The organism is Shewanella sp. ENK2 (assembly GCF_043568515.1).
In the GTDB taxonomy this organism is placed as follows: domain Bacteria; phylum Pseudomonadota; class Gammaproteobacteria; order Enterobacterales; family Shewanellaceae; genus Shewanella; species Shewanella japonica.
In genome coordinates, this window is record NZ_CP171406.1 from 3,798,571 (window position 1) to 4,029,256 (window position 230,686).

Genomic DNA, 230,686 nt, shown 5'->3' on the forward strand with positions numbered 1-230,686 from the left:
CTTTGGTGCCATCAGGTAAATATACAAAGCGATATTTAGTAGCATGGTCAGTAAATAAAGGCGTGTTAAGATCGTACGGTAAACCGTTCGAGTTTGGCGACGCTGTTGGGTTGGTCATATCTGCAAATAAGTTGTAGTCCGATAACTTAGGGCAGTTAGCTTTTAGTAAAGCATCCCAGCTGACGTTATCACCAGATGCTGCACATAGGCTCAGATCTCCATCACCTTCAAGGCCACCTTCACCTTCGCCAATAGAGCCGCCTCCACCGATTAAGTTTCCGCCATCACAGCCTTCTGTATCATCATCCACACCACAACCAAATATTTCATCGCCGAAAGTCACAGTGTGAACCGGTAGACTGACTTGGGCACAATTCATTAAGTCAGTTTGTGTTTTTTCATATAAGACGTCAGCGATGTTCATGTCTGTATTACTATTGGCAAATAACCGTCCTAAACTGACATCACCATTATTTTGGGCACAGACATTATCGCTTCCATCAGGGTTGAATGGCGTTTCTTGTAGCCCTAGGTATGCAGCTGTGCCATTATTTGACAACATTTCACCCAAACCATCATATAAAATACCCGGTAATGCGCCATGGGTTAGTACATAAGCTTTGATAATGTCTTCAATTAAATAACCTTTTGGTTTTTGGCCATAATCTGTGATGACATTGTCATGGATTGAAATATTTCGAGGAGTAGGGCGCCAACCATCATCAATGGCTTGGCCCGGTTGACCGTAATTTCCGACAAAGGTACTGATATCGGGCTCGGCAATGAAAAAGCTTGAAATGGTGAGACCAACAGTGTCGTGGTTAGTGATTTCGTTATTGAAAATTTCGACATCATCGGTGGACAACACAATCACCCCTGTGCCGGGTGGTACGATATGAACACCAGCTGGATTAGAGGATGCATTAGCAAAGTTTAAGGTATTGTTATCGTATACTTTGTTGTTAAAAATACGAACACTTGACCCATAGCGGTGGTTATTAATTGGTAGGTCAAATACTAAAATACCGCCTGTGTTGCCCATAGCTTCATTGTCATAAACATCAGCATATTTTGAGTTTTCAATTTCAATACCAGCAACGTTTTCTTTTGCTATGTTTCGACGGACAACGATGTACTGTGATTGCCCGACATAAATACCGGCATCGGCACTACCTCGTACATACGTGTCTTCGATTAAAATGTTTTCACACTCAACAGGGTAAAGGCCATAAGCACCATTTCCCTCATCTAACTCACCTTCCCATACTGTTGCAAGGCGACGTAAAATAATGCCGTTGGTATTTTTGAGTTTAATACCGTTATTTTTTGCTTCATTTACTGATAAGTCTTGAATAATGATGTTGACGGCATTTTGAACGAATATGCCATCACCCGAATTGGCTTCTGAAAAATCTAAAACGGTTTCGTCTTGCCCATAGCCCATGATGGTAATGTTTTTAGCAAAACTGCCATCGCCGTCGACATCACCATCAAACAATAATGTTGATTCTATTTTAAAATTACCTTTTGGAAGGACAATGACATCGTTACTCTGGGCATTAATTAAGGCTTCTTGAATACTGATGGTGAGATTATCACCTGCTTCAACCATTATTGCCCCTTCTGGGAAAGTGGGGCCTGTTTCTGCTGGAGGCTGAACTACGGGCGGGGTTTCGGTAACGGTTGGTTCATCATCATCTGAACCGCAACCACTTAGGTTTAGGGTAACGGCTGTTGCTACAAGGGTAGGTACCAGCCAAGGCATTTTCTTGTTGAACATAGCATCTCCTGCTTTTTATTATGTCTTCCTACTCCTATCTGTTCCGCCGATGGAGTGGATACGATTAGATTCGTATGACTCCAACATGCCTTGTTTGTTATTTGTTAATCAATGTGAAATCTGGCCACATTTTTATAACATATGTTTTTTGGTTCTATGAATGACTTGTTGTGAAAATGGTTTATTCAACAAAAACGACAGCCAATGCTGTCGTTTTAAATAATTTACTAATTAGCTTACTTTTAAGTTAGATAGCAGCAATCAGCAATTAAGGTTGCCGATATTACGCTTTATAACTTAAATGCTGATGGAAGCGAACAATCACATCAATGTGTTCTTTATCCATATCAAATTGATTGGTGAACTGACGAATCGCATCTTGAACTTGATTCATAAAGCGGCCATAGCCTTCATCTTTTTGGTCTTCTTTAGCTGCGACAATAACAAAGCGGATAGCTTCAGCAAGCTTAGTATCATCCCAATGGCAAATAGGGTCTGGTGCTGCATTACTTGGGTCAAAGCCAACCATTTGGAATTCTGCAGTGCTGTTTAGCTGCTCGTATTTACTGTTTCTGACGAGAGGCACTTTACCATTAGCGACCATGGCAACACGGTTTAATTTATTATCGCTGGTTGCTTTGATGAAGTGGTCAGCAACACGTTGATATTTTTCACCAAAACTAGTCGCATTTTCTGCTGCTAATTGCTTTTTGATTCGACGTCCCATCGGTAAGCTGACCGTGACGTAGTTAAGCGCGCTAACCGACTCAGGTAGGTTACACTCACGGCGTTTATAGCGACTATCTACAGCACGTAGTTTGTAAGCATAGGATTCTTTTAAGCCTTTTGCTTTGGCAAAAAAGTCATAAGAGATGTGCTGGTGGTCTCGTATTTTTGTTGGTACATCTTGAACTGGTAATAGTGGCTGGATCTCAGCTAAAAACTGCTGAACTTTAGCGTGAAACTCAGCTGAATGACTACGTAATTCGGTACCTGTTGCAAGAAAAACCACTTTTAGCTTTTTAGCTCGGTAACCAGGCAAAGTATGAAGACGATTTGCTTCATGATGTGCAGGGTTGTAGAAAAAGCGTAATTGCTCTTCTGTTGTTAAGCAATAAGCCTCACTGTGAAAACGCACCATAGGGAGTTTATCGCTTGCAACCACATGAACATTAAACAGTTCATATTTATCAGCGACTTGAAAAACTAATTTACTAAACTCTTGATAGCAATTAGTTAAATCACTATATGACGCTAATAATTCATCAGTTAGGGTAAAGCCAACAGTAATATATTGATTTTTACGGGTGGCGGTCGGTAAATACACTTTCTTTTGACGACTGACGGACATAATGTTTCCTTTTAGCCATAGGGTGTTACCAATTTAGATGACAAGCAAAGTAAGTGCTTTGCATCATTGGTATTTATAACGTTTTAAACAAATCCATTTAATATCCAGTTTAATCATTAAAGCTTAAAATAAAATTACTTTTTTAGACTTTTTAAGTGATTTTGAATGAAATATTTTAACCTTTGTTACTTTTTCAGTGCATTAATGATCCAGGGTTGCATCCATTGCGTAATTCGAGGTTGAGCTTCAACATTTGGATGAATGCCATCACGTTGCATTAAGTCAGGGTTTGGTGCTATTTCTAACATGAAAAAAGGCACTAATTCGATATCGAATTCATCAGCTAATTGATGATAGACATCATTGAACATGCTGGTATATCTTGGACCGTAATTAGGTGGCACCATAATCTCTGTTAATAAAACCTTTGCCCCGTTATCTTGAGACAACTCAATGATTTTTGTAAGATTTGATTTCAGCTTATTTGGAGGGAATCCTCGAAGGCCATCATTGCCTCCAAGCTCTACGACAACAAGGTCAAATGCGCTAGAGTCCAGTAAGCTTGGGAGTCTACGCAAACCGCCAGCGGTGGTTTCTCCGCTAACTGAGCCGTTAATAATGTCATGTTCAGGGTATTGATTACGTAACAATTGTACCCAACCTTGCTCTTCCGACATGCCATAACCTGCGCTTAGACTATCACCTAAGATTAAAATCGTGGCAGCATAGCTAGAAGTTGAAATAAACATTGTTGAAACAACAACCATTAACGCCGCAGAACGCAGGCGTTTAGCCGATAAAAATAAGAAGGATCGTATGTCGACTACTTTTGCAAATAATTCCAGTGCCATTAACGTTACTAACCTCAAAAAAACAGTGGTGACCCAAGAGGGAGAGCTTACTATCCTCAATGGCATTAATATGGATGTCAAGCAAGGTGACAGTATTGCGATTCTCGGCCCATCAGGTTCAGGAAATCAACCTTATTAGGTTTGCTTGCAGCGCTTGATACACCTACATCTGGAGAAATACTCCTTGATGGACAGGCGTTATCGGGATTAAACGAAGAACAAAAAGCGGCACTTAGAAAACAAAAAGTCAGCTTTATTTTCCAGTCTTTCATGTTAGTCGACACACTCACAGCGTTAGAAAATGTCATGCTACCAGCAGAACTTGCTGGCGTGGCTCAAGCTCGCGAAAAAGCCGAGCAGATGCTCGAGCGTGTCGGGCTTTCTCATCGTTTAACACATTTACCAAAACAATTATCTGGCGGTGAGCAACAACGTGTAGCGATCGCTCGTGCGTTTATTTGTGAGCCCAAAGTATTATTTGCAGATGAGCCGACAGGAAACCTGGATAGTGCTAATGGCGACAAAATCGCAGACATGTTATTTGCCTTAAACCAAGAAAGTGATACCACGCTGGTATTAGTGACTCATGATTTGGAGCTAGCCAAGCGTTGTAAGCGACAATTAGTGATGGAAAGTGGTCATTTATCAGAACCAAATGCTGAGTCAGATATCTCTGAGAGCCATGTTAATCATGCTGTCGAGATTTCTGAGGAGGTTAGCTAATGGAATTACAATTAGCTTGGCGCTTATTTAAACGAGAATTGATGCAAGGGCAACTAGTACTCATTGTATTGGCGATAACCTTAGCCGTGTTATCGGTGAGCGGTTTAGCAAGAGTCAGTGAGCGTTTACAAGTCGCTATTAATGGTGAAGCGGCTAATTTTATTGCTGCAGATCGTATTATTGATTCTCCGGTGCCTCTGTCTGAGCAAGTGCTCACCATGGCTGAATCTCTGAATATTCAGCATGTGACAAACATGAAATTCAACTCGATGGTGTATTCGGGTGATAATTTTCAACTGGTGACAATTAAAGCGGTGGGTGACGGGTATCCATTGCGTGGCGAGATAGAGTTATCATCAGGCGTTACCCAAGGACTGCCAAAGACTGGTGAAGCATGGTATGAAAATAGATTAGGTGGCTTATTGGGCTATCCGAACACACTGGAGCTGGGTAATACTGAACTTAATTTATCTGCCGAAATCAGCCGATTACCCGATGCTGGCTTTAATCCCTTTGCCTCTTCACCAGTGCTGTTAATGCGTTTAGATGATGTTGAAGCTACAGGTATTATTCAACCTGGTAGCCGTGTTAGTTATGTATACCAATTTGCTGGTGAGGCCGCGGCGTTAACCCAATTTGAAACCCAAGCTAAACCACTACTAAATAACAGTCAGCGCTGGACTGATGTTCAATCTGGGGATTCACCTATTGCATCAGCCGTTAAACGTGCTGAGCGATTTTTATTATTAGCGAGTTTATTAGGTATTGCGCTTGCCTGTGCAGCTATTGGTATTGCTGCACAGCGTTATTGCCAACGTCATTATGACGTTGTTGCGATGCTAAAAACGTTTGGCGCATCTGCAAAGCAAATTCGAATGCTGTTTGGTGCCCATCTATTGCTAGTGACTGTAGTGGGGATCGTATTAGGGTTAATTGGCGGCGTAATGTTAGATTTAGCCATCAATCAATTCTTGCCTGCTGAAATTGCTGCATACTCTCCCCCTATTCAAGACCCTTGTTACTTGGCGTGAGTACCGGATTGATCAGCGCATTCATGTTCTCTGCCTACCCATTAATGCGACTATTAGCCATTCCACCTTTGCGGGTGCTTCAGCGTCAATTAGAAGGGTTACAGTTTGGCATGTGGCTCCACTTGCTATTGAGCCTTGGTGCGATGGCCTTACTGGGATACTTATATTCAAAAAGCATTGCGTTAACTATGACCGTAGTGCTGGCGGTATTACTTTTAGGTGTGTTACTCAGTGTGCTTGGATTTGTGATGATCCGTTTAGGCCATAGTGTTGGTATGAAAACCACCAACCCATTTCAGTTAGCACTTGCAGGTCTTAGACGTCGTGCAAGACAAAATGCGGTTCAATTAGTCGGTTTTAGTAGTGCGCTTGTTTTGTTACTAACAATTTTGGCTCTCAGACAAGATTTGTTAAATGAATGGCAAAAGCAGTTGCCTGAAAATGCACCTAATTACTTTTTGGTCAATATTGCTCCTGAAGACACTAAACCATTGGATGATTTTTTAACAACGCACAATATTAATGCAACTGATATTTATCCTGTGATCCGTGGCCGTTTAACCCATATCAACGATGAGGAACTGATTTCTCGTCAAGAAGAGAAAGACGGAGTTGAAGGACGTGTTGGGATTTCACGTGAACTGAACCTGACGTATCGTGAAACACTTCCGCCTAATAATGAAATCATTGAAGGAACGTTTAACCAAGCTGATGATGAGGTGTCAGTTGAGGCCGAAGTTGCTGAACGCTTAGGTTTATCCCTTGGTGACACTATGACTTATACGATTGATAATCAAGAGTTTAGTGTTAAGGTTGCCAGTTTTAGGCAAGTGCAATGGGAAACCTTACAGCCAAATTTCTTTATGATTTTCAGGCCTAAAGCATTAGAGCCGTTTTCTTATACTTCTATGGCAAGTTTCCATCTTAATGATGAAGATTTGCAAGCGAATGGCAGTGATTTAACGGCGAATGGGGTTGTGCTGCAATTAATCCAGCAATTCCCTACGATATCAGTGATTGATGTCGGGGCTATGGTGGGGCAGTTACGTCAAATCATTGAGCAAGTGTCGCTATCCTTATCTTTAGTGCTTGCGTTAGTATTATTGGCAAGTGCCTTGGTATTAATTGCGCAAACTGAAGCGGGAATGGCCACTAGACAGCGTGAATTGGCGGTGTTAAGAACATTTGGTGCATCTGGATGGTTACTGCGCTCTGCAACCGGTTTGGAGTTTGCCTTATTGGGCGCAATAGCGGGTATATTGGCGGTGATTGTTGCTGAATTCACCCTTTATATGCTTAAAACACAAGTCTTTGAATTAGTTGTATACATGCACTGGCCTTGGTGGGCAATTGCACCTTTATCCGGTGCAGCTGTGGTTGCCACTTTAGGTATGTGGCGTTGTAGGCAGCTATTGAATCGCTCGTGCAGTGATTTACTAAAAGCGGGCTGATGTCCCTTATATAGTATGCACGTTAATTTTAAGGAGAGCTGATGCTCTCCTTTTTTAATGATTATGGTATCTTAATAGCTTAAGGCAATAGACAATGCCGGTAATGTTTAATGGAATCATCATGATAAATCAAAAATGGTTAACAACGTTTTTAAAGTTAGCCGAAACAGGTCACTTTACACAAACTGCTGACAAATTGTTTATGACTCAACCTGGTGTTAGTCAGCATATTCAGAAGTTAGAAAATCAACTTAATACGCAGTTGATCCAGCGTTTTGGTAAACGTTTCGAACTCACCGATGCCGGAATGCAATTGCAGAAATATGGTGAACAGCTATTAAAGCAACAAGAGCAATTATTAAGTGATATACAGCTTGATTCAGCATTTATCGGGGAGTGCAGGTTTGCTTGTTCAGGCTCACTAGCCATGTGGCTTTATCCAGACTTTATTGATTACCAGTTATTACATCCTCAACTACATGTTTCCATTGAAGCTGCGCCGAATAAACGCATTGTTGAACAAGTGCTAAACAACGACATAGAAATTGGCATCGTTACTCAATTTGTGTCAAATCCAGAGCTTGAAGTCACGCCAGTTGGGTTTGAGAAGTTGCTTATGGTGTTACCTAAGTCTGTTGATGCCGATGACTTATCTTTTGAGACGTTATTAACATTAGGCTTGGTTTCACATCCAGATGCCAAGCATTACTTACAGCAAGTGATGAGCTGTAATTTTGATGATTATTCAGCAGATGATATACCGTTAACCAGTTACGTTAATCAGTTAAATCAAATATTGATGCCTATAACAAAAGGGCTAGGATTTACTGTATTACCTGAATTTGCAGTAAACAGTGTTTATGAGCAAGGTAATATTACCGTGGCTAATTTGCCAAAAGTCGTAAAAGAGCCTTTATTTATGATCCGCAAAAAACACCGGCCACAACCCAAAAGGTATGACTGGTTTATTAATAGAATTAAAACCTTGGTAAAAAGTTAAAGCGTAACTGTTTTACAAGGATTATGTTTTAAGGATGGAATCTAAAGCAGGGTTAATATCAGGGTACTGATAATGAAAACCACTTTCTAATGTCCTTTTGGGTATCACAAATTGGCCTTCAACAATTAAGTCTGCCATTTCACCCATGGCCAATCTTAAAGCCAAAACCGGTGTTGGGATTATTGCTGGTCTGCCTAAACTCTGTCCGATAGAGTGTGCAAATTGTTTATGGCTTATAGGGTTTGGTGCAGTGGCATTAAACACCCCTTTGGCTGATTTCGTCGACATTAAATGCCATATCAGTGCGGTTAAGTCATCGATATGGATCCAGCTTACACCATGTACTCCTTTACCAATTGGCCCCCCCAGCCCAAGTTTAAATGGCGGTAGCATTTTGGCTAAAGCCCCTCCGTTTTTGCCCAAGACGATACCTATTCTAAGGACACAAACTCGAGTTGATTCAGATTGAGCTTGTAAGGCTAAATGTTCCCATTCATTGCACACTTGGTGGCTAAACTCGTCGTGAGCTTTGCTATGCTCATCAACAGCCGTTGAACCTTGCCTGCCATAATAGCCAATCGCTGATGCACTAATGAAACATTCTGGTGGCGTATCACTTTGTTTAATGAGATGACTTAGTTTAGCGGTAATATTCCAGCGACTATTACAAATTTTTTGTTTTTGCTGGTGGCTCCAACGCTTACCGACAATGGGCTCACCTGCAAGATTAATAACACAATCAAATTCATTTAGATGTTGAAGGCTGTCTAGGTTATTGAGGTATTGGTGGTTGTTGCCTAATATGTTTTTAGCATTCTGACTGTTTCGGGTAATAATGGTGAGCTGATGGGATTCAGAACTTTGGCTCAATAGTTTCACTAATTGTTGCCCAACAAACCCTGTTGCTCCAGTCATTAATATGTTCATATACTCACCATTACTTGTCGTGTAGATTTACATTGATAGTTAACTAATCTGATATTCAGGCTATAGTTAATTTAGCGCAAAAAAAGCAGACCTCATAGATATTTACGACTTTATCAAGCTCCTAGATCAAACATATTTTCATTGAATATTTAGCTTTGGTACAGCTTGAGTTTGATAATCTATTTTAATCCATTGGATTAATTAGCTTTCATTTATTCATATCCTGATAAAGCATAATGAGTATAATGCTAAGTAATTATAATTAAGCCAGTTTACTGGTTAAACCTTATTCAATTAAGCTGTGTCATTGATTTTGAACGAGATGGAACTAAGCATTATTTTCATGTTTAGTCGTTTTTGTAGTGCAGCAAACTGATGATCCAACTTCACCATCAATACTGACAATAGAAAGGATTTACATTATGAGTGGCGGTAACTCTTCATCAATGGCATTGCGCGGCTTTGCTGTTATGGCTTGCCTCGTGGTCATTTTAGCAGGTATAAAAACAGCTAGTCCTATTGTGGTTCCTTTTGTACTGTCGGCATTTTTAGCGGTAATTTGTAATCCAGCTATCAACTTTATGACGCAATATAAAGTGCCTAAATGGCTTTCGGTCATTTTATTAATGATATTTATTGTATTAATGGGGTTGTGGTTAGCCAGCTTAGTCGGCAGTTCGATAAATGAATTCTCAAATCAAATGCCAATGTACCGTCAACAACTTATTGAGCAGTTTTCATGGGTACTTGAAAAACTTAATGCGTTAAATATCAATATTTCAAAAGATAAAGTGCTGGAGTATTTTGATCCAGGTATGGCATTAAGCATGACAACGAATATGCTGTCAGGGCTTGGTAATGTTATGGCTAACTTATTCTTAATTATTTTGACCGTTATCTTTATGTTGTTTGAAGCTCAGTCATTACCGAAGAAGTTTCATTTAGCGGTTGATGATCCTGATATGCGCTTAAAACAGATTGATAAGTTTCTGCATTCAGTTAATCAGTATATGGTTATCAAAACCTTAGTCAGTATTGGCACCGGTATTATTGTTGGTATTGGTTTAAGCATTATCGGCGTTGATTACGCGTTATTGTGGGCAGTGCTGGCTTTTCTATTAAATTACATTCCAAATATCGGCTCAATCATTGCTGCTATTCCTGCCGTGTTACTCGCCTTTATCCAAATCGGTCCAGGTGCTGCTGGGATGACAGCTTTATTATATTTGGGCACGAATACCGTTATGGGTAATGTGGTTGAACCTCGCTTTATGGGGCGTGGTTTAGGCTTATCAACTTTAGTGGTTTTCTTGTCATTGATTTTCTGGGGGTGGCTATTGGGCTCAGTCGGTATGTTGCTGTCCGTTCCACTGACCATGATTGTAAAAATCGCACTTGAATCGAGTGAAAGTGGCAAATGGTTTGCTATTTTATTATCCGATGTTGATTCAGACGAAGATAATCAGCCGCAAATTGATATTGACTCATCAGATAAGCTTACATCCGAGCCAATTGATAAAGCATAAAGGCTTACTTTTGAGGTAGAGACCGAACTTTAAAGGCAATGCGTATGCTAATTATACGTGTTGCATCTAAATACAGTAAAAGAAATTAATAGTGATAATGAAGATAAATTCAGTAGAAGACTTTCCGCTTACTCAAGCGTTAGCACAAGCGCAACTTAGCGATGAGTTATGCCGTATTTTTCACGGCAGAGGTGGCCGTTTTGAAGGTCTAGAGCACTTATGCTTAGATTGGTTTAATCCTGTTTTATTGTTAACTAGCTTTAAAGAGTTAAATGAAACTAACCGTAATGAGCTTATTGAATGCATTACTCTGGTATGGCAGAAATACCAGAGTGATCTTGCATTTAATTTAGTATTTCAATATCGCAACGCTGGCCAAACGATAACGGAAGTTGTAGCAGGTAAAGTGCCAGAAAAACATGTTGTCACTGAAAATGGTGCTCAATTTTTAGTGCATTTATTAAGAGGCCAAAATCACGGAATCTTCCTTGATATGGCTAACGGACGACGCTGGGTAAAGACACAAAGTAAAGATAAAAAAGTATTGAATTTATTTGCATATACTTGTGCTTTTTCTGTTGTGGCTTTACAGGGGGAGCGACTGACGTTGTTAATATGGACATGAGTAAAGGTGCTTTAAGCATTGGTAAACAGAATCATTTATTGAATGGTTTTGATTCGGGGCACGTTACTTAGGTCATGACATTTTTAGATCGTGGGGAAAACTGACTAAATTAGGCCCTTATGATTTAATTATTGCAGATCCGCCAAGTAATCAAAAAGGCAGTTTTGTAGCAACTAAAGATTATGTAAGGCTTTTACGCCGTTTACCTGAACTGCTAGTCAAAAACGGCGAAGTATTGCTTTGTTTGAATGCGCCAGAATTAGGATGCGATTTTTAATGGAGCAAGTATCTGAAACTGCGCCTTCATTACAATTTATCGAGCGTCTAGATAACCCGACTATTTTTGCTGATATTGATGAGCAAAAATCCCTTAAAGTTTTACGCTATAAATTAGTGTAAACGGACTTTGATTAATGACAATTGAATATTCATTCAGTTGTCATTGATTCTTTTGTATTCATTTATGCTGATTAAAGCACCTTCAAATCTTTTTTACGTGATGTAAATATCATTATCTGAATGCCTTTCACCTGTCATTTTAATTACATCGAAATGCCATTAACAAGTTGATAACTTTATGTGTAGCAGCTATATATACTAAAGTGCTAAACAATGTGTAAAACGTAAACTGGCATTTAACAACGCTAACATCATTTTTCCGTTTAATTATTTTGGTCAATATAAAGCTATGCAGGTCAATGTTTGGTGAATTTTATGATCTAGATCAACTTAAATTCGTTTTACCAATTTGTGAGTATATAGTTTAGTCATTGATTAAAGATAAAATTCTTCCGAATCATGATCAGTAACAACTAGGTTACATATCTTTCATTTGAAACCTCTGCTGGAGGCTCCATGAGTACAGATCCACAAAGCGAAAAAAGCTTAGAGTTGAAAATCTTTATTTTCCTAACGGTTTTTTTAGCGCCTATTTTATCGGCACTTTTAGTTAGTGCACTTGGCTTTACCATTTGGTTTAGTCAAATCCTTTCAGGCCCGCCAGGTGCCGGTTAGTCTTTAATTAATAACAAAAAATAATAGAGAATGAGTGCTAATGAGCAAAAAAGAAATCCATGTAACCAGTTTGATTGTGCAAGTTCAACCAGAGCAAATGGCTGAAGTTCGCCAAAAAATTATGGCGATGGAAAATGCTGAATTGTCAGTAAACAATGAGATGAAAATTGTCGTGGTAATTGAAGGACCGACTCAGCGTTCTTTAATGGATGATATCTCGACCATTAACGCAATCCCTGGTGTGTTAAGTGCCACTATGGTTTATCACCAAAGCGAAGAGCTAGAAGAGGGTGAAGAATGAGTATGAACAGACGTGAGTTTATGAAAGCCAATGCCGCGATTGCCGCTGCTGGCGTTGCTGGAATGGCTTTACCTGCGACAGCAAGTAATTTAATAACGAGTTCTGAGCAAACAAAGTTAGAGTGGAATAAAGCGCCATGTCGTTTTTGTGGTACGGGCTGTTCAGTCATTGTTGCTACTAGAGACGGTAAGGTGGTTGCTACTCATGGTGATGCTAAAAGTGAAGTTAACCGTGGTTTAAACTGTATTAAAGGTTATTTCCTTTCTAAGATTATGTATGGCCGTGACCGTCTACAAACACCAATGTTACGTATGACAAATGGTCAATATGATAAGAATGGCGAGTTCACTCCAGTAAGCTGGGATACCGCTTTTGATACCATGGCTGAAAAATGGAAAAAGACCATTAAAGCTAAAGGGCCAACCGCTGTAGGCATGTTCGGTTCCGGTCAGTGGACAGTTTGGGAAGGTTACGCAGCAGTTAAGCTTATGAAGGCTGGCTTTGGCTCAAACAATATTGACCCGAATGCGCGTCACTGTATGGCGTCAGCTGTAGGTGGTTTCATGCGTACCTTTGGTATTGATGAACCAATGGGGTGTTACGATGATATGGAAGCGGCTGATGCATTCGTATTATGGGGCTCAAACATGGCTGAGATGCATCCTATACTCTGGACTCGTGTGACAGATAGACGTCTAAGCGCTCCCCATGTGAAAGTTGCTGTTCTATCTACCTTTGAGCATAGATCATTTGATTTAGCTGATTTGCCTATTGTGTTTACTCCGCAAACCGATTTGGCCATTCTTAACTTTGTTGCTAATTACATTATTCAAAACGGCAAAGTGAACCAAGACTTTATCAATAAACACGTTAATTTCCGTAAAGGTGAAACGGATATTGGTTATGGTCTACGTGCATCTCATCCACTGCAAAAGAAAGCTAAAAACGTCGATACTGCAGGTGATTCAACTCCAATTGATTTTGCAGAGTTTGCTAAGTTTGTTGCAGATTATGATGTTGAAAGTGTCAGTAAGCTATCCGGTGTGCCAGAGCACAAGTTGATTGAGCTTGCCGAGTTGTATGCCGACCCTAAAAAGAAGGTTACATCATTCTGGACCATGGGCTTTAACCAACATACTCGTGGTGTGTGGTGTAATAACTTAATCTACAACATTCACTTACTGGTCGGAAAAATTTCAACCCCAGGTAACAGTCCTTTCTCGTTGACTGGTCAACCTTCTGCGTGTGGTACTGCACGTGAAGTGGGTACTTTCTCACATCGTTTACCTGCTGACATGGTGGTCACAAATCCTAAGCATCGTAAACTTGCTGAAGACATTTGGAATATTCCAAGCGGGATTATTCCGCCTAAACCTGGCTATCACGCAGTTGAGCAAAATCGTCGTCTTAAAGATGGTGATTTAAATTGCTACTGGGTGCAAGTGAACAACAACATGCAGGCTGCAGCCAACATGAATGAAGAAGGGCTACCAGGTTATCGTAATCCTGAAAACTTCATCGTTGTATCGGATGCTTATCCAACTGTGACAACCCAAGCTGCTGATTTGATATTGCCTTCAGCAATGTGGGTTGAAAAAGAAGGTGCTTACGGTAACGCTGAACGACGTACTCAGTTTTGGCATCAAATGGTACAAGCACCGGGTGAGTCGATGTCTGACTTATGGCAGTTAATGGAGTTCTCAAAACGCTTTACGACTGATGAAGTATGGTCAAAAGACGTGCTTGCTGCTAACCCTCAATATAAGGGTAAAACATTGTTCGAAGTCTTGTTCCAAAATGGCAATGTTGAGAAGTTCCCATTAAGCGATACCGATCCTAAATACATGAACAATGAAGCAAAACATTTTGGTTTCTATGTTCAAAAAGGCTTGTTTGAAGAATACGCTGAATTTGGTCGTGGTCATGGACATGATTTAGCTGACTTTGATCGTTATCACGAAGAGCATGGTTTACGTTGGCCTGTTGTTGACGGCAAAGAAACCAAATGGCGTTATCGTGAAGGTGCGGATCCCTATGTTAAGGCAGGTAAAGGGTTCGAGTTTTATGGTAAGCCTGATGGCAAAGCTATTATCTTTGCATTACCTTATGAGCCCGCACCAGAGATGCCTGATGAAGAGTTTGATATTTGGCTATCGACCGGTCGTGTTCTAGAGCATTGGCATTCAGGCTCTATGACTCAGCGTGTCCCTGAACTTTACAAAGCCTTCCCTGATGCAGTGTGTTTTATGCACCCTGATGATGCTAAGAAGCGTGGGTTACGTCGAGGTGATGAAGTTAAAGTGATTTCTCGCCGTGGTGAGATTAAGACTCGTGTTGAAACCAGAGGTCGTAATAAGCCACCAATGGGCTTAGTGTTTGTTCCTTGGTTTGATGCTAGCCAGCTCATTAATAAAGTAACGCTTGATGCGACAGATCCATTGTCAAAGCAAACAGACTTTAAGAAATGTGCGGTTAAGATTGTCAAAGCTTAAGGAGAATGACCATGAAAACACGTAACGTTTTATCAGTAATTGTCTTGTTGGGTCTTTCTTTTAGCTCATTAGCTGAAACTGCACCAATACCAGAAGATAAAGTTGCTACTTTGCGCCTTGCCCCAATTGATGTTGAGCCAACACCTCCTGCTATGCAGAAGGTGATTAACTCTGATGTTAAGCAAGTGCGTAATTACCCAATGCAACCTCCGATCATTCCACATCGTATTGACGGTTACCAGATTGATTTGAAGGTCAACAAATGTATGCAATGTCATGCTAGGAATAGCACAGGACATTCCCAAGCACCTATGGTGAGTGTGACGCATTACATGGATAGAGAAAATAACTTCTTGGCATCTTTATCGCCTCGTCGTTACTACTGTACCCAGTGTCATGTATCGCAATTAGATGCCAAGTTATTGGTAGAAAATGATTTCATTGATGTAAAACATTTAATGAAAAACGCTGCTAAGAACGAGCACTAGGAGCAAGTATGATTGCAAAACTACTAGAAAATCTTAAAGTGATTTGGAAGGTTATTCGCCGTCCAAGTGTTCACTATAGTCTTGGTTTTCTGACTCTTGGTGGCTTCGTTGCTGGTGTTATTTTCTGGGGTGGTTTTAATACGGCGTTATCGGTATCAAATACTGAAGCTTTCTGTATTAGCTGCCATGAAATGGAAAATAACGTCTATGAAGAGTTGAAAACAACCATTCATTTCACTAACCGTAGTGGTGTACGTGCGACGTGCCCTGACTGTCACGTCCCTCATAACTGGACGGATAAAATTGCCCGTAAAATGCAGGCTTCTAAGGAAGTTTGGGGTAAAGTTTTTGGTACGATAAACACTCGGGAAAAATTTGAAGCTAAGCGAAGAGAGCTAGCTGAGCATGAATGGGATCGTTTAAAAGCTAACGATTCACTAGAGTGTCGTAACTGTCATAACTTTGATTATATGGACTTTACTCGTCAGTCTAAGCGTGCGTCAGCAATGCATTCAACGTCATTAGCCAGTGGTGAAAAAACCTGTATTGATTGTCATAAAGGGATTGCTCACCAATTGCCTGACATGGCTGGAGTTGAAGGGTTTTAATGATTATTTGATTTGAATAAATCATTAAATTCACTAATAAAGGTCAGCATATGCTGGCCTTTTTATTTGGTTAACGTATATTAAATATATTAATGATTCAGTTGTAATTGCAGTCGTAGTTGTAGTTAATCACACCTTCTATTTTTGACATCAATAACTGAAGAGGAAGCATGCAAAGAAACATTTCTCGATCCTCCTTTAAATGGTTAATTAGCCTGTTGGGTTTATTAGCTCTGATGTCAATTACCCCTTTGTATGCTGAGTCTCAAGTAAACCTATTAGCGTTAATTGAGGGGACAGAAGAAAAACCTGTTACTCCTGTTCAACTTCAGACTGACTTATCTGAGCTAACAAGCAATACTGCCAGTAGTCATGTTGCAAATGACACGCTGAACTTTAAATCTCTCACTTGGCTCGAATCTGAGTTCCAACCATCAACATTATCAATCGAACAGCAAAAACGAGAATTATTGTGGTTTAGAGATACTGCTGCGCCGTTTAAGGGCAAGACAATACGTGTCATCTCAGAACGTATTAAAACTCATCAATATGAATCTAATGTATTAGCAAAAGCGTTTTATGACATTACGGGTATTCATGTCATCCATGAGTTAACTAATGAAGATGATGTGATTAAGAAGCTATCTGCTCAGCTAATGACTGGTCAGCGTCTGTATGATGCCTATATTAGTGACAGTGATTTAATTGGTAGTCATTTCCGACAGCAAAATATTAAGTCTGTCACTGAATTAATGAACGATCACGCTGCGAAGTATACTCTGCCGACTCTTGCACTGAATGATTTCATTGGGCTGGCATTTACCACAGGCCCTGATGGTAAAATTTATCAATTACCAGATCAGCAGTTTGCCAACTTATATTGGTACCGCAGTGACTGGTTTGCAGATCCAACTTATCAAGCATTATTCGAATCCAAATACGGTTATAAATTGGGTGTTCCACAAAATTGGCAGGCCTATGAAGATATTGCTAATTTTTTTACCCATGATATTCATTCTATTGATGGAGTGAAGGTTTATGGCCACATGGATTACGGTAAATCAGATCCATCTCTAGGTTGGCGTATGTCGGATGCGTGGCTTTCTATGGCAGGGGTGGGTGATAAAGGCCTGCCTAATGGATTACCTGTGGATGAGTGGGGGATCAGAGTTGAAGATTGCCATCCAGTTGGTGCAAGTATTGAACGAGGTGGCGCCCTAAATAGCCCAGCAGCTATTTATGCGGTCGAAAAATACAAAGATTGGTTAATAGAGTATGCACCGCCTGAAGCGCAGCAATTGACGTTTTCAGAATCTGGAGATTGGGCGGCAAAAGGCAATATTGCTCAACAAATATTTTGGTACACCGCATTTGTATCTGATTTCACCCAAGCAGGTTTACCTGTGATGAATCAAGATGGCACGCCCAAATGGCGAGTTGCACCATCACCGGTAGGGAAGTATTGGCAACAAGGTATGAAGTCTGGCTATCAAGATACTGGAGCTTGGACATTTTTAAATCATACACCAAAAGAGCAACAACTCGCGGCGTGGTTATATGCGCAATTTGTTGTATCTAAAACGGTATCATTAAGAAAAACAATTGTTGGGTCAACACCAATCCGTCAATCAGATATTGATTCTGATTATATGACTGATAAGGCAAAGTATTTAGGCGGGCTCGTTGAGTTTTATCGTAGTCAAGCACGCAATGTGTGGACTCCAACGGGAACCAATGTTCCTGACTATCCTGGGATGGCAGGTTACTGGTGGCAAGCCGTAAGTCACATTTTGACGGGCGAAGTCAGTGTTGTCCAAGGCATGAATAACTTAGCTGAAAAAGTTGATGAGCATCTTATTAAGCTCCAATCAAGCAAGATGACATGTGGTCCTAAAGTGAACCCTAAAGTCTCACCTTCTTTCTGGCTAAATCAACCAGGCTCCCCGAAACCAGTCAAGGAAACATCAGTAAAAGGTAAAACCTTACCGTTTGAGGAGGCAATCAATGTTTGGTAGAAAAACATGTGTTTTACTTTCATTATTGTTCTGTTTTCCTAAATGGGTCGATGCAGAAGAGATTACCATTTATACCTATCAACACCTACCTTATGCAGAGCAAACCGATACTACTCATAAAGGTATGATTATAGAAATCATTGATGAATTATTCTCTCGGGCAGATATTGACTATAAGATTATTTTCAATCCTTTGAAAAGAGGGTTGACCATGACGTCACGCAGCCAAGGTGTTTGTGTGTTACCCATTGATAGAACCCAGCAAGAGAGAGTGAGTTTCGCTGGGTGGGACCAATATTAATTTCACGTTACGGTTTGTTTAGTGCCAAGGATAAATCCTTACCATTAATTACCTTACAAGATGCAAAACCCTATTCAATAGGCACCTTTTTAGGAAGTGGGATTGGAGAATACTTAACGTCTTTTGAATATCAAGTACAACTGACCAACGATGATAATCTCAATATTAAAAAGCTACAAAGAGATAGGATTCAACTTTGGGCATCTGAAATCATTAGTGCCAAAACCATTATGGATCAATCTAAAGTGCAATTGGGTGAGCCTGAATTGATTTTTTATACTGCACTGAGAGCTATGGCGTGTAATCGAGAGTTAGAAGAGTCAAAGCATGATGCATTAGTTGAGGCACTGAATTCAATGTATCAAGATGGTTTTATGGTGAGGATTAATGAAGCCTACGGTGCTTCCTTGTAGGTAGGCTAATACAATATTTTAAAGTTTTAGCGATTGTATGTATAAGTGGATTTTCCAAAGTTTGCCATTAATTGCTGATGAAGGTTAACTTTTCTAACAGGTACTAGTAATAGCTCATGGTTTTGTTCAACAACTTCCATAGGTTGTATGGATAACTTTAATTTATCTGAATTACTTTCTGGTGAAAAAGAAATCTTATTACCTATGTTTGACCAAGTTCCTTGTGAATAACTTGTAACTCCAGCCACTCCTTCTATAGTAGATTCGTAGCGACCATTCTCATGTAAAATCAGGTTAGTTTGGTTGCCGAAACCATCATCGTTGAAGTATTGTCCAGCGACATTAGAAGTTGTGATATCACTGAAATGGTTATTAGAGCTGCATCCTGCTAGAGCCAACAACATAATCACAAAGAGTTGTTTGAGCATTTGTTTATTCCTATTAATGTAATCTTATGTTTAATAATATGCTTTGAATGTGAAAACTTTACTACTAAAGTAGCAACCTCAATAATCTTATTACAGTACGTTTAAATCAACCCTTTTAGTCATTAATTTGACAATAATGTGATAATTGACGCAGATATATGACCAGTAATTACATAAATCAAAATTTTTAAAGGCCTATTATTAATAAATAACAATGGGATATCGGATGAATTGGTTGAACATTTCGGCATTAACCCATTAAGCGTAGTGTCACTGAACTTGAAATGATTGAGCACTAAAGTATTACTCTTATGTCCTTTTAGTCTATAAATTGTCTGCTTTCAAAACAACATTTCCATAACAAACTATACTTTGACTATTCAGCTAGCTCTCAACGGATGAGATATCCGCTGAAATATATTTGGGCTTTGTTTGGAGGTGACTATGTCGATGGTAAGTTCTAAAGACTTTGCTAATTGGCTTAAATTACAATTTGAGCAGTTGGAAACTGGGGTGAGTTTAACCCGCGAAGATATTAATCAATTAACTGGGAGACAAAATTTTTCTTTGGTGTTTGTTCACGATATACATTATGAGTTAATGCAGCATGGCATTGCCTTTGTGACTGATACCTATAGAGAACATTTTTACATGGTGAAAGTTCAAGAGAACCCATGGCGCGATGAATTGGAAAATGCTGGCCAACAGCAAACATTCTCCAATATTATTTCGATTAATATGTCCCGCTAACAGTTAATCAAATTAACGAATGGTATTAAGAGATGTTAACTGCGTTTCAATATTGCCAACGAGATAGTCGGTAAAATTTTCACCATGATTTTGCATCATTTTTGGAAACATTGAGATGGGTGTAGAACCAGGGAAGGTATTAATTTCATTTAATAAAATTTCACCGTCATCAGTTAAGAAGAAGTCAATTCTCGACAAATGACGTAACTTCATACCTGTAAATGCTTTTAAGGCGTAATCTCTGATCTTATCGATATTTTGTTGTGATAAATTTCCTGCAACTACATCAGTTCGAGCTTTGCTTGAAGCATTGTATTTTTCATCGAAAGTATAAAAAGTATTGTCGGCGCATATAATTTCGCCTGGTAACGTGGCGATGACGTTACCTTGATATTCATATACTGCGACTTCTAACTCGCGAGCTATGATGGTTTTTTCAACCACAACTGAAGGTGCAAAACTAAATGCATCTTTTAACACTTGTGCTATTTGCTCTTGGCTATCGACTTTGTAACACCCAACAGATGAGCCTTGGGAAGCTGCTTTTACAAACACTGAGCCCCATTTAGATAGTGCTGCTTGGGTTTGCTCAATAGCTGATTGATTATAGTCATTCAAAAAAATGTAAGGCGTGTTCGGGATGCCCAGTGCACTAAACCACATTTTGGCGGTGATTTTATTAAAACAATTACTCGATGCTTCTGACTCACAACCAAAGTAAGGTAATTGAATTAAGTTAAAATAAGATTGAATATCGCCAGTTTCACCAGGGAAACCATGAATACAAGGAATGACGTAATCCACTGCCCATGGCGCTTTGACATCATTATCAAATCGTACTTCACACCGATTAGTTAATTCACAACTATTACCTTCATTATCAAAATAATGACCGCTGCTATCTAACTCAACTCTTAACAGATTGATTTTATTAGATTGCAATAATGACGATTCAAAAAAGTTAGCCGATAACACAGATACATCATGTTCAGCGCTGCCACCACCACAAATAAGGAGAACGTTAAAAGTCGTCATAATGCCTCGTGAAGAAATAGTCGTTACCAGTTTAATAGGTTCATGATAATGAACTGGCAAGGTTCAACGCAAGAAAGGTTTGTGGTAACTGCTTATCTATTCATCAATAAGCATTATTAATTTTTAATCAAACTAATACGTTAAGCAAATTTACATAAAAAAGCCTTATTACTGTGAATAAGGCTTTGTGTTTTTAAACGATTAGTGTTGGTTTACATAGCATTACCAGCCAATTAAATAACGACTTTTTTTGCTGAGCACCTTTTTAAGGGCAACAGCAATAAAGTAAGAAATGAAGATAACGCCCATGGTCACAATCAAGGTTGTGAGAATGTTTCCTTGTCCATTAAAACCAAATAAGTCGGGGCTTTCGTAAATCATCCACCAAGGTGTTGTGAGCCAGGGGTGAATAAAGTAAATCGCAAAACTGACTTCGGCGAGTTTTTGCAGTGGCTTAATACTAATATGTTCAAATTTATTTAAAATCGCTAAAATGACCAAGGTAAGTAGTATTTTTTGCGGCAACATTAAGTCCGGCACAGTGAACTCAAACGCGGCTTTATTTAATACCCCAGCGCCAAACCAGTAGGCTTGACCGACAGCTAGCAAGATGGCTAATACCAACATCACTAACCAGTATTTATCGATAAACGGAAATAGCTTATCTCGGTGTGCCGATCCCCAAACACCAAACAGATATACAGGTAAAAAGTAAAACAACGACTGAATTGCATTAAGGTTCGATTCGGGTCGATGAATAATCATCGCAATAATAAAGAGGGGAATCGCGACGATTAACACATGCTGACGTTTAATCAAATGCATCACCCAAGGTGAAAGCGCAAATAGCATCATTCCCATAGGGATATACCAATAAGCAGTTAACGTTCTGCCTGTTATAACGTACCAACTTGCAGCTACGGCTGGTTTGTCTATATCGGCATATAAAACATGCAAAGCAGGATCTGTTCCTGCAGTTATGTGCCAAATAATCCAAGGGAAAGATAAAAGTAGATAAGGAACAAATACAAACTTGGTCTTGCTCTTCATGTATTTTTTATAGTCCCAGCGATGGTAAAACACGTGATGAAACAAAAAGCCTGAGATAAAGACAAAAAAGACTGTGCCATTCATCATTAAGTTGAACCATGCTTTATCCGCTAAAGTCTCCAATTGCCAACCTGCGGGGCGGTAACAATGTGCCATCACAATAAAAATAATCGCAATCCCGCGAAAATGATTAATGCTGTTTAAAAAGCCTTTTTTCTCCGCAGGGTTAACCTTAGGTGTTGCAGCATTAGTTTCCATATTAAGCCTTGATATTATTGTAATTAATTATCGCCCTCGATTGTATTCCTATTGTGCTTATATTGTTAATAAATGACAACATGCTTTCCCATTCTGTTTGAAGTGACTTTTTCTAACAATAAAATGTACCGATTAATTGACGTTAACGTTAGACCTTTGTCGACAATGTGTGGGTTTTATATTGAGTTTACGAACAAATGAGACTATATTGTCGACAATTAGTCGTAATTTGACAGTAGAGTAACGATGACATTTTTCAACGAACAACCCATTACCGCAGCGGACAAAACTTTTTTGAGTTAAGAAAGGATATTGTTGAAGGTGAAATTGCTGCAGGCTCAAAGCTGAGTGAAACGGAATTGTCGACAAACTATCAAGTAAGCCGAGCTGTCATTCGTGAAGCGATTAATCGCTTAGAGTCATGTCATTTGGTTGAACGAAAAGCCAATGTAGGGGCTCGAGTTGTTGCGTTGTCGCCAGAAGGATTACTTGAACTGTATCAAGTACGTGAGTCGCTTGAAGGAATGGCTGCAAGACTTGCCGCAAAAAACATGACTGACGCAGAAATTGCCGACTTGAATGGTTTACTAAATCATCATTTCGACGAAGTTCAATCAGGCGAGTCTTACTATCAAGAAGCGGGAGACGTGGATTTCCACTATCGCATCATTCTAGGTAGCAAAAATAAGCATCTTATTTCAGTACTGATTGATGGTATGTACCACCTTATTCGTATGTATCGAGTGCAATTAGGCATGGCTGGGCCACGGGTGACAACAGCATTTGATGAGCATAAACATATCGTTAAAGCCATTGCGAACCGTGATGAAGAATTAGCTGAAATGCTGATGCGCCGACACATTATGTATTCAAAAGCCAATATCGAAAATAAGCTCGATAACGACAAGCAAAACAATCGCTAGAAAGTATCAATATTTGTGGGCTAATACAGCTCAAGTACAAACAATAACAATAGAGAGGGAAATCATGAGTGCTGGTAAAAAGTTCCGTCAAGCTTTAGTTGACAATAAACCATTACAAATCGTCGGTACCATTAATGCTTATGCTGCCATGATGGCAAAACAAATTGGTCATCAGGCTATTTACCTATCTGGTGGCGGGGTTGCGAATGCATCATACGGTTTACCGGATTTAGGCATGACATCATTAAATGATGTGATAGTTGACGTACAACGAATCACCTCCGCGTGTGATTTACCTTTAATGGTCGACATCGATACGGGATGGGGTGGTGCATTTAATATTGCGAAAACTATCCGTGATATGGAGAAAGCCGGCGCCGCAGCCGTGCATATGGAAGACCAAGTGGCTCAAAAGCGCTGTGGTCATCGTCCAAATAAAGAGATTGTATCAACTGAAGAAATGGTCGACCGAATCAAGGCGGCAGTCGATGCTAGAACCGACCCAGATTTTTTCATCATGGCACGCACAGACTCGTTCGCCCAAGAGGGATTAGAGGCGGCGATTGAACGCGCAAAGGCTTATGTAGCAGCAGGCGCAGACGGTATTTTTGCTGAAGCGGTTAAGACCGAAGCGCATTATCGTGCTTTTTCTGAAGCACTAGATGTGCCTATTTTGGCCAATATTACTGAGTTTGGCCAAACAGAACTGTGGAATAAAGAGCAATTAGGCGAATGGGGCGCAGACATGGTGCTTTACCCATTAAGTGCATTCAGAGCGATGAATAAAGCAGCTGAAACAGTTTATAGCGCTATTTTGACTGATGGCGATCAGAAAGCGGTTGTCGACACGATGCAGACTCGTATGGATTTATACGATTACTTGGGTTATCACGATTACGAGCAAAAGTTAGATAGCTTATTTGCTGAAGGTAAAAACAAGTAATTTTACCCATTTATCTTGACCTGTAAGAATATAATGTTTGCTTAAAAAGTATACAAATCTTGTTTTGGAACAAAGTAAGTTTCTGGTAAATAGATAAATTAGACAAAGCGGCTTAGCCCCTACAGATAACAATTAAAAACATAAAAGAATAGGACATCATTATGGTAGACAAGAAATTAAGTGGCGCAGGACTTCGTGGCCAAAGCGCAGGTGAAACAGCATTATGCACCGTAGGTAAATCGGGTTCAGGGTTGACTTATTGCGGTTACGATGTTGCTGATTTATCTGAAAATGCCACTTTTGAGGAAGTCGCATATTTACTTTTTAACGGTGAATTACCTACGGTAGATCAATTAGCAAGTTACAAAGCGGCGTTAATGGAGCAGCGTGATTTACCACAGGCGTTAAAAGAAGTATTGCAGCGTATTCCAGCCGATGCACACCCAATGGATGTTATGCGTACAGGCAGTTCATTCCTTGGTAATCTTGAACCGGAAGCTGACTTTAGCCAACAAAACACTGCTGCAAATCGCTTGTTAGCAGCCTTTCCTGCAATCATGTGCTATTGGTACAAATTCAGCCATGAAGGCGTTGAGATTGACTGTGTCACTGATGAAGATTCAATTGGCGGTCACTTCTTAAAGTTATTACGTGGCGAGACACCTTCGGAGCAGCACCGTAAAGTGATGGACGTGTCGTTAATTCTTTATGCAGAGCATGAGTTTAATGCATCAACTTTCACAGCACGTGTTTGTGCGTCAACATTATCAGATATGTTCTCGTGTATTACAGGTGCAATTGGTACTTTACGTGGTCCACTGCATGGTGGAGCAAATGAAGCTGCAATGGATATGATCCAAAAGTTCACTTCGCCAGAAGATGCTAAAACACAAATGGCTGGCATGCTTGAACGTAAAGAAAAAATAATGGGCTTTGGACATGCGATTTACCGCACGTCGGATCCACGTAATGTCATCATTAAAGCGTGGTCAGAAAAGTTAGCCCATGAATTTGGTGATACTAGCTTATATGATATTTCTGTTGCCTGTGAAGAGTTCATGTGGGATACCAAAAAACTTTTTTGTAATGCAGATTTCTTCCACGCATCTGCTTATCACTTCATGGGGATCCCAACGAAGTTATTCACGCCAATCTTTGTTTGTTCACGCCTCACAGGCTGGGCTGCACATGTGATGGAGCAACGTTCAAATAACCGTATTATTCGCCCAAGTGCTGATTATACTGGTTCAGAACCTCGCACTGTAACACCGATTGCACAAAGATAATGGTGGAAGGTTAACGTGTTGTCCTTTGACAGCACTTTTGATTTATGCGACACGTTAACCTTTTTACTTTGTTCCAGCTAACGCCATAGTGCGTGGATCATGGAAGCTAACATGAATACCTTATACAGAAAAAACCTTGCAGGCACCCAACTAGATTATTTTGATACTCAAGCTGCGGTAGATGCTATTTCCCCTGGTGCTTTTGCAAAACTACCATACTCATCACGCGTTTACGCTGAAAATTTAGTTAGACGCTGCTCTCCTGAAACCTTAACAGATTCACTTAAACAAATTATTGAACGCAAGCGCGATTTAGATTTTCCTTGGTATCCTGCGCGTGTAGTTTGTCATGATATTTTAGGTCAAACTGCATTAGTGGATTTAGCAGGACTACGCGATGCGATTGCTGAAAAGGGTGGAGACCCATCCAAAGTAAACCCTGTTGTGCCAACGCAGCTTATTGTGGATCACTCTTTAGCTGTCGAGCATGCAGGTTTTGAAAAAGATGCTTTTGAGAAAAATCGTGCTATTGAAGATCGACGTAATGACGATCGATTCCACTTTATTAACTGGACCAAAACGGCCTTTGAAAATATTGATGTTATTCAGCCAGGTAACGGCATTATGCATCAAATTAACCTTGAAAAAATGTCACCAGTTGTGCAATCCCGTGAAGGCGTTGCTTTTCCGGATACACTTGTTGGGACTGATAGTCATACACCGCATGTTGATGCATTAGGTGTTATTGCTATTGGTGTCGGTGGCTTAGAAGCTGAAAGCGTGATGCTGGGTCGTCCATCTTATATGCGTCTACCTGATATTGTGGGTGTCGAGCTTATTGGCGTGCGCCAACCCGGTATTACCGCAACTGATATTGTGCTGGCAATTACTGAGTTTTTACGTGAACAAAAAGTGGTCTCTACTTACCTTGAGTTTTATGGTGAAGGCGCTGAAAATCTCACACTAGGCGATCGCGCGACTATTTCAAACATGACGCCTGAGTTTGGCGCGACAGCCGCGATGTTCTATATCGACGATAAAACGCTCGACTATCTTAGATTAACCGGTCGTGACGCAGAGCAAGTTGAACTGGTTGAAACATATGCAAAAGCCAATGGCTTATGGGCTGATTCACTTAAACATGCTGAATATGAACGGGTTCTGAAATTTGATATTTCGACTGTCGGGCGTAATATCGCTGGGCCTTCAAACCCTCACCGCCGAGTCTCAACGACAGATCTTGCAGCAAAAGGTATCAGTGGCGATGTCGAAAATGAAGCAGGTTTAATGCCTGATGGCGCTTGTATTATTGCAGCTATTACCAGCTGTACTAATACGTCTAACCCTCGTAATGTGATTGCAGCAGGCTTACTTGCTCGCAACGCCAATGCGAAAGGGCTAACGCGTAAACCTTGGGTGAAAACATCATTAGCTCCAGGCTCTAAAGCGGTGCAACTCTACCTTGAAGATGCCAATTTGTTACCAGAACTTGAAGCGCTTGGTTTTGGTATTGTGGGTTTTGCTTGTACAACTTGTAACGGCATGAGTGGCGCACTTGACCCTGTTATCCAGAAAGAAGTGATTGACCGAGACCTATACGCAACAGCCGTATTATCTGGTAACCGCAACTTTGATGGCCGTATTCACCCCTATGCAAAACAAGCGTTTTTGGCATCGCCGCCGCTCGTTGTTGCTTATGCTATCGCTGGGACAATCCGGTTTGATATTGAGAAAGATGTGCTAGGAAAAGACAGCGCAGGTAATGATATTCGCCTGAAAGATTTATGGCCTTCAGATGCTGAAATTGATGAGGTTATTGCTAAAAGTGTTAAACCTGAACAGTTCCGTCAAGTCTATGAGCCAATGTTTGATGTCAAAGTTGAATATGGCACAGGCTCAGCAAAAATTGATCCGCAATATGATTGGCGCCCACAAAGTACTTATATTCGTCGTCCTCCCTATTGGGAAGGGGCATTAGCAGGTGAGCGCACCATGAAAGGAATGCGGCCATTAGCTGTACTTGGCGATAACATCACAACTGACCATTTATCACCTTCAAATGCCATTATGCTCGACAGTGCTGCAGGTGCATACCTTGCTAAAATGGGCCTACCTGAAGTTGACTTTAACTCTTATGCAACGCATCGAGGGGATCACCTTACTGCACAGCGTGCCACCTTTGCTAACCCTAAACTATTTAACGAAATGGTGACGACAATAGGCAAAGATGGCAAGTCAGTAGTTAAGCAGGGCTCATTGGCTCGTATTGAACCTGAAGGACAAGAGTCTCGCATGTGGGAAGCAATTGAAACCTATATGGATCGTAAGCAGCCGTTGATTATTATTGCAGGCGCTGATTACGGCCAAGGGTCTAGTCGTGACTGGGCGGCAAAAGGTGTGCGCCTTGCTGGTGTTGAAGTTATTGTTGCTGAAGGGTTTGAGCGTATTCATCGCACTAACTTAGTGGGCATGGGTGTATTACCACTTGAATTCACCCAAGGTGACAATCGTCATACTTATCACATTGATGGCACTGAAACCTATGATGTTGTTGGTGAGCGAACTCCTGGCGCTGCGCTTGAACTCATCATCACACGTGCCAATGGTGAGCAAGTGACTGTTGCTGTGAAGTGTCGTTTAGATACGGCTGAAGAAGTGTCTATTTACGAGGCGGGCGGGATATTACAACGCTTTGCTAAGGACTTCTTAGAGGCAACTCATTAACGCTAACATGTCACTACCTCTTAGTGTTGACATATAGCTTTAACATTAGCTGATTAAAGCATTAACTGATTAACGTTTGCTTTATTTCAGCTAATTCATCTTAGGATAAAAGATGTCTACTATTGCACAAATTAAAATTCCGGCAACTTATATGCGCGGGGGGACCAGTAAAGGTGTTTTCTTTAACCTCACTGATTTACCCCAAGTGGCTCAAGTTGCAGGTCAAGCCCGCGATAACTTATTACTGCGAGTCATCGGCAGTCCAGATCCTTACGGCAAGCAAACTGATGGTATGGGCGGCGCAACATCCAGTACCAGTAAAACGGTTATCTTGTCTAAGAGTGAGCAAGCTGATCATGATGTTGATTACTTATTTGGCCAAGTTGCCATTGATAAACCCTTTGTTGATTGGAGCGGTAACTGCGGAAACTTAACCGCAGCCGTTGGATCATTCGCCATTTCAAATGGTTTGGTTGATAAGAGTCGTATACCTCAAAACGGTATTGCCGTGGTGAGAATATGGCAGGCTAATATCAGTAAAACCATCATCGCCCATGTACCTATGGTTAACGGTGAAGTACAAGAGACTGGCGACTTTGAGCTTGACGGTGTGACGTTTCCGGCTGCTGAAGTCTTGGTGGACTTTCTTGCCCCAGCTGATGCAGATGCAGCAATGTTTCCAACTGGGAATGTCGTTGATGAATTAGTTTTGCCACAATCAATTGCTGAGTTTAGCGCTAAAGGAATCTCATCTGCTAATTCATCCATTAAGGCAACGATGATCAATGCTGGTATTCCTACCATTTTTATTAATGCTGCTGATATCGGTTATGTAGGTAATGAGCTACAAGATGCGATAAACAATGATGAAGGGGCGCTCGCTTTTTTCGAGATGCTTCGTGCCCATGGCGCAGTAAAAATGGGCTTGATTGACCATATCGATGAGGCTCAAGCAAGACAACATACGCCTAAAATAGCCTTTGTATCTCCACCTAGCGATTACACGTCGTCTAGCGGAAAAGCGATCAGTGCAGCGGATATTGATCTGCAGGTAAGGGCATTATCTATGGGGAAGTTGCACCATGCGATGATGGGCACCGCTGCTGTTGCAATCGGTACCGCGGCGGCAGTGGAAGGTACATTGGTTAATTTAGCTGCTGGCGGGAAACCGCGAACTTCAGTGGTGTTTGGTCATCCTTCAGGTACGTTAAAAGTTGGTGCACAGGCCAGTGAAGATAATGGGAACTGGCAAGTTGATAAAGCCAGTATGAGCCGAAGTGCACGGGTGTTAATGGAAGGTTGGGTACGCATACCAGGTGATAGTTTTTAGCGCCACGCTTTTTGGCTCTATGGTGGACTTCATACTCAATAAAAGGCTTATAACGGAATCTGTTGTAAGCCTTTTTAATACCTATTTTAAGCATGGCACATTACATCGTGATGGAGAAAGCGCTTTAATCTATTAAAGTCATCTAAATAATATTTATTAGTGCTTTTACTATAGGTGAAATATAGCTAAAACTAATGCGGATAATCTTATCTATATATTCTAATTTATATGATAAGTATCTATACAAAATAACTTACGATTTAAGGTGGTTGCAATTTCTCAGTCAACTTTACGCTCATCGACGTCTAAAGCTACCGATTCTCTTTTAAAGACTTGTTTGTTAACCGTGCTAGCAATCATTGCCTTTGCGGCTAACTCTGTTTTAAGTCGACTGGCCCTAGCAGAAGAGGCGATAGATGCGGCAAGCTTTACCGCAGTAAGACTGATTACTGGGGCTTTAGTGCTGTTAATCATTGTTAGTGTTAAATCACTCAGTCATGGGCAATCAATTAATCTGTTAAAGGTCGTTAAACCAGTTTCGGGCAGTTGGTTTGCCAGTATTATGTTATTCATTTATGCAGTGACCTTTTCGTATGCGTACATCACTATGGATACTGGCACTGGCGCCCTAATACTTTTTGGTTCAGTGCAATTAACGATGATAGCCATATCGCTTTTATTTGGTACACGTTTATATCTTGCCGAGTGGGTTGGTATTTTGATGGCGTTTTCAGGGTTAATTTATCTTGTGTTACCTGACGTCAGTTCACCGTCATTTAATGGCTTTATTTTGATGACTCTGTCAGGTGTTGCATGGGGAGTTTACACCCTTAAAGGGCGACATTCTCAAGCGCCAATTTTGGATACAGCTTATAACTTTGCTCGTACATTACCTTTGGTTTTAGTGCTAATCATCGTGGCCTTTGATAGATTACATTTTACTTATCAGGGGATAATATTGGCTGCCATAGCTGGTGGGTTAACTTCAGCGATAGGCTACAGTATTTGGTATATTGCGCTAAAGGGGTTAAGCGCTACCCAAGCTGCAGTGATCCAATTATCTGTGCCGATAATTGCTGCAATAGGCGGGGTGATATTTGTGGCAGAGCCGATAACTTATCGTCTAGTGATTTCATCTCTAGTGGTGTTAGGTGGCATTTTGACAGTGGTAATAGGTCGATACTATTCAATAAATACAGCAACTAAAACCACAAACGAGACAAGGTAACCACAATCTAATTAACAAGCAGTCTCTGATGCGATATAGGCTGCTAAATGGGTTTAAATGAAGTTATTCGTGATTAACTATTTCGATATTAACGACTCAGTATTAATGAGTGCCCCATAACCTTATTGCTAAACCTGATGCCCTTGAAGTGACCTGTTGACATGCTTTTTCAAAAACATAAGGCGAGCCTAAACAAATAAAGTGTTCTTTAGCACGAGTAATTGCGGTGTAAACAAGTTCTTTTGTAAGCAATTGCCATTGAGCGTTGCTGGGCTTTTGCGGTAATACAAAAGCCACTTGTTCAAACTCACTGCCTTGGCTTTTATGTACGGTCATCGCAAAGCAGGTGTCGTGGTTAGGTAAACGAGCTGGCTGTACTTTTAATAAGCTACCGTCGGCTTTAACAAAATAAGCCATTAAGCGTTCTGGTTTTTGCTCGTCTTGTAAAATAAGCCCGATATCACCGTTAAATAAGCCTAAGTTGTAATCATTACTTTGAATGATGATTGGGCGACCTAAGTAAAACTCTTGGCTTGGCTTGATCCATTGATTTTCTTTAAGCACATTGGTCATCGCAAGGTTCATCCCATCTACGCCAAACTCGCCTGAACGCATCGCGCATAAAATGCGGTATTGGTTAAAACTGTCGATAATGGCTGTTGGGCTATGTAAGTTTTCCAGCGCCGCTGAGCTAGATTCAAGTTGCGTATAGGCATATTGGTTATCAAGGATCATTTGCAAGTACTGACCATAAGCTGCAACAGATACCTGTAGCAGTTGCAGACTTTGAGTGTTTGCTTGGGTTTTACTCGTGCTTGCTACAGGAGAATGTCCTTGAGTTGTAGCTTGAGCCTGATGTTCAATCCAAGTGAGCTCTTGGTGACCATGCTGCCATTCTCGGCGAATTCCCGCAATATCGACATAATTAACAGCACTCGCTAATAAACCAATACCAGCATCGCCTTTAAACCTGTGGCTGTGCATTAACATACAAAGGTTGTCACCAATCATAGGTTGGGGGTGAACGAATTGGCTGGTGGGTTGATGGGTCAGTTTTTCAAGCAACTGAGCTTGCTCGGCAGAGTAACGCATTTGCCAAGGCTGAGTCGCAGTGTTTGCATTTACTTGATGCTGTTGAAGGCCAGAACAGATATCAGCAAGGACTGCGCCAGCTTCAACAGAGGCTAATTGATCTTGATCGCCCAATAAAATTAGCCGTGCATTTAGTGGTAATGCACTGAGCAATTTATGCATCATGGGTAAGTCCACCATGGACGCTTCATCTACGACTAATAAATCTAATCGCAATGGATTGGCTTTATTATGGCGAAAGGTGTGAGAATTCGGAATCACGCCTAATAACCGGTGCAAAGTCGCTGCTTCTTCAGGAATACGTGTTAGCGCATCTTTAAGCTCTTGTTTACCAGTCTGTTCTACCTGACTTGCTAGCCTTGCTTTTGACGCTTTAATTGATTCACTTAATCTCGCGGCAGCTTTCCCTGTTGGCGCCACTAACTTGATGGTCAATGATGACTGAGTTAATAGCAATAATAATAGTTTGGTGACTGTGGTGGTTTTACCGGTTCCAGGCCCGCCAGTAATTACCGCTAAAGATTTAGTTAATGCGGTTGCTGTAGCCACTTTTTGCCAATTGATGAGAGGTTCATTCGTGTTGTTCTGTTTATTATTTACTTGCTCATCAAACAAATCATTAAGGTAGGCTGGCAGTAACTCAGTATTGGCCACTATGTTGATAGCTGCCATTTGATTAAGCCGTTGAGCAACTTGAGCCTCGAAATGATAGTATTTGTTTAGATACAGGCGTCCATATTCAATGATTAATGGCAAATTATCTTCGGGCTCACCAACACAACTTAGTTGTTTGATTTCATCCTCTAACTGCCCATGATTAATTTTTATTTGGCATGAAGCCAGTTGTTCACATAACGGGTTTTCGAGGTTGATATTACTGATCACTAAACAACTGTGTTGGCTAGACAGTTGCTGGCTTAATAAGGCGCATATAAACAGTAAAAAGGCTTCACCTTGCTGTCTATGACTGGCATCAACATGATTACGCTGCATTTTTACCATTTCTAACGCAAAATGGCGGTCAAGAGGCGTTATAAGACCCTGTTGTTGCCAGTGTTTCAGTAATTGTTGAATGGGGGCTTGTAATTGGAGTATTGAATTCATTTTAGCGACTCCAAATAGGCGTCATCACCTTGTTGAAATAACCTGTCTAATGCGTCAATAAGCGCTTGAGGAGGCTTATCAAAAAAGACGCCAGATTGAGGCTCATGTGGTGTCATTCCACGTAAAAATAGATAGAAGCAACCGCCAATATGTGTATTGTAATCATACTGCGGAAGCCTTAATGCTAAGTAACGGTGCAGCGCTAAGGTGTACAAAATATATTGCAGATTATAACGGTGACTGCTGATGGCTTTTGCCATTGCATGAGTATCGTAATCACTAAAATTTTCACCTAAATGATTCGATTTGTAATCGGCAATATAAAAACGTCCTTGGTACTCGAAGGTTAAATCAATAAAGCCTTTGAGCATGCCTTGTAATTCATCAAACTCAAAGCCAGCATCGTAGCCAAATTGAGATAATATTGTATTTAACCCTTGGGCTTTAAGACGAGTAATTGGTAGATAAAACTCCATTTCAACCAATGTTTGTTTTGGCGTTAGCTCACTTAAGCTAATGATATTTCCATCTGAGTTCAGCAGTTGTTGATCATTGTCGATAAAGCCGGTGAGTAATGGAGTATGCAGTATTTGCTGATACCATTCGGTTAAGGTATTCGTCCATGTCTCTTTATCAAAACCGTATTGCTCCATGGCTTTTTCTAGTGCAGGAGCAAGTTCAATATCGGCTTGGGTGAAGTCAAATAATTCCATTACTAAATGCATAAAGCTACCCGCATTGGCACCACGTTCAAAGGTGAAGCGATTAATGGCATTAGCTTCTGCTTCAGTATCAAATGGGTTGATGTCATTACTGGGTTCAAATGCAACTTGTAGCTCTTGGCTGAAATCTTCATCGTCAGCGCCAGGTGACACTTTCTCATGAGCTAAGTGTTTTACTAAACCTGAATAGCTTCCGACACGCCAAGGCGTATCGTAGTCCCGATTGAGTGTATTGGCAGCTAAGGCTTCTAAAGACGTTTGGCTGTCAACAAATACGGACTCATCGATTTGATTAATTTCAGTGATACTGATTGCACAGCGGTATAGTTCATCATCCGATTCCAGATGCAGTAATTTTTGTGCTTGCTGTTCTAGCTGTTCAAAATCGCAATCTTTGCTGGTGATGCCAAGTAAATAACCGATTGCAGTCTCAAATAATTGACTACTAATGCCTGCTTTTAACATACGGCTGTGATTGGCTATATAGAGATAGCATACATACACAGGGCGGGTTAGGGCGACGTATAACAAGCGTAAATCTTCAGCGAGGTTTTCTTGTTTGTATTGCTCCCAACCTTCTTTGGTGCCTTCTACATCCCAAATGAGTTGATCATCTTGGTGATACAGCATTGGTGTCGGCTTTCTGCGATTGTCACGGGCTAAACTGATAAAAGGCACAAAACAAACAGGGTACTCAAGGCCTTTACTCTTATGAATCGTGACAATTTGAACAAGATTCTGCTCACTTTCTAATCTTAACTGTTGCTCATCACTGCCTTGAGCTTCAATTAATTGTTGCTCAAACCAATTAATCAGTGCGCTACTGCCATCAAGTTCTGTGGCTTTTTGCTGCAATAACTCAGAGAGATGACGAAAATCGGTTAAGCGTCGCTCACCACTTTCATGAAGTTGACTGATATCATTCTTTGACTCAATTTTGTTGTCAATTTTTGCATGACTATGACTTTGAGACAAAAAGCGTCGAATAAGCTGAGTTTCATTAGCCAATGATAACAGTGCAGGCATGATCCCATGCCTAGACCATAATTGGTACCATTGTGCGAAGGTGTCTAATAAGGTCTGTCGCTGCTCTTCATCTTGATTGAACTGATGAATTTGCAAGGCGTTATAACCCATGAGTTCAGTCGCCATTGCGGCTCGCAAACAGCGTTCATCTTTTGGTGTGGCAAGGGCTCGCAGAATGATAGCGAGTTCAAAAGCTTCTTGGGTTTTAAAAACACTATCACGACTTAAAAAAACTGCGCCGATATTACGCTGACTTAATGCCTGCTTCATCACGGCCGCTTCATTTCTGTCTCTCACTAATACAGCAATATCTTTAGCCACGAGTGCTTTACCATTATGGTGGCATTGTCCTGCTTGAGACTCAGTGAGCAGTCGTTTAATTTCACTGGCTGCATCACCTGCGAGTTGTTTTCTAGCGGTGGTTTTGTTTAATCCGCTTTCATTTTCAGATAATAACTTTATTCGAAGAGCTGAGCGGTCATTACTCGCTTCAGTAAGTATTTTTGTATCGGCGCTTTTTGGCGTGTTAACGACATCATAAGGAATCGCATCGCTGATAAAAGGATCATCGTGCTGGCTAAATAATTGATTCACCCCATTAACTAAAGCGGTTGATGAGCGATAATTCGTTTCAAGGTTGTAATGCGATTGAGTTTGTTTTCTTGCACTAATATAAGTATGAATATCGGCACCACGAAAAGCATAAATGGCCTGCTTAGGATCGCCTATCATGAGTAAACTCAGTTTTTCTAGTTGAGTCTGTTGCTGATAAATCGCTGAAAATATCGCAAATTGAAGTGGGTCAGTATCTTGGAATTCATCAATTAATGCCACAGGAAAGCGTGTTGAAATCGCTTTTGCTAATTGCTGTGCAGTTTGTGTATTTGATGCCATTGCCATGTCGTCAGATTCTGGGTCATTTTCTGAGTTAGCTTCTGAGTTAGTTTCGTTAGTGGCTACAGAATGAAGCGCCCCAGCTAAAGTCATCAGTAAGTCATCTGGTGTCATTAAGTTTCGCTGCGCTTTTTGCATAGCAAAACGTAACTTAATACCCTCTTTGGCTTTAACTAAAAAAGCCGGTTTAATTTGGTTAATTAAGTCGAATAAGCGCTCGATATGATCCAATAATGGTGCTTCAGAAGGTGTGGGTATTTCACCGCCTTTATTGAGTTTAAGTCCTGATAATGCCAGCATTTCAAGTTCTTTAATTGGTGGCAAACTCGCGTGTTCAGCACTAGCCCAATGAGTTAGTTTATCGAACATGGCAGCAAGTTTGGGGTAATCATCGGCTTTTTTACCAAACCTTGCGCCGTTTAAAGGCAAGCTGTGTAGTAATTCAAGTTCTGCTTCACTATCTGCTTTCCAGCGCATTTTAAAACGAGATAAGCTTTGACTTAGCTCTGCGGTGAGCTTGTTAAAGTCTTTAGTAACAAGAGAAGTATTGGCTTGGGTTGCACCTAATAATTGCCGTAATTGCTTCGCTAGTTCATCAGGGCTACCAAACTCATTTGCAATGACTTGGGCTAATACTGGCGGTAGTGGGTAACAGGCCTCACGCCAGAAATCTCGAACGGCATGATGTAAAAATTCACTGTCATCCAGAGTAAATTCAGACTCAAACAGTAAAGATGACTCGAATGCCATATCCGATAGAATGCGCTGACAGAAACCATGAATGGTAAAAATGGCTGCTTCATCTAATGATTTTAAGGCTAAATCTAATCGCCTTAATGCCATTGAATGTTCGTCGACAGGCATTTGTTGATAAAGGGCATTGACGAAGGCATCGTCGGTTTCAAGACCAAGAAAGCATTTAAATGCCACTTGAATACGTTTACGAATACGGTCACGAAGTTCTTCTGTTGCCGCATTGGTAAAAGTCACCACTAAAATTTGTTCACAAGTTAATGGCGCTTTGTCTCTATCGCCTAATAACAAGCGTAAGTACAAACCCGATATTGTGTAGGTCTTACCTGTACCAGCACTGGCTTCGATTAAGCTACTGCCTGCAAAAGGTAAAGTGAGCGGGTCAAGCTTAGTGACGTTGGTCATTAGTGGCTGCCCTCTGTGTTAACACTGGTGATCTCGCTAATGTATTCATCTAACTCTGCTAATGTTCCTTTGTGATACACACTCAGCATAGGACTCAATAATTGCATCGCTGTGTGGCCAAACTCAACTTCGGTAAAGTCATCTGGGAATTGAAATAATCGTTTGTTATGGGGATCGTTACCTTCGCCAAATTCTGTTTGCTCATCTATCCATTGGCTTTGAGCTGCTAATAACTTGTCAGCATGCTCGCCTTCGGCTTCAACGTAGGCAAGGGCTGTGCGAGGCATAAAGCATAATGGTTTGTTTTGACCATTAAGGTAACCTTGCACAAATTGCTGTAGCAGTGTCTGGGCTTGAGCCTGCTTTATGGCAGTAAAGGCATGAAAATGACCGATATCTAATAGGTAACTGTTTTTTTCAATGCCAGAAGCATTGATACAAAGATGACGTAAGTACACTCGTAAAAAGTCACGACCATGGGCTGTGCCAGGTCGATAATTAATTTGACCTTTAGGATAAATATTATCGATACGACCGACGACATTGACTTGAATGTTTTGCTGTTGATTCAACGGCATGTGGTTAAAGCACAAATCAACATCAACTTCTCGCGTGTTTTCTTGGTCCGCGGTTAAAAATTGAATTCGACCAATTAATGGAGCGATATCTCGCTGATATTGGTTAAGCAACAAGTCATCAAAAGGACGCATCGGAAGCTCGCCGCTGGCTTTTAATTGGGCGATAAATTCCATATCTGCGTGCTCTAACTGGTTGCTAATCGCACTGTCTAGCAGGGACGATTGCAGTTTATATCGCTCGAGTGAATCTAAGTTAAACGGCTCATCATTATCATCAGCTTGAATACGAAGATTGAAATCTACTTTTAAGCTGCGATTTAAAAAATTGTGCTGGGCTGCGATAAAACCGAAGCAAGGCTGAAAGCTCAAGTGTGTGTCGGCCAATATCTGCATTAGCTACGTCCGCTGTTGCTTGGGCGGGCATTGCTTCTTCAAGCTGCCAATCAATATCGATGGTCTGTTTAGCTGCAATAAAAGGGCGTTGACTTTCTGCGCTGGGATCATGTTGTGGCGGACACCATTGATGATTATAACTTTGCATTAATGATGGCGAGCTATTTGTTGAGTGCTGTTCGCTTGGGGAAAATAACTTTGCGTCGAAAGGCTGTAATGGTTGCTGAATAATTAGATGCTCAATAATGGCGAGGTTTGCGTCATCGTTATTGATATCTCTGCGCTGTTTATTATTCGTGAGTAAACGATAATCCGCAAAATAACAAAGCTGATAATATTCAATTAACTCAGATACTAACATTGACGGAATACGCTCAGCATTATCACGCTCAGAGTGGCCAATGTAACTAATATAAAGTTGTTGTCGAGCTGATAATAAGGCTTCTAAAAATAGGTATCTGTCATCTAAACGACGAGAGCGGTCACCTTTCATTGCGCCGTTATGCGCCATTAAGTCAAAGCCAACAGGGTGTTGAACTCGTGGGTAAACCCCATCATTCATACCAAGTAAACAAACGACTTTAAATGGAATGGAGCGCATTGGCATAAGGGTGCAGAAGTTAACGCTGCCCGCTAGATAACGCTGACCCACACGGGATTCGTTAAGACGATGATTAAACCATTGTTTTAATACTTCAATATCGAGCGAACCTTGATGGCCTGCAGCTTCTAACTCATCCTTTAGGGCGGTGAGCGCTTCGCGAATGGTTTGTACTTGTTCACGTTCGTCATCATCAGCTTCAAAGAATACTTCCAGCAGTTGATAGAGTTGCTCAATACGCTCAAGCGTAGGGCAAGGGGTTGCAAGTTGAAGTTGGTATTCGTCAATGGCTTCTAAAAAGTTAAGTAAAAAGCCTAACGTTTGTGCTGACTGTCCTTCAACCCCTTTAACCAGCAAAGTGTCATGATAAATAGAGGACTCATCATTAAACGCGTAGCCTTGAATTAACCGTGTAATACCAAAAGCCCAAGAGTTTTGATTAAAACCTGGTACACCCTGTTGAACGCGGGTGTGTTCATCACGCCCCCAGCGAACGTTAGCATCATCTAACCAGCGTCTAATAAGCTGTAAACCGTCATCATCGAGTTGAAATTTACGTAAAATGGCTGGCACTTCAAGAATGCTAACAATCTCAGTTAAGCCAAAGCGGCTTTGATTAATATTGAGTAAGTTTAAAAAACTATTGATTAATGGAGACTCTTGCGCAGCGCCTCGGTCAGCAATGGCATAAGGAATATAGCGATTGCCATGTTGTTGCTGACTGTTTCCTGTGCCAAAAACAGCGTCGATGTAGGGGGCGTAAGCGGCCACATCTGGCATCATGATCACAATGTCTTTTGGTAATAAGTCGGCATCATTTGATAATAAATGTAAAAGGTGGTCGTGCAGCGTTTCGACTTCTCGCAATGGACTATGACAGCTGCGCAATGTGATGGAATCGTCGCTTGAATGCAATGTTCTGCGAGCTTCGGTGTTTTGATAAAAATGCGCATCTGGCCCTAATGGCTCACCTAAGGTTTCCATTTGCAAAATATCATATTGCAAACCATGTAGTAGGCTTAACTCATCGGTGGATTGGCTGGGTTCAATATAACAATCATAACTAAAATCAGTATGCTCAGCAGGTAGCGCGAGCATTAAATCCAATAGCTCACGGCCCATTTTGCCGTTGTTCGCTAAGATAGGGTTACCGACTTCAAGTTTTTCTTCCCATTGCTCGCCAAGCTGCTTTTTATTGGCATACTGAAGCGTCATGCGAGCACGGGCTTTCGGGTCAACAATATCCCCCCAGTAATGCTGGCAAGGGCTGAGTGAGAACATAATAACTTCAATACGTTCTGCAAGGTGATATAGCACTTCTAACGTTTGCGGAGGCATAGATGAAATACCAAATACAAATAAACGTTCAGGTAGAGATTCGATTACCGTATTTGGGTTTTGTAGTGCTGTAATTAAATCCTGATGCAAGTTAGCTCTGTGATACAAACTGGCATTAACTTGATGTTGGTTGTATTCAATTAATGCTCGCCACAGTTTAGGTTGCCATAACTGATTATCTTCAAGAGACAAAGGATGCTCATTTTGCTCCCAGCCAAGTATCCAGTGTGGACGGTATACTAAATATTGATCGAATATATCGGCTATTCGACCACATAATTGGTATAGCTTCATCGCATCAAAATGTTGTTGATGTTGAGCATATAAAGGTGAGAGTTCATTGCTAGTCGTAGTGGATTCGACTAGTGTATTCTCTTGCTGCTCAAGGTAAGCTTTTAATGGCGCAAAATCTTCATCCGTTAATAACTTGGGTAACAAGTCCATTAACTTCCACGTCATTGCAGCTTTAGTAAACGCATTGTCTTTTGGAACATCAGGTAAAAGTTCGTGGCATAATTGCCAAGTAAAACTTGAAGGCAATGGGAATGAAAGCGCTGCAGCAATGCCATTGTATTTAGCGACTTCAAGCCTTAACCAAGTCGACATACCTGGGCTTTGTACTAAGATATGTTCACTGGCCAGTAAATGCGTTGAATCAAGTGGAATTGCCAACATTTTAGAAAGTTGTTCCGATAACACTTCCATCTGATTTGATTGAATTAATCTAAGCATAACTGACTCGAAAGCTGATGATAAAAACCATTCTAAGTGGTTGTAATGTCGTTTTAAAGACTTTTATGTAGGACTCATTTTACTGGGTCATAAATACGCCTAATCGCAATAAAACCACGGTTGTCTTTATGCTTACTGACGAGAGTCTGACAAGTTAGTGCAATGAACATCGCTTTGCCTCCTGAATTCTTTAGCGTCGCTTGATGAGATTTTGTTTTCGGATGCCTGATTGTGATGACAAAAGTTCGAGGAAAGATTGAGATGGGTAAGCTTGCTCACGCTTGAATTAACCCTAGATTCGCTTGTCTTGAGCCAATCTATAATTAGCTAACCTAAATATTGGTTAATGCTAATTAAATTCGAAAGGCGCTTTAATCGCTATAAACCTTGCTTAACTTTTCTAAAATAACGTTTAAATAATGTTTGATGTTGCTGGGCTTGCTTATCATTTAATACTTGATATTGCAGTGCGATAAAGTGTTCGGTCATTTTATTAAAATCAGCAGCTAATTGTGGCTGCTCTTGATGAATAGCTTGATGAATAAAGTTTGCAAAGGCTTGTGGAGGCATTGTTTCTCTTGGGTAACCCTTGTCAGCAAATTTTGAGCAAATATGGCTATAGCGTTTAATTAATGGATCTTGTTTAGGCTTTAATGCAAATACGCCTGCATAATACGCAATAACCAGTGCGATGATGCTAAAGCTCACAATCATTAAGATAATGATTTTACTGGTATTGACCTCACCTAATAGTTCACTTAGCACTTGCTGCTGACGTTCCTCATCGAAACCTAAAACCCAAACACTCCAGTAAAAGTCTAAGCTGGCTAACTGTAGACGAATGTCATTTAACCAAGGAATTTCTTTTACTCGTAAGCTGGTAAAAAGACTATCTTGAAGGTAACTGTCTTGACCTGTAAACATGGCATCGAACCCATCCAAGATCCGCTCAGGTGCAATCATCGCAGTCGGGTCTAACCTTATCCAACCTCGGCCTTCAATCCATACTTCAGTCCAAGCATGTGCCATATATTGATAAATACTGTAATAACCGGCTTTAGGGTTGTATTCACCACCTTGGTAACCTGCCACCATACGTGCTGGTATTCCGCTGGAGCGTGCCATAAACACTAACGCTGATGCGTAGTGAGAGCAAAATCCTGCTTTGTTTTTAAATAAAAAGTCATCCACTTGATTGTTGCCCAACGGCGGTGGACTCAAGGTATAAAAATAAGACTGTTGATTAAAATACTGCATCATAGCGTTAATGCGAGGCAGTGGCTCCGGGTAATCTTTTACGAACTGCTGAGCTAAAGCTTGAGTCTGAGGGTTGGTTTCTTTCGGCAGTGATAGATTTATCCGTTTAGTCAGTGGTGTTAGCACAGGCTCAAGCATACTCATAGGGTAAGAAGTCACGCGGTAACTGAAACGTTGGTCAATATTCCTGACGGAATATAAGCGAAAGTCATCCATTTCAACAACGTGATCCGTTTCTGAAAATGCCTGATCTAAGCCAAATAACCATTTCTGATAAGTCGGCTCAGTGATCACTTGATAATTAAGCGAATTGGATTGCTCAACTTGAGCTGGCATCGCTCTTTGCTTGCGCTCGCGATAAGCTCGCTGCTGCGCATTTTTACGCAAGTTTGCTTGTTTCCACGTTTTACCATCGTAATTCTCCATTACAAGGGCACGCCAATATAACGCCTCATTAGGGATAAGTTGGATCTTGCTGGCGTTGGATGATTCGTTGTCAAAACCCACTCTAAATGCCAAATCAGGTGAGCGCGTCAGTTTACTGATATCGCCCAATGACACTTCATCAGATAAGCCTGTTGTCGCATTTTTCATGCTGGGCGCTAACCAAAGAGGGCCAAGGCGAGGAAATACAATAAAAAGCAAGATAGCCAAAGGAAGGCTTTGGAGTAACACTTTAGCGCCAAAGCTGAAGTTTATCTTACGAGTCGCATGTTGATAAACACTGATAAGTACACAGGTATTGATTAGCGAAACAAAGAGTAAGTGCACCGTATCAAGCATGCTTTGACGCTCTAATAAGGCGAAGGCAATGAGAAAATACCCGACTAAAACAACCACTTTTACATCACGTATTTGGCGCATCTCGATGTATTTTAAGGCGTAACCAAGTATCAATAAATTAACGAGTGCATTGAGCATACCGATTTCTTTTGACACTAAACCTAATGTTATCGCTGCGCCAATAGCCAGACTGGTGACCAGCAATTTAGGCGGGGCCGCGACTTTGCCAAAATAAATGCCGATGCGCCAAACAAAGCATATACAGCAAATACCAATGCTCCACAGTGTGGCGTCTTGGTATAGTGGTGATAATACCAAGGCATTAGTTAGCAACAGCCAAAATAAGGTGTTACGGCTAATATTCTCATTAAAATCATCGCTAATTTTCATCGAGTTCACCTTGTGTTGAACGGGTAATATCTCGATAACCATAACTTGCTATCAATTGTTGGCATTGTTTTCGGTGTGACTCGCCGCTGTCTTGTTCGATGATTTGATTATCTAATGCTAAACCAAATATTTGATGGGCTTGTGATAACGCGTTGACCTGCCATGCTAATTTACTGAGTTTATGTTCAAGATCATCACCTTGTGTGTCCGCTAGGCTTAACCATACGGGTTTACCTTCTGGCTGAGCGAACTCTTTACTGAGCATGCCACGCCCTTGCGCCCATTGTTTCCATGCCACTTGCTTTAAGGATTCACCTTCAACATAAGTTTTCAACCCTTTGTAATCATCAACTCCTGGTTGTAATTTACCGTGTTCAAACTCGGTATTATTGTCATCATCTAAACTGGTAAGTGAAACGGTTGTTTGCAATGGCTCTGCGAAAATGAGCTGCTCGATGTTTAAATCAACATAGGACCAAGCGCGAAATAAACCCAATGGGAAGTTAGAAGAAACTTGAATACGACCTGGATTGAATGGTCCTCTATTTTGAGGCGAATATCCGACCGTTGCGTTGAAGGATTCACCGACATCACCAATACGAATATGGCGCTGCTGAGAAAAGTTTAAATAAATCTGCTGGTGGTTTGTGTGGCTTAAATCCTTTTTTTGTTTACTCGAAAGAACAACCGGAAATGCCAAACTGGTGTTCGCGATACTCTCTGGCGGCATAGAGGCTGTTAATGTTAAACCTGCCAGGTTTTTATAACTGTAAATGATACACGTATGCAGCACACTTGCGAGTAATAAGCTTAAGCCAATGACTAGGTTGTTTTGATAATTGGTGCCGAATAAATAAAGCACGACGATTAACATAAACCATGCGATACCAAAGGCACTCGGTAGGATAAAAATGCTTTTATGGCTTAACGTCACTTGTTGGTTGGGTGGGATTCGACGTGTTAACCAACGCGCCCAGCGCTGCTTTATCACTTTAGGAATAAAGCGAGAATACCACTTGGGCGGAGTTTGATAATGAGCAGAATTACCGATGTTCTTGTTCATTGTCACTAACTAATTGGATTAACGTTAGCCAATATTTGATCTGAGATAGCTTGGCCTTGTATTGGGTTATTATTACGAATTCGATGCTCGGCTACACAATGAAATACCGCTTGAATGTCTTCCGGTACCACGTAGTTTCTTTGATGCATAAATGCCCACGCTTTGGCTGCATCAAGTAAAGCGATGCTGGCACGGGGTGATAGGCCATTTCCGTCAGCTTGTTCTCGAGAATATTGTGCCAAATGAATTAAATATTTAAGTACAGCATCCGATGCACTGACTTTTTGCACGAGTGATTGAAGAGTAATGAGTTCATCCGGCGTAAAACATTGCGGCATAGTGGTAGCGGTGTTTTTGGCCGTATCACTTTTTAACATTTCAAGTTCAGCTTGTTCATTGGGGTAGCCAATTGAAATGCGCATCATGAAGCGATCTAATTGCGACTCTGGTAACGGAAATGTCCCTGATTGCTCAATGGGATTTTGCGTTGCGATAACAAAAAAGGGTTGGGGAAGGGCATGGGTTGCGCCATCTAAAGTAATTTGCCTTTCAGCCATTGCTTCAAGTAAGGCACTTTGTGTTTTAGGGCTTGCTCGGTTGATTTCATCAGCTAATAGCATTTGATTAAAGATCGGCCCAGGATGAAACTGAAATTCTTGTGTTTGTTGCTGATAGATAGAAACACCAAGGATATCAGCAGGTAACATATCACTGGTAAATTGAATCCGTTGATAGCTCATACCAAGTGAGGTCGCAAGCGCTTGAGACAAACTGGTTTTTCCCATGCCTGGTAAATCTTCAATCAGTAAGTGACCTTTTGCAAGTATACAGGCGACGGCCAATTTTATTTGCTGAGGTTTTCCTAATAATACCGTTTCTAATTGCGATAATAATTGTTGTAGTTTTGACGCAGGCACGCATTACTCCATTAGTTAATTGGCAGTAACATTATACTGCCAGTAACAAATACATCGAATTGATTACGTTACCTTGTCGTTAAATATAAGGAAAGGATTTAACAAGTTTTAAGACTGAAAAAGTGTAATTTAGTATGCAAATGCCATTTCTTGTTCACTAAACATACTGGCGTTAATGTTTTTATTATGCTGATAAATCATTCGGTAACTTAAAACAGCCTGAACATACTCTCGAGTTTCCTTAAATGGAATCGTCTCAATAAAGCTCATAACATCCAGCGTCCCGTTGGATTCTTTAAGCCACCGAGTCACTCGATGCGGTCCTGCATTGTATGCGGCAGTGGCTAGTACTCGATTTTGGTCAAATTGTTTTAGTAATTGGCTGTAATAGGCACTTCCTAACTGCACATTATAATCAACTTGATAAAGCTGAATTTTGTTCTTAAAACTGAGTTTGTTTTTACGAGCGGTTTCTTTTGCTGTTGCAGGCATGAGTTGCATTAATCCTCTTGCACCTACACCGGATGTCGCATAAGGGTAAAATGCACTTTCACGCCTGGCTATGGCGCGTATCTCATCAATATCGACTTGGTACTGTTTACTGGCTTTTTCAAATGAGTCTTGTGCTGCATTAGGGAACCTAAGTTGCAAGCTGTTCCATTGTTTCGCTTGAATACTGGCCTCGACACTGTAATCAAACCAACCTTGCTGTAAGGCATATAAACCATATTCAGCTCGCATGGCATTGTCATGTCGTCGTAACATGCTTACCCATTCACCTCGAGCATCTCGGGTTTTATCAATTGCAATGAGTTCAACTATTCTGGCCATTGCTGGGTCATTATTGATTTTAGCGGCAAGCATAGGATTGGACTGTAACTTATCATCGTTCATCGCAAGCGGTGAGTTGATTGATTGCGCCGCATGGAAACCATAAAAATTACGAGCTTTGCTGAGTTGTTCTATAGTGGTGTTTTTTTGAGGGGCGTTGTTTGTATCAGTAGATGCCATTCTGGCAGACCAATATTGCCAACGGCTGTCATCAATCACATCATCACTGAGTAAGGCAAGGTAACGTTTTATGCTGTCATTATCTTGTTCACTGATGGCCCAACGTAAACGTATTTGGAATAGATCATCTGAATCTAATATGGGCAAACTGGCATCAATGTGTTCAAGTAAATCAGCCTCTTTACGGATTAGCGCTCTTCTGACGATGTACCGGTTAAGTTGCTGACCCTTGATGGCAGTAAAGCGATTAGCTTTATCATATTTGTTATACAGTTTTACGGCTTGCTTGAGATCTTTTCGAGCAAGTTTTCTAAGGCCTACATTGACAATATCACCAACGATAGGCGAGCTTGATGAAAACTTTTTTGTATAGCGTAAGCTATTGGGGTCTCGATAAACCGAAATCAGTAAGTCGGCTTCTTTCTTATTCTTGGTTATTTTTCTGGCAAGGTATTGAGTTAAACCATATTGATTTTCGTTAAAGCTCAATAGCATTCTTGACCAAATTAATGCCTGAGTCCGTTTTCCTGCTTTAGTCCATTCGTTAAAGAGGACATCACATTCTTTTGGTCGTGAACGGCCATAAAGCCACATGCGCTCAGCACCATCGAAGGCGGTTTTTTTATTGCCTTGAGAAAGTTGCGCTCGATAGTAATAGCATTGCAATGCAATATCGTTAGGCGTGTTCGGAGCAATGGCTAAAAAATTCTGCCATTGCTTTCGTTTCCCTGCATTTTTTAGATAACGGTAGCGTAGGGTGTTATAGAGGGGCGTTTTCTTATATTTCTCAATAGCGATATGGGCATCTTCGCCGTTTAGCGACAGGATGTCACTTCCAGTTTCATGGTAGTCAAGGTAGACATTTAATGGATATTCACCAAGTTTTTCTCGCAGCGCCTGGTAGGTTTTCATTTGTTTTTTATCGAGTGCTTTACGGGCATCAAGATAAAGTTGTTGCTCAGTGGTATAAGTTGTTTTTGCAGCCGAAACCGGCAAGCTAAGCCCTGCCATTAACAGACCAATAAATACACTAACTAAAAAAACACACTGTTACGCATAATAATGAGAACCTCCGTCCCAGTACGACATTGTTGCGAAACCAATTGTTACGAACGTATTTTAAATAAACTTTTACTCAACGACTTCATCTACTCATCGGATATTAGAGCATGTTTGTACATGGCATTTATATCATGCTTAAAGGTTATATTAGTAACGATGATGAGCCTTTAAATACTAGCTCATCATTATAAACCTGCATGATAATATTCACTTTTGATCTGCTGTTATAAAGTGCTGCTCATTTACTCAATTACTCGCTACTCTTTTGACTCATCTAACGCTTTATTAATTAATTGCGGGTCAAGATTTTTACTGGTTTCAACACCTAATTTTTGCATTACATGAGCTTGTCTAATTAGGTTACCTTTACCTTGTGACAGCTTACTCATGGCTTGCTGATAAGTTTTATCTGCAGTGTCTAATGCGCGGCCAAGTTTATCCATGTCTTCTACATAGCCACATAATTTGTCATATATTTTTGCGGCTTGCGAAGCGATAGCTTGGGCATTTTGATTCTGATATTCATAACGCCAAATATTGTTAATCGTTCGAAGTGCGACGAGTAAATTAGTTGGGCTGACCAGCATAATATTATGTTCGAGTGCATAGCTGACTAAACTCGGATCTGACTCTAACGCCAGTAAAAACGCAGGCTCAATTGGAATAAACATCAACACATAGTCGAGACTTTTTAAGCCATGCAGCTTGTGGTAATCCTTTTGACTTAAACCTTTAATATGTTGGCGAACTGATAGTGCAAGCTCTTTAATTGCCTGTTTCTGTACTAATTCATCCTCGCTATTAAAAAACGTTCGTAGGCTATTAATGACATTTTTGCATCAATAACGACATCTTTTTGTTCAGGTAGGTGGACGATAACATCTGGTTTAAATCGCTTTCCGCCATCATCTTTTAAGTCTTGCTGAGTGTCGTATTCGTGTCCTTCACGTAAACCACTTTCTTGCAGAACACGCTCTAATATGACTTCACCCCAATTGCCTTGCTGCTTGTTATCGCCTTTTAAAGCCTTAGTTAAATTAATCGCGTCTTGGCTCATTTTAAGATTAAGATCTTTGAGGTGATCAAGTTGGTGCTTTAACGCACTTCGCTCAGTTTGCTCTTGAGTATATGACTCTCGGATTTGCTGCCTAAATCCTTCTAACTGTTGTTTTAGCGGCCCTAAAACCCCATCAATTTGTGTCACATTCTGTTGTTTGAAGTTTTCACTTCTTTCTTCAAATATGCGGTTAGCAAGGTTTTCAAATTGTAACTTTAATCGTTCTTCTGCACTTTCTAGTAAAGCTATTTTGTCATTGAGCGCCGCTTTTTCAGTGTTAGCTTGTGATTGGATGCTTTGTTGCATCGCATTTGATTTAGACAGCGCCAGTTGAGTCTCCATAAACTTACGTTGGCCGTCGCTAAGCTGCTGCTCTAGAAGTGGTAACCTTTCAGCTTGGGCTTCAAGTTTTGAAAGCTGAGCAATTAAAATTTCTGCTTTTTCTCTAGCACTATGCAGCGCTAGTTCTTTGTCGTCGATTTGTTGTTGAAGTAATTGCTGTTTTATCGCCATATCTGATTCAAACTGCGCCATTTCAGCTTGGAGTTTGTCTCGATGTTGCTCCCATCGTTGGCGGGTCAAACGTTGGTTAAGTAGCGCACCAATTAATAACCCTAAAAAGGCGACAGCACAGAGGGCGATGATTTCAGCAATGGATAAAGAGGTAGGAAGCGTCATGAATACGGCCAGCTTAAAAATGAATGCTTAAGATTCTCATGGCAGTGCACATGGCGCAAGCCAACATCGAGTGATTTCATACTTAAGCGCTTAATTAATAAACTCAATAGCTTAAAAACTGTAAACTATTTGAAATTAATTGCCGTATAAACATGTCTAATAATTTAACAGTAGAATGACTTTGTAGAATAGGTTTGCTTTAGGAGGCGTTATGGTCGCAAAAAAAGGGTTTACAAAAGGCATTGCCAACACGCCAAGTTGGGCATTAAAAGAAAATCAAGTAACACCAGAGCGCGTATTTGCTGATAGACGCAAGATTGTAAAAGCACTTGGTTTAGGCGCGTTAGGAGCAAGTCTACCAGGGCAGGTTCAAGCTGGGTTATTTGACTTATTCGGCAGCGAAGATAAACCTGCTTTTGCTGTTCAAGGGCTTGATTACAGCAAGCCAAGCCAATTTCAAATCAGCGATATACTGACGCCAGAAGATAAAATTACTCGCCATAATAACTTTTACGAATTCGGTACCAGTAAACAGGACCCATTTGAAAATGCACAAGGTTTTCAGGTCAATCCTTGGGAGTTGCGAATTGAAGGTTTAGTGGATAAACCATTAACACTTGACTTAAATGACCTGACGACCAAGTTTGATTTAGAAGAGCGCATTTACCGTCTTCGTTGTGTAGAAGCTTGGTCAATGGTGGTGCCTTGGGTTGGTTTCTCGTTAGCTGAACTATTAACCATGGCTGGAGTGTCAAATAAGGCAACGCATGTTGCATTTGAAACTTTATTCGACCCAGATCAAATGCCCGGTCAGAAAAATCGCCTAATGGGAGGTGGGATCCACTACCCATATGTAGAAGGATTAACCATTGCAGAAGCAATGAACGAGTTACCGTTCCTTGCTGTTGGCTTATATGGAAAAACTTTACCGCCACAAAATGGTGCACCAGTTCGTTTAGTTCTACCTTGGAAATACGGGTTTAAAAGCATTAAGTCTGTGGTGAAAATTCGAGTAACAGATAAGCAGCCTCCTACCAGTTGGAACCAACTAGCACCCCATGAATATGGCTTTTATGCCAACGTGAATCCACAGGTTGATCACCCTAGATGGTCACAAGCGACAGAGCGCAGCATTGGTGAAGGCGGTTTATTCTCTGCAAAACGTATTCCGACGCAAATGTTTAATGGCTACGCAGAACAGGTGGCTGACTTATATAAAGATTTAGATTTAAGGAAGTTCTATTGAAGCGGTTAACACCTAAAAGTCTAATTTGGATAAAAGGCTTACTGCATGTGAGCTTTTTATCTCCAATAGTGTATTTAGTTTTATTAGTTATGACTGACAATGCTGGTGGCGATCCAGTGCAATACATCATCCATTTTACTGGGATGGGTGCAATTAATTCGTTAATCATTACCTTAGTAGTTTCACCATTAGCTAAATTTTTGAAGCAAGGGGTGTTACTGCAAACTCGGCGATTAATTGGCTTGTATGTTTTTGTATATGCAAGCTTACATATTGCTGCTTTTATTAGCCTTGATTTACTTTTTGCATGGGGTTATTTGTTACAAGAAGTGGTTAAAAGGCCGTATATTTTGGTCGGCGCGGTGGCGTTGATTATTGTAGCGCTTCTAGCTTTGACCTCGTTTCAAGCAATAAAACGTAAAATGGGAAAAGGTTGGCAGCAATTACACAATTGGATTTATGTTATCGCGATTTTAGCGCCAATACACTTCTATTGGTCTGTAAAATCAGAAATCATCGAGCCGAGTATTTATTTCGTTCTTTTTGCGGCTTTATTATGGCTAAGAAGAAGTCAGATTAAAAAATGGCTGTTAAAACGTTAGTTATGTCACAGGGGCTTAAGAGTTGATTTATTAACTAATGTGGCCAATTGATTTTTAAAGAAACAACACCGGCAATGCCGGTGTTGTTTTATATAGCAAACCCTGTTTGCTATTGGCGTTATAGGCGCGGTTTAGTTTAACCCTTTTGTACCAAGCTGGTTATTTAAATTATCATAGTTAGACTAAGCTTGAATGTGACTTGTTCAGACTTTAGCGAAATAAACAGTTCTTGGCTCTGGGTGGGTTAACCAGTCCATTGAAACAGTAACTTGCAAAAAGGCTAAAGGCGATAACTGAACCCATGATAATGGCGAGTGTATGCCAAGGTTCATGCATTGTTATTCGCATATCAATATATTGGTAAGTTGATACGCCCCAAACCATCACAGTCGCTACGATTAAGCCTAATTGAATGACTCGGGTAATAATATTGTTCTTAAGCAATAATAACCAAGGTAGCATGACGCAAGTGATTGCAAGTGGCATTTGTCCAAATCGAAGAAAATGCGCTGCAAGTAATACATACGCTAATGAAATGAATATAATTCTCCACCACATGGTTCTGCTCTCCTAACTATTTTGATTTTTGCTGACGCAATATATCGCAATCAATTTAGGTTGTTCTGTCGAAGTGGTCACATAATATCGCAGCGTGGGTGATACAGTTCAAAAAACAGCAATCTTCTTAGTCAGAGCTAACGAGAAAAACAGCGTGTGGGTCGTAAATATTTTATTAATATGAAGACTTACTATGAATGAAATTAAGAGTGAAAATTGGTCGGGATAACAGGATTTGAACCTGTGATCTCTTGTCCCCCAGACAAGCGCCTTACCGGACTAGGCCATATCCCGATGACTTTACTTCTGATGCGTAAATAAACTAACAACTCGTCATTTTAGGCGCAACTTATTTTTAAATAAAAAAGGTTAATTGACTGATATATAGTCAGTTAACCTTTTGTTAAGTCAGCTCTTAATCACTCAATTTATAGCGTATTTTTATCAAGAGTTAATGATTATATAGCCGGCGGCCTTCACGCATGACTTGAATTAACTCAGGTGCGCTCAACTTGCGCTTGAGTCGTTTGTCATAATTAATATCATATATTTGATATTTACCGTGTCGATCTAAAACGGTGATTTCAGCATCTTGATAGATGGCAAATGTACGACTATCTCCAATATAGACCCAGCTTTGTTCACTTGGCTGCAATAAGCTGTAGCCAGAACTGTAATCCGTAGATGGATTATTACAATGTAAGATTTGGCTCATAATAGTCGGCACTATGCCGTAATGACTGGTGCGGTATGTGACAGTGTCTGCAGCTGCTTTTGGCCAATGCATAACAAAAGGCACTTTTACGTTGCCAGGGGATAAATTCTGGTTAACCTCTGATGGGTTACTACTAAACACTTGGCCATGGGTACCTGTAATCATCACGACTGTATCTTTATCAACACTATCAATTAGTTGATTGAGTTGCTGGTCGATAAAATACAATGACTGTCGGTATTGGTTATAAAGTACTTTTTCTGCAGGTTTCAATATTATGTGAGGCTTAACGGTTTCGATACCTAAAAAACCAATAGGCGTGTCATAATGTTTTGGAGCCGTGAGGTTCACAATTGAAAACCAATGTGACTGCTGCGATGCTTGCCAATTGACGAACTGGGCCACATTTTTACTATCTGTTTTAGCACTGCCTTCATCGCTATGGTTGATAAACGGTGTTAGCTCATCAAAAATAGCGCGCCCGATAAACGGATTAGCATTATCTTGTGGTAAGAAAATAGCTTGCTGATAACCTGCTTTGGCAAGGGTTTGTGTCATAACAGGTGCAGTATGATAAAACTCTTTTCTGTCACCATAGTTGCCCTGAAGGCCATACAGTATTGAAAAAATTCCCGTCTTAAACTGATTCCCACCACTAAAATGGTCAATAAATTGTTTGTTATCAGTCTGATATTCCGTCAGAAACGGCATGGTTTGTTCATTCACCATATCTGCACGTAAACCATCGACAGAGACTATCAATACATTAGGTTGCTGCTCTTGGATTAATGGCGTTTTACATTGTAATGGCTTAACAGGGTAACTCAGTTTACGTGACTTAGTTTGGTAGCGATTATCTTCTATATTGGTGCCTTCAATACCATGGCTCTCCATGAATGACCTTGCAGTAGCTGGGTATGATAAAGGGTACGTATCATCAAAACGGGTAATTTGTGTTACGTCAGATGCATCAGCCCAAATATGAACTAAATGGCTACTGATAAAGCAAATACCGACAAAAGCAATTGCTTTATTGCCAAGCTGTTTCTTCTCCAGCTTTTCGATGCGTTTCCATATGAAGTTAGCTGCTGTTAGCTCGATTAATATAATCGAGATGGGAGTCACTATATAGGAGGTACTTTTTAATAATGCATTCAGATCTGTCCAAGCTAAATCAAATGCGAAGGGGCTTAGATGAATACCATAATCGTCATAGACAATTGTGTCATACAATAAGATACATAAGCCTAGGCTCGCGACGAGGGCGGCGTAGCCTCGTAAAATTTTAGAATAAGGTAATAGTAACGTGACAGGAAAAAGAAAGACTACATAAACAATGAAAGCTAAAAAACTGAAGTGACCAATGGTGCTAACGGCAAGATAGCCCCAACCAATAAAGGTTTCAGGGTAACCCACACTACTGAGGTAACGGGCACCGACTATCATAGCTAAAAAGCCATTAAAGAAGGCAAACCAGTGACCCCAATTAACGAGGCGCGATACTTTATCGCGAGTCATTTGTTTTTTGCGCTCAACCATGCGGAGTTGTTTTCCTAATCCTATCTTTATCAAAGATATGCTTCAAAGCTAACATATCCTTGATAAATTAAAATACCTTTTAATATGGCTTAGTCAGCCTTTACTGATTGTGCCAATGCTTTTGCAAATTGTTCAGCAACCTGTTGACGAGATTCGCTAGGTACTTTGTTCTCTAGTAAATGTGAAACACAATTACCTAATACCATCAGACTTAAATCAGTCGGTGCTTGATGCTTGTTGAGTACTGCTAATAACTCAGTAATTAACGCTTCAACTTGGGTGTTGGTATATTTAGATTGGATAGCCATAATCAGAAAAGTTCAAAAAGTAATGAATTAGCCGCCTATTATATCGGATTTCATATTATCTTGCTGTAGTTTATTGTGGTGAAAATAGCGTCGAAATTTAGCAATTTAATGGCCTTGTTAAGTACAAATTGAAATAAATATAGCGGTTGAGTTAACTAAAATTGGCACTTGAAGCTATTGGCATTTTTCGTAATATTTTTTGAGACTTTTTTAACGTGTCTGTTATGATATTCAGCGCTATTTCGCTTCCATATATTACAGATTCAGTTAGGGCTTATGAGCATCAATATCGAACAAGCAATTATCCACGAAATTTCCCAAGACAGTCAGGGTCAACTCAGTTGTCGTTTAAGACCACAACCTCTACTAAATAGCAGTGCTGTAGAAGCTATGCTAGAAGAGTTGCATCAAACCTATACGGGTAAAGCTGGTAAAGGCTTTGGCTTTTTTGGCACACACGGTGAAGATGGTGAAGCCAACCCTGCTTTTTCTGACGCATTAAATGAATATCGAAGCGGCGAACTAGGATTTGTTGAGTTTAGTAGTGCTGCAAGTAAGTTACTTCAAGAAGAACTTGCGAAATATGACTTTAGTCAAGGCGGCTTTTTGTTGATGTCTTGCTATACCAGCATGACAAGTGATTATTTATTCGTGGCATTGTTAAACGCAAAATCGTCAATGACGGTGTTAGATGATATGGAACTATCGCAAAACAACCATCTTGATTTAACGAATGTTCAGTTGGCAGCTCGAATTGATTTAACAGAATGGCAAGCAGATAAAGATTCACGTAAATATATTTCGTTTGTACGTGGTCGTGCGGGCCGTAAAGTGGCAGACTTTTTCTTGGATTTCATGGGCTGTGTTGAAGGCGTTAATACTAAGGCGCAGAATAAAACATTAATGCACGCAGTTGAAGATTTTGTCGCCAGTAGTGAATTGACTAAAGATGAGCGTCAACAATGTCGTGATAAAGTGTTTGATTACTGCAGTGAGCGTGCCGATGAAGGCGCGGATATCGAAGTAAAAGATTTGGCTGATGAATTGGCCGATTCTGGTATGGATTCGTTTTACGACTTTGCTTGTGGCGGCGCTTACGAGTTAGATGAGGAGTTTCCTGCTGATAAAGCCAGTTTACGCACCTTGAAGAAGTTTTCGGGTACTGGTGGTGGCGTTACATTGAGCTTTGATGGCGGCCATTTAGGTGAGAGAGTTATCTACGATCCTATTTCTGACACCATTCTTATTAAGGGTGTTCCAGCTAACTTGAAAGATCAGTTAGATCGCCGCCTTAAAGGTGAATAAAGAAACAATATTCAATTAAAGCGCCCATATGGGCGTTTTTTTTGCATTTATTATATGCATTTAACGATTTCGGTACATATAAGAGCTAATTTAGGCATAAATACATTTAAAGATTTAAATTTGAATTTATTTAAGTACACTAGCCGACAAATTTAAACCTAATATTGATAGTTATGAAAATATAACTATGTGGGGGATACATGATTACTGCCTATGTTTATAAAAATCGCAAGTTAACTGTTCACGAACTGAATGTTCAAGACAGTATACCCGAACAAACATTATGGTTAGACATGTTCAAACCCAATGATGATGAAAGGGAATGGTTGAGTCGGTTTTCGGTCGAGGAAGTTCCCGACGAAGAAGACATCAACGAAATTGAAGCCTCGGCTCGTTTTTTCCAAAGTAAAGATGGATTGCATATTAATTCGTTATTCCCGCAACGTGTTGGCTCGGATGTGCGAGCGATTAACGTATCGTTTAACTTGAGAAAGGATTTCTTACTGACTATCCGTGAAGATGATGTCGGTTTGATCCGTTTATTACGCAACTATCTACGTCTTGGCCGTTTGGATGCCACCACGCCTCAAGGATTAATGCTAGAGCTGTTCCATCTAAAAGTAGATTACTTGTCTGATTTAATTGAAGACGTTTACTCTGTTCTTGATGATGTAAGCGAAAAAGTGTTTGATGATGAAGAGTTAGATGAAGTATTCAAAATGATCACGCTGCAAGAAGACTCAAACGGTAAAATCCGTCTAAGTTTGCTCGATACTCAGCGTTCATTACGATATATCCAACGTTACTACCGCGATCATTTATCTGAAGAAAATATCAAGGATATTCGTGAGATGTTGTCGGATATTGAGTCGTTAATGCCTCATAGCCAATTCATCTTTGATAAGTTGAATTTTTTGCTCGACGCAGCCATGGGCTTCAGTGGAATTCAGCAAACCAAGATTATTAAAATATTCTCGGTTGCCGCCGTGGTGTTTTTACCACCAACGGTAATTGCAAGTAGTTACGGAATGAACTTTGTTAATATGCCAGAGTTAGATTGGCGTTTCGGTTACCCAATGGCGATAGGATTGATGTTAGCTAGTGCCGGTGGTACATATTTATTCTTCAAGCGAAAAGGCTGGTTATAAAACCTGTTTAAGTCCTTTGTTAATATTAAAAGCCATTAGTAACGTTAAGTTATTAATGGCTTTTTTGTATCTGTTAAATAGACTTTTATGCTTGTTTTAATAAGGATTACCCTTGGCCAATACCATAGCTTATGCGCTCTCTTGGGCTTAAATATTTTAGAATATTCTCGGGTAATGCTGATATCGGCAAACATCGTGCAATACTGATTTCTTCGCGTTCTAAGTCAATGATTGGTGCTTGTTCTTTTGGAACGAGTGCGTCGTATAGCATGATTTGAGGGTATAAAATCTTATTTATATTTACAGACATCACCATGCCAAATTGACCGCTTGAAAGCTCTACAACACTACCAGGTGGGTAAATACCAATGGTTTTGATTAAGGTGCCGACATATTCTTGATTGAGCTTATCTTTATAGTTTTTATAAATATAACCTAAAGAAGCATAAGGCGTTTTCGCTTTTGTAGTCTTAGTGCCGTTACACAAATCATCATACTCATTGACTACCGTGATAAGTTGGGAGTATTTATCTAACTCATCTCCTTTAAGTCCTTTGGGGTAGCCAGAACCGTTCAGAAACTCATGATGATTGGCTATCATGGGTTTAGCTTCTTCAGGAAAAGTATCGGCAATTTTAAGGAAGTTGAGACTCATTAAAGGGTGCTGCTTAATAAGGTTTTGTTCCGGTTTATTTAAGGGAGCTTGTTTATTCAGTACATTGCTAGGAATTTTAAGTTTGCCTATATCATGAAATAGGGCACCTAAGCCAATCTGCTCAATCTCTTCTCTCGACCAATTCAGGCTTTTTGCTAACATCATGCAAAGCACTGAGACATTCAGTGAATGGTGATATATTAAATCGCCAGGTTTGACATCACCCATAAGATGTAACACTAAATCATCAGAATTAAGCAGCATAGTGGTCATCGAGCTCACCATGTCTTTAGCATCGTTGACAGCGTTTAATGGTCGACTACCGAGTTTTGAGATACTAGAGCGCATAATTGATAATGAACGGTCAAACTGTTGCTCAGTCTTTTTAAGTCCTCTTCTAAGCTTCTTTTGTGTTTCAATTTGATCATGTTTGTACTGATCCATTTCAAGCTTGAGCTTATCGAGAGAAGCAGTATCTGTAAGTACTTCTTTTGCATCTTTAGCGGGTTTATCACGTAACTCAGTGTCGCTTTTAGTAGGCACGAATAAAACGGTTTCGATACCTAAACTTTTAATTAAATCGATTTGAGACTGACTTTTAACCTTGAAACGACTAAATAGAAATGGGTGATCCTTCCAAGATACAGGCAAGCAAATAAAATTGCCGACTTGGATTTCATCGATTGAAACTTTTACTGTGTTTTTCATAGGTTAAAACAGGTACCTAAATATATTTTTGTTATTATGTAGCTAACCATCTGTACTCATCCCTTTTGCTAATCGACAGTTTCCATGGCAGCATATTACCAAACAGATATAAAAAGTGCTTATTTAATATGGATTTTATTGAAGTCATACCAAATGCGTTAGATGAAGATTTATGCGATCGATTGATTGCCGCTTTTGAACAGCACCCAGGAGTCATTGAAGGTAAAACTGGTCAAGGTGTTGATAAGGCTAAAAAACATAGTTTTGATTTAACCTTAGACATTCATGCTGATTTAGCGCCACTAAGAAATGAAATTTTACAATTAACGCTTAAGCATGCGGCTTCATACTTTACTCAATATTCGATGGCGTTAATGGGAGCGGTGTCAGTAGCTGTCGCTGATGAGCATGGAAAAGCAGTGACTTTACAACCCAACAATTTTGATGCTTTAGGTGTGCCTCGAGCAGAAGCGCTAACCAAGTATTTGTATCGAAGTGGCAATGTAAATTTGCAAAAATATCCTATGGGGCTTGGGGGCTACCCTCATTGGCATTCTGAGCATTTTCCGCAATCTGGTTCACATGAAGCTTTACATCGAGTACTACTTTATATGTTTTATTTAAACGATGTAGAAGAGGGCGGAGAGACGGAGTTTTTTACCAACAGAAAAGCATTAAACCTAAAAAAGGGACCATGGTTATTGCCCCGGCGGGTTTCACTCACACCCATAAAGGTAATAAGCCAATAAGTGGTGATAAATATATCGCCACCTCTTGGATTATGTTTAATCGGGCAGAGCAGCTCTATGCACCATTAAACAGTAAATAGTGTTTATTGTTATTGAGGGGGATTTTGATAGTAAATTTAGCCCCTTCAAGCTCACTTTCGGTGATTGATAATAGACCATGGTAACTACTGACAATTTCGTTACACACTGCTAAACCGATGCCTTGACCTGGTGATTGGGTATCGGCGCGCACTCCTCGTTGAATGATGCGTGCTTTTAATGATTCATCAACGCCAGGTCCATCATCTTCAACACAAAGGATTGAATGCCCCTCACTATCAATTGTCGCAGTAACAATAACTTCACTAATACAAAGCCTGAATGCATTTTCCATTAGGTTGCCACACAGTTCCATTAAATCTCCTTTATTAATAGGAAAGTTAATATCAGAATCGATGTGACTGCTAAATTTGACGTTTTTTCTTGATAAATCTTGAACAACATTTGCGACAACTGCTCAATCATAGGTTGAACTGGTGTTTGTTCTTGAACGAGCCCTTGACGACCGACTAAAGCGCGTTTTAATTGATATTTTACCAACTGATCCATCTGTCCCACTTGCTGCATGATTTTTTCACTGGCATCTGATTTTGACAACGTCGCGTCATCAGTTATTGCATGAACAGCGGCAAGGCGCGTTTTTAAACTATGGGCTAAGTCATTCATGGCATTCTGGTAACGCTCTTGTTGCGCACTCGATTGCGATAATAGTTGGTTTAATGCTTGAGTTACCCCTTCTAATTCTTGTGGGTAACCATCTGATAGTGACTTTTTGTTGCCGTCACCAATTGCTTGTAATTCACTTTTGAGCCTCGTCAGTGGGCGCATTCCCCAATAGGCCGCACTAATCAGTAATATAAACGCAAGCAACATGACGACACCAAGACGTAAATAAGTCAACTTTTTAAAACGTTTAAAGTCGTTCTCTACGGTGTCAGCTTCTTTTAATACCACCATATTGTATTGGGTTTGATTGAGTTCAACGGGCAGTAGATAGGCAAAGTAGGAACGATTATCTGACATGTTTAGAAAGTAAGGGGGATTGGAGTCGACAATAGATTCAAATCGTTCACATATATTGGTTAACCCAGCATCGGTAGCGAGTGATGAGGTCCATACGTCTGCAAAGTCTTGACTACAGCTGGCCATCATATAGCGTTTTTGCTTATTGTTTTCCATTAACCAATTATTATTGGCTGGAATAAGGTCGTGTTCACGTAGCTCAGCTGCAATTTGCGGCATTTCAGCGATAAGCTGAGCCGTTTCTTTATTATAACTGTTTTGCGCATGAAGAATGGTTACTGACCATGCAAGGCCAAAGCCTACCAGTGCGATGATAGTTAACGAGGTAATAAACATCCTCGTGAGAAGGCGTTTTTTGGGCTTAAACCTTAGCTGCATGGTAGGTTAAATTTATATCCTTGACCGCGGATGGTAGCGATTGGGTTATCCATACCGCCTTTATTAAGTTTTTTCGAATACGGCTGACCATGACTTCAATGGTATTCGGGTCACCTTCTTTGTCACCGTAAACGACATCAAGTAAACGTTGCTTGGCTACAACTTCATGGCAGTGACGCATGAGGTATTCAAGAATTAAATATTCAAATGCAGTAACTTCCATAACCTCAGCATTTAGCGTGACTTGTTTTGCCGCTAAATCTAATTGTAGTGGCCCACTACTTATGGTCGGTTTTACAAACCCAGCGCTCCGTCTTACCAAGGCGTCAAGTCGAGCAACTAACTCTTCTTTTTGGAATGGTTTGACTAAGTAATCATCTGCACCTGCATTTAATCCTTCAACCTTATCTTGCCAGTTAACTCGGGCCGTTAGAATAAGAATAGGCGCTTTAACATCGGCATTACGGATATCTGATATGAGTGTCATACCGTCTTTATCAGGTAGGCCTAAATCAACAATAGCGATATCAATAGGGTAATTGGTTGCTTGATAAAAACCTTCTTTTGCCGTCAGTGCCACTTGTACTTGATTACCTAATTCAGATAATTGCACATTTAAGTGGTGGGATAAAATTGGGTCATCTTCTATTACCAAAATTCTCATAACAAATACTCTTTGGTGAAATCGTAATATTTCTTTGCATTAAATGATCGCTTAAGAAAAGTACAACGCGATAGGCATAGTGGCATCTTAGCCCGACGATACTTAACCTTAACTGACTGTAATCTGTAATTGTTTATCAGACAATAAGTTGATTGATTAAATTCGTTAAAATAGTGATTGAGACACCCATAAATATAATGCCTGTTATAGCATCAATGAGCAGGCTGCCTTTAGCCATTTTATGTTGTATCTGCGGTTTTGTAAGAATGATAGCAAGAAAACTAAACCAACAAAGGGAAAGCGTGAATAATAGACTTGCTGAAGCTACTTTTGTAGCTAGTGTAACCTGTGGTGTGACTAGAACAGTAAAGATTGTGATGAAAAAGATCAAAGCCTTAGGGTTAAGCAAATTTGTATAAAGCCCAATTTTGAATCCTTTAGCTGATGAAAATGTTAAATGTTCTAAATCGTTATTATTAGGTTGATTGGCGGCTTTGTCTTGGGTTTTATGCTCAAAAGATGATGGTTCACTGAAATTTTTTCTTCGTTTTTAGTGTTTTTTTGAATGATGATAATGCAGAAGATAAAGCACCAAATCCCATCCATGCAAGGTAACAGGCTCCAATAATTTGCACTGCAAAATAGGCAAACTCAGATTGACGGATCATTAAGCTGATACCTAATAGTGAAAGTAGACTATGTATTAGTATGGCGAGGCTAATACCAAAGGCACACATTAATGCAATCCGCCGCGGTTGCTGTGTCGCTGTTTTGACTATGATAGCAAAGTCTGGTCCAGGGCTGATAAGAGCTAGGCTGTGTATAACAGCGAGAGTCGATAGAAGAGCAAAATCCATTTAAATTCCATTTGAGTATTTGTTAAACCAGGTTTTACATGAACGCATTTTTATCTGAAAACAGTTTATATGGTCATAGATTAACGATAAAAAAGGCAAGGTGTCTATTATATGAGCCTTAAACGAGTCATATACGAGTCAAATATGAGTTATTTGGTATTGATTGTTTTGTTTCTATTTTAAATAATAAAAAGGGCGCCTTTAAGGCACCCTTTTCGTATGCAAAATCAAGCTTACTTTGTATGAAGTCAAAGCAAAAGTAAATTACTCATTAAGCGTTTTTAACTTGATCTTCAAAACTAGAGCCAACTTTACCTGCTTGAGAATCATTGAAAGTTTCTTCGCTGAACTCGCCTTCAGATTTCGCTATGACTACAGTCGCTACGGAATCACCTGTTACGTTTACCGCAGTTCTTATCATGTCGAGTAAACGGTCAACACCAATAATTAACGCGATGCCTTCAACTGGTAAGCCAACTTGGTTCAGTACCATCGCAAGCATAATTAAACCAACACCAGGAACACCAGCAGTACCAATAGACGCTAAGGTTGCCGTTACAACCACAGTGACATAATCCATTAAGCTTAATTCGATACCAAATACCTGTGCAATAAACACCGTCGCGACACCTTGCATAATCGCGGTGCCATCCATGTTGATGGTTGCACCCAAAGGCAAGGTAAATGAAGCGACTTTATTATCAGCGCCTAAACGGTGTTCACAGGTTTCGATGGTAACAGGTAGCGTTGCATTGGAACTTGCAGTACTGAATGCAAATAATTGCACGTCACGCATCTTGCGTAAAAACATAAACGGATTAAGGCCAGTAAATGTTTTTAATAAGGTCGGGTAAACGACTAATGCTTGAACCAGCAGTACAAATATAACTAAGAAGAAATATTGAACAACACTGCCTAAGGTTTCTAATCCTAAGGTCAGACTTAATTTCGCCATGAGGGCAAATACACCATAAGGCGCAAGCTGCATGATTAAAGTTACCACGCGCATAATCACTTCGTTCAAGTCATTAAATAACGCTGATACTCGAGCGCCACGTTCACCAATATGTGAAATTGCGAAACCAAAGATAACGGCAAAAATAATGATTTGCAGCATGTTACCTTGACTCATGGCTTCAATTGGGTTAGTTGGCACAATGTTGATAACAACTTCAGACAGGCTAGGTGCATCTTTTGCGCTAAATTCCATTGCTGAGGATGCAAGGGACGCATTACCTGGATGGATAATAATAGCTAACGTTATAGCGACTGTCAGCGCAATAGCGGTAGTGAACATATAAAAAGCGATAGTTTTACCACCTAAACGACCCAGTTTGGAAGGGTCGCTCAATGAACTGGTTCCGCATACTAGTGATACAAACACTAATGGGACAACTAACATTTTTAAACTGGAGATAAATATCGTACCAACGACATGTAAAATGCCTTCGGTAATATAATCCTTAACGAATAAGCTTTCAGGAAATAAATTTCTCAAAATTAATCCGAGAAGAATACCCGCACCCATACCGATAAGTATTTTGCTTGTTAAACCAAGCTTACTATTTTTATTCAAAACCACTTCCTTCAATCTTTATCATCAATTTTTTGATGATTATTATTTTTTATCTTTTAAAGCGTAGCAGGAAAATAAATCATATGAAACGGCATAAAAGTTAAAGTTTTTAAGGAAAAATGCCGAAGAAAACATTAGAGTAACAAGAAAGTTACGATATTTTTATGTAATATCGACCGGTAAGTAACTATTATAAATCATAAGTACGATTTTAATGTAACAGGGAGACTGACAATGAGGTCAGCACAAAGACTATTTTTAGCGCTTTTAAGTTCGATTTTTCTTTTTGCTTGTAGTGGTGGGGGAAGTATTTCAGATGATGGCGGCGGGGGAACAGATCCTGTTGAAGTCATCAGTGTAGAATTAACATCATCTGTGGCAGATGGAGCTGAAGTTGATGCAACAACTGGTGCAGTTTTAACTGCAACCGTGACAAGTTCAACTCAAGGCGCAGTCTCTGGGACATTGGTCAGCTTTGTATTAAACAATACAGACTTAGGGACATTTAGTAACGAAACAGCGACAGCTGTAACTAACTCTGATGGTGTTGCTACTATCTCCATTTTTTCAGCAAATATTGCAGGATCGGGTAGTGTCGTTGCTTCTACAGCAGATGGGGACTCTAATGCGTTAGCGATAACGATGAAAGGGGATGGTAATGGTGGTGGAGGAGCAAATGTCACGACTGTTGAATTGTCTTTGTCTACTAATGTTATTTCAGCTATTGAAGGGTCGACTTTAACTGCGTTAGTTTCAAATTCACTAACTGGTGCACTCGAGGGTGAATTAGTTACATTTGCATTGAACGACGCAAATTTAGGTAGCTTTGATGTAACAACAGCTACAGCTGTTACTAATGCTGATGGTATTGCTACAATTAAGTTGTTTTCAGCTGAGATTGCAGGTTCGGGCTCAGTATCTGCGACTATTGAATCAGGTGAGACTGATAGTGCTGCATTTACCATGGTAGGTGACGGTGGTGAAGCAGGAGGTGGTGCTTTAGTTACCTTACAGTTATTTAATTCTAATGGTGATGAAGTCGATACTATTAGTACTCTAGTTCCTGGTGTATTAGTGGCAACTGTAACAGGTATTAATAAGCCGACAATTGTTTCTTTTTCTTCTGAAATAGGCGATTTACCAATTACATCTGCTGTCACTAATGAAGAAGGTAAAGCATCTGTAGACATTTATGCAGGAAGCTCATTGGGAGCAGGTACTGTAACTGCATCTTTAGCATCAGGTGAAAAAGGTGAAGTCATCGTTGTTGTCGGTGCGACAAATGTAGAAATGGGTAGTGGCTCGCCATTTGAAGAAGGTGTTGCAGAAGTTAGTACTACTGATTTATCTGCAGGTGGAACAGCAACAGTTAGTGTTCTTATTCAAGATGAAGATGGAAATCCTTTTAATCAACCTATTGATGTTAACTTTTCATCGACTTGCGCTACAAGTAATCCTGCTCAAGCACAATTAAGTACACCAGTTTCTTCCTCTAACGGTATGGCGACGTCAACATACCTTGCGCAAGGCTGTGTAGGTGAAGATCAAATTAATGTAACCGCAAATGCAGGCGGTATAAGCTTATCTGCTGTTGCGACGATTAATGTTCTTCAATCGGATATTGGTAGTATCGTATTCGTTTCGGCAGAACCTGAAAATATCGGTATTCTTGGAACTGGCGGTATTGAGTCTTCAGTTGTTAAATTCCAAGTATTAGACAAAAACAGTAATGTCGTTGCCAACCAGGCAGTAGATTTCTCTTTAAATACTGTTGTGGGTGGAATATCGATTGACCCAATAACTGCAACTACAAATAATGAAGGCATTGTGCAGACTGTTGTAACTACAGGTACAGTATCTACTTCTGTTCGTGTAACAGCTACAGTTGATAACGGGGCTGTTCCAGCTATTTCAAGTCAGTCTAAGCAACTGATTATCTCAACAGGGATACCAGATCAAGACAGTTTTTCATTATCTTCAACTATTCGTAATGCAGAAGGTTGGAATCATGAAGGAACTGAAGTAGAAGTGACAGCTCGTATGGCAGATGCTTTTAACAACCCAGTGCCAGATGGAACGACGGTTTCATTTACTACGGAAGGTGGTTCAATAGAAGATGCTTGTCAGACTATAAACGGAGCTTGTTCAGTAACTTGGACATCACAGCTGCCAAGGCCTGAAGGAAATAGTTTCTTTAATGCTTTGGGAGAACAGATACGTAGTCCTCAAGCAAAGTTAAAGTGTTATAAATTGACAGATAAGTCAGAAGATGCGACTTGTGAAGAAGACAATATTGTTTACGGAAACTATTATGGTCAACCTTATGGCGGCCGCGCAACAATTACCGCTACCGCTATTGGCGAAGAGTCTTTTCCTGATTTAAATGGTAATGGTCGCTTTGATGCTGACGAAATGAATGAGTTTTTAACTGGTACAGATGTAACTGGTGAAAAATTTGATTTAGATGATGCATTTAATGATTACAATGAAGATACCGTATTTAATCCACAGGCTGAAGATGCAATGAAAGGCCTTGATGGTGGTGCGCTTGAAGAGTTGATTGACTTCAATGTTAATACTCTTTTTGATACGGCTGATGGCTTATATAATGGCGTATTATGTTCAGATCCTGTTCATGCCGGCTGTGCAGATGGTGTCAGTAACTCTAAGTCTCTTTTTGTTAGACGCAGTATAGTGATTGTTATGTCTGGCAGTGAAGCTATCGCTACTTTGCCTACTGAAGTCGAAATTGAAGACGAAATAATGGGTGAAGACGAAGATGGTAATCCTATTAAAGTTATCAGAGAACATGTATCTGCTTATTATGATGCTGATGGTTCATTAGTTAGCTTCCCTATTCAAATAATAGGAAAAGGTGCAGCAAGTGTTCACTTTACTTTGTCAGACATCCATAACCAGCAGCTTCCAGCAGGTTCAACAGTCAAGTTTGCTGCTTCAGCTGGTTCCGTAACAAGTACGACCGAATATACTTGGCCTAGCTCTAACTATAATGGTGGCCGTTCGTTCTCTGTATCATTAAAAGGTGAAGATGAGCCTAATAGCGGAACATTCAGCGTTACAGTTGAAACACCTTTAGGAACTGTTACTGAGGTTATTTCGATACCAATCAATATTATTTAGCAAGCACTAGTTAAAAAAATGCCGCTCATTGAGCGGCATTTTTTTATGTCATTATTCAAACTATGTATTATCTTTGGAACTGATAAACACTGCCAAGTTTTAATATCTGAGTTAATTCATCTAATGCGGTACGAGATTCTATAATAAGCTGAGGATCCGCCAAATCTTTAACTTCTAGACGGTCACGATAATGTTTCTCTACCCAGTTATTTAACTTATTAAATAATGCATCATTCATTAATGTGTTTTGATTGACGGCAGATATTTCTAACTCACTCATTGCAACACGTAATCGAAGACAAGCTGGGCCGCCGCCATTTTGCATGCTTTGCTTCACATCATAATACTGTACTTGTTTAATTGGGGTTCCTAAGGTAACTAATTCATTTAGGTAAGCAAATACTGCTGGGTTTTCTTGGCAATTGGTTGGGGCAATAATTGCCATTTCGCCATTTGGTAAGGTAATAATTTGCGTGTTAAATAAATAACTTTTTACGGCATCATTTATAGATACTTGTTCAGTTGAAACTTTTACGAAATGAACATCAGTATTCATTTTTTTACGTATTTCATCAAACTTAACATCAGTATTTAAAAATGCTTGTTCATGGTAAAAAAGAACATTTTGGTTGCCTACTGAAATCACATCATTATGAAAAACACCTTGGTCAATAACGTGAGGGTTTTGCTGCATGAATACACAACTTTCTTCATCTAGTTGATGCAGGCGAGCTACCGCTTGTGATGCTTCAAGTGTTTGTCTTGCTGGGAATTTAACAGGTTTAACCGCATTAGAATTTGTGGACTCTTGGCCATATACAAATAACTCAACCCCTGAATGACCGTAATCATTACACAGACGAGTATGGTTTGCAGCTCCTTCGTCACCGAAGCTTGCGTGCTCAGGTAAATGTTGATGATGCTTAAAAAAACGTTCATCTTTAAAAGTTTCTTTTAGAATATTACCTGTTGTAACAGGTTCAATGCTGCGATGAAGCTTATCAACGAGATTTGCTGGAGTAAAATGCACTTTACCGTCTCGGGTGTCGGCACTAGGTGAAACAGTTGCGGCATTTGCTGTCCACATAGAAGATGCACTGCAACATGCGTTGAGTAATGCAGGTGCTTGCTTAGCTGCTTGATTTAGCACTTCTGCATCAGAGCCAGAGAATCCCATGCGTCGAAGCGAATAGATATCAGGACGTTCTTGAGGTGCTAAAACACCTTGCACCATACCTAAATCAGCTAATGATTTAGCTTTTAATAAGCCTTGTTTTGCCGCTGCCTTAGGATCTGATGCTTGCGCTGCGTTACTATAAGAGGCTACATTACCAAAAGATAAACCTGCATAGTTGTGCGTTGGTCCGACTAGTCCGTCAAAGTTCGCTTCGTAGTGCTTCATTTATTATCCTTAAAATATTTATTATTGTAATTATCGCGTGATTTGCTGATAGCTACAGCAAGAATATTGCCAGTATACTGATGAAATAGGGGTTAACAAGCAGTGACAATTGTCTCAAAAAATGAAAAAGTGACTAAACATGCACAAGTTTTACTTGCTAGACCCTAAATAATGAAATATTACTTTTTATTAACGCAATATTATTTTTTCTCCTTTTTTATAATTGATTAAAAAATGGCTCGCTGGACACATATTAGAGTTATTTACTTGAAACATTCGTCTCAACACTCTATATATGGAACCAATTTATATCTATCAGAGACTTTTTGGCGCAAATAAAACTATGGGTAAATCGCTAGTTATTGTCGAATCGCCGGCCAAAGCCAAGACTATTAATAAATACCTTGGTAAAGAATTTATCGTTAAATCGAGTGTAGGTCACATCCGTGATTTGCCTACATCATCATCGCCTGACAGCAAAGTGGCAACTAAAACGCCAGCTGAAGTCAGGAAAATGTCGCCTGAAGAAAAAGCCAAATATAAGCAGCAACGTGATAAACGTGCGCTAGTGGCTCGTATGGGGATTAACCCTGAAAAAGGCTGGGACGCCAAATATCAAATTTTGCCTGGCAAAGAAAAAGTCGTTAAAGAATTAAAAGCCCTTGCAGAAAAAGCTGACCATATCTATCTCGCAACCGATTTGGATAGAGAGGGAGAGGCGATTGCATGGCACTTACAAGAAATCATTGGTGGCGATGAGTCTCGTTACCAACGTGTTGTTTTTAACGAGATTACTAAATCAGCGATTCAAGATGCATTCAGTGAACCTTCTGCTCTTGACACCAATATGGTTAATGCCCAACAAGCACGTCGTTTCCTCGATCGTGTTGTAGGCTTTATGGTCTCCCCGCTACTTTGGAAAAAAGTGGCTCGTGGTTTGTCAGCTGGTCGAGTTCAATCGGTAGCTGTTCGATTAGTCGTTGAACGTGAAGGCGAGATTAAAGCATTTGTTCCTGAAGAGTTTTGGGATGTGCATGCGGATTTAGCAACATCTCAAGCTCAGAAGCTTAAAATGCAAGTGGCTAAATTCCAGTCGGCCGCTTTTAGTCCAATCAATGAAGCGCAAGCGCAAGTTGCTTTGGATGCGCTAAAAGGTGCTAAGTTTGTTGTTACAGGTCGTGATGACAAAGCCACGTCAAGCAAACCATCTGCGCCGTATATAACGTCGACATTACAGCAAGCCGCGAGTACTCGTCTTGGTTTTGGTGTTAAAAAGACCATGATGATGGCACAGCGATTATATGAAGCTGGTCATATTACTTATATGCGTACCGACTCAACGAACTTGAGTAAAGAAGCGGTTGATGGTGTACGAGATATGATTGCCAATGATTACGGCAACAAGTATTTACCTGAACAACCTATTCGTTATGGTAGTAAAGAAGGCGCTCAAGAGGCGCATGAGGCTATCAGACCGTCTAATGTAATAGTTCAGTCTGCATCCTTAACAGATATGGAAAGAGACGCTCAGCGTCTTTATGAGCTTATTTGGCGCCAATTCGTAGCATGTCAGATGACTCCAGCTAAATATGATGCAACTCGTTTAACGGTCACAGCGGGTGATTACGAGTTAAAAGCTAGTGGTCGTACATTGAGATTTGATGGTTGGACAAAAGTGCAACCGCCAATGGGTAAAAGAACGAAGAAGATAATACGTTACCAGTAGTTGCTAAAGGGGATGTATTAGATCTTAAGGACTTATTGCCTAAACAACACTTCACAAAGCCGCCTGCACGCTTTAGTGAAGCATCATTAGTAAAAGAACTTGAAAAACGAGGCATTGGTCGTCCATCGACTTATGCGACGATTATTTCTACCATTCAAGATCGTGGTTACGTTAAAGTTGAAAACCGTCGCTTCTTTGCTGAAAAAATGGGTGAAATTGTTAGCGACCGTTTAGTCGAAAGCTTCAGTGACATCATGAACTTTGATTTTACCGCCAGCATGGAGCAAACGCTCGATGATGTTGCCCAAGGTAAGTTAGAGTGGAAAAAAGTGCTTGATGGGTTTTATGCTGAATTAACTAAACAGCTTAAACAAGCTGAACTCGATCCTGAAGAAGGCGGTATGCGCCTTAATGAGATGGTACTTGCTGAAGATATTAAGTGTCCAACTTGTGGTCGTCCTATGGGAATTCGAACTGGTACAACAGGTGTATTCCTAGGTTGTTCAGGCTATGCTTTACCGCCAAAAGAGCGCTGTAAAACCACCATGAATTTAACACCTGGTGAAGAAGCCGTTAGCGATAATGAAGATGCTGAAACGGATGCATTACGCGCTAAACATCGCTGTGGTAAATGTGGCACAGCGATGGACAGCTATTTAATTGACGAAGGCCGTAAATTGCATGTCTGTGGTAATAACCCAACGTGTGACGGTTATGAAATCGAAGCGGGACAATTCAAAATTAAAGGCTATGAAGGGCCGATCATTGAGTGCGATAAATGCGGCAATGATATGGAACTTAAAAACGGCCGATTTGGTAAGTATTTTGGTTGTACAAATACCGAGTGTAAGAATACCCGTAAACTGCTGAAAAGTGGTGAAGCGGCGCCACCAAAAGAAGACCCTATCTTCTTACCTGATTTAAAATGTACTAAATCAGATGCGCACTTTGTTTTACGTGATGGTGCTGCTGGTATTTTCCTTGCGGCAAGTACTTTCCCTAAATCTCGGGAAACACGTGCGCCATTAGTTGAAGAGTTGGTTCGCTATCGTGAACAACTTTGGCCTAAGTATCAGTTTTTGGCTGATGCGCCAGTTACTGATGATGACGGTAATAAAGCTGCCGTTAAGTTTAGCCGCAAAACGAAAGAGCAATACGTTGCTACTGAAGTGGATGGCAAAGCGACTGGATGGACATCTAAGTTTATCGGTGGCAAGTGGGTGAGTGAATCTACCAAGAAAAAGCCAGTTAAAAAAGCAGTCAAGAAAAAAGCTTCATAGCTAAGGCGTTAATCGCTCAGCTTGTTTCAATCGCTTTTATATAAATGGAACCTTCGGGTTCCATTTTTTTGTGAGCAGCAATCACAGCTTATGATTGAATATAAAATGAATACCTTAATTCAAGGAGATTTGTTCCCGCTTAGAAGAATATATTAAAGCCTTGAAAATCATTTATTTCATCGTTTTTAAGTCAACTAGGCTTAGTTTTAAATGAGGGGGAGGTAGGCTTGGTAATAGGGTATGTTGTGAGTCACTCTATATTAACGAAGTGGTTAGTATTAATAACACACAGATATAAAAAAAGCCCCTGGCGAGGCTTTAAATAGGGGGCGGCGGATTTATTATCTCACCAACTACTTTGTTATCTCACCAACTACTTACCATTTTTTCTTTGGCTGGAATAACATATCAATATCATCTTCGTCATTCTTAGGTGTATTGACCGTTTCTGGAGTGACTTGTTTTTGCTGCGAATTTATTTCTTCTAATAGCTCTTTTGCTTCATCCACTTTACGACTAATGAATGGGTCGTTTGGTGTTTTGGCTTTAATCGCTTGTAGGGTTGCCAGCGCTTTAGAAACCATTTGTTTTGAAGAGCCAAATTGCTTTAGCGAATTAGAAGCTCTTGCTCTTGATAGCATTGATTCGACATTAATGCGAAGCTGATAGCTGTCTATTCGGTTCTCTGCATCAGTAAATACCTGAGGTTCAAGTTTACCTTTGTTATTTTCAGCTCTCACAATCGCTTTTAATTTTTTCAGCATCTGCACCAATTCTAAAATTTGTTTGTCATTATCAGGCAGACGGAAATTTTCAATTGCCAGCGCTTGAGAAGGGCTAGCACTTAATGTGGTTATTTGAGCTTGAATATCAGATAGACGACGCTGATAGTCAAGTTGTTGCGGCTGATTTTCCAGATGTGTTAGCGAGACTTCTAAGGCTTCATTAATACGTTTATAGAGAACAAGGATTACACTGCTAGGAAAAGAAGCGAGCCCAGTATTTGATAATACGGTTTCTGTTTCATCAATAATGGCACGTTGGCGTTTAAGCTCCATTCTTCGTTCAGCTTCAGCGCGTTCTTTTTGTTGCTGAATGACGCTAATCCCGATAATGAGGATAAATAGTGCGCCTAGAAGGATCAATACCAAAGTAAAGGTCATATGGTTTCCGTTCAATTGTGTGAAAGCAGAGTGGCTGGTTACCACTTTTATTTAATTAATTGATTATATCTTAGCGCATGTCATCGCTTGTGTCGTACAAAAAGTCATTCAATCTGTTGATAATTGCGAGATGTGTCGACTCTGTGAGCAAGGGTAACATTACAGGCTGAGAACATGCAAAATTCTCAATCTCGTTATTACTATTTGCATTAATAAACCAGATGGACTATAACATTTAGCTATAACAGTGTGTTGGTTTGTATCAATGTTGTTTAGTCTCAGATCAGAGTGAAGGTCGTATTATGAAGTTACAGCAATTAAGATATATCGCAGAAGTGGTGAAGCATAATTTAAATGTATCAGCGACAGCTGAAGACCTTTATACCTCGCAACCTGGGATAAGCAAACAAGTTCGTATGTTAGAAGATGAACTTGGTATTCAGATATTCGGACGTAGTGGTAAACATTTAACCCACGTCACACCTGCTGGGCAGCTAGTGATTGATATCTCAAATGATATCCTAGGAAAAGTCGAGAGTATCAAAAAGGTTTCTGAAGAGTACACACAACCGAATCAAGGTGAGCTCAACATTGCGACAACTGATACTCAAGCCCGTTACGCGCTTCCGCAAGTGATTAAACCTTTCATTAAGCGCTACCCAAAAGTTAATCTCCACATGCATCAAGGCACGCCATCTCAGATCAGTGAGCAGGCAGCAAGAGGTGATGCGGATTTCGCCATTGCGACCGAAGCAATGCATTTATACTCAGATTTAATTATGTTGCCTTGCTATCATTGGAATCGTTCGATTGTAGTAACGCGTGATCATCCTTTGGCTAATCGTAAAACACTTTCAATAGAAGATTTAGCAGAGTTTCCTTTAGTCACTTATGTGTTTGGTTTCGATAAAGCCTCTGAGATTGAAAAGTCGTTTAAACGAGCTGAACTAGAGCCAAGAGTCGTATTCAGTGCCACCAGTGCTGATGTATTAAAAACCTATGTGAGGCTTGGCTTAGGCGTAGGGGTGATTGCTTCTATGGCGATTGATCCCGTGATAGATAAAGATTTAGTTGCTATTGATGCCAGACACCTATTTGCCCATAGTACGACTAAAATAGGTTTTAGACGTGGGAGTTTTTTACGAAGCTACATGTATGACTTTATGTATAACTTCGCGCCTCATTTAACCCGAGATGTTGTTGAAAAAGCAGTAGCATTGAGAGATCAGCAATTAATTGATGAGATGTTCGCGGGAATGGAGTTGCCTGTGAGGTAATGATATTTGCCATAAAAAAATCTCGCAATAGCGAGATTTTTTTATGGCATCTTGATGCAAATACAGGGTTAATCAGGCGCGTATCCATGAAGGCCAATTTTCTCACCATCAAGGAAAGCGCAGTTATCATGCATTGTTAACCGCTTTAAGCTAAACCATTTAACGACTAACGGATAAATGGCATGTTCTTGTTCATGTACTCGACTAGATAATGTTTCAACAGTATCTTCATCATATACAGGTACCTTAGCTTGTAATATCACAGGGCCAGCATCAAGTTCTGGTATCACAAAGTGAACACTCGCGCCGTGCTCAGTATCTTTCGCATCAATCGCTCTTTGATGCGTATGTAAACCAGCATATTTAGGCAATAATGAAGGATGGATATTAATCATTTTACCTAAATACTGGCTAACAAACTCATCTGATAAGATCCGCATGAAACCAGCAAGTACAATTAAGTCAGGCTGATAGCGCTCAATAACAGTTTGTAAGCGCAAGTCATATTGCTGACGCGATTCATCTTTACGGGCTATAACGCAACTAGTATCAATTTCACTATGGTGAGCTCGAACTAAACCGTAAGCATCGGCTTTATTACTAATAACACCGACGACTTCAGCATTGACGTTATCATCACAACCATCAATGATGGCTTGTAAGTTACTTCCATTGCCTGAAATAAGAACAAGAACGCGACAGCATTCAGACATTTAATTAATCTCCACTTGCTCTTCGTCACCTTGACGATTAGCAATTTCACCGATTAACCAAGCATTTTCGCCTTCTGCTTTAAGTAACGCTAAAGCTGATTCAACTTTTTCTGCAGGAAGAGCGATAATCATACCCACACCACAGTTAAAGGTACGGTACATTTCAAATTGTTCAATGTTGCCGTTTTCCATTAACCAGTCAAAAACGACAGGCCATTGCCATGAGTCACCTTTAACGACGGCTTTGCAGTCATCTGGCAATACGCGTGGGATATTTTCCCAGAAACCACCACCAGTAATGTGTGCCATTGCATGAACTTCAGTTTGCTCAAGCAATTTCAGTAATGGCTTAACATAGATTTTAGTTGGTTCTAATAAGTGCTCGATAAGTGGCTTACCGGCTAGATCTTGCTGCGGATCGGCTTTGCTCACTTCTAATACTTTACGTATTAACGAGTAGCCATTTGAATGAGGCCCTGTTGAACCTAGTGCAATAAGTGCATCGCCAGATTGTACTTTTGTACCATCGATGATTGCTTCTTTTTCAGCAACACCAACACAAAAACCTGCTAAGTCGTAGTCTTCGCCTTCGTACATGCCTGGCATTTCAGCCGTTTCACCACCAATTAACGCACAACCAGATTGATGACAACCTTCAGCAATACCATTGACAACAGAAGTCGCTGTTTCAACGTCGAGCTTACCTGTAGCGTAGTAATCGAGGAAGAATAAAGGCTCTGCACCAGATACGATTAAATCATTGACACACATAGCAACTAAATCAACACCAACAGTGTCATGCTTTTTATAATCAATCGCTAAACGTAATTTAGTACCAACACCATCAGTGCCGGAAACCAGTACAGGGTGCTTGTATTTAGTCGGTAGTTCGCATAATGCGCCAAAACCGCCTAAATTGCCCATGACTTCAGGACGATGAGTGCGTTTAACCGCAGTTTTAATGTTGTCTACTAATGCATTACCAGCATCGATATCAACGCCAGCGTCTTTGTAACTAAGTGGTGTAGGAGTGCTCACGGAGGATCCTCTAGGGTACATCGTTTTATGGGATTTTATGCGGCGGTATTCTATCAGCTTGTGAATGCCGTCGAAAGTCATCATTTGGATTTATACGTTTATGAAAACAGTTTTCTGTAATGGTTTTAGCTGGTTAGCGTGAGATTGTTTGCAATTATGAAACTTTATGTTTTATATCGAGGATAAATAAACTAAGATTTGAACAATTTGCAAAAAATATCTCATCACTAGGAGTGCAAAATGAAAGTCGTTGAAGTAAAACATCCGTTAATTCGTCACAAAGTGGGTTTAATGCGCGAAGCTGACATTAGTACTAAACGTTTTCGTGAACTGGCAACGGAAGTGGGTAGTTTATTAACTTACGAAGCTACTGCGGATTTTGAAACTGAAACAGTTACGATTAATGGTTGGAATGGCCCTGTTGAGATAGAACAAATTAAAGGTAAAAAGGTCACGGTTGTGCCAATTCTACGAGCTGGACTTGGCATGATGGACGGCGTGCTAGAGCATATGCCCAGTGCCAAAATCTCTGTGGTAGGGATTTACCGCGATGAAGAGACGTTAGAGCCGGTTCCTTACTTTGATAAACTTGTTAGTAATGTAGATGAGCGTGTTGCGATTGTTGTTGACCCGATGCTTGCAACAGGCGGCTCGATGATTGCTACTATCGATTTACTTAAGAAACGTGGTTGTGTTTCGATTAAAGCACTTGTATTGGTTGCTGCGCCAGAAGGGATTAAAGCATTAGAAGCTGCGCATCCAGATATTGAGTTATTTACTGCATCTATTGATGATTGTTTGAATGAACAAGGTTACATTTTACCTGGTTTAGGTGATGCTGGAGATAAGATTTTCGGTACTAAATAATCAAAGAGTCATTTGATGTGTTGTAAAAAGGGAGCCATTGGCTCCCTTTTTTGTATTTATATTTTATCTACTACAATACCATTGCAGCAATCCAGCCAAAGGCGATTAAGGGAATGTTGTAGTGAATAAACGTCGGAATAACACTGTCACGAATATGATCGTGTTGGCCATCCGCATTTAAGCCAGCGGTAGGGCCTAATGTAGAGTCTGAAGCTGGTGAACCCGCATCTCCCAATGCGGCAGCAGTGCCAACTAATGCAATCGTGGCAGCAACAGAAAATCCAAATGTTAATGCTAGTGGCACATAAATCGTGGCGATGATAGGGATGGTTGAGAATGAAGAACCAATACCCATAGTAATTAACAAGCCTACTACTAACATCAATAATGCAGCTAATGCTTTATTATCTCCAATAATGTCACCAAGCGAAGCTACAAGAGTGCTCACTTCACCCGTTGATTTTACGACTGCAGCAAAGCCTGCAGCTGCAATCATAATAAAACCAATGTTGGCCATCATTAGCACACCTTGATTAAACATGTCTTGTCTAACGTCAGGTTTGATAATTCCAGAGAAACGAAAAATGATAAAACCTGTTAAGGCACCGAAAATCATTGAGTCAGTTTGGAGTTGCACAACCAGTGTTGCAACTATCGCTACTAACGATATTAAAATGGTTTTCTTATTAATACTGATTTCTTCTTGCTCAACAGTAATATCTTTTACTTCGTATATTCTTGGTTTTCGATAAGTGATGAATACCGCAGTCAATAAACCAGCAATCATTCCGAGTGCCGGCAGTAGCATAGCTGCAGGGATCTGTTCTTTTACGGCTTCTAGGCCATTATTGTTTAAATTGGCTAATAGTATGTCATTTAAAAATATGCCACCAAAACCAATTGGTAGAATCATATAGGTCGTCACTAAACCAAATGTGATAATACAAGCGACAAGTCGTCTATCAATTTGCAGTTTACTAAGCACATGAAGTAGCGGCGGGATAAGGATCGGGATAAAGGCAATATGAATCGGCAAAATATTTTGCGAGCTAATCGCCATTAATAAAATTGAGGCAAGTAATAACCAACGAACGACCAAAGTATTGGTGCTGTTAGGCTCTTTACCTACTTTTTTAATAATATTATGCGAAATAAGGGTCGTTAAACCAGAATGCGATAACGCGGCAGCAAAAGCCCCTAGCAAAGCATAACTCAAGGCGATTTGCGCTCCGCCTCCTAAGCCGTCATTAAAGGCTCCTATTGTTTGATGAATATCAAGTCCACCAACTAAACCCGCTACCAAGGCGCTAACCGTTAGTGCAATAACAACATTCACACGCATGAGACTTAATGCAAGCATTAAGGTGACAGCAATTACGACTGCATTCATATTTAAGTTTTCTTATTTAATTTTTATTTAGATAGATATAGTGCAATCATTCTTGTCTGTATAAAACCTCATGTCCAGTTTATCTCGGTTGAGTTTACGAAAACTGAATGCTTGTAAGTAGGGTTTATGATTGATGTAACAAGGCGTGTAAGGATGTTGAAAATTTTTTTAGGAATAAAAAAGGATTGATATGGAGTATTTTTCATCAAGTAAACCATATTTCATCTTAAAAGGCTTATGTCTTTATTCAATTAGCGGTAAGGTATAGCGCAATTATCCTACATTCGTCGTGTTAATCGTTAACACGTATGTGAGCTATCTCGCATATTGTATTTGTTTGGGTATAATGCTTATCAGTTTTAAACAGGTATTGTGTTAATTTTTTCAATCCATAGATGGAGATTTAAAATGAGCGTATTAGTAGGCCGTCCGGCCCCAGATTTTACTGCCGCAGCGGTTCTTGGTACTGGTGAAATCGTTGATAGTTTCAATCTATCTACCGCAATTAAAGGTAAGCCAGCAGTTGTTTTCTTTTACCCGCTAGACTTCACTTTTGTTTGTCCTTCAGAGCTGATTGCTTTTGATCACCGCATTGAAGAGTTCACTAAACGTGGTGTTGAAGTTATCGGTGTTTCAATCGATTCTCAATTCTCTCATCACGCTTGGAGAAAAACTGCCGTTGAAAAAGGCGGTATCGGTGAAGTTAACTACACATTAGTAGCTGACGTAAAACATGAAATCTGTAAAGCATATGACGTTGAACATCCAGAAGCTGGTGTTGCTTTCCGTGCATCATTCCTAATTGACAAAGAAGGTCAAGTTCGTCACCAAGTGGTTAACGACTTACCACTAGGTCGTAATGTTGATGAAATGCTACGTATGATTGACGCATTACAATTCCACGAAGAGCACGGTGAAGTATGTCCTGCAGGTTGGGAAAAAGGTGACAAAGGCATGACTGCAACAACTGAAGGTGTTGCTTCTTACCTAAAAGATAACTCTGACAAGCTTTAATATTGGTTTGTTAGACATAAAAAAAGCTGCCTCGGCAGCTTTTTTTATTTATATCAATCAGCTTTCTGATGTTTCTTTAATTGATTCTTCTTCGTGCTCTTCGCTAACCATTGGCCAGCCGCCTAAAGTCTTCCATTTATTGACGATGTAGCAAAATAACTCAGCAGTGCGCTCTGTATCGTACAAGGCTGAATGAGCCTCTTTATTGTCAAATTCAATTCCTGCCATTTTACAGGCCTTTGCCAACACTGTATGACCAATTGCAAGTCCAGCAAGCGTGGCGGTATCGAAAGTCGCAAACGGGTGGAAAGGTGAGCGTTTTAAATCGTTTCGTTCTATGGCTTTATTAACAAAGCCAATATCAAATGCAGCATTATGGGCCACAATAATACAGCGATGACAATCAGCGGCTTTCTGCGCTTTTTTGACATGCTTAAATATTTCTAGAAAAGCTTGCTTCTCTTCAACGGCTCCACGCAATGGATTTGTTGGATCAATGCCATTAAAAGCAAGTGCTTCGGGTTCTAGGTTAGCGCCTTCAAATGGTTCAATATGAAAGTGAAGTGTTTTATCTAGTTCGATAAAACCATCATCATTCATTTTAAGGGTGGTAACCGCTATTTCTAGCAACGCATCAGTGGCGGCATTAAATCCAGCTGTTTCAACATCAATAACAACAGGGAAGTAGCCTCTAAAACGGTGTTTGAATTTATTTGCGTCGCAGATATCGCTCATTAAAAACCTCTTTCTTTAATATGGTGGCTATTATGCTAAAAGAGAGAGCCAGTGTCATGTGTGAATGAGTAAATTCTACGCTAAAGAAACATAAAACGATGCCGATAGAATATTGTGACTAGCAAACAGGGTGTTTTTTATGTGGCGTAAGGCAATTCTAGTATCAAGCTTTTGTTTAGTAAGTTCTGCACAAGCAGACTTACAGCATTATGTTGCATCATTAGATAACTCTATGTGGCGCATTAGTGAAAACAGCCCAATTGAATGCCGTTTAGAACATGATATCCCTGATTATGGCAAAGCTATTTTTACTAGCAAAGCAGGTAAAGATTTAAACCTTAATTTTACCTTAGATATGTGGAACAAGCCCGATCAAGTGACTAATGCTGAGTTAATTAGTAAAGCACCTCAGTGGCGTCCTGGCGTAAATGAAAAAGCGATCACTAAACTTAAATATCAAAAACAATTTAATGGTGAAGTCCCAAAGAAAGCGGCTTGGTCAATGTTGTCAGAATTAAGTAAAGGCATGCAACCGACTTTTTACTACGCAGATTGGTATAATCAATCTGACAAAGTCGCTGTAGGCTTATCTTCGGCAAATTTTGGTGGTGAGTACCGTCAGTTTCGTTCTTGTTTAGCGACGCTGTTACCTTACGGTTTTGATGATATAGCGTTTACCGTGCTCAATTATGAAGAGGGTGGAACTAATTTAACCCGTTTTTCAAAACAGCAGCTGAAACGTGTTCAAGAGTATTTATCCTATGATTCTGATGTAGAGTTAGTGTTTGTTGATGCTTATACTGACAGTTATGGTGGTCGCTCTGTGAATCAAAGGGTGTCACAGCGTCGTGCAGACACAGTTGCAGATCTTCTTGTTGCAAGTGGCATTGAAGAAAGTCGTATTCATAAGACGGGTCATGGTGAACGTCGTCATGTTGCATCTAACGATCTTGTTGAAGAAAGAGCACGTAACCGCCGCGTAGTGATCAAAATTTCCAAGAGCATTTAAATTTCAATTTCTGCCTATCACGACTCTAGCAGCCCCAATCTCTTTCAAGGCTTAACTCAGCGTTAAGCCTTTTTAGTTTTCTAAGCCATTGATTGAACATCATGATGGCAGCACCACAAAGTAAGTTGCATTTTAATGAACTGAGACTCATTAGAATAAAGTCGATGATAAATTTAAGGTAAAAAAAGCCCACTTAAAATAAGTGGGCCAAACAATTTGTATTCACAAATTCAAGGAAGGAAGTCAAGCATAAGAACCAGGGATAAGTTGAGGTATTGGGGTACATCAACTAGGAGTTCTTGGTTTTCAATAACTAAATAAGCTATGTCCTGAAAACAAGATGAATTTTAGAGAGTTTACTCTAAGGTGACAAACTAGAAAAATTACAGCTTCAGATAAGTATTTCTAATCCATTACAATGTCGTTAAATTTTTACTAATCACAATAATTAAACCAGAATACCTAAAATGGCCGTTTATATTCATTCGTTATGCATATTTAATTGTTTTTGTGCTTATTTCAATTGATGTATAAATGTTAAATTTACAATTCTACTAACAATACAAAATAAATTAATAATAAGAAATACTGCTGAATTCCCTTGTTAATGGGGTTTTTAGTGCTTTGGTAAGGGATGGGGGAATCGTATCTTTAGTGACTAGCTAGAATTGATGTTTTCGTTAATCTTTTTATAATTTTTTGCTATACAGAGAACAAAGTTGAGGTCGCTCTGTATAATTAACCCGCTTTTTGGGCGGATATTAGTCACCTTTATGACTTTGTATCCTTTATCGCTATATCCACAAACAACAGCATAAGTAACTTTTAGCACTATATATTCTTATCCAAATGCTCTTTTGGTAAAGTTATCGCAGAAATAGCCTATTGAATGACCGATGTGTGTATAGAATTTTTAGTACTCCTTTAACTAATTACCCATCAAATTATTTACGCATCACTATTGATAAACTCTCATTACTCATTACTCATTACTCATTACTCATTACTCATGACTTTTTCTAAAAATGAAAATTAATCATTCTTGCTGTCTACTGTGACTTAACGATTTTATATGAGTGACTTATAAATTAGACTAATAAACACACTGGAAAACGTTTATGTTTGTTCTCTAGTTTACTTTGTTAAACATCCCCTTTATGTAATGAACCTCCTTCAATGGCTAACTCGAATGAGGAACGCTTAAAAGTTAAATGTTTGTAAATGAATCAATAGCTAACATTAAACATTCTTCATTTATTAGGCATATCGCTGCAAAAGCCCTAAGTTTAATGGCAAATTAATCATCGCTCTTTAAAATAAACCTTTTATAGCCGTGTCCTTTTATTCACAAGCGTGGTGGTACTCGGTATAGTAAGCCATCTTTTATTACGCAAAATTCACAATCGCTAATTATGTTTACATGGCCAATTTCAATTTATTATGAAGACACGGATGCCGGTGGCGTTGTGTATCATTCAAATTATTTAAATTTCTTTGAACGAGCAAGAACTGAATGGCTTAAATCGATGGGAGTAGTACAAAGCACACTTTTAGCTGATGATATTGCTTTTGTGGTTAAGCATGCTGAGTTAGATTTTCGAATTGCAGCTAGGTTTGAGCAGAACTTATTTGTTGAATCAAAGGTCATAGAATTAAAAAAAGCCTCTTTGGTATTTAAGCAGCGTTTGCTTGACGATAACGGTGACTGTTATTGTGAAGGAACCATTATTGTTGCTTGTATCGCGCTATCTCGTATGCGCCCAAGAGCTATCCCATTAAATATTGTGCAGGAGTTTAATCGTGCAAGCTGAAATTTCTTTTATAGGTCTTTTTTTAGAGGCAAGTGTCCTCGTCAAACTGGTAATGCTGACCTTACTTTGTCTATCTATAGCATCATGGGCTGTTATTATTCAGCGCAGGAAGCTATTAAACTCAGCTCGTGCTAAATCAATTAAGTTTGAAGACACATTTTGGTCAGGTGTGGATTTAAATAAACTCTACAAAGAATTATCTGCGCGAAGTGAAGGGGTTTCGGGACTGGAAGCGTTATTCGTTGCAGGATTTAAAGAGTATTCTCGTTTGAGTCAGGCAAATAGTAAGTCACCGGAAGCCGTTATGGATGGCACATCTAGAGCGATGCGTGTGAGTTTATCTCGTGAAGTTGAAAGACTAGAAACCCATCTACCTTTATTAGCTACCATTGGCTCAACTAGCCCATATATTGGTTTATTTGGAACGGTATGGGGCATTATGAATTCGTTTATTGCTTTAGGTGCAGTTGAAAACGCTACCTTAGCTATGGTAGCACCAGGTATTGCTGAAGCATTAATTGCAACTGCAATGGGTTTATTTGCAGCGATCCCTGCCGTAATTGGTTATAACCGCTTTTCGACACAAGTTGAAAAACTAGAAATGGCGCATGTAAACTTTATGGAAGAGTTCTCTAACATATTGCAACGCCAAGCCTACAGTGAGAAGGAAGCGGTGTAATGTATCAACGTAAGCGCCGTCGTCCGGTCGCCGAAATCAATGTTGTTCCTTATATTGACGTCATGCTGGTGTTGCTGATCATCTTTATGGTCACAGCGCCTATCGTGTCGCAAGGCGTAAAAGTAGAATTGCCACAAGGCGAAGCCGAACCTTTACCTGCAGAAAGTAAACCACCAATCGTTGCTTCTATCGATGAGTTTGGTGAGTATTTCTTAAATGTGGGGAGTGGTTCAAGTGATGATCCGCTGTCTTTGGATGAGATCTCTATCCAAGTTGGTGCGATGATCCAGCTAGAGCCAGAAAGGCCAGTCGTTGTTAAGGCTGATAGAAGAATTCCTTATGAAAATGTGATTCAGTTAATGGTCAGTCTACAGGGCGCAGGTGTGCCTGCTGTTGGCCTAATGACTGATTCACCTAAGGAGTAATTCAGTGGCTGTAAAATCAGAATTAACCTTACCTATTACTATTTCAGCTGGCATTCATATTGGTGTTATTGTTGCGTTAGCTCTTGGTATCAGCTTTGAAGACAAGCCAAAGCATCTGCCTCAAGCGCAATCATCTGAGCCAGTTGTGCAAGCTGTTGTCGTTGATCAACAACGTATTAATGAGCATGCTGAAAAACTCAAAAAACAGCGAATTGAAACGCAACGTAAAGAGCGTGAGCGTCAAGAAGAGTTAGATAGGCAAGCCCGCAAAGCGAAGGAAGAAGTTAGAAAAGAGCAGGAGCGAATAAAGCAGCTTGAGAACCAACGCAGAATAAAAGAACAAGAGACATTAAAAGCGAATAATGCAGCTAAGGCCGCAAAACTTAAAGAAGCTGAAGAAAAAGCGAAAGCTGAAAAAGCTGCGGAATTAAGAAAGCAAAAAGAAGCTGAGCGTAAAGCTGCGGAGAAAAAGCCGCTGAAAAACGTAAAGCTGAAGAAGCTGCAGCAGCGAAAAAGCGTGAAGAAGAACGTAAACGTAAAGAAGAAGCTGAACGGAAACGCCAAGCTGAAGAAGCTGAACGTGCTCGTCAAGAACGTGAAATGGCTGAAGCAATGGCAGCTGAGCAAGTCGCTTTATCGGCAACACGTTCAAAGCAAATTACGTCAGAAGTCAATAAATATACAGCAATGATTAAATCAACGATTCAACGCAATTTGGTGGTTGATGAGTCAATGCGTGGTAAAAGTTGCCAAGTACTTATTCGACTCGCAAAAGATGGGTTTGTGACGGCAAGCCAAACGTTAAGCGGCGATCAAGTCGTTTGCCGTGCTGCGAAAGCTGCAATTAATAAAGCGGGGCGTTTACCCGTTTCTTCTGAAGAAGATGTTTACAATAAAATGAAAGAAATTAATTTAACCGTATCACCGGAATTTAATTAAAGGAGTCACATGAAGATTTTGGCAAAATGGTTAACAGTTTTTGTATTTTTAACCAGTACCACGGCAAATGCAGCGCTAGATATTGTTATTACTGAAGGTGTTGATGCCGCAAGGCCCATTGCGGTTATGCCTTTTGTATGGCAAGGAAGAGGGCCAGCGCCAACACAAATTAGTGATGTTGTTACAAGTGATTTAGCTCGTAGTGGTACATTTAGTCCATTGGATGCTCGCAGTCTACCGCAAGCGAATATCAGTACTGTTAACGAATTCATTGCAACAGGGTGGGAGCAAACGGCTTCAGATGCACTCTTAGTCGGTTCGATTAAACCTTATGGTACTAATCAGTACTTAGTGAGTTTTGACTTAATCGACTTAGTCAAAGCGCAGTTGCAGTCTGACAAAGGTCCAGTACCTGCAAGTGACTTATTATTGGAAAGCCGTGAAACGGTAATAAGTGAGTCGCAATTTAGACAGTATGGTCATCGCATCAGTGACATCGTGTATGAAAAGCTAACTGGAATACGTGGTGCCTTCTTAAGTCGTATTGCTTATGTGGTTGTCAAACAGGGGGAGAAATCACCGTATCACTTGATGATCGCTGATTATGACGGATATAACGAGCAAATGTTATTGCGTTCGCCTGAACCGTTAATGTCACCGACTTGGTCTCCTGACGGACGTCGTCTCGCTTATGTGAGTTTTGAGAATCGTAAAGCAGAAATATTTGTTCAAGATATCTATACTCAAGAACGTATTAAGGTGAGCTCCCATAAAGGTATTAATGGTGCACCAAGCTTTTCGCCTGATGGTAAAAAGTTAGCTGTTACATTATCAAAAGATGGACAACCTGAAATTTACGTGATTGATATAGCGACAAAGGCACTTAAACGTGTGACAAATCACTACGCTATTGATACAGAAGCATCTTGGATGCCTGATGGAGAGTCATTGATTTTTACTTCAGAACGTGGCGGCAGACCTCAAATTTATCAAGTTAAATTGAGTACTGGAAAAATCTCACGTGTGACGTTTGAAGGTGAGTGGAACCTAGGCGGTACTATCACTCCTGATGGACGTAGTATGATTTTTGTAAATCGTACTAATGGTAAATTTAATATTGCGAGAATGGATCTTCAAACTCGCTTTATGCAAGTGCTTACTTCAACTCAACTTGATGAGTCACCAAGTATTGCACCTAATGGAACCATGGTTATCTATGGTACAACCTATCGCGGTAAGCAAGTATTAGCAGCGGTATCTATGGATGGACGTTTTAAAGCAAGACTACCAGCAGGCCAAGGTGAAGTGAAATCGCCAGCCTGGTCTCCATTTCTATAAATTTTAATTAAGGATTACCCATGAATCTGAATAAGTTGTTTAAAGCTATGTTAGTTGTTGTACCTGTAATGGCATTAGGTGCATGTAGCACAACTTCAGAATCTGAAACTGACGCAAGTGGTTCAACTAGTGGTTCTACTACTACAACCACTGGCGGTGAATATGGTTCTGGTGGTGTTGAAACAGGTGGCGCAGCGCCAATCTTAACTCCAGAAGAGCAGCAACGTATTGAGCAAGAAGAATTACGTGCTCAAAATATTATTTATTTTGATTTTGACCGTAGTGAAGTACAAAGTGAAAATGCTGCAATTATTCAAGCTCACGGAAACTATTTAGTTGAGCACCCAAATGTACGTGTATTAATTGAAGGTCATGCTGATGAGCGTGGAACTCCTGAATACAATATTGCGTTAGGTGAACGTCGTGCTAAAGCTATTGCTAAATACTTACAAGGTATGGGTGTTCAAGCTAGCCAAATGAGTGTTGTTAGTTATGGTGAAGAAAAGCCATTAGATTTTTCACGCAGTGAAAGTGGTTTTGCAAAAAACCGCCGCGGTGTTTTAGTTTATTAATCGCGAAGAGTAAAAGCGATAACGGAAGGCCGGCTATGCCGGCCAGTTTAGGAGTTTATTGATGAAACATGCTGTTTTAGTTGCTGCGATGTTTGTAGCTGCAGGTGCTAACGCTGCCCCTGCACCTGTTCAAGATATTGCAGGCGGGTCAAATGATGATCGACTATCTCGTTTAGAACGTATTATTAAAGCAAAACAACAATCTGAATTTGAAGCGCAACAACGTTTAGATGCATTACAACGTGAAGTTCTTGAGTTACGTGGTATTACTGAACAGCAAGATTATCAAATTAGTCAAATGTTGCAGCGCCAACGCCAGCTTTATGAAGAAATTGCTAATTTATCAGCGAGTGCGGCGTCGACCACTGTCTCTGTCGCTGATACAGCTACATCTGCTGGCACTCAGTCTACTCTAGGGGAAACTGCAAGCTATGAGCAAGCCGTGAACCTTGTATTGAAAGAGCGTAAGTACGATGAAGCCATTCCGGCCTTTAGTGACTTCATTAAACAATACCCAGATTCCACATATGCTGCCAATGCCAACTATTGGTTAGGCCAGTTGTTATTCAATAAAGGTACTTTTGCTGAAGCTAAAGTTGCATTTAATACCGTGGTCAATAAATATCCTAACTCTAATAAACGTGGTGATAGTTTAGTTAAGTTAGGCATGATCGCTGAAAAAGAAGGTGACAGTGCGACAGCGAAGACATTCTATAACCGAGTGTTAAAAGAATACGCTAATAGTGCCTCTGCAAGACTTGCTCAACAACAATTGTCGGCTTTGTAAGCCTAATTTAACTAAAAAACAGCCTCTTAGTTTATTTTTAGTGCAAACGGCAAAAAAACCATAAATTGCACTTGCATGCGAAGATGAAAAAGGTATTATAGGCGCCCTCAGAACGGAGCGACGTTCTGAGGTCATTAAACAGGTTAGATTAACTTAGTTAGATGACAGATTGATTGAACACTATTTATAGTCTTCACTTAATCTAAGAAGCAGAAATGGGTCGTTAGCTCAGTTGGTAGAGCAGTTGGCTTTTAACCAATTGGTCGAAGGTTCGAATCCTTCACGACCCACCACTTTTCTGAAAGTGAGATTGCCAGTTAGGCTTTAAATCAGACGTAATAAATCGTTACGTAAAACTAGAGGGGTGGTTAGATTAGTTGTTTGTGCTCTTGTTATCAAGAATAGGCAGTTGGCTTTCTCTCCGATTAAAACATAGGTTTTAATGAAATACAGATGGGTCGTTAGCTCAGTTGGTAGAGCAGTTGGCTTTTAACCAATTGGTCGAAGGTTCGAATCCTTCACGACCCACCACTTTTCTGAAAGTGTTGCCAGTTAGGCATAAATTTAGACGTAATGAATCGTTACGTAAAACTAGATGGGTCGTTAGCTCAGTTGTTTGTCCTCTTGTTAACAAGATTAGACAGTTGGCTTTCTCTCCAATTAAGACATAGGTTTTAATGAAGTACAGATGGGTCGTTAGCTCAGTTGGTAGAGCAGTTGGCTTTTAACCAATTGGTCGAAGGTTCGAATCCTTCACGACCCACCACTTTTCTGAAAGTGTTGCCAGTTAGGCATAAATTTAGACGTAATGAATCGTTACGTAAAACTAGATGGGTCGTTAGCTCAGTTGTTTGTCCTCTTGTTAACAAGATTAGACAGTTGGCTTTCTCTCCAATTAAGACATAAGTTTTAATGAAAAATAGATGGGTCGTTAGCTCAGTTGGTAGAGCAGTTGGCTTTTAACCAATTGGTCGAAGGTTCGAATCCTTCACGACCCACCACTTTTCTAAAAGTGTTGCCAGTTAGGCATAGATTTAGAAGCAAAACCTAGATGGGTCGTTAGCTCAGTTGTTTGTGCTCTTGATAACAAGAATAGACAGTTGGCTTTCTTTCCAATTAAAACATAAGTTTTAATAAAAAATAGATGGGTCGTTAGCTCAGTTGGTAGAGCAGTTGGCTTTTAACCAATTGGTCGAAGGTTCGAATCCTTCACGACCCACCACTTTTCTGAAAGTGAGATTGCCAGTCAGGCTTTAATTCAGACGTAATGAATCGTTACGTAAAACTAGATGGGTCGTTAGCTCAGTTGTTTAGTTTAATTAGGCAGTTGGCTTTCTCTCCAATTAAAACATAGGTTTTAATGAAATACAGATGGGTCGTTAGCTCAGTTGGTAGAGCAGTTGGCTTTTAACCAATTGGTCGAAGGTTCGAATCCTTCACGACCCACCACTTTTCTGAAAGTGAGATTGCCTGTTCGGCTTTAATTCAGTTCTTCTATTGTCCTACCGTTTTTAATCTATTCATATTCAAGCTTTTTTAATTTATTCAGCCTTACAATAAACTCAACTCTTATATGTTGATGTTGTACTTTTTGTCAACTTTATCGCCTCATGAATAAGTATTCTTTTGTTCACAAGAATACTGCTTAGCTATTAATTTTACTGGGCAGTCTTAACGTATTCAAATTGCTAATGTTATCTACCATTTAATTGCAAACCTGCTAATCATTTTAGCTTTCTCTCATCTACTTTTGTCTAATAGACCTATTGCTAATGTTGCTTATTTGTTAAGTGGGTCATATTGCTTTAGATGATAAGAACAGGGAGAGCATGATGAAACAAGCAAAATATGGTTTATTAATCGGTTGTTCAATGCTGGCATTAAGTAATGTTAGTTATGCAGATACTGATATGCAGTTTGGGGGCTACGTAAAAGCTGATGTGATGTTCAGTGACTATGGTAATGGCGCACCCGATTCAGGAAGTTTATCTCGTCAATTTTATGTGCCTGGTACTATTTATGGCGAAGAGGGTAATGGTAAACAAGTTGTCGATTTTCAGGCGCGAGAGACTCGTTTTAATTTTAAAACGGTTTCAGATTTTGATGGTCATAAGTTAACAGGTTTTATTGAATTAGATTTCATGACTCATACTGACGGTAATGAACGTGTATCTAACAGTTATTCACCACGTATTCGACAAGCTTTTATTAGTTATGATAACTGGACAGTCGGTCAAACATGGACAACGTTCCAAAATCCTGGCGCATTGCCTGAAAACTTAGATTTTGTTGGTGCAGCCGAAGGTACACCTTTTGTTAGACAAGCGATGATTCGCTATACAAATGGTGGATTTCAAATAGCAGTCGAAAACCCTGAAACGACTGTAAATAAATTTGGTACGGCAACACGACTCACCAGTGGTAGTGGCATTGTGCCAGATGTCGTTGCTCGTTATAACTTTAAGACAGAAGGCGGGACTGCTATTTCTGTGGCTGGTATTTTACGTCAATTGAATGTTGAAGAAAATGTTGATGGGCAGGCGGTAGATTCAACTGAAATGGGTTACGGTGCGAGTATTGCCGGTATTATCCCGGTCGGAAACGATGACTTTAAATTCTCAGCAACCTACGGTGAAGGCCTAGGGCGTTATATGGCGTTGAATTATGCCAATGCTGGTAATCTTGATGCTAACGGCGAAATACAAGCGATAAGCTCTTACGGTGGCTATGCCGCTTACCGCCATTGGTGGAATGACAAATGGCGTACGAGTGTCACTGTGTCAGCATTTAAAGCTGATAACGATACCATGCTATCGAGTAGCTTAGTAAATGCTGAGTCTTACTCAAGTTATATTAACTTATTGTATTCACCAACCAAGCCTTTGACCTTTGGTGTTGAGTATATGTACGCGAAAAACGAACGTGAAAATGGAAGTGATGGTGACCTAAGCCGTATTTTGTTCTCTGCTAAATACGTGCTTTAAAAGCTCATCATTTTCTAAGGTAGCATTACGACATCAAAAAAGGGTTAATTCATTGAATTAACCCTTTTTTCATTTGTGCATAATTGATTTTTTAATCTAATTAGCCCAATAAGTTGTTTGAACGTACGTACTGTTCAAATTCAGTGTAACCACCAACATGCACTTCATCGACAAAGATTTGCGGCACTGTTTCAACAGGCTTGCCAACCGTTTTCTCTAAATCAGCTTTTGAAATGCCTTCAGCGTGAATGTCGACATACTTGAACTTAAATCCGTCACGCTGTTCAGTTAATTTTTCTGATAGTTCAACAGCACGAACACAATAAGGGCAGCCTGGACGGCCAAAAATTACAACAAACATAGTGACTCCTTTTTTTGATTTGACGATTTATACCATAAGTTCTATCGAATTGATAATTTCATTCAATTCAAACAAAACTGTTTTCATTAATGGTTTTAAATCGTCCTTTATAATCAAAAAACTTTTCCACTAATTCCCACTTATGCTTTTGTTTTTTTAGTAACAGAAAATCAGGCGTTTTAAAATGTTTCTGGTGTTCAACAACTTGTTGAGGTGATGAGAATTGTGGATGTTTCATCCCAGGCGTGCGCGAGTGTGGAGCAATAAAAATTGCAAATAAGGCGCGCCGTTGAGCAGGTGTTTCCATTCTAAAGCTTTCTTTAAATTCATTAGCGTCAATATCGAAATATTTCACTATCAGCTTTTTATCATCTTCGATGAGATGCATCTCTTGGCATTTGAATAAATGATGATGTTGAGAGGATAAAACTTGTTTCAATCGTTTATCTGGATCAATGAGTGTTGACTGGCATGTTTGGCAAATGCGCGCTGCAATATCATTTTCAGCGCCACAATCAGGGCAGGATTTAGAGCGAAACCTGAAATCACATTGCTGATGTGTATCCTGTTTTGTATCGACTAACCCTTGGCAGCGTCGTCCGAAGTGTTCAACAATATCACCGTCGGCATCGACAATACCCCAAAAAGTATTAGCAAACTGGCAAACGGGGCAGTGTACTTGTACTGGGACAGATTTACTGTTGGGTTTGACTTGGCCAACTTCAGGAAAATAAAGATCATATCCATTAGCCGCATAATCAATGACTAGGCAATCCTCTTTGTCTTTTGCTAAGCGTAAGCCTCTGCCAATCATTTGCTGAAATAAGCTCACAGAGGCCGTAGGCCTTAAGATAGCAATTAAATCTACATGTGGAGCATCAAAGCCTGTAGTAAGTACCGCTACGTTGACAATGTATTTAAGACTTTGCTGCTTAAACCGTGAAATAATATCATCACGCACTGTATGAGGGGTGTCAGCGGTAATTAAAGCTGCACTATCATCGAGTAACTTCATTATTTCTTTTGCATGACGCACTGTTGCCGCAAATATGAGTACGCCTTTACGGTGTTCTGCTAGTTGCACAACCTGTTTAATAATTGCTGTGGTAGCTCGGCCTTGATGGTCTAATAAATCATCGACTTCTTTTTGTGGATATTCGCCCGTCTCTGAAGGAGTTACCTGGCTAAAATCATATTGTGCGCTTAAGCCATCGAATATCTTAGGTGCTGTTAAATAGCCACGTTTAATGAGTGGCCGCATGGGCAATTCAAAAATACATTGTTCAAAAATAGGTTTTTCTGTGTTGCCGACTTTACCGTGATAATGATGGCGAAATATCCAGCCTAGTCCTAATCTGTATGGTGTTGCCGTTAATCCTAGTAATTTTAGTTGCGGATTATTTTTTTCAGATGATTCAATAACTGCCAATACTGACTATTTTCATCGTTACTAACACGGTGACATTCATCAATAATAACCAAAGAGAAAGTTTGGTTAAATTTTTCAGGTGCCCTAGCAGCTGATTGAACGCTAGCCACAACCGTTTTACCTACCGCTTTTTTTGGTTTAATCCAGCTGAATAGGTACTGGCATCTTGAGTCAGTAATCCCACTTTTTCTGCATTTTGAGCGACTAGCTCTTTAACATGAGTCAATATCAAAACATTGCCTCTAGCTATTCTTGCAAGTTCTGCTATCACGATACTTTTACCAGCACCTGTTGGTAATACTAATACAGCGGAGTCATTACTTTGCTTAAAGTGTTTTATAGCGGCATCAACAGAATCTTGTTGGTAATCACGAAGGGATATTACAGCTGTCATAGGTTTTTATCGTTATTGAATAATGTTCAAATTAATAATCAAATTCATCGCATTCACGGAGCATACATTGCTAGTGATATTGCTAGTGATATTGCTAGTGATATAAATGGTTACTCTAGCATGAAATAAAGCCCTTAATTTAGGCTGTATAAAAAATTGATATAAAAAAGCCCCCTCAATTGAGGGGGCAACGAGAATCTGGTTAGGATTTCTCAAGGTGGGTAGGACAGTTAATTGATTAGGATATTATTCCGCTTTATTCAAGCGTGATTCTATCAAGGTATCGATTACCGCAGGATCTGCAAGTGTTGAAGAATCACCTAAGTTTGTTACCTCGTTTGCTGCAATCTTACGCAAGAAACGGCGCATGATTTTGCCAGAGCGAGTCTTAGGTAAACCACCAGCCCATTGAATCAAATCTGGGGTAGCTAACGCGCCGATTTCTTTACGAACCCATTGTCGTAAGTTTTGACGAAGCTCTTCCGTTTCTTCAATACCTTTAGTTAAGGTCACATAAGCGTAGATACCTTGACCTTTGATGTCATGGGGGTAACCAACTACTGCGGCCTCAGCAACTAGCTCATGTGAAACAAGGGCACTTTCAACTTCGGCGGTACCTAAACGATGACCGGATACGTTAATAACGTCATCCACACGACCCGTGATCCAGTAATAACCGTCTTCGTCACGACGGGCACCATCACCAGTAAAGTACATGCCTCGGAAAGTTTTAAAATACGTTAATGCAAAACGGTCATGATCGCCATAAACCGTGCGCATTTGGCCTGGCCAAGAATCGAGAATGACCAAATTACCTTCAACTGCACCATCTAAAATATTACCCATGTTATCAACTAGGGCTGGCTGCACACCAAAGAATGGGCGAGTCGCAGAGCCTGGTTTAGCATCGGTTGCTCCAGGAAGTGGGCTAATTAAGATACCGCCAGTTTCTGTCTGCCACCAAGTATCAACAATTGGGCAAGACTCATGGCCAATGACTTCGTGATACCAGCGCCAAGCTTCAGGGTTGATAGGTTCACCTACTGAGCCCATTACACGAAGCGAACTGCCATCAAAGCCGTCAAATTGCTCTTTGCCTTCAGCCATCAGTGCACGGATTAATGTCGGTGCGGTATAAAGAATATTCACTTTATGACGATCAATCATTTCACCTAAACGTGATGGACCTGGAGAATTAGGTACACCTTCGTGAATAAGAATCGTTGCACCATTGGCCAGTGGGCCATAAACCATATAGGAATGGCCAGTAATCCAACCGACATCGGCAGTACACCAATAAACCTCGCCTTCTTTGTAATCAAATACATATTCGTGTGTCATTGATGCATAAACCATGTAACCACCGGTTGTGTGCAGCACACCTTTAGGGTTACCAGTTGAGCCTGATGTATAAAGTAGGAAAAGCGGGTCTTCAGCGCCCATTTCTTCGGCTTGGCAATGCTCTGAAGCTGTTGCCATTACATCGCTCCACCAAATATCACGACCTTCAACCCAATCGATATCTCCGCCTGTGCGGTTGAGTACGATAACTTTTTCGACGCAATCAACATCTGGATTATTCAGTGCGTCATCAATACTACGTTTAAGAGGAATTTTACGACCACCACGAACACCTTCGTCGGCAGTAATCAATACTTTTGATTTGCCATCAATAACACGAGATGCAATGGAGTCTGGAGAGAAACCTCCAAATACCACTGAGTGAATAGCACCAATGCGAGCACAAGCTAACATGGCTACAGCAGCTTCAGGCACCATTGGCATATAAATCGTGACGACATCGCCTTTACACACGCCTTGGCTGCGAAGTGCATTGGCAAATTTACACACATCAGTATGTAACTCACGGTAAGTAATTTTACGCTGCTCATTTGCATCATCGCCTTCCCAGATAATGGCAACTCTATCGCCATTTTTTTCAAGATGGCGATCTAAACAGTTTGCAGAGGCGTTTAATGTGCCATCATAAAACCAATTGATAGACAGGTTATGATCATCAAAAGAGGTCTTTTTGATTTTGGTGTAAGGCTTAATCCAATCGATACGCTTACCATGTTCTCTCCAAAACCCTTCTGGATTTACCACTGATTCTTGGTACATTTTTTTATATTTATCGTTATCTACCAGTGCATTGTTGGCGAAATCTGCTGGTACTTTATAGAGAGACTGCGAGCTCATAGGGCTTCCCTTTGTCAAAATTAGCGTTACGAGAGTATTGTCTGCAAGGTGAGGTTAACACTATTAGACCTTGGTCTAGTTTTAAAATATCCTTAATATTTAACCTGTTGCGCATGTTAGCATGACGTATTCGTGAAACGGTTTTATTGCACAAATATTAAGCATAAAAATAATTAAAGAGAATGCTATGAATTTGACCTTAGTCGTTGCTGTAATTGCAATTTGCTATGTTTCCTTGCTGTTTATCTTAGCGTGGGGAGCTGAACGCTGGTTTAGTAAAATCACCAAAAAGGTGCAAGTGTGGATATACGGCTTAAGTCTAGCGGTTTACTGTTCGTCGTGGAGCTTTTTAGGCACTGTGGGGCAGTCTGCTAATGATTTGTGGTCTTTTTTACCGATTTATTTAGGGCCTATTTTGGTTTTTACTTTAGGCTTTGGCATGCTTCGTAAGATAGTAGCCATATCAAAAGCGCAAAATATCACCTCTGTTGCAGATTTTATTGCCGCTCGCTATGGAAAATCTCAAACCCTTGCTGCAATTGTGACACTTATTGCTTTATTTGGGATCATGCCTTATATCGCTTTGCAGTTAAAAGCGATGGTCTTTAGCTTGAATTTATTTCAGCCTGAAAACATGCCATTAAATGATGTCAGCGTCCCCATGGTCATGACATTTATTTTAGCAATCTTTGCTATCTTATTTGGTACACGAAAGCTTGATGCAACAGAGCATAACCCTGGAATGATGGTCGCTATTGCATTCGAGTCATTAGTGAAGCTAGCTGCTTTTTTAATTGTTGGCTTTGTGATTACTTTTGGCTTTTTTGATGGGTTTGGTGATATTTGGCAGCAGGCGGCAGAAAAAGACATTATTAAACATGGCTCATTAAATATTACTTCTTTTTGCCTGAGATGTTTGTGGGTGTAGCCGCATTTTTATGTATGCCAAGGCAATTCCATGTCATGGTGGTAGAATGTGCTGAAGAGTCTGTACTTAAAAAAGCACGTTGGATATTCCCATTATACCTCGCCATGTTTGGCTTGTTTGTGGCGCCATTAGCCTTAGCTGGCACATTATTACTCGGCGACAGTGTGGCCGCCGACACTTACGTGATTAATCTTCCTTTAGCACTAGATCAACCGGTACTAGCGGTGATTGCGTTGTTAGGCACATTATCTGCGGCAACGGGCATGGTAATTGTTGCTGTGGTGACGATAAGTATTATGATCAGTAATGAGTGGATTGTTCCTTTCATGCTACGCACGAATAAAGTGAGTGGAACTAATTTTAACCAATTTGCTCGTTTTTTACTTAATGCTCGCCGTCTTGCCATCGTTATCATTCTTTCATTAGGCTACTTAAGTTACTTATTGTTCGGTAATAGTGAGTCATTATCTCATTTAGGACAATTGTCATTCGGTGCTTTCGCTCAGCTTGCACCAGCTTTGCTCGGTGGATTGTATTGGAAGTATGGTAATCGCTCAGGGGTATTCTTAGGCTTAGCGGTTGGGTTTTCTTTATGGTGTTATATCCTATTTGAAGGCAGTGTAGGTTTAGGGCAAGAAACAGGCTTATTAGCCTCAATTAGCCCAGAGGTTGACGATACGCTTATTGCCCTATTAGCTAATATTATTTGTTATATATTAGGCTCATTATGGTTTAGAGCGGGTGTCGCTGAGCGTATTCAAGCTAGCCATTTTATCAATCCGGGCTCACTTCAATCTGATTCAAACAAAAAAGACGCTAACAGAAAACACACTGCCATTTCCCAGCAAGACTTGTTAATTCTCGCCAGTCGATTTGTCAGCCCAACTAGAGCATATGAAAGCTTTAGTAAGTTCTCGCCAGATGCTGTGCGTAGTGATTCATGGCATAAAATGGCTGACCAATCTTTAGTGTCGCACACTGAGCATATGCTTGCTGGGGTATTAGGTGCCTCTAGTGCCTCTTTGGTAATGGATTCAGTATTACAAGGTCGTGACTTAGCCCTTGATGAAGTATTCAGCTTGGTAGATGAAGCATCATCTAAGATTATTTTAAGCCAAGATATGCTTAGAGGCGCAATTGAGCACGCTTATGAAGGCATGAGTGTGGTCGATAAAGATTTGAATTTAGTTGCTTGGAACTTTAAATATGCTGAGCTGTACGATTACCCTGAAGGATTTTTACAACAGGGCATGCCAATTAGCGAGGTGATCCGTTTTAATGCTGCCAGAGGCTACTGTGGTGAGGGCGACATAGAGTTGCAAGTCGACATACGCGTGCAACATATGCGTAATGGTACTGAGCACACATCTGAGCGGCAGCGAAAAGATGGGAAAGTGATTAAAATTCAGGGCAACCCAATGCCTGATGGCGGTTTTGTGATGACCTTTACTGACATTACTCAATATCGCAAGCAAGAGAAAGCCTTATTAGAAGCGAATGAAACATTAGAATCTCGAGTACAAGAGCGTACTTATGAGCTCGCGATGCTCAATAGTGAACTCCTTGAAGCAAAAGCCCAAGAAGAAATGGCGAATGCCTCTAAAAGTCGTTTTTTAGCCGCTGTTGGGCATGATTTAATGCAGCCTTTAAATGCGGCTCGTTTGTTTACAGCATCGCTTGCACAATATCCGAATTTGGATTTGGAAGGAAAAACCACGCTTTCTCATATTAATAATTCACTTCGCACTGCTGGCGAATTATTAACTGACTTGTTGGATATTTCTAAATTAGATTCAGATATGGTAGAGGTGAATCGTCGAGATTTTTCTCTTGGAGAATTACTAAATGGCTTAGCCGTTGAATTTGAAGCCATGTCTGCTGACAATCAAATTAAATTTAATATGATGCCGTGTAATGCAACGATTAATTCTGATTTATCCCTATTAAGACGAGTGTTACAAAACTTTTTAACCAATGCCTATCGCTATGCAAAAGGCGGAAGAGTATTACTTGGTTGTCGTCATCGTGGTGATTTTATTGAAATTCAAGTTCTTGATACTGGTTGCGGTATTGATGAACATGAAACGCAAGAAATCTTTAAAGAGTTTAAACGTCTAAATCATCCAAGTAGTCGCAACGTTAGTGGACTAGGGCTCGGCTTAGCTATTGCTGACCGAATCAGTAAAGTGCTGGACCATCAAATCTTAGTGACATCAAAGTTAGGACAAGGATCGGTATTTTCTATAATGGTGCCGTTGGGCAAAACGGTAACAGAGAAAGTCGTGAAACCGGTACCGACGCCAACTCAGCCTCTAGCAGGGGTGAAAGTGCTATGTATTGATAATGAAGAAGCCATTTTAGCGGGACTTGAAAGTTTACTGACTCGTTGGAAATGTGATGTTGTTTGTGCCACGGATTTGGCTGATGCACGGATTAAATTAGGCCTCAAAGGGGTAGCTCCAGATATCGTTTTAGCTGACTATCATTTAGATAATGATCAAAACGGTGTGGATGCAATGGATGGAATTCGCTCTCGATACGGTGAGCATTTACCGGGCATTTTAATCACTGCTAATACCAACAAAGATCTCATTGATGATGTACAAAAGCGTGGCTATCACTACATGGCTAAAATGGTGAAACCTGCTGCATTAAGAGCGTTGATTTCAAGCCTAGTAAAATAGATGATCAAATAGTGAGAGATTTAACCAAAGCAAGGATGAAGATGATAACTGTATATGGTGACGTAAAGTCGGGAAATTGTTACAAGGTAAAGTTAACGCTAAGGTTACTAAATCAAGCTTATCGTTGGCGAGATATCGATATAATGGCTGGTGAAACTAAAACGGCAACATTTTTGAAAAAATCACCTCAAGGGAAGCTGCCTATTATTGAGCTTGATGATGGAAGGGTGCTGGCAGAGTCAAATGCCATTATAGGGTATTTAGCTGAAGGGTCTGGGCTGATACCGACTGATGAGTTTGATAAAGCATTAATGTATCAATGGCTTTTCTTTGAGCAATACACCCACGAACCTTGTATAGCCGTTGCTCGTTTTATTCGTCTTTATCAGAACATGCCGATTGAGCGGCAAGCTGAATATGATGTTTTACATGTTAAGGGTAGACAAGTGTTGAGATTACTAGATGAGCAGTTAGCCAACAAAGCCTTTATCTTAGGAGAACAATTCAGTCTAGCCGATATCGCCTTATTTGCTTATACCCATGTCGCCCATGAAGGTGGCTTTGATATAACGCCCTTTGAGAATATAAGGCAGTGGTTGAGTAATGTTGAACAACAGCCAGGCTTTGTCGGTATGTAAGATTAATTACATTGATTTTGAGAACATGCGACTAGAAAAATAAAGCCCCATATCAAACTAGATAAGGGGCTTTTAAAACTCAGTTAAACGGTGTAGCTAATAAAACGATCAATCTTTTAGGAATATCGATGTCGATATTATTTTTCTAACTTACTGAAATAATCAAAAATGACAGGAACATCATTTTGACCTAAACCTGCATCTACCGCTTCTTGTAAGCTAGTAGAAGTGCCCTGAGCAATAAGAGATTTAGTCCCTAAGTCTTCGCACATTGCAAGGAAATAACCTAAGTCTTTATTGGCATTTGCAACTGAGAAGCCAAGTTTTTCTTCACCGTCGACAGCATAGAACTTACAGAATTGCATGAACGGCGAGTTAGAAGGTCCTGCTGACATGATGTCAAATAACTGCTGTCCATCAACACCTGCAAGTTTTGCCACCGCAAATGCTTGCGACATGGTTGCTACCGTTGTCATACCCATGAAGTTATTAATTAATTTAGTTGTATGTCCTGCACCTAAAGCGCCTAGGTGGAATACATTTTCGCCTTGCTCTTCTAGTAATGGTTTCACTTTATTAAAAGTATCCATGTCACCAGCAGCCATAATGTTAAGTAGGCCATCTTTAGCATGTGCAGGTGTTCTGCCTAAAGGCGCATCAATCATGCCGACACCTTTTTCAGCAAGTGCAGCACCAATTTTTTTAGTCGAAGAGGGGATAGATGTACCAAAGTCAACTAGCACAGAGCCAGGTTTAATACCTTCTAATACGCCATCATCGCCGTATACAATTTTTTCTACCACTGCTGATGTCGTTAAACAAAACTGAACAACATCACTGGCAGCAGCTAACTCTTTTGCTGATGTAAAAGCAGTTGCATTGCCACGGTCAATAACACGTGCAACAGCTTCAGCGCTTAGATCCATTACATTGACTTGATAACCTCTCTTTTGTAGGTTCTCAACCATGTTGCCGCCCATAAGACCAAGGCCGATGAAACCAATGATTGGCTTTGTCATATCTAACTCCTAAAATTTTTATATATGTTTATCTGAGTAACAAAGATTGCTCAACGCTTAATAGTGCGAGTCAATTAACTGCATGGATTAACTGTCCATTTTTGAATATGCAATTAATTGTTTTACATGCTCTATTCTATTAAGTATTTGTAAATATTATCTAAATCGAGCTTATTACCAATATTAGTTAATAATAAATTTATTGTCAACCAATTTGTTGGGTTTTGGTTTACCAAAAGTTAAATTGGTAAGTTGACCTGTGAAGCTAAGTTGTGTTGTTATGTAATTTCGCTAAATTTATTGTCATTAATGGAAAGGTGATTGTTGAAGAAAGAGCCTACCCGTAGCGGAAGGCTCTTATTAAGTGTGGCTTATTAGAATCTAGCACGAACTCCAACAGTATAGCGACGATCTGATTCACTGTACTTCCATACCGAATCTAGCTCTGTAGTGTATTCAATTGGTTCCCCAGTTAAATTCACAACATTACCAACAACAGTGAAGTGTTCATTGATATCCCAACTTGCAGAAAAGTCGAATTGACCTCGAGCTTCACGGTAGTTGTTACCCACAGTCGCATCAAAGTTATCTGCTGATGGGTCATTTTGGTTAAATACGTTATAACCTAATGCACCAACTGTTTGAACGCGTTTCTCTGCTTGAGAATATAAGTAACGATCGCGCCAGTTATATGCTAGACGGAATTGAAGGTCGTCATTTTCCCAGTACACTTGACCGTTAGCTGTATTCTCTGAAATATTTAGCAGTGGGTTGCCATCAGGTTGCTCACTATCAGCATAGGTATAGTTGGCATTGACACCAAATCCAGACCAGAAACCTGGTAAGAAGGTAAACTGTTGTTGATAAGCTAGCTCAACACCTTTTACTTCACCGCTGCCACCATTAACGTCAGTATCAACAACAATACCTGTTCTGCCCGCAGCTTTTTCTGAGTCAACGTAGGCTAAACCTTGTGCCTCGGTTGCAAAGTTTACGTCACCTTGGCTTTGACCTGCTGTATCAAGTAAACAAACGTTGCCCCATTCTGTCGTGTTTTGGCCATCTACAGTACTTGGATCAGCTAAACAGCTGCTGTCTGTTTGTGTAAATGAATTGACGTCTTTATAGAAAAGTGCAGCTGAAACAATGCCACCATCACCAAAATAGTGTTCAACAGATAAGTCATATTGAGTCACACGGTATGGTTCAAGTTGGTAAGAACCTTGAGTACCAGTCACTAATGAGTTATCAATTGATAATGCTGGGCTTAGCTCATCAAAGTCTGCACGACGCATAACTTTTGCAGCAGCAAAGCGCATTAAGGTTTCATCTGTAAGGGTATAGGTCACATTCAAGCTAGGAGAAAATCTGAATAATCGTTTTCGCCAGTATCAAGAATTTTGTTGCCATTGGCATCAACAGAAGCAACAACGCTAGACTCTAATTCTGTTTGAATATAACGACCACCAAATACAGCAGTTAAATCATCAAAATCCAAATGGAATTGAGCATAGATAGCGCTGGTTTTCTCGTTAATTTCTTTATATGCACCATTATCTTCTACCATGTTGTCAGCTAATGAGCCGTTCATGGCATAAGAAGTACCTTGCAGCATTTGTTGAACTAATGCGTAAGTGGCTTCAGTGTTCTGTAGTAAATCAGCATCATAAACATTGTAAGTCATTAAATCGTTTTGACCATTTACACCTGTTTGGTCAAATGAATTACTCATGTTAACGATTTTCATGCTGTCAGCCAGTACAGGATTATCAATCCAAATAGGGCTGTAGAGTCCGTCAGCATTGGTTGCTTTTTTATAAGAATCTTTAAGGGTAGTGTTGCCGTTGATAGGTTTTAGGTCATAGCGGTTGGCGCTATAATCTCTATCAGTAAATCGTACACCAGCTTTTACTGCTGATACCCAATCTACACCAATGTCAGAGATTTTGAAGTCAAAGCGTAATGCTTGTTCTTCATTGTCAGTTTCAAGTGTTTTATGGAAGAATTCACGAAATACTAAGTTATCAGGGTTAGTTAACATACCTGAATCAGCATATGTGTAACCAGGAATGCCACTGCCCGTAAAAGAACTACCTGTACTGGTATGTGTTACAAGATCAAGGGTCGGATCTGTACGTTCAATTGGACGTAAGTTAAATTCATTTGCTGTTTGTTTTTCTTTAGATTTTGATATTGAGTATTCAGCAGATAATTCAATGTTATCAGTGATAAACCACTCACCACCTAGGGCATGAGAGGTGGTATCTGATGTCGTAAAGTCACTCCAAGTTTTTGGAATTACAAGGACACCATCTAAATCGTAATTATGTAGCTGACCGTTAGCGTCATAGTAAGAATCACTTCTTGCTACAGAGCTACCACCCACATCTAAGATAGAGTATGCAGATTGGCCACCATCAAGTTTAGTTGCATTCAAATCAAGGTAAATGTTGGCTTCAGCACTAACAGGTTCCCATTGTAGTGAAATACCATAAGCTGTACGTTCACGTTCTTCTGTTTTTTGCTCTAACGTGCTTTGCGTTCTGCGTAAGTATTTGCCATTAGGTCCACCTGAGTCATCAACAACGCCGTCACCGTTAATATCGATGTTATCGAGCAAATCAACTTTGTTGAAATATTCATCACGGCGTAGTTCACGGTCTAAATAAGCAAGGTTAGCTGAAGCACCAAATGTACCTGCATCACCTAAATCCCAGTTATTACCAATACCAGCTGAAAAATTTGGTGCAGTATTTTCTGTTTTATCTGAATATTCACCATCAAGCGTAATTGCCACAAGCGGTTCTGACAGCTCTAATGGACGAATAGTTTGCATGTTTACCGTACCACCTAAAGCACCCTCAATCATGTCAGGTGTAGGTGATTTAATGACTTCAACCGTTTTCAAAAAGCTTGAAGGAAAGTCATCCAATCCAATACCGCCACGACCAGCACCTGCAGTAGAGCGACCATTAAGTAGTATCAAGTTTTCAGATACGCCTCGAATTGTTACTGACTCACCCACCCCGAAGTCAGTTCCAATAGAAACACCTGTAATTCGTTGCAGAGCTTCTGCAATGTTATTATCAGGTAATTTACCAATGTCTTCTGCAACAATAGCATCGACAATACGATCATCGGCTCGCTTTAGTAAATTAGCTGCTTTTAAACTGCCAAATATCCCTTTAACTGCAATGACTTCAATTTCGTCTGTTTCTGCATTTTGAGTTTCAGCATCAGCAGCGAAGGTCGGCATAGACAGTAGAGCTGTTAGTGTCGCACCAAAAATCGTTATATTAGTTGATTTATTTTTAGTCGCACTAAACATTGCACTTATTTTGTTGAGCTTCATAATTCCCCCGAAAATTATTCCCTTTGGTCTTACCTTTTTTGGTATGACCAATTGTTGTTATTTTAAACAACAGAAACATTTATATAACACGTTACCAATTAATGCAACATGTTATTACCAATCTGGTAATGATTGGTGGCAGAGTTCAATGACAGCTAAATTGGAGGGAAAGTGTTGGCTGCTTGTTTATGTCAGGTTTTAAGTTGATTGGTTAGGTGTTAGTCGCTAAAAGTAGCGATTAGTGCTGAATTAATCATCAGATTGTTGATTTGATTATATTAAAACAATGTAATTTTTTGATTTTTTCTAAAGATGTGTCTTAATTGGTAAGTTTGCTTGGTAATGCTTTTTGGTAATGGTGGTTGGTGTGGTGTCTTGCAATAAGCACAGGTAATATAGCACTTTTTAATCGCATTCGAAAAATTTGCAGGGTAACACTGATTGTGAAGTCATAGCTCAAACATGGAGTTAGTATCAATCAGCTTAATGAGTCGCTTTTATGGTATGCGGCGCATGTTTGCAGAGGCTAAGTAGCCAAACCAGAAATTGTTTCTAGGTCTGGCGACTTTATATATTTCAGGCTCTAGTCAATTTAAAAGTCAACGATAGTGGTTATAGCAGTTAAAATATGATTAATTGCAGCGAGTTGCTGCACAGATAAATAATTAGCCATTACTGAATGTATCAGCCGTAGCTTGCTCTAATGTGATGTTTTTAGCGATGGTTTTCAAAGCTTGGGTCAATGTGGTTAATTGCTCAGAGCTAATCGTGTATGGCGGAGTGATATACAGTACATGACCAAAAGGTCTTATCCATACGCCAAGCTTAATAAATGCTTGCTGTAGTGCCCCGGTGTTAATGGCACTGTTCATTTCTATTACGCCAACTGAGCCAAGTACTCGTACATCTATGACATGTTCAAATTCAATTGCTTCAGCTAGTTCTTGCTTCATTTGCTTTTCGATGGCATCCACTTGATGTTGCCATTGACCCGTTTGTAATATTTTTAAGCTGGCATCTGCAGCAGAGCAGGCGAGCGGATTACCCATAAAAGTTGGACCATGCATAAAAACACCGGCAGGGGAGTCACTAACGCCATTAGCGACTTCATCGCTGCAAATTGTCGCTGCTAAACTGATGTAGCCCCCGTTAACGCCTTGCCTAAGCATAAAATATCAGCTTCGATTTCGGCATATTCATATGCGAATAACTTTCCAATTCTGCCGAAACCTGTGGCTATTTCATCCAGGATTAAAAGTACATTGTATTGATCACAAAGTTGTCGAATTGCTTTTAAATACTCAGCAGAATAAAAGTGCATCCCACCCGCTGCCTGCATAATAGGCTCAATAATCAGTGCAGCAATATTGTGGTGATGTTGCTGTAATATGGCTTCGAGTGCAGCAGTATCATTTTCTGCTAAAGTTTCTCCAAAAGAAGACGTCGGCGCTGGGGCAAACAATTGCTCGGTGACTGCGTCACCAAACATGGTGTGCATACCGTTATCAGGATCGCATACGCTCATCGCGGCAAACGTGTCGCCGTGATAGCCGCGTTTAACCGTTAATATTCGTTGTTTTTTGAATTGGTTTTTACCTTGCCAATATTGCATTGCCATTTTCATCGCAACTTCAACTGCAATTGATCCTGAATCAGCTAAAAATACTTTAGTCAGATTAGGGCTCGTCATATCCACAAGGCGTTTACACAAGTTAACGGCAGGTGCGTGGGTAATACCGCCAAACATCACATGGCTTAATGTGGTTAATTGATACTGCATGGCTTCAATAATTTCAGGACGATTATAGCCATGGATACAAGCCCACCAAGAACTGGTGCCATCAATAACAACTTGGCCATCGCTTAGGGTTAACTCACATCCCTCTGCACTAACCACACCAGTTACTTTTGCCGCGTTATGCATAGAAGTATAAGGGTGCCATATATGTTTTTTATCAAATTGGAAATCAATATTAGCTGAAGATTGTTGCAATGAGCTGTTCATATTTTAACCGTTAGTCAAGTTGTGTTGCTTGGTAGCATTGACAGTTTACATGCTCAAGGTATCCTAACCCAACAACAAGCGAATATAAAATGAATAAAAAGGATTAACCATGTCATCGTCAGCGATCCGTCACGATTGGAGCAAAGCAGAAATTGAAGCATTATTTGCTTTACCTATGAATGATTTACTGTTCAAAGCACACAGTATTCATCGTGAAACTTTTGATCCTAACGAAGTACAAATTAGTCGTTTATTATCGATAAAAACTGGCGCATGCCCAGAAGATTGTAAATATTGCCCTCAAAGTGCTCGTTATGATACGGGTCTTGAAAAAGAGCGTTTATTAGAGATTGAAAAGGTGTTGACTGAGGCTAAAAGTGCTAAAGCCGCTGGCGCTTCTCGTTTTTGTATGGGCGCAGCTTGGCGAAACCCACGAGAGCGTGACATGCCTTATTTAACGCAAATGGTTAAGGATGTAAAAGCATTAGGCATGGAAACCTGCATGACACTTGGTATGTTGTCAAAAGAGCAGTCAGATGAACTTGCTGATGCGGGTCTTGATTACTACAACCATAACCTAGATACATCGCCAGAATACTATGGTGATGTTATTACCACGCGTACTTACCAAAACCGTATTGATACTTTATCTAATGTACGTGCTTCAGGCATGAAAGTGTGTTCTGGCGGGATTGTTGGCATGGGCGAGAAAGCGACTGACCGTGCAGGGCTTTTACAACAGTTAGCGAATCTTGAGCAGCACCCTGATTCAGTGCCAATTAATATGTTAGTTAAGGTAGCTGGAACACCGTTTGAAAGAATTGATGATCTCGATCCACTTGAATTTGTACGCACCATCGCTGTGGCTAGGATCATTATGCCTAAATCACGAGTTCGCTTATCGGCAGGTCGTGAAAACATGACTGATGAACTGCAATCTATGTGCTTTTTTGCAGGCGCAAATTCGATATTCTATGGTTGCAAGTTATTAACGACACCGAATCCAGAAGAAAATGATGACATGACGTTATTTAAGCGTTTAGGTCTTCATCCTGAACAAGGCCCCTCTGCCAATATAGAATCTGATAGCGCTTTATTAGCTAAGGCCAATGCTAAAAAAGATAAGGCGACTAAGCAGTTCTTTGACGCTGGTGCGATTTAAGAATTTTCAAGAGAATTGTTCGTTATAAAAGCAGGCTGTATTTATGGCAAGTCATCCGTTACTCGATAAGATCAATCAGCGCATGCAACAGCTGGATCAAGATGGCTTGCTTAGAAAGCGTAATCAGACAGACGTTTCTTCACATGTGATTGACTTTAGTCACAATGACTATTTAGGTTTAGCCACTAGTGCTGAAATGATTTCCGCTTTAAATCAAGGTGCAAATCGTTATGGCGTGGGCAGCAAGGCGTCACCTTTAGTTTCAGGTTACAGTCAAGCGCATCATGATTTAGAGAAACACTTGTGTGAGGTCACAGGACATGAAGCTGGGTTATTGTTTTGCTCTGGATTCAGTGCAAATCAAGCATTACTTAAAACACTTGTTGATGGCAATGATGTCGTCATAGCGGATAAGTTAATCCACGCTTCAATGATTGACGGCGTAAAGGATTCAGGTGCAAGCCTTAAACGCTTTAAGCATAATGATTTACAGCATGCTGAGCAGTTGTTAACTCGTCATCCCGAATCAATATTACTGACCGAAAGTGTGTTTAGTATGGACGGTGACAAAGCGCCGTTAACTGAGTTAAAAGGCTTGTGCCAACAGTATAATACGTGGTTAGTTGTTGATGATGCGCATGGTTTTGGGGTATTGACTGCCAGTTCCGTTAGCCAATATTGTGATATACAAGTTGTGACTTTCGGTAAAGCATTAGGTTGTCAAGGTGCTGCGATATTAGGCAGTCAAGCTGTAATTGATTACCTGGTTGCTCAATCCCGTCACTATATATATTCAACAGCACTATCGCCTGCTAATGCGCACTTAGCACTCGCGGCAGTGAAACTCACCCAAAGTTCATCTCATCGGCTTAACTCGCTTCAAGACAATATTCACTATTTTAAGCAGGCTTGCGCGCAAGAAAAAATCGATTTAACAGAGTCTGAAACCGCTATTCAGCCCGTTATTATCGGCAGCAGTGAGCAGACTATTATGGTTGCGGAGCAATTGAGGGCGGTAGGGTTACTTGTTGGTGCGATTAGACCGCCTACCGTGCCAAAAGGTCAAGCAAGGCTTCGAATTACACTTAATACACAGCACACAAAAACACAGATAAATCAATTGGTCATGGCATTATCTAGATTAATCCATCCACAGAATTAAAATTATATTTTATACACTGCCAATTTGCAGTTATCTCCTATTTGAGAGTATCGATGACTTTTAAAAATCCAGTAGCTGAAAAGTTTTCTCAAGCGGCCAAATGTTATAAACAGCATGATGTGTTGCAAAGAAGAACAGCAGAAAAATTACTAAAGTACCAAATTTTATCTGGAGATATTGTTGATATCGGCTGTGGTCCTGGTACTGATTTTACTTTAGTTAATCCACAGCAAAATCAAATTAAGCAGGTAATGGCGGTTGATTTGTCATCGGAAATGTTAGCCATGGTGAAGCAAGATTTTCCTGATTACCATACGCTATGTGCCGATGCTGCAGCATTACCGCTTAGTGCCAATCAATTTAATGGTTTGTATTCAAACTTAGTATTGCAGTGGTGTGAAGACTTACCCGCAGTGCTAAGTGAGTTTTATCGTATATTAAAGCCAGGTGCTCATTGCTTAATTAGTATTGTGTCTGCGGGCAGTTTACCTGAATTAAGCAAATTGGGGCTGGGGCACAATGATTTTTCTCATTTTGATGACATCGTCGCTCAAGCAAATAAGCACCACTTCCAGATTGAAAACGCTGAGCATTGCAGTGAGAGTTTATATTTTACAGACTTACGCACTTTATTGTATTCCATCAAAGGAGTTGGGGCGTCAGTTAAGTCACATCAGCAAACTCAGTCTAAAGAAAAGCAAGGCTCAGTGAGTTTACGAGGCCGGCAAGACTGGCTTGCACTGACTGAGAAAGCGGAATCACTGAGAGTTGAGCAAGGTATTCCACTGACATACCAAATTACCTACTTACATTTGATTAAAAAATAAGGCGAATTGCGATGCTCTATTTTGTCACAGGTACAGACACTGATAGTGGTAAAACATTAGTTTCTTCAGCATTGCTGCATGCCGCTAATGGCTCAACCATAGGTGTAAAACCGATAGCTTCAGGTTGTGAACAAACGTCCCAAGGGCTAAGAAATAGCGACGCATTAGCGTTAATCGCTCAATCCAGTATTAAACTTGAATATTCGCAGATTAATCCTGTTTCATTTGAACCTTCCATCGCGCCACACATTGCAGCAAACGCGCAAGGGGTCAAGTTAACCGCGCAAGGGGTTGTGGAGTCATTACCTTTGGCGGCGCTATTGAGTGCAGACTTTAGCTTGATTGAAGGTGCGGGTGGTTGGCGATTACCCCTTGGCAATGGTGAATTCTTGTCAGACTCAGTGAAGCGATTACACTCTAACAACGACTTAGGAGTTATTTTGGTGGTTGGGATGAAATTAGGCTGTTTGAATCATGCATTGTTAACTCAAGAAGCTGTGGTGGCTGATGGGTTAAAGATAGCGGGTTGGGTTGCGAATCAAGTCGATCCTAACATGGCTAATCAGCAAGAAAATTTAGCCAGTTTACAGCAAATAATGTCGGCTCCATTTCTGGGCTATATTCCTCATTTAAGTCAGCCAAGTGCTGCACAGGCAGCAAAGTTTATTACACTCACTAATCTATTGTAAGTTTATAAAGTCAGTTTAATTCATCAGTTTATTGAATGAGTCTGTTGAATGAGCTTATTTTATGAGTTAATCAAAACGCCACTTAATTTTTGTTTTACGTCAATGTGATTGAACCGTTTCTAGGGTGAGATATGAACAAAGTTATTATTTTCGGTAATTCAGGCTCAGGTAAATCGACGTTGGCTTGTGCCTTAGCAAAGTGTCACCAGCTTTCTCACTTAGATTTAGACACCATTGCGTGGCAGGCATCTAATCCACCCACTCGATTACCCCTCGAACAATCTCAGCTTCATATTCAATCATTTTTAGACAAGTATACAAATTGGGTGATTGAAGGCTGCTATGCTGACTTATTAGCATTAGTCGCTCCTTTTGCTGAAGAAGCTATTTTTCTAAACCTGCCAGTTAGTGAATGTGTTGATAATGCAAAGCGACGTCCATGGGAGCCGCACAAATATCCCGACAAACAAGCGCAAGATGCTAATTTGCCGATGTTAATTGATTGGATTGGCCAATATACGACTCGGGATGATACCTTTTCACTGTCAGCGCACGAGCGTTTATATCATGACGTGAAAGCCACGAAAATGATGTTCAAATCCAATGTGAGCGCTCGCGTGTTACTCGACAATATGACTTCATAGTTTGGCCTGTCTAAAACTCAACGATATCTTTTCAATTGAGCAAGAGTTTGCGTGATTGTTCCTGTTAATAAAGAAGGTTGAATTTTGGCGATGATATATGACTTAAGCGTTAATTGGTTCTAACTAATATAAAGCGAAGTCATTAATGAGACTCGCTTCTATTTTATTTAACAGAGGTATTAGCGCGATAAGTAAAGACGATGACTATTTTTCTGCTATGTTTAATTCTAAATAAAACTCCGATTTTTCAAACATTTCCCAATCACATGTAGTAATATCTTACTAACAAAATTTAAACAATGAAGCGTCGGTTCACTACAAAAGGTTTAGGTTATAGATATGGCAAAATTTAACTCTGCAACTCGTGCGACATTTTCTTTATTCGCAGCAGTAACCTTATTAATGGGTTGTGAAACCCCAGAACCTGTTATCACACCAAAATTGGTTGTGGTTGAACAAGTGGATACGGCAACGGTGCCTTTATTCGGTAATTATGTCGGTGTAACCAAGGCATCACTCGATGTTGAGGTTAGGGCGCGTGTCGATGGTTTTGTACAGGATAAAAGCTTTATTGAAGGGAGTGCCATTAAAGAAGGCGACTTACTTTACAGTATTGATAATAGACCTTATTTGGCTGTGGTAAACCGTTTAAAAGCGAATGTGGAGTCTCAGCAGTCTGTTTTAGATAAGTCACAACGAGATGTTGAACGTTTAAAGCCTTTGTATGAGCAAGATGCTGCTAGCCAATTAGATTTTGATAATGCGATTTCGATATTGTCTCAGGCTCGTTCAAGTCTTGCAGCAAGTAAAGCAGAACTTGAAGAAGCTGAACTTGAGTTAAGTTATACCCAAATTACCTCACCAATTTCAGGATTAGTGAGCCGCTCTGAAGTTGATATCGGGGCATTGGTTGGCAGTAATGGCCAATCTTTATTGACCCGTGTTAAACAGGTTGATCCAATCTATGTGACTTTTAATATGTCAGCATTAGATTACCTCAATGCTCGCCGACGCATGACCAGTTATTCTGAGCAACAAGAAGCAGAAGCAGAAGGTAAAGCGGTTGAAGGTTTTGTCACTATCACCTTGCCTGATGACAGTGAATATCGATACTTAGGTAATGTTCGCTTTACTGACCCATCAGTAAACCCTGAAACGGGCACTTTTGAAGTGCGAGCAGAGTTACCAAACCCCAATAGAGAGCTTCTACCTGGCCAATACACCAATGTGCGCATCAAGTTGAATGAAATGAAAGATGCCATCGTGATCCCTCAAAAAGCAACGCAAGTTGAGCAAGGAGGCGTGTATGTCATGGTGGTATTACCAAATAATAAAGTCGAACGCAGATTCATTGTGATTGAACACCAAAGCCAACTAGGCGTAGTGGTTAAGAGTGGCTTAAAAGCGGGTGAATTAGTCATTGTCGAAGGCATGCATCGTGTTCGACATGGCCAACTCGCAGAGCCGTTAACTGCAGAACAATATCTAAAAAAGAAGATGCAATTGAAAAAGAGCAAGCGCTTCAGCAACAGATATTGGAACAAGAACAGGAGCAAAAATAATGGCTCAGTTTTTTGTTAATCGCCCCGTTTATGCATGCGTAATATCAATCGTTATTGTGTTGCTTGGCCTTATTTCCATGTTTCAATTGCCTATTGACCAATACCCTTATATTACGCCACCTCAGGTGAAAGTATCGGCATCTTACCCCGGTGCAACGTCTACTACCGCTGCAGAATCTGTTGCCACGCCACTTGAGCAAGAGCTCAATGGCTTACCTAACATGATTTATATGAGTTCAAAAAGTACTAATTCAGGAAGTGCCAATGTCACAATAACTTTTGATGTTGGAACCAATCCTGACTTGGCTGCTGTTGATGTTCAAAATTCGACTCAACAAGCTACAGGTAGTTTGCCAATTGATGTGCAAACGGAAGGCGTTTCAGTGTCAAAAGAAGCCTCTGTCGAATTATTAAAACTTGCGTTGACCTCAACTGATGAACGCTTTGACGAAATTTACCTCAGTAACTACGGCACAATTAACATTGAGTCTGCATTAAAACGTATTCCAGGTGTCGGTCGTGTTCGTAATACTGGTTCGCGCAGTTATTCAATGCGGGTGTGGTTACGACCTGACACTATGGCAGGCTATGGGTTAACGACTGCTGATGTTATTAGTGCAATAAAAGCGCAAAACAAAGAGTCGCCAGCTGGCACTATTGGCTCTCAGCCTAATAGTGATGCGCTGAGTATGACATTACCTATTACCGCTGCGGGCCGTATGAGTAGCGTTCCTCAGTTTAAAGAAATCATAGTAAGAGCTAATAATGATGGCTCTATCGTTCGCTTGCGGGATATTGCCGATATTGAACTTGGCTCCTCTGCTTATACATTACAATCTCAATTAAATGGCGCTAACGCGACCATTTTACAAGTGTATTTATTACCAGGAGCCAATGCGCTAGAGGTCACTAAAAACGTTAAAAAAGAAATGGCGAAACTGGCAGAAAAATTCCCTCAAGGTATGAATTGGGAAGTCTTTTTTGATGCGTCTGTCTTTATTGAAAACTCAATTGATGAAGTGGTTAAAACCCTAGTAGAAGCGCTTATTCTGGTTATCTTAGTGGTGTTTTTATTCTTACAAAATGTGCGAGCCACTTTAATTCCTGCGATTGCTGTACCTGTGTCCTTGATTGGCACATTGGCAGCAATGTTAGCTTTTGGTTTTACGATAAATACGGTGAGTTTATTAGCGCTGGTACTGGCCATTGGTATTGTGGTGGATGATGCCATTGTGGTGGTTGAAAATGTTGAGCGGTTAATGAATGAGAAGGGCTTATCATCGGTTGAGGCGACTCGCGTTGCGATGAAGGAGTTATCAGGGGCGCTGGTGGCTACGAGTCTTGTGCTGGCTGCCGTTTTTGTGCCTGTTTCATTTTTATCTGGAATCACAGGGATCATGTATCGTGAATTTGCGGTTGCGATTACGGTCGCAGTGCTGATTTCTACAGTGGTTGCCTTAACACTGTCACCTGCATTATGTGCGTTATTGTTAAAACCTGGCGATAAGCCGAGCTCTGGTTTTTTCAAGTGGATGAACGATAAACTTGATATGAGTACCACCAAATACGTATCGCTGGTGGCGTTGACAACCAAGCATGCTAAACGCAGTTATTTACTGTTTGCATTGATGGTTGGCGGGGTTTATTTCATTATGACGTCTTTACCGTCAAGTTTTATGCCTGATGAAGATCAAGGCCGCTTTTTCATTGATATGTCCTTGCCTGACGGTGCAACGGTTAATCGCTCTCAAGCTGTTCTTAAAAAAGCTGAATCTCATGTTTTAGCTCATCCCGCGGTGGCATATTCATTTACGCTAGCAGGGGAAAATAAACGTTCAGGCTCAAATCAGGCGAATGGACAATTTGAAGTTATTCTTAAACCTTGGGCTGAAAGAGCAGAGTCAGATGCTACAGTCCAAAAAGTGATGAAAGACATTCAAGGCTCACTTCAAGATATCTTAGAGGCGGACTTTAATATTTATCTTCCTTCTGCTGTTCCGGGCTTAGGTAACGGCTCAGGTGTTGAAATGGAGTTGCAAGATACATCTGGTACCAATTTTAAAGGGTTAACTGAAACAGCAGATGAACTGATAGAAGCATTAAAACTTCAACCAGAAATCGCTAAAGCTAGTTTGTCATTACAAAGTGCAATCCCACAACTGCATTTGACTGTTGATGAAGCAAAAGCGATGGCCATTGGCGTGAATGTGGCAGATATCTACAGCACGATTAAAACATTTACTGATTCATCTACCGTAAATGACTTTAATTTATTTGGCAGAGTCTACCGAGTGAAGGTTCAGGCAGAAGAGCAATATCGTCAGTTTCCAGAGCAAATTAAAGATTACTATGTACGCTCGTCATCTGGCGCTATGGTGCCCATTGGTGTGTTAGCCAAATATGAATACTCAGTAGGACCTGCGGCAGTGACCCATTATAACTTATTCAGTAGTGTCTCGATTAATGCTACGCCTGCACAAGGATATGCCTCGGGCGATGTGATTAAAGCGATTGAACGAGTAGCAAAACCAATGCTGCCAAATGAGTTTAGTTATGAATGGACTGGTATTACGTTCCAAGAAGTACAATCTGCAAATCAAACGAGTATTGCGGTCGCCTTGGCCATGTTATTTGTCTTTTTGTTTTTAGCAGCACTGTATGAAAGCTGGACAATCCCGATTGCTGTACTGCTAATTGCCCCCATTGCAATGTTGGGAGCGGCACTGGGCACCTTAGTGAGTGGTATGGAAAGTAACTTGTTTTTCCAAGTGGCCTTTATCGCCTTGATTGGTATGGCTGCTAAAAACTCAATCTTAATTGTGGAATTTGCGAATCAATTACATAAAGAGGGCAAAAGTCGAATTGATGCAGCGTTAGAGGCTGCCAATATGCGCTTTAGACCAATCTTAATGACCTCAATGGCATTTATACTTGGGGTATTACCTTTGGTTCTGTCTGTTGGTCCAGGAGCTGTGAGCAGGCAAAGCATTTCTATTCCAATTTTATGTGGAATGGTGTTTGCGACAACCATAGGTATTGTCATGGTGCCGTTATTTTTCGTCACGACAGTGGGTTGGTTTAAATCTAAAGTCTCAAATGAAACCAAGTCAAATCCTGTGCAAAAAGTGCAAAATACGGACACGAATGAGGAGGGCAATCATGCTTAAATTTTCCAGCTTATCTGCCCCGACACAAGGCTATGTTGATGGGATTAGAGTCAAAGGAAAAAGTTATCTGTCTATCCTTTTTGGGGCGAGTGTAACGTTACTGTTATCCAGTTGCGCTATGGGGCCTGACTACCAGCGGCCTGAAATTGAAGTCCCAGCTCAGTATCATGATGATTTAGCACAAGAGTTTCAAGAAAATTTGGGGCTTGCTAATTGGAAAGCGTTTTATCTTGATGAAGATTTACAAGTGCTTATCAGTCATGCGCTTGCGCAGAATCTAGACTTAGAAACTGTACGTTCAAGATTAATTGCTGCACGAAGAGAAGTCACGGTAACAGACTCAGCTTTATATCCAGCTTTTGGAATTAATGCAGATGCAGAGCGCTCTATTGATAGTGCGATTACCAATACCGATCCTGAACATGGTAACGAGTTTACTTTAGATGGCACGGTATCGTGGGAGCTAGATGTTTGGGGAGCTAACCGTCGTCGCAGTGAAGCTGAATATGCAAACTTCCTATCTGCGCAAGAAGCGTTAAATTTAGCGGTTATTAGCCTGATTAGTGATGTCGCGACTCGATACTATGAATGGTTGGATATTGAACAGCGGTATTTAATTTCTCTCAATACCGTTGAAATACGCTTAAAAGAGCGCGATCTAGCAAGACTTCGTAAACAAAATGGTGTGATTTCAGGTTTACAGGTTCGTCAGGCTGAAGTTGAGTATCAAAGTGCCAAAGTCACTTTACCTGACTTAGATTTCGAGCGTAAAGCAAAAGCTAACCAATTAAAAATACTCTTGGGTGAGTTTGACTATCCTTTAGTGCTTAAAACTCAGCAGGAGATTACAGCTTATCGCCAGTTGTTCCCGACCAGCTTTACTGTGGGGGTGCCATCTCAAATGTTATCTCAGCGCCCAGATGTTAAGGCGGCAGAGCAAGAACTTATCGCCGCTAATGCGAATGTCGGCGTGGCGAAAACTGCCTTTTTTCCACAATTTACTATAACAGGCAGTTATGGCACTGAAACCGATGATCTTAGCAGTATATTTGATAGCCAAGGTGTTACTTGGTCATTACTTGGTGGCATTACTGCGCCAATATTTAATGCCGGTCGTATCGCTGCGCAATATGACATCTCACAAGAAGCATTTAATCAAGCACACTTAAATTATCGAAGTACAGTGCTCAAGGCTTACTTTGAGGTCAATGACGCTATGAATAGTTTTCGCCGTTCAGAGTTAGCGATTGAAGCACAGCAAGAATTGGTTGAAGCGTCAAAAGAGTACACTCGCTTAGCCACTTTGCGTTATCGAAATGGAGTTTCAAGTTCTTTGGACTTGATGGATGCACAGCGCAGTTTATTTAGTGCTGAGTTAACCTTAAGCCAAGTTAAGCGTGATCGCTTATTATCGCTGATTACGCTTTACCGCTCGCTTGGCGGAGGAGTATTAACTCAAGAAGAGTTAGCCCAGATAACTGACCAAGAAAACGCTGATTAATGCTTGCTAAAGCAGGTTTAGGTAAGCATTGTCTAAACCTGTTTTATGCTAGTAAATACAGAATCATACTTTTGCTATTATATTGGCGAGCCAACGTACTCATTCCATATTTCACTCCTTATTTTACTGAAAGTGACTTTAGTCCTCTTCAATCACCATTATTGAGTCAACATTCATGGCTATTAAAGGCATGTAAACCCAAAGCTTAACTTAGATGGTGTTGCTTTGACGACTGATGTTAGATGCAAAAAGTGACAAATGTTATTTTTTAAATTAGCTCTGACTCATATTGGTAAATATTATTCTGAAAAGTTTTTACATCAATGAAACATAAGCGAAAATTCTCAATGAGTTTATTCACGATAAATGGATATTGGGATCGAGATCGCTATGTGAAAAATACTTCATGGTAGACTCCTGCGCAATTCGAGATGAGATTAATTCCTATTAAGTTTTAATTAAGGATAGCGTTGATGAAACCACTTTCAGTTAAAGTAATTAGTGCTGCAATTGCTGCTGCATTATCCCCTCAGGTTATGGCAGATACAGATGAAGTTGTATCTAAAGAAGACATTAAACAATCTATCTCTAACTTCCATGAAGTGATTGTTATCTCTGGCTCACGTGTTGAGCAAACATTAGATCAAGTTGCTGGCTCAGTTGTTGTAATTGATGAAGAAGCTATTGCTCGCAACATGAGTTCAGATTTCGCAACGCTGTTCAAAAATGAAGCCGCTGTAGATGTTAAAGGTGGCGCAGGCAAACCTAGCTCAGTGACTATTCGCGGTATCGGCGGAAACCGTGTGATGATGGTTAAAGATGGTGTTCGTGTAAATAATCAATACGCATCACCATTAGGCCCAGGTGCTGAAGGTACAGGTCGTGGCCTGACAGAAGTCGAAGGTTTAAAACAAGTTGAAGTATTAAAAGCAGCTGCATCAACGATGTATGGCTCAGATGCATTAGGTGGTGTTCTTGTAATGACCACTAAAGATGCTGATGACTATTTACGTGGTGAAGATTACTACTTCTCGGCGAATGCTGGTTACACAGGTATGAATGATGAGTACACTGTGGGTTTTACTAGTGCATTTTCTGCAGGTAATTTTGATAACTTAGTAACGTATCAACGCCGTGAAGGTGAAGAGCAGCAAAACTACGATGGTACTTTGCCTGATAGTGATCTTGTCACTGATAGCTTTATCGTAAAAAGCAAATATCACTTCAATGATGACACTAACTTACAGTTAACCGTTGATTACATGAACCAGCAATTAGATCGCTGGGAAAACAGTTTAGATAACTTAAGTTCAATTGACTACGACCGTCAAACACAGGCGTTAAATACCTCTTTGCGTCTTCGTTCGACTAAAGACCGTGGTATCCACGATAGTGTCGATTTTGTTTTGTATTACGGTAAAACAGATCAAACAGAAAAACGTGATTATTATGATGGCGCCCAAGGCGGTATTCGTGACATTACCGAGAAAAGAGATTACCAATTTGATGAGTATCGTGTTGGATTTGCAAGTACGTTTGCTAAATCATTATCGCTAACGGGTCACGATCACAATATTATTTATGGCCTTGATGTTGAACAATCAGAAATGAGCCGTCCTCGTGATTATCAAGTGATTGATGACAATGGTAGCTGGTCGCCATCTGATACGGATACATTCTCATTTGCAGATACTAAAAGCTTACGAGTTGGTGCTTTCATTCAAGATGATATTACTTTTTACGATGGTAAGTTAAATGCTATTTTAGGCTTGCGTTACGATTACTTCAGTAATACACCTGATCAACAACAAGCTGAAGATGCTGGTCGTGATCCTGCTGATTTTGAAGAGATGAGCGATGGTTTTTGGTCACCTAAGTTAGGTCTTGTGTACCATATGACCGATAACGTCAACGTATACGCTCAGTATGCGTACGGTTATAAAATGCCAACACCTGATCAAAAATGGGGTGAGCTTGAGGTTAAAGATGGCAAAATGCCATTCCCTGTATTGATTCAAGCAAACTACGATTTAGAGTCAGAATCAAGCCATACTGTTGAGATAGGGGTTCGTGGTCATCATGGTGATACACGTTACGAATTGACCACATTCTACACACAAGCCAAAGACTATATTGATTGGGAATTTGTAAATTTTGTCTTCCCTCCGTTTCCAAACCCACGTTTGGAATACCAATATGTTAACTATGACGAAGTTACCCTTTACGGTGCAGAAGCGTCATTTAGTCACTGGTTTACAAATGAAATTGAACTATGGGGTAACATTGCTTACACCCATGGTGAAGATCAAAACGGTGATTATTTAAATTCAGTTAGTCCGCTTAAAGGTAATGTCGGGATGAATTACTACACTTACCTTGCTAATAAGGAAGTGGATTTTGGCTTGACGGTTCGTTTTGCTGACAATATGGATAGAACAACTGATTTAGACATTTTACCTGGTTGGGGTGATAGCTTTAACGAAGTTTACAATACAGCAGGTTACGCAGTATTTGATATTACGGCCAATGTCATGCTTAGTGACAATTGGACATTACGTGGCGGGGTATTTAACGTATTTGACACTGAGTACATTGATTACGCTGATGTGGCTGGTCAATCTAAATTTTTAATGTCTAACTTAGGTGTGACAGAAGATAATTACACGCAACCGGGCCGTTATTTCAGTCTTAAAGTCAATTATACTTTCTAAATCGCTGAGTTAACTTAGCGGTTAAAGCGGTAAAAAGCCTTAGATTCAATATGAATTTAAGGCTTTTTTGGTTAGGTATGTTTCAATCGCAAGGTTTTATGCAGAACCTACCGAGTATTAATGAGGGATTAATCCAAGTAATGGCTTAAATCACTGCCAACAGGAATGACGACCTCTTGTTCTTTACCATGGAATAAATATGCGTCCTTTTCACCGACAAGTGAGAGAGTATCACCTTGACGCCAAAGGGCAGTGCCTTCCTGAATACCAATAACTGGCGTAATAGGATCGACAATCGTAAATTCAAGTAATCGCTGTGCTCGAGTTTCACCGTTATGACCAGGTGCTTGATAGTTGGTGTAGTGCGGATTTAGTTGAAATGGCAACAATTTTAAGCCAGTAAATGAAGCAGGCTCTACAATTGGCATATCATTTGTGGTGCGAATACTCACCCCTGTAATATTTGAGCCCGCACTCCAGCCGATATATGGCTTACCATTGCTAACTTGCTCATTTAATAAATGCACTAAGTCGTAACGGTATAACTCGTTTAATAATTGGAAAGTATTACCGCCGCCAACTAAAATTCCATCAGCATTTTTTATCGCTTGTTTTGGGTCACTGTATTGATGAATGCTACTGACTTCAATATTCAGTGGGGCTAAACCTTCGGTGACCATTGCAAGGTATTTATCATAATCGACACTCACGCCAGCGTAGGGAATAAACACCCATTTTTTTGCGTGAGTGGTAAGCGGTTTGATGAACTCAATGGCATGGGCTAAATAGGGAGTATTGCCTTCACGTGAACTGCTGAGCATTAATGCATTTACGGCCATTTCGATTTCCTTAACTGTTTAATTAATCGCTAGTTATTCTTATATTTATTGGATATTAACAAAGATTAATTACAAACCATAACCTAAGTGGATGGAAAATGATTAATGGAGGATAAATTTAAGCTTGGATTAATCTTATCTACCTAGACTTTGCGCTCTTCTTATCTCTGATAGCGATTAAGTCATAATTTAACGAAGACCATTCAGCTGAGATTAGGCTTGATGTGATATTTTCAAGAACTTGTCATTTTATGTCATTTTTTTCGATGATACCTTGAAAATAACCCAATAGGACATATTATGTCATTATGCATTGAACTATCGCCATACGCTCAATGTAAAAAGTAGAATTGGCAAAAGATTTAAACAATCATGCATGAAGACATGGTTGTACGTTATTAGAAAGTTTTAAGCGGCGTTAGTGCCAGATAGGAGTTGTAATGTTACGTATTATGTTATTGATTGGCACCAACTTAGCAATTTTGCTAGTTGCTTCGATTGTGATGTCGTTACTTGGGGTGAGTACCTCAAGCATGAGCGGGTTATTAATTTTTGCTGCCATGTTCGGTTTTGGTGGTGCATTCATCAGTTTAGCGATTTCTAAGTGGATGGCTAAAAAGACCATGGGGTGTGAAGTCATTACAACACCACGTGATAACACTGAACGTTGGTTAGTTGAAACGGTTGCCCGTCAAGCTGAGCAAGCGGGTATCAAAATGCCAGAAGTGGCGATTTACCAATCACCAGAAATGAATGCTTTTGCCACAGGCCCAAGCAAAGACAATGCATTGGTCGCGGTGAGTTCTGGTCTACTTTATGGTATGACTCAAGACGAAATTGAAGGCGTATTAGCGCACGAAGTTAGCCACGTTGCCAATGGCGACATGGTGACATTGACCTTAATTCAAGGTGTTGTTAATACCTTCGTTATTTTTGCCGCTCGTGTTGTTGCTGGCATTGTTAACAACGTCGTTGCTAATAACAGCGAAGATGGTGAAGGTTTAGGTATGTTTGCGTACATGGCCGTAGTTTTTGTCATGGACATGCTATTCGGTATTTTAGCGTCAATGATTGTGGCTTACTTCTCACGTATTCGTGAATTTAAAGCCGATGAAGGCGCAGCTAAACTTGCAGGTAAGCATAAAATGATTGCTGCATTAGAGCGTTTAAAAACAGGGCCAGAAACAGGTGCAATGCCAGCACAAATGGCTGCATTAGGTATTAATGGTAAGCGTTCAATGGCTGAATTCTTAATGAGTCACCCGCCGTTAGACAAACGCATTAGCGCACTTAAAAACAGCTAATACATTAATAAGATTGCGAAAAGGAGCCCAAGGGCTCCTTTTTTAATACTTTCTTTTTGAAATTGTGCGAGTAGAATGATGACCACTTTAATCTTGTGGTTACATCGCGTGACGCATGTTAAGGGAGAAGGTTCAATGTTAGGCTTGGGTAATTGTATTTACTGTTGCTAAATTAAGCAGTGTTAGCTAAGTTTATTGTAGAGTCAAAGTATTGAGCCAAAATATTGAGTCAAAATGTCGTGCTGATAACCGATAACTAAGAAAGCTAATTGATGATCGTTTTCTTTATTATCACAAATGGAGGGTATTATAGTGAGCAATAAAATTCTTGTGGCTTTGTTTGCAGTAGCTTTAGCTGTACTGACATTGTCAACAAACGCGTTTGCGTCAGATGAAAACTTAGCTGATTTCCATGCCGAAATGGGTGGCTGTGAAAGCTGTCACGCTGATGGTGAACCATCTGCTGATGGTGAGTATGAGTTTGAACAGTGTCAAAGCTGTCATGGCACATTAGCTGAAATGGATGATAACCATGCACCGCATGACGGCATGTTAATGTGTGCCGATTGTCACGCGCCACATGATATGAATGTGGGTGACGTACCAACTTGTGATAGTTGTCATGATGATGGTCGTTCTGCTCAGTAATTGAGCTAGTTGAACTGTGTAACAACTGATGAATAAAGCACCGTTAATGACGGTGCTTTTTTTGCTTTGATTCAAGCGCCTTAAATTGACTGATATTTGTATATCAAAAACCCACTGCATGTTCAGATACTTATAATTAAACTACCCCTAAAGAGGTATTTAAATTGCTGTATTTTCAATGGCTTGCGCTTAATTGGTGCAAAATAATGCACTTATCTAGAACAGTTTTTGGTTGAAACCTTACCCTCAAATTTAAAATATCTTTAAAATCATCACTTTGGCTATTGGCACAACTTTTGCGATGTTATTGACATAGAATTTTGTCAGTAAAAGGAAGTTGCATGTCTCATATCCGGTCTAGTATCCAAACAAGTTGTGCTTATTGTGGAGTAGGCTGTGGTGTTAGTGTTTCGCCTCTTGCAGAGGTAACGCCGCATGTTAACGATGAGCAGAAAAACTCAAAAGCAAGTGCACCCGTGTATAACCTTGAGGGTGATCTGCAACATCCAGCTAATAAAGGACAGTTATGTGCTAAAGGCGAACGTTTACTAGAAAGCTTGGTTCAGCCTAATACACTGCGTTATCCCAAACGTAAGTCAGGTAAGCCAATTGACTGGGATGTGGCGTTAACAACAATTGCAGACACTTTTACAAAGACAATTGCTGAGTTCGGGCCAGACTCTGTGGCTTTTTATTTATCAGGTCAGTTGCTAACTGAAGACTATTACGTTGCAAACAAGCTTGCTAAAGGCTTTATTGGTACAGCCAATGTAGATACCAATTCACGTTTATGCATGTCATCTGCAGTGAGTGGGCATATGCGTGCCTTTGGTGAAGATGTTGTGCCGGGCTGTTATGACGATTTTGAGCAAGCGGATGTTATTGTGTTAGTTGGGGCGAATAGCGCTTGGACTCACCCGGTTTTATTTCAACGAATGATTAAAGCGCGCGAGCAATCTGGTACAAAAATTATTGTGGTTGACCCAGCTAAAACGGCCACTTCGGCTCAAGCAGATTTTCATTTACAAATTACGCCTGGCACTGACAGTCTGTTGTTTAATGGTTTATTGCAGTTTATTTCTGAAAATGAGGCTCAAGATAAGGCGTACATTGATGAGCACACAGAAGGTTTTGATGCTGTACTTCACACCCTATCTTCACAAACTGATCTTGTTAAAACTGACCAGCTTGCATCGTCTTTAGGCTTGACGACAAGCGAATTAACACAATTTTATCAGTTGTTTATTGCCCATGAGAAAGTCATTACAGCCAGTTGTCAGGGAGTAAATCAGTCTACTTCAGGTACCGATACGACGAATGCAATCATCAATTGCCATCTCGCGCTTGGTCATATTGGTAAAGTTGGCTGCGGTTTCTTTTCTTTAACTGGTCAACCTAATGCGATGGGCGGGCGAGAAGTAGGCGGACTTGCCACACAACTTGCTTGTCATATGGGATTCTCTGCTCCTGAACGACAGTTATTAGCAGATGTATGGCAAACCGAATCCATTGCTAAAGATAAGGGGTTAACTGCAGTTGAATTATTTGATGCAATGGCTGATGGCAAAATTAAAGCCGTATGGATCATGGGAACAAACCCGTTAGTTTCATTACCGAACACTGCAAAAGTACAGCAGGCACTTGATGCTTGCCCATTTGTGGTGGTATCAGATATCACCCAAGATGCCGCAACAGCAAAACAAGCCGATATATTATTACCTGCATTAGGTTGGTCAGAAAAGTGTGGCACTGTCACTAACAGCGAACGTGTTATCACTCGTCAACGTGGCTTTATACCCGTTAAAGGCAATGCAAAACCTGATTGGTGGGCACTCGCTGAAGTCGCAAAACGAATGGGGTATAGCGCAGCATTTACATTCTCAAACAGTGCGGCTGTGTTTAAAGAGTTTGCTCAGCTTTCAAAAGCAGTAAAAGCACAATTTCCTGAAAAGCAATTTGATATCTCTGGCATGAGTGAATTAACTGATGCTGAATACGACAGGTTAGCGCCAACTCAATGGCCAGTAACAAGTGCCGCTATGCTTGGACAAACTGAGCGTCGATTATATCAAGATGGGCTATTTTCAACGCCTTCTACTAAAGCGCAGTTTATTGCAACACAGCCGCTCAAGTCAGAGTTGAGTGTCGGTCAACATCAAGTATTACTCAATAGTGGCCGCAGTCGAGATCAGTGGCATACCATGACTCGCACTGGGCACATTGCCAGTCTTAGGGCGAGTATTCCTGAGCCACTTGTCATGTTACATCCAATCAAAATTCAACAGCTTGAGTTAAATGATGGCGATTTAGTGTGTTTTGCAACGCCTGATGCTGAACGTGATCTAGTAAGTTGCGAACAGAGTACGTCGAGTGTTCAAGCTACGGCAAGGGTTGTTGCCGACGACAATCAATCTCCCGATATGGCTTTCATGTCAATGCATTGGTCTTCGCAGTTCTCCCTTGGTAAAGGAGTGAATCAAGCACTAAATAGTCAGTTAGACCCAATATCGAAGCAACCTGGCTTTAAATGCCAAGCAACAACCGTTACTAAAGTAGAGCTGGCATTACAAGGGGTTATCTTTGGCGCGCATGACCCGTTATTTACCGGCACATGTTGGAATGTTCAGCAAAGTTTGTCAGCGGGTGAGTGTTATCACATCGCTTTTGATGATGCGGAAAAAGGCTTTAATTTTCAGTCTACTAGTTACTCTTTAAAGTGGACGGTGAGCTTACTGAATAAGCAAGTAATTCATGTGCAGTGCAATATGAATCAGGGGCAACTAGTGTCGCTTAAATTGCTAAGTAAGCAGCAAGTTGAAGTCGCCTTGGAGCCGATGCACCTTCTTATCGGTGAAACAGTAGATACAGGGCTAATGAACCGATTACATCAACTGATTAAAGCTGGCAACAGTCCGCTTATTTGTGCATGTACTGGTGTCACAGAGGCCAAAATTCAGGATTCAATGCTGCAAGCGTTAGATAATTTGGTGTTTGCTCAACGGACAAGTGGTAATGAAGCGATATTGAGCCAAGGTGATTTTGAACAATCGCTTGAACAGACACAGTCAGAATTGGGTTGTGGCAAGCAATGCGGCAGTTGCCATAGTGAAGTGGTGCAATGTGCAAGTGATGTTTGGCTACTTGGTCTTGAAGATATGGCAATAGAGACTGTGGCAGTAAAAAATAAAAAACAATCCAAATCAACTCAAGAGGAGGTGGCGTGATGAGTCATTCAATCAGTCAATTAGTGAACCATAGTGTTGCTGGGAGTAATCCTTCTAATGTTACTAGCAGCGAGTTAGTTGCTGGTGAGGTTGAGATTGTTGGCGCAGGTTGTGGCCAACTTGATTTGTTGACCATTAAAGCCGCTAGAATTATTTCTCAAGCTGACGCATTAGTTTACGACAGCCTAGTAAGTAGTGATATTTTATCTCTCGTTTCAGTTGATTGTGAACGACACTTTGTCGGAAAACGTTGTGGCCAACCTAGTTATAAGCAAGATGATATTAACTCCTTGTTGGCCAAATTAGCCTTTCAAGGAAAAAAGTTGTTCGTCTAAAAGGAGGCGATCCGCATATCTTTGGTCGCGGTGCTGAAGAGTCGCTATTTTTAGCAAAAAATGGCCTGATAAGCCGATTTACACCGGGAGTAACAGCGGCATTAGGTTGCGCATCGAATACGGGTATTCCGCTTACTTTTCGAGGAACCGCACGTTCAGTCACTTTAGTGACGGGAACTAAGTTTGACCAAGCCCCAACACATTGGAAAGCATTACTCACAGCTGAGTCGACACTGGTATTTTATATGGGTAAAGAGCAGGCCAAGGCTATTTCAGCTGGGCTACTCGCTGTTGATGCGCCAGCTGATTTACCCGTTGCTTTTATCACAAATGGCGGCAGACCCAATCAATTAGTGACTTACGCCAATGTCTCAACGATGGCAGAACAAGCTGAAACAATTAAAGACTCTGGCCCGACACTGATTATTATTGGTGAAGTGGTTGCTGTTGGGCAAGAGCTAGCTGCTTTACTTGCTGATGTCAGTGCGACATCAATGGCCGAGGTCGTCAATGGTTGAACAACATTCAAAAACACAGCTTGATGCTGATGACTTTGATAACCGCAAGCTGATTAAAGCATTAGGTAAAGGCGTGAAAGGTAGCCGAAGTTTAAATTTTGCTGAGGCATCTCATCTCATTAGGGCTTTCGCTAATGGGGAGCTATCATCTACTCAAATGGCGGCTGCAATGATGCTAATGCGAGTCAGAGGTGAGTCAGTTGAGGAGCTTGCAGGCGTTGCTTCTGGGCTAAAGCAGCTTGTTGGCAAAGAATGGCAAGACCTTAATGCGGACATAGACTGGCCTGTGTATGCTGGAAAGCGAGAGCAATTACCATGGTTATTATTAGCCGCTAAAACCATCGCGCGCAAAGGCCAAACGATTATTTTACATGGTGACAGCCAGTCTCTTCCTCACCGAAGACATGTAGAGTCTTTTATTTCGGCGTTAGACATTCCACGCTGTTTTACCGCAGAGCAAGCTAAAGTTAATTTAGCAAAAACAGGGATTATTTATGTCAATTCTGCCGATATCGTTCCTGTACTCAATGATTGTCGCCGCTTGCACCAGGAGTTAGGCCTTCGTAGTTTAATTCAAATGTCAGTTCGCTGTATCAACCCTACCAATGCACCATTCAGTTTACGTAGTTATTTTCACCCAGGTTTAGATGAGCAGCACCAACAAGTCGCAATGTTACTAGCAGAGCAGCAAGCTTGCGATACTTTAGCAAAGCAACATGCCGACATTGCGATTTTTAAGGGGTTACAAGGTGAAACTGAAATCAATCCAAGAGTGAGTACAAGTGTAAAATTGCTTAGATTTGGTGCAAGTGGCGATAAGCAAACACTTGAATTGAACCATGTTGATCTTCCTACTCAGCTTGAAGCATTTGTTGGCGCTAAAGTAGGGCAGTCGGACTTGCCAGCTTATTTGCTTGCACAACTTTGGCACGGGGAAGATATTGCTGAAAGCGAACTTACAGATGGGCAATTACAACAAGCTATGGCCAGTATTACTGCGACAGTCGCATTAGTGAAAATGCTATCAACACCGAGTTTAGCAATTGACACAGCCCTAACATATGCAAGTAAAAGTTGGTTATGTAGAAATAACGTTGCTCAATTAAATAAGCTATCTATTCATAATGCTCACCAATTTGATACGTCTGAAAATGGCATTAATAATCAACAGTTAACGTGTAGTGAACACGTTGGCTGGGCTGACGAACAACAAAATGATATTCAACAAGAATTTATCTCTGGTAATTCTGATTTTAATCCTATTTGTGAAACTGCATACGATCACTCTTCATCAAGAGAGTATCAAAGTAAGCAGCGTGAAGTGAGGACTTAGTCGTGGTTAACTTAGTATATCGAGATCCTTCATTTACCAATGAAAACGTGTTTATCGATTGTATGTCGGAGTTGAGTAGTATCGACCCGTGTATGGAAGCAAGTTCTTTGAGTCAGTTAGAGCGCCAAATTATAAAAGGCAATGCTCTTTGTTTGGTGTTTTTTACTGAGTCTTTGACGCCACTGCAACAGGTATTCATTGAGCGTTTATTAATGGTAACGGCACTGCCAATTATTGTTAATGCGTACGCATGGGATGAAGAATTATTAAAGAGTTTATTACAGTGTGGGCGAGTGACATTTGTACCAGAAAAACTGACGCCTAAACGATTAAAGTCATTAGTTGGCTTGGCTAAAATTCGCTTTAATAGTGCTTCAACTATGCTTGAGAAAGTCAAAGAGTTAGATGAAAAGTGCACTGACTTAAAACGTGTATCAAGGGCTAAATCATTATTACAACGTCAGGGAGTGACAGAGGCTCAAGCACATAAAATGATTCAGAAACAAGCCATGGACAAGTCGATCAGTTTTGCTGAAATGGCCAATGAAATCATTCTAGCGGCGCAACAACTTGAAGCAAAGCGTGTGCATCAAATTGGTGCGTGTGCCCATGGTGCGAACAGTAAAGCCTAGTGTTGGTAAGTCTTTTGTAAATATAATCCTTTATTTTTATGCACTTATATTTACATTGTAATTGGCATAGTCAATGCAATACATAATCATAAAAGAATATAACCGAAATTAACTCAAACGCATTGGTTAACGCTCGAATGATTTAAAACGTGATAAACGATATAGCAGGCAATGGCGTCTTTACTATCATCCGTTTTAGAGTCAATGAGAATAACAAAGTATATAAAGTTTTAATTTAAAAATTGGAATAAAGGCAATGGCGCCATCTCTGCTTGCGGAGATCGGCGCCTTTTTGTTTTTTGATTTCAAAAATAAAAAAGGAGCCAACGATGGCTAATTCTACAGGAACGTCGAATTCACCGACAACGGTCAACAAAAAACCTAAATTGGTTGTGATCGGTAACGGTATGGTCGGGCACCATTTTATCGAGCAATTATGCAGTCAAGGGCTTCAAAAGCAGTTTGATGTTGAGGTTTTTGGTGAAGAACCACGCCCAGCTTATGACAGGGTGCAACTATCTAAATACTTTGAAACAGGCAGCGCTGATGAGCTGATGTTAACAAGTGCGCAAGATTATCTAGATTGGGGTATCAAGCTGCACCTTGATACCCGAATAACTGAATTAGATACACAATCTAAAAGCATTACTACAGAAGATGGTGTCACGAGTCATTATGACAGCTTAGTGTTAGCCACAGGCTCTTATCCTTTTGTACCACCCATTAATGGTAATGACAGAGAACGTTGTGTTGTTTACCGTACCATTGAAGATTTGCAAGATATTGAAGCTGCGGCTAGTCAATCTAAAGTGGGTGTCGTCGTTGGTGGTGGCCTGCTAGGCCTTGAAGCTGCTAATGCTTTGATGGCACTTGGTGTGCAGACTCATGTCGTTGAATTTGCCCCACAATTAATGCCTGTTCAGTTAAATGATAAAGCGGGTGATTTATTAAAGAGTAAAATCAATGATCTAGGGGTTACCGTTCATACCTCAAAAGCCACTACCGCTATTATTGATGGCGAGTCAGCGATGCATCGTATGACTTTTAATGATGACAGTTTTCTTGAAACTGACATGATTGTTTTCTCTGCGGGTATCCGTCCTCAAGATGCACTTGCTCGTTCAAGTGGATTGCAAATGGGAGAACGTGGCGGTATCACAATCGATGATAATTGTTTGACTTCAGCAGCAGATGTTTACGCTATTGGTGAATGTGCATTATGGCAAAACCGCATTTTTGGTTTAGTGGCACCTGGATATCAAATGGCGCGTGTAGCGGTAGCAAGTCTCGTGGCTAGCTTAACTGATACGGCAACATCATCAACTGCCTTTACTGGTGCAGACATGAGTACCAAGCTCAAATTACTTGGTGTCGACGTTGCTGCAATCGGTGAAAGCCGTGGCTTTGAAAATGCCCAGTTTGTGGAATTATCGGACAACCAATCGGGCATTTATAAAAAGCTTTGGTTAGATGAAACGGGTAAATTCTTAAAAGGAGCTGTGTTAGTTGGCGACAATAGTGACTATAACCGTTTGCTTGATTGTTATTTATCTCAGGATGAAATTGAAGGTAATGCCATTGATTTATTAATGACAGGTGAAGAGTCAGCTGCAGATTTGAAAGACACATCAATTATCTGTTCATGTCACCAAGTCACAAAAGCGGACATTGTGAGTTCTGTAAAAGAAGGCAATCACACAATTGCAGAAATCAAGTCTTGTACCCGAGCAGCTTCAGGTTGTGGAGGTTGTTCTGCACTTGTGAAGCAAGTCATGGATGAAGCGCTTATTGCAGAAGGTGTTGAGTGTAATACCGGCATTTGCGACCATTTTGAGCATGATAGACAATCTCTATATCACTTGTGCCAGGTAGAAGGTATTGAAGATTTTGATACGTTAATTTCTAAGCACGGTAAACGCTCAGCAACAGGTGAAGCATCAACATTTGGTTGTGATCTTTGTAAACCCGCTGCAGCTTCCATTTTTGCATCGCTACAAAACAAATATGTGCTTAACCAAGACAGCAGTCATGTGCAATTACAAGATACTAATGATGCTTATTTAGGTAACTTGCAAAAAGATGGCACCTATTCAGTGGTGCCTCGTATTGCAGGTGGTGAAATTACTCCAGATGGCTTAATTGCGATTGGTGCGGTGGCCAAAGAGCACGATTTATATACCAAAATTACCGGCGGACAACGTATCGATTTGTTCGGTGCTAAATTATCAGAGTTACCAGTCATTTGGCAGAAGTTGATTGAAGCAGGCTTTGAGACTGGTCATGCCTACGGTAAGTCACTACGTACGGTTAAATCTTGTGTGGGTAGCACTTGGTGTCGATATGGCGTACAAGATTCTGTTGGAACAGCCATTGATTTAGAAAATCGCTATAAAGGGTTACGTAGTCCGCACAAAATTAAGTTTGCTGTGTCGGGGTGTACTCGCGAGTGTGCAGAGGCGCAAAGTAAAGATATAGGTGTGATAGCCACTGATAAAGGCTGGAACTTATATGTGGCTGGTAACGGCGGCATGCGACCTCGTCATGGTGACTTATTTGCCACTGATTTAGATACGCCTACACTAATACAATATATAGATAGAGTATTGATGTTCTATATTAAAACGGCAGACAAGTTACAGCGTACTTCAGTGTGGATGGAGTCACTAGAAGGTGGTCTTGAGTATCTACAATCTGTAGTAATTGAAGACAGTTTAGGGATTGCTAGTGAATTAGATGCTCAAATGAGTCGAGTTGTTGATGCCTATCAATGTGAATGGAAAACAAGTCTTGAAAAACCGGAGTTTTTGGCTCGCTTCAATGAGTTTGTTAACCCAGAAGCTAAACCTGAGGGAGAAACTCATCTATACCATCGTGTGCGCGAACAACGATTCCCAGTCGATATAGCATCATCTGGCGCTGGCAATATTGCGATTAAAGATATTACTGCTGAACAAAATGAGCAAGAAGCTGTGGAGGAACTAGTATGAGTTGGGTAACGGTATGTAATGAGTCAACTTTGCCTCAAGGAACAGGTGTAGCAGCTTGGGTTGCTGGCAAAGCAGTTGCCATTTTTGATTTAGGTAAGCATGGTTTATATGCTATTGATAATGTTGATCCAGCAACAGGGGTAAGTCTACTCGCCCGTGGGTTAATTTGCGATATGGAAGGAGTGCTTTGTGTTGCCTCGCCATTATATAAGCAACATTACAGCCTAGAGACAGGCGTGTGTTTAGAAGATGAAGCACTCGTTGCTTCACCTTACGAAATTAAAAAGGAAGCTGGCCAAGTATTGGTTTTGGCTAAGTCATAGGGACATGTCGTATGAGTTCTGAGAAATTTAATTTATTGTCGTTTTCGGGGAAGATGAAAACGCTGCATTTAAGCTGGATTGCATTTTTTATTACCTTTGTGGTTTGGTTTAATGCGGCACCCTTGTTAAGTGTTATAGCTGATAGTTTAGGGTTAACTAAATCACAGATTAAAACCTTATTGATTTTGAACGTTGCATTAACCATTCCTGCACGGATTATTATTGGAATGGTGACAGATAAGTATGGCCCAAGGTTAACTTATTCTGTGCTTTTAGGTGTTTGTTCTATACCTTGTTTTATGTTTGCAGTGGCTAATTCATTTGAACAATTGGCATTAGCGCGCTTTTTAATTGGCTTTATTGGTGCTGGTTTTGTGATTGGTATTCGCATCGTCAGTGAGTGGTTTCCAGCGAAAGAGTTAGGTACAGCAGAAGGCATTTATGGCGGCTGGGGTAATTTTGGTTCAGCTGCAGCAGCATTTACTTTACCTGGATTAGCCATCTTTTTTGGGGGCGAAGACGGATGGCGATACGCAATTGGCTTAACAGGGTTAATTAGCTTAATTTTTGCATTTGTTTACTATTTTAATGTCACCGATACACCAAAGGGGTCGACTTATTTTAAACCCAAAAAAGCAGGTGGATTAGAAGTCACCAGTAAAGGGGATTTTGCTTTATTGATATTTATGAAGCTTCCTATGTACGCCACATTAGCCTTGTTAGCATGGAAATTGTCGCCTGCTGGCGTGAGTATGTTAGCAGAGCAAACAACCCAGTTAATTTATGCTGGTTTAGTACTTATATTACTGGTGGACATTTATCAAACTTATCAAGTTAACAAAGATATTTTTGTTAACGAGGTGCCAGAAGTTTGAGCGGTATCCTTTTAAACAAGTGGCCGTATTGAATGTGCTGTATTTCACCACTTTTGGTTCTGAGTTAGCCGTTGTATCAATGCTGCCGTTATTTTTTGCTGAAACATTCGGCTTAGGCATGGCGCAAGCTGGTATGGTTGCTTCAAGTTATGCCTTTATGAATCTAATGTCTCGACCTGGTGGAGGCTGGTTAAGTGATAAATTCGGCCGTAAGAATACCTTACTAATTTTAACCGCTGGTTTGGCTGTTGGATACTTTGCGGTAGGCCAAATAGACGGTAGTTGGGCATTACCGCTTGCTGTTGTTGTGGTTATGGCATGTTCATTCTTTGTTCAAGGTGGTGAAGGGGCAGTATTTGCTGCCGTGCCATTAATTAAGCGTCGTTTAACTGGACAAATTGCTGGTATGACAGGAGCTTATGGTAATGTTGGGGCTGTGTTTTTCTTAACGGTTTACTCAATGGTTTCAACCTCTGTATTCTTTTACGTTATTGCTATTAGCGCTGTGATTGGTTTCATCACATTATTCTTTATGACAGAACCCAAAGGTCATATGGCTGAGGTGAATGAAAAAGGTGAAGTCACACTAATTAGTGTTAATTAGATTTTTATCTATCTCAATCACTAACACCGTATCACTAGAACGATACGGTGTTGGTGTTTAAAGGGTTTTATGCAATCACATCTAAAAAACCAAGCATTGAGTCATGTCACTAACAAAGGACATGATAAAGAAACCGACGTTGAACAAGACATTATATTGTCATCATCAGACACTGGTTTAACTTTGCCGAACAATAAGCAAGAACAATTACCAATATCGGGTGCTCTTGAAGTGCATGCGGGGCAATATTCAGATAAAGGCCGAAAATCAGAAAATGAAGACGCAATTGGTATAAAAATTCCAACCGGATTAATGTTAACCACTAAAGGTATTGTGAGTGTTATCAGCGATGGGGTGAGTGCGGCTGAAGGTGGTGCGAAAGCATCAGCTATTAGCGTATCTAACTTCATCGCTGATTACTACTCAACACCCGAGTCTTGGAGTGTTTTAACGTCAAGTACACGAGTATTAACTGCACTTAACCGTTGGTTGTATGGTCTTGGTCAAGACTATAGAGATGCTCGTAAAGGCTATGTCTGCACTTTTAGTGCTTTGGTATTAAAGTCTTGTTCTGCGCACATGTTGCATGCTGGAGACTCTAGAATATACCGATTCAGGCAAGGCGAATTAGTTAAAATAACCCGAGACCACAGCACATCAGTAAATGAATATACAAGTTATTTAACCCGAGCTTTAGGTATGGATGTAAACCTTGAGGTTGATTATAAGCAGCTGAATGTCGAGGTTGGTGACTTATATTTACTAACAACTGATGGTGTTCATGATGTGTTGACTGATCATGAATTAAAAAAGATGTTAGCTGTATTTCAAGAAAATAATATCACGATCTCAGATCAAGCTTGCGAGCACTTCTGTCAGCAACTTACCGATAAAGCTTTCAAGTTTGATAGTAAAGATAACCTTAGTGCTCAATTAATTTCAGTTTCACAATTACCCACTCAAGCAATAGACGATGTTTATCACAAGCTCGCTAGCCGTCCTTTTCCGCCTCCAATGGAAGTAGGAATGCGTTTAGATGATTACGAAATTATAAAAGTGATTCACCAAAGTCAGCGCAGCCAGGTGTATGTTGTCAAAAATAGCCAAGGCGAAGTACGTTGTATGAAAACCCCATCAGTTAATTATATTGATGATGCTGCATATATAGAGAGATTTATGCTTGAGAGCTGGATTGGTCACCGAATCAATAGTCAACATGTAGTTAAAGTCGTTGATCACCACCTTAATAAGTCGGCGCTCTATTATTTAACAGAATATCTAGAAGGCTTAAGTTTGGCTGACTGGATGGCACAACATCAACGAGGTCCAGTTGAAGATGTATTGCAATTACTCAAACAAATTGAAACGGGCATTCGCGCGTTTCATCGTAAAGAAACATTACATCAAGATTTAAAGCCAGATAATATTTTTATTACTCGTGAAGGGGTAGTGAAAATAATTGATTTCGGCGCCTGCCATATTAAAGGTATTGCGGAAATAACAACGCCGCTAAAACGCGATCAAATTCTTGGTACTGCAGATTACACATCACCTGAAGTGATTTTAGGGTATCAAGCTGACGGGCGTGCTGACTTGTTTTCATTTGCTGTGATAGCGTATGAAATGTTAGCAGGTGAGCAACCTTTTAAAGGTCAGTTGGCAAAATGCCATCAGCGCAGCGACTTCTTAAAGCTAAATTATGTACCTGTTTTCAAAACAAACCCTATGGTTCCGGAGTGGATGGATACGGCATTAGAAAAAGCCTTGTCTATAGAGCCTTCATTTCGTTTTGTTGATACGAATGAATTTATTCACGCTTTAACCACGCCAGCAAAGGCTGCCCCTAAAACAACCATTCCTTTTATTGAGCGAAACCCTGTAAAGTTTTGGCAAACAGTCAGTGTAATTTTGCTTATTTGGTCACTGTATTTATCACTTGTGTGATGAGTATAAATCAAGTTTATTCTGCTCAAATACGTAATCCATTTTAGCCAATCTTGTTTGTCCAATACTTAATCTTGTTTTCCATTCCTGCTTTTCAGCTCAACCTTTCGTTATATGTCATTTTAATGGCGCTTTTTAGTATTTTGATTATATATCAATAAGTTAAATTGTTTAGTTTGATAATTCCTTATAGTACAAAAGTGGGGGTTAGGATACATTTTAGTCTATTGGTCTAAGTTCCTTTAATACTCGGGGTGGATTCAGAACACATTATATCGAGTAATACTAAATTCACTGGAAATGTAAAGGGAATAACTCTTTTACAAAGTGAAGGGCAGGAAGCATGGACTTATTCAAGCGTGAACAATTACATCGCGTTAAAACAATAGCAGGGATGTTATCTGTTGCTGTATGTCTAGCTTCTTTTCCTAGTTTCAGTCAGTCAGATTTAAGTGATTTTGATGAACTCGCAAGTGGGACCAATATTGCTCGAGCTGTTCAGGATGGTAGCGATAACTCATTAAATTTAAATCAATCTGGTGTAGATAATCAATCTAGAACATTTCAAAACGGTTTCACGAATACGATAAATATTGACCAGCAAGGTTCACAACATTATGTCTTGGCATCGCAATTTGGTGCCAATGTAGAAGCTGAAATATTGCAAGTCGGTGTTGGAAATGTCGTTTTATCTGCTCAGCAGGGTGAAAACCTACTTTTAGATGTGATGCAAACAGGAACAGGAAACGTAGCTTTAATACAACAAAGTGGTTACGAGAATTCAATCGAGATCCAGCAGTACGGATCTGGGAATGCAGTAGGTGTACTCCAGTGGGGTAATTCGCAACACGTTGAGGTAACTCAGCAATGTTGCAGTAATTAACCTTGATTAAATTAATTAATAATACACAGTAAAGGGAAATACGATAATGAAACATTCTAAATTAGCAATATTAGTGTCAGCTGCGATTTTAGCGTCAAGCAGTGCATATGCAAGTTCTGATAATGAAGCAACCGTTGATCAAACCGGTAATGGCAATGGTGCCACTGTTACTCAAGTTTTGAACAGCGAAAATAATGATGCATTTATTACTCAATCAGGTGATACCAATACCGCGTCAGTAACACAAGAAGATACTTCTGAAACAATGGGCTCTATTACTCAAATTGGTAATCTAAACCAAGGTAGTATTTTTCAGCATGATGATACACAGTCTGCGACAGGTATTATCAGCACAACTGGTAATGAAAACGTAGCTGCTATCGAACAGCGCTTCAACAATGGTGCAAATGCGGCCTCACTTGTAAATCAAAATGGCGATAACAATAACGCTAATATTTTACAGGATAATGGGGATGCAGCTAACTCTACAATTAATCAAAATGGTTCAGGTGATATTGCGGACATTTATAACCATTGGTCTGATTATGCAGATGCCACAATTACTCAAGCAGGTGGACCTTTGAATAATGCTTCAATTATTCAAGAATCTTCAGATGGTGCAGTTGCTTCGATTGATCAAAATGGTACTGGTAACCAATCAGTTGTTAGTCAAACGACATTGAACTTTGGTTATATAGCTAGTTCTGATGATACTGTTGCTGCTGTTAGTCAAGAAGGTGACAATAATATAGCAAATACGACTCAAACTGGTTTATCTAACGATGCAAATGTAATGCAAATGGGTAACGACAACCAAGCATATGTTACTCAATCTAATTTAAATAATATGGCAGATGTTGCTCAAACGGGTGATAGTGGCTTAGCGACTGTAACTCAGGACGGTGAGAATGGCCAAGCAATGGTCGCTCAATCAGGATTTAGTCAAACTGCCACTGTAACGCAATCTGATTATGATCAAATGGCAAATGTAACTCAAAGTAACTCTGGTAACTCTGCAACAGTTACTCAAAGTGGTTCAGCAGCTGGTATGGGTAACTCTGCCACAGTTGATCAAGCGGGTACTGATGATACTGCAATCGTTATGCAAAGTGGTGACTCTAACACGGCTTTAGTTAGCCAAACAGGTTCTAGTGTTTCAAATGATATTAATGTTTACCAAACTGGCGCAGACAACTACGCTGGTGCAAAAACTGGTTATAACGCAGATAACACTATTACTATCACTCAAACTGGTAATGGGAATTCTGTAACGGATAATGCTAATTCTTCAAGTTTCTATGGCACAGGCTATGGTGCTGGAACATGGGGTAGCAATAATACCGTTAATATTACTCAAACTGGTAACGATAACAGTGCATATGCTGACGGTTCAAGTAATGGTTCAATGGTTGATATTGTACAAACAGGTGATATGAACGAAGCGATTGGTGAGTCATGGCTTGGTTCTGGCAATGATATCGATATCTTGCAAACAGGTTCAGATCATTTTGCTGACGTTTATGCCAATGGAAGCATGAATACAACCTTAGTTACTCAAACTGACATGGGCAACAATGCAGTTGTGACTCAAGTGGGTTCAAACAACATGGCAACTGTTACCCAAGGTATGTAGTACTAAAGTATACAAAAGGGATTTTAAACACCCTTTAGGCTAATTGTTAAAGCCAGATTAGCTTGCTAATCTGGCTTTAATGATACAGGTACAGTATCAGATGTAAGTTACTTTGTTTAATCACATGGAGTGTAAGTGATGTTTAAAGTTATCAATTGGATGATAGTTTCACGTTCGCGGTTACTTGTTGATTTACTTGATTGTCGTTGGCCACAAGAGTTCTTAGTCAAACTAGCGAAAGCAACCCCTGCGACGATGAGCTCGCAGCTGTCTGAACAGCAAATCTCTCTTGTGGTTTTTGATTTAGCCACCATCGATTTACAACAAGCTTATCAATTACAAAGGCTCATTGAGAGAGAGCACTATGTTGTCAAAACTGTCTTTATCAATTTTCCTAAACAGGTTGACGCTAAATTTTTAATTCATCCAGCAACCACTTCTGGCGCATTTTATACCGATGCAGATCTAGCTGAAATTAGTAGCGGCTTTAATGAGATCCTTAAAGGAAGAAGTGTTATTCCAAATGATTTACATAAATCATTAATGGGCTTTGAGAATGAAGATGAAAGCGAACACCTTACCATTCGAGAAAGAGAAGTATTACAAGCTTTATTGACCGGTAGCACTAATCTTGATATCGCAAACCAATTATTTGTGAGTGAATCAACGATTAAAACTCATTTATACCGCGCATTTCGCAAAATTGGGGTATCTAGCCGTGGCCAAGCCATTGCGTGGGCCCAAACTCATATGCATGAGGTGAGAGTGTGAAGATAACGCTTCCGATTCTATTGTGTTTAGCTTGTGCGTTTGTGTTTACTGCAAACCAGGTAAGTGCGGCTGAAGATAAGAAATTGGAAGCGATATCTGAAACCTCAGGGTTAACAAACCCTGAGATTAAACCCGCTTCTGATGAAGTTGTCCCAGAATCTAAAGCGTCTGTTGCGCAAGAAAACTCTTTAAAAAAATCAAACACCGAAACAGTCGTAGTCAGTGATGCCAAACCCAAACGTGAATCGGACTTGATTGAGGGCTTGATCCTTAATAGAGCGATGACACGAATAGGGCATCAGTTTTATCGTGAATTTGTGAGTGCTTATCGGGATATTGGCGGTGCGACTAAGCATTCGGGAATTACGGTTATAGAGCAGGCTACCGCGCGTAGCGGTAGTAAAATTTTAATCCAACAAAATCGAAAAACAATCTTTGTCACTTTTGTTTCGCCTATTAGTCGAAATTTGGAACAACAAGTTAATTATGCCGCTAAAAGAGTGAATACCGCGGTAATAAAACAAAATGAACAAGCAGTGTTAGGGGCTCTTTTAGATCCTGACCTTGCTCCTGACGAATTCTAAGCAGGGAACGCCAAAATGAAAAAATACTATTTAGCTCAATTTTATTATTATTTTCAGTTGAGTGTTTAGCAACTCAATTGATATATCAACCTGTTAACCCCGCTTTTGGTGGTAGTTATTTAAACGGCTCATACTTACTAGCAAATGCTGCAGCGCAAAATGATCATCAAAGTAGCTCTGGTTCAGGATATACGCCGCCCACGGCATTAGAGCGTTTAGCCAGCTCTTTAGAGTCTCGGTTAATGTCACAGTTATTTAATGATGCCGCAAATGGTGGCGAAGGCTACTTGTTAACAGATGACTTTGAAATAAACGTTGTGAATGAAGATGGCGCATTGATTGTTCACATTACGGATATTTTAACAGGCGAAACAACCATCATTGAAGTCGGCGGTATCGTTGATACTGGTACCGGAGGCTAATATGAACAAGATTATTATATCGGCTCTTGTGGTTATGCTATCAGCTTGTTCATCAGTGGATGAAGAGTTCGAGAATATTGATGCAACAACCAGTTTAATGCCGAAAAGTGAAACTTATTACGATTTAATTAGCTTACCTTTTCCACAAGGTGCGATGGTTGCGGCAGTTTATGATTTTCGTGATCAAACTGGGCAATATAAGCCGATTCCATCCAGTAACTTTTCGACTGCAGTACCGCAATCGGGGACCGCTTTTCTAGCTCAATCTCTTAATGATTCTTCGTGGTTTATTCCAGTTGAACGTGAAGGGCTACAAAACCTGTTAACAGAGCGAAAAATTGTTAGAGCAGGACTCAAAGGCGATGCAAGCAAGTTACCTCAACTGAATAGTGCACAAGTTTTAATGGAAGGCGGTATTGTGGCTTATGATACCAATATTAAAACAGGTGGTGCAGGTGCGCGCTACTTGGGTATCGGAGCATCAGGCCAATATCGTGTTGATAGCATTACCGTTAACCTAAGAGCAGTTGATATTCGAACGGGTAGATTATTAAGTAGTGTGACTACAACTAAATCGGTTATTTCAAAAGAAATCACCGCCGGGGTTTTTAAATTTATCGATGCGCAAGAATTGCTGGAAGCAGAAGCGGGTTACACGTCTAACGAACCTGTCAGTTTATGTGTAGCATCAGCAATCGAAAGTGCAGTAGTACATTTAATTGCAGATGGTATCTGGAAAGGCGCATGGAGTTTAGGTGATTCTGCAACAGGTATGCAAAATGAAACCTTACAAAAATATTGGTTAGAAGCGCATAGTGAAGCCCGAGTAAGCGAAAGAATTAAACGTGGTTAAACCCCGTACTTTTTAATCGTTAAGCTAACACTAAAAAGGTGCCATAGGGCACCTTTTTATTGAACTAGCGAAGGTTTATAGCCATATTTTGAGTTTTTCCTCATCATTGATAGATAAACTAATCGTATCTTTTATAGCAAGTTTAATTGGCATTGTGCCTTGCATTAACTCATCTCGTCTAAACCAATGTAGTGCTAACTCTGTGTCCAATTCTTTAGATTGTAATTGCTGTTCAAATTGGCTATCAACCTGTAACTCATTGGCTGCAATGAGTAAGTCACCAGCACTTAAGCCTGCTTGATGCGCTGGGCTGTCGTTGGTAACGGTCAGTACTTTGAGGCCAAATGCTTCTGCTTTGGTTTTAGCGCCAAATGCAATATTAAGCCCTTTAGTTTCACCGCCACCTAAATCAGTAGCCCCGGCACTGGTACGCAAGGTCATGGTGATACCAACTTTATTCAATAAAGGTTCAAGTGGAATATCTTGGGTATTATTTAAATAAACAAATAAATCATCACAGTTACGGTTTAGTAGCTTCTCAATAATACGCTGATGTGTATCACCCTGAGTGCCAATGCCTTTAGCTCCATAGTCGTGCCAAAGCGCCAACATGACATCGTTTAAACTGTGTTTTCCCTTGGTTTCAATGCGAATAGTTAAATCAAGGTATAAAGCGAATAAAGCCCCTTTTGTGTAGTAACTAACAATGGCATTGTTGGCATTTTCATCTTGTTTATAAAACTTGGTCCATGCATTAAAGCTTGAGGATGACAGTGTTTGTTTAAAGCGACCTTGCGAACGGTAAACCCGTGTCATAATTTCACTTAACATAGTTAGATATTGGTTCTGGCTGACACAACCACTGCGATAAGTTAATAGATCATCGAAATATGAGGTAATCCCCTCATAAGCCCATAATTGCTCAGTATAAGCCTCTTTAGATAAATCAAATGGGGTAAACTCAGCAGGCTTTATACGTTTTACGTTCCAGCTATGAAAATACTCATGACTGCATAACGATAGATAAACGCGATAATCTTTGTTGACCTCATGGGTCATGTTTGTTGGCAAATCTTTCCTTGAGCACATTAATGCGGTGCTTGCACGATGTTCTAATCCACCAAAGCCATTACCTAAAACAGTCGTTAAAAATACGTAGCGATCAAAAGGAGCTTGACCACCAAATAAGTTGATTTGATATTCGCATATGGCTTTTAAATCCTGGCATAAACGCGGTAATGAAGCATCATGTTTACCACTTAACACAACATCATGGGGCACACCGCAGGCTTCGAAACTGGCTATTGCAAGTGGGCCCATTTCTACTGGATGGTCGATAAAATCATCATAATTATCTGCGTAAAACTCACCGAAACCGTATTGTTCACCAGCGGTTCTTTTCATGCTGGTGGCAAGTTTCCAGTCTTTAAGTTCATCAAGGGCTGGTTTGGCTATCGATAGTGTGTGCTTGGTATGCTCTAAGCCTTTGGCACATAAAAACACGCTACTGCCATTAAAAAAACCATGGGTTGTGTCTAAATGAGCAGAGCGCACAGATAAATCCCAAGCATAAACCTGATATGAAATTTTAATAAATGACTGACTGTTTTTACATTGCCAAGTTTGCTTATCGAGTTGTTCGATTTCAATTGGCGTGTTTTGCTCATCCACTGCGGTTATTTCAATTAGATTTCTGGCAAAATCACGGATCATATAACTGCCTGGAAGCCAAGAAGGTAAAGACAATATCTGTTGTGGTTTTGCATCTTGAATAGTTTGAGTGACTTCAAACAAATGTGCTTTAGGATCGATAGCAATGATGTGATAATGCATGAGCAATTTCCAAGTAAGTAGGTGTTGCTGAAAAGAAATAAGAACGAGAAGAAACCCAATGCTGCCAAATTCATTACTAATGTGCAAATCCATCTGTACATGAATAGTAACAACTGTTTATGGTTTTGACTGGAGTGACAAACACTGCAGTTGATACTATAAGATAATCTAGCCAAGCATTGCGATTACCCACGTTAACTAACGCATAATAAAAGGATGATGACACATGGCCGAAGAAACCATTTTTAGTAAGATTATTCGTCGTGAAATCCCAGCGGATATTTTATTCCAAGACGAGTTGGTCACTGCATTTCGTGATATTTCTCCTCAAGCGCCAACGCATATTTTAATCATTCCAAATCACTTAATTCCGACAGCTAATGACATTAAAGCGTCAGATGAGCTTGCACTCGGACGTATGATGACTGTTGCAGCCAAACTAGCTGCAGAAGCTGGTATCGCCGAAGACGGGTATCGGTTAATTATGAATTGTAATAAGCATGGTGGCCAAGAGGTCTACCATATTCATATGCATTTGGTGGGTGGTAAGCCACTTGGCCCAATGTTAAGCCGTAAAGACTAAGTAGCCATTAATGAAAATAAACAAGTGAGTTTTTCCCGTTAACTGAAGTGGCCACACGTTTTGTTGGCCAGTTAGCACATTGTCGTCGTTTACAAATCTCGGTACTTGAGGCCAGTGAGCACCATGTACTGTTAGAGTTGCCATATAGTCAGGACATTATTGGCGATCCTGATACTGGTGTTATTCATGGTGGTGTCGTCACTACGTTAATTGATACTGCGTCTGGTACGGCAGTGGTCAGTGCGATTTTAGAAAAATATCAATCATTAGAAATATCACCCACGTTAGATTTACGGGTTGATTATATGAAACCTGCAGAGCCAGATAAGCCTATTTTCGCTTTTGCAGAGTGCTATCGTTTATCCTCTAATGTTGCTTTTACTCGTGCAATTGCTTACCAAGACAGTATTGATGATCCCATTGCTCATGCTGTTGGTTCCTTTATGCGTATTAGCCCTGAAATGGTGGGGGAAGAGTTTCGTCAGGCATTAATGGGTGAATCAGATATCAAGGTCAATGAGTTAGCGACTGAGAATGGGACTACACTTACTAAAGAAGCAACTACTCAGGCAAGTCTTACTGATATTGTGGCGGCAGAAATTAATGTCCATGATATTGTAAAACGAGCAATAGACTTAAACGATTACAGTTATTTACTGGCGAAAGTGCCTTATACACAATTCATTGGCATGAGTGTTAATCGCTTTGGTGATGAAATGGTGTTTAAATTACCCGCTAAAGACGACAATATCGGTAATCCTATTTTACCTGCCATTCATGGTGGCGTGATTGCTGGCTTTATGGAAATGTCTGCCATCGTGCAACTAATGGTGTTTATGCAAGCTAAAAAGTGCCAAAAATAATCGATTTTTCAATTGATTATTTACGAGCAGGTTTGCATCAAGATACGTTTGCAGAGTGTAAAATTACTCGCCAAGGTCGCAGAGTTGCAAATGTGAGTATTAATTGTTGGCAAACAAACAGAAAACAGCTTATTGCGACAGCAAGAGCGCACTTCTTGTTAGATCAATAATAAGATGACTGAAGCGCTTTAATACCTATGGGATTCACATTCACAGTGTTAAAAGGATAAATGATGAAGATTTCAATCGTAATAGTAACCTTATTTTTGTTGATGACTGGTTGTGCAAATCACACCGCTGGATTATCTGCAGGATCTAATGGTGTTGTTCGAGTCGACAATAATTCATTTTCCCGAGAAGTTGGTATTGAGCAAGTCAGAGTCCGCACTCAAGCTGATTTACTGCAAGGCTCTGCACTGATTTTAAGTAAAGTGTCTACTGATTTAAGACTGCAGTATAAATTTACTTGGTACGATGCAAACGACTTTACTATTGAAGATGAAGGCGTGAGTTGGAAATCATTAAAACTACACGGTAAGCAGCAAATGCAGGTGAGTGCGTTAGCGCCAAATGCCAATGCTACCCGGTTTGAAGTGTATGTAAGAAAAGCGTTTTCAAATTAATCCTAACGTCACTTGTTTAGAACGTTACGTGCATCATACCGTGCATAATTGGTGATGATTTAGTGATTCATTAGCCATTGGTTTTCTTCTCACTGAGTCCAATTTGGCCGCTAAATAAACTCATTATAAAACACCCAATAATCGGGTGTTTTTTTATGGCTTAAATACCACAATTTATGACAAGCCTTCGTGCTAGTACCATGCATTTTGTGCTCTTATTAATCATTCAATTGTTTCTGAAGCCAGCTTGTATTGATTTAGTTAATGAAAAGTGTTCACTAATAGTGTCGCACTTTAGTTGAATCGTTTATAATCCGCCTCGCCAAGGGGTGTTTGCGCTTTTCTCGTAAACTGAGATGTCTTATGACAAACCCTTAGAACCTGATCCGGCTAATACCGGCGTAGGAATGGGCTGCATGCTTTACTTGCTATTTTTGTCATGGATGCACAAACTAATTCACTATGCTTGCCGGATCTCAAAATGAATATTTGAGGTCCTATGTCTTTATTTAAATCAAAATCGCCTTTGGCGGTTGCCATTCTCGCCGCTTTATCTACTTCAGCTGTCGCTCAAACTGAAAACATTGAACGTGTTGCACCTAATGCCGAAAAAATGGAAGTGATTGTTGTTAACGCTGACTTTAGTGGTGTTGAACTTGAAAAAGTTCCATCGAGTGTCACTGTCATTGATAGCCAACAATTACAAGATGAAGGTGCTCAACATTTCGAAGACGTATTAAATTCAATCGCCAATTTTAACTGGTCTGGTGGCAGCTCGCGTCCTAAATATTTTCAAATTCGTGGTGTCGGTGAGCAAGAAGAATATCAAGGTGCCCCTAATTCATCGGTTGGTTTTATTGTTGATGATATCGATCTCTCGGGTATCGGCATGGTTTCTAGCATGTACGATATGCAACAAGTTGAAGTCCTTCGTGGACCTCAAGGTACCCAATACGGTGCTAATGCATTAGCGGGTTTAATATATTTAAAAAGTAACGATCCGACGGATGTGTTTGAGCATGGCGCCCAAGTGTCACTTGGTGATGACGACTTACAAACATTTTCTGGTTTTAGCTCTGGCCCACTGAGCGATTCAGGCAAATTATTATATCGCGTATCGCTTGAGCAGCACTCACAAAATGGCTACCGCGATAATACATATCTTGAGCGCGAAGATACCAATGCCCGTGATGAGTTTACCGCTCGTGCAAAATTACGCTGGTATGCTGCTGAAAATGTCCAATTAGACTTAACTTTACTGCATGCAAATTTTGACAATGGCTATGATGCATGGACATTAGACAATAATGGTTTTGAAACCATTACTGACAAGCCTGGTGTAGACAGCCAAAAAACCACAGGTGTAGGCTTTAAAGCTATTTTCTCTCAATTCGATACGTTTGAATTAACCTCATTGACCTCATATGCACAAACAGACCATCATCATAATTACGATGGTGACTGGGCTAACCCTGATTACTGGGCATCAAAAGAATGTCCAGCTTATGACGAGAATTGGGCTGTAATTGGTACTGAACCATGTGTTTATGATTACACTTGGGACAAACAAGGCGATCGTAAAACCATTTCTCAAGAATTCCGCATTAGCTCAAATGATGCAGGTCGAATCTTTAATGATTCTACAGACTGGTTAGTGGGTTTATATGGCATGAACCTTCAAGAAGATAATGACTTATATTCTGAATACAATGGCTGGCCAGATGAAGTGTTACTGTCAGAGTATGAAGCAACTAACTATGCCATTTTTGGACAAACCGACACTCAGTTTGGTGACGGTTATGTATTTTCTGCAGGTCTTCGTTTAGAACGCAGAGAAAGCGAATACAGTGACAGTAACGGCGATGAGTTTAGCCCAAGTGAGAACATGTGGGGCGGACATTTAGCCATTTCTAAAGTGTTAACTGATGATCATAACGCTTACTTTAGAATTGCTCGAGGTTACAAAGCGGGTGGCTTTAACATGACATTGCCACCTGAATTGTCTGATAAAAAAGAGTTCGATGCTGAAACCTTATATAACTACGAACTAGGTTTGAAATCGACATGGTTTGATGGTGATGTAGCAACCAATGTTGCAGTGTTCTATATGGATCGTCAAAACCAACAAGTTTCAGCATCTCAACAAGATCCTGATGATCAGCAGCGCTTTATTCTATACACAGAAAATGCTGGCAGTGCTAAAAACTATGGCGCCGAGGCTGACTTTAATTATTATGCTACTGAAAATATACAATTTTATGGTAGCGTCGGTTGGTTAGAAACTGAGTATGGTGATTATCAATATAATGATAAATATGGCAACGTTATTGATTTAACGGGCCGAGATCAAGCGCATGCACCTAAATTTACTTACAGTGCAGGCATGAGCTATGTGGGCGACTCTGGCTGGTTTACTAACCTAAATGCGAGTGGCAAAAGTGACTTTTATTACTCAGATAGTAATGAATCTAAGTCAGATGCCTATACTATTTTCAATGCACGAATTGGTTATGAATCTCAAATGTGGTCAGCATACTTATGGGGCAGAAACCTATTTGATGAGCAATATGGCGTTAGAGGTTTTTACTTCGGTAACGAACCTGATCTTGATTGGGCCGACAAGCAATACGTAAGATACGGTGACCCTCGTCAATTAGGCATTACATTAGATGTGAAGTTTATGTAGAAATGATAGATCATTATTGAAGATAATTTCTTTAATAATTACAACAGTTTTACGCTATGTAACAGTAAAATACCGCCATAGTTTGCTAAACTATGGCGGTATTTAATTTAGTGTAATATCGAGGAATGTAGAATGAAATTAACTGCTGAAATCAGTATGTACCCGTTTAACGAAAACTACTTAGATCCCATTAAATGGTTTATAGGCCGTGTAGACAGTTATAGCAATATTGAAAGAAAAACCAATGCGATGGCCACCCAAGTATGTGGTGAATATGCAGATGTGATGTCTATGCTCGCTGTAGAAATGGAAGCTGCTCACCAAAAGTGGGGCAAAGCGGTATTTGTGTGTAAGTTCATCGGTGGTGAGCTGGATTTAAGTCACACTGAATAACTAAAAAACTGCTGTATTAGCAAATAATAAGAAGTTAACACTATGCTTGATGAGATTTTACAACCAATTCAAACGGCGATATCTGAAGCGTCAGCAATGACCGGATGGGAGGCTATTGCGGTTATATTGGCGATCGCCTATTTAGTCCTGGCCATGAGAACGAATATCTGGTGCTGGGCTGCGGCGTTTGTCAGCACGGCAATATACACAGTGTTGTTTTGGAAAGTCTCATTATTAATGGAGTCGGTGTTAAACGTTTATTATATGGCGATGGCGGTTTATGGTTTTTGGCTATGGCGATACGGTCAAAAAGAGACTGACAATACCGAGCTACCTATTGTCAGTTGGTCATTACAAACTCACCTAATAATTATTGGTGTGACTACTGTTATAGCTTTGGTTGTCGGCTACCTTATGGCAAATAACACCTCAGCATCGTTTCCTTACCTTGATGCATTAACAACATGCTTTGCAGTAATGACGACTTACTTAGTGGCTAAAAAAGTGATTGAAAACTGGTATTACTGGATGGTGATTAACTCGCTGTCGATTTATTTATATTTGCAAAAAGGCTTAATGCTAACGTCTGGTTTATTGATTTTATATCTCTTTATGGCCATTAGCGGTTACTTCATGTGGCGTAAAAAAATGCAGCAAGATAATGGTGTCACATCCATATCACTTAACAAAAGTGTCTGTTAATCATTGTTATGAATATGGATGAACCTTGGGAATATCTACCAAATGCACTAAAACAGGCCTTACCGCCAGCATTAGCATTATTGATTAGCCAACATTGTACTCGGGTTGAAAAGTTATCTACTGGACTCAGTAACACGAATTATCATTTGCACATGGATGGCAAAGATTGGGTTGTTAGAGATAATCTATCCATAGCACAGTGGTGTGATAGAAATAATGAAGTCGATTGCTGGAAAAATGTCGCGGCGATGTCCATTGCGCCCACATTATTATGGATCAGTGACGACAAACGTTTTTATATCAGTGAGTTTATTCAGCAGGTGCAATTTGACTGGTCAACCATTTACGATGAGTTTGGTTTTAACCAGCCTCTAAGGCCTACTCAGTCAAGTTACCCCGTCGATCCCGTCCCATTACTATTGCAATTACTCAATCAGCTTATAACACTACCATTACCCGACAAAGTGGTGAGCTTGTCAGGGCAGTGGCAAATATATCTTGATGATTTACTTCGTCTAGCGCAATCTCAGCAGGCAGGATTATTAACCCAACATCATGCTGATTGGCGCGCTAACTTTCAGCAATTATTAGCTATGCAGCCACAAATGGATGTTTGGGTTAATGATGCCGAGTCTTGTTTAATTTCGACACAATTTTGTCATCGTGATTTAACGCCTTTTAATCTTTTACTTAAGCAAGACAAACTGGTTTGCATCGATTTTGAATATTGCGCGACCAGTCATCCGATGTTTGATCTCGCCTCGGTGATTGCTTCTCATCCTTTAACACCACAACAAACGGATGAGCTAACATCACAATACTTGTCATTACACCCTAATTTATCGGTTGATGCGCCAAAATTCATGCTTCAAATGATGAACATATTCTGGATGTATTCTGCAGCTTGGGCGTTAATGATGGCAGGCAGGAGCTTGTTAGATGCCAAAGAGCACGATGAAGAAATTGCATCATATTTTATCTTGTTCAACAAATACCTATCTTTAATCTCATAAGCCTATTATTCTTAATTTAGTATCGCTAATTAGGGAGAATGCAAGTTGAAAAAGTCATTGATTCCATTATTGCTGATGATGTTTCTGGCGGGTTGTTCCACCAAATTTAGTTATTTTTTCTTGATTGGGCTATTGAGTGGCGAGTTGAAGAATACGTTACCTTCGATGATGAGCAGCAAGAAAAGTTTGATGTATTACTGGATAAATTTCTGGTTTGGCATCAAAAAGATGAATTAGTTCGATACAGTAGTCAATTAACATCCTTATCAGTCGCCATCGAAAATCAAACCTTAACGCCCGAAATGTGGCAGCAACAAGTTGTTGACGCTAAAGCGCATTGGTTTCGTATTTTTAATTTTGTGTTACCTGATTTATTACCGATTTTATCCAGCTTTAGTGATGAACAAGCAGATGAGCTAATTGCTCAGCTCAAGAAAGATAACCAAGAACTTAACCAAAAGTATGCAGGTAAAACTCAACTACAATTAGTTAACGAATCAAATGAAAAGCTTCAAGACCGTATGGATGATTGGTTAGGTTCAGTATCTGATGAACAAGCAGCATTAGTTGCTGAATATAATCAACAACGTGTGGCGACCTTGGATATGTGGTTAGAGTACCGTTTAGATTGGTTAAGGCAATTTCAAGTTGCAATCGAGCAGAGGGATGAAACGGCATTACTTGAACAAAGAATGCGTCTATTAATGACCAATCCTGATGAATTAAAATCTGCAGCTTATCAACAACATGTAGATCAAAATACCCAATTATTTGGCCAACTTATTATTAAAATCAACCAAAGTTTAAGTCCTAAACAGCGTAAACATTTTACTCGTAAGATGTCTGAATTAATTGAAGATTTAAGTGACTTATCTAAAGAAATTAAATAAACCTCACTATGTGAAATGCATTTTTAGTAGTGGTAATTGAAAGTTTTTTCTTCGTATTAGGTCTAGTGAGACAGAAGATACAATTTAAAGGAATGAACATGGTAAATTTATACCAACAATTTTTAGGATTTTTGAAGCATATTGAAGGCTTAGCCCCATTAGCACTTAGAATTTATTTAGCGCCAGTGTTAATGCAAGCTGGTTATAACAAACTATCTCACTTTAGCGATACAGCAGCTTGGTTCGGTAATCCAGACTGGGGCTTGGGGTTACCTTTTCCTGAAGTGATGACCGCATTGGCTGCAGGGACAGAGTTTTTTGGTGGATTTTTATTGTTAATAGGCCTGGCGACGCGATTAGTTGCGATTCCAATGATGTTCACTATGTTTGTGGCGGCGTTTGCTGTACATATTGATAATGGCTGGCTTGCTATAGCGGATGCGAGTTCATGGTTAGCGAATGATAATGTTGCTGCGTCTGCAGAAAAACTGGCGGCAGCCAAATCGATTCTTCAGCAGCATGGTAATTATGACTGGCTGACGAGCTCAGGTAACTTCGTCATACTTAATAACGGTATTGAGTTTGCCATTACTTATTTGTTCATGTTGCTTGCATTACTTATGCTTGGTGGTGGTCGCTATACGAGTGTTGATCACCTTATTGGCAAACGATTTTTATCTTAATCTGCCTTTTCTGAAAAACAATGCGATTAAAAAATCCCACTTTAATGTGGGATTTTTGTTAATATCATCCTGAATTCAGTAAAAAGGACACTCCATTGGACGCATCAGAATTATTACTTACTCGTCAATCTACACCACGATTAACCCTACCAGCACCGAGTGAATCTCAGCTTGATTTTATTCTTAACGCAGCGGCGCGGGTTCCCGATCATGCAGCATTGACGCCTTGGGAGTTTATTATTGCTACCGGTGATGGTTTGGATAAATTGGCCGAAGCGTTTGTAGAAGATGCAATAGCTAAAAACAAAGATGAAGCTTATATAGCGAAGGCAAAAGTAATGCCGCATCGCGCACCAATGGTCATTACGGTTGCCACCAAACAGCATGAGCATCCTAAAGTTCCGGTATTAGAGCAGCATATAGCAGCAGGTTGCGCCACGATGGCTATGCAGCAAGCTGCATTTTCGTTGGGATTGGGTGCAGTGTGGCGAACGGGGAGTTTTGCATTTAGTGACATTGTGAATAAAGCGCTTGGCTTAAATGCTGATGATCAAATCGTCGGTTTTTTATATATAGGTACACCAGCAGTTAAAGCACCAGTTAAGCCATTAAAACCAGGCCGTCAATTTACTCGTTATTTATAGGTGAAAGTAAATTGTGAATAATAAGTGGCGCAACAGATGGTTAGCCACTTATTAAGTTATTCTCTCGGATCTAACGAGTCTAGCGGCAGTAGGTTTTGAAACAGGTAATAACCTAGAGGCCCAAAAAATAGGCTTATGGTGCCCCATACATAACGTTTAACGTCGTCAATATGAGCCCCTGTAGTGATTGCGCGATAGCAAAACATAATGTGCAACATGATCAGTAATATGATCAGTAGCACAACCAAATCCATTTGTTCCATGTCTACATCCTTGAGCGCTGCCAAAAGACTAACTTAAGCTTAGTCCTATTTTACTATTTAGCAGCTATTTCAATATAAAATCCGTCTTATAGATGACATAAACTACTGCAGTCATTGTTCATAATTCAAGGATGTTTGTGCATATATATACAAAAGGTTGATTTATCGTTGATTAAATAATCAATCTATCGAGCTTTTGGAATAATGGAGCTAACTATCTGATTTTAATCTTGTCTGTTTATTGGTGTCATCAAGCCATAATGGATACTTCACCATTACAGCTTTAAACAACTCACTTTCCATATGCGCAGTCAGCCAACGTCTAACATGTTGATATGGACTTTGCTCAAACCAAGGTTTATTGACATGAGCAAACTGTCTAATAAATGGAAAAATAGCGAAATCGGCAAATGTCGGTGTATCTGCCATTAATTGATTTTTATCAGTTAAATGTTCTTCTAGGCACTGAATAAATTCGCAAGCCCGATCGCGATAATATATTTCATCAAACTCTGGATGCCTGTCAGCATATTTATATTTATCTAACCAAGGTTTGAACTCAATGTCATTTTTGCTAATCAGCTTTTCAGTACTTTCATCATCTAATGATTCAAGTAGCGAGATATAAGCATTGCCGCATAAGTATTCAGAGCACTTATCAGGGTAGTTTGATAAAGAAAAACGGGCAATATCAAGACTTTCTTCCAATATATTTTCAGCGCGATTAGTACTTTTGTCCTCACTTTCCCCAGCTGAAACATCGTGATGTGCATTAATTACCAACACTGGGACTGTTCCTTTAGGCGAAACAGCCAGCATGGCTTCGGGTTTATTACGCAGTTCAATTTCTCTTACATCTGGGTTGAGTGCTGATAAATGCAAGCCTAGTCTGGCTCTCATTGCATAAGGACAACGTCTGAAACTGTATAAAATCATGAGGGTAGACTTCTTTATAGGGCATAGTATTGAGTCATTTGGCAGTATTTTAAGTCCTTATGGCGATAATTGTTAGTTAAAATCTGCGATGGCGATTTTTTATTTGTGATCTAAGTCTTATTTATTTGGCTTTGGTGCTGTGAGCAAGGTACAATTCTGCGCTTTTATTTGATGACGATCACCATCTTGCGGTTGCCAGACGGTATTGGAAACAATAATTCGGTTATTTATTCACTAAACATGCACTGGAAATTAAGTTTCAGCTAGCGGAGAAAAACATGTCACAAGTTGTCGTATGTGCCTTATATAAATTTGTAGCCTTACCCCATTACGAAGCGATTCGTGCTCCTTTACTAGATAAAATGGAATCCTCTGAAATCCGAGGTACTTTACTGCTGGCAAAAGAAGGTATCAACGGGACCGTAGCTGGTTCGCAACAAGCTATAGATGGGCTTCTTGAATGGTTGGCAACACAAGACGGGTTAGCTGATATTGTTTACAAGTTATCTTTTGATGACAACATGCCGTTTTATCGCACCAAAGTGAAATTAAAAAAGAAATTGTCACCATGGGTGTAGAAGGTATTGATCCCCGTGAAGTGGTTGGCACTTACGTTAAACCAAAAGATTGGAATCAACTTATATCTGATCCTGAAGTGCTATTAGTCGATACCCGAAATGACTATGAAGTACAAATTGGCACCTTCAAAAATGCTGTTAATCCGGTTACCGAGACGTTTAGAGAGTTTCCTGAGTACGTAAAAGAAAACCTTGATCCAAATAAACACAAAAAAGTCGCCATGTTTTGTACCGGTGGTATCCGCTGCGAAAAATCGACAGCTTATCTAAAAGAGCAAGGCTTTGATGAAGTTTATCATCTTGAAGGTGGCATCCTAAAATATCTAGAAGAAGTAAAGCCTGAACAAAGTTTATGGGAAGGTGAGTGCTTTGTTTTTGATAACCGCGTTGCAGTTAACCATCAGCTTGAAAAAGGGGTTTATGACCAATGTAATGCGTGTCGTATGCCAATCACCCAAGAAGAAATGCAAACAGAAGCATATGTTCAAGGGGTAAGTTGCCCGCACTGTATAGATAAAATTTCAGATGAGCAACGTCAGCGCTTTATTGAACGTGAACGTCAAGTTCAACTAGCAAAACAACGTGGTGAGGCGCATATTGGTAGTGAAGTAAAACAAGTCATTGCACAGCGCCGGAAACAAAAAGAAACCCAAAAACAAGCGCAAAACGAAAGCTAGTTAAAGCACTCTTTATATCAGTTTGCTTTTACTAAGCATCAACAAGTTACCGCTCTTTAATTAGGCCTAACAAGATTCAAGAACTATTTAAGTACACGTTATGAATAATAGCGTGTACTTTTTTTGGGGCATTCATATGAGTTAAAATTCAACTTACTTAAAGCTCAAATTAATCCCAATAGTGGCTAACTTCTTTTGTTCCGCATATAAGTCTTGTATTAATAATTCGCTGCGTTGAATTGCTTCTTTATCCAGCTCTTTGCGCTGCGAAAACTTAATGGTTAAATCAGCTTGTTGCGCTTTAACTTTTATTTGTTGGTTGCTGCTGGATGTTCGGCCTAAATTAAACAATACAGCGAGACGCAGAATAGTTAATAAGCGAGTAAAAGCTTGGCGCTGAATCTCATCAGCTATCGTTATTGCAGGATAGTTTAGTTTTTTTCGATGATTGCCTACAAGCAAGGCTAACATTTGCTGTTGTTGCTGGTTAAAACCCGGTAAGTCACTATTTTCGAGAATGTAACTTCCGTGCTTATGGTGTGATTTTGAATTAATCGAAATGCCAATTTCGTGGAGCTGACAAGCGCCTTCCAGTAACCAACGATAATCTGCTAATTGCCATGAATTACTGACTTGCTCAAATAAGGTTAAAGCAGTTTTAGTCACCTTAGATGCTTGGTTAACATCAGCATGATATAGCTGAGCCAAACTCGATAATGTGCGTTGCCTAATATCATCTTGTTGTTCAATCTTGGCAAGCTCATAGAGGACACCTTCTCGAAGGGCACCTTTTGCAGCTTGCAAATGTTCAATTCCCAATTGCCGAAAAAACTGATTAAGATAGCTAAACCTGCAGCAAGAAGAGGGATCCTTCTTTCATCTAGTAGCTCGAATTCTAGCTTGTCGATACTACCGACATTGATGAGGTGTTTCTTTAACGCTAAAAGGTTTTTACTGGTTATACCTTTGCCATTATCAGTTACTTCACTGATGGCGAGAGTGATGGCTTTTGCTGAGCCTGAACTCCCTAACACGAGTGACCAATCTTGGTTAAAGTAAACTTGGCTTAAGCCTGAAAATTGCTTATCTGCAGCTTGAATAGCTTGTTTAAACGCTTCTTTTGTAAGGTGTCCATTCACAAAAAAGCGTTTGTTATAACTGACGCAGCCACATTTTAAACTGGCTAAGTGTTTAGCGCGTTTTTCATTACCCACAATCACTTCTGTTGAGCCACCACCAATATCGATAACTATATTTTTTTGTTCAAGCACTTGGCTGTGGGCGATACCGGTATAAATTAACCGCGCTTCTTCATGACCTGAAACAACATTAATTGGGTAGGGCAGCACTTTGCGGGCTGCGGTTAAAAAGATTGGCGATTTTTGGCTACCCGTAAGGTGTGTGTGGCGACAATTTTGACTTGAGCTTTCGCTAAGTTTGAAAAACGCTGACTAAAGTCTTTAAGACATTGAACACCATTTTCGATTGCAACTTCTGCTAACACATTGTGATTATCAAGGTATTTGGCTAGCTGCACTTGGCGTTTTTCTTTATGCAACACTTGCAAAAGCCCGTCTTGTTCACGTGCAATAACTAAGTGAAAACTATTTGACCCCATGTCGATAGCGACAAAATGTTGCGAGTCTTGTGCAATAACATCAGCCAATTTAAGCCTCTTGTGGTAATTCTGCTTGGTTCTTATTGTTATGTTTGACTGCTAATGCAGTTTTTACTTTCTTTTCGTAGCTATTAAGGTATTGATGAATAGCAACTTGACTACGAAGTTTCCGTTTGTTTCCTCTAGGGTTATAGCGATTATCATGTTGCTGATTAATCACCCTAGACTTAGTATTATCTTTAAATTGCAATGAAAGTATAGCAATAACCATTTGTTTTAACTGCTTATCATATACTGGGGTTGAGACTTCAATTCGTTCGTCAATATTACGCGTCATCCAGTCAGAGGATCCAATAAACAGTTTTTGTTCGCCGCCAGCATGGAACAACATCACCCGTGAATGCTCTAAATAACGATCGATAATACTATAAACCTTAATGTTGTCGCTTTGCCCAGGTATTTGCGGGAGCAAGCTGCACATGCCACGAATAAGCATAGTGATTTTGACGCCGGCATTCGAGGCTTCATATAGCTTATTAATCATGATGTCATCCACCAGATTATTCAGTTTTAGCTGAATACTGGCAGGCTTGTTTTGTTTAGCTTGTGCAATTTCATCATCGATTAAGCTTAAAAAGCGTGTTCGCGAGTTATAAGGCGAGACGATGAGATGATTAAATTCATCTTTACGGTAAGGTCTTTCAATTAAATCAAAAACTTGTTTGACTTCACCTGCAATATCTTGATTGGCGGTAAACAACGAAAAGTCAGTATAAAAACGGGCAGTTCCTTCGTTAAAGTTACCTGAACCTATGTGGCAATAATACTGGGTTTGACCATGCTCTTTACGACCAATGAGGCATAGTTTTGAATGGACTTTTAAACTCGGAATACCATGATGCACAGTCACTCCGGCTTCAGCTAAGCGCCGAGTCCAGTTAATGTTTGATTCCTCATCAAAACGGGCTCTAAGTTCAATGATTGCGGTCACTTGTTTACCATTTTTAACGGCATCAATCAGTGACTGCATAATGTGGCTTTTCTTCGCCACTCGATAAAGGTTAATTTTAATAAATTTAACTGCTGGATCATAAGCGGCTTGTCTGACTAATTCAGTAAAATGAGAAAACTTATGATAAGGGTAATTAAGCATAATATCTTTATGCCTAATTGCATCAAAACTGTTGTCAAACGCTAAAAACTGACTGCTATCAATGGGGTGAAGCTTCTCGTTTACCAGTTTTTTTCGACTTGGATTGGGGAAGTCCATAAAGTCTTTGAAGCTATGATATCGGCCTCCTGGCACAAGACACTCTGTAGAGCTGATATGCAAGTGTGACTTTAGCATTTCTAGCATATCTACAGGCATATTGCGGTCATATACTAGCCTCACGGGTTGAGCATTTAAACGTTTTTTAATCCCTTTTGTCATTCGTTCAAGTGTTGTTTGTTCAAGCTCATTACTGATGTTGTAATCCGCATCTCGGGTCATTTTCATTGAGAAAACTTGAATGGTATCGAACTCAAAAAAGGTCTAAATAAATCATCAATACAGTGACGTATAATATTATCTAGCAATATTAAGTGTTTAATTTTTGATGTTTTTTCAGTTGGTAGTTCTAAAAATCGAGGTACATTCTTATTGGGCACTTCTACCAAAGCGTACTCTTTATTATCGCCCGATTGCAGGCTAGCGACTAAGTAGGTTGTCCCATCAACTAAGTGCTGCACTAAGTCACTTTCATCGGTGACGATATGGGGTGCTATATGACGCTTTAATTGATTTTTAAAGTACTTCTTAAGCCAGGCACTGTGAAACTCACTCAGTTGAGTCTCGTTAATTAAAAAGATATTACAGCGGGCTAACTCTTTCATTAATACAGGATAAATTTGATCAAACTTCTCTTGTAAGTCGAAAACTTTTTCCTGAATTTTGTTCATTAATTGCTGGTACTTAAGTTGTTTAGAACTGATACCAGAAACGAGTATCGCTCGTCTCACTGCAGCGACTCTGACCTGAAAAAACTCATCCATGTTACTTGAAAAAATCCCTAAGAACCTCACTCGCTCAATGAGCGGTACAGAAGCATCATAAGCTTCCTGTAATACACGTTCATTAAATGACAACCAAGACAGTTCTTTATCAACGAATTTTAGATGACGGGATTCAGTCACATTTTGCTCCTGCAAAGCATTGCGGTAATACTTTCATAAAAGCCATAATCGAATGGTGCGAAAATAATACGGTAGGGTGGAATAGCTAATTCACTGTTTAATATGAATAAAGTTCAAAAGGTATTTTAATGCGGTAATATGACAATTTTGTGATGTTATTGAGGCGAACACTGTTTTCAGTAAATTCAATAGTGCAACAAATTGATTAAGCAAATTAAACCAATTGATGAAATTGTCAGCTAAATAACAGTGAACACTAAACTTTATAAGATCCGAAATAAAGCTTGTGTTATTTTTAGCATTGATTTGAAATTTTGAGTGGTAAGAAATGTTTATTGGGTTTGATTATGGCAGTGCAAACTGTTCTGTTGGCGTAGAAAAAAATGGTGAAGTGAGTTTAATTCCAATAAATGGTGATAGTCATTTTTTATCCTCTACCTTATATGCAATGGATAGAGAGTTGATTGCTGAAGCGGTATATCAACGCATTGCACCAGAACTTCAGCCAGAATTTGCCCAGTTACGTTCATCACAATTAAGCCGTGCACGCCAAGTTCGCCATGAATTAGATATTTACCCTGACGAACAAGTGGTTTTTGTTGGACCTGAAGCGATTGACGCATATCTGGAATTACCTGATGAAGGTTTTTATGTCCGGTCGCCAAAATCATTTCTTGGCGCCAGTGGTTTACGTCCAGAACAAGTTGCTTTGTTTGAAGATATCGTGACATTGATGATGCTAGAGGTTATGTCCCGTGCAAACAAATTAATTAATGAACCGATTACGCAAGCCGTTATTGGCCGACCTGTTAACTTTCAAGGTATTGGTGGTGAGCAAAGTAATCAGCAAGCACAAACGATATTAGAAACGGCCGCAAAACGAGCTGGATTCACCGAAGTACGTTTTTTGTTTGAGCCAATGGCTGCAGCGATGGATTATGAAGCCTCCATGGATAGCAATCAAACCGTGTTAGTTGTGGATGTGGGGGGCGGTACTACTGATTGCTCTATGGTGAAAATGGGACCAGAGCGTCAGCATAAAACCGATCGCTCAGATGATGTACTTGGTCACAGTGGTCAGCGTGTTGGCGGTAATGATTTAGATATTGCCGTTGCCATGAACTGTTTTATGCCGCATCTTGGTTTGGGCTCGAAACTAAAAAATAACTTAACAGTGCCTCGCCAACCATTTTGGAATGGGGTTGCTGTGAACGACATTAGTGCGCAGCGTGAATTTAGCGCATTGTCTACTGCTAAGTTGATTGATGAACTAATCAAGGATGCACAACAGCCACAATTACTGACTCGACTAAAATCCTTAAGGTTGCACCAAATGAGTTATCAGTTTGTGCGTCAAGCTGAGCAATCAAAAATTGGGTTATCCTCAGCCTCAACCTATGCTGCAGACTTAACGTTTATAGAGCCAGAATTTGACGTCACTGTTAATCAAAATGAGTTTGAAATCGCTGTTGAGCAACCCATTGCTAAATTAGTCACTATTATGAAGCAAGCGGTAGATGAAGCTGGTGTGTTACCTGATGTTGTTTATGTAACAGGCGGGACGGCAAAAAGTCCGGTGATACATCAATGCATTGCTGATCAGTTTACTGGTGCAGATATTGTTGTTGGCGATCACTTTGGCAGTGTAACCAGTGGGTTAGTCCGCTGGGCAAGCAAAGAATTTAACTCTTAAGGAAAAGTCGCTTTATGTTTTCTCAATCAAGATTATTTTTAAACAAAAAACTATCGTCAGCCTTACTGATTGTTGCAACAAGTTTCCTCACAATGAGCTGTAGTGATGATGTGGGAAAAGTCAGTTTAGGGGTGTTTACCACTAAAGATATTAAGCTCAATATGATGGTTGATCCCATTGTGACTGGGGTGACTTGCCATGTGGCAAGTATTGAAGCTGATTTAAGCTTTTCAGACCCATCAGATTCAGCTATTTCATGCCGCCAAACGGGTGAAATTACACCGGAAATGATTGCCGGTATTGATATGTCAGCATCGGGTGAAATTGTATTTAAAAAGTCGAAGAGTATCTTTTTTAAGACGATGAAAATACGTCGTATCTTTGATAAAGAAAACCAAACGTTAATGTATGTGTCGTACTCAACCAAAGAGACATCAGGTAGTTATAAGCACAGCCTATCTACAGTACCTTTATGGGGAACCAAAGCGTACAGGCAAGCACAACCTACTATTTAGTCTAGCTTTGTATAGCATTAACTGGCTTGTATTGACTCGATTTAGTGTCGACATTTGAAAATAACATTCAGATAAATAGCGTCGATGATGGCTATTAGACACTAATTGTTAGATATAAACATTAACGACTAGCAATGAGCTATTAAGCATTATCTGATAGTCGCTAATGAGTAAATATCAAATAACATGCTTAAGGCGAAGATTCTATATTCAAACCTAAGGCATGAATCTGTTTTCTGTTAAATACATGAGTGAGGGTATATGGACTGCCCCTATTGCAAAACGAGTATTGCTAGCGGCGCAGTAAAATGCGCTGCCTGTTTATCTTTTTTATCAGGGCATACGTGCCCAGACTGCAGCCATACCTTGCCTGAAGGGGCTAAAGTATGCGGATATTGCCATTATCGTTTTAGCCAAATAAGTGTTGATGTGACACAAATATCCATGCATTTTACTGCAGAAGTACTTGCTTCATTATTGTTTCGTTTCCGTTTGTTGCCGCAAGAAATCATTACCGATGAAGATAAAATTACCATTAACTCACCGGGGATATTTCGTCTTTGGAATAATACTGACGAAGTGCCTTGGAATAAGATTGCTGGATTCAATTATCGAAGTGGGATCATCTGGGATAAAATTGAAATAGAAACACGTGGCCAAAAACCGAGTATCATTCTTGGGTTATCGAAACAAAATAGTGATGAGTTACGTAAAGTCCTGCAATCAGTTGTGAATGCAAATTAGCCAAATTGATCTTTGTTTAATTTACACAATGTTCATCAGGTTTAGTACGGGCAGTTACTTACCCAAAACGATGTCAAAGTTAAACGATGTCAAAGTTAGAACAACAGATATATTTTACAAGTCAGTATACAGGTGTATTATTATAAGCTGTGTTTATTGTAGAGTGTCACAATGCAACTTATCCCGTTATTAAATCAACCTCGAATCCATTGACGAGCTTAATGTTAAGTAAATCATTTTATTATTTAATATTAGCTTGAGGTTATATATGCATGAAAAACACTGGTCTAGATTTCAGTTGTTACATGATGTCGTGACTAACTCCAATATCACAATAAAGGGAACACATAGCTATTATAGTGATAGTTGGGATAATGGTTTTGAAGAGTCGGTTGTCAGGTATTTACACGGTGATGAAATCAGTCGTCATTGGGAGCCTAGATGGGAAATTGATAAGCTCCATATTGGTGATTACGTTTGTATTGGCGCTGAGGCCGTCATTTTGATGGGAGGAAATCACACTCATCGAACTGATTGGTTTTGCTTGTACCCATTTATGGATTACATCGATGAAGCTTACATTGGTAAAGGCGATACTTATATTCATGATGGTGTATGGATCGGCATGCGAGCCATGGTAATACCAGGTGTCAGCATTGGTGAAGGTGCTGTCGTTGCTGCGAATAGCGTAGTAACGAAAGATGTTGCTCCTTATAGTATTGTTGGTGGCTCTCCAGCCAAATTAGTTAAATATCGTTTTGAGCCTGCTATCATCGAAGAGCTGACACTGCTCAACATTTATGATTGGCCTGCTGAAAAGTTTGAAACGTTAAAAAGGTATTTATGCGCATCAGATATACAGCAATTAAAGGCGAAAGCACTAGATTATGATGCTAATAAAAATATTTCTTAAGATACTTGCTGGTTGAAGTGCTGCCATATTGCTGGTGGAATAATGGTTGAAACTGGTAAAGCTTCACTCATTTAATAAAAAGGCCAAACAAAGTATGTTTGGCCTTTTTGTATTTTCGCTAACATTTTTAAACTAAATTGACGAATTAACGTTTGGCTTCCACTTCTGCATAACGCTCAAAAGCGGCGGTTAAGTCTGCAATTAAATCTTCAGGATCTTCTAAACCAATATGCAACCTGATAAGTGGTTTGCTGCTATCCCATTGAGTGGCGGTTCTCAGTTTATTAATACCAAAAACACCAAGGATGAGGCTTTCATAACCCCCCCATGAAAAGCCCATTTTAAAGTGGCGCATATTTTCTACAAATGCAGTGACCGAAGCTAAGTTACCTTGTTTTAATACGAACGAGAATAAACCGTTACCACCACTAAAATCACGTTCAAAAAATTCATGGCCAGGACAAGTATCAAAGGCAGGATGACGGAGGTGATCCACTTCTGGACGGCTTGCTAACCAATTAGCGACTATGCGTGCATTTTTATCATGTTGAGCCATACGTACGCCCAAAGTACGTAATCCTCGTGCAGCCATATAAACATCATCTGGCGATGTGGTTTGTCCCATCAAATAGCTATTTTCACGCAATTGTTCCCAATGTGCCTCATTAGCTGTCGCTGTTCCCATCATGACATCAGAGTGGCCAACAATGTACTTGGTTGCAGCTTGGATTGAGATATCGACGCCCATCTCAAATGGACGTGAGTTGATTGGCGATGCCCAAGTATTATCAAGCATTACCACAATATTATGTTCATGGGCTATACGACTTAATGTCGGTACATCTTGAATCTCCATAGTGATTGATCCTGGAGATTCTAAGAACAAAACTTTGGTATTAGGCTGAATAAGTTCTTTGATGCCTTCGCCAATTAATGGATCGTAGTAGGTGGTCTCAATTCCAAAGCCTGCCAGTAACTTATTACACAGATCTCGTGTTGGCTCATAAGCACTGTCGACCATAAGTAAGTGATCGCCACTTTTTAGAAATGATAATAAAGCACCACTAATAGCACCTGAACCAGAAGGGTATAATGCAGTGCCGACACCACCTTCAAGCTCACTTATTGCTTGCTGGAATGAGAAGTGAGTCGGTGTTCCACGTCTACCATAAAACATTTCACCATTAGTTTTGTTTTTTATCGCAAAACGCATGTCATCCATCGTGTCAAAAACGACAGTAGATGCACGAAATACAGGCGGATTAATAATGCCCTTAGTGTACTTTTTGTCTCGGCCAACACTGACAATTTGAGTGGCTAATTTATCTTGCTGGTGACTCATAAATGCATTCCCAATCTTTACAAGGTGATAGGCGTATTTGATATTTTAGCCATCCTAACATCTATACGGCTAAAATAAAGTTATTTTACTTCAGTTACAGGGAAGGTGAGTGTGAAAGTAACTCCCGTTCCATCTGCAAGGTTTTCAGCTTTTATTGTCCCTTTATGGAACTCAGTAATTAGTCTGCCAATGTATAGGCCTAATCCTAAGTGTGGCTTACTTTGCACCCCTTGAGGGCGGATCGATACCATTGATTCGAAAATTTGCTCACTCATGTTGACTGGCAGTAACGGTCCTTTATTGGTGACTTTTAAGGTAGCGATTTTGCCAGATAAGGTTAACGATACTTGTATGGGATCTTGAGTGCTAAACTCAATAGCATTATTAATTAATTTATCCATCAATTGCGCTATGTACTCGGGCACGCCATTCATCATCATTTGGTTAGTCGCAATGTCGATTGCAAATTCGTTGTCTGGATAAGTATATTGATAGCCTTGCATACAACCACTGACAACCTGTTGCAGCGGAAATTCACTGCGCTCGGCGTGGGACAAACTTGCTTCTAGCCGCGTGGCTTCGCTTAAGTTATTTAAGATTAAATGTAGGCGGCTAACGCCTTCTTGAGCACGATTAACGTATTTTTCACTTGCTGGTTCAAGTGGCTGCAAGCTTAAATGCTCAAGTGAAGATCGAACAACAGCAACAGGTGTTCTAAGCTCATGAGATAAGCGAGATGACATGTTTTCAAGGTAGTGAGTATATTGGCCTAATCGTCCGACAATATTGGCAAAACTTCGTGATAAATCCCCAATCTCATCACGGGTTTTAGAAGGCACAATTTGCTGTCTAACTCTGCCTTGGCTATCGATGGCTTGCTCTGACTGATCTCGTAACTTACGTATGCGGCTAGAAATACTTGATGCGAAAATAAATAAGGCAAGTGTACCCATGCTCATAATCGTTAAGATGACATTAAATAGCTTTTCTAATGCACGGTTACGCAATGTACGAATGCCATGCGTGGTTTCTTCTGCAATGACAGCACCCATCACTTTATCATCAATCCAAATAGGGCTCGCAGCAGCCAATACCACCGCTTTATTGTCAGGCGTTAAACGCCAAGTTGAGCCTCGTTTGCCATTTAATGCCTGTTGAATATGACTACCGCTTAGTTCAGTAGAGTCTTGCAACGAGTCGACAAAGTCCTGTGGCGGCTTAGTAAGGATTTTATAATAAAGTGGTAATAAGTAATCTTTTTAAACTGACCCCAAGCACTACTGGTTTTAGTTTCAGCCAAACTGGATGACCAAACATTGTTATTGGCACGGATATCTCCAGATTTTGCTAACACTCTGCCATGGTTATCGACGACCCAAATCCGAGAGCTGTTATGGCTCATCCCCTTAATGATATTTTCAATTTCTGGTGATGGCACCAGTACCGTACCAAGATGGGCAACTGAATCGATGGCTGAGGTACCAATTATCGTATTTACTGTGCGAGTTTTAATATCATCGACATTGTATATTGCAAAACCAAGCTTGCTTCCCACCATAGATAACGGCAAGCGAAACTCGACATTGTAACCTTCAGCAGTACTTAACCATTGACCTTGGATACGGATCTCTGGAGTAACAGGCATGGATAAAGTGGGATCTTGCGGTAGCTCAAACGCACTTAACCAACCATCTTCTGTGTTGGCAATAATATAACGACGAAATTGTCCATCTGGCGCTTGTGTGGCGATGACTAAATGATCGTTCTTGTCGACCCGTAAACTATTTTTATTACGAAATACCACGTGCTTATCATTGACTTGAAAAAAGCCATATAAATACCCAGCATATTTACCCACCATGTGAGTAAAGTGAATATTGACTGGTTGGTTTTCATTTCGATTAAAGATCACGTGCTCATTAGAGTAGTTAATCATTCGATGTTGGTATTGCTGCCAATCGTGCAGCTTACCATCTAATTGGATTGGGCCAGAAAGCGGGTAGGCGTATAAGTCACGACCTTTTTCAACCTGACTTAAAAAGCTGGCTTGATGATTAAACAGCTTTGGCCGTTCATGTAAGGCGGTGGCTAAAGCTTGAGTTGTACCTTCAAGGGTTTTTTCCTGACCGTGACGTAAGTACTTTTCCATTTCCCATACATACTCGTACCCAAGCCAAGGTAAGCACAGCAAAAATAGCGATAAAATGACAACTTTGGCCCTTAGTCCAATGGGAATATTAAACATTAATTGACACTGTCCCAGCGATAGCCCATGCCGTAAACCGTATCAATACAATCAAAGTTTTTGTCGGCACTAATAAATTTTTTACGGATCCGTTTAACGTGAGAGGTAATTGTACTGTCATCTACAAATATCTTAGCTTCTTGCATTAAATCTTGGCGACTTCTGACATGACCAGGGTGTTTCGCCATGGCGTGTACCATCCAAAATTCAGTCACCGTGAGCTCAATCGGTTGTTGATTCCAATACACTTGAATACGATTACCATCAATGGTTAACGCGCCGTGTTCAATTAAATTATCTTCTACGTTGGCTGCGCCGATAAGTTCTGAACGTCTAAACAATGCAGCAATACGTGCGATTAAATGCGGGAAGCTAACATCTTTTGATAAATAATCATCAGCGCCTAAACGTAAACCACAGACAGTATCAAAATCGCTGTCTCTAGCGGTTAAAAAAATGATCGGTAAACTGCTAGACATCGAACGTAGTGACTGACATAAAGTAAAGCCACCGTCGATTTCACTCTCTAGGCCAATATCAATGATGGCTAGATCTGGTAATCGAGCATTAAATGCCAGCATCGCAGCAGGTCGGTTGGCATATCCCTGTACGCTGTAACCCTGTTGCTGCAATAACTCTTTGTAGTTTTCTCTAATAGCGACTTCATCTTCAACGATGGCGATTCTTTTCATCTATTTAATCTTTGTTTTGGCTTATATGGCTGACTATACATGATTTTAACTGCAAAAAAATCGCCTCAGACACATTGCCATATTGTTGCCACATTTCATCTGCACATTGCCACTTTTATGCCCTGAGGTTGCCATTTCTGAGGTGTTTAATAGTGACATCAACTTAACGACACGCAGTAAACAAGTTGTTGAGTTCATTAATCACATTAAAACACTGAAAGGAAAATATCATGAAAAAACAACTAATCGCCATCGCTATCATCAGCAGTCTTTCTTTTTCAAATGTGTCACTAGCAGATGATGTTAATCATTTCGATACAAGCGCCTATGACAATGATAACGCTAATACTGAGTTGGTAGTACAGGATGAGGAAAGAGAGCACACAGAAGAATTGGTTGGTCTCACATCAGGTGCTGTACTTGGTGCTGTCGTTGGTGGACCCGTTGGCGCCATCATTGGTGCATTCGCAGGTACGTTAATTGGTAAAACTGTCGGTGACGATACCGAAATTCAGTCGCAAAAAGAGTTATTAGCTCAACAGAAATTATCTATCGAAATGCAAACCTCAGAGCTTACTGCATTACATGAAAAGCAGCAGTCGCTTGCTGAAGTGACAGATGAATACCTTCATGTTCAAGCTCAGCTCTCTGACTTAAAAGCGGCGCAACAGCAGCAATTACAAGAGTTAGCGATTGGCTTAAATGTTCAGTTTAAAACGGGCTCTTCGACCATTGAACCTCATTTTGAGCAACAACTTGATGATGTGGCGTATTTGATGGCGTTATCACCGGAATTAAAACTGGATTTAACTGGATATGCAGATAGACGTGGAGACAGTAAATTTAATCAAGCTCTGTCAGAGCAGCGATTAATAGAAGTGACAAGTTACTTAGTGAGTCAAGGTGTGTCAGCAGAGCGATTACATTCTCAAGCATATGGTGCTTCAGCGCCATTACATGAGCAACAAAGCTTTGAAAATGACTTTTTTGACCGAAGAGTGACATTAAAAGTTATGCCTGTAGGTGAAGCATTAGCTGCCAACTAATTTACCTACTTCATTATCGCCTTGAGCAAGGTGCCATTAGGTATTGGTTTAGGGCGATATTGAATTCATGGAGAGAGCAAATGAAAGGTATCAACTCAAAAGCACACTGCTACGCCATTGTCGATAAGGCATGCCTGTCAGGTTATGAATCTAATAAGCCAACTCCTAGTGGTAGAAGTTGTAACAACTGTGGTCAATCAATACTCGGCTACAGTTTATCTGCATCTGTGTTACTTGGACTAATGGTATTAAGTGTATTGTTTCCTGTTTATGCCATGGCTTCATCGGTTACAACTGATCTCGAAACGGTGATTCCGATTGAAAGTCGGTATCAAGAAGTCACCCAAGGAGTACTACGTTATCAGCAAGGTGGTCAACAGTATGAAAGCTTGCCGTTAAGCACGGATGTAACAATGAATGTTTCTGGCTGGACAAATCGGGTGAGTGTTAAGCAAACCTTTATGAATAATTCGTCTGAGTGGATAAATGGCAGTTATGTGTTTCCTTTATCTCATGACAGTGCCGTAGACAGTATGCGCTTAATTATTGGCGATCGAAGTATTGAAGGTGTTATTCAGCCTAAAAAGCAAGCAAAAGCTAACTTTGAAAAGGCAAAATCTCAAGGTAAAAGAGCAAGTTTAGTGAGCCAGCAACGGCCCAATATTTTTACCACTGAGATCGCGAATTTGGGCCCTAGTGAAACTGCAATTGTGGAGATCACTTATCAAGAGAAGCTGAATTATAAAGAAGGCATGTTTAGCTTACGCTTTCCTATGCCGATTACCCCCCGTTATACACCGGCGCATTTACAACGACAAGATAGCCAACAAGGCTTGGCGTCATCAGCCGAAAAAAGTAACGCGGACATTAAACAGCATTCTTATTTGTCTTATCAATCTCTTTCGAGCAAGTTACCCGATAGCGTCACTCGTTACTTACCTGAATATTTCATTGACGAAACTCAGTCTGAAATCTTGTCCGACCCATACTTGCAGCAAGACTTGAATGTGGGGCTGGAAGGGTCAAATCATAACGCATTAATGGTGAATATGACGGTAAATTTAGATGCGGGTTTTGATGTGAAAGCAGAGGCGATAACAAGTCCCTACCACAAGATCGCTAAGGTGCGACAAGCAGCTCAAGTTCAGTCGTTTTCGAATCATCAGCAATGGCTTGTTTCGTTTGCCAAGCCAGAAAAAGCGAATAAAGATTTTGTGCTTCAATGGCGGGCAGAGCATCAAGAGTCTTATCAACCAATCGCTGCAGTATTTTCTCAGCAGGGCCAAACCCATCAGAAGAAGACTGATTCGGCTAACTCAAAAAATGATAATTCACCTCATGTATCTGGACTGAAAGAAGTTCAATATGATCTTGTGATGCTATCGCCGCCACTGATAAGTGAAAAGCATACTGAAGATACCTCACATACACCCAGAGAGTTAATTCTAGTGATTGATACCTCTGGTTCGATGCAGGGTGCTGCGCTTTCACAAGCTAAGCAATCTATCCTCTATGCATTAGCTGGGTTAAGGGCTCAAGATAAGTTTAATATTTATGAGTTTAATCATAATGTTAATCGGCTATCTCAGCAGTCTCTCGCTGGCACAAGTAGTAATATTGGCCGTGCGCATCAGTTTGTAAAAGGGTTGCAAGCCAATGGCGGAACTGAAATTGGCAAAGCCTTATCTGCGGCGTTACAGGTTGAGCAAGCACAAGCAGTATCTGAAAAAAGTCACTTTTTAAGACAAGTTATTTTTATTACCGATGGCGCAGTGAGTAATGAACATGGCATTTTTCAACAGATTGAAGCGGAGTTAGGGCAAAGCCGTTTATTTACAGTCGGTATTGGCGCTGCTCCAAATTCTTACTTTATGGAGCGCGCGGCTTTATTTGGTCGAGGTACGTTTACTTATATTGGTAATACATCAGAAGTGAACCAAAAAATAACTAAGTTAATGGCAAAAATTGAAAAACCAGTTGCCACCAATGTTTCTTTGACGTATGCCGATGGGACAATACCAGATTATTGGCCAGCACAAATTCCTGATTTGTACACAAATGAGCCCATATTGGTCAGTGTTAAGTCGCCAGCTTACAATCAACAAGACTTTATTGTATCGGGTTATACCCAAGGTCAGTACTGGCAAAAACAGATTAAACGTCAGGACAATACCTCTGCAAGTCACAATGCTAGTGGGCTAGATTTGCTGTGGGCTAATGCACAAATTCAGGCTATTGAAGCAACTCGCACACAAGCGAATCAGCAGCGGATTAAAAAACAAGTTGAAGCGCTTGGTATGAAGTATCACTTAGTGACTTCACAAACGAGTTTGGTTGCAATTGATACTACACCGGTTAAACCTATGGCAGAGATGGCCGTGCAAAAACAAGTGAAGAGACATCTGCCAGCAGGAAGAAATCAATCAGTAGGAGTGCTTCCACAAACCGCAACCTCAAGTCGTTTGAATGTGCTAATTGGGCTTAGTCTGTTACTGATAGCCTTATTAAATGCTTGTTGGTTAAAGGGGTATTTACCAGGTCAGAAATTGATATTACCGAAGAAACCTAATGAGGAGGCTTGCTTATGATTTCTATGAAATGGATTATTCCTTGCAGTGTAGCCTTGATTGGACTGAGTTTTTTATCACATGGAGCGTATATGCAAATTAAAGCAAACTTTGCGCAATTTCTTATTGAACAAGCGTGGACTAAAACCTTAGCCGATCAACGTCCTCATAAACCTTGGCGCTGGGCTGACACACATCCAGTTGGGAAGCTTAAACTGTTTGCTGATAAAGAACATGATTTTTACCCAATTGGTCAGCCTATGTTTGTACTAGCAGGTGCTTCAGGCAGAAACCTCGCTTTTGGTCCTAGTTTATTGCTTAATGGAGCAGGGATTGGCGAGCAGGGTAATACCATCATTGCGGGGCATAGAGATACCCACTTTCTGCCTTTACAAAACGTCAAAAGAGGCGACATTGTTGAGCTACAAACATCCCAAGGCGTGTTACAGCAATACCTTATCGTAAGTACCGATATTGTTCACGAAACACAAACCGAGGTGTTAGATATGACAACGGATAATCAATTAACCTTGATTACATGCTATCCATTTGAAGATTTATCAGCCAACAGTGATTATCGTTATGTGGTGACGGCTAAAAAAGTCAACGGCAGTCATCGCCTAATTTGAGATTGGCATGACCCTGTTCCTACCTAGCCTTTTAGCTTCATATAGTAGAGTGTCTGCACTTTCAATCAGTTGACTACTTGTTTGCTGGTGCTTCCACTCGCTAACCCCAAAAGACGCAGTAATGTTATCAATGCGAGTTTCACTACGGCGGTCTTTTACACTGAGTTTTTCTATTGAACGGCGCATTGCTTCTGCAAGTTGTCTTGCTACGCGTTGTTGGCTATTGGGGATAATTACTGCAAATTCTTCACCGCCAAATCGATAGAGTTTTACACCATCTCGACAAGATTCTTGTAAGCGTTTAGCGACCACTTTAAGTACTAAATCCCCTAGCTGGTGGCCGTAAGTGTCATTAAACTGCTTGAAGTGATCAATATCAATTAGGATTAAACAAGCTCCATTGGGCGACTGATTGACCAACGCAGAAATGTCATCATCAAATGCACGCCGATTTAATGCTTCTGTTAATGCGTCATAAAGCACATCTTTTTCGGTTTCCGCTAGACGTTGTTTTAAGGCATTGATTTCTGATTGTGCTTTATCAAGCTGCTGGGTAAAACTGGTTGTACTTGAATGAATGTTTGCAGATTCGCTGACGATATTTTTGACAACTTTTATCACTTGTTCCAACGAAAAGCCTTGATTTTCCAGTTCTGCTAATTTGCTGAATTCTTTTTGGATTTTTGTTTGAAAAGTGGTTGTATCGTGGTTGGTGTCTTTAAGAGATTGAGACAGTTCGCAAACCATTGCATCTAGGTTCTGGCGCATGCTTCTTACGTCTAATTCAACAGGATCGGCAATATGTTGTCGATATAGTAACTCGCTCGAAGTCGGAGAGTACTGTTGGTTTTGTGCAATCGTAGCATCAAGCGCAATGTTTAATTTTGGATTAGACTCTGAAACGTAAGCATACCAGAGAGCATAATTGGTTGGCGTGGTAGGGATGCTATGTTTTAGCATCAATGGGACAGCTTTTTTAAATTTAATGCCGCTGTTTTCAGTAGCTCGTTAGACATTTAATCCCTCATCTCTGATACATCACTTAGCGAATTAAGGCAGGAGTTTAAAACGTTGTACTAATTTTAGGCCAAGCTGAATTAAATACAATTTGGCCAATGAGGGCTTAGTTTTCTTGAACGCGTTAAACTTGCTAAATGATTTAAAAATAACGTCAAACTCAGCACCATAAGGTAGGATGCTCAATTTATATTAAAAAGAATAAGATACCGCAAACATTGGGCCAGTGAAACTGTAATTAATATTATAATCAAAGGTTCTAAATTCAGTGTCTAAGATACTACGAGATTGCTCAATATCAACATCAACATCATAATAATTATAGGCTAATGATAAATGCCAGTTCTCACAAATAATAGCTTGAACCCCAGCTCGAATATCAACTAAAGAACCTTTTACATTGTCATATTTTATCGCAAAGTATTGTGCATGAGCATTAAATACCCAGCCTGGGTAAAACTCATAACTTCCGTAAACACCTACATCAGGTAACGGAGCGGTAAGGGCATTATCAACAATACGAGGGGTAAAAGTCGCTGTGTCACACAAGGCATCTGGATCGCTTCGGCTTTCACATAAGCCTATATTGCCTTCAAATACGGTTTCAACAAACATTGTATGTAAGCCGATTGAAGCACCCACTGTATAATTATCACCTTCCCAAATGTCGTAGCCATAGCCTAAACGAAGAATATCAATATTTAAGGTTGTCGAAATTTTGGCTTCACCATCAATTAAAAAATTATCATCGTTATCACCAAACTCAGGGATTTCAATATCAAATCCTAATTGAGGTGTATCAGCGTTACGGTGCAGTGACTTCCAGTCAAGATAGATATTGTGGCGGTCGTTAAAACTATATGTGAATTCAAAAAAGGCAGGAATTGATCTTCAGTAAGTAGCAGATCATCTTCGAAATCTAATAAATAATAACTATTAGTATCTTTGGCGCTTTTAACAAGCATGGTGGAGTCGGAACTGGCATAAAAAGCACCTATGGTGAATTTATACTCATCTGCATTAACATGGCCAGAAAAACTGGCTGCAGCTAAAAGTCCTACGAAGGCTTGCTTTAACATTTATTCTCCGCACTTTAAAATTACTTGAATCAGTAAACTGTGCTTTTATTGTTATTGTTAATCAGGGTTATATCTTTTTATGTAGTCATACTAACATTATGTAACTAAATGTGAAGCTTTTGTTGCTGTAAAATTGTAAAAATGAGAACTAAGATCACGATTTATTCGTATTAAACATTTGGCGGTAAAACTATAGAACTATAAGTCTATTTTAAATTGTTTTATTTCAATGATTTATGGTTATTGCTTGTCGGCTTTTTTTAATTACTATTTATTTAGCTAGCACGTTTTAATCATCTTTAAATTAGCATTATTTAATGTGTCAGAAGAACTTTAAATGTCATCTTTTTGACTAGGTGTTAACAAATGCGTAACGAATAAGGGGTGGAGAAATATACCCTAAATGGTTAAAGAAAAGCTGCTTCAACTAAGTCCTATACTTAAGTCATATGCGTAAATTAAATTTGATTACACGCTGCCATAATTTTGCTATAAATCGCGATTAGACTGTTTATGTTTTGTTAGACATTGAGTAAAAATCCATTATGGATACTGATTTATTAAAAACGTTTCTTGAAGTTTATCGTACTCGTCACTTTGGCAAGGCTGCTGATAACTTATATATCACCCGCAGTGCAGTCAGTTTTAGGCTTAAACAGCTTGAATCATTGCTAGGTGTTATTTTATTTGATCGTGAACGCAATAATATCAAACCAACTCCTGCGGGTGAGCGAATGTTAGCCCATGCTAATGCCGTATTAACTGCTCTGGAACGCGCCAAGCAAGATGTTTCCTTAATAGAGCAGCACAGTGTTCAGTTGTCGATAGGCATGGGCCATAATATTTGGGAAAGTTATTTAAAAAGGGCAATACAACCTTTATATAAAACTGAACACGGCCTGTCGCTTCGTACTGATGTGATTACTTCAGCTGTGATGGCAAAAAAGATGGCAGAAACGACACTGGACATCGCATTAAGCTTCGATCCTTTCCATATTGATGGCATTGATACAATTACCTTAAGCCAAGTAAATTTATTACTTGTTTCCACTCAAGCTAATTTGCATATCTCTGATTTGGCTCTTTCGCACTATGTCAAAGTGGATTGGGGCACTGCTTTTAATATTACTCATGCACAAGAGTTAACAGCACTTCCATTACCCGTTTTGCATACGAGTTCAGCGCAAATTGCCCATGACTTTATTATCCAAAATAAAGGGTGTGCATTTTTACCTGAAGTTATGGTGACAGAGGATATTGCCTGCGGCAAATTACATCGAGTTTGTGATGTGAAAGAAATCCGGCGCCACGTTTATGCATCCTATGCGCTAACAAGTGAGCGAATGAATGAAATTGAAAAAGTTATTGGTTTATTAAACCGTATTGCATGAAAGCCTGAACACATTATGGCTGAACCGCTAAATTGTGAATAGGTTAAAGCAGGTAAGCATGAGTTAAAATCCCTATCCAAGTCAGTCCACATAATAATAAACTGAGAAATACTGCTGCAGAGGCAACATCTTTTGCTTGGCCGCTTAGTGGGTGAATTTCATCGCCAATGCGATCGACAACGGCTTCTATCGCTGAGTTAAGTAGTTCAGTTATCAGTACAATAAATAGTGTCATGATCATGAGGATTTTTTCAATCACACTGACATCGACTATTAAAGCGATGGGAACAAGGCAAAGACATAATATTAGTTCTTGTCTAAAAGCAGCTTCATTTCTCCAAGCGCTGGTTAACCCTTTAAATGAAAAACCTGTTGCTCGTATGATGCGTTTAATACCGTGATTATTAGTGGGTTTCATAGGTGACCTAATTATTGATGATATGTCCTAAACCTTTAGCATTGTAAGCTAAATAAGCAAATCAGCCATATTTGACTAAACTGTATTTGAATCATTAATCATTTTAAATATTGGTTTTTAAAATGGTTAGTATAATCAATGAGTTCAATAAATAAAGAACCGTAAAATAAGTGCGATAGGATATTGCCATCACCATCACTCAAATTAGCAAGGATGCTACTATGTTTCGATTTATATTGTCAGTGTTAATTGTGTTTATGGCTTTGCTGATTTCAGATGCCGTAGATGCTAATAATAAGCCCGCGCTCCAACTCGCTATGCGTTACCAAACCGACACCGATGTTACTCAATACTTGATCAGTGAAAAGCTTGATGGAGTAAGAGGCTATTGGGATGGAAATCAAATGCTGTCGCGTTCGGGAAGAGTCATGATTTTACCCGATTGGTTTACTGCAGATTTCCCCAAAACAGCATTAGATGGAGAACTTTGGATTAAGCAAGGTGAATTTGATGCGGTATCAGCGTTAGCTCGCAGTTCACATTCACATCATGCTGAGTGGAAGTTGGTAAAATATATGATTTTTGACTTGCCAGAGCATGGGGGGATGTTTGTTGAGCGCGTAAAAGCAATGCAACAAATAGCCTTAGAAAGCAGATATATTGAGGCGATAGAGCAACAGGAGCTTGTCTCTACAGCGCAATTAATGGCTCAACTTGATCATGTTATTGCAAACAATGGTGAAGGGTTAATGCTTCATCTTAAATCTGGGTATTACCAAATTGGCCGCAGTCAGAATATTGTAAAGTTAAAACCTAAATATGATGCTGAAGCGCGTGTTATTGGTTTTAATGAAGGCAAAGGAAAGTTCGAAGGCTTGATGGGTTCACTTAAGGTTGAAATGCCAAATGGAAAACAGTTCAATCTTGGTTCTGGTTTTTCTAATGAGCTACGACGTAATCCGCCTCCTTTGGGCGCTATTATTACTTATCAATATTTAGGGCTCACCAAAAATGGCATTCCACGGTTCGCTCATTTTCTGCGTGTTAGAGAGTCGCAATAACAATAACAATAACAAGAATAATGAATAAGTATGAGCAATAGAGTTTATGTCTAGGTTTATATAGAATTGAGCCGTTAACACGGTGAGGAGGAATTTAGTGAGCTTGACTAATACACGTAACGTTACCAGTAAAGTGGATTTCAGTAAGATAAAATCGGTATTGTTTGTCTGCTTAGGTAATATTTGCCGCTCACCCAGCGCTGAAGCGGTGTTTCGTTCACAAGCCAAATCATTTTCATTAGCGGTAGAAATTGATTCGGCGGGGACAGCTGCATATCATCAAGGCAATCCACCAGATCCTCGCTCTATAGCAGCAGGTGAGAGAAGAGGATTAGATTTTACCAACATGCAGGCGCGGCAAGTACTCGATAGCGACTTTGAACACTTTGATTTAATACTTGCGGCAGACAAGAATAATCTTAATGACTTACTGAGGCGTTGTCCTGCACAATATCAACATAAACTGCAGTTGATATTATCTTTTACTGGTACGGAAGGGGAAGCAAGGGAAGTGCCTGACCCTTACTATGGTGGCGAGCAAGGTTTTGAATTAGTTCTTGATTTGCTTGAAGCGAGTTTAAGTCAGTTGGCAAAGAAAATGTCGTAAACAAGATGTCTTAAAATAAAGGCTTACCGAGTGGTAAGCCTTTTTTGTTCGTTAACCTTGTTGGTGTCGCTTGCCTGAGCGTTTTAGCTTTTCTTGTTCAAGTTTTTGTTGCTTTAACGCCTCTTTTTCAGCTAATAGTCTAGCGACTTCGGCTTTTTCAACTTCTGCCATTTCAGGCGTTTCTAGTGTTAGTAAACCTGTTTTTCCTGAGCGGAATTCATGCAGTAATAATTCAGACGCCTTATGTAAATCGATACGGCCACCAGGTCTAAGTGCACCACGTTTACGGCCAATCGCTTCGAGTAATTCTATATCGGTTTCCGGGAGCTCGGCGAGCTTGTATCGCTCGCAAATCGCTTTAGGATAAGCTTGTAAGAAATATTCTGCCGCAAACATAGCAACATCTTCGTATTCCATTGCGGTATCTTTAATAGCACCGGTTACTGCCAAGCGGTAACTACTTGATTCATTGTCAACTTTTGGCCATAAGATGCCTGGCGTGTCTGATAGTACAATGCCATTTTTGAGATTAATACGTTGCTGACGCTTGGTCACAGCGGGCTCATTACCGGTTTTAGCGATAGTTCTGCCTGCCAGTGTGTTGATAATGGTTGATTTTCCGACGTTTGGGATCCCCATAATCATCGTACGTATATCTTTTTCTACTTTGTCTCGAGCTGGTACTAATTTACGACAAATATCAGGAATGCTCTTAACTTGCCCAGGTTGAAGCGTGGTAATGGCTGTTGCTTTAACGCCTTGCTCTTGTTCAAGGTATTCAATCCAGCGTGCAGTGACTTCCGGATCGGCTAAGTCAGATTTATTGAGTAATTTGATACATGGCTTATCGCCCCTTAACGTTGATACCATAGGGTTTTCGCTACTGTATGGAATACGTGCATCTAAAACCTCGATGACAAGATCGACTTGAGGCATTGCCTCTTCAATCTCTTTACGAGCTTTGTGCATGTGTCCTGGGTACCATTGAATTGCCATGAGTTTGCCTTTTTTAAACCACTACTTACAAGGGGGGCATATTCTACCTTGTTATGCCTCTAAAAGATAAAAAAAGCGCCAAAAGACGCTTTAAACTGTTTGGAAACGTTAACAAACTTAAATTACACCAAGTTCTCTTAATCTTTCCATTAAATAACTGTCTGCAGTATAGCGTTCAGAAAGCACAACTTCAGGGTTAGGATGTAAAAATAGTGGCAAAGAGATCCTTGATTTAGTTTTATCTGTGCCTTCTGGATTGATCACACGATGCGATGTCGAAGGGTAATAACCACCAGAGGCTTCTTGTAGCATGTCGCCGATATTAATAATGATATTACCAAAGTCACTTGGGACATCAATCCAAGTATCGTCCTTGGTTTGAACCTGCAATCCTGGTTCATTCGCTGCTGGTAAGACAGTGATAAGGTTAATATCTTCATGGGCTGCTGCTCGGATTGCACCCAGTTCTTCATCACCTAACATTGGTGGATAGTGCAACACTCTTAATAATGTCTTTTGACTATCTTCAATCATTTTAGGTAAAGGAATAGAGAAGTGCTTGGCGACGTCCTCAGGCGCATACTGTTCAATCCAGCCGAGTAGTTCAGCGGCGAGTTGATTTGCATGTTTATAGTAAGCAAGAATATTCTGTTTTAATGATTCAGGAATACGACCCCAAGGGTATACGTGAAAATATTCTTTGATATCTTTTACTGTATGTCCTTTTGCCGTTTCAGATATTGATGCTGGGAAAAAGCCATCTTGGGTTTCAGGTTTAAACAGGAAATCCTGTTTTTGTTCTGATTGAAAAAACTCATACCATTCTTTATAGATGGTTTCTACGAGTTCTTTGCTAATAGGGTGATTTGATAAAACACCAAATCCGGTCTCACGTAATGACTCAACAAATTGCTTTGCGCAATCTTCTGAGCGGTAATCAATGGTTTCTAATTTCATATTTTCTACTTATTGTTTTATTTGACCCATGCTGATTTTAACCTTGGTCACACTTTGTCGCAATTTTTTGAAGTAAAAACAGGTCTAATAAGTCGAATTAGTGATCTTTATTCGGCATACTGCCATATCTGAAAAATTGCTTTAAAGTATGAAGGTCTAGATTGAAGTTAGGACGATGCAAATGAACGAATTAACTGAGTTTGAAAAGTATGTCATTGAGCAAAAAGGAACTGAACGTCCATTTAGTGGAGAGTACGTCAATCATGATGCAGAAGGCTTGTACTTATGTAAAAAATGCTTAAACCCATTATATAAAAGCGAATTTAAATTTAATGCTTACTGTGGATGGCCAGCATTTGATGACGAAATTCACGGTGCTATAGATAGAACGCTGGATGCTGATGGTCAACGCACAGAAATTACCTGCCACGAATGCGGTGGCCATCTTGGCCATGTTTTTAAAGGCGAAATGTTAACGGGTAAAAATACACGTCATTGTGTCAATTCAACTTCGATGGTGTTTAAAAGCAAAGAAGAAATTGAAAATGAACGTTCAGCAAAAGCAAAGTCGATGGAGTTAGCAACTTTCGGTGCTGGCTGTTTTTGGTGTATCGAAGCGATATTTCAACGTCTAGACGGTGTTGAATCTGTAATTTCTGGCTATAGCGGCGGTGGAACTGAAGATGCGCATTACGAAGCGGTCACCAGTGGAACTACTGGCCACGCAGAAGTTGTTCAAGTGACTTATGATCCTAGCGTGATAAGTTATCAAACATTACTTGCGGTATTTTTTGCGATTCATGATCCGACGACATTAAATCGTCAAGGCAATGATAAAGGCCCTCAATATCGTTCGGTTATTTTTACTCATGATGCCAAACAAGTTGATGCTGCGACTATTGCTATCAGTAAACTGATTCAGCAAGGTATTTGGCCTAAACCTATTGTGACAGAAGTAACAATGTTTGAAGCGTTTTATCAAGCAGAGAGTTTTCATGAAAATTATTTTGCCAATAATGCAGAGCAGCCCTATTGCCAAATTTTAATTAAGCCTAAGTTCGAACAAGCGATGAAACAGTTTGAGGCTATATTAAAAAAGTAAGTAATGATGCCAGTTTTTAATATATCAATAACGTATTAACATAAAAAAGGCGAACTGAATAGTTCGCCTTTTTTATGTATAAATTAGCTTTAAATGGCTAACGTATTTTATGAGTCAAGTGCATCATCTGCGACTTTGTAGTGTGGATCTTCGATAACATTAATCTCAACTAAGTCACGTGCTTTATGTAGTAACTCTTTACAGTCAGGGCTTAGATGTCTTAAATGCAGTCGTTTACCCGCAGCAACATAACGCTCAGCCAAGGTATCAATAGCATCTAATGCTGAGTGGTCTGCAACACGTGAGTTTTGGAAATCCACAATCACATCTTCAGGGTCGCCAGCAGCATCAAATAACTCTAGGAAGTTTGAAACTGAGCCGAAAAACAGCGGACCATTCAGTTTATAGACTTTCCAATCATTAGCATCGGTACTGGTTTCAACGTTGATATGTTTAGCGTGCTCCCATGCAAATACAAGTGCAGACACAATAACACCAACGAACACAGCAAAGGCTAAGTCAGTAAATACGGTTACCGTTGTCACTAACACAATAACAAAAGCATCATGCTTAGGTACTTTACGCATGACTTTAAAACTTGCCCACTCAAACGTGCCTAATACCACGATGAACATTACACCCACCAATGCGGCAAGTGGAATGATTTCGATGAACGCAGCACCAAACAGAATAAACGCAAGTAAAGCTAGTGCAGCTGTGATACCTGATAAACGGCCACGACCACCAGAGTTGATGTTAATCATTGATTGACCAATCATCGCACAACCGCCCATTGCGCCAAAGAAGCCACTGGTAATGTTACCCACACCTTGACCAACACATTCTTTGTTACCACGACCACGGCTGTTTGTCATTTCATCGATTACCGTTAAGGTTAGTAACGATTCGATTAAGCCAACTGCCGCTAAAATACAGGCATAAGGTAAAATGATATAAAGGGTTTCTAAGGTAAACGGCACACTCGGAATTGAGAAGCTTGGTAAGCTGCCAGCAATAGTGGCTTGCTCATCACCACTCATTGTTTTCAAGAAGTCGAGTACATTGCGTGTATCTAAGTCTAGTCCAACAACTAATGCGGTTACTGTTAAAATTGCCACCAATGAAGAGGGGATAGCTGTGGTTATTTTTGGTAAAAAATGAATAATTGCCATGGTCAAAGCAACTAAGCCAAGCATTATCATTAACGGCTCTTGACCTAGCCATACCATGTTGCCTGCAGCATCTTTAACTTGGAATTGACCAAGTTGTGCTAAGAAAATCACAATAGCGAGACCATTAACAAATCCGATCATCACTGGGTACGGTACAATACGGATAAATTTACCGAGTTTAAATATCCCTGCAGATATTTGAATTATCCCCGCCAGCACGACCGCCGCAAATAGGTATTGAACGCCATGTTCAACAACTAGTGATACCATGACAACAGCCATTGCACCGGTTGCACCAGAAATCATTCCTGGACGACCACCAATTACAGCAGTGATTAACCCCATAATAAAGGCTGCGTATAAACCTACCATAGGTTCAACTTGTGCGACGAATGCAAAAGCAACAGCTTCTGGAATAAGCGCAAGAGCAACAGTTAAACCAGATAGAATATCTGCTTTGCTACTGCTGGTTTTATGACGTAGTAGATCGAACATTTAGCCTCTGAAAACAATTGAAGTGTTTGAAAATTAAAGTGTGCGTATGTTAACAAAATTTAATGCTTCACTAAACCTGAATTTAAGCTTAATTCAGTTTAATTACTATATTTGACCAACGTAGACTCAAAAAAACCACGCTATTTAGCGTGGTTTTTAATGAGCCTATATTAGGCTCAGTATTTGAGTTTATGCTTTAGTGGTATCAGAAGATGCGCTGTTAGCTACTTTTGATTTTACCGTTTCAGCATCAGGTTGTGATTTTTGGTATTCACGACCTTTTGGTACAGCTTGCTGCTGACGCACTTCAGATACAGGTTTAGTTGTTTCTGACATTACCATTGAACCAAAGCGACTAGCAGCAGGCTTTTTAGCTGGTGCATCAGTTTTCGCTTCTGTTTTAGTTTCGGTAGCAACTGGTGCGGTAACCACTTTACGTTCGATTGCAGCAGGCTTAGTCATTGGTGCTGATGCAATTGAATTATCTTTAGTTACTGTTTCAGCTTTTACTGGTTCAGCATTTACTGTTTCAGTTTTTACAGCCTCAGCTTTTGCAGGCTCAGCCTTAACTTCAACCTTAGCTTCAACTTCGGTAGGTTTAACTACATTGTTTGATGTCTCTGCTTGCGGTGCTGTTTCGATAACGTCTGCAATTTCAGCTACAGGTGCTTCGACTGGCGCTTCAACTTCAGGAGCTGATTCAACAGGCGTCTCAACCTTCTCTGAAGCCTCGACAACTTTTTGAGTGTCAGTTGACGTTTCTTCTTGCGTCAATTCAACTTTATCGTCAGTCACAGCTGGTGTTTCAGTTTCTACAGCTTGAGAAGTAGGAGCTTCAACAGCTGGAGCTGGCTCTGAAGTGACCTCTACTGCAGCTTGTTCAGCATCAAGTTGCTTTTCTAGTTCATCTACAGGCGTAAATACGGCTGCAGAAGGTGCTGTTTCATCTTCATCACGGCGACGACGTTGTCCAGCTGCTCGAAGATGGCGTGGGCTACGACGGCTGCGACGTTGACCTTGTTTCTCTTCGTTGTCTTCTGAGGTTGCTTCATCTGAAGCGTCCGATGATTCAACTTTAGCAGGAACAGTTGCTTCAGCAGGAGCAGTTGCTTCAGAGGCTGCATTATTTGTTGCAGCAACAGCGTCAGTTGTTTCAACAACAGTTTCAGCTTTTGGCTCAACTTTAGTTTCAACTGTGGTTTCAGTTGGAACTTCTGCGCTGGCTTCAGCTTTAGATACCGTGGCATCTAATGATGGTTTAGCAGCTACAGATTCAGCACTCACTTCAGTTTCAACTTTAGCCTTGTTGTCTTTTCTTGGGCGACGAGTGCGTGTTGGTTTAGCTGATTGCTCCGCATTTGGCTTTGCAATTACTTCAGCAGATTTAGCATTTTCAGCTACTTCAACTTCATTTAGTTTTGCTTCACTTTGTTCGTTCTCGATACGAACTTTACGACGCATGTTACGACGTTGACGACGCTCTCTTGCAGCTTCTTGCTTAGGAGACTTCTCTCCTTCTGGGCGAGACTTATCTGCAGACTTGTTAGCCTTGTTACGTTGGTCGTTTTTAGACTGACGTTTTTCTTGTTGCTCTTTATTTGCAACATCTCTGTCAGCCTTCTTATTACGGCCTTTGTTGTCTCTGCCTTTGTTGTCAGCATCATTACGATTATCACTGCGGTTATCGTTACGGTTGCGACGGTTGTCATTTCGGCGAGAGTCATTACGACGGTTACGGCGATTATTTTGACCTTCTTTGCGATTCTTATCAGACTGCTTCGATTCTTTCTTAGCAGGTTCATCTGATGAGAATAGCTTGCTGATAGCAGAAACCATTTTAGCGAAGAAACCAGGCTCTGACGGCGCTGATTCTGTTGCTTTTGGTTTTGCTTCTACAGCAGGTTTTGCTGCAGCTTTCGGCGTACCGAAACCTTTAATCGCAGGTTGAGGCGCTTCAGCACGTTCAAGTTTGCGAGGCTCGTATAATTTAGCTTCAGGCTTTTCTACACGCTTGTAGCTTGATTCAACGACTTCATCGTCGCTTCTTAAACGAGATACACGGTAGTCAGGTGTTGTCATGTGAGAATCAGGAATGACATATACTTCAACATTGTGACGTTCTTCTGTAATGCGAATTGCTTTACGTTTTTCATTTAATAAGAACGCAGCAACATCAACAGGAACAACAGCTTCAATTTGAGACGTGTTCTCTTTAATGGCTTCTTCTTCCATTAAACGAAGAATAGAAAGCGCTAATGACTCAGTACTACGAATTGTACCTTGGCCATGACAGCGGGGACATAAATGCGCTGCTGATTCGCCAAGAGAAGGGCGTAGGCGTTGACGAGACATTTCCATTAAGCCAAAACGTGAAATACGGCCAAGCTGAACACGTGCACGGTCTAAATGAACCGCATCACGCATTCTGTTCTCAACTTCACGTTGGTGTCTAACTGGCGTCATATCAATGAAGTCGATGACGACTAAACCGCCTAAATCACGTAAACGTAATTGACGTGCAATTTCGTCTGCCGCTTCTAAGTTGGTGTTTAACGCTGTTTCTTCGATATCGCCGCCTTTTGTTGCACGGGCTGAGTTGATATCGATTGAAGTTAGTGCTTCCGTTGGGTCAATTACGATTGAACCACCAGAAGGCAAGCGCACTTCACGTTGGAATGCTGACTCAATTTGAGATTCGATTTGGAAGTGTGTGAACAATGGTACTTCAGACTCGTAACGCTTAACACGTTCAACGAAATCAGGGCGTACTAAACCAATATGCTGTTTTGCTTCTTCATAGATACGTGGATGGTCAATTAGTATTTCGCCCACGTCACGACGTAAGTAATCACGGATTGCACGAACAATCACGTTACTTTCTTGATGAATCAAAAATGGCGCAGGTTTACTCTGAGCTGCTTCTTGAATTGCTTCCCAGTGGTGTTGTAAAACTTTTAAGTCCCACTTTAATTCAGCAGCATCTTTACCAACACCAGCAGTACGTACAATCAGACCCATACCATTTGGTACAGTTAACTCTGACATAGCCGCTTTAAGCTCAGTACGCTCATCACCTTCGATACGACGCGAAATGCCGCCAGCACGAGGATTATTTGGCATCAGAACTAAATAAGAGCCAGCAAGAGAGATAAACGTTGTTAAGGCAGCGCCTTTATTACCACGTTCTTCTTTATCGATTTGGACGATAACTTCTTGGCCTTCAGATACCACTTCTTTGATATTTGGGCGGCCTTGGAAAGAGTATCCTTTAGGGAAGTATTCGCGAGCGATTTCTTTTAATGGAAGGAAACCGTGACGGTCAGCGCCGTAATCAACAAACGCAGCTTCTAATGAGGGTTCTACGCGAGTAATGGTGCCTTTATAGATATTTGATTTTTTTGTTCATGGCCTGGGCTTTCGATATCCAGATCATACAATTGTTGCCCATCTACTAGGGCAACACGCAACTCTTCCGATTGAGTTGCATTAATTAACATACGTTTCATGATGGCTTAATTCTTCTAATAAGGTCATCAAACGTCGAGATTTCGTTGCATTACGGGCCTAAAATTGTTGTTCACTAAGCCTCACGGCTGGTTTTTAGGCAAGTTAGGTGCGCATTTCTGTAAGACGCATTCGCTGCGTGTCGCGACCTATTTATGGCTTATTTTTTAATAATTACAAAAACAAGGAATTCGTTGTTAATCGCCAACAAACCCCATAAATTTAAATTTCTTTTCCGGTAATGCCCAAGACGAATCTGTCTGTTTGATAACAAGCTAAAATTTGTTCGAATAGGGGGGCGTAGGTTTTCAGGAAAACTTAGTAAATAATGATTAAGCAGACGGTTTAACTGTAAAAACGATACTAATCGAATTGTGATGTTTACAATTTGCAAATCAATGACTTGCTACCTGTCGTGCTCATGAATTCTACTGAAAAAACACCGTAATGATTTGAGCTTGTGAACAATTTATTCACTGTTTATCCTCAATCACAGCGCAAATATAGCAATAAACAATTTATACAGCAATAAAAACCACACATTCTTATTGTCCCATCCAAGCGAAACTTAGGGTACAATGTGCCTCGTAATTACTATAGGCGCATCATGAATACAGAAACTCCCACGAAAGTTCAGTTGGTCACCATTGATGAAGATCATTTTGAGCAACGCATTGATAATTTTTTACTCACCAAACTTAAAGGTGTCCCTAAAAGCATGATTTATCGTATTGTGCGAAAGGGCGAGGTTAGAGTTAACAAAAAACGCATTAAACCTGAGTATAAATTACAAATTGATGATGTGGTTCGTATTCCACCAGTCAGAATGGCTGAGAAAGATTACCGAACAGCGCCGTCACCTAAATTATCTAAAGTGACTCAGCTAGAACAACGCATTATTCATGAAGATAATCACTTAATCGTATTAAATAAGCCGGCTGGTATTGCAGTTCACGGTGGCAGTGGTGTGGATTTTGGTGTGATTGAGGGCTTACGCTCTTTGCGTCCACAGCAAAAGTTTTTAGAACTAGTACATCGTCTGGATAAAGATACCTCAGGGGTTCTCCTCATCGCTAAAAAGCGAAGTGCATTAAAGCATTTGCATGATCAGTTACGTAAAAAAACTATGCAAAAAGATTATTTGGCGTTGGTGCGTGGTGATTGGCAAGCGAAAGATAAAGTCGTTAAAGCGCCGCTGTTGAAAATTACTCTTAAGTCTGGCGAACGAATTGTTCGTGTGAATCAAGAGGGGAAGCCTTCTGAAACTCGTTACAAAATCATGCAGCGTTATCAAGGTTGTACCCTTGTAAAGGCAAGCCCTGTCACTGGCCGTACTCATCAAATCCGTGTTCATTGTCAATTTGCGGGCCATGCTATCGCTTGTGATGATAAATATAGCGAACAAAAATTTGATGATGCAATGCGCGAAAAAGGCTTAAATCGCCTATTTTTGCATGCGGCAGAACTTAAATTCATTCATCCAGAAAATGATGAAGTCAAAATAGTGAAAGCGCCATTAGATGACGTATTACAATCAACATTACAAAAGCTGAAACGCGCATGAATCAAGACACAATTAAGCAGTATGAGTTAGTGATTTTTGATTGGGATGGCACATTAATGGATTCAATTGGTAAGATTGTTGATTGCATGCAATGTGTTGCTAAAGAATTGAATTTACTTGTGCCGTCAGAGCAACAAGTTCGAGACATCATTGGATTGTCTATATTACCAGCGATGGAAAAATTATTTCCTGACAATCCTGAACAATATGATGCATTGCTTGAAGCTTATAAAAACTATTATATGAATATTAACGTGACGCCTTCGCCTTTATTTGATGGTATTGAGTCAGTGCTTTCACAGATTAAAGCTAATGGGCAGACGCTTGCTATCGCGACAGGTAAACGCCGAGCAGGCCTTGACCGTATGCTTACTGAGACAGGCTTAGGTCATTATTTTATTGCAACACGTTCGGCTGATGAGGCGGAATCTAAACCGCATCCATCTATGATTACTTCATTACTTGAAGAATTGAACATCTGTCCAAGTAAAACGGTAATGATAGGTGATTCAAAATTAGATATTGCGATGGCTAATAATGCTGGCGTGAATAGTATTGCAGTGACTTATGGCGCCCATAGCCTAGAAGATTTACTAACCCAGTCACCGACAAATACAGTTAACTCGCCGCAAGATATTCTGTTGCATATATAAGTCGACTCTATTCACAAAAATTCGTCGACGGTTGCAAAAATGCTTCTATCAGCCGCAGCTCAATCTGCGGCTTTTTATTATCTATTTCTTGGTTAATTAAGCTTTTATACCGGCCTTGTAATCTTCTAGAAGGGGTTGGGTTTCCTAGTAAAAAATAATTTGTGTATTTTATTGAGATGTCAGAACGTCTAATCCATGGCGTTTTAACAAAGCGATAAGCTTAATCAACGGCAAACCAATTAATGTATTTGGGTCATCACCAGCTAATTTGTCAAATAGTGCAATTCCTAAGCCTTCAGACTTAAAACTTCCTGCACAATATAACGGTTGCTCAAGCTCTACGTAACGAGTGATTTCTTCAAGGGTTAACTGCCTAAAGTGAACAGTAAAGGGTTCTACGATGGAATGGGCTTGTAAACTATCGCTATTAATGACACTAAGGCCAGTATAAAAGGTGATAGCTTGACCTGAAGCTTGTTGTAATTGTTTGATTGCATTGTCTTGTGTCAGTGGTTTACCGATAATATTGCCATTAATAACGGCTACTTGATCTGAACCAATGACCAGTGCCTCATCGTTTGTCTGACTTGTTTGCTTATATAGTTTAGCCCCTGCGAGAGCCTTGGCTTTTGCTAGTCTTAATACCAACTCTTCAGCGGTTTCATTCTCTACTGCTGTCTCGTCTGTTTCAGGTGAAATACAGTCAAATGGAAGCTGCAATTTACTGAGGATTTCTTTGCGATAAATGGATGTTGAAGCTAAGATGATTTTTGTATTCATGGGGTGCGATTCGTCTATTTGTCCAATTGCGACTATATTAAGTCAAAATTGCGTTCAAATGCAGTAAATTTAGTCGGATCGCGCTTGTGATCGCTCGCGGTCACAGGTAATATTTCGCTTCGATCAATTTTAATGTTGGCGTTTTAGTTAATCGTTCATTTTGTTTGGTTATGTATTTAACCGCAATTTGGATAAATTTCCTTTGACTCTAGCGTTTTCAAACTATAATATGCGCGCCTTATGCAAACAGTAAAGATACCAGTATCAATTGATCCTATTCGAACTGCTGCCAGTGGTCTTCGTTATGAAGGCATTGTGCCAGGCAGACAGAATAAGCGATTAAACGATTTATGTGCTGGCGATTGTTCCGATGTGACAGTGTCGTTAGAATGTGGCGTCGATATTCAGGGGATAGTCTACCTTAGCGGGAAGGCTGTGACGGAGCTCACTCTGCTATGTCAACGTTGCATGACACCATATACCACAGAGGTTACGGTCGACTTCTCCTTTAGTCCTTGTAAGACTCAAGAAGAAATCGATGAGCTCCCGGATGCGTATGAGCCGATTGAGTGCAATGAAATTGGTGAAGTTCGTCTGCATCAGTTGATTGAAGATGAATTGATAATCGCTATGCCAATTATTCCTATGCATCAGAATGCTGATTGCAATCTAGGAACAAGTGACATAGCTGTAGGCGAAATCGAGCCCTCTCAAGAGGAGCGTCCAAATCCGTTTGCAGTGTTAGAAAAACTGAAGAGCAAGTAATCTAGGAGACAAGTCAAATGGCTGTACAACAGAATAAAAAATCACGTTCAAAGCGCGGCATGCGCCGTTCACACGATGCATTGAGCACTGCTCAATTATCTGTAGACGCTACTAGCGGTGAATTACATCTACGTCACAACGTGACTGCTGATGGTTTCTACCGCGGTAAAAAGGTTATCAACAAGTAATTTGTTGCTAATCTTATGACGGATCTGACGCTCGCGTTGGATGTGATGGGGGGCGATAATGGCCCTTCCGTCACAGTGCCTGCAGCCTTGCAGGCACTTAAATTCAATTCCCAACTATCATTAATTCTTGTAGGCAATCAAGCCGAGATTGATCCCTTTTTAGTTGAGATTGACAGTGCCATTCGTGCACGCATTCAAATTGTTCATACCACTGAAGTTATCACCATGGGTGATAGGCCTATTCATGCCATTCGTTCTCGTAAGCAAAGTTCTATGCGTCTTGCATTAGAGCTTGTTAAAGACGGTAAGGCACAAGCGTGTGTGAGTGCGGGTAATACAGGTGCTTTAATGGCACTCGCTAAAATATTACTCAAAACCTTACCGGGTGTTGATAGACCCGCTTTAGTGAGTTGTTTGCCTGCTGTTACAGGTAAGCCTGTATATCTATTAGATCTTGGCGCTAATGTGTCCTGTGATTCTGAAACCCTTTTTCAGTTTGCTGTCATGGGCTCTGTTTTATGTGAAGCTGTCCATAAACGTGCCAAACCCAAAATTGCATTACTTAATGTCGGAATAGAAGACGTTAAGGGAAATGATCAAGTTCAACAAGCCGCTCAATACTTAATTGATACCGAACAAGTCAATTACACTGGATTTATTGAAGGTGATGAAATATTCACTGGAAATGTTGATGTCATTGTTTGTGATGGATTTGTCGGCAATATCACTTTAAAAACTTCTGAAGGAATAGCGAAGTTACTCGTACATCAGTTAAAACGAGGCTTAACGCAAGGTTTATTCGTTCGGATGTTGTCTAAACTCCTCGCTCCACGTATACAATCTGTGCTTAGTAAGATGAACCCCGACCACTATAATGGTGCAAGTCTGATAGGATTGCGCGGAATAGTAGTAAAGAGTCACGGAAATGCAGATGAAGCAGCATATTTACAAGCAATTAATTTAGCTGCTACAGAAGCGAAACGTCGTCTTCCAGAAATGATTAAAGATCGTTTGGAGACGATTCTTTTAGACATCAATAACTGATCTCATTATATGCATACAAAAATTCTCGGAACTGGTAGTTATCTACCGGTGCAAGTTCGTAGTAATCACGATCTAGAAAAAATGGTTGAAACTTCAGATCAATGGATTGTGGAGCGTACAGGAATATCTGAACGCCGCATTGCTGCTGAAGATGAAACTGTGACCACGATGGGGTATCAAGCAGCATTACAGGCATTAGAAATGGCCGGTGTTGAGGCCAGTGAGCTTGATATGATTGTTTGTGGTACTACGAGCGCAAGTAATGCTTTTCCTGCTGCCGCATGTGAAATACAAAAATTATTAGGCATTCACACCATTCCTGCTTTTGATATTGCCGCTGCGTGTTCAGGCTTTGTTTATGCATTATCTGTAGCTGATCAGTTTGTTAAAACCGGTGCAGCAAAGAAAGTATTGGTCATAGGTGCTGATGTGTTATCACGTCTGTGTGATCCTGAAGATAGGACCACAGTGATTTTATTTGGTGACGGCGCTGGTGCTGCCGTGATTGGTGCAAGTGAACAACCCGGTATTATTTCAACGCACATATATGCAGATGGCCGTCAGGGCGATTTATTAAAGTGTTCATTCCCACCAAGAGCAGCAGAGTCGTCAGAAGCCGTTAGCTTCATGACAATGAAAGGGAATGATGTATTCAAATTTGCTGTCACTCAGCTATCACATGTTGTAACTGAAACCTTGCGAATTAACAATATCGATAAATCTGAGATTGATTGGTTAGTACCTCATCAAGCTAACTTCAGAATTATCAAAGCAACAGCTAAAAAGTTGGATATGAATTTAGACAAAGTCGTATTGACCTTAGCAAAGCATGGCAATACTTCTGCTGCATCAGTGCCTATTGCATTGGATGAAGCAGTAAGAGATGGTCGAATTCAACGTGGTCAGCTTATATTACTTGAAGCATTCGGTGGCGGATTTGCTTGGGGTAGTGCATTAGTAAGATTCTAGATTTTTTGTAATATCACCAGTAAGCTACTAGACACCTAAAGACATAGATTTCTGTGTCTTTTTATTTATAGTATTGGTGAAGTTCTATTTCATTTTTCATGAACGAAAAAAGGTAATAATTATAATGGAAAATATGGCTTTCGTTTTTCCTGGACAAGGTTCACAAGCTGTTGGCATGTTAGCTGATCTTGCGGTTGAATTTCCCATTGTCACAGAAACTTTTTTCAAGCAAGTGCGGTTTTAGGTTACGACTTATGGGCGTTAACACAAGATGGTCCTGCTGAAAAACTTAATGAAACAGATAAAACTCAACCTGCATTATTAACAGCAAGTGTTGCTATTTGGCGTGCGTATGAAGCAAGTGGTGCAGCTAAGCCTGCATTACTAGCAGGTCACAGTTTGGGTGAGTACTCAGCGCTAGTTTGCGGTGGCGTAATAGCATTTGAAGACGCAGTGAAATTAGTTGAGCTGCGTGGCCAATTAATGCAACAAGCGGTTCCTGCTGGGACAGGGGCAATGTTTGCTGTAATTGGTCTTGATAACGATTCAATTGCAAAAGCCTGTGAAGAGTCTGCCAATGGTGCAGTCGTCAGTCCGGTAAACTTTAACAGCCCAGGCCAAGTGGTTATAGCTGGTGAAAAAGAAGCAACTGAAAGAGCTGCAGCAGCATGTAAAGCTGCTGGTGCTAAAATGGCTGTTGCACTACCTGTCAGTGTGCCTTCACATTGTGCGCTTATGAAACCTGCGGCAGAAAAGCTTGCTGCTGCACTTGAAGCTATTACGTTTAATGAGCCAACGATCAATGTTATCAATAACGTTGATGTTGCTGCTCCTACGTCAGAGTCAGATATAAAAGATGCGTTAGTACGCCAATTATATTGCCCAGTGCGCTGGAGCGAAACAATTGAGTTTATTGCTTCTCAAGGTGTTACTGAACTTGTTGAAATGGGACCTGGAAAGGTACTAACAGGGTTAACAAAAAGAATAAATAAATCGTTAAAGGGGCAAGCTGTGAATAATGCTGCGTCTTTATCTGCTTTAATCCAATAAGGAAAAGACATGAGCATTAGCATGAATTTAACAGGCAAAGTAGCTTTAGTTACAGGTGCAAGCCGTGGTATCGGCCGCGCTATATCAGAAACTCTGGTTGAAGCTGGCGCTGTAGTTATTGGTACAGCAACAAGTGAGAAAGGTGCTGCAGCAATTCAAGATTACCTTGGTGATAAAGGTCATGGTTTAGTTTTAAACGTCACCGATAGTGAGTCAGTTGCGCAATTATTCACCCAGATCAAAGAAAAAGCCGGTGATGTTGATATTCTGATTAACAATGCGGGTATTACTCGTGATAATTTATTGATGAGAATGAAAGATGATGAGTGGCAAGATATCGTTGACACCAATTTGACTTCACTGTTTAGATTATCTAAACCTGTTATGCGTTCTATGATGAAAAAACGTAATGGCCGCATTATTAATATTGGCTCAGTTGTAGGTACAATGGGCAATGCAGGGCAAGTAAATTACTCTGCGGCAAAAGCTGGATTGATCGGATTTACAAAATCTCTTGCTAGAGAGGTTGCATCTCGTCAAATAACAGTTAATGCTATTGCACCAGGTTTCATTCAAACTGATATGACTGATGAGCTAAATGAAGAGCAACAACAAGCCATTATGTCTCAAGTTCCAATGGAACGTTTAGGACAAGCACAAGAAATTGCTAATGCTGTTTTATTCTTGGCATCTGACTCAGCTGCATACATAACAGGTGAAACCCTGCATGTAAATGGCGGAATGTACATGGTTTAATCGCCTTTTATGGCAACGACTTTATTGAATCTCGTTTGATATCAAAGTATGATAATTTTCGTGGTTAGACCACGAAAACTAAGCTTGCATTGTCAGCTGGATCGAATAAACTACTCGCAATCTTACGCAAGTGTGTAATTTGAATAGGAAAGAAAACTAATGAGCAACATCGAAGAACGTGTAAAGAAAATCATCATTGAGCAACTTGGCGTTAAAGAAGAAGACGTTAAATCAGCTGCATCATTCGTAGACGATTTAGGTGCAGATTCTCTGGACACTGTTGAATTGGTTATGGCTCTAGAAGAAGAGTTTGACACCGAGATCCCTGATGAAGAAGCTGAAAAGATCACTACTGTTCAAGCAGCGATCGATTACGTTTCAAAGAATCAGTAATCCCAGATTTACAAAAACAGGTGGCATTTATGCCGCCTGTTTTTGTTTCTGAAGTCGATTTTTTCGACTAGACTTATTTTCAACGCGTTAATCCTTCTGTTCGATTCTTATCTGCCCAATTAACCTTGTTTGTTGGTGATGGATTAACCAATTATCTTTATTTGGCTTATGCCTATTTATTTCAAAGGTGAATACTGTGTCTAAACGTCGTGTCGTGATTACAGGCCTAGGACTAGTTACTCCAGTGGGTAACGATGTTGATACTTCTTGGCAGTCTTTATTAGCGGGTAAAAGTGGTATTGCACCCATAACTAAATTTGATGCATCTGAATACGGAACTCGTTTCAGCGGTTCAGTAAAAGACTTTGACGTCGAACAGTACTTATCACGCAAAGATGCGCGCAAAATGGATTTATTTATCCAATACGGTATGGCTGCTGGTATTCAAGCCATGAACGATGCCGGTTTGGATATGTCACAAGAAAACCCTGCAAGAGTGGGTACCGCGATTGGCGCGGGTATGGGCGGAATGCCATTAATCGAACAAAACCATGCCGCATTATTAAAGTCTGGTCCTCGTAAAGTGTCTCCATTTTTTGTGCCGAGTACCATTATCAACATGATCTCAGGTCACTTATCAATAAAATATGGTATGACAGGCCCGAACTTTGCTGTAACAACAGCTTGTACTACAGGTGTCCACAATATCGGTTTTGCAGCGCGTACAATCGCCTACGGTGATGCAGATGTCATGGTTGCTGGCGGCGCAGAGGATGTGACTTGTCCATTAGCTGTTGCCGGGTTTGGTTCAGCAAAAGCATTATCAACACGCAATGATGACCCAACGGCAGCAAGTCGTCCATGGGATAAAGACCGTGACGGTTTTGTTATTGGTGACGGCGCTGGTGTAATGGTTATGGAAGAATACGAACATGCCAAAGCACGTGGTGCAAAAATCTATGCTGAGTTAGTTGGTTTTGGTATGAGTGGTGATGCATTCCACATGACATCACCTCCAGCTGATGGTGCAGGCGCTGCAGCAGCAATGGAAAATGCCATCAATGATGCGCAAATTGACAATGAAAAAGTGGGCTACATCAATGCCCATGGCACTTCAACTCCTGCTGGAGATAAAGCAGAAGCTGCAGCGGTTAAGTCAGTATTTGGTGAACATGCTTATAATTTATTAGTCAGCTCCACTAAATCTATGACAGGACACTTGCTCGGTGCTGCGGGTTCTGTAGAAGCCATTGTGACCATTCTTGCTTTACGAGATCAAATCGTACCGCCAACCATTAATCTTGATAATCCTGATGAAGGTTGTGATTTAGATTTTGTGCCTCACACTGCTAAAGCGCATCGTTTTGACTATGCATTATGTAATTCATTTGGCTTTGGCGGCACCAACGGTTCGCTTTTATTTAAAAAAGGCGATGCGTAAAGCGTGCAAAGTTAGTGTGTTACTTTAATTAAAAGTGTGAATAAGCAGTAACTCTGGTTACTGCTTTTTTTGGCCTGCTTTTTACTATAACGACCGTTTTTAAGTTTATTTTACTTATAGGCCTCACTTTCAGAATTAAAATGAAGAATGTTTGATTTATTGCGGTTTAAATTATAATTATTCATTCAATCGAGATATTTATTTAAACTTAGGCGTTTTTAACCACTTCTGATTAGAAATATCGTAAACTGGCGACAGTGCATAAAATTAGGAGGCATAATGGCCGGAGTAGACAGAGAAATTACATTACGATTTTTAGCAGAACCAGCAGATGTCAATTTTGGCGGCAAAGTCCATGGTGGCGCCGTGATGAAATGGATTGATTTGGCAGCCTATGCAGGCGCAGCAGGTTGGAGCGGTAAATACTGTATTACTGTTTATGCAGGCGGTATCAGGTTCGTAAAACCGATTCATGTGGGTAATATTGTTGAAGTCAGCGCCAAAGTTATTTATACCGGCACATCTTCTATGCATTTAGGTATTGATGTAAAAGCTGGCGATCCTAAAGAACCTGAACGTCACTTAACGACTCATTGTATTGTGATTATGGTTGCAGTAGACGATGACGGTAAACCGACTTCCGTACCTGAATGGATCCCGGAAACTGAGGATGATATTCGATTACGAGATTCTGCACTAAGATTGATGGACATGCGTAAACGCATTGGCGCAGAAATGGAAGCCCATGTAAAACCAGCGCTTTAAAGGTTACAATCAATACGTTTTCATCTCATAAATAACAATGATAAGGGAAAGGTATGGCAAAGGTCGCTTTTATTGGTTTAGGTGTAATGGGTTATCCAATGGCGGGGCATCTGGTAAAACAGGGGCATCAAGTGACGGTTTATAATCGTACTACGGCCAAAGCAGAGCAATGGACTAAAGATTACACAGGCCAATTAGCGTTGACACCCAAGTTAGCCGCAGAAGATCAAGACATCGTATTTACTTGTGTTGGCAATGACGAAGACTTAAAACAAGTTATTCTTGGCGAAAATGGTGTTATTCATGGTATTGCTGATGGCGCTATTTTAGTTGATCACACGACAGCTTCAGCTGATGTTGCTCGAGATATTTCGGCCATATTAGCAAGTAAAAATATCGAGTTTATGGATGCACCTGTATCTGGCGGTCAAGCTGGCGCTGAGAATGGCGTGTTGACTGTGATGATGGGTGGAAAACAAAACGTATTCGAACAAGTCAAACCTGTTATTGATGCCTACAGTCGTTGTGCTGAGCTTTTAGGTGAAGTCGGGGCCGGTCAATTAACAAAAATGGTTAATCAAATTTGTATTGCGGGTGTGGTTCAGGGCTTAGCCGAAGGATTACATTTTGCTAAAAGTGCTGGGCTTGATGGATTAAAAGTTGTAGAGGTGATCAGCAAAGGCGCTGCGCAAAGCTGGCAAATGGAAAATCGTTACCAAACCATGTGGCAGGGTGAATATGATTTTGGCTTTGCTATTGATTGGATGCGTAAAGATTTAGGCATTGCACTTGCTGAAGGGCGTAAAAATGGCAGCCATTTACCAGTGACTGCATTAGTTGATCAATTCTACTCAGAAGTACAAGCAATGAAAGGTAACCGCTGGGATACCTCAAGTTTGCTAGCAAGACTTGAAAAAAACCGTTAACAGTCATTATTTACGTTTGACATAAAAGCGCGTTAACTGAATTGTTAACGCGCTTTTTCGTTTATGGTGCTTTTTATAAAGTTCTTTTTAATTAAAGGCTTTGTTAAAGACGTTTTATCAAATTAAGAGGTGTTAAACCTTCAAACCTATCATCAACTTATCTAACGCTTCAGCGGTGCGATTAAGTTCATCACAACCAGACACGGACATATTGGCCGCTTCTTCAACGTTATGAGATTGGTTCCTGATTTCCATCAAGTTTGATGCAATTTCGTTTGCTACTGCTGATTGTTCCTCTGCAGAAGTGGCAATTAACACACTCATTTCAAATACTTTACCACTGTGATGAGCAATACTTGCTAAATCCTCACCTGTTTGAAGTACATGTTTCTTGCCTTCTTCAGCCTGCTCAACGGTGCGAGACATCACTTGAGTAAGGTTTTGTGAGCCAGACTGTAATGCTTCAATCATGGTTTTGATTTCAACTGTTGCAGATTGCGTGCGACCAGCAAGTGTTCTGACTTCATCAGCAACGACAGCAAAGCCTCTTCCTTGCTCTCCGGCTCTTGCTGCTTCAATTGCGGCATTCAGAGCGAGTAGGTTGGTTTGCTCAGAAATAGCATTAATTGTTGTAACAACAGCATCAATCTTACTGGCGTTATCATTTAATACATTAACAGCATCAGATGCGTCAGCAATTTCTGTTGACAATAAATCAATGGCTTGCACCGTTGTGGCAATGTCTTCAGAGCCTGCGGTAACTTGATTATTTGCCTCTTGTGTCTCTGATGACGATTGCTCTGCGTTTCGGGCAACTTCTTTTACTGCAGCTGTCATTTCTTCCATCGCAGTCGCTAATGAATCTAAATGTTGGCGCTGATTCACTGCTACAGATTGACCGTCCTCAGCAGTTGCTCTAAACGATTGTACAACCTGCCTTATTTGCTCTGTTGCCTGTGACATTTGTAAGACAAGTTTATGTTGCCTGTCTACTAACGTATCGACACTAATTGCTAATAAACTAAACTCATCAGGTACTTCAAAAAAGTTTAATCGACTACTCAAATCACCGTCTGCTGCGCGTCTCAATGCCATTACTGTGGTATACAATGCACCACCTATGAAGGTTGAAATATAGTAAGAAAAAAGCAAAATGATGATGATGATTACAGCGGTTAAAGCATAGGCTAAGCTATTATTTTTACCAGCTTTTTTCTATATTGCTATGAGGGATTAATGTGGTGATGACAATATCGTAATTATTAATGTTACTCAGCACTTCAAATCCAGCTGCTGTTTCAATTGAGCCACCACCTTGACGCGCCATTTGTTGAGCTTGGTGGCCTAATGATGAAACATTGACAGCGTTACTATTGCCGTTGATATTTGATAAAAAGGTTTGTTTTTGTTCTTCATTAAGCAAGTCTAGTGCGACTTCTACAGCGTGGTTATAAGTGTTATTGAGCGCGATAGCTTCATCTATTTCTGCTTCTGCTAACGTCGTTTTAAAACTAGTGGTTAACGCTATCGTAAGTAACAAAATCAGTAAAATTGGCACCATGGCCAAAATGGTGAATTTTGCCTTTATTGTTAGTTTTATTAAAAATTGGTCAATCCATCTAAATTTTACTTCTTTCATGTACGCCTCTACATAATATGACTCGCTACTAATGTATATCGGATCTTGTTCGGTAAACTTTAGTTGGATTATAAATGGCTGGCTTTTTGCTCATATTTTATGGTGGAGTCAAGATAGAAGCTGTTGTGAATTGCTTAAGTTTGATGTGAGATTTATGTGTCAATACAATCCATTAAACATATACATGACTTGATGAGCTAAAAGCGTATAAATACTCAATTTTACTGCCTTAAATTGTAATAAATGCTAGTAAAATTAACCTAGCTCACGTAAAATTCCATCTTTTGTTTTAACCCCATGCTCTAAGTGTAAAGCGTGCTTTAACACTAAGACTAATAATGTCGCCTGAACCTTAGGCGCCCTAACGCATTTGATATGCAAGAATGCAGTGGAAGATATAATGCAGCAGTTAACTGAGATCGTAGAACAAGCCTTAGAAGTGATAGGTAAGGCCAGTGATCTAAAGGCATTGGATGATATCCGTGTCGATTACCTTGGTAAGAAAGGTAAAATCACTGACATGATGAAATTAATGGGCAGCTTAAGCCCAGCAGAAAAGCCTGCTTTTGGACAAGCAGTCAACCAAGCTAAACAAGCTGTACAGAAAGAACTTTCTGCACGCATTGAAGGCTTAAAATCTGCGGAATTAGAAGCACAACTTATCGCTGAAAAAATCGATGTGACGCTACCCGGTCGTACAATTGAGATGGGTGGACTTCATCCTGTCACACGTACTATCGAACGTATCGAAACTTTCTTTGGTGAACTTGGTTTCTCAGTTAAGAATGGTCCTGAAATTGAAGATGACTTCCATAACTTCGATGCACTAAATATTTCAGAACATCATCCTGCACGTGCCGATCACGATACCTTTTATTTTAACCCTAAAGTCATGCTACGCACGCAGACTTCAGGTGTTCAAATCCGCACGATGGAACATGAAAAACCACCATTACGTATTATTTCTCCAGGCCGTGTTTATCGTAATGACTACGATCAGACTCATACGCCAATGTTCCACCAAGTTGAAGGCTTGTTAGTGGATGAAAAAGTTAACTTTGCAGAGCTAAAAGGCATTTTACATGACTTTTTACGCAACTTTTTCGAGGAAGATTTGCAAGTTCGTTTCCGCCCATCTTACTTCCCGTTCACTGAGCCATCAGCTGAAGTTGATGTAATGGGTAAAAACGGTAAATGGTTGGAAGTATTAGGTTGTGGCATGGTACATCCTAATGTGCTTCGCAGTGTCGGTATCGACCCTGAAAAATACTCTGGTTTTGCTTTTGGTATGGGTGTTGAGCGTTTAACGATGCTGCGTTATGGCGTTAACGACCTACGTGCCTTCTTCGAAAACGATTTACGTTTTCTTAAGCAATTCAAATAACGGAGCAATAAACAGATGAAATTCAGTGAATCTTGGCTTCGTGAATGGGTTAACCCATCAGTAAGCCGTGAAGACTTATCTCACCAAATCACTATGGCAGGTCTTGAAGTAGATGGCGTAGATGCAGTAGCGGGTGAGTTTAGTGGTGTCGTTGTGGGTGAAGTGGTTGAATGTGGCCAACACCCAGATGCAGACAAATTACGTGTAACAAAAATTAACGTAGGTGATGAAGAACTTATCGACATCGTCTGTGGCGCGCCTAATTGCCGCTTAGGGTTAAAAGTTGCGGCTGCTATGGTAGGCGCAGTGCTTCCTGGCGATTTCAAAATTAAAAAAGCTAAATTACGTGGCCAACCATCATTTGGTATGTTGTGTTCGTACGGTGAATTAGGTATCGACATCGAAAGTGATGGCATTATCGAATTACCAGCAGATGCACCTATTGGCAAAGATGTGCGTGAATACCTAGATCTTAACGATGCGGTTATTGATGTAGATTTAACGGCAAACCGTGCTGACTGTCTTGGTATGGCAGGTCTTGCTCGTGAAGTTGGTGTATTAAATCGTGAGACTGTGACAGAGCCTACATGGGAAGCTGTGACAGCTACAATCGACGATAAAGTGGCAATTAATGTTATTGCTGATGAAGCATGTCCTCGATACTTAGGTCGTGTGGTTAAGAATGTTAACCTTGCTGCCGCAACCCCATTATGGATGCAAGAAAAATTACGCCGTAGTGGTATTCGCTCAATTGATCCAATCGTTGATATCACCAACTACGTCTTGATTGAGTACGGTCAGCCAATGCATGCGTTTGATTTAGCAACGCTAACTGGTGCGATTCAAGTACGTTTAAGTGATGGTGTAGAAAAGCTGACATTGCTTGATGGCAATGAAGTGACTGTACCTGATGACACTTTAGTTATTGCTGATGACATTGGTTCTATAGCGTTGGCTGGTGTGTTTGGCGGCGAAAAAACAGGTGTGACTGAGAAGACTCAAGATATCCTATTAGAGTGTGCATTCTTTGCTCCGCTTGCGATCATGGGTAAATCACGCCGCTTAGGTCTACATACCGATGCTTCACATCGTTTTGAGCGCGGTGTTGACCCAGAACTACAACACAAAGTAATGGATCGTGCTACTCGCCTTGTATTAGATATTTGTGGCGGCGAAGCTGGCCCTGTGGAAGAAGCTGTTACAGAAGCAAATTTACCTAAGCCGGTTAACTTAACGCTACGTCGTAGCAAACTAGATAAGATTTTAGGTCATCATATCCCTGATACTGATGTGACTGAAATCCTTGAACGTTTAGGCTTCACCGTGACTGCCAAAGCCGACACATGGGACGTTGTTACTGCAACTTACCGTTTCGATATGGCGATTGAAGAAGATTTGATTGAAGAAGTTGCGCGGATTTATGGATACAACAATATCCCGAATATTGCGCCTGTTGCTTCGTTAACCATGTCTGATCACAAAGAAGCAGATATTTCATTACGTAAAGTACGTAATGTGCTAGTCGCTCGTGGTTTCCAAGAGGCAGTGACGTATAGCTTTGTTGATCCTAAGCAGCAAAACCTTGTTCATCCTGACGCGCCAGCGATGATTCTACCGAACCCTATTTCAGTAGAAATGTCAGCAATGCGTTTATCTATGTTCACTGGACTATTAACGTCAGTAGGCTATAACCAAAGTCGTCAACAAGGTCGAGTGCGTTTATTCGAGACGGGTTTACGCTTTGTACCTGATGCCAAAGCAGATTCTGGTGTTAGACAAGAACCAATGATTGGTGCGGTAATTTCTGGTGTTCAAAACGACGAACATTGGTCTATGGACTCAAAAACTGTCGACTTCTTTGATTTAAAAGGTGATTTAGAATCAATTATCGGCTTGACAGTTTCAACTTCTGAATTTACTTTTAGAAGTGCAACACATTCTGCTCTTCACCCAGGGCAATGTGCTGAAATACTACGAAATAATCAAGTTATTGGTATCATTGGTGCTGTCCATCCTAGTTTGGAAAAGCCTTTTGGACTCAATGGCAAAACAATTATTTTTGAGTTAGAACTGGACGCTTTACTGCATGCCAGTTTGCCGCTAGCCCAGACTGTATCTAAGTTTCCTGCAAATCGACGTGATATTGCTGTTGTTGTTGATGAAGAAGTTTCTGCAACTAATGTTATGAATTTGATAAGAAAAGTTGGCGAAAATCAGTTGGTTGGCTTAAACTTGTTCGACGTATACCGAGGTAAAGGTGTAGAGGCTGGCAAAAAGAGCTTAGCAATCGCACTTACATTACAAGACATTACTCGTACACTTGAAGAAAAAGACATTACTGAAACAGTTGATTCAGTTGTCTCTGCACTTAAGACCGAGTTCAACGCATCGTTGAGGGATTAAAAGTATGGCACTTACCAAAGCCGAAATGGCAGAACATCTTTTTGAAACGCTGGGCATTAACAAACGTGTTGCCAAAGAGATGGTTGAGTCTTTCTTTGAAGAAATTAGAGAAGCTCTTGAAAGTGGTGAGCAGGTCAAGTTATCTGGCTTTGGAAACTTTGATCTGCGCGATAAGAATCAAAGACCGGGAAGGAACCCAAAAACTGGTGAAGATATTCCGATTTCAGCCCGTCGTGTTGTGACTTTCCGTCCAGGACAAAAGCTGAAAACTCGAGTAGAAGAATCTAACTCGGCTAAGAAATAATTTCGCTTTCGTTATAAAAGCCACTCTGAAGAGTGGCTTTTTTGTTTGTATATTTAGCAAAACATCAACGATTGTCGTGAATGGCGTTAAAATGTGTGCCGTTGGAATCATATAATTGGTATTATATGACGTTGAAACATTCCTTTTGTTTATATCGTTTTTTGTTCGTGTTGTTGTAATCTCTGAGGTTTCTTTTGGCTAGACAAGCAAAACATTTCGATCGTCGGTTCACTCTTTCCTTACTTCATCCAAGATATTGGGGCTCATGGTTAGCAATTGCTGTTTTATTTATTTTTGGCATCTTACCTGCCAGAGTACGTGATCCCATTTCTCGTTTACTGGCTAAGTTAGTGATGCGAATTGCTAAAAAACCTATTCAAGTGGCACGGATTAATATTCAAACGTGTTTTCCTGAAAAGTCTGCTGATGAAGTTGAGTCGCTAATTAAAGCAAACGTGGATATGTTTGTTTTAGCCTTGTTGTCACAAGCTGAGCTTTTGATTAGGTCGAATGAGCATATTAAACGTCGAGTGACGATAGCTGGTTATGAACATGTACAAGCTGCGAGGGACGCGGGCCAACCCATTATCTTTATTATGCCTCATGTTTGGCCGATTGATTATGCTGGGATCAGGTTAAATTTAGCATTACCAATGGTAACCATGGCGAAAGCCCACAGAAACGGTTTGTTTAACTGGTTTAGTAATCGCCTACGTAGTAGTCAAAAAGGGCGGGTTTACATGCGAGAAGCGGGTATACGCGCGTTAATCAGTGAATTACGTCAAGATAACAGTTTCTTTTACTTACCAGATGAAGACTTAGGACCCGAACAAAGTGTTTTTGCGCCTTTACTTGGAACGGAGAAAGCTACTTTGCCAGTGGTTGGCCGTCTTGCACAGGCGGGTAAGGCGAGGGTTATTCCTGTAAAGATTGGCTATGACACCGAGAAATATCAATTCAACTTAACATTAATGCCTGCAGTTGATGAGCAAGATATGGTGGGCAAGGATAATGAGGCCATCGCGCTTAATAAGATGGTGGAGCAAGTCATTATTGCTTACCCTGAGCAATACATGTGGTTTTTGAAGTTTTTAAAAACAAGGCCAAATGGTCAGTCTGAATTGTATTAGCAGTAACAATCGCTATTATACAAAAGGCGCTTAACCCAATGGGTAAGCGCCTTTTTTGTATTAATACTTCAAGACTTTTACACGCTATTCAGCGAAGTATAACCAACCTTGATTGACACATAATGTGAGTAATGTGATGACTGCGGGTAAATCTTTCCAGTTCAGTAAAACTGACTGACAGATGTGATGCTCGTTACTGATGATATCGATAATCTCACTCTCTATATTGTCAACGTTTATGGCTTCACCATTGATATAGATTTGTGCTTGTTTATCGTTTTCTAGTGACAGAATTTTGAGTCCACCGACGCGTTGTAAGCTTGCTCCGTCTTCAATGGCTTCAATCACATCTACTGAACTAATCGCTTGTTCAAATGGGTTAATGTCTAGCTCAAAACGGTTTTGGCTTAACATTTTCCCAAGCATTGTTTGATATTGGTTTGGATCGTTTGCCAGTTGGGCTAATAAATCCATAATCCCTTGTTGTTGTACTTGGCTTACTTGGCCTTTATTTGCGACTTCTTCATTCGAAGTAAAACGGTGTTGGCCACAATTATTGTCAATCAATGCATCAGCTAATTCTGTTAATAGTTCTTGTTGGCTTGGTGCTCTAAAACCGATGGAGTAACTCAATGCCAGTGACAATGTTTCGCCGCAGTGGGGAAAACCTGGTGGAATGTAAAGGATGTCACCTTTAGTTAATGCCACATCGATAATTGGCTCAAAGTCATCAACTAATGGGCTATTTATATCGCCGCCACGTTGTTTATGGTCGCCTCTATCGCCAACTTTCCAGCGACGTTCGCCTTCGCCTTGAATAATGAATACATCATAATTATCGATATGAGGTCCTACACCGCCTTTAGGTGTTGCAAAAGACACCATCAAATCATCAAAGCGCCAATCTGGTAAAAACCGGAATGCTTCAACAAAAGCTTGTGACTCAGGATACCAATGGTTAACTGCTTGTACTAATAATTGCCATCCGTCTTCGCCGTATTCGTCATAATCCTCAAAGGGACCTTGTATGACATTCCAACCATCCGATTTCGTTTGGACAATACGAGAAGAAATATCTTCTTCCATTGCCAAGCCTGCTAATTCATCGGCAGAAATTGGATCTTCAAAGGCATTAAAAGCATTTTTAATGACAATAGGCTTTTTTTGCCAAGTGTCTTTGACAAATGCTGCAGTATCAAAATTTAATGTATACATAGTCAATAAAAAGGCGACAGCTCTGCTGAGATGTCGCCATTCCTTAATTTAAACAGATTGCTGTTTATAAATTACTTTAACTCATCAACAAACGCTTCAGCGCGGCCGATGTAGTTAGCTGGTGTCATTGTTTTAAGTTCAGCTTTAACATTGTCAGGCAGCGCTAAACCATCAATGAATGTAGCAAGTTGTTCGCCATCAATACGCTTACCACGTGTTAACTCTTTTAATTTTTCATATGGCTTTTCGATACCGTAACGACGCATCACAGTTTGTACCGGTTCAGCCAGTACTTCCCAGTTCTTGTCTAATTCGGCACGTAAGTTTTCTTCATTCACTTCAAGCTTACTGATCCCTTTCATTGTTGCTTGATAAGCAATTAATGAATGAGCCATACCGACACCAAGGTTACGCAATACGGTTGAGTCCGTTAAGTCACGCTGCCATCTTGAAACAGGTAACTTAGCAGCAAGATGTTGCATAAGTGCGTTAGCAATACCAAGGTTACCCTCTGAGTTTTCAAAATCGATAGGGTTAACTTTATGTGGCATCGTAGAAGAACCAATTTCGCCAGCAATAGTACGTTGCTTAAAGTGACCTAATGCAATGTAGCCCCAGATATCACGATCGAAATCGATAAGAATAGTATTGAAACGAGCAACAGCATCAAATAGTTCAGCAATGTAATCATGCGGTTCGATTTGAGTGGTGTATGGGTTCCAGTTAATACCAAGGCTTGTTACAAAGCGTTGTGACAATTCATGCCAGTTAACTTCAGGGTAAGCAGAGATGTGTGCGTTGTAGTTACCAACAGCACCATTGATTTTACCCATGATTTCAACAGCGTTGATTTGGTTAAGTTGGCGTTCTAAACGAACTGCCACGTTTGCCATTTCTTTACCTAATGTAGAAGGTGATGCTGGTTGACCGTGTGTACGTGACATTAACGGTACAGATTTGTTTTCTGCCGCTAACTTTTTGATTGCATCAACAATTTCAAGACACTGAGGTGCTAATACTAAATCACGTGCTTCTTTAAGCATTAACGCATGAGATAGATTGTTAATGTCTTCAGAAGTACAAGCGAAGTGAACAAATTCGTCAATTTCAACTAACTCAGCGTTGTCTGCAATTTTTTCTTTAATGAAATATTCAACCGCTTTAACGTCGTGGTTGGTGGTTCTTTCAATTGTTTTAACGCGTAACGCGTCTTCTTCGCTGAAGTTATCCTTGATGCTATCCAGTAAAGTTAATGCTTCTTCGCTGAATGGCGGAACTTCTTCAATCTCTGGGCAACTAGAAAGTAGTTTTAACCAGTTAATTTCAACTTGAACACGGTATTTAGTTAAACCGAATTCGCTGAAAATGCCTCGTAAAGAGGTGGTTTTGCTACCATAACGACCGTCTATCGGAGAGATAGCAGTCAGTGCAGAAAGATCCATTTGAAGCTCCTTGATGAACTTTTGTTGTAGGGTGATACGATTAATTATTTTTACGGCTACTAATAGCAGTATCCACAATGGCTTTACGAGCAAAAACGAGGTGGCGACGTTTGCCTCCGAGTTGGCGCCATAAAACTGCACTACGCATAGCTGATAAAAGTAAAGCACGGATTTTTTGTTGTACTTGCGGTTGTTGCAAGCAAGCTGGATTACCAGAAATTTGTAATTTGGGGCCAAGCTCACTGATCACATCGCTGTATATGCTCGCTAAACTCGCAATGATTTGTTCATCGGTAATGGCGAAGTGATGTAATTGACGGTGCACTTGGTTGATACGTTCGGCTAGCATACCTAACCCATTTGCTGAGCGAGCGAGCTTACGTTCTAATGCGAGCATCCCAACCAGGTAGCGAGTGGTTTCAACATCTTTGCTGTTGCCATCACCTAACTGATTCTCAATCAGTTGGTACCCTTTATTGAGTGCTTGTTTATCTTGATAAATTTCTGAGAACAGAATCTGGGTCAGTCACCATAATGGTGTTCAGACTCGCAGCAAGAGCTGTTTCGTCTGAATCGCCATGACGCGCGAGATGTTGAACTTGAGCAATCGCTTGTAAAATACCTGCAAACGCCATAGTGCGTTCAAATAATACTTGGCTCACGCTCTATCCTCTAATTAGTGTATCGATAATACCGCCGCCTAAGCAGACTTCACCATCATAAAAAACAGCAGACTGACCAGGAGTTACAGCAGCTACTGGCTCATCAAATATCACGCTAATTTTGTCATCACCTTCAGTCGTCACGGTGCAGTTAACATCTTGCTGACGGTAACGTGTTTTCACGGTTATCTTAGCTGGTGAACTTGGGCCTTTGCGGTCAACCCAATGAAGTTGACTTACTGTCATGCCATTTGACATCAGGCGAGGGTGGTTTCCACCTTGGCCGACAATTAAAACATTACGCAATAAGTCTTTTTCAACTACGTACCAAGGATCGTCATTACTGTTTTTCATGCCACCAATGCCAAGCCCTTTACGTTGACCTAGCGTGTGATACATCAAACCTTGGTGGGTTCCGATGACTTCACCTTCAGCGGTTTCAATATCACCAGGTTGCGCTGGTAAATATGTACCTAAAAAGTCAGTGAACTTTCTTTCACCGATAAAACAGATACCTGTACTGTCTTTTTTATCATGGGTAATTAAGCCCATTTCTTTGGCGATATCACGAACTTGAAATTTTTCTAGTTCGCCGACGGGAAATAAACTTTTAGCGACTTGTTTGTCGCTTAAGGTATACAAGAAGTAGCTTTGATCTTTGTTGTTATCAATACCACGTAGCATTTGAGTGGTACCGTCTTCGTTATCACGGCGGCGAACGTAATGTCCCATCGCAATAAAGTCAGCATCTAAAATTTCATCTGCAAATTCTAAAAATGCTTTAAATTTGATTTCTTTGTTGCACATAATATCCGGGTTAGGAGTACGACCTGCTTTATATTCAGCAAGGAAGTGCTCAAATACGTTGTCCCAGTATTCAGAGGCGAAGTTAACTGTATGAAGCTTAATGCCTAGCTTGTCACATACTGCCTGCGCATCTTTTAAATCTTCAGCTGCGAGACAATATTCATCCGTGTCATCTTCTTCCCAGTTCTTCATAAACAATCCCTCAACCTGATATCCTTGCTGTTGGAGCAAGTATGCAGAAACTGAAGAATCTACACCGCCGGACATGCCTACGATGACTTTTTTACCATTTGAATCGGGATTGATTGATGTCATAAAACCTAAAAACCAGTGAAATTACGGATACAAGAGATGAACATGTGGTCGAGTCGAGTGCTTTTCAAGTCAACAAACCCAGTCTTTATTCGTAGATAAATACCTTACGAAAATCTCTAAATTGTGCGGCGCATATTCTATCATGCATTATTGTTGTCGGCTATCACCTGTAAGTCACTATTAATCAGTGATAATGGGCAGTGAGCTTTATGTAAAAAGTCTTCTATGGATTTAATGACTAACGGGCTGCGAAGGACCGCTTTACGTTGTTTAATTTCATCTAAAGTTAACCAGTGACACGCGATAATGTCGTTGTCTAGTGGTATGCATTGGTCGTTATCTTGCCATTCAGCTGCAAAAGTAAAACGCACAAAAGCCAATTCTTCACTGGCACTATATTGATAAATGCTTATAAGGCCAGTTAATGTAACATCCAGCCCAGTTTCTTCTCTAACTTCTCTTCTACAGGCCTGCTCGAGTGTTTCATGGGCTTCGATATGGCCAGCAGGTTGATTTAGACGTAGTTGGTTATCAATGGGTTCTTCAACGAATAAAAATTTTCCCTGACTATGGATTACGCAGGCGACAGTCGTATTAGGCTTATAGCGAAGTGTTGACATGGTGTCGTCCTCTCATCATTTTTATTATTAATCTGTTACTGCTTAATGGTTTTATAAGCACCATTAGGCAAGTCATCTAAACTCCATTGACCTATTTTATAGCGAATTAATCTTAGAGTGGGGTGACCAACATGAGCGGTCATTTTTCTAACTTGACGATTGCGGCCTTCACAAATTTGTATTTCTAACCATGTAGTGGGGATAGACTTTCTTTCCCTAACAGGCGGAACTCGTTCCCAAACTGTGGGCTCTTTAATCACCTTAACGTTCGCTGGTAATGTCATTCCATCTTTTAATTCAACACCTTGCTGTAGTGCAGTAATGGAGGATTCGCTAGGTTCACCCTCAACTTGCACCCAATATGTTTTGAAAGTCTTTTTATTCGGTTGGGTTAATTTTGCCTGTAATTTGCCGTCATTGGTCAGCAGTAATAATCCTTCGCTGTCTCTATCTAATCTGCCAGCGGCATAGACATCTTTTACCGGAATAAAATCTTTTAAAGTTTGTCTTCCTGATTCATCAGTAAATTGACATAGAACATCAAAAGGTTTGTTAAATAAAACTATTATCGGATTTTCAACAGGTTTACTTACCGCGCGCTTAGTCGGCTTACGGTGTTTTTTATTTACTTTAGAAAATGCAGGTTTAGTGCTAAAACGTTTGGGTTTGTCATTTGCTGACATACATAAGCCTATTTAGGATGAAATTGATTCATTTTGTATAGTTTACTTGGCATTGGGCCTTAGTGGAATTTGAATCTTACAGATAATGGTCTATGATGTTGGCCTAAAAAATGTGATCTGTGCCCGTTTTTACACAAGCAGCCACACATTATTTTTCTAATTTCATAGGGATTTGTGCCATATACAACTGACATCGGCTTATAGATTGATGCAGTTGAAAGGTAGATAGTTATTACAATAATAAAATTATAAAAACTTTTTATTTCAATAATGTAGGAAAAAGCATGAAAGATAATTCTCCAACGATCATTTATACTGAAACTGATGAAGCACCCGCATTAGCGACGCTTTCATTACTCCCAATCATCCGTACATTTACCAATGCTGCTGGTGTTAAAGTAGAAACCCGAGATATATCTTTATCAGGCCGTGTTATCGCTAACTTTCCTGAAAAGTTAACAGCAGAACAGAAAATTTCTGATGCGTTAACAGAGCTTGGTGTGATGGCGGGGACGCCTGAAGCAAATATTATCAAATTACCTAATATCAGTGCCTCAATTCCACAATTAAAAGCCTGTATCGCTGAGCTAAAAGCCAAAGGTTATGATATTCCGAATTATCCTGACGAACCTACGACAGATGCTGAACGTGAAATTCAAAGCCGTTATGACAAAATTAAGGGCAGTGCAGTAAATCCTGTTTTACGTGAAGGTAACTCTGATCGTCGTGCGCCAGGCTCAGTAAAAAATTATGCTAAGAAAAACCCGCATTCAATGGGTAAATGGGAAAGTAACTCAGCTTCTCACGTTGCTCACATGCAAGAAGGTGACTTTTATGGCAGTGAACAATCAGTCACTGTTGCCGAAGCTGATAAAGTTAGCATTGTATTAACTAAAGCTGATGGTCAAGATGTTGTGCTTAAGCAGGACTTGCCTTTACAAGCCGGTGAAGTCATCGACACTGCTGTGATGAGTAACAAAGCGCTTGTTGCTTTCTACGAACGTGAAATTGAAGCTGCTAAGTCAGAAGATGTTTTATTATCACTGCATTTAAAAGCAACCATGATGAAAGTATCAGACCCAATTCTATTTGGTCATGCAGTTAAAGTGTTCTTTAAAGATGTGTTCACTAAACACCAAGCATTGTTTGATGAGCTCGGCGTTGATGTTAACAATGGTTTTGGTGATGTCTACGCTAAAATTGCAACATTACCAGAAGCAAAACGTGCTGAAGTAGAAGCTGATATTGCAGCTGTTTACGCAATGCGTCCTGCACTTGCGATGGTTGATTCTGATAAAGGAATCACCAACTTACATGTTCCTAGTGACATCATTATTGATGCGTCAATGCCAGCTGCTATTCGTTCATCAGGAAAAATGTGGGGCCCTGATGGCCAATTGAAAGACACTAAGGCTATGATCCCAGATCGTTGTTATGCCGGTGTTTACCAAGAAACAATTGCATTCTGTAAAGCCAATGGTGCGTTCAATCCAACAACAATGGGCAGTGTGCCAAATGTTGGTTTGATGGCGCAAAAAGCTGAAGAATACGGCAGCCATGATAAAACATTTGAAATTGAGACTGCTGGTTTAGTGAAAGTTATCGACAGTAATGGCAATGTATTAATGAGCCATAATGTTGAAACTGGCGATATTTTCAGAATGTGCCAAGTTAAAGATGCACCAATCCGTGATTGGGTAAAACTTGCTGTAAATCGTTCACGTTTAAGTAATACACCTGCGATTTTCTGGTTAGACAGTAACCGTGCGCATGATGCGCAGTTAATCGCTAAGGTTGAGCGTTACTTAAAAGATCACGATACAGACGGATTAGATTTACAAATTCTAGCGCCTGTAGCTGCAACCCGTGCGACACTTGCACGTGTGCAAGAGGGGTTAGATACCATTTCAGTAACGGGTAATGTTTTACGAGATTACTTAACTGACTTGTTCCCAATTCTTGAGCTGGGTACCAGTGCGAAAATGCTATCTATCGTGCCACTAATGAATGGCGGTGGTTTATTCGAGACAGGTGCGGGTGGTAGTGCGCCTAAGCATGTCCAACAAGTTGAGAAAGAAGGTCACTTACGTTGGGATTCATTAGGTGAGTTCCTTGCGTTAGCGGCATCGCTTGAGCATTTAAGCCAAACGCAAAATAACCCTAAAGCACAAGTATTAGCCGATACGCTTGATGCTGCCATTGGTCAGTTCTTAGATAGCAACAAGTCACCTTCACGCCGTGTAGGTGAGCTTGATAACCGTGGTAGTCATTTCTATTTAGCGATGTACTGGGCTCAAGCATTAGCGGCTCAAGCGAAAGATGCTGATTTAGCCGCTGAATTTAGCGCGCTTGCTGAATCATTAACGACTAATGAAGCTGCGATTGTTGCTGAATTAAATGACTCGCAAGGCCCAGCGGTTGATTTAGGCGGTTATTTCCGTTTAGACGCTGTTAAAGCTGAGAAAGCGATGCGTCCTAGCCAATTGCTTAATTCATTTATTACAGGCTAAGCGATAATCGGTTTAAAAGAGCGATTAATTAAAAAGCAGAAATGAACGTCTCTGCCTTTTTTATCTCTGCAGCTTTATACATGAGCTAAAATCTAAGATGGACAAAGTAAATGTTGGGGCTAAGTTGAAGGTGATGGGGTCGTTTTTGTTTGATTTATAAGCAAACGATAAATTATTTACATTATTTATGCGAAATAAAAAAGGCAGAGATTAAAATCTCTGCCTTTTTGTTTTATAGTTTCAACGACTATTTAGTCGGTGAAATGGCTGAAGCATGCATCCCTTTAGGGCCCTGCTCAGTTTCGAAATCTACAGGTTGGCCCGCTTTAAGCGTTCTATAACCTTCCATTTCGATTGTTGAATAATGTGCAAATACATCTTCGCCACCCTGATCTGGGCAAATAAACCCGAATCCTTTGGCGTTGTTGAACCATTTAACAGTTCCGCTTGCCATACTTCCACTTCCTTCTGTTGTCTACTTACCAGTAAGATAGTAAAACTTATTTTAATCAGCGGTCTTTTATTGCCGCCTCAGAACAGAATGAAATTTGTACGAAAAGATGTCAAGTAAAAATTAACAAAATGACAACATTTAATTAATTTAATAATATCAATTGGTCTTGTACCAAACTAGAGGCTAGTATTAACACATGGGTAGATTAGGCAGCGTAGAGCACACAGAAGAGCGTGTTGAATCGGAGCTACAACCACCTTCAATGTATAAAGTCGTGTTAAATAACGATGATTACACTCCGATGGATTTCGTGATTGAAGTGCTACAACGTTTTTTTAATAAGGATGAACAACAGGCCACGGACATTATGTTGGCTATCCATCACCAAGGTAAGGGAATATGTGGTGTTTATTCGTTTGGCATTGCTGAAACGAAAGTGTTACAAGTAAATCAATTTGCCAGAGAAAACCAACATCCGTTACTGTGTACATTAGAAGCCGCATAGTGAACAGTTGTTTCTCCATCAGTAACTCTGCAGTTTATGAGTATTTTTAGGGGTGCTTATGCTAAACAAAGATCTTGAAGTCACCTTGAACCTAGCGTTTCAACAAGCTAGAGATTCACGTCATGAATATATGACGGTAGAACATTTATTATTAGCATTAATCAATAATCCATCGGCCAAAGAAGCACTACTGGCTTGTGGCGCTGATATTACTCGTCTTCACGAGGAAGTATCTAACTTCATTCAACAAACAACCCCGTTAATCGCTGAAAGCACTGAAGAGCGAGAAACTCAACCAACATTAGGATTCCAACGTGTTCTGCAACGCGCAGTGTTTCATGTGCAGTCTTCAGGTCGCAATGAAGTCACTGGCGCAAATGTGCTGGTGGCAATTTTTAGCGAGCAAGAATCACAAGCTGTTTACTTATTACGTCGCTGTGAAATTACCCGCTTAGATGTGGTCAATTTTATCTCACATGGTTTGCCTAAAGATGATGATAATCAGGAAATGAATAACCCTGAAGCATCAGAAGAGGGAACTGAACAAGCTGAAGACAGAAGTTTATTGTCGCAGTTTGCGACCGATTTAAATCAAATGTCTAAGGATGGTGTGATTGATCCACTCATTGGCCGTGATGATGAAGTTGAACGTGCAATTCAAACCTTATGTCGTCGACGTAAAAACAATCCACTACTTGTTGGTGAAGCTGGTGTGGGTAAAACGGCTATTGCTGAAGGGTTAGCTTATCGAATCGTTAATGAGCAAGTCCCCGATGTGATTAAAGATGCAACCGTATATTCGTTAGATTTAGGTTCATTACTTGCCGGCACAAAATACCGTGGTGATTTTGAGAAACGCTTTAAAGGTTTGCTTAAAGAACTTGGTAAAAATGAGCATGCGATTCTGTTTATTGATGAAATCCATACCATCATTGGAGCAGGTGCCGCTTCAGGTGGCGTGATGGATGCGTCTAACTTGCTTAAACCGTTATTATCTAACGGGACATTACGTTGTATGGGCTCAACGACTTTCCAAGAATATCAAAGCATTTTTGAAAAAGACCGAGCGTTAGCAAGACGTTTCCAAAAAATTGATATCAATGAGCCGTCAGTGGCTGAAACCACTAAAATCTTATTGGGGCTTAAATCTAAGTATGAGGAGCACCATGGTGTTCGTTATACTCAAGCGGCAATCAGTTCTGCAGCGAGTTTATCAGCGAAGCACATTAATGATCGTCACTTACCAGACAAAGCCATTGATGTGATTGATGAAGCGGGTGCGAGAATGGTGATGTTACCGCAAAGCAAACGTAAGAAAACCATTGGTCAACCTGAAATTGAAGCGATCATCGCTAAAATTGCGCGCATACCTGAGAAGTCCGTATCATCAACTGACAAGGATTTACTCAAAAACCTAGAGCGTAACCTTAAGATGTTAGTGTTTGGTCAAGACAAAGCCATTGAGGGGCTGAGTTCTGCTATTAGATTATCTCGAAGTGGTTTAGGTGCGGAGAAAAAGCCGGTTGGTAGTTTCTTATTTGCAGGTCCTACTGGTGTTGGTAAAACCGAAGTTACCAATCAATTAGCCGCATGTTTAAATATGAAGCTGATTCGATTTGATATGTCTGAATATATGGAGCGTCATACTGTATCTCGTTTAATCGGCTCGCCTCCTGGTTATGTTGGTTACGAGCAAGGTGGTCTATTAACTGACGCCGTCATTAAAAACCCGCATTGCGTTGTATTGTTGGATGAAATTGAAAAAGCGCACCCTGATGTTTATAACTTGCTATTGCAAGTGATGGATCATGGTACGTTAACTGACAATAATGGCCGTAAAGCAGACTTTAGAAATGTCACCTTAGTGATGACCACCAATGCTGGTGTCCAAGAGTCTATTCGTACTTCGATTGGCTTTAAACAGCAAGACAATAGCTTAAATGCGATGTCAGAAATCAATAAAGTCTTCTCACCGGAGTTCCGTAACCGTTTAGATTCAATTATTTGGTTTAATCATTTAGACATGACGATAATTGCCAAGGTCGTTGATAAGTTCTTAATTGAGTTACAAGCTCAATTGGATGAAAAACGCGTTACTCTAGAGGTCACTGATGAAGCTCGTACTTTACTGGCTGAAAAAGGCTACGATAAGAACATGGGCGCAAGACCAATGGGTCGTGTTGTCACTGAGCTAATCAAGCGACCATTAGCTGATGAAATACTCTTCGGTAAGTTAGAGGCTGGCGGTATTGCCAAAGTCGACGCTAAAGATAATGAAATTGTTATTAGCTGTGAATGCGAAGAAAAAGTGTCATAACTTAATCGTGTTGATTCTGGTAATAAAAATGGCTATCTGAAAACAGATAGCCATTTTTGTTTGCATCAACGTTAATCATTAGCCAACAAAAAACCCGACAATCAAGCCGGGTTTTTAAATAGATGAGGCAGAATTAACGTGCGCGGAAGACGATACGACCTTTACTTAAATCGTAAGGAGTCAATTGAACCGTGACTTTATCACCCGTTAAAATACGGATGTAGTTTTTGCGCATCTTGCCAGAAATGTGTGCAATCACGACATGACCATTTTCAAGTTCTACGCGGAACATTGTATTTGGCAAGGTCTCAAGGATTGTGCCCTGCATTTCAATGTTGTCTTCTTTCGCCATTAATTGGTTACCTTTATGCCTTCAAATATAAAAAAATTCGCAGTATCATGCCCCAAAAAGCGCTTGCTGTAAAGGATTGAAACACTAAAGCGTGGGTTCTTTTTCAATATGTTGCCATCCATTCGCTGTTAATATTTGATATGGACGATATAAACGTTTGTAATTCATTTTTCTATTTTCATCAATTTGATAGCCCAGATATACAAATTGCTTACCTAGTTGCAGGGCTAAATCACACTGCAACAAGATCATGAAGCTGCCGAGTGAGCGTTTAGCATAGTCAGGATCAAAATAACTATAAATGGCTGACAAACTATTATTGAGTTGATCCGTTACTGCTACTCCAATGAGTTTATCTTGGTCAAAAACTTCAATGTAAGTGGGTTTAAGCCAGCTGCACAGCAGGAAGTCATTATATTGATCTTCACTCGGAGGATACATTGGCCCATCAGAATGGCGGCCACTGATATAACGTTCGTATAATGCGTAGTGTTCAGCTGAACACTCATCTGTGACTTGCCATGTTAAGTCCTGATTGTTTTTGATGGTGCGTTTTTGTCGTTTAGAAAGTTTAAATTCAGGCACCACAACGCGAATAGATTGACATGCTGAGCAACTCGGACAGCGTGGTTTATAAATAGAGTTGCCATTTCGCCTAAAGCCCATGCCAAGTAGTTGTTCAAATAGCGCGCCGTCCAACTGTGGCTCTTGAATAATTAATAGCTGCTCTTGAAGCCCATCAATATAGCTACAATCAAAAGGGTGACTAATGCCGACACTGATGCTTCTAGATGTCAAAATATACCTCTTGAGTAACCCAAGCTTGATTATCAATAACTTGATTACGTAATTGTTTTAAGGTTTGTAAAAACTCATTTCTAGGTACAGGTTTCGCACCTAAGTTTTCTAAATGTGGGTTCATAATTTGTGCATCAATCAGCTTAAAACCATGTTTGGCAATATGCTGATTAAGCATTGCAAATGCAGCTTTTGATGCATTGGTTTGGCGATGAAACATTGATTCTCCACAAAATACACTGCCTACCGCTATTCCATATAAACCGCCAACAAGTGTTTTATCATCCCACACTTCAATAGAGTGAGCTTTACCCAAAGAGTGCAATTTAATATAGGCATTTTGAATATCGGATGAAATCCAAGTGCCTTGCTCACTAGCTCTTGGTTCTGAACATGCTTTGATTACCTCTGCAAAGGCATGATTAATGGTAAATCGCCACGTTGATTTTTTCAGGCATTTTCGCATTGTTTTGTTTAGCGGCTGAGTTTGTGGAGTAAATACCGCTCTTGGGTGAGGTGACCACCATAGGATGGGATCATCATCGTTAAACCAGGGAAAAATGCCTTGATAATAGGCTTCGACTAATCGAGTTGGTGATAAATCACCGCCAACCGCCAGTAAGCCATTTGGTTCGTCAAGTGCTTGCATGGGATCAGGAAATTGGGGAAGGTGATTTAAATAAGACAGTGAGTTCACAATTAAGTATATTATTAAATAGGTCTTATCTATACGTTAGCGGAATTTTGCTTATGTTGAAACTCACAAACAGCTCAGTGATGATTTTTAGTGCACTTTTGGTCATATTATCAGGGGTAATGAGTAGCAGAGCACTAGCGGCATATGAGCGTAATCAGGCAGTGCCAGTTGAAAAGGTAATCTATGGCCAGGTCGAATCAATTAAACACGTTACTCAAACGCAATTAGTCGAAGATCATAACCTTGGCTGGAAAACCTTTGGCGGTGCATTAATAGGTGGCGTTATTGGGCATCAGTTTGGTGGTGGCTCAGGACAGGATGTCGCAACCGTATTAGGCGCATTACTTGGTGGTGCTGCGGCCAACCAATACGGCAATTCAACTCGTACACTTGAATATAAACTAATTGAAATGATGATTAATTTAGACGATGGAACACAAGTCATGGTGATACAAGACTTAGATCCTGGAATGTCATTTGTTGCAGGTGACGAAGTGCGTGTTGTGTATTTAACCGGTTATGTTCGTGTTGATTTAGCCATGTAATGAGCGGGTAGTAAAATCACATTTTTTGTGTGATTCGAGCAATAAAAAGGAGCCTCAGTGGCTCCTTTTGTGATTGGTCGCTAAATCAGTAACAGTAAGCTTGTGTTAGAAACCGCGAGGTAAGGTATTTTTACCTGCATTTGCTAATTTTTCACGCCATAGCTCTTTAGGTGTTTTACCGCCTGAAGTGTTGGCTTTTTTAGCAGTAGGCTTTTTCGCTTCAGTTTTGGCTGCAACAGCTTTTTTAGCTGCAGGCTTTTTAGCGACAACTTTTTCTGCAACAGGTGCTTCTGTTTGACCTTGAGTCACTTCAAGGTGCATTTTCTCAAGATCGCTAAAGCGTAAAGACTTGCCGCCATCAATTTTATACCAGCTGCCTTTCTGCTCGATTTCAACAGTTTTTGAAGTTTGTTTTTCAAGAGCAGCTTTAAGTTCGGCGATAAGCGCTTCTTTAGTCAAGTTTGACATATTGAGACCTATTTTTCTGTAATGAATAGTTTTATTTAATGTTTTCAACATCCCTTAGCGCTAATTTTAGTGTTTAAAGTACCCAAAAGTCCAATTTAAGCCAAAATCGCTTAGCAAATAAGCAATGTTAACAAGGGTTTTTCAATAAGTATTGGTCTGCGTTACACTATTAATATCAAAAATTTTAGGGTTAGTTTTATGTCATTAACGTCTGTATCTCGCGAGCAATTATCCAACTATCTAAATGATTTCCTTAGCGTTAGCCAATTTAAAGATTATGCACCTAATGGACTGCAGGTTCAGGGCACAGATTCGATTAGTTCCATAGTCACTGGGGTAACAGCCTGCCAAGCGCTCATTGACCAAGCGGCTGCAGTGAATGCCGATGCCATATTGGTTCATCATGGATTTTTTGGAAAAATGAACCAGAAGTGCTTACAGGGATGAAATATAAGCGAATTAAAACGCTTATGAGTCACGATATGAATTTATTCGGCTATCATTTACCACTAGATGCCCATGAAACTATTGGGAATAATGCAGAACTTGCTAAAAAGTTAGGATTAGTCGATGTTGAAGTGTGTGCAGATATTCCACAAAATTTACTCTGGAAAGGAAAACTTGCAACGCCACTTTCGCCTCTACAATTAAGTGAGTTATTGAATCAAAAATTATATCGCCAACCACTTCATATTGGCGATGATGAGCAAATAATTTCATCGTTGGCATGGTGTACAGGTGGAGCGCAAGATTATATTGATCATGCTGCGGCTTTGGGAGTTGATGCATTTATTAGTGGTGAAGTTTCTGAGCGCACGTATCACTGTGCAATGGAGCTGGGAATCCATTATTTTGCTGCTGGCCACCATGCAACTGAGCAATTTGGTATTCAAGCATTAGGTGAACATTTAGCTGAAAAGTTTGGTTTGACACATCAGTTTATAGATATTGTTAATCCTGTTTAATCAATAGAAAAACCAAAGGTTAACGCCATGACTGAATATTTTATTCAAGCATTTATTTATTTATCAGCAGCGGTTATCGCAGTGCCTATTGCTCAACGCATGGGCTTAGGTTCCGTACTTGGCTATTTGATCGCAGGGGTTGTCATTGGACCGATTGTTGGGTTAGTCGGAAGTGAAACCAACACCATTCAGCATTTTGCAGAATTTGGCGTCGTCATGATGCTATTTTTAGTCGGTCTGGAGCTTGAACCTAAAATGCTCTGGTCGATGAGACATCGATTAGTGGGCATGGGTGGGCTGCAAGTCGGCTTATCGGCAGGTATTGTGATGGCTATTGCTATGATGTTTGAAATGTCATGGACGGTCGCGTTAACTATTGGCTTAATTTTCTCCTTATCTTCCACAGCGATTGTTTTACAAACATTAGATGAAAAAGGCTTAACCAAAACAACGGCTGGTAAGAATGCATTTGGCGTGTTGTTATTTCAAGACATCGCGGTAATCCCTATGCTTGCGCTTATTCCGCTCCTAGCGCTTCCTGAATTAGTTGAAGCTGCGCAGTCCTCAGTGACAGCTGCTGCTGAGCACCACGAAGAACTTTCTTTAGTTGCAGACTTACATGGTGGTTTATATGCGCTGGTATTAGTGCTTTCAATCGGCTTGGTTGTATTTGGGGGACATTACTTGAGTCGGCCTGTATTCAGGTTTATCGCAGATTCAGGGGTGCGTGAGATCTCAACTGCGGCGGCTTTACTTTTGGTGATTGGGATTGCAACGCTAATGAGCTTAGTGGGGGTATCACCTGCACTTGGTACATTCTTAGCGGGTGTCGTACTTGCAAACAGTGAATTTAAACATGAGCTTGAAACACATATTGGTCCATTTAAAGGGTTATTGCTAGGCTTGTTTTTCATAACGGTCGGCGCAGGTATCGACTTTGAAATCCTTTGGAATTATCTCGGAGTGATATTAGGCGTCACAGCTGCTGTGATGCTATTGAAAGCGCTGGTATTATTAGTGCTGAGCATTATATTTCGCATCAAAGGAAGTGATAGATGGTTATATACTCTGAGCTTGGCGCAAGCAGGTGAGTTTGGTTTTGTATTGTTAAGTTTTAGTCAGCAAAACCATGTAATTTCGCAAGAAATTGCGCAGCCGTTATCAATAGTCGTTGCGTTATCTATGTTCCTTACTCCTGGGTTATTCATTTTTTACGAAAAAGTCATCTTGCCTAAATACGAGAAAACCTCGAATGATCGAGAGCAAGATGAAGTCGATGAGCAGGGAGCAGTCATCATTGCAGGTATTGGTCGTTTCGGACAGATTGTGAATCGTTTACTGCTGTCTAATGGCGTTAAAACCGTCGTGCTGGATCACCAAGCGACCCAAGTAGACAACTTACGTAAAATCAATACGAAAGCTTACTATGGTGATGCAACTCGTCCTGATTTACTTGAGACGGCTGGCGTTGCCACAGCGTCAGCATTTGTTGTAGCGATTGATAACCCACAAAGTAGCGTTGAGCTCGTCAAGCACCTTAAGCACAAGTATCCTCATTTAAAAGTGATCAGCCGTGCATTTGATCGGGGACATGGTCATTTGTTACGTCAAGCTGGAGCCGATTATGTTGAATCTGAAACATTCAGGTCGGCATTGAAAGTAGGCGCTGAATCAATGAAAGCAATGGGGTTCTCTTCAGAGTTGGTTGAGCGACAAAAACAAACGTATATGAGAGTGGAAAAAGAAGCTTCTGAAGTACTGTATAACGAATGGGCTGGTCGTTCTGATGGTGAGAAATTTGGCGGTGACTTTATTAATCTATTCATTGAATATGAAGAGCGTTTGAAGGAAGCGATTGAAGCGGACACAGAGGCTTATAAAAGTCAGCGTTTTGCTCAAGAAGCGCCATGCGATCCTGAAAATGCGAACGCTTGCGAAGATGCTAATCCAAAGGTGATGTCATAATATGTTTTCTGGGTAGCTAGAAGCTGACTGATAAATAAAAAGGCCGTCAATTGACGGCCTTTTTTGTATTAACTCACCAGAGACTACATCACTCGCATGCCTGGTTTAGCGCCAGCGTGTGGTTCTAAAATCCAGATATCTTTTCCACCAGGGCCTGCTGCTAACACCATGCCTTCAGATTCGCCAAACTTCATCTTACGCGGCGCAAGGTTAGCGACCATGACAGTGTGTTTACCAATTAAATCTTCTGGCGCATAAGCCGATTTAATGCCAGCAAATACTTGTTTAGTTTCACCGCCTAAATCAAGCTCTAAACGAAGGAGTTTATTCGCTTTTTCAATGTGCTCAGCTTTAGCAATGAGTGCAATACGTAAATCGACCTTAGCAAAATCATCAAAAGTGATTTCAGGTGCTAACGGCTCTTTTTCAAGTTCTGTTTGCACTTGCTCAGCTTTAGGGGCTTTGGTTTCAGCAACTTGAAGATTTTCAGTTGACGCTTCAATAATCGCCTCAATACTCTTCATTTCAATACGTTGCATTAACGCTTTAAACTTAGCAATTTCGTGGCCTGCTAAATCTTGGTTTAAATTGTCCCAAGTTAAGGTTAACTGTAGGAAGCTTTCAACTTTTTCAGCTAACTGAGGCAACACTGGTTTTAGGTAAGTCACCAAAATACGGAACAAGTTAAGTGCATTACTACAAACTTGATGCGCTTCTTCTTGTTTTGCTTCGTCTTTGATTAACTGCCAAGGTGCAGCATCGGCAACATAAGCGTTCGCCATATCGGCAAGTGCCATGATTTCACGCATCGCTTTACCGAATTCACGGGTTTCATACAAATCAGCAATAAGATCTTGTTTAGCTAAGAAAGCCTCTGTTAACGACATATCGTTAATTTTAGCTAACTTACCTTCAAATCGTTTACTGATAAAACCAGCCGTGCGAGATGCTAAGTTTACCAATTTACCGACTAGATCTGAGTTTACGCGTTGAGCGAAGTCTTCAAGGTTTAAATCTAAGTCATCAACACGGCTATTTAATTTAGCGGCATAGTAATAACGAAGGTACTCAGGGTTTAAGTTATCTAAGTAGGTACGGGCTTTGATGAAGGTGCCCTTTGATTTAGACATCTTTGCGCCGTTCACTGTGACGTAACCATGAGCAAAAACACTCGTAGGTTTACGCACACCTGCGCCATCAAGCATTGCAGGCCAGAATAAACCGTGGAAGTTTACGATATCTTTACCGATAAAGTGATAAAGCTCGGTGCTTGAATCTTTATTCCAGTATTCGTCAAAGTTCAGATCATCACGTTTATCACATAAATTTTTGAATGAACCCATGTAACCAATTGGGGCATCTAGCCACACATAGAAAAACTTGCCTGGTTGCTCTGGAATTTCGAACCCAAAATATGGCGCATCACGTGAGATATCCCACTGTTGTAATCCTTGGTCGAACCATTCTCTTAACTTGTTAGCAATTTCAGGTTGTAAAGAACCTGATGAAAGCCATTCGCCTAGCATGGTTTCAAATGCAGGCAAGTCAAAAAAGAAGTGTTCACTGTCTTTCATGACTGGAGTTGCACCTGATACAACAGAGTAAGGATTGATTAAATCTGTTGTGCTGTAAGTTGCACCGCAGTTGTCACAGTTATCACCGTATTGATCTTCACTTTTACATTTAGGGCAGGTGCCTTTAACGAAACGATCCGGTAAAAACATTTCTTTTTCAGGATCATATAATTGCGAGATAGTTTTGGTTTTGATGTAACCGCCATCGCGTAATTTTAAATAGATATCACTGGCTAGTTCACGGTTTTCATCACTGTGAGTACTATGAAAGTTATCAAATTGAATATTAAAATCCGCGAAATCTTGTTCATGTTCTTTTTGTACTTGAGCAATCATTTCTTCTGGGGTTATACCCATTTGTTGAGCTTTGAGCATGATTGGTGTGCCATGGGCATCATCAGCACAAATATAGTGACATTCATGTCCACGAAGCTTTTGGTAACGAGACCAAATATCAGTTTGAATATACTCAAGCATATGACCTAAATGGATAGGACCATTGGCATATGGGAGGGCACTTGTCACCAGGATTTTACGTTGTGAATTTGTCATTTTGTCTCAACAATCGATTACACTAAATATATGGTCAAGATACTAACCGATCAAAGTGATTATTTCATCAAACAACAACAAAAACGGCTAAATTAGCGCTCATTTTTCTCTAATTCTGGTACACTTGGGCAAATTTTTCGCTGGGAGTTCTGCTTTTGTCTACTTCGCATACAGATTATCAATTAAGTGATGACCTTCTTGGTCCAGTATTGAGTATTTTAGATGCATATCAAGATCCATATTTAGCCGAAGGGTTAGTGTCTGCAGGTTGTGTTAATAAGCTTGCGATAGAAGGCAAACGACTGCTTCTTGGCTTGGTATATCCTTACCCTTGTATGACGCAATATCGCGATACGGTTATGGATGTGACAAAAAAGCTCGCCGTGTTAGACGCCATCGACGAAGTCGAATGCGAAATTGATTTCCAGCCTCGCGTATTTTCAGCCATTGCTTCAGTAGAGCCTATTCCAAATATCAAGCAAGTGATTGCAGTGGCTTCTGGTAAAGGTGGTGTCGGTAAATCTACAACCGCTGTCAACCTTGCGTTGGCATTAAAAGCAGAAGGCGCTGAAGTCGGTATTTTAGATGCTGATATTTATGGACCATCAATCCCAATGATGTTGGGGCTTCAAGGTTTTAAACCTACATCACCAGATGGCAAAATGATGACTGCAGCTTCTGCACATGGCATTTCAGCTCAATCAATTGGCTTTATGCTAGGTGATGGTGAAGCCGCTGTTTGGCGCGGTCCAATGGCAGCAGGTGCATTGAACCAGTTATTAACTGAAACTCAGTGGCCAGAATTAGATTATTTAGTGATTGATTTGCCACCAGGAACTGGTGACATACAATTAACACTGTCACAAAAGTTTCCAGTGAGTGGCACGGTTGTTGTTACAACACCACAAGATATCGCACTTGAAGATGCTAAAAAAGGCATCACCATGTTCCAAAAAGTTGATATTCCAGTTTTAGGTATCATCGAAAACATGAGTTTTCATTTATGTCCTGAATGTGGTCATAAAGAACATCCTTTTGGTACCCATGGCGGCAGCAAGATTGCTGAACGTTATGAAGTGCCATTATTGGGCGCTTTGCCGCTTAATATTAATATTCGTGAGTCAATGGATGAAGGTAACCCTGCGGTTGCCAGTAAGCCAGATTCAGAAGTTGCTGCTATTTATCGTGAAATTGCCCGTAAAGTGGGTGCACAACTTGCCAAGCAGCAAAACAAAAACACAGTTTCAATCAGTATTTCAGACGACGAGTAAGGTTAAGTAATGAATTCTCAGCAATGTGTCATTATTGGTATCGCAGGTGCTTCAGCATCAGGCAAAAGTTTAATTGCCCAAACGATTTTTGAAGAACTAAAGCGCGACCTGGGCACCGATCAAATCGGTGTGATTAATGAAGACGCTTATTACCGTGACCAAAGTCATATGACAATGGAAGACCGTGTTAAAACGAATTATGATCATCCTAAAGCACTGGATCATCAACTATTAGCTGAACACCTTAAGCAATTAAAGAAGGGTGAGCAGGTAAATATTCCTTGTTATAGCTACAAAGAGCATACTCGCATGAGTAAAACTCTGGATATGCAGCCTAAAAAGGTCATTATCTTAGAAGGTATTTTACTGTTAACTGATCCTAAATTACGTGAACTTATGGATGCGAGTGTATTCATGGATACACCGCTGGATATTTGCTTCTTACGTCGTTTGACTCGTGATGTAGCTGAGCGCGGGCGTACTATGGAATCAGTGATTGCTCAGTATAAAGCTACTGTTCGTCCAATGTTCTTACAGTTCATTGAACCGTCAAAGCAGCACGCTGATATTATTGTCCCTCGCGGTGGTAAAAACAGAATTGCGACGGATATTTTAAAAGCTCGTATTCAGCATCTATTAGCAAGATAATATCTTCGCTTTTATACAGATGCTTGTTTAAGTGATAAATTATAGGCTCTAATTCAGAGCCTATTTTTTAATGACGCTTTTAAATAGTATTACACCGCTTGTTATTTTAACTATCACCTACAAGATAAGTAAATAGGGCGTTGCGGCGGGGTGTTACAAATGGCTTGCAATAACTCATTGATGTAAATTGATAACAGATTAAGTAAAAAAGTAGTTTTCACCCCCAGGGATAGATTCAGGATAAAACATGGCTTTAGTATTTGTGAACGGACAATCTGAGAATACTATACAAGCGCTTGACAGAGGGCTTGCATATGGCGATGGCGTATTTGCAACTATGCGAGTTTCCAATAGTCAGGTGATGTTTATTGAAGCACACCTGTCTCGGTTAAACCAAGCTTGCCTTAGATTAGGTTTCCAACCTCCAGTATTATCTGATTTACAGTCCCGTTTGCAAAAGCATGCACAATCACTCGGTGAGGGATGTATAAAGCTCTTAATTAGTCGTGGTGTTGGTGGACGCGGTTATACCGCCCCATCGAATCCGACCATAACTGAAGTGATATCTCTGCATGAGATACCAAAGCATTACCAAGGTTGGCAGCAGCAAGGCATTAGTTTGTCAGTTTCATTGGTACAGTTGGCTAAACAGCCATTATTAGCGGGAATGAAGCATTTAAATCGCCTTGAACAAGTGTTGATTAAACAGTATGAATTAACAGCTAAAGCAGATGATTGGCTTATTCTGGATACTGATAATCATGTTGTTGAAACTTCAATGGCTAATATATTTTTGGTCAAAGGTAACCAAGTGATTACCCCAAAACTTTCTGATAGCGGTGTGGCGGGCGTAATGCGAGAGCAAGTCATCAACACATTGCTAGATAATCATTTTGCTGTAATGGCGACAAAGGTGACAATGGATGATATTAAAAACGCTGACCATGTCTTTATCACCAATAGTTTATTGGGTATGGTAAATATTAATTCAATTATTGATCGCCAAGTTAATGCCAGCTTAAGCTCGACCACTCACTATAAACCTTGGCAGTACACCACACCATTATTAACCCAGCTAACATTGTCACTATAAAATAATATGAAAAAAACACTCACGATACTTATTACATCTTTGATGACACTGACTACGGTTGCGTGTGTGGTAGGGTTTTGGGCCTACCAACAGATTTTGGCCTACCCCAAACAAGTACTCAAGCTTGAAGAGCCGACCGAGTTAGTGATTGCCCAAGGTATGAATATTACTAAGCTAGGAAAAGAACTTGAAACAAACGGAACGCTTTCTGATAGTTGGAAATTTAAATATTTATTAAAAATTAAGCCTGAATATGCGCATATAAGAACAGGGTTATATCAAATTAATCCTGGAGACAATATCGAGACATTATTAACAAAACTAAACCGAGGCGACGAAATGACTTTTTCGTTGACCTTAATTGAAGGTAAAACTATTAAAGAATGGCATGAAGCATTAACTGATTTGCCGCATTTAACGTTTGATGAGGACGTATTTAATCGAGTGCTGCTAAAAAATGGTGATGATTCAGGATTACCTGAAGGAAAGTTTTTTCCCGAAACTTATCAATATCAAGCCAACGAATCACTTGAGTCAATTTTAAATCGCAGCTATCAGATGATGCAAAAGACCTTAGAGCAAGCTTGGGAAGAGCGAGATAAGGAACTTAAACTCAAGACGCCTTATGAATTACTAACAATTGCATCTATTATTGAGAAAGAAACAGGTAAGCCATCAGAGCGTGATTGGGTTGCCGCAGTGTTTAATAACAGATTGAAACTTGGGATGCGCTTGCAAACCGATCCAACAGTGATTTATGGCATGGGTGAACGCTATAACGGAAATATCACGCGCGCTGATTTACGCGAGAAAACAGCATTTAATACCTATCGAATAAATGGGCTACCGCCTACACCAATCGCTGCCCCAAGTAAGGCTGCTATTTTTGCCGCTGCGAAACCAGCTGACGTGAAGTATTTATACTTTGTATCAAGAAATGACGGTAGTCATGTATTTTCAGAGACATTAGCACAACATAATCGTGCCGTTAACGAGTATCAGAGAAACAGAAAATGATTGAACAAAAAGCGAAGTTTGTCGTAATTGAAGGCCTCGAAGGCGCAGGAAAATCAAGTGCGATTGAACTTGTAAAAACACTCATTACCTCCCATACCGGAAAAGCGCCTGTGTGTACTCGTGAGCCTGGTGGAACACCATTAGCTGAGAAAATGCGCGATTTAGTAAAAATTGCCGATGAAACCGATCCATTATGTGATGAAGCAGAATGCTTACTTTTTTATGCTGCAAGGGCTCAGCTTATCGCCAATGTAATTAAGCCAGCACTTGCTGACAATACATGGGTATTAGGCGATCGCCATAACTTGTCGTCTTTAGCCTATCAAGGTGGTGGAAGAGGGTTAATGCCGCTTGTAAAATCAATCAGTGATATTACCTTAAAAGGGTTTAAACCGGATTTGACCTTATACTTGGATATTGAGCCAAAACTTGGGCTTGAGCGAGCAGCAAATCGTGGTGCACTGGATAGAATTGAAGTTCAAAAAATCGAATTTTTTGAACGCGCACGAGCTACATTTTTAGATTTTGCGGCAAAAGATGACTCTATTATTGTTATTGATGCCAGTAAAACCCTTGAACAAGTGCATCAACAAATTACGACAGAATTAACGGCAAGATTATCTTGAACAGCAACACTTCACGACAAACAGTGAGCCAATAATGCAGGCATTTTATTTGAACCAACTTCCGTGGTTAGATGCGCCATTTACGCGCTTTGTTAACGAGCGACTTAGTGGTCATAGTGCTCATGCGCAACTGGTAAGCATTGAACAAGGGTATGGCGGGCATATTCTTGCTAGGGAAATGGCTGAAGCTGCAATGTGCACTCAACTAACACCTGTTGGCGCATGTGGGCAATGCAAAAGTTGTTTATTGTTTAAAGCAGGAACACACCCAGATTGTCATGTTATTAAAGCTGATGGTACACAGATTAAAGTGGATCAAATACGCGACTTGTGCCAAAAACTCACGGTGACAGCGCAGCAAGGTGGTCAACGGGTTGCAATTATTCAAAATAGTGAGCAATTCAACCTTGCTTCAGCAAATGCACTATTAAAAACATTGGAAGAACCTGGGAATAATATTTTAATTATTTTACAAACTGATGTGCCGTCTCGATTACTTGCTACAATTAAAAGTCGTTGCCAACAGGTGGCTTACCTTAAACCTAACAAGCAAAAAGTGCTTGATTGGTTGAATCAATTCCAACTACTGCCTCCTGCACAAGAAGGCCAAAAAACACATGATGTCACTTGGTGTTTAGGTATGATGGGTGGACCGTTAAAATTGGCTGAGAGTTTAGAAAATGAGCATTATCATAAGCTATTAACTTTCCGACAAGATTGGGCTAAAAGTATTCAGTCAGGTCATCTTAGTGGCAGTTTAATCAAGGTTTCTGAACAGCAAATTGTTGACGCACTTAATGTTTTATATTTGTACTTGCGACAATATGTGTTAAAAAGTAAAAAGATAGATCCATTAGCGACAAGTAACATTATTGGTTTGTCTTCGAAAGTGGCACAAATGTGTCAGCGATTAACGACAATGGCGAGTATTAATGCCCCAGCATTATGCCAAGACTATATACTCGAATTTAGACAACTTATTCATCTTAAATAATAGACTGAGACTATGACCGATCTTGTGGTAAATTTTGATACTCTGCACCAATTGTACAGAGCTTATATGCCTTTTATTAAACCTGCGGGTTTATTTATTTCAACGACTGAAAGCCATTTTTTAGGGCAAGAGTTGTCTATTTCATATAAATTACCTGGTACATCTCAAATGACCGATTTTAAAGGTGTTGTGGTTTGGATTAACCCTTTAGGCGCATCAGGTGGCAGGCCAGCAGGTATTGGTGTCAAAATTAAAACCGATCCTGAAAGCCATAAACACCATATTGAAAAATTGCTTTCAAGTGAACTTTCTTCAAGTGATTTGACCTGCACTATGTAGCTAGGTATTCTTGCTGGCTTATTTTCGTTTTAGATAAAATACCCATGTTAATTGACTCTCATTGCCACTTGGACCGTTTAAAAGCGGTGCCAGATCAACCTAGTTTACAAGCTATCATCGACGCTGCTAAATCTCGCGGTGTAGATTACCTGTTATGCGTTAATGTACGCCAACAAGGTTTCGAATCAATGCGTGAGAAAATGGCGCAATTTGATAACGTATTCCTTTCTTCTGGTGTGCACCCATTAGATGTTCAAGAAGGGCTAAATGTAGCTGAAATCAAACAATTTGCGACTGATAAAAAGGTGGTTGCAATTGGTGAAACAGGTTTAGATTATTTTTACGCACCAGAAACGAAAACGCTGCAACAACAATGTTTCGAGCAGCAAATTGCCTTGGCTGTTGAAGTGAATAAACCGCTGATTGTCCATACACGTGATGCCCGTGAAGACACTATTTCAATGTTAAAAGCAGGCGGCGCTGATAAAGTTGGTGGTGTATTACATTGCTTTACTGAAAACTGGGAGATGGCGAAGGCGGCGATTGACTTAGGTTTTTATATTTCTGTGTCTGGTATTGTGACGTTTAAAAATGCTGGTGAATTACGCAGTGTTATCCGTCAAGTGCCGCAAGATAGATTACTTGTTGAAACTGACTCACCGTATTTAGCGCCCGTACCGCACAGAGGTCAGGAGAATCAACCAGCTTATGTGCGTGATGTCGCTGAATTTGTCGCTGAACTTCGTGGTGAGAAATATGAAGAGTTAGCTCGTTATACCTCTGAGAACTTCTTTAACCTTTTCACTGATGCAGCGAAACTCATTGGTCGCTAGTTTCAGACAAAAAAAGACCCAAAACTATCCAATTGTTCTGGGTCTAGGGGAATGGCTCTTCATAAAAGAGCCTTGCGCTACTGTTGAGAGGCTATTCTCAGTAAATCAGTTAAGTCGTACTCAGTTAAGTTGTATTGTGGTCTACATTCAGGAATGTTTCGCGAGCACAACTTGATTCACAAATTATAGTTATCATTTGTCATATTGCACATTTATTGAACGATAATTATGCGAATAACCTACTTTGGGATGACGCTAGTGTATAAAAACAGCCACAAGTGACTTCGTGCATAGTTTCTATTATTTTGATTTAATTAAACTTTATCTATTTTATCTTTAACCAAATCACGTGGTAGATTGTTCTTTAATCTATGGCCTAAATGTTTGACGACACCTAATGGTGTTTGATTAAAACTAACCAACATTTCTCCCATTGCCGACTGTTCAATCCCATCAATCTCTTGAGTTGAAATGTCTCTGCCCATCAAAAACTCAATGGCTTGAGCGCGGCTCAGTTCAATGACTCGCTCTGTATTTTGGATATAATGACTTAACGCCATGATGGCTTCGTGCTTAACCTTAAAGCCTTTCTTCATCACATCTGCGAGCTTAAACCCGATACGTTGGAAGCGCATCAAACCAATAAACTCGTTGAACTTAGTAGGGAATAGCCAGTACTCATCATCACGCAGCATCACAGTATAATTTTCAGGAAGCTGGATATTGAATTGTTGGCTGAAGTAGGCTTTGATAGCCACTACTTGTTTGCTATTAGCCGATATAAACGGGAAGTTGCGTTGCGGTTTGGGGCATTTTTTCAATCTTGGTACTGAGGTTATTTTTTTATTTTAGCGACAAAAAAACCTTCACTGTCGTAAATCTGTGGCCAAACATGTAAAAAGCCTTCTTCGGTACATGCTTTTTCAGCACCAGGAAATAAACCATTAAGTGGCATAAACTCAACCGCATCTGGATACTGTTGCTGAATATAGTGACAAATCTGCTGATTTTCGATTTGGCTGAGTGTACAAGTGGAATATACTAAAGTTCCACCAGGCTTGAGCGCTAATAATGCTGATTCTATAAGGACTTTCTGTGTTTCAGCTATGTCAGTGACGTCATCTAATTGCCAATGCTTTAGGGCGTTTGGGTCCTTACGTACTGTGCCTTCTCCGCCACACGGTGCATCAAGTAAAATAGCATCAAACTTTTCATATAAGTATTCACCGAACACTTTACCGTCAAAATGGGTAAGGGCACATTGATTCACTCCCATACGCTGCACATTTGCATGTAATATTTTAACTCGGCTTGATGAGTATTCATTTGCTATAAGTAAGCCATGATTATTCATTAGAGCAGCGAGTTGTGTGGTTTTAGAACCGGGCGCAGAGGCAACATCGAGTACCGTTTCCAGTATCTTGCTATCTGTACTATCAAATAGTGCTACGGGCGGCAACATAGAGCTAGCTTCTTGAATATAAAATAGCCCTTGAATATGTTCTACCATGTTACCTGGTTGTTGATCTTCAGAATGAGTAATCCAAAAACCTTCACTACACCAAGGGATAGGTTCATAACTCCATTTTTTTGCTTCATTATGTCGATAAAAGCAGCCACAGAAATTTTGAGAGTGTTGACTCTAATGGACTTTCTAAGTGGGCGCTGACACGCTGCAATAAACTCATCTAGATCAAGATGTTCAGGTAGTTCTGAAGAAATGTGAGTGAGGTAATTTGGGTTAATTTGCGCCATAGTAAAAAAATTCGATAAAACAACTGTGTAATTATGGATTAGATTATATCATGCATTTATCACCGTGAGTTCCTTGGGCAATAATGATGGAGTATTAAGTGCTGAATCGAGTTTGGTTGTTCTTTTTTGTAACGGCTGCTATTGCGATTGTTATTCAACTATTCAATGGTCATGTCGGAGTATTGAGTGATGCTGTAAATGGCATATTTAGTAGTGCGAAACTCGCCGCTGAGATATCAATTGGCTTAATCGGTGTGCTTGCTCTGTGGATGGGGCTAATGCAAGTAGGAGAGAAAGCTGGTGTAGTTGGTGTTTTCGCCAAATTATTTGAACCGTTATTATCTAAATTAATGCCAGAGGTACCTCGAGGTCATCCCGCTTATGGCAGTATGACGATGAACCTGACAGCTAATATGCTTGGTCTAGATAACGCAGCAACTCCACTTGGCTTAAAAGCCATGCACGACTTACAAAGCTTGAACCCGGATAAAGCTGTCGCTACCAATGCACAAATTCTTTTCTTGGTATTAAATACTTCATCTGTGACTTTAGTACCTGTAACCGTTTTTCTATATCGAGCGCAGCAGGGCGCGATAGCGCCGGCTGACGTTTTCTTACCGATATTATTAGCAACGGTTGCATCAACCGTTGTCGGCTTGACTGTGGTGGCGATAGTACAGCGTTTATCATTGCTAAATACCGTGGTGTTGGGGTATGGCGCAGTTCTATTTAGTGGTTTAACCGCAAGTGTATTCTATCTGCTAACCTTATCAGCATCAGCCATTGGCCCCATTTCTACAGCGCTCGGTAACGGGATTTTATTATTATTAATTTTGAGTTTTATCTTAATTGCAGGCTACCGGAAAGTCGCAATATACGATGAGTTTGTAGAAGGTGCAAAAGGAGGTTTTTCTCAAGCTATAACGTTAATTCCTTACTTATTAGCGATGCTGTTAGCGATTGGAATGTTAAGGGCATCCGGTGCGCTAGATTATGCATTACAGGGACTTGCAGGCCTTGTGTCCATGATGGGGTTTGATAATCGTTTTGTTGATGCCATGCCTACTGCGTTAATGAAGCCTTTTAGTGGTTCCGGCGCACGGGCCATGATGTTAGAAACGATGGAGCATCATGGTGTCGACTCTTTTGCTGGCCGATTATCGGCAATTTTCCAAGGTAGCACAGAAACCACTTTTTATGTGTTAGCTGTTTACTTTGGTTCTGTAGGGATCCGAAATAGCCGCCATGCACTGGGCTGTGGTTTGGCTGCCGATGTCGGTGGAATAATTGCAGCTATTGCTGTGTGCTATTGGTTTTATGGTTAAGTGTTCGTCAGACGTTTACCAATTTTTTTAAGCGTTTACTGTGAATTCAGGTTTTTATGAGCTTATTGATGTTTGATTAGAAAAAAGTCGGCAAATGCCGACTTTTTAAACGTTCCTTGAAGCTAACCTAACGTCTCTTAATCTAATGTAACTAGAAAACTAACCCTGTTCAGTTTACATAGTGTGATTTTAATGATTACGGCTTCACTTGTTCTGGCTGCCATCTACGCCACTCTTCTTTCATCTTGTTGTAAAGGTTAAATCTCGCACCTGAAGCGATTTGATTTGCTGAGGTAGTGATGTCTTCGGTAACAACAGAAATTCCCCTGACAGCAGTGTTTCTAGTGAACCGGTTTCGATTTGTGCACCAGAGAAAATCCCAACCTCAAGTTTGATACCGGATGCGTCCCAGAAGCGGCTGCTTTGATTAACTAAGTGCGTGTATTGCTTTTCGATATGGGAGTACATCAATACCTTGTTGCCGTTTTCTGATAATGAATAACCATCAACTTGGCCAATAGAAATACCTCTGAAGAAAATAGGGGTACCCACTTTGATAGAACCCAGTTGACTATCTTCAAGGACTAACGTGACTGCATCAGCATCGATATTTGCATCATATCGGGCTGACAAATGTGCAGTAAAGTTATCGCTAATATCAGTTTGATTGCCCGGTAAAACACCGATGTAAGGGCCGGTGATTAGGGTTTCTGGGGCTGTTATACCCGTTAAAGATATTTGCGCATCAACCACAAAATATTCACTGTCTGCTTTAGTAAAGTGATCAGCATATTCACCGTATAAATAGGCACTTGCTGTTAACGTATCGAGGTTTTGATTTAACTTCACCTGCTGCACTACACCAATTTGATGGCCTTGATAGCGAATCGCTGCTTTTTCAGAAACTTTTGCTTCAGCAGGCAAGATTAAGGTAATGGCTTTAGCCTGTTTAAGCGCTAAGGCTTTAGAGTCATACAAGCGAGATACATTGCCTGGTTGGTCATTATCAAGTAAACCAAGGCTAATACTGCCTTTGAGTGCACCTTCTAAAGGTGCCACATCAACTTCGATACCAGACAAGCTTGCATTGATATTTGCTGCATCGTTACGCCAAAATACACTTGAGTCTTTGATCAACTGTTTAAACTTATTTTGTATTGCGATACGAATCGAGAATTGGTCTGTATTGCTGTTCCAATAAACCTCTTTAACACTACCGATTTGCATTTTTTTGTAATAAATAGGTGAACCTGCAGATAACCCCGCGCCATCGATACTGTCGAGTGTTAATGTGATGATGTTATTTTTATTAAGGGCGATAAGTGCATCATCATTAGAACGATACAAGGCAAATTTTGCCTGCGGGGTAACTAATGCTTTATTTTTTCCTTTAACTAAGGAAACCGCACCTTCAATAACAGTGTTTAAATCTCTAGTTGTTACAGATACGCCGTCTAAAGAGGCGTCAATACTTAACGCCGACTCTGTGACAAAATAACTATCAGTTGTTAATAGTGAGGCGAACTCAGGTAAAATTTCGACTTGGTAAAGAACACCGGTAAAGTCTTCGGTTAATGTCACTTCAGTGATAGTACCAATAGGCATCTGTTTAAATCTAACTTCTGC

160 protein-coding genes, 7 tRNA genes, 31 pseudogenes and 1 riboswitch (2 of these 199 running past the window's edge) are annotated in these 230,686 nt (G+C 40.3%); of the genes and pseudogenes, 127 read left to right on the forward strand and 71 right to left on the reverse strand.

The annotated features are described in order from the left end of the window. From ACGEDC_RS16680 to ACGEDC_RS16690, 3 genes are all read right to left on the reverse strand, one after another. Positions 1-1,780, reverse strand: the 5' portion of a protein-coding gene (locus ACGEDC_RS16680) for a parallel beta-helix domain-containing protein (protein ID WP_394494579.1). 869 nt of this gene lie to the left of the window's left edge; only the first 1,780 of its 2,649 coding nucleotides appear in the window; its start codon is at positions 1,778-1,780; its stop codon lies beyond the left edge, outside the window. Between the two features lie 283 nt (positions 1,781-2,063). Then, the gene (locus tag ACGEDC_RS16685) at positions 2,064-3,131 is read right to left on the reverse strand and encodes a DUF3083 family protein (RefSeq protein ID WP_394494581.1); all 1,068 of its coding nucleotides are present in this window, start codon (positions 3,129-3,131) and stop codon (positions 2,064-2,066) included. A 185-nt stretch (positions 3,132-3,316) separates the two neighbouring features. Then, complete coding sequence (locus ACGEDC_RS16690) at positions 3,317-3,880, reverse strand: arylesterase (RefSeq protein ID WP_240433772.1); 564 nt, start codon at positions 3,878-3,880, stop codon at positions 3,317-3,319. A gap of 67 nt (positions 3,881-3,947) precedes the next feature. Here ACGEDC_RS16690 and ACGEDC_RS16695 point away from each other — a divergent pair. The 3 genes and pseudogenes from ACGEDC_RS16695 (at position 3,948) to ACGEDC_RS16705 (ending at position 8,187) form a co-directional block, all read left to right on the forward strand. Then, positions 3,948-4,705 (forward strand): annotated as a pseudogene (locus ACGEDC_RS16695) (ABC transporter ATP-binding protein). Then, positions 4,705-7,187 (forward strand): annotated as a pseudogene (locus ACGEDC_RS16700) (ABC transporter permease). The pseudogenes ACGEDC_RS16695 and ACGEDC_RS16700 overlap by 1 nt, the downstream one beginning before the upstream one ends. Before the next feature lie 121 nt (positions 7,188-7,308). Then, a complete protein-coding gene (locus tag ACGEDC_RS16705; RefSeq protein ID WP_211028180.1) occupies positions 7,309-8,187 on the forward strand; it encodes a LysR family transcriptional regulator in 879 nt (292 codons plus the stop codon). A 21-nt stretch (positions 8,188-8,208) separates the two neighbouring features. Here ACGEDC_RS16705 and ACGEDC_RS16710 read toward each other — a convergent pair whose 3' ends face one another. Further along, positions 8,209-9,114, reverse strand: a complete 906-nt coding sequence (locus tag ACGEDC_RS16710; protein ID WP_394494584.1) for a TIGR01777 family oxidoreductase — start codon at positions 9,112-9,114, stop codon at positions 8,209-8,211. A gap of 422 nt (positions 9,115-9,536) precedes the next feature. Between ACGEDC_RS16710 and ACGEDC_RS16715 the strand changes: the two genes are divergently transcribed. The 11 genes and pseudogenes from ACGEDC_RS16715 (at position 9,537) to ACGEDC_RS16765 (ending at position 18,897) form a co-directional block, all read left to right on the forward strand. Next, positions 9,537-10,640 carry an AI-2E family transporter gene (locus tag ACGEDC_RS16715; protein WP_080915452.1) on the forward strand — a complete coding sequence of 368 codons (1,104 nt, stop codon included), beginning with the start codon at positions 9,537-9,539 and terminating at the stop codon, positions 10,638-10,640. 97 nt (positions 10,641-10,737) lie between these two features. Next, positions 10,738-11,265, forward strand: coding sequence for a class I SAM-dependent methyltransferase (locus ACGEDC_RS16720; RefSeq protein WP_394498377.1), 528 nt, complete (start codon positions 10,738-10,740; stop codon positions 11,263-11,265). Beyond that, positions 11,256-11,664: pseudogene (locus ACGEDC_RS16725) on the forward strand (class I SAM-dependent methyltransferase). The gene ACGEDC_RS16720 and the pseudogene ACGEDC_RS16725 overlap by 10 nt, the downstream one beginning before the upstream one ends. Positions 11,665-12,120: 456 nt before the next feature. Next, a complete protein-coding gene (locus ACGEDC_RS16730) occupies positions 12,121-12,279 on the forward strand; it encodes a periplasmic nitrate reductase, NapE protein (RefSeq protein WP_055023843.1) in 159 nt (52 codons plus the stop codon). 40 nt (positions 12,280-12,319) lie between these two features. Beyond that, positions 12,320-12,580 carry a chaperone NapD gene (locus ACGEDC_RS16735; RefSeq protein ID WP_055023842.1) on the forward strand — a complete coding sequence of 87 codons (261 nt, stop codon included), beginning with the start codon at positions 12,320-12,322 and terminating at the stop codon, positions 12,578-12,580. Between the two features lie 2 nt (positions 12,581-12,582). After that, positions 12,583-15,072 carry a nitrate reductase catalytic subunit NapA gene (napA, locus tag ACGEDC_RS16740; RefSeq protein ID WP_055023932.1) on the forward strand — a complete coding sequence of 830 codons (2,490 nt, stop codon included), beginning with the start codon at positions 12,583-12,585 and terminating at the stop codon, positions 15,070-15,072. Between the two features lie 11 nt (positions 15,073-15,083). Continuing rightward, entirely contained in the window at positions 15,084-15,560 is a 477-nt protein-coding gene (locus ACGEDC_RS16745) for a nitrate reductase cytochrome c-type subunit (protein WP_055023841.1), read from the forward strand. An 8-nt stretch (positions 15,561-15,568) separates the two neighbouring features. Beyond that, positions 15,569-16,168: a cytochrome c3 family protein gene (locus tag ACGEDC_RS16750; RefSeq protein WP_055023840.1), complete on the forward strand. Its 600-nt coding sequence runs from the start codon at positions 15,569-15,571 to the stop codon at positions 16,166-16,168. 236 nt (positions 16,169-16,404) lie between these two features. After that, positions 16,405-18,183 (forward strand): ABC transporter substrate-binding protein, encoded by a 1,779-nt coding sequence (locus ACGEDC_RS16755; RefSeq protein WP_394494588.1) that lies wholly within the window; start codon positions 16,405-16,407, stop codon positions 18,181-18,183. Next, positions 18,173-18,484 carry a hypothetical protein gene (locus tag ACGEDC_RS16760; RefSeq protein WP_394494590.1) on the forward strand — a complete coding sequence of 104 codons (312 nt, stop codon included), beginning with the start codon at positions 18,173-18,175 and terminating at the stop codon, positions 18,482-18,484. Before ACGEDC_RS16755 ends, ACGEDC_RS16760 begins: the two co-directional genes overlap by 11 nt. Next, positions 18,469-18,897 (forward strand): hypothetical protein, encoded by a 429-nt coding sequence (locus tag ACGEDC_RS16765; RefSeq protein WP_394494592.1) that lies wholly within the window; start codon positions 18,469-18,471, stop codon positions 18,895-18,897. Before ACGEDC_RS16760 ends, ACGEDC_RS16765 begins: the two co-directional genes overlap by 16 nt. A gap of 26 nt (positions 18,898-18,923) precedes the next feature. On the opposite strand, the gene ACGEDC_RS16770 is transcribed toward ACGEDC_RS16765, so the two are convergent. Beyond that, positions 18,924-19,325, reverse strand: coding sequence for a hypothetical protein (locus tag ACGEDC_RS16770; RefSeq protein WP_394494594.1), 402 nt, complete (start codon positions 19,323-19,325; stop codon positions 18,924-18,926). Positions 19,326-19,769: 444 nt separating this feature from the next. On the opposite strand from ACGEDC_RS16770, the gene ACGEDC_RS16775 reads away from it, so the two are divergent. Further along, positions 19,770-20,075, forward strand: a complete 306-nt coding sequence (locus tag ACGEDC_RS16775) for a hypothetical protein (RefSeq protein WP_055023836.1) — start codon at positions 19,770-19,772, stop codon at positions 20,073-20,075. A 12-nt stretch (positions 20,076-20,087) separates the two neighbouring features. Here the strand turns inward: ACGEDC_RS16775 and ACGEDC_RS16780 are convergent, their stop codons facing one another. Both ACGEDC_RS16780 and ACGEDC_RS16785 read right to left on the reverse strand, forming a co-directional pair. Continuing rightward, positions 20,088-21,110 carry a D-alanine--D-alanine ligase gene (locus ACGEDC_RS16780; RefSeq protein WP_394494596.1) on the reverse strand — a complete coding sequence of 341 codons (1,023 nt, stop codon included), beginning with the start codon at positions 21,108-21,110 and terminating at the stop codon, positions 20,088-20,090. A gap of 222 nt (positions 21,111-21,332) precedes the next feature. Then, positions 21,333-22,418, reverse strand: coding sequence for an acyltransferase family protein (locus tag ACGEDC_RS16785; protein WP_394494598.1), 1,086 nt, complete (start codon positions 22,416-22,418; stop codon positions 21,333-21,335). Positions 22,419-22,664: 246 nt separating this feature from the next. On the opposite strand from ACGEDC_RS16785, the pseudogene ACGEDC_RS16790 reads away from it, so the two are divergent. From ACGEDC_RS16790 to ACGEDC_RS16815, 6 genes and pseudogenes are all read left to right on the forward strand, one after another. Next, a pseudogene (locus tag ACGEDC_RS16790) lies at positions 22,665-23,341 on the forward strand (GntR family transcriptional regulator). 64 nt (positions 23,342-23,405) lie between these two features. Beyond that, complete coding sequence (gene prpB, locus ACGEDC_RS16795; protein ID WP_055023832.1) at positions 23,406-24,284, forward strand: methylisocitrate lyase; 879 nt, start codon at positions 23,406-23,408, stop codon at positions 24,282-24,284. Positions 24,285-24,445: 161 nt separating this feature from the next. Next, positions 24,446-25,570, forward strand: a complete 1,125-nt coding sequence (prpC, locus tag ACGEDC_RS16800; protein ID WP_394494601.1) for a bifunctional 2-methylcitrate synthase/citrate synthase — start codon at positions 24,446-24,448, stop codon at positions 25,568-25,570. A gap of 111 nt (positions 25,571-25,681) precedes the next feature. Next, positions 25,682-28,294: a Fe/S-dependent 2-methylisocitrate dehydratase AcnD gene (gene acnD / locus ACGEDC_RS16805; RefSeq protein ID WP_394494603.1), complete on the forward strand. Its 2,613-nt coding sequence runs from the start codon at positions 25,682-25,684 to the stop codon at positions 28,292-28,294. Positions 28,295-28,406: 112 nt separating this feature from the next. Next, on the forward strand, positions 28,407-29,624 hold the full coding sequence (gene prpF, locus ACGEDC_RS16810; RefSeq protein WP_394494605.1) for a 2-methylaconitate cis-trans isomerase PrpF: 1,218 nt from the start codon (positions 28,407-28,409) through the stop codon (positions 29,622-29,624). A gap of 346 nt (positions 29,625-29,970) precedes the next feature. Further along, entirely contained in the window at positions 29,971-30,852 is an 882-nt protein-coding gene (locus ACGEDC_RS16815; RefSeq protein ID WP_394498379.1) for a DMT family transporter, read from the forward strand. Between the two features lie 102 nt (positions 30,853-30,954). Here ACGEDC_RS16815 and recD read toward each other — a convergent pair whose 3' ends face one another. From recD to rmuC, 8 genes and pseudogenes are all read right to left on the reverse strand, one after another. Next, positions 30,955-33,048, reverse strand: coding sequence for an exodeoxyribonuclease V subunit alpha (gene recD, locus ACGEDC_RS16820; protein ID WP_394494607.1), 2,094 nt, complete (start codon positions 33,046-33,048; stop codon positions 30,955-30,957). Further along, entirely contained in the window at positions 33,045-36,848 is a 3,804-nt protein-coding gene (recB, locus tag ACGEDC_RS16825) for an exodeoxyribonuclease V subunit beta (protein WP_394494609.1), read from the reverse strand. Before recB ends, recD begins: the two co-directional genes overlap by 4 nt. Then, a pseudogene (recC, locus tag ACGEDC_RS16830) lies at positions 36,848-40,490 on the reverse strand (exodeoxyribonuclease V subunit gamma). The gene recB and the pseudogene recC overlap by 1 nt, the downstream one beginning before the upstream one ends. A 378-nt stretch (positions 40,491-40,868) precedes the next feature. Beyond that, positions 40,869-42,920 (reverse strand): transglutaminaseTgpA domain-containing protein, encoded by a 2,052-nt coding sequence (locus ACGEDC_RS16835; RefSeq protein WP_394494611.1) that lies wholly within the window; start codon positions 42,918-42,920, stop codon positions 40,869-40,871. Further along, positions 42,910-43,983, reverse strand: coding sequence for a DUF58 domain-containing protein (locus tag ACGEDC_RS16840; protein ID WP_394494613.1), 1,074 nt, complete (start codon positions 43,981-43,983; stop codon positions 42,910-42,912). Before ACGEDC_RS16840 ends, ACGEDC_RS16835 begins: the two co-directional genes overlap by 11 nt. Before the next feature lie 5 nt (positions 43,984-43,988). After that, a complete protein-coding gene (locus ACGEDC_RS16845; protein ID WP_055023823.1) occupies positions 43,989-44,900 on the reverse strand; it encodes an AAA family ATPase in 912 nt (303 codons plus the stop codon). Positions 44,901-45,029: 129 nt separating this feature from the next. Beyond that, positions 45,030-46,922, reverse strand: coding sequence for a transglycosylase SLT domain-containing protein (locus ACGEDC_RS16850; RefSeq protein WP_394494615.1), 1,893 nt, complete (start codon positions 46,920-46,922; stop codon positions 45,030-45,032). A gap of 308 nt (positions 46,923-47,230) precedes the next feature. Continuing rightward, positions 47,231-48,708 (reverse strand): annotated as a pseudogene (gene rmuC, locus ACGEDC_RS16855) (DNA recombination protein RmuC). 211 nt (positions 48,709-48,919) lie between these two features. Between rmuC and msrP the strand changes: the two are divergent. Both msrP and msrQ read left to right on the forward strand, forming a co-directional pair. After that, the gene (gene msrP / locus ACGEDC_RS16860; RefSeq protein WP_394494617.1) at positions 48,920-49,954 is read left to right on the forward strand and encodes a protein-methionine-sulfoxide reductase catalytic subunit MsrP; all 1,035 of its coding nucleotides are present in this window, start codon (positions 48,920-48,922) and stop codon (positions 49,952-49,954) included. After that, positions 49,951-50,556 (forward strand): protein-methionine-sulfoxide reductase heme-binding subunit MsrQ, encoded by a 606-nt coding sequence (msrQ, locus tag ACGEDC_RS16865; protein WP_394494619.1) that lies wholly within the window; start codon positions 49,951-49,953, stop codon positions 50,554-50,556. The genes msrP and msrQ overlap by 4 nt, the downstream gene beginning before the upstream one ends. A 210-nt stretch (positions 50,557-50,766) precedes the next feature. Here the strand turns inward: msrQ and ACGEDC_RS16870 are convergent, their stop codons facing one another. The 4 genes from ACGEDC_RS16870 to ACGEDC_RS16885 all read right to left on the reverse strand — a co-directional run bounded on the left by ACGEDC_RS16870 (position 50,767) and on the right by ACGEDC_RS16885 (position 53,676). Next, the gene (locus tag ACGEDC_RS16870; protein WP_055023818.1) at positions 50,767-51,114 is read right to left on the reverse strand and encodes a hypothetical protein; all 348 of its coding nucleotides are present in this window, start codon (positions 51,112-51,114) and stop codon (positions 50,767-50,769) included. A gap of 217 nt (positions 51,115-51,331) precedes the next feature. Then, positions 51,332-51,408: transfer RNA gene (locus ACGEDC_RS16875), tRNA-Pro, on the reverse strand. A gap of 157 nt (positions 51,409-51,565) precedes the next feature. Continuing rightward, positions 51,566-53,368, reverse strand: a complete 1,803-nt coding sequence (locus tag ACGEDC_RS16880; RefSeq protein ID WP_394494622.1) for a DUF3413 domain-containing protein — start codon at positions 53,366-53,368, stop codon at positions 51,566-51,568. A gap of 89 nt (positions 53,369-53,457) precedes the next feature. Further along, entirely contained in the window at positions 53,458-53,676 is a 219-nt protein-coding gene (locus tag ACGEDC_RS16885; RefSeq protein WP_055023816.1) for a YejL family protein, read from the reverse strand. Between the two features lie 276 nt (positions 53,677-53,952). Between ACGEDC_RS16885 and yejK the strand changes: the two genes are divergently transcribed. After that, the gene (yejK, locus tag ACGEDC_RS16890; RefSeq protein ID WP_055023815.1) at positions 53,953-54,981 is read left to right on the forward strand and encodes a nucleoid-associated protein YejK; all 1,029 of its coding nucleotides are present in this window, start codon (positions 53,953-53,955) and stop codon (positions 54,979-54,981) included. Positions 54,982-55,181: 200 nt separating this feature from the next. Continuing rightward, the gene (gene corA / locus ACGEDC_RS16895; protein ID WP_055023814.1) at positions 55,182-56,129 is read left to right on the forward strand and encodes a magnesium/cobalt transporter CorA; all 948 of its coding nucleotides are present in this window, start codon (positions 55,182-55,184) and stop codon (positions 56,127-56,129) included. Positions 56,130-56,235: 106 nt separating this feature from the next. Here the strand turns inward: corA and ACGEDC_RS16900 are convergent, their stop codons facing one another. Beyond that, the gene (locus ACGEDC_RS16900; protein WP_394494625.1) at positions 56,236-57,492 is read right to left on the reverse strand and encodes an HD-GYP domain-containing protein; all 1,257 of its coding nucleotides are present in this window, start codon (positions 57,490-57,492) and stop codon (positions 56,236-56,238) included. Between the two features lie 128 nt (positions 57,493-57,620). On the opposite strand from ACGEDC_RS16900, the pseudogene ACGEDC_RS16905 reads away from it, so the two are divergent. Then, a pseudogene (locus ACGEDC_RS16905) lies at positions 57,621-58,321 on the forward strand (2OG-Fe(II) oxygenase). Here ACGEDC_RS16905 and ACGEDC_RS16910 read toward each other — a convergent pair. From ACGEDC_RS16910 to ACGEDC_RS16930, 5 genes and pseudogenes are all read right to left on the reverse strand, one after another. Beyond that, positions 58,297-59,681: pseudogene (locus ACGEDC_RS16910) on the reverse strand (ATP-binding protein). The pseudogenes ACGEDC_RS16905 and ACGEDC_RS16910 sit on opposite strands and share 25 nt — an antisense overlap. Further along, a pseudogene (locus tag ACGEDC_RS16915) lies at positions 59,672-60,345 on the reverse strand (response regulator). Before ACGEDC_RS16915 ends, ACGEDC_RS16910 begins: the two co-directional pseudogenes overlap by 10 nt. Before the next feature lie 136 nt (positions 60,346-60,481). Beyond that, a complete protein-coding gene (locus tag ACGEDC_RS16920; protein ID WP_394494627.1) occupies positions 60,482-60,754 on the reverse strand; it encodes a LysE family transporter in 273 nt (90 codons plus the stop codon). A gap of 118 nt (positions 60,755-60,872) precedes the next feature. Continuing rightward, entirely contained in the window at positions 60,873-61,202 is a 330-nt protein-coding gene (locus ACGEDC_RS16925) for a LysE family transporter (RefSeq protein ID WP_394494630.1), read from the reverse strand. A 271-nt stretch (positions 61,203-61,473) separates the two neighbouring features. Beyond that, on the reverse strand, positions 61,474-62,778 hold the full coding sequence (locus ACGEDC_RS16930; RefSeq protein ID WP_282098390.1) for a dicarboxylate/amino acid:cation symporter: 1,305 nt from the start codon (positions 62,776-62,778) through the stop codon (positions 61,474-61,476). A 234-nt stretch (positions 62,779-63,012) separates the two neighbouring features. Between ACGEDC_RS16930 and ACGEDC_RS16935 the strand changes: the two genes are divergently transcribed. Next, positions 63,013-65,919 carry a hypothetical protein gene (locus tag ACGEDC_RS16935; protein WP_394494632.1) on the forward strand — a complete coding sequence of 969 codons (2,907 nt, stop codon included), beginning with the start codon at positions 63,013-63,015 and terminating at the stop codon, positions 65,917-65,919. A gap of 67 nt (positions 65,920-65,986) precedes the next feature. Here ACGEDC_RS16935 and astB read toward each other — a convergent pair whose 3' ends face one another. Then, complete coding sequence (astB, locus tag ACGEDC_RS16940; RefSeq protein WP_394494634.1) at positions 65,987-67,321, reverse strand: N-succinylarginine dihydrolase; 1,335 nt, start codon at positions 67,319-67,321, stop codon at positions 65,987-65,989. Between the two features lie 343 nt (positions 67,322-67,664). On the opposite strand from astB, the pseudogene topA reads away from it, so the two are divergent. Next, positions 67,665-70,327 (forward strand): annotated as a pseudogene (gene topA / locus ACGEDC_RS16945) (type I DNA topoisomerase). 377 nt (positions 70,328-70,704) lie between these two features. Here topA and ACGEDC_RS16950 read toward each other — a convergent pair. After that, complete coding sequence (locus ACGEDC_RS16950; RefSeq protein ID WP_055023805.1) at positions 70,705-71,490, reverse strand: hypothetical protein; 786 nt, start codon at positions 71,488-71,490, stop codon at positions 70,705-70,707. Between the two features lie 302 nt (positions 71,491-71,792). Between ACGEDC_RS16950 and cysB the strand changes: the two genes are divergently transcribed. After that, positions 71,793-72,767, forward strand: a complete 975-nt coding sequence (cysB, locus tag ACGEDC_RS16955; protein WP_055023804.1) for an HTH-type transcriptional regulator CysB — start codon at positions 71,793-71,795, stop codon at positions 72,765-72,767. 68 nt (positions 72,768-72,835) lie between these two features. Here cysB and purN read toward each other — a convergent pair whose 3' ends face one another. Beyond that, positions 72,836-73,480: a phosphoribosylglycinamide formyltransferase gene (purN, locus tag ACGEDC_RS16960; protein WP_055023803.1), complete on the reverse strand. Its 645-nt coding sequence runs from the start codon at positions 73,478-73,480 to the stop codon at positions 72,836-72,838. Further along, on the reverse strand, positions 73,481-74,518 hold the full coding sequence (gene purM, locus ACGEDC_RS16965) for a phosphoribosylformylglycinamidine cyclo-ligase (protein ID WP_055023802.1): 1,038 nt from the start codon (positions 74,516-74,518) through the stop codon (positions 73,481-73,483). It lies immediately after the preceding gene. Between the two features lie 240 nt (positions 74,519-74,758). On the opposite strand from purM, the gene upp reads away from it, so the two are divergent. Next, a complete protein-coding gene (gene upp / locus ACGEDC_RS16970; RefSeq protein ID WP_055023801.1) occupies positions 74,759-75,385 on the forward strand; it encodes a uracil phosphoribosyltransferase in 627 nt (208 codons plus the stop codon). Positions 75,386-75,455: 70 nt separating this feature from the next. Here upp and ACGEDC_RS16975 read toward each other — a convergent pair whose 3' ends face one another. Then, complete coding sequence (locus ACGEDC_RS16975) at positions 75,456-76,775, reverse strand: Na+/H+ antiporter family protein (protein ID WP_394494639.1); 1,320 nt, start codon at positions 76,773-76,775, stop codon at positions 75,456-75,458. Positions 76,776-77,183: 408 nt separating this feature from the next. Here ACGEDC_RS16975 and ACGEDC_RS16980 point away from each other — a divergent pair, with 408 nt between their 5' ends. Beyond that, on the forward strand, positions 77,184-77,789 hold the full coding sequence (locus ACGEDC_RS16980) for a peroxiredoxin (protein ID WP_055023799.1): 606 nt from the start codon (positions 77,184-77,186) through the stop codon (positions 77,787-77,789). Between the two features lie 57 nt (positions 77,790-77,846). Here the strand turns inward: ACGEDC_RS16980 and rnt are convergent, their stop codons facing one another. Then, entirely contained in the window at positions 77,847-78,524 is a 678-nt protein-coding gene (gene rnt, locus ACGEDC_RS16985; protein ID WP_055023798.1) for a ribonuclease T, read from the reverse strand. 139 nt (positions 78,525-78,663) lie between these two features. On the opposite strand from rnt, the gene ACGEDC_RS16990 reads away from it, so the two are divergent. From ACGEDC_RS16990 to ACGEDC_RS17060, 15 genes and pseudogenes are all read left to right on the forward strand, one after another. Beyond that, a complete protein-coding gene (locus ACGEDC_RS16990; RefSeq protein WP_055023797.1) occupies positions 78,664-79,533 on the forward strand; it encodes a flagellar protein MotY in 870 nt (289 codons plus the stop codon). Positions 79,534-80,942: 1,409 nt separating this feature from the next. After that, entirely contained in the window at positions 80,943-81,344 is a 402-nt protein-coding gene (gene ybgC, locus ACGEDC_RS16995) for a tol-pal system-associated acyl-CoA thioesterase (RefSeq protein ID WP_119968336.1), read from the forward strand. Then, entirely contained in the window at positions 81,334-82,023 is a 690-nt protein-coding gene (gene tolQ / locus ACGEDC_RS17000) for a protein TolQ (RefSeq protein ID WP_055023795.1), read from the forward strand. The genes ybgC and tolQ overlap by 11 nt, the downstream gene beginning before the upstream one ends. After that, entirely contained in the window at positions 82,023-82,448 is a 426-nt protein-coding gene (gene tolR, locus ACGEDC_RS17005) for a protein TolR (RefSeq protein WP_055023794.1), read from the forward strand. The genes tolQ and tolR overlap by 1 nt, the downstream gene beginning before the upstream one ends. 4 nt (positions 82,449-82,452) lie before the next feature. Next, positions 82,453-83,387 (forward strand): annotated as a pseudogene (tolA, locus tag ACGEDC_RS17010) (cell envelope integrity protein TolA). A 9-nt stretch (positions 83,388-83,396) separates the two neighbouring features. Continuing rightward, complete coding sequence (tolB, locus tag ACGEDC_RS17015) at positions 83,397-84,725, forward strand: Tol-Pal system beta propeller repeat protein TolB (RefSeq protein WP_394494643.1); 1,329 nt, start codon at positions 83,397-83,399, stop codon at positions 84,723-84,725. 20 nt (positions 84,726-84,745) lie between these two features. After that, on the forward strand, positions 84,746-85,297 hold the full coding sequence (gene pal / locus ACGEDC_RS17020; protein WP_055023791.1) for a peptidoglycan-associated lipoprotein Pal: 552 nt from the start codon (positions 84,746-84,748) through the stop codon (positions 85,295-85,297). A gap of 61 nt (positions 85,298-85,358) precedes the next feature. After that, complete coding sequence (gene ybgF, locus ACGEDC_RS17025) at positions 85,359-86,084, forward strand: tol-pal system protein YbgF (protein WP_055023790.1); 726 nt, start codon at positions 85,359-85,361, stop codon at positions 86,082-86,084. Between the two features lie 217 nt (positions 86,085-86,301). Beyond that, positions 86,302-86,377: transfer RNA gene (locus ACGEDC_RS17030), tRNA-Lys, on the forward strand. A gap of 162 nt (positions 86,378-86,539) precedes the next feature. Beyond that, positions 86,540-86,615, forward strand: a tRNA-Lys gene (locus ACGEDC_RS17035). Between the two features lie 159 nt (positions 86,616-86,774). Then, positions 86,775-86,850, forward strand: a tRNA-Lys gene (locus ACGEDC_RS17040). Between the two features lie 159 nt (positions 86,851-87,009). Beyond that, positions 87,010-87,085 (forward strand) — tRNA-Lys (locus ACGEDC_RS17045). 145 nt (positions 87,086-87,230) lie between these two features. Then, positions 87,231-87,306: transfer RNA gene (locus tag ACGEDC_RS17050), tRNA-Lys, on the forward strand. Between the two features lie 151 nt (positions 87,307-87,457). Beyond that, positions 87,458-87,533 (forward strand) — tRNA-Lys (locus ACGEDC_RS17055). A gap of 383 nt (positions 87,534-87,916) precedes the next feature. After that, positions 87,917-89,068, forward strand: a complete 1,152-nt coding sequence (locus ACGEDC_RS17060) for a DcaP family trimeric outer membrane transporter (RefSeq protein WP_065108323.1) — start codon at positions 87,917-87,919, stop codon at positions 89,066-89,068. A 100-nt stretch (positions 89,069-89,168) separates the two neighbouring features. Here the strand turns inward: ACGEDC_RS17060 and ACGEDC_RS17065 are convergent, their stop codons facing one another. From ACGEDC_RS17065 to acs, 3 genes and pseudogenes are all read right to left on the reverse strand, one after another. Continuing rightward, positions 89,169-89,429: a GrxA family glutaredoxin gene (locus tag ACGEDC_RS17065; protein ID WP_055026330.1), complete on the reverse strand. Its 261-nt coding sequence runs from the start codon at positions 89,427-89,429 to the stop codon at positions 89,169-89,171. Positions 89,430-89,496: 67 nt separating this feature from the next. Next, a pseudogene (locus ACGEDC_RS17070) lies at positions 89,497-91,252 on the reverse strand (DEAD/DEAH box helicase family protein). 246 nt (positions 91,253-91,498) lie between these two features. Beyond that, positions 91,499-93,451 carry an acetate--CoA ligase gene (gene acs / locus ACGEDC_RS17075; RefSeq protein ID WP_394494646.1) on the reverse strand — a complete coding sequence of 651 codons (1,953 nt, stop codon included), beginning with the start codon at positions 93,449-93,451 and terminating at the stop codon, positions 91,499-91,501. 187 nt (positions 93,452-93,638) lie between these two features. On the opposite strand from acs, the pseudogene ACGEDC_RS17080 reads away from it, so the two are divergent. Both ACGEDC_RS17080 and ACGEDC_RS17085 read left to right on the forward strand, forming a co-directional pair. Further along, positions 93,639-97,063: pseudogene (locus tag ACGEDC_RS17080) on the forward strand (hybrid sensor histidine kinase/response regulator). A 41-nt stretch (positions 97,064-97,104) separates the two neighbouring features. After that, positions 97,105-97,701 carry a glutathione S-transferase family protein gene (locus ACGEDC_RS17085; RefSeq protein ID WP_394494648.1) on the forward strand — a complete coding sequence of 199 codons (597 nt, stop codon included), beginning with the start codon at positions 97,105-97,107 and terminating at the stop codon, positions 97,699-97,701. A 137-nt stretch (positions 97,702-97,838) separates the two neighbouring features. Here ACGEDC_RS17085 and ACGEDC_RS17090 read toward each other — a convergent pair whose 3' ends face one another. From ACGEDC_RS17090 to bioA, 3 genes and pseudogenes are all read right to left on the reverse strand, one after another. After that, positions 97,839-98,720: an NAD(P)-dependent oxidoreductase gene (locus ACGEDC_RS17090; protein WP_055026325.1), complete on the reverse strand. Its 882-nt coding sequence runs from the start codon at positions 98,718-98,720 to the stop codon at positions 97,839-97,841. A gap of 374 nt (positions 98,721-99,094) precedes the next feature. Further along, a pseudogene (locus tag ACGEDC_RS17095) lies at positions 99,095-102,072 on the reverse strand (TonB-dependent receptor). Between the two features lie 665 nt (positions 102,073-102,737). Then, positions 102,738-104,077 (reverse strand): annotated as a pseudogene (gene bioA, locus ACGEDC_RS17100) (adenosylmethionine--8-amino-7-oxononanoate transaminase). Between the two features lie 109 nt (positions 104,078-104,186). Here bioA and bioB point away from each other — a divergent pair. From bioB to ACGEDC_RS17145, 9 genes are all read left to right on the forward strand, one after another. Further along, positions 104,187-105,239, forward strand: a complete 1,053-nt coding sequence (bioB, locus tag ACGEDC_RS17105) for a biotin synthase BioB (protein WP_394494650.1) — start codon at positions 104,187-104,189, stop codon at positions 105,237-105,239. A gap of 43 nt (positions 105,240-105,282) precedes the next feature. Continuing rightward, positions 105,283-106,401 carry an aminotransferase class I/II-fold pyridoxal phosphate-dependent enzyme gene (locus tag ACGEDC_RS17110; protein WP_394494652.1) on the forward strand — a complete coding sequence of 373 codons (1,119 nt, stop codon included), beginning with the start codon at positions 105,283-105,285 and terminating at the stop codon, positions 106,399-106,401. Positions 106,402-106,454: 53 nt separating this feature from the next. Next, entirely contained in the window at positions 106,455-107,228 is a 774-nt protein-coding gene (locus tag ACGEDC_RS17115) for a methyltransferase domain-containing protein (RefSeq protein ID WP_394494654.1), read from the forward strand. Between the two features lie 11 nt (positions 107,229-107,239). Then, positions 107,240-107,917 (forward strand): dethiobiotin synthase, encoded by a 678-nt coding sequence (gene bioD / locus ACGEDC_RS17120; protein ID WP_394494656.1) that lies wholly within the window; start codon positions 107,240-107,242, stop codon positions 107,915-107,917. A gap of 131 nt (positions 107,918-108,048) precedes the next feature. Then, positions 108,049-108,561, forward strand: a complete 513-nt coding sequence (locus ACGEDC_RS17125) for a shikimate kinase (RefSeq protein ID WP_394494658.1) — start codon at positions 108,049-108,051, stop codon at positions 108,559-108,561. A gap of 339 nt (positions 108,562-108,900) precedes the next feature. Next, the gene (locus ACGEDC_RS17130) at positions 108,901-110,142 is read left to right on the forward strand and encodes an efflux RND transporter periplasmic adaptor subunit (RefSeq protein ID WP_394494660.1); all 1,242 of its coding nucleotides are present in this window, start codon (positions 108,901-108,903) and stop codon (positions 110,140-110,142) included. After that, on the forward strand, positions 110,123-113,290 hold the full coding sequence (locus ACGEDC_RS17135; protein WP_394494662.1) for an efflux RND transporter permease subunit: 3,168 nt from the start codon (positions 110,123-110,125) through the stop codon (positions 113,288-113,290). The genes ACGEDC_RS17130 and ACGEDC_RS17135 overlap by 20 nt, the downstream gene beginning before the upstream one ends. Next, the gene (locus ACGEDC_RS17140; RefSeq protein WP_282167478.1) at positions 113,283-114,791 is read left to right on the forward strand and encodes an efflux transporter outer membrane subunit; all 1,509 of its coding nucleotides are present in this window, start codon (positions 113,283-113,285) and stop codon (positions 114,789-114,791) included. Before ACGEDC_RS17135 ends, ACGEDC_RS17140 begins: the two co-directional genes overlap by 8 nt. A gap of 473 nt (positions 114,792-115,264) precedes the next feature. After that, positions 115,265-117,502 carry a TonB-dependent hemoglobin/transferrin/lactoferrin family receptor gene (locus ACGEDC_RS17145; RefSeq protein WP_394494664.1) on the forward strand — a complete coding sequence of 746 codons (2,238 nt, stop codon included), beginning with the start codon at positions 115,265-115,267 and terminating at the stop codon, positions 117,500-117,502. Between the two features lie 128 nt (positions 117,503-117,630). Here ACGEDC_RS17145 and pepE read toward each other — a convergent pair whose 3' ends face one another. Beyond that, positions 117,631-118,341: a dipeptidase PepE gene (gene pepE, locus ACGEDC_RS17150; RefSeq protein WP_394494666.1), complete on the reverse strand. Its 711-nt coding sequence runs from the start codon at positions 118,339-118,341 to the stop codon at positions 117,631-117,633. Positions 118,342-118,781: 440 nt separating this feature from the next. Here pepE and htpX point away from each other — a divergent pair, with 440 nt between their 5' ends. From htpX to ACGEDC_RS17230, 16 genes and pseudogenes are all read left to right on the forward strand, one after another. Beyond that, a complete protein-coding gene (gene htpX / locus ACGEDC_RS17155; RefSeq protein WP_055026313.1) occupies positions 118,782-119,645 on the forward strand; it encodes a protease HtpX in 864 nt (287 codons plus the stop codon). Between the two features lie 312 nt (positions 119,646-119,957). Then, complete coding sequence (cctA, locus tag ACGEDC_RS17160) at positions 119,958-120,293, forward strand: tetraheme c-type cytochrome CctA (protein ID WP_394494669.1); 336 nt, start codon at positions 119,958-119,960, stop codon at positions 120,291-120,293. Positions 120,294-120,634: 341 nt separating this feature from the next. Then, positions 120,635-123,517 carry a molybdopterin-dependent oxidoreductase gene (locus ACGEDC_RS17165; RefSeq protein WP_394494671.1) on the forward strand — a complete coding sequence of 961 codons (2,883 nt, stop codon included), beginning with the start codon at positions 120,635-120,637 and terminating at the stop codon, positions 123,515-123,517. Beyond that, a pseudogene (gene cobA / locus ACGEDC_RS17170) lies at positions 123,517-124,370 on the forward strand (uroporphyrinogen-III C-methyltransferase). The gene ACGEDC_RS17165 and the pseudogene cobA overlap by 1 nt, the downstream one beginning before the upstream one ends. Further along, the gene (locus ACGEDC_RS17175) at positions 124,363-125,703 is read left to right on the forward strand and encodes a glycosyl transferase (protein WP_394494673.1); all 1,341 of its coding nucleotides are present in this window, start codon (positions 124,363-124,365) and stop codon (positions 125,701-125,703) included. The pseudogene cobA and the gene ACGEDC_RS17175 overlap by 8 nt, the downstream one beginning before the upstream one ends. Before the next feature lie 2 nt (positions 125,704-125,705). Further along, the gene (locus ACGEDC_RS17180) at positions 125,706-126,335 is read left to right on the forward strand and encodes an ANTAR domain-containing response regulator (protein ID WP_055024376.1); all 630 of its coding nucleotides are present in this window, start codon (positions 125,706-125,708) and stop codon (positions 126,333-126,335) included. Positions 126,336-126,664: 329 nt separating this feature from the next. Next, on the forward strand, positions 126,665-129,322 hold the full coding sequence (gene nirB, locus ACGEDC_RS17185; protein ID WP_394494676.1) for a nitrite reductase large subunit NirB: 2,658 nt from the start codon (positions 126,665-126,667) through the stop codon (positions 129,320-129,322). Then, positions 129,319-129,645: a nitrite reductase small subunit NirD gene (gene nirD, locus ACGEDC_RS17190; RefSeq protein ID WP_055024378.1), complete on the forward strand. Its 327-nt coding sequence runs from the start codon at positions 129,319-129,321 to the stop codon at positions 129,643-129,645. Before nirB ends, nirD begins: the two co-directional genes overlap by 4 nt. An 11-nt stretch (positions 129,646-129,656) precedes the next feature. Continuing rightward, positions 129,657-131,124: pseudogene (locus tag ACGEDC_RS17195) on the forward strand (NarK family nitrate/nitrite MFS transporter). Positions 131,125-131,193: 69 nt separating this feature from the next. Beyond that, entirely contained in the window at positions 131,194-133,068 is a 1,875-nt protein-coding gene (locus ACGEDC_RS17200) for a protein kinase domain-containing protein (protein ID WP_394494678.1), read from the forward strand. Positions 133,069-133,411: 343 nt separating this feature from the next. Beyond that, positions 133,412-133,951, forward strand: coding sequence for a hypothetical protein (locus ACGEDC_RS17205; RefSeq protein WP_055024380.1), 540 nt, complete (start codon positions 133,412-133,414; stop codon positions 133,949-133,951). A 46-nt stretch (positions 133,952-133,997) separates the two neighbouring features. Then, positions 133,998-135,584, forward strand: coding sequence for a beta strand repeat-containing protein (locus tag ACGEDC_RS17210; protein ID WP_394494681.1), 1,587 nt, complete (start codon positions 133,998-134,000; stop codon positions 135,582-135,584). A gap of 138 nt (positions 135,585-135,722) precedes the next feature. Further along, entirely contained in the window at positions 135,723-136,355 is a 633-nt protein-coding gene (locus ACGEDC_RS17215) for a LuxR C-terminal-related transcriptional regulator (protein ID WP_055024382.1), read from the forward strand. After that, complete coding sequence (locus tag ACGEDC_RS17220; RefSeq protein WP_244899790.1) at positions 136,352-136,939, forward strand: curli production assembly/transport protein CsgE; 588 nt, start codon at positions 136,352-136,354, stop codon at positions 136,937-136,939. Before ACGEDC_RS17215 ends, ACGEDC_RS17220 begins: the two co-directional genes overlap by 4 nt. Before the next feature lie 23 nt (positions 136,940-136,962). Continuing rightward, positions 136,963-137,361: a curli assembly protein CsgF gene (locus tag ACGEDC_RS17225; RefSeq protein WP_394498383.1), complete on the forward strand. Its 399-nt coding sequence runs from the start codon at positions 136,963-136,965 to the stop codon at positions 137,359-137,361. Between the two features lies 1 nt (position 137,362). Further along, complete coding sequence (locus tag ACGEDC_RS17230; RefSeq protein WP_055024384.1) at positions 137,363-138,214, forward strand: CsgG/HfaB family protein; 852 nt, start codon at positions 137,363-137,365, stop codon at positions 138,212-138,214. A 75-nt stretch (positions 138,215-138,289) separates the two neighbouring features. Here ACGEDC_RS17230 and ACGEDC_RS17235 read toward each other — a convergent pair whose 3' ends face one another. Continuing rightward, the gene (locus ACGEDC_RS17235) at positions 138,290-140,047 is read right to left on the reverse strand and encodes a M61 family metallopeptidase (RefSeq protein WP_394494684.1); all 1,758 of its coding nucleotides are present in this window, start codon (positions 140,045-140,047) and stop codon (positions 138,290-138,292) included. Between the two features lie 226 nt (positions 140,048-140,273). Between ACGEDC_RS17235 and hinT the strand changes: the two genes are divergently transcribed. The 11 genes and pseudogenes from hinT to ACGEDC_RS17290 all read left to right on the forward strand — a co-directional run bounded on the left by hinT (position 140,274) and on the right by ACGEDC_RS17290 (position 149,127). After that, the gene (gene hinT, locus ACGEDC_RS17240; RefSeq protein ID WP_055024386.1) at positions 140,274-140,630 is read left to right on the forward strand and encodes a purine nucleoside phosphoramidase; all 357 of its coding nucleotides are present in this window, start codon (positions 140,274-140,276) and stop codon (positions 140,628-140,630) included. A 47-nt stretch (positions 140,631-140,677) separates the two neighbouring features. Continuing rightward, a pseudogene (locus ACGEDC_RS17245) lies at positions 140,678-140,977 on the forward strand (PaaI family thioesterase); the annotation flags it as partial. A gap of 237 nt (positions 140,978-141,214) precedes the next feature. Continuing rightward, a pseudogene (locus tag ACGEDC_RS17250) lies at positions 141,215-141,663 on the forward strand (PaaI family thioesterase). Between the two features lie 60 nt (positions 141,664-141,723). After that, a complete protein-coding gene (locus ACGEDC_RS17255) occupies positions 141,724-142,116 on the forward strand; it encodes a YcfL family protein (protein ID WP_080915507.1) in 393 nt (130 codons plus the stop codon). 315 nt (positions 142,117-142,431) lie between these two features. Further along, positions 142,432-142,541, forward strand: a riboswitch (TPP riboswitch). A 74-nt stretch (positions 142,542-142,615) separates the two neighbouring features. Then, positions 142,616-144,802, forward strand: a complete 2,187-nt coding sequence (locus ACGEDC_RS17260) for a TonB-dependent receptor (protein WP_394494686.1) — start codon at positions 142,616-142,618, stop codon at positions 144,800-144,802. A 132-nt stretch (positions 144,803-144,934) separates the two neighbouring features. Next, entirely contained in the window at positions 144,935-145,195 is a 261-nt protein-coding gene (locus ACGEDC_RS17265; RefSeq protein WP_055024389.1) for a YkoF family thiamine/hydroxymethylpyrimidine-binding protein, read from the forward strand. A gap of 42 nt (positions 145,196-145,237) precedes the next feature. Continuing rightward, complete coding sequence (gene pnuC / locus ACGEDC_RS17270) at positions 145,238-145,897, forward strand: nicotinamide riboside transporter PnuC (RefSeq protein ID WP_394494689.1); 660 nt, start codon at positions 145,238-145,240, stop codon at positions 145,895-145,897. A gap of 14 nt (positions 145,898-145,911) precedes the next feature. Continuing rightward, positions 145,912-146,910, forward strand: coding sequence for a phosphotransferase (locus ACGEDC_RS17275; RefSeq protein WP_394494691.1), 999 nt, complete (start codon positions 145,912-145,914; stop codon positions 146,908-146,910). Positions 146,911-147,119: 209 nt separating this feature from the next. After that, positions 147,120-147,800 carry a DUF6279 family lipoprotein gene (locus ACGEDC_RS17280; protein WP_394498385.1) on the forward strand — a complete coding sequence of 227 codons (681 nt, stop codon included), beginning with the start codon at positions 147,120-147,122 and terminating at the stop codon, positions 147,798-147,800. 92 nt (positions 147,801-147,892) lie between these two features. Next, positions 147,893-148,483 (forward strand): DoxX family protein, encoded by a 591-nt coding sequence (locus ACGEDC_RS17285; RefSeq protein WP_394498387.1) that lies wholly within the window; start codon positions 147,893-147,895, stop codon positions 148,481-148,483. 95 nt (positions 148,484-148,578) lie between these two features. After that, entirely contained in the window at positions 148,579-149,127 is a 549-nt protein-coding gene (locus ACGEDC_RS17290; RefSeq protein ID WP_055024394.1) for an NAD(P)H nitroreductase, read from the forward strand. A 56-nt stretch (positions 149,128-149,183) separates the two neighbouring features. On the opposite strand, the gene ACGEDC_RS17295 is transcribed toward ACGEDC_RS17290, so the two are convergent. Together ACGEDC_RS17295 and ACGEDC_RS17300 are read right to left on the reverse strand one after the other, a co-directional pair. Then, the gene (locus tag ACGEDC_RS17295; RefSeq protein WP_055024395.1) at positions 149,184-149,390 is read right to left on the reverse strand and encodes a hypothetical protein; all 207 of its coding nucleotides are present in this window, start codon (positions 149,388-149,390) and stop codon (positions 149,184-149,186) included. A 210-nt stretch (positions 149,391-149,600) separates the two neighbouring features. Further along, on the reverse strand, positions 149,601-150,326 hold the full coding sequence (locus tag ACGEDC_RS17300) for a glutathione S-transferase (RefSeq protein ID WP_394494694.1): 726 nt from the start codon (positions 150,324-150,326) through the stop codon (positions 149,601-149,603). A gap of 278 nt (positions 150,327-150,604) precedes the next feature. Between ACGEDC_RS17300 and ACGEDC_RS17305 the strand changes: the two are divergent. Then, positions 150,605-151,581: pseudogene (locus tag ACGEDC_RS17305) on the forward strand (rhodanese-related sulfurtransferase). Between the two features lie 153 nt (positions 151,582-151,734). Here ACGEDC_RS17305 and ACGEDC_RS17310 read toward each other — a convergent pair. From ACGEDC_RS17310 to ppk1, 3 genes and pseudogenes are all read right to left on the reverse strand, one after another. Beyond that, entirely contained in the window at positions 151,735-152,289 is a 555-nt protein-coding gene (locus ACGEDC_RS17310) for a hypothetical protein (protein ID WP_394494696.1), read from the reverse strand. Further along, positions 152,244-153,199, reverse strand: a pseudogene (locus ACGEDC_RS17315) (hypothetical protein). The gene ACGEDC_RS17310 and the pseudogene ACGEDC_RS17315 overlap by 46 nt, the downstream one beginning before the upstream one ends. A 49-nt stretch (positions 153,200-153,248) precedes the next feature. After that, positions 153,249-155,374 (reverse strand): annotated as a pseudogene (ppk1, locus tag ACGEDC_RS17320) (polyphosphate kinase 1). Between the two features lie 328 nt (positions 155,375-155,702). Here ppk1 and yegD point away from each other — a divergent pair. The 4 genes from yegD to ACGEDC_RS17340 all read left to right on the forward strand — a co-directional run bounded on the left by yegD (position 155,703) and on the right by ACGEDC_RS17340 (position 159,239). Next, positions 155,703-157,067, forward strand: coding sequence for a molecular chaperone (gene yegD, locus ACGEDC_RS17325; RefSeq protein ID WP_372038706.1), 1,365 nt, complete (start codon positions 155,703-155,705; stop codon positions 157,065-157,067). Between the two features lie 92 nt (positions 157,068-157,159). Further along, complete coding sequence (locus ACGEDC_RS17330; protein ID WP_394498389.1) at positions 157,160-157,582, forward strand: CreA family protein; 423 nt, start codon at positions 157,160-157,162, stop codon at positions 157,580-157,582. A 261-nt stretch (positions 157,583-157,843) separates the two neighbouring features. Then, entirely contained in the window at positions 157,844-158,326 is a 483-nt protein-coding gene (locus tag ACGEDC_RS17335) for a zinc ribbon domain-containing protein (RefSeq protein WP_055024400.1), read from the forward strand. A gap of 268 nt (positions 158,327-158,594) precedes the next feature. Beyond that, a complete protein-coding gene (locus tag ACGEDC_RS17340) occupies positions 158,595-159,239 on the forward strand; it encodes a CatB-related O-acetyltransferase (protein ID WP_394494699.1) in 645 nt (214 codons plus the stop codon). A 145-nt stretch (positions 159,240-159,384) separates the two neighbouring features. Here the strand turns inward: ACGEDC_RS17340 and ACGEDC_RS17345 are convergent, their stop codons facing one another. The 3 genes and pseudogenes from ACGEDC_RS17345 to pdsR form a co-directional block, all read right to left on the reverse strand. After that, positions 159,385-160,581 carry a cystathionine beta-lyase gene (locus tag ACGEDC_RS17345; protein WP_282167502.1) on the reverse strand — a complete coding sequence of 399 codons (1,197 nt, stop codon included), beginning with the start codon at positions 160,579-160,581 and terminating at the stop codon, positions 159,385-159,387. An 80-nt stretch (positions 160,582-160,661) separates the two neighbouring features. Then, positions 160,662-162,826: pseudogene (pdsS, locus tag ACGEDC_RS17350) on the reverse strand (proteobacterial dedicated sortase system histidine kinase). Continuing rightward, positions 162,826-163,518 (reverse strand): proteobacterial dedicated sortase system response regulator, encoded by a 693-nt coding sequence (gene pdsR / locus ACGEDC_RS17355; RefSeq protein ID WP_065108291.1) that lies wholly within the window; start codon positions 163,516-163,518, stop codon positions 162,826-162,828. Before pdsR ends, pdsS begins: the two are co-directional and overlap by 1 nt. A gap of 230 nt (positions 163,519-163,748) precedes the next feature. On the opposite strand from pdsR, the gene pdsO reads away from it, so the two are divergent. From pdsO to ACGEDC_RS17370, 3 genes are all read left to right on the forward strand, one after another. Beyond that, positions 163,749-164,564: a sortase-associated OmpA-like protein PdsO gene (pdsO, locus tag ACGEDC_RS17360; protein ID WP_394494702.1), complete on the forward strand. Its 816-nt coding sequence runs from the start codon at positions 163,749-163,751 to the stop codon at positions 164,562-164,564. 80 nt (positions 164,565-164,644) lie between these two features. Further along, positions 164,645-167,152, forward strand: a complete 2,508-nt coding sequence (locus ACGEDC_RS17365) for a marine proteobacterial sortase target protein (RefSeq protein WP_394494704.1) — start codon at positions 164,645-164,647, stop codon at positions 167,150-167,152. Between the two features lie 5 nt (positions 167,153-167,157). Next, entirely contained in the window at positions 167,158-167,760 is a 603-nt protein-coding gene (locus tag ACGEDC_RS17370) for a class GN sortase (protein ID WP_225442265.1), read from the forward strand. On the opposite strand, the pseudogene ACGEDC_RS17375 reads toward ACGEDC_RS17370, so the two are convergent. The 3 genes and pseudogenes from ACGEDC_RS17375 to ACGEDC_RS17385 all read right to left on the reverse strand — a co-directional run bounded on the left by ACGEDC_RS17375 (position 167,752) and on the right by ACGEDC_RS17385 (position 169,856). Beyond that, a pseudogene (locus tag ACGEDC_RS17375) lies at positions 167,752-168,776 on the reverse strand (GGDEF domain-containing protein). The gene ACGEDC_RS17370 and the pseudogene ACGEDC_RS17375 overlap by 9 nt on opposite strands. A gap of 193 nt (positions 168,777-168,969) precedes the next feature. Next, a complete protein-coding gene (locus tag ACGEDC_RS17380) occupies positions 168,970-169,419 on the reverse strand; it encodes a hypothetical protein (RefSeq protein WP_394494706.1) in 450 nt (149 codons plus the stop codon). 143 nt (positions 169,420-169,562) lie between these two features. Continuing rightward, positions 169,563-169,856, reverse strand: a complete 294-nt coding sequence (locus ACGEDC_RS17385; RefSeq protein ID WP_394494708.1) for a hypothetical protein — start codon at positions 169,854-169,856, stop codon at positions 169,563-169,565. A 545-nt stretch (positions 169,857-170,401) separates the two neighbouring features. Between ACGEDC_RS17385 and ACGEDC_RS17390 the strand changes: the two genes are divergently transcribed. Beyond that, entirely contained in the window at positions 170,402-171,247 is an 846-nt protein-coding gene (locus ACGEDC_RS17390) for a LysR family transcriptional regulator (protein WP_055024410.1), read from the forward strand. A gap of 43 nt (positions 171,248-171,290) precedes the next feature. Here ACGEDC_RS17390 and ACGEDC_RS17395 read toward each other — a convergent pair whose 3' ends face one another. Beyond that, positions 171,291-171,665: a diacylglycerol kinase gene (locus ACGEDC_RS17395; RefSeq protein WP_119968301.1), complete on the reverse strand. Its 375-nt coding sequence runs from the start codon at positions 171,663-171,665 to the stop codon at positions 171,291-171,293. Between the two features lie 221 nt (positions 171,666-171,886). On the opposite strand from ACGEDC_RS17395, the gene ACGEDC_RS17400 reads away from it, so the two are divergent. Together ACGEDC_RS17400 and ACGEDC_RS17405 are read left to right on the forward strand one after the other, a co-directional pair. Further along, positions 171,887-172,726: a DNA ligase gene (locus ACGEDC_RS17400; protein ID WP_282167508.1), complete on the forward strand. Its 840-nt coding sequence runs from the start codon at positions 171,887-171,889 to the stop codon at positions 172,724-172,726. Positions 172,727-172,859: 133 nt separating this feature from the next. Further along, positions 172,860-173,333 (forward strand): low molecular weight protein-tyrosine-phosphatase, encoded by a 474-nt coding sequence (locus ACGEDC_RS17405; RefSeq protein WP_394498392.1) that lies wholly within the window; start codon positions 172,860-172,862, stop codon positions 173,331-173,333. Positions 173,334-173,384: 51 nt separating this feature from the next. Here the strand turns inward: ACGEDC_RS17405 and ylqF are convergent, their stop codons facing one another. Then, positions 173,385-174,329, reverse strand: a complete 945-nt coding sequence (ylqF, locus tag ACGEDC_RS17410) for a ribosome biogenesis GTPase YlqF (protein ID WP_055024412.1) — start codon at positions 174,327-174,329, stop codon at positions 173,385-173,387. Between the two features lie 117 nt (positions 174,330-174,446). Continuing rightward, positions 174,447-175,286: an isopenicillin N synthase family dioxygenase gene (locus tag ACGEDC_RS17415; RefSeq protein ID WP_055024413.1), complete on the reverse strand. Its 840-nt coding sequence runs from the start codon at positions 175,284-175,286 to the stop codon at positions 174,447-174,449. Positions 175,287-175,467: 181 nt separating this feature from the next. Between ACGEDC_RS17415 and ACGEDC_RS17420 the strand changes: the two genes are divergently transcribed. Then, positions 175,468-176,388, forward strand: a complete 921-nt coding sequence (locus ACGEDC_RS17420) for a bifunctional methionine sulfoxide reductase B/A protein (RefSeq protein WP_211030833.1) — start codon at positions 175,468-175,470, stop codon at positions 176,386-176,388. Positions 176,389-176,495: 107 nt separating this feature from the next. Here the strand turns inward: ACGEDC_RS17420 and ACGEDC_RS17425 are convergent, their stop codons facing one another. Both ACGEDC_RS17425 and rne read right to left on the reverse strand, forming a co-directional pair. Then, complete coding sequence (locus ACGEDC_RS17425) at positions 176,496-178,055, reverse strand: SulP family inorganic anion transporter (protein WP_055024415.1); 1,560 nt, start codon at positions 178,053-178,055, stop codon at positions 176,496-176,498. 189 nt (positions 178,056-178,244) lie between these two features. After that, positions 178,245-181,561, reverse strand: a pseudogene (gene rne / locus ACGEDC_RS17430) (ribonuclease E). Positions 181,562-182,166: 605 nt separating this feature from the next. Between rne and rluC the strand changes: the two are divergent. Next, on the forward strand, positions 182,167-183,123 hold the full coding sequence (gene rluC, locus ACGEDC_RS17435; protein WP_394494713.1) for a 23S rRNA pseudouridine(955/2504/2580) synthase RluC: 957 nt from the start codon (positions 182,167-182,169) through the stop codon (positions 183,121-183,123). Further along, positions 183,120-183,776: an HAD-IIIA family hydrolase gene (locus ACGEDC_RS17440; protein ID WP_394494715.1), complete on the forward strand. Its 657-nt coding sequence runs from the start codon at positions 183,120-183,122 to the stop codon at positions 183,774-183,776. Before rluC ends, ACGEDC_RS17440 begins: the two co-directional genes overlap by 4 nt. 168 nt (positions 183,777-183,944) lie before the next feature. On the opposite strand, the gene ACGEDC_RS17445 is transcribed toward ACGEDC_RS17440, so the two are convergent. Further along, a complete protein-coding gene (locus tag ACGEDC_RS17445) occupies positions 183,945-184,556 on the reverse strand; it encodes a Maf family protein (RefSeq protein WP_394494717.1) in 612 nt (203 codons plus the stop codon). A 240-nt stretch (positions 184,557-184,796) separates the two neighbouring features. Between ACGEDC_RS17445 and yceD the strand changes: the two genes are divergently transcribed. From yceD to ACGEDC_RS17495, 10 genes and pseudogenes are all read left to right on the forward strand, one after another. Then, positions 184,797-185,321 carry a 23S rRNA accumulation protein YceD gene (gene yceD, locus ACGEDC_RS17450; protein ID WP_394494722.1) on the forward strand — a complete coding sequence of 175 codons (525 nt, stop codon included), beginning with the start codon at positions 184,797-184,799 and terminating at the stop codon, positions 185,319-185,321. 17 nt (positions 185,322-185,338) lie between these two features. After that, positions 185,339-185,509 (forward strand): 50S ribosomal protein L32, encoded by a 171-nt coding sequence (gene rpmF, locus ACGEDC_RS17455; RefSeq protein WP_011496728.1) that lies wholly within the window; start codon positions 185,339-185,341, stop codon positions 185,507-185,509. 15 nt (positions 185,510-185,524) lie between these two features. Continuing rightward, the gene (gene plsX, locus ACGEDC_RS17460; protein ID WP_055024420.1) at positions 185,525-186,553 is read left to right on the forward strand and encodes a phosphate acyltransferase PlsX; all 1,029 of its coding nucleotides are present in this window, start codon (positions 185,525-185,527) and stop codon (positions 186,551-186,553) included. Between the two features lie 9 nt (positions 186,554-186,562). Further along, positions 186,563-187,522: a beta-ketoacyl-ACP synthase III gene (locus ACGEDC_RS17465; protein WP_394494725.1), complete on the forward strand. Its 960-nt coding sequence runs from the start codon at positions 186,563-186,565 to the stop codon at positions 187,520-187,522. Between the two features lie 124 nt (positions 187,523-187,646). Next, a pseudogene (gene fabD, locus ACGEDC_RS17470) lies at positions 187,647-188,572 on the forward strand (ACP S-malonyltransferase). 21 nt (positions 188,573-188,593) lie between these two features. Next, positions 188,594-189,328: a 3-oxoacyl-ACP reductase FabG gene (gene fabG, locus ACGEDC_RS17475; RefSeq protein ID WP_197495512.1), complete on the forward strand. Its 735-nt coding sequence runs from the start codon at positions 188,594-188,596 to the stop codon at positions 189,326-189,328. 159 nt (positions 189,329-189,487) lie between these two features. Continuing rightward, entirely contained in the window at positions 189,488-189,721 is a 234-nt protein-coding gene (acpP, locus tag ACGEDC_RS17480; RefSeq protein ID WP_011496723.1) for an acyl carrier protein, read from the forward strand. Between the two features lie 196 nt (positions 189,722-189,917). Beyond that, positions 189,918-191,162 (forward strand): beta-ketoacyl-ACP synthase II, encoded by a 1,245-nt coding sequence (gene fabF / locus ACGEDC_RS17485; RefSeq protein WP_055024424.1) that lies wholly within the window; start codon positions 189,918-189,920, stop codon positions 191,160-191,162. Positions 191,163-191,441: 279 nt separating this feature from the next. Further along, positions 191,442-191,927, forward strand: a complete 486-nt coding sequence (locus ACGEDC_RS17490) for an acyl-CoA thioesterase (RefSeq protein WP_055024425.1) — start codon at positions 191,442-191,444, stop codon at positions 191,925-191,927. Positions 191,928-191,980: 53 nt separating this feature from the next. Next, positions 191,981-192,853, forward strand: coding sequence for an NAD(P)-dependent oxidoreductase (locus ACGEDC_RS17495; protein WP_282166820.1), 873 nt, complete (start codon positions 191,981-191,983; stop codon positions 192,851-192,853). A gap of 132 nt (positions 192,854-192,985) precedes the next feature. Here the strand turns inward: ACGEDC_RS17495 and ACGEDC_RS17500 are convergent. Continuing rightward, positions 192,986-194,492: pseudogene (locus ACGEDC_RS17500) on the reverse strand (methyl-accepting chemotaxis protein). Positions 194,493-194,892: 400 nt separating this feature from the next. Here ACGEDC_RS17500 and pheS point away from each other — a divergent pair. The 4 genes from pheS to lpxM all read left to right on the forward strand — a co-directional run bounded on the left by pheS (position 194,893) and on the right by lpxM (position 199,713). Next, the gene (gene pheS / locus ACGEDC_RS17505; RefSeq protein WP_055024428.1) at positions 194,893-195,876 is read left to right on the forward strand and encodes a phenylalanine--tRNA ligase subunit alpha; all 984 of its coding nucleotides are present in this window, start codon (positions 194,893-194,895) and stop codon (positions 195,874-195,876) included. 15 nt (positions 195,877-195,891) lie between these two features. Continuing rightward, positions 195,892-198,279, forward strand: a complete 2,388-nt coding sequence (gene pheT, locus ACGEDC_RS17510; protein WP_394494731.1) for a phenylalanine--tRNA ligase subunit beta — start codon at positions 195,892-195,894, stop codon at positions 198,277-198,279. A gap of 4 nt (positions 198,280-198,283) precedes the next feature. Beyond that, the gene (gene ihfA / locus ACGEDC_RS17515; protein ID WP_055024430.1) at positions 198,284-198,583 is read left to right on the forward strand and encodes an integration host factor subunit alpha; all 300 of its coding nucleotides are present in this window, start codon (positions 198,284-198,286) and stop codon (positions 198,581-198,583) included. 194 nt (positions 198,584-198,777) lie between these two features. After that, positions 198,778-199,713 (forward strand): lauroyl-Kdo(2)-lipid IV(A) myristoyltransferase, encoded by a 936-nt coding sequence (lpxM, locus tag ACGEDC_RS17520; RefSeq protein ID WP_080915538.1) that lies wholly within the window; start codon positions 198,778-198,780, stop codon positions 199,711-199,713. Positions 199,714-199,797: 84 nt separating this feature from the next. Here the strand turns inward: lpxM and ACGEDC_RS17525 are convergent, their stop codons facing one another. From ACGEDC_RS17525 to ACGEDC_RS17550, 6 genes and pseudogenes are all read right to left on the reverse strand, one after another. Next, positions 199,798-200,928: a JmjC domain-containing protein gene (locus tag ACGEDC_RS17525; RefSeq protein ID WP_394494734.1), complete on the reverse strand. Its 1,131-nt coding sequence runs from the start codon at positions 200,926-200,928 to the stop codon at positions 199,798-199,800. Between the two features lie 71 nt (positions 200,929-200,999). Then, positions 201,000-202,370: an adenylosuccinate lyase gene (gene purB / locus ACGEDC_RS17530; RefSeq protein WP_394494736.1), complete on the reverse strand. Its 1,371-nt coding sequence runs from the start codon at positions 202,368-202,370 to the stop codon at positions 201,000-201,002. Between the two features lie 40 nt (positions 202,371-202,410). Then, positions 202,411-203,032: pseudogene (gene hflD / locus ACGEDC_RS17535) on the reverse strand (high frequency lysogenization protein HflD). 3 nt (positions 203,033-203,035) lie between these two features. Next, positions 203,036-204,154 carry a tRNA 2-thiouridine(34) synthase MnmA gene (mnmA, locus tag ACGEDC_RS17540; RefSeq protein ID WP_080915539.1) on the reverse strand — a complete coding sequence of 373 codons (1,119 nt, stop codon included), beginning with the start codon at positions 204,152-204,154 and terminating at the stop codon, positions 203,036-203,038. Between the two features lie 140 nt (positions 204,155-204,294). Continuing rightward, a complete protein-coding gene (locus ACGEDC_RS17545; RefSeq protein WP_394494739.1) occupies positions 204,295-204,774 on the reverse strand; it encodes an NUDIX hydrolase in 480 nt (159 codons plus the stop codon). Between the two features lie 35 nt (positions 204,775-204,809). After that, entirely contained in the window at positions 204,810-205,457 is a 648-nt protein-coding gene (locus ACGEDC_RS17550; RefSeq protein WP_394494741.1) for an rRNA large subunit pseudouridine synthase E, read from the reverse strand. Between the two features lie 284 nt (positions 205,458-205,741). On the opposite strand from ACGEDC_RS17550, the gene ACGEDC_RS17555 reads away from it, so the two are divergent. After that, entirely contained in the window at positions 205,742-207,967 is a 2,226-nt protein-coding gene (locus tag ACGEDC_RS17555) for an NADP-dependent isocitrate dehydrogenase (protein WP_394494743.1), read from the forward strand. Between the two features lie 247 nt (positions 207,968-208,214). Here the strand turns inward: ACGEDC_RS17555 and cspD are convergent, their stop codons facing one another. Next, the gene (gene cspD / locus ACGEDC_RS17560) at positions 208,215-208,421 is read right to left on the reverse strand and encodes a cold shock domain-containing protein CspD (protein WP_055024439.1); all 207 of its coding nucleotides are present in this window, start codon (positions 208,419-208,421) and stop codon (positions 208,215-208,217) included. 196 nt (positions 208,422-208,617) lie between these two features. Here cspD and clpS point away from each other — a divergent pair, with 196 nt between their 5' ends. Together clpS and clpA are read left to right on the forward strand one after the other, a co-directional pair. After that, complete coding sequence (gene clpS / locus ACGEDC_RS17565) at positions 208,618-208,926, forward strand: ATP-dependent Clp protease adapter ClpS (RefSeq protein WP_055024440.1); 309 nt, start codon at positions 208,618-208,620, stop codon at positions 208,924-208,926. A 58-nt stretch (positions 208,927-208,984) separates the two neighbouring features. Next, complete coding sequence (gene clpA, locus ACGEDC_RS17570; RefSeq protein WP_055024441.1) at positions 208,985-211,243, forward strand: ATP-dependent Clp protease ATP-binding subunit ClpA; 2,259 nt, start codon at positions 208,985-208,987, stop codon at positions 211,241-211,243. A gap of 133 nt (positions 211,244-211,376) precedes the next feature. Here the strand turns inward: clpA and infA are convergent, their stop codons facing one another. The 3 genes from infA to aat form a co-directional block, all read right to left on the reverse strand. Further along, positions 211,377-211,595, reverse strand: a complete 219-nt coding sequence (gene infA, locus ACGEDC_RS17575) for a translation initiation factor IF-1 (RefSeq protein WP_011496276.1) — start codon at positions 211,593-211,595, stop codon at positions 211,377-211,379. Between the two features lie 84 nt (positions 211,596-211,679). Next, positions 211,680-212,393: an arginyltransferase gene (locus ACGEDC_RS17580; protein WP_282166827.1), complete on the reverse strand. Its 714-nt coding sequence runs from the start codon at positions 212,391-212,393 to the stop codon at positions 211,680-211,682. Continuing rightward, on the reverse strand, positions 212,383-213,090 hold the full coding sequence (aat, locus tag ACGEDC_RS17585; protein WP_055024443.1) for a leucyl/phenylalanyl-tRNA--protein transferase: 708 nt from the start codon (positions 213,088-213,090) through the stop codon (positions 212,383-212,385). The genes ACGEDC_RS17580 and aat overlap by 11 nt, the downstream gene beginning before the upstream one ends. Positions 213,091-213,170: 80 nt before the next feature. Between aat and ACGEDC_RS17590 the strand changes: the two genes are divergently transcribed. Next, on the forward strand, positions 213,171-213,635 hold the full coding sequence (locus ACGEDC_RS17590; RefSeq protein ID WP_394498394.1) for a glycine zipper 2TM domain-containing protein: 465 nt from the start codon (positions 213,171-213,173) through the stop codon (positions 213,633-213,635). 105 nt (positions 213,636-213,740) lie between these two features. Here the strand turns inward: ACGEDC_RS17590 and ACGEDC_RS17595 are convergent, their stop codons facing one another. Then, complete coding sequence (locus tag ACGEDC_RS17595) at positions 213,741-214,103, reverse strand: hypothetical protein (RefSeq protein WP_055024445.1); 363 nt, start codon at positions 214,101-214,103, stop codon at positions 213,741-213,743. A 198-nt stretch (positions 214,104-214,301) separates the two neighbouring features. On the opposite strand from ACGEDC_RS17595, the pseudogene ACGEDC_RS17600 reads away from it, so the two are divergent. After that, positions 214,302-215,068: pseudogene (locus ACGEDC_RS17600) on the forward strand (Nif3-like dinuclear metal center hexameric protein). A 27-nt stretch (positions 215,069-215,095) separates the two neighbouring features. Further along, positions 215,096-217,033 carry a monovalent cation:proton antiporter-2 (CPA2) family protein gene (locus ACGEDC_RS17605; protein ID WP_394494750.1) on the forward strand — a complete coding sequence of 646 codons (1,938 nt, stop codon included), beginning with the start codon at positions 215,096-215,098 and terminating at the stop codon, positions 217,031-217,033. Positions 217,034-217,116: 83 nt separating this feature from the next. Here ACGEDC_RS17605 and metG read toward each other — a convergent pair whose 3' ends face one another. Continuing rightward, a complete protein-coding gene (gene metG / locus ACGEDC_RS17610; RefSeq protein WP_065108260.1) occupies positions 217,117-219,159 on the reverse strand; it encodes a methionine--tRNA ligase in 2,043 nt (680 codons plus the stop codon). Positions 219,160-219,314: 155 nt separating this feature from the next. Here metG and apbC point away from each other — a divergent pair, with 155 nt between their 5' ends. The 8 genes from apbC to ACGEDC_RS17650 all read left to right on the forward strand — a co-directional run bounded on the left by apbC (position 219,315) and on the right by ACGEDC_RS17650 (position 225,980). Further along, positions 219,315-220,430 carry an iron-sulfur cluster carrier protein ApbC gene (gene apbC / locus ACGEDC_RS17615; RefSeq protein WP_055024448.1) on the forward strand — a complete coding sequence of 372 codons (1,116 nt, stop codon included), beginning with the start codon at positions 219,315-219,317 and terminating at the stop codon, positions 220,428-220,430. Positions 220,431-220,439: 9 nt separating this feature from the next. Beyond that, positions 220,440-221,078 (forward strand): uridine kinase, encoded by a 639-nt coding sequence (udk, locus tag ACGEDC_RS17620; RefSeq protein WP_055024449.1) that lies wholly within the window; start codon positions 220,440-220,442, stop codon positions 221,076-221,078. Between the two features lie 247 nt (positions 221,079-221,325). Next, entirely contained in the window at positions 221,326-222,171 is an 846-nt protein-coding gene (gene pabC, locus ACGEDC_RS17625; RefSeq protein WP_394494754.1) for an aminodeoxychorismate lyase, read from the forward strand. A gap of 6 nt (positions 222,172-222,177) precedes the next feature. Then, positions 222,178-223,188 (forward strand): endolytic transglycosylase MltG, encoded by a 1,011-nt coding sequence (mltG, locus tag ACGEDC_RS17630; RefSeq protein WP_394494756.1) that lies wholly within the window; start codon positions 222,178-222,180, stop codon positions 223,186-223,188. Beyond that, positions 223,185-223,814 (forward strand): dTMP kinase, encoded by a 630-nt coding sequence (tmk, locus tag ACGEDC_RS17635; protein WP_394494758.1) that lies wholly within the window; start codon positions 223,185-223,187, stop codon positions 223,812-223,814. Before mltG ends, tmk begins: the two co-directional genes overlap by 4 nt. A 34-nt stretch (positions 223,815-223,848) precedes the next feature. Further along, positions 223,849-224,808: a DNA polymerase III subunit delta' gene (holB, locus tag ACGEDC_RS17640; protein WP_394494760.1), complete on the forward strand. Its 960-nt coding sequence runs from the start codon at positions 223,849-223,851 to the stop codon at positions 224,806-224,808. Positions 224,809-224,820: 12 nt separating this feature from the next. Next, positions 224,821-225,147 (forward strand): PilZ domain-containing protein, encoded by a 327-nt coding sequence (locus ACGEDC_RS17645; protein WP_055024454.1) that lies wholly within the window; start codon positions 224,821-224,823, stop codon positions 225,145-225,147. Positions 225,148-225,191: 44 nt separating this feature from the next. Continuing rightward, entirely contained in the window at positions 225,192-225,980 is a 789-nt protein-coding gene (locus tag ACGEDC_RS17650) for a TatD family hydrolase (protein WP_394494763.1), read from the forward strand. Positions 225,981-226,294: 314 nt separating this feature from the next. Here the strand turns inward: ACGEDC_RS17650 and rsmF are convergent. Beyond that, positions 226,295-227,735: pseudogene (rsmF, locus tag ACGEDC_RS17655) on the reverse strand (16S rRNA (cytosine(1407)-C(5))-methyltransferase RsmF). A gap of 98 nt (positions 227,736-227,833) precedes the next feature. Between rsmF and ACGEDC_RS17660 the strand changes: the two are divergent. Next, positions 227,834-229,060 carry a nucleoside recognition domain-containing protein gene (locus ACGEDC_RS17660; RefSeq protein WP_394494765.1) on the forward strand — a complete coding sequence of 409 codons (1,227 nt, stop codon included), beginning with the start codon at positions 227,834-227,836 and terminating at the stop codon, positions 229,058-229,060. Positions 229,061-229,256: 196 nt separating this feature from the next. On the opposite strand, the pseudogene ACGEDC_RS17665 reads toward ACGEDC_RS17660, so the two are convergent. Further along, positions 229,257-230,686, reverse strand: a pseudogene (locus ACGEDC_RS17665) (MlaD family protein); it runs 1,209 nt beyond the window's last position.

What these genes read in the sequence shown, in the direction of transcription:
- ACGEDC_RS16685 (WP_394494581.1), bottom strand. Translation starts at nt 3,131, where the DNA reads ATGTCCGTCAGTCGTCAAAAGAAAGTGTATTTACCGACCGCCACCCGT.
- ACGEDC_RS16690 (WP_240433772.1), bottom strand. Translation starts at nt 3,880, where the DNA reads ATGTTTATTTCAACTTCTAGCTATGCTGCCACGATTTTAATCTTAGGT.
- ACGEDC_RS16705 (WP_211028180.1), top strand. Translation starts at nt 7,309, where the DNA reads ATGATAAATCAAAAATGGTTAACAACGTTTTTAAAGTTAGCCGAAACA.
- ACGEDC_RS16710 (WP_394494584.1), bottom strand. Translation starts at nt 9,114, where the DNA reads ATGAACATATTAATGACTGGAGCAACAGGGTTTGTTGGGCAACAATTA.
- ACGEDC_RS16715 (WP_080915452.1), top strand. Translation starts at nt 9,537, where the DNA reads ATGAGTGGCGGTAACTCTTCATCAATGGCATTGCGCGGCTTTGCTGTT.
- ACGEDC_RS16720 (WP_394498377.1), top strand. Translation starts at nt 10,738, where the DNA reads ATGAAGATAAATTCAGTAGAAGACTTTCCGCTTACTCAAGCGTTAGCA.
- ACGEDC_RS16730 (WP_055023843.1), top strand. Translation starts at nt 12,121, where the DNA reads ATGAGTACAGATCCACAAAGCGAAAAAAGCTTAGAGTTGAAAATCTTT.
- ACGEDC_RS16735 (WP_055023842.1), top strand. Translation starts at nt 12,320, where the DNA reads ATGAGCAAAAAAGAAATCCATGTAACCAGTTTGATTGTGCAAGTTCAA.
- napA (WP_055023932.1), top strand. Translation starts at nt 12,583, where the DNA reads ATGAACAGACGTGAGTTTATGAAAGCCAATGCCGCGATTGCCGCTGCT.
- ACGEDC_RS16745 (WP_055023841.1), top strand. Translation starts at nt 15,084, where the DNA reads ATGAAAACACGTAACGTTTTATCAGTAATTGTCTTGTTGGGTCTTTCT.
- ACGEDC_RS16750 (WP_055023840.1), top strand. Translation starts at nt 15,569, where the DNA reads ATGATTGCAAAACTACTAGAAAATCTTAAAGTGATTTGGAAGGTTATT.
- ACGEDC_RS16755 (WP_394494588.1), top strand. Translation starts at nt 16,405, where the DNA reads ATGTCAATTACCCCTTTGTATGCTGAGTCTCAAGTAAACCTATTAGCG.
- ACGEDC_RS16760 (WP_394494590.1), top strand. Translation starts at nt 18,173, where the DNA reads ATGTTTGGTAGAAAAACATGTGTTTTACTTTCATTATTGTTCTGTTTT.
- ACGEDC_RS16770 (WP_394494594.1), bottom strand. Translation starts at nt 19,325, where the DNA reads ATGCTCAAACAACTCTTTGTGATTATGTTGTTGGCTCTAGCAGGATGC.
- ACGEDC_RS16775 (WP_055023836.1), top strand. Translation starts at nt 19,770, where the DNA reads ATGTCGATGGTAAGTTCTAAAGACTTTGCTAATTGGCTTAAATTACAA.
- ACGEDC_RS16780 (WP_394494596.1), bottom strand. Translation starts at nt 21,110, where the DNA reads ATGACGACTTTTAACGTTCTCCTTATTTGTGGTGGTGGCAGCGCTGAA.
- ACGEDC_RS16785 (WP_394494598.1), bottom strand. Translation starts at nt 22,418, where the DNA reads ATGGAAACTAATGCTGCAACACCTAAGGTTAACCCTGCGGAGAAAAAA.
- prpB (WP_055023832.1), top strand. Translation starts at nt 23,406, where the DNA reads ATGAGTGCTGGTAAAAAGTTCCGTCAAGCTTTAGTTGACAATAAACCA.
- prpC (WP_394494601.1), top strand. Translation starts at nt 24,446, where the DNA reads ATGGTAGACAAGAAATTAAGTGGCGCAGGACTTCGTGGCCAAAGCGCA.
- acnD (WP_394494603.1), top strand. Translation starts at nt 25,682, where the DNA reads ATGAATACCTTATACAGAAAAAACCTTGCAGGCACCCAACTAGATTAT.
- prpF (WP_394494605.1), top strand. Translation starts at nt 28,407, where the DNA reads ATGTCTACTATTGCACAAATTAAAATTCCGGCAACTTATATGCGCGGG.
- recD (WP_394494607.1), bottom strand. Translation starts at nt 33,048, where the DNA reads ATGAATTCAATACTCCAATTACAAGCCCCCATTCAACAATTACTGAAA.
- recB (WP_394494609.1), bottom strand. Translation starts at nt 36,848, where the DNA reads ATGACCAACGTCACTAAGCTTGACCCGCTCACTTTACCTTTTGCAGGC.
- ACGEDC_RS16835 (WP_394494611.1), bottom strand. Translation starts at nt 42,920, where the DNA reads ATGAAAATTAGCGATGATTTTAATGAGAATATTAGCCGTAACACCTTA.
- ACGEDC_RS16840 (WP_394494613.1), bottom strand. Translation starts at nt 43,983, where the DNA reads ATGAACAAGAACATCGGTAATTCTGCTCATTATCAAACTCCGCCCAAG.
- ACGEDC_RS16850 (WP_394494615.1), bottom strand. Translation starts at nt 46,922, where the DNA reads ATGGCAGGGCTTAGCTTGCCGGTTTCGGCTGCAAAAACAACTTATACC.
- msrP (WP_394494617.1), top strand. Translation starts at nt 48,920, where the DNA reads ATGGTCGCAAAAAAAGGGTTTACAAAAGGCATTGCCAACACGCCAAGT.
- ACGEDC_RS16870 (WP_055023818.1), bottom strand. Translation starts at nt 51,114, where the DNA reads ATGTGGTGGAGAATTATATTCATTTCATTAGCGTATGTATTACTTGCA.
- ACGEDC_RS16880 (WP_394494622.1), bottom strand. Translation starts at nt 53,368, where the DNA reads ATGGTTGAGCGCAAAAAACAAATGACTCGCGATAAAGTATCGCGCCTC.
- ACGEDC_RS16885 (WP_055023816.1), bottom strand. Translation starts at nt 53,676, where the DNA reads ATGGCTATCCAATCTAAATATACCAACACCCAAGTTGAAGCGTTAATT.
- yejK (WP_055023815.1), top strand. Translation starts at nt 53,953, where the DNA reads ATGAGCATCAATATCGAACAAGCAATTATCCACGAAATTTCCCAAGAC.
- corA (WP_055023814.1), top strand. Translation starts at nt 55,182, where the DNA reads ATGATTACTGCCTATGTTTATAAAAATCGCAAGTTAACTGTTCACGAA.
- ACGEDC_RS16900 (WP_394494625.1), bottom strand. Translation starts at nt 57,492, where the DNA reads ATGAAAAACACAGTAAAAGTTTCAATCGATGAAATCCAAGTCGGCAAT.
- ACGEDC_RS16925 (WP_394494630.1), bottom strand. Translation starts at nt 61,202, where the DNA reads ATGGATTTTGCTCTTCTATCGACTCTCGCTGTTATACACAGCCTAGCT.
- ACGEDC_RS16935 (WP_394494632.1), top strand. Translation starts at nt 63,013, where the DNA reads ATGAGGTCAGCACAAAGACTATTTTTAGCGCTTTTAAGTTCGATTTTT.
- astB (WP_394494634.1), bottom strand. Translation starts at nt 67,321, where the DNA reads ATGAAGCACTACGAAGCGAACTTTGACGGACTAGTCGGACCAACGCAC.
- ACGEDC_RS16950 (WP_055023805.1), bottom strand. Translation starts at nt 71,490, where the DNA reads ATGACCTTTACTTTGGTATTGATCCTTCTAGGCGCACTATTTATCCTC.
- cysB (WP_055023804.1), top strand. Translation starts at nt 71,793, where the DNA reads ATGAAGTTACAGCAATTAAGATATATCGCAGAAGTGGTGAAGCATAAT.
- purN (WP_055023803.1), bottom strand. Translation starts at nt 73,480, where the DNA reads ATGTCTGAATGCTGTCGCGTTCTTGTTCTTATTTCAGGCAATGGAAGT.
- upp (WP_055023801.1), top strand. Translation starts at nt 74,759, where the DNA reads ATGAAAGTCGTTGAAGTAAAACATCCGTTAATTCGTCACAAAGTGGGT.
- ACGEDC_RS16975 (WP_394494639.1), bottom strand. Translation starts at nt 76,775, where the DNA reads ATGAATGCAGTCGTAATTGCTGTCACCTTAATGCTTGCATTAAGTCTC.
- ACGEDC_RS16980 (WP_055023799.1), top strand. Translation starts at nt 77,184, where the DNA reads ATGAGCGTATTAGTAGGCCGTCCGGCCCCAGATTTTACTGCCGCAGCG.
- rnt (WP_055023798.1), bottom strand. Translation starts at nt 78,524, where the DNA reads ATGAGCGATATCTGCGACGCAAATAAATTCAAACACCGTTTTAGAGGC.
- ACGEDC_RS16990 (WP_055023797.1), top strand. Translation starts at nt 78,664, where the DNA reads ATGTGGCGTAAGGCAATTCTAGTATCAAGCTTTTGTTTAGTAAGTTCT.
- tolR (WP_055023794.1), top strand. Translation starts at nt 82,023, where the DNA reads ATGTATCAACGTAAGCGCCGTCGTCCGGTCGCCGAAATCAATGTTGTT.
- tolB (WP_394494643.1), top strand. Translation starts at nt 83,397, where the DNA reads ATGAAGATTTTGGCAAAATGGTTAACAGTTTTTGTATTTTTAACCAGT.
- pal (WP_055023791.1), top strand. Translation starts at nt 84,746, where the DNA reads ATGAATCTGAATAAGTTGTTTAAAGCTATGTTAGTTGTTGTACCTGTA.
- ybgF (WP_055023790.1), top strand. Translation starts at nt 85,359, where the DNA reads ATGAAACATGCTGTTTTAGTTGCTGCGATGTTTGTAGCTGCAGGTGCT.
- ACGEDC_RS17060 (WP_065108323.1), top strand. Translation starts at nt 87,917, where the DNA reads ATGAAACAAGCAAAATATGGTTTATTAATCGGTTGTTCAATGCTGGCA.
- ACGEDC_RS17065 (WP_055026330.1), bottom strand. Translation starts at nt 89,429, where the DNA reads ATGTTTGTTGTAATTTTTGGCCGTCCAGGCTGCCCTTATTGTGTTCGT.
- acs (WP_394494646.1), bottom strand. Translation starts at nt 93,451, where the DNA reads ATGAGCTCGCAGTCTCTCTATAAAGTACCAGCAGATTTCGCCAACAAT.
- ACGEDC_RS17085 (WP_394494648.1), top strand. Translation starts at nt 97,105, where the DNA reads ATGATAACTGTATATGGTGACGTAAAGTCGGGAAATTGTTACAAGGTA.
- ACGEDC_RS17090 (WP_055026325.1), bottom strand. Translation starts at nt 98,720, where the DNA reads ATGACAAAGCCAATCATTGGTTTCATCGGCCTTGGTCTTATGGGCGGC.
- bioB (WP_394494650.1), top strand. Translation starts at nt 104,187, where the DNA reads ATGTCATCGTCAGCGATCCGTCACGATTGGAGCAAAGCAGAAATTGAA.
- ACGEDC_RS17110 (WP_394494652.1), top strand. Translation starts at nt 105,283, where the DNA reads ATGGCAAGTCATCCGTTACTCGATAAGATCAATCAGCGCATGCAACAG.
- ACGEDC_RS17115 (WP_394494654.1), top strand. Translation starts at nt 106,455, where the DNA reads ATGACTTTTAAAAATCCAGTAGCTGAAAAGTTTTCTCAAGCGGCCAAA.
- bioD (WP_394494656.1), top strand. Translation starts at nt 107,240, where the DNA reads ATGCTCTATTTTGTCACAGGTACAGACACTGATAGTGGTAAAACATTA.
- ACGEDC_RS17125 (WP_394494658.1), top strand. Translation starts at nt 108,049, where the DNA reads ATGAACAAAGTTATTATTTTCGGTAATTCAGGCTCAGGTAAATCGACG.
- ACGEDC_RS17130 (WP_394494660.1), top strand. Translation starts at nt 108,901, where the DNA reads ATGGCAAAATTTAACTCTGCAACTCGTGCGACATTTTCTTTATTCGCA.
- ACGEDC_RS17135 (WP_394494662.1), top strand. Translation starts at nt 110,123, where the DNA reads ATGGCTCAGTTTTTTGTTAATCGCCCCGTTTATGCATGCGTAATATCA.
- ACGEDC_RS17140 (WP_282167478.1), top strand. Translation starts at nt 113,283, where the DNA reads ATGCTTAAATTTTCCAGCTTATCTGCCCCGACACAAGGCTATGTTGAT.
- ACGEDC_RS17145 (WP_394494664.1), top strand. Translation starts at nt 115,265, where the DNA reads ATGAAACCACTTTCAGTTAAAGTAATTAGTGCTGCAATTGCTGCTGCA.
- pepE (WP_394494666.1), bottom strand. Translation starts at nt 118,341, where the DNA reads ATGGCCGTAAATGCATTAATGCTCAGCAGTTCACGTGAAGGCAATACT.
- htpX (WP_055026313.1), top strand. Translation starts at nt 118,782, where the DNA reads ATGTTACGTATTATGTTATTGATTGGCACCAACTTAGCAATTTTGCTA.
- ACGEDC_RS17165 (WP_394494671.1), top strand. Translation starts at nt 120,635, where the DNA reads ATGTCTCATATCCGGTCTAGTATCCAAACAAGTTGTGCTTATTGTGGA.
- ACGEDC_RS17175 (WP_394494673.1), top strand. Translation starts at nt 124,363, where the DNA reads ATGGTTGAACAACATTCAAAAACACAGCTTGATGCTGATGACTTTGAT.
- nirB (WP_394494676.1), top strand. Translation starts at nt 126,665, where the DNA reads ATGGCTAATTCTACAGGAACGTCGAATTCACCGACAACGGTCAACAAA.
- nirD (WP_055024378.1), top strand. Translation starts at nt 129,319, where the DNA reads ATGAGTTGGGTAACGGTATGTAATGAGTCAACTTTGCCTCAAGGAACA.
- ACGEDC_RS17200 (WP_394494678.1), top strand. Translation starts at nt 131,194, where the DNA reads ATGCAATCACATCTAAAAAACCAAGCATTGAGTCATGTCACTAACAAA.
- ACGEDC_RS17205 (WP_055024380.1), top strand. Translation starts at nt 133,412, where the DNA reads ATGGACTTATTCAAGCGTGAACAATTACATCGCGTTAAAACAATAGCA.
- ACGEDC_RS17210 (WP_394494681.1), top strand. Translation starts at nt 133,998, where the DNA reads ATGAAACATTCTAAATTAGCAATATTAGTGTCAGCTGCGATTTTAGCG.
- ACGEDC_RS17215 (WP_055024382.1), top strand. Translation starts at nt 135,723, where the DNA reads ATGTTTAAAGTTATCAATTGGATGATAGTTTCACGTTCGCGGTTACTT.
- ACGEDC_RS17230 (WP_055024384.1), top strand. Translation starts at nt 137,363, where the DNA reads ATGAACAAGATTATTATATCGGCTCTTGTGGTTATGCTATCAGCTTGT.
- ACGEDC_RS17235 (WP_394494684.1), bottom strand. Translation starts at nt 140,047, where the DNA reads ATGCATTATCACATCATTGCTATCGATCCTAAAGCACATTTGTTTGAA.
- hinT (WP_055024386.1), top strand. Translation starts at nt 140,274, where the DNA reads ATGGCCGAAGAAACCATTTTTAGTAAGATTATTCGTCGTGAAATCCCA.
- ACGEDC_RS17255 (WP_080915507.1), top strand. Translation starts at nt 141,724, where the DNA reads ATGATGAAGATTTCAATCGTAATAGTAACCTTATTTTTGTTGATGACT.
- ACGEDC_RS17260 (WP_394494686.1), top strand. Translation starts at nt 142,616, where the DNA reads ATGTCTTTATTTAAATCAAAATCGCCTTTGGCGGTTGCCATTCTCGCC.
- ACGEDC_RS17265 (WP_055024389.1), top strand. Translation starts at nt 144,935, where the DNA reads ATGAAATTAACTGCTGAAATCAGTATGTACCCGTTTAACGAAAACTAC.
- pnuC (WP_394494689.1), top strand. Translation starts at nt 145,238, where the DNA reads ATGCTTGATGAGATTTTACAACCAATTCAAACGGCGATATCTGAAGCG.
- ACGEDC_RS17275 (WP_394494691.1), top strand. Translation starts at nt 145,912, where the DNA reads ATGGATGAACCTTGGGAATATCTACCAAATGCACTAAAACAGGCCTTA.
- ACGEDC_RS17285 (WP_394498387.1), top strand. Translation starts at nt 147,893, where the DNA reads ATGAACATGGTAAATTTATACCAACAATTTTTAGGATTTTTGAAGCAT.
- ACGEDC_RS17295 (WP_055024395.1), bottom strand. Translation starts at nt 149,390, where the DNA reads ATGGAACAAATGGATTTGGTTGTGCTACTGATCATATTACTGATCATG.
- ACGEDC_RS17300 (WP_394494694.1), bottom strand. Translation starts at nt 150,326, where the DNA reads ATGATTTTATACAGTTTCAGACGTTGTCCTTATGCAATGAGAGCCAGA.
- yegD (WP_372038706.1), top strand. Translation starts at nt 155,703, where the DNA reads ATGTTTATTGGGTTTGATTATGGCAGTGCAAACTGTTCTGTTGGCGTA.
- ACGEDC_RS17330 (WP_394498389.1), top strand. Translation starts at nt 157,160, where the DNA reads ATGAGCTGTAGTGATGATGTGGGAAAAGTCAGTTTAGGGGTGTTTACC.
- ACGEDC_RS17335 (WP_055024400.1), top strand. Translation starts at nt 157,844, where the DNA reads ATGGACTGCCCCTATTGCAAAACGAGTATTGCTAGCGGCGCAGTAAAA.
- ACGEDC_RS17340 (WP_394494699.1), top strand. Translation starts at nt 158,595, where the DNA reads ATGCATGAAAAACACTGGTCTAGATTTCAGTTGTTACATGATGTCGTG.
- ACGEDC_RS17345 (WP_282167502.1), bottom strand. Translation starts at nt 160,581, where the DNA reads ATGAGTCACCAGCAAGATAAATTAGCCACTCAAATTGTCAGTGTTGGC.
- pdsR (WP_065108291.1), bottom strand. Translation starts at nt 163,518, where the DNA reads ATGAAAAGAATCGCCATCGTTGAAGATGAAGTCGCTATTAGAGAAAAC.
- pdsO (WP_394494702.1), top strand. Translation starts at nt 163,749, where the DNA reads ATGAAAAAACAACTAATCGCCATCGCTATCATCAGCAGTCTTTCTTTT.
- ACGEDC_RS17365 (WP_394494704.1), top strand. Translation starts at nt 164,645, where the DNA reads ATGAAAGGTATCAACTCAAAAGCACACTGCTACGCCATTGTCGATAAG.
- ACGEDC_RS17370 (WP_225442265.1), top strand. Translation starts at nt 167,158, where the DNA reads ATGAAATGGATTATTCCTTGCAGTGTAGCCTTGATTGGACTGAGTTTT.
- ACGEDC_RS17385 (WP_394494708.1), bottom strand. Translation starts at nt 169,856, where the DNA reads ATGTTAAAGCAAGCCTTCGTAGGACTTTTAGCTGCAGCCAGTTTTTCT.
- ACGEDC_RS17390 (WP_055024410.1), top strand. Translation starts at nt 170,402, where the DNA reads ATGGATACTGATTTATTAAAAACGTTTCTTGAAGTTTATCGTACTCGT.
- ACGEDC_RS17395 (WP_119968301.1), bottom strand. Translation starts at nt 171,665, where the DNA reads ATGAAACCCACTAATAATCACGGTATTAAACGCATCATACGAGCAACA.
- ACGEDC_RS17400 (WP_282167508.1), top strand. Translation starts at nt 171,887, where the DNA reads ATGTTTCGATTTATATTGTCAGTGTTAATTGTGTTTATGGCTTTGCTG.
- ylqF (WP_055024412.1), bottom strand. Translation starts at nt 174,329, where the DNA reads ATGGCAATTCAATGGTACCCAGGACACATGCACAAAGCTCGTAAAGAG.
- ACGEDC_RS17415 (WP_055024413.1), bottom strand. Translation starts at nt 175,286, where the DNA reads ATGAAATTAGAAACCATTGATTACCGCTCAGAAGATTGCGCAAAGCAA.
- ACGEDC_RS17420 (WP_211030833.1), top strand. Translation starts at nt 175,468, where the DNA reads ATGAACGAATTAACTGAGTTTGAAAAGTATGTCATTGAGCAAAAAGGA.
- ACGEDC_RS17425 (WP_055024415.1), bottom strand. Translation starts at nt 178,055, where the DNA reads ATGTTCGATCTACTACGTCATAAAACCAGCAGTAGCAAAGCAGATATT.
- rluC (WP_394494713.1), top strand. Translation starts at nt 182,167, where the DNA reads ATGAATACAGAAACTCCCACGAAAGTTCAGTTGGTCACCATTGATGAA.
- ACGEDC_RS17440 (WP_394494715.1), top strand. Translation starts at nt 183,120, where the DNA reads ATGAATCAAGACACAATTAAGCAGTATGAGTTAGTGATTTTTGATTGG.
- ACGEDC_RS17445 (WP_394494717.1), bottom strand. Translation starts at nt 184,556, where the DNA reads ATGAATACAAAAATCATCTTAGCTTCAACATCCATTTATCGCAAAGAA.
- yceD (WP_394494722.1), top strand. Translation starts at nt 184,797, where the DNA reads ATGCAAACAGTAAAGATACCAGTATCAATTGATCCTATTCGAACTGCT.
- rpmF (WP_011496728.1), top strand. Translation starts at nt 185,339, where the DNA reads ATGGCTGTACAACAGAATAAAAAATCACGTTCAAAGCGCGGCATGCGC.
- plsX (WP_055024420.1), top strand. Translation starts at nt 185,525, where the DNA reads ATGACGGATCTGACGCTCGCGTTGGATGTGATGGGGGGCGATAATGGC.
- ACGEDC_RS17465 (WP_394494725.1), top strand. Translation starts at nt 186,563, where the DNA reads ATGCATACAAAAATTCTCGGAACTGGTAGTTATCTACCGGTGCAAGTT.
- fabG (WP_197495512.1), top strand. Translation starts at nt 188,594, where the DNA reads ATGAATTTAACAGGCAAAGTAGCTTTAGTTACAGGTGCAAGCCGTGGT.
- acpP (WP_011496723.1), top strand. Translation starts at nt 189,488, where the DNA reads ATGAGCAACATCGAAGAACGTGTAAAGAAAATCATCATTGAGCAACTT.
- ACGEDC_RS17490 (WP_055024425.1), top strand. Translation starts at nt 191,442, where the DNA reads ATGGCCGGAGTAGACAGAGAAATTACATTACGATTTTTAGCAGAACCA.
- ACGEDC_RS17495 (WP_282166820.1), top strand. Translation starts at nt 191,981, where the DNA reads ATGGCAAAGGTCGCTTTTATTGGTTTAGGTGTAATGGGTTATCCAATG.
- pheS (WP_055024428.1), top strand. Translation starts at nt 194,893, where the DNA reads ATGCAGCAGTTAACTGAGATCGTAGAACAAGCCTTAGAAGTGATAGGT.
- pheT (WP_394494731.1), top strand. Translation starts at nt 195,892, where the DNA reads ATGAAATTCAGTGAATCTTGGCTTCGTGAATGGGTTAACCCATCAGTA.
- ihfA (WP_055024430.1), top strand. Translation starts at nt 198,284, where the DNA reads ATGGCACTTACCAAAGCCGAAATGGCAGAACATCTTTTTGAAACGCTG.
- ACGEDC_RS17525 (WP_394494734.1), bottom strand. Translation starts at nt 200,928, where the DNA reads ATGTATACATTAAATTTTGATACTGCAGCATTTGTCAAAGACACTTGG.
- purB (WP_394494736.1), bottom strand. Translation starts at nt 202,370, where the DNA reads ATGGATCTTTCTGCACTGACTGCTATCTCTCCGATAGACGGTCGTTAT.
- mnmA (WP_080915539.1), bottom strand. Translation starts at nt 204,154, where the DNA reads ATGACATCAATCAATCCCGATTCAAATGGTAAAAAAGTCATCGTAGGC.
- ACGEDC_RS17545 (WP_394494739.1), bottom strand. Translation starts at nt 204,774, where the DNA reads ATGTCAACACTTCGCTATAAGCCTAATACGACTGTCGCCTGCGTAATC.
- ACGEDC_RS17550 (WP_394494741.1), bottom strand. Translation starts at nt 205,457, where the DNA reads ATGTCAGCAAATGACAAACCCAAACGTTTTAGCACTAAACCTGCATTT.
- ACGEDC_RS17555 (WP_394494743.1), top strand. Translation starts at nt 205,742, where the DNA reads ATGAAAGATAATTCTCCAACGATCATTTATACTGAAACTGATGAAGCA.
- cspD (WP_055024439.1), bottom strand. Translation starts at nt 208,421, where the DNA reads ATGGCAAGCGGAACTGTTAAATGGTTCAACAACGCCAAAGGATTCGGG.
- clpS (WP_055024440.1), top strand. Translation starts at nt 208,618, where the DNA reads ATGGGTAGATTAGGCAGCGTAGAGCACACAGAAGAGCGTGTTGAATCG.
- clpA (WP_055024441.1), top strand. Translation starts at nt 208,985, where the DNA reads ATGCTAAACAAAGATCTTGAAGTCACCTTGAACCTAGCGTTTCAACAA.
- infA (WP_011496276.1), bottom strand. Translation starts at nt 211,595, where the DNA reads ATGGCGAAAGAAGACAACATTGAAATGCAGGGCACAATCCTTGAGACC.
- ACGEDC_RS17590 (WP_394498394.1), top strand. Translation starts at nt 213,171, where the DNA reads ATGATTTTTAGTGCACTTTTGGTCATATTATCAGGGGTAATGAGTAGC.
- ACGEDC_RS17595 (WP_055024445.1), bottom strand. Translation starts at nt 214,103, where the DNA reads ATGTCAAACTTGACTAAAGAAGCGCTTATCGCCGAACTTAAAGCTGCT.
- ACGEDC_RS17605 (WP_394494750.1), top strand. Translation starts at nt 215,096, where the DNA reads ATGACTGAATATTTTATTCAAGCATTTATTTATTTATCAGCAGCGGTT.
- metG (WP_065108260.1), bottom strand. Translation starts at nt 219,159, where the DNA reads ATGACAAATTCACAACGTAAAATCCTGGTGACAAGTGCCCTCCCATAT.
- udk (WP_055024449.1), top strand. Translation starts at nt 220,440, where the DNA reads ATGAATTCTCAGCAATGTGTCATTATTGGTATCGCAGGTGCTTCAGCA.
- pabC (WP_394494754.1), top strand. Translation starts at nt 221,326, where the DNA reads ATGGCTTTAGTATTTGTGAACGGACAATCTGAGAATACTATACAAGCG.
- mltG (WP_394494756.1), top strand. Translation starts at nt 222,178, where the DNA reads ATGAAAAAAACACTCACGATACTTATTACATCTTTGATGACACTGACT.
- tmk (WP_394494758.1), top strand. Translation starts at nt 223,185, where the DNA reads ATGATTGAACAAAAAGCGAAGTTTGTCGTAATTGAAGGCCTCGAAGGC.
- holB (WP_394494760.1), top strand. Translation starts at nt 223,849, where the DNA reads ATGCAGGCATTTTATTTGAACCAACTTCCGTGGTTAGATGCGCCATTT.
- ACGEDC_RS17645 (WP_055024454.1), top strand. Translation starts at nt 224,821, where the DNA reads ATGACCGATCTTGTGGTAAATTTTGATACTCTGCACCAATTGTACAGA.
- ACGEDC_RS17650 (WP_394494763.1), top strand. Translation starts at nt 225,192, where the DNA reads ATGTTAATTGACTCTCATTGCCACTTGGACCGTTTAAAAGCGGTGCCA.